The 230,686-nt window shown below is 45.7% G+C and carries 234 protein-coding genes and 2 pseudogenes (2 of these 236 cut by a window edge); 217 read left to right on the forward strand and 19 right to left on the reverse strand.

Annotated elements, in window-relative coordinates; genetic code table 11:
* The 90 genes from fliI to ACTHPG_RS06705 form a co-directional block, all read left to right on the forward strand.
* Positions 1-594, forward strand: the final stretch of a protein-coding gene (fliI, locus tag ACTHPG_RS06260) for a flagellar protein export ATPase FliI (protein ID WP_036609365.1). 726 nt of this gene lie to the left of the window's left edge; only the last 594 of its 1,320 coding nucleotides appear in the window; the start codon falls outside the window, past its left edge; the stop codon is at positions 592-594.
* An 11-nt stretch (positions 595-605) separates the two neighbouring features.
* A complete protein-coding gene (gene fliJ, locus ACTHPG_RS06265; RefSeq protein WP_278295730.1) occupies positions 606-1,058 on the forward strand; it encodes a flagellar export protein FliJ in 453 nt (150 codons plus the stop codon).
* Between the two features lie 43 nt (positions 1,059-1,101).
* Positions 1,102-2,043 carry a MotE family protein gene (locus tag ACTHPG_RS06270; RefSeq protein WP_440390148.1) on the forward strand — a complete coding sequence of 314 codons (942 nt, stop codon included), beginning with the start codon at positions 1,102-1,104 and terminating at the stop codon, positions 2,041-2,043.
* Between the two features lie 41 nt (positions 2,044-2,084).
* A complete protein-coding gene (locus tag ACTHPG_RS06275) occupies positions 2,085-3,473 on the forward strand; it encodes a flagellar hook-length control protein FliK (RefSeq protein WP_440388268.1) in 1,389 nt (462 codons plus the stop codon).
* A gap of 19 nt (positions 3,474-3,492) precedes the next feature.
* Positions 3,493-4,050, forward strand: a complete 558-nt coding sequence (locus tag ACTHPG_RS06280; protein ID WP_440388269.1) for a flagellar hook capping FlgD N-terminal domain-containing protein — start codon at positions 3,493-3,495, stop codon at positions 4,048-4,050.
* Between the two features lie 50 nt (positions 4,051-4,100).
* Entirely contained in the window at positions 4,101-4,430 is a 330-nt protein-coding gene (locus tag ACTHPG_RS06285; RefSeq protein ID WP_440390150.1) for a TIGR02530 family flagellar biosynthesis protein, read from the forward strand.
* Between the two features lie 81 nt (positions 4,431-4,511).
* Entirely contained in the window at positions 4,512-5,327 is an 816-nt protein-coding gene (gene flgG / locus ACTHPG_RS06290) for a flagellar basal body rod protein FlgG (protein WP_440388270.1), read from the forward strand.
* A 68-nt stretch (positions 5,328-5,395) separates the two neighbouring features.
* On the forward strand, positions 5,396-5,617 hold the full coding sequence (locus ACTHPG_RS06295; RefSeq protein WP_017689179.1) for a flagellar FlbD family protein: 222 nt from the start codon (positions 5,396-5,398) through the stop codon (positions 5,615-5,617).
* Positions 5,617-6,078: a flagellar basal body-associated FliL family protein gene (locus ACTHPG_RS06300; protein ID WP_440388271.1), complete on the forward strand. Its 462-nt coding sequence runs from the start codon at positions 5,617-5,619 to the stop codon at positions 6,076-6,078. Before ACTHPG_RS06295 ends, ACTHPG_RS06300 begins: the two co-directional genes overlap by 1 nt.
* A gap of 39 nt (positions 6,079-6,117) precedes the next feature.
* Complete coding sequence (fliM, locus tag ACTHPG_RS06305; protein ID WP_253433786.1) at positions 6,118-7,116, forward strand: flagellar motor switch protein FliM; 999 nt, start codon at positions 6,118-6,120, stop codon at positions 7,114-7,116.
* Positions 7,106-8,380 carry a flagellar motor switch phosphatase FliY gene (gene fliY, locus ACTHPG_RS06310; protein WP_440388272.1) on the forward strand — a complete coding sequence of 425 codons (1,275 nt, stop codon included), beginning with the start codon at positions 7,106-7,108 and terminating at the stop codon, positions 8,378-8,380. Before fliM ends, fliY begins: the two co-directional genes overlap by 11 nt.
* A gap of 28 nt (positions 8,381-8,408) precedes the next feature.
* Complete coding sequence (locus ACTHPG_RS06315) at positions 8,409-8,774, forward strand: response regulator (RefSeq protein WP_017689175.1); 366 nt, start codon at positions 8,409-8,411, stop codon at positions 8,772-8,774.
* An 11-nt stretch (positions 8,775-8,785) separates the two neighbouring features.
* Positions 8,786-9,322, forward strand: a complete 537-nt coding sequence (locus ACTHPG_RS06320; protein WP_278299274.1) for a flagellar biosynthetic protein FliO — start codon at positions 8,786-8,788, stop codon at positions 9,320-9,322.
* Positions 9,319-10,074 carry a flagellar type III secretion system pore protein FliP gene (fliP, locus tag ACTHPG_RS06325; protein ID WP_278295723.1) on the forward strand — a complete coding sequence of 252 codons (756 nt, stop codon included), beginning with the start codon at positions 9,319-9,321 and terminating at the stop codon, positions 10,072-10,074. The genes ACTHPG_RS06320 and fliP overlap by 4 nt, the downstream gene beginning before the upstream one ends.
* A 25-nt stretch (positions 10,075-10,099) precedes the next feature.
* A complete protein-coding gene (gene fliQ, locus ACTHPG_RS06330) occupies positions 10,100-10,369 on the forward strand; it encodes a flagellar biosynthesis protein FliQ (protein ID WP_047842485.1) in 270 nt (89 codons plus the stop codon).
* 10 nt (positions 10,370-10,379) lie between these two features.
* Positions 10,380-11,168 carry a flagellar biosynthetic protein FliR gene (gene fliR / locus ACTHPG_RS06335; protein WP_440388273.1) on the forward strand — a complete coding sequence of 263 codons (789 nt, stop codon included), beginning with the start codon at positions 10,380-10,382 and terminating at the stop codon, positions 11,166-11,168.
* Between the two features lie 23 nt (positions 11,169-11,191).
* Complete coding sequence (gene flhB / locus ACTHPG_RS06340) at positions 11,192-12,274, forward strand: flagellar biosynthesis protein FlhB (protein ID WP_440388274.1); 1,083 nt, start codon at positions 11,192-11,194, stop codon at positions 12,272-12,274.
* Between the two features lie 25 nt (positions 12,275-12,299).
* Complete coding sequence (gene flhA, locus ACTHPG_RS06345; RefSeq protein ID WP_440388275.1) at positions 12,300-14,333, forward strand: flagellar biosynthesis protein FlhA; 2,034 nt, start codon at positions 12,300-12,302, stop codon at positions 14,331-14,333.
* Complete coding sequence (gene flhF / locus ACTHPG_RS06350; protein ID WP_440388276.1) at positions 14,330-15,682, forward strand: flagellar biosynthesis protein FlhF; 1,353 nt, start codon at positions 14,330-14,332, stop codon at positions 15,680-15,682. Before flhA ends, flhF begins: the two co-directional genes overlap by 4 nt.
* A complete protein-coding gene (locus ACTHPG_RS06355) occupies positions 15,679-16,566 on the forward strand; it encodes a MinD/ParA family protein (protein ID WP_440388277.1) in 888 nt (295 codons plus the stop codon). The genes flhF and ACTHPG_RS06355 overlap by 4 nt, the downstream gene beginning before the upstream one ends.
* Positions 16,567-16,598: 32 nt before the next feature.
* Positions 16,599-18,041 carry a protein-glutamate methylesterase/protein-glutamine glutaminase gene (locus tag ACTHPG_RS06360; protein ID WP_440388278.1) on the forward strand — a complete coding sequence of 481 codons (1,443 nt, stop codon included), beginning with the start codon at positions 16,599-16,601 and terminating at the stop codon, positions 18,039-18,041.
* A 32-nt stretch (positions 18,042-18,073) separates the two neighbouring features.
* Entirely contained in the window at positions 18,074-20,143 is a 2,070-nt protein-coding gene (locus ACTHPG_RS06365; RefSeq protein ID WP_440388279.1) for a chemotaxis protein CheW, read from the forward strand.
* Positions 20,144-20,184: 41 nt separating this feature from the next.
* Positions 20,185-20,646 (forward strand): chemotaxis protein CheW, encoded by a 462-nt coding sequence (locus tag ACTHPG_RS06370; RefSeq protein ID WP_145318865.1) that lies wholly within the window; start codon positions 20,185-20,187, stop codon positions 20,644-20,646.
* Between the two features lie 10 nt (positions 20,647-20,656).
* On the forward strand, positions 20,657-21,277 hold the full coding sequence (locus ACTHPG_RS06375) for a chemotaxis protein CheC (RefSeq protein WP_440390152.1): 621 nt from the start codon (positions 20,657-20,659) through the stop codon (positions 21,275-21,277).
* Positions 21,270-21,767 (forward strand): chemotaxis protein CheD, encoded by a 498-nt coding sequence (locus ACTHPG_RS06380; protein ID WP_017689162.1) that lies wholly within the window; start codon positions 21,270-21,272, stop codon positions 21,765-21,767. Before ACTHPG_RS06375 ends, ACTHPG_RS06380 begins: the two co-directional genes overlap by 8 nt.
* A gap of 4 nt (positions 21,768-21,771) precedes the next feature.
* Positions 21,772-22,215, forward strand: a complete 444-nt coding sequence (locus tag ACTHPG_RS06385) for a hypothetical protein (protein ID WP_339241611.1) — start codon at positions 21,772-21,774, stop codon at positions 22,213-22,215.
* Between the two features lie 15 nt (positions 22,216-22,230).
* A complete protein-coding gene (locus tag ACTHPG_RS06390; RefSeq protein WP_253433820.1) occupies positions 22,231-23,019 on the forward strand; it encodes a FliA/WhiG family RNA polymerase sigma factor in 789 nt (262 codons plus the stop codon).
* A 62-nt stretch (positions 23,020-23,081) separates the two neighbouring features.
* Positions 23,082-24,491 carry a DUF342 domain-containing protein gene (locus ACTHPG_RS06395; protein ID WP_440388280.1) on the forward strand — a complete coding sequence of 470 codons (1,410 nt, stop codon included), beginning with the start codon at positions 23,082-23,084 and terminating at the stop codon, positions 24,489-24,491.
* Between the two features lie 52 nt (positions 24,492-24,543).
* On the forward strand, positions 24,544-24,858 hold the full coding sequence (locus tag ACTHPG_RS06400) for a hypothetical protein (RefSeq protein WP_440388281.1): 315 nt from the start codon (positions 24,544-24,546) through the stop codon (positions 24,856-24,858).
* Between the two features lie 65 nt (positions 24,859-24,923).
* Positions 24,924-25,508: a hypothetical protein gene (locus tag ACTHPG_RS06405; RefSeq protein WP_440388282.1), complete on the forward strand. Its 585-nt coding sequence runs from the start codon at positions 24,924-24,926 to the stop codon at positions 25,506-25,508.
* A 3-nt stretch (positions 25,509-25,511) separates the two neighbouring features.
* On the forward strand, positions 25,512-26,138 hold the full coding sequence (locus ACTHPG_RS06410; RefSeq protein ID WP_440388283.1) for a hypothetical protein: 627 nt from the start codon (positions 25,512-25,514) through the stop codon (positions 26,136-26,138).
* Positions 26,139-26,434: 296 nt separating this feature from the next.
* The gene (gene rpsB / locus ACTHPG_RS06415) at positions 26,435-27,133 is read left to right on the forward strand and encodes a 30S ribosomal protein S2 (protein ID WP_024630243.1); all 699 of its coding nucleotides are present in this window, start codon (positions 26,435-26,437) and stop codon (positions 27,131-27,133) included.
* A gap of 115 nt (positions 27,134-27,248) precedes the next feature.
* A complete protein-coding gene (gene tsf, locus ACTHPG_RS06420; RefSeq protein WP_440388284.1) occupies positions 27,249-27,899 on the forward strand; it encodes a translation elongation factor Ts in 651 nt (216 codons plus the stop codon).
* Between the two features lie 233 nt (positions 27,900-28,132).
* The gene (gene pyrH / locus ACTHPG_RS06425) at positions 28,133-28,861 is read left to right on the forward strand and encodes a UMP kinase (protein WP_017689153.1); all 729 of its coding nucleotides are present in this window, start codon (positions 28,133-28,135) and stop codon (positions 28,859-28,861) included.
* A complete protein-coding gene (frr, locus tag ACTHPG_RS06430; protein ID WP_440388285.1) occupies positions 28,861-29,415 on the forward strand; it encodes a ribosome recycling factor in 555 nt (184 codons plus the stop codon). Before pyrH ends, frr begins: the two co-directional genes overlap by 1 nt.
* 89 nt (positions 29,416-29,504) lie before the next feature.
* A complete protein-coding gene (locus ACTHPG_RS06435) occupies positions 29,505-30,272 on the forward strand; it encodes an isoprenyl transferase (RefSeq protein WP_017689151.1) in 768 nt (255 codons plus the stop codon).
* A 16-nt stretch (positions 30,273-30,288) separates the two neighbouring features.
* Positions 30,289-31,083: a phosphatidate cytidylyltransferase gene (locus ACTHPG_RS06440; protein ID WP_440388287.1), complete on the forward strand. Its 795-nt coding sequence runs from the start codon at positions 30,289-30,291 to the stop codon at positions 31,081-31,083.
* 69 nt (positions 31,084-31,152) lie between these two features.
* Positions 31,153-32,292, forward strand: coding sequence for a 1-deoxy-D-xylulose-5-phosphate reductoisomerase (locus tag ACTHPG_RS06445; RefSeq protein WP_440388288.1), 1,140 nt, complete (start codon positions 31,153-31,155; stop codon positions 32,290-32,292).
* Between the two features lie 113 nt (positions 32,293-32,405).
* Positions 32,406-33,677, forward strand: coding sequence for an RIP metalloprotease RseP (gene rseP / locus ACTHPG_RS06450; protein WP_091031857.1), 1,272 nt, complete (start codon positions 32,406-32,408; stop codon positions 33,675-33,677).
* Positions 33,678-33,745: 68 nt separating this feature from the next.
* Positions 33,746-35,200: a proline--tRNA ligase gene (gene proS, locus ACTHPG_RS06455; protein WP_440388289.1), complete on the forward strand. Its 1,455-nt coding sequence runs from the start codon at positions 33,746-33,748 to the stop codon at positions 35,198-35,200.
* Between the two features lie 151 nt (positions 35,201-35,351).
* A complete protein-coding gene (locus tag ACTHPG_RS06460; protein ID WP_440388291.1) occupies positions 35,352-39,671 on the forward strand; it encodes a PolC-type DNA polymerase III in 4,320 nt (1,439 codons plus the stop codon).
* A gap of 257 nt (positions 39,672-39,928) precedes the next feature.
* The gene (rimP, locus tag ACTHPG_RS06465) at positions 39,929-40,390 is read left to right on the forward strand and encodes a ribosome maturation factor RimP (RefSeq protein WP_440388292.1); all 462 of its coding nucleotides are present in this window, start codon (positions 39,929-39,931) and stop codon (positions 40,388-40,390) included.
* Between the two features lie 123 nt (positions 40,391-40,513).
* A complete protein-coding gene (gene nusA, locus ACTHPG_RS06470) occupies positions 40,514-41,611 on the forward strand; it encodes a transcription termination factor NusA (RefSeq protein ID WP_440388294.1) in 1,098 nt (365 codons plus the stop codon).
* 25 nt (positions 41,612-41,636) lie between these two features.
* Entirely contained in the window at positions 41,637-41,942 is a 306-nt protein-coding gene (rnpM, locus tag ACTHPG_RS06475; protein WP_249911082.1) for an RNase P modulator RnpM, read from the forward strand.
* Positions 41,935-42,264 carry a L7Ae/L30e/S12e/Gadd45 family ribosomal protein gene (locus tag ACTHPG_RS06480; protein ID WP_017689142.1) on the forward strand — a complete coding sequence of 110 codons (330 nt, stop codon included), beginning with the start codon at positions 41,935-41,937 and terminating at the stop codon, positions 42,262-42,264. Before rnpM ends, ACTHPG_RS06480 begins: the two co-directional genes overlap by 8 nt.
* On the forward strand, positions 42,257-44,842 hold the full coding sequence (gene infB / locus ACTHPG_RS06485; protein ID WP_440388296.1) for a translation initiation factor IF-2: 2,586 nt from the start codon (positions 42,257-42,259) through the stop codon (positions 44,840-44,842). The genes ACTHPG_RS06480 and infB overlap by 8 nt, the downstream gene beginning before the upstream one ends.
* A gap of 25 nt (positions 44,843-44,867) precedes the next feature.
* Entirely contained in the window at positions 44,868-45,227 is a 360-nt protein-coding gene (gene rbfA, locus ACTHPG_RS06490; protein ID WP_062833829.1) for a 30S ribosome-binding factor RbfA, read from the forward strand.
* Positions 45,228-45,246: 19 nt separating this feature from the next.
* Positions 45,247-46,224, forward strand: coding sequence for a DHH family phosphoesterase (locus ACTHPG_RS06495; RefSeq protein WP_440388298.1), 978 nt, complete (start codon positions 45,247-45,249; stop codon positions 46,222-46,224).
* Positions 46,218-47,141, forward strand: a complete 924-nt coding sequence (gene truB / locus ACTHPG_RS06500) for a tRNA pseudouridine(55) synthase TruB (RefSeq protein ID WP_440388299.1) — start codon at positions 46,218-46,220, stop codon at positions 47,139-47,141. The genes ACTHPG_RS06495 and truB overlap by 7 nt, the downstream gene beginning before the upstream one ends.
* A 69-nt stretch (positions 47,142-47,210) precedes the next feature.
* Positions 47,211-48,149, forward strand: coding sequence for a bifunctional riboflavin kinase/FAD synthetase (locus tag ACTHPG_RS06505; protein WP_062835982.1), 939 nt, complete (start codon positions 47,211-47,213; stop codon positions 48,147-48,149).
* Positions 48,150-48,308: 159 nt separating this feature from the next.
* Positions 48,309-48,578, forward strand: a complete 270-nt coding sequence (rpsO, locus tag ACTHPG_RS06510) for a 30S ribosomal protein S15 (RefSeq protein WP_056700672.1) — start codon at positions 48,309-48,311, stop codon at positions 48,576-48,578.
* Positions 48,579-48,837: 259 nt separating this feature from the next.
* Positions 48,838-50,940, forward strand: a complete 2,103-nt coding sequence (pnp, locus tag ACTHPG_RS06515; RefSeq protein WP_339302967.1) for a polyribonucleotide nucleotidyltransferase — start codon at positions 48,838-48,840, stop codon at positions 50,938-50,940.
* A gap of 175 nt (positions 50,941-51,115) precedes the next feature.
* Positions 51,116-52,111, forward strand: a complete 996-nt coding sequence (locus ACTHPG_RS06520; protein WP_440388301.1) for a polysaccharide deacetylase family protein — start codon at positions 51,116-51,118, stop codon at positions 52,109-52,111.
* A gap of 99 nt (positions 52,112-52,210) precedes the next feature.
* Complete coding sequence (locus ACTHPG_RS06525; RefSeq protein ID WP_440388302.1) at positions 52,211-53,494, forward strand: M16 family metallopeptidase; 1,284 nt, start codon at positions 52,211-52,213, stop codon at positions 53,492-53,494.
* Entirely contained in the window at positions 53,454-53,900 is a 447-nt protein-coding gene (dut, locus tag ACTHPG_RS06530) for a dUTP diphosphatase (protein ID WP_339241652.1), read from the forward strand. Before ACTHPG_RS06525 ends, dut begins: the two co-directional genes overlap by 41 nt.
* A 157-nt stretch (positions 53,901-54,057) precedes the next feature.
* Entirely contained in the window at positions 54,058-54,957 is a 900-nt protein-coding gene (dpsA, locus tag ACTHPG_RS06535; protein WP_076208873.1) for a dipicolinate synthase subunit DpsA, read from the forward strand.
* On the forward strand, positions 54,954-55,550 hold the full coding sequence (locus ACTHPG_RS06540) for a dipicolinate synthase subunit B (RefSeq protein ID WP_062833836.1): 597 nt from the start codon (positions 54,954-54,956) through the stop codon (positions 55,548-55,550). The genes dpsA and ACTHPG_RS06540 overlap by 4 nt, the downstream gene beginning before the upstream one ends.
* Positions 55,551-55,924: 374 nt before the next feature.
* Positions 55,925-57,142: an aspartate kinase gene (gene dapG / locus ACTHPG_RS06545; protein ID WP_253433880.1), complete on the forward strand. Its 1,218-nt coding sequence runs from the start codon at positions 55,925-55,927 to the stop codon at positions 57,140-57,142.
* A 47-nt stretch (positions 57,143-57,189) separates the two neighbouring features.
* On the forward strand, positions 57,190-58,068 hold the full coding sequence (dapA, locus tag ACTHPG_RS06550; RefSeq protein ID WP_440388304.1) for a 4-hydroxy-tetrahydrodipicolinate synthase: 879 nt from the start codon (positions 57,190-57,192) through the stop codon (positions 58,066-58,068).
* 476 nt (positions 58,069-58,544) lie between these two features.
* Entirely contained in the window at positions 58,545-60,224 is a 1,680-nt protein-coding gene (locus ACTHPG_RS06555) for a ribonuclease J (RefSeq protein ID WP_062833839.1), read from the forward strand.
* A gap of 292 nt (positions 60,225-60,516) precedes the next feature.
* A complete protein-coding gene (locus ACTHPG_RS06560; protein WP_440390154.1) occupies positions 60,517-61,218 on the forward strand; it encodes a ClpP family protease in 702 nt (233 codons plus the stop codon).
* Positions 61,215-61,445 (forward strand): YlzJ-like family protein, encoded by a 231-nt coding sequence (locus tag ACTHPG_RS06565; RefSeq protein WP_440388305.1) that lies wholly within the window; start codon positions 61,215-61,217, stop codon positions 61,443-61,445. The genes ACTHPG_RS06560 and ACTHPG_RS06565 overlap by 4 nt, the downstream gene beginning before the upstream one ends.
* A gap of 90 nt (positions 61,446-61,535) precedes the next feature.
* Positions 61,536-64,283, forward strand: a complete 2,748-nt coding sequence (locus ACTHPG_RS06570; RefSeq protein WP_440388307.1) for a DNA translocase FtsK — start codon at positions 61,536-61,538, stop codon at positions 64,281-64,283.
* Positions 64,284-64,470: 187 nt separating this feature from the next.
* Positions 64,471-65,301: a spore cortex-lytic enzyme gene (gene sleB, locus ACTHPG_RS06575; protein ID WP_440388308.1), complete on the forward strand. Its 831-nt coding sequence runs from the start codon at positions 64,471-64,473 to the stop codon at positions 65,299-65,301.
* A gap of 126 nt (positions 65,302-65,427) precedes the next feature.
* On the forward strand, positions 65,428-66,708 hold the full coding sequence (gene yfmF / locus ACTHPG_RS06580) for an EF-P 5-aminopentanol modification-associated protein YfmF (RefSeq protein ID WP_440388309.1): 1,281 nt from the start codon (positions 65,428-65,430) through the stop codon (positions 66,706-66,708).
* A 3-nt stretch (positions 66,709-66,711) separates the two neighbouring features.
* The gene (gene yfmH / locus ACTHPG_RS06585) at positions 66,712-67,992 is read left to right on the forward strand and encodes an EF-P 5-aminopentanol modification-associated protein YfmH (protein ID WP_440388310.1); all 1,281 of its coding nucleotides are present in this window, start codon (positions 66,712-66,714) and stop codon (positions 67,990-67,992) included.
* Position 67,993: 1 nt separating this feature from the next.
* Entirely contained in the window at positions 67,994-68,764 is a 771-nt protein-coding gene (gene ymfI, locus ACTHPG_RS06590; RefSeq protein WP_440388311.1) for an elongation factor P 5-aminopentanone reductase, read from the forward strand.
* A 162-nt stretch (positions 68,765-68,926) separates the two neighbouring features.
* Positions 68,927-69,190: a DUF3243 domain-containing protein gene (locus ACTHPG_RS06595; RefSeq protein ID WP_017689119.1), complete on the forward strand. Its 264-nt coding sequence runs from the start codon at positions 68,927-68,929 to the stop codon at positions 69,188-69,190.
* Positions 69,191-69,387: 197 nt separating this feature from the next.
* Positions 69,388-70,155, forward strand: coding sequence for a DUF3388 domain-containing protein (locus ACTHPG_RS06600; RefSeq protein ID WP_053783847.1), 768 nt, complete (start codon positions 69,388-69,390; stop codon positions 70,153-70,155).
* Positions 70,156-70,221: 66 nt separating this feature from the next.
* A complete protein-coding gene (locus ACTHPG_RS06605; protein WP_440388313.1) occupies positions 70,222-71,271 on the forward strand; it encodes a helix-turn-helix domain-containing protein in 1,050 nt (349 codons plus the stop codon).
* 73 nt (positions 71,272-71,344) lie between these two features.
* Positions 71,345-71,509, forward strand: a complete 165-nt coding sequence (locus ACTHPG_RS06610; RefSeq protein WP_167350848.1) for a hypothetical protein — start codon at positions 71,345-71,347, stop codon at positions 71,507-71,509.
* Positions 71,510-71,663: 154 nt separating this feature from the next.
* On the forward strand, positions 71,664-72,155 hold the full coding sequence (locus ACTHPG_RS06615; RefSeq protein WP_017689115.1) for a YajQ family cyclic di-GMP-binding protein: 492 nt from the start codon (positions 71,664-71,666) through the stop codon (positions 72,153-72,155).
* A gap of 318 nt (positions 72,156-72,473) precedes the next feature.
* Positions 72,474-73,061, forward strand: coding sequence for a CDP-diacylglycerol--glycerol-3-phosphate 3-phosphatidyltransferase (pgsA, locus tag ACTHPG_RS06620; RefSeq protein WP_440388314.1), 588 nt, complete (start codon positions 72,474-72,476; stop codon positions 73,059-73,061).
* A gap of 108 nt (positions 73,062-73,169) precedes the next feature.
* On the forward strand, positions 73,170-74,426 hold the full coding sequence (locus tag ACTHPG_RS06625; protein WP_440388315.1) for a competence/damage-inducible protein A: 1,257 nt from the start codon (positions 73,170-73,172) through the stop codon (positions 74,424-74,426).
* Positions 74,427-74,669: 243 nt separating this feature from the next.
* A complete protein-coding gene (gene recA / locus ACTHPG_RS06630) occupies positions 74,670-75,734 on the forward strand; it encodes a recombinase RecA (protein WP_440388317.1) in 1,065 nt (354 codons plus the stop codon).
* A 276-nt stretch (positions 75,735-76,010) separates the two neighbouring features.
* Positions 76,011-76,748 (forward strand): regulatory protein RecX, encoded by a 738-nt coding sequence (locus tag ACTHPG_RS06635; protein WP_440388319.1) that lies wholly within the window; start codon positions 76,011-76,013, stop codon positions 76,746-76,748.
* 310 nt (positions 76,749-77,058) lie between these two features.
* Entirely contained in the window at positions 77,059-78,600 is a 1,542-nt protein-coding gene (gene rny / locus ACTHPG_RS06640; RefSeq protein ID WP_036609258.1) for a ribonuclease Y, read from the forward strand.
* A 153-nt stretch (positions 78,601-78,753) separates the two neighbouring features.
* On the forward strand, positions 78,754-79,548 hold the full coding sequence (locus ACTHPG_RS06645; protein ID WP_440388320.1) for a TIGR00282 family metallophosphoesterase: 795 nt from the start codon (positions 78,754-78,756) through the stop codon (positions 79,546-79,548).
* 117 nt (positions 79,549-79,665) lie between these two features.
* Positions 79,666-79,926: a stage V sporulation protein S gene (locus tag ACTHPG_RS06650; RefSeq protein WP_007430104.1), complete on the forward strand. Its 261-nt coding sequence runs from the start codon at positions 79,666-79,668 to the stop codon at positions 79,924-79,926.
* Positions 79,927-80,012: 86 nt separating this feature from the next.
* Positions 80,013-81,002, forward strand: a complete 990-nt coding sequence (locus ACTHPG_RS06655; protein ID WP_440388321.1) for a dipeptidase — start codon at positions 80,013-80,015, stop codon at positions 81,000-81,002.
* Positions 81,003-81,200: 198 nt separating this feature from the next.
* The gene (pduL, locus tag ACTHPG_RS06660; RefSeq protein WP_053783855.1) at positions 81,201-81,773 is read left to right on the forward strand and encodes a phosphate propanoyltransferase; all 573 of its coding nucleotides are present in this window, start codon (positions 81,201-81,203) and stop codon (positions 81,771-81,773) included.
* Positions 81,774-82,084: 311 nt separating this feature from the next.
* Positions 82,085-83,641 (forward strand): tRNA (N6-isopentenyl adenosine(37)-C2)-methylthiotransferase MiaB, encoded by a 1,557-nt coding sequence (gene miaB, locus ACTHPG_RS06665; RefSeq protein ID WP_440388322.1) that lies wholly within the window; start codon positions 82,085-82,087, stop codon positions 83,639-83,641.
* 304 nt (positions 83,642-83,945) lie between these two features.
* A complete protein-coding gene (locus tag ACTHPG_RS06670; protein ID WP_440390155.1) occupies positions 83,946-84,359 on the forward strand; it encodes a RicAFT regulatory complex protein RicA family protein in 414 nt (137 codons plus the stop codon).
* A gap of 325 nt (positions 84,360-84,684) precedes the next feature.
* Entirely contained in the window at positions 84,685-85,089 is a 405-nt protein-coding gene (locus ACTHPG_RS06675) for a PaaI family thioesterase (RefSeq protein WP_036609249.1), read from the forward strand.
* Between the two features lie 77 nt (positions 85,090-85,166).
* Positions 85,167-85,970: an NUDIX hydrolase gene (locus ACTHPG_RS06680; RefSeq protein WP_339241682.1), complete on the forward strand. Its 804-nt coding sequence runs from the start codon at positions 85,167-85,169 to the stop codon at positions 85,968-85,970.
* A 67-nt stretch (positions 85,971-86,037) separates the two neighbouring features.
* The gene (locus ACTHPG_RS06685; protein ID WP_440388324.1) at positions 86,038-86,595 is read left to right on the forward strand and encodes a cysteine hydrolase family protein; all 558 of its coding nucleotides are present in this window, start codon (positions 86,038-86,040) and stop codon (positions 86,593-86,595) included.
* Positions 86,596-86,794: 199 nt separating this feature from the next.
* Positions 86,795-88,249, forward strand: coding sequence for a nicotinate phosphoribosyltransferase (locus ACTHPG_RS06690; protein ID WP_338593868.1), 1,455 nt, complete (start codon positions 86,795-86,797; stop codon positions 88,247-88,249).
* Positions 88,250-88,550: 301 nt separating this feature from the next.
* Positions 88,551-89,204 (forward strand): hypothetical protein, encoded by a 654-nt coding sequence (locus ACTHPG_RS06695; protein WP_440388325.1) that lies wholly within the window; start codon positions 88,551-88,553, stop codon positions 89,202-89,204.
* Positions 89,205-89,317: 113 nt separating this feature from the next.
* The gene (locus tag ACTHPG_RS06700) at positions 89,318-90,337 is read left to right on the forward strand and encodes an oxidoreductase (protein WP_440388327.1); all 1,020 of its coding nucleotides are present in this window, start codon (positions 89,318-89,320) and stop codon (positions 90,335-90,337) included.
* Positions 90,338-90,411: 74 nt separating this feature from the next.
* Positions 90,412-90,966, forward strand: a complete 555-nt coding sequence (locus ACTHPG_RS06705; protein ID WP_440388328.1) for a hypothetical protein — start codon at positions 90,412-90,414, stop codon at positions 90,964-90,966.
* Positions 90,967-91,034: 68 nt separating this feature from the next.
* On the opposite strand, the gene ACTHPG_RS06710 is transcribed toward ACTHPG_RS06705, so the two are convergent.
* A complete protein-coding gene (locus ACTHPG_RS06710; protein ID WP_440388329.1) occupies positions 91,035-91,553 on the reverse strand; it encodes a MogA/MoaB family molybdenum cofactor biosynthesis protein in 519 nt (172 codons plus the stop codon).
* Positions 91,554-91,723: 170 nt separating this feature from the next.
* Between ACTHPG_RS06710 and ACTHPG_RS06715 the strand changes: the two genes are divergently transcribed.
* From ACTHPG_RS06715 to ACTHPG_RS06745, 7 genes are all read left to right on the forward strand, one after another.
* Positions 91,724-92,842, forward strand: a complete 1,119-nt coding sequence (locus tag ACTHPG_RS06715; protein ID WP_440388330.1) for a GTP-binding protein — start codon at positions 91,724-91,726, stop codon at positions 92,840-92,842.
* Positions 92,843-92,915: 73 nt separating this feature from the next.
* A complete protein-coding gene (locus tag ACTHPG_RS06720) occupies positions 92,916-93,251 on the forward strand; it encodes a four-helix bundle copper-binding protein (RefSeq protein ID WP_253433942.1) in 336 nt (111 codons plus the stop codon).
* Positions 93,252-93,785: 534 nt separating this feature from the next.
* A complete protein-coding gene (argS, locus tag ACTHPG_RS06725) occupies positions 93,786-95,516 on the forward strand; it encodes an arginine--tRNA ligase (RefSeq protein WP_440388331.1) in 1,731 nt (576 codons plus the stop codon).
* Between the two features lie 77 nt (positions 95,517-95,593).
* Positions 95,594-96,580: an ATP-binding cassette domain-containing protein gene (locus ACTHPG_RS06730; protein WP_440388332.1), complete on the forward strand. Its 987-nt coding sequence runs from the start codon at positions 95,594-95,596 to the stop codon at positions 96,578-96,580.
* The gene (locus ACTHPG_RS06735) at positions 96,577-97,287 is read left to right on the forward strand and encodes a hypothetical protein (RefSeq protein ID WP_440388334.1); all 711 of its coding nucleotides are present in this window, start codon (positions 96,577-96,579) and stop codon (positions 97,285-97,287) included. Before ACTHPG_RS06730 ends, ACTHPG_RS06735 begins: the two co-directional genes overlap by 4 nt.
* 98 nt (positions 97,288-97,385) lie before the next feature.
* Positions 97,386-97,937, forward strand: a complete 552-nt coding sequence (locus ACTHPG_RS06740; protein ID WP_440388335.1) for a hypothetical protein — start codon at positions 97,386-97,388, stop codon at positions 97,935-97,937.
* The gene (locus tag ACTHPG_RS06745; RefSeq protein WP_440388336.1) at positions 97,927-98,553 is read left to right on the forward strand and encodes a YdcF family protein; all 627 of its coding nucleotides are present in this window, start codon (positions 97,927-97,929) and stop codon (positions 98,551-98,553) included. Before ACTHPG_RS06740 ends, ACTHPG_RS06745 begins: the two co-directional genes overlap by 11 nt.
* Before the next feature lie 165 nt (positions 98,554-98,718).
* Here the strand turns inward: ACTHPG_RS06745 and ACTHPG_RS06750 are convergent, their stop codons facing one another.
* Together ACTHPG_RS06750 and ACTHPG_RS06755 are read right to left on the reverse strand one after the other, a co-directional pair.
* Positions 98,719-100,809: an ABC transporter ATP-binding protein gene (locus ACTHPG_RS06750; RefSeq protein WP_440388337.1), complete on the reverse strand. Its 2,091-nt coding sequence runs from the start codon at positions 100,807-100,809 to the stop codon at positions 98,719-98,721.
* Between the two features lie 12 nt (positions 100,810-100,821).
* Complete coding sequence (locus ACTHPG_RS06755; RefSeq protein WP_091031779.1) at positions 100,822-102,567, reverse strand: ABC transporter ATP-binding protein; 1,746 nt, start codon at positions 102,565-102,567, stop codon at positions 100,822-100,824.
* 485 nt (positions 102,568-103,052) lie between these two features.
* Between ACTHPG_RS06755 and ACTHPG_RS06760 the strand changes: the two genes are divergently transcribed.
* Positions 103,053-103,349 carry a HesB/YadR/YfhF family protein gene (locus tag ACTHPG_RS06760; RefSeq protein ID WP_017689086.1) on the forward strand — a complete coding sequence of 99 codons (297 nt, stop codon included), beginning with the start codon at positions 103,053-103,055 and terminating at the stop codon, positions 103,347-103,349.
* 74 nt (positions 103,350-103,423) lie between these two features.
* A complete protein-coding gene (locus tag ACTHPG_RS06765; protein WP_440388338.1) occupies positions 103,424-103,873 on the forward strand; it encodes an NUDIX domain-containing protein in 450 nt (149 codons plus the stop codon).
* Positions 103,874-103,971: 98 nt separating this feature from the next.
* Here ACTHPG_RS06765 and ACTHPG_RS06770 read toward each other — a convergent pair whose 3' ends face one another.
* From ACTHPG_RS06770 to ACTHPG_RS06780, 3 genes are all read right to left on the reverse strand, one after another.
* Positions 103,972-104,484 (reverse strand): ADP-heptose synthase, encoded by a 513-nt coding sequence (locus ACTHPG_RS06770; RefSeq protein WP_440388339.1) that lies wholly within the window; start codon positions 104,482-104,484, stop codon positions 103,972-103,974.
* A 193-nt stretch (positions 104,485-104,677) separates the two neighbouring features.
* Entirely contained in the window at positions 104,678-105,121 is a 444-nt protein-coding gene (locus tag ACTHPG_RS06775; RefSeq protein WP_036609212.1) for a DUF441 domain-containing protein, read from the reverse strand.
* A 5-nt stretch (positions 105,122-105,126) separates the two neighbouring features.
* Complete coding sequence (locus ACTHPG_RS06780) at positions 105,127-106,125, reverse strand: YpdA family putative bacillithiol disulfide reductase (RefSeq protein ID WP_440388340.1); 999 nt, start codon at positions 106,123-106,125, stop codon at positions 105,127-105,129.
* A 178-nt stretch (positions 106,126-106,303) separates the two neighbouring features.
* On the opposite strand from ACTHPG_RS06780, the gene ACTHPG_RS06785 reads away from it, so the two are divergent.
* The 7 genes from ACTHPG_RS06785 to ACTHPG_RS06815 all read left to right on the forward strand — a co-directional run bounded on the left by ACTHPG_RS06785 (position 106,304) and on the right by ACTHPG_RS06815 (position 111,803).
* On the forward strand, positions 106,304-106,897 hold the full coding sequence (locus tag ACTHPG_RS06785) for a metalloregulator ArsR/SmtB family transcription factor (protein WP_440390157.1): 594 nt from the start codon (positions 106,304-106,306) through the stop codon (positions 106,895-106,897).
* 530 nt (positions 106,898-107,427) lie between these two features.
* Positions 107,428-108,453, forward strand: coding sequence for a ribosome small subunit-dependent GTPase A (gene rsgA, locus ACTHPG_RS06790; protein ID WP_440388341.1), 1,026 nt, complete (start codon positions 107,428-107,430; stop codon positions 108,451-108,453).
* Between the two features lie 56 nt (positions 108,454-108,509).
* A complete protein-coding gene (locus tag ACTHPG_RS06795; RefSeq protein ID WP_440388342.1) occupies positions 108,510-108,848 on the forward strand; it encodes a L,D-transpeptidase in 339 nt (112 codons plus the stop codon).
* Positions 108,849-109,219: 371 nt separating this feature from the next.
* Positions 109,220-109,756, forward strand: a complete 537-nt coding sequence (locus ACTHPG_RS06800) for an N-acetyltransferase family protein (protein WP_440390159.1) — start codon at positions 109,220-109,222, stop codon at positions 109,754-109,756.
* Between the two features lie 171 nt (positions 109,757-109,927).
* Positions 109,928-111,406 carry an aldehyde dehydrogenase family protein gene (locus tag ACTHPG_RS06805; protein WP_440388343.1) on the forward strand — a complete coding sequence of 493 codons (1,479 nt, stop codon included), beginning with the start codon at positions 109,928-109,930 and terminating at the stop codon, positions 111,404-111,406.
* Positions 111,407-111,440: 34 nt separating this feature from the next.
* On the forward strand, positions 111,441-111,623 hold the full coding sequence (locus ACTHPG_RS06810; protein WP_440388344.1) for a hypothetical protein: 183 nt from the start codon (positions 111,441-111,443) through the stop codon (positions 111,621-111,623).
* A gap of 27 nt (positions 111,624-111,650) precedes the next feature.
* Positions 111,651-111,803 (forward strand): hypothetical protein, encoded by a 153-nt coding sequence (locus tag ACTHPG_RS06815; RefSeq protein WP_164783094.1) that lies wholly within the window; start codon positions 111,651-111,653, stop codon positions 111,801-111,803.
* A gap of 122 nt (positions 111,804-111,925) precedes the next feature.
* Here ACTHPG_RS06815 and ACTHPG_RS06820 read toward each other — a convergent pair whose 3' ends face one another.
* Entirely contained in the window at positions 111,926-112,165 is a 240-nt protein-coding gene (locus tag ACTHPG_RS06820; RefSeq protein WP_076330720.1) for a hypothetical protein, read from the reverse strand.
* 421 nt (positions 112,166-112,586) lie between these two features.
* Here ACTHPG_RS06820 and ACTHPG_RS06825 point away from each other — a divergent pair, with 421 nt between their 5' ends.
* The 11 genes from ACTHPG_RS06825 to ACTHPG_RS06875 all read left to right on the forward strand — a co-directional run bounded on the left by ACTHPG_RS06825 (position 112,587) and on the right by ACTHPG_RS06875 (position 127,675).
* Positions 112,587-112,907 (forward strand): hypothetical protein, encoded by a 321-nt coding sequence (locus ACTHPG_RS06825; protein ID WP_074094613.1) that lies wholly within the window; start codon positions 112,587-112,589, stop codon positions 112,905-112,907.
* 53 nt (positions 112,908-112,960) lie between these two features.
* Positions 112,961-116,965 carry a type VII secretion protein EssC gene (gene essC, locus ACTHPG_RS06830; RefSeq protein ID WP_440388346.1) on the forward strand — a complete coding sequence of 1,335 codons (4,005 nt, stop codon included), beginning with the start codon at positions 112,961-112,963 and terminating at the stop codon, positions 116,963-116,965.
* Positions 116,966-116,981: 16 nt separating this feature from the next.
* Complete coding sequence (locus ACTHPG_RS06835; RefSeq protein WP_440388348.1) at positions 116,982-117,812, forward strand: hypothetical protein; 831 nt, start codon at positions 116,982-116,984, stop codon at positions 117,810-117,812.
* Positions 117,813-117,818: 6 nt separating this feature from the next.
* A complete protein-coding gene (locus ACTHPG_RS06840) occupies positions 117,819-118,367 on the forward strand; it encodes a WXG100 family type VII secretion target (protein ID WP_440388349.1) in 549 nt (182 codons plus the stop codon).
* Positions 118,368-118,552: 185 nt separating this feature from the next.
* Positions 118,553-118,828 (forward strand): WXG100 family type VII secretion target, encoded by a 276-nt coding sequence (locus ACTHPG_RS06845; protein WP_017689071.1) that lies wholly within the window; start codon positions 118,553-118,555, stop codon positions 118,826-118,828.
* A gap of 158 nt (positions 118,829-118,986) precedes the next feature.
* Positions 118,987-121,062 carry a hypothetical protein gene (locus ACTHPG_RS06850; protein ID WP_440388350.1) on the forward strand — a complete coding sequence of 692 codons (2,076 nt, stop codon included), beginning with the start codon at positions 118,987-118,989 and terminating at the stop codon, positions 121,060-121,062.
* A 28-nt stretch (positions 121,063-121,090) separates the two neighbouring features.
* Positions 121,091-121,843 (forward strand): vWA domain-containing protein, encoded by a 753-nt coding sequence (locus tag ACTHPG_RS06855; protein ID WP_017689069.1) that lies wholly within the window; start codon positions 121,091-121,093, stop codon positions 121,841-121,843.
* Between the two features lie 10 nt (positions 121,844-121,853).
* On the forward strand, positions 121,854-122,696 hold the full coding sequence (locus ACTHPG_RS06860) for a protein phosphatase 2C domain-containing protein (protein ID WP_440388352.1): 843 nt from the start codon (positions 121,854-121,856) through the stop codon (positions 122,694-122,696).
* Positions 122,697-122,918: 222 nt separating this feature from the next.
* Positions 122,919-123,725 carry an SDR family oxidoreductase gene (locus ACTHPG_RS06865; protein ID WP_440388353.1) on the forward strand — a complete coding sequence of 269 codons (807 nt, stop codon included), beginning with the start codon at positions 122,919-122,921 and terminating at the stop codon, positions 123,723-123,725.
* A 154-nt stretch (positions 123,726-123,879) separates the two neighbouring features.
* Complete coding sequence (gene hrpB, locus ACTHPG_RS06870) at positions 123,880-126,399, forward strand: ATP-dependent helicase HrpB (protein WP_440388354.1); 2,520 nt, start codon at positions 123,880-123,882, stop codon at positions 126,397-126,399.
* 673 nt (positions 126,400-127,072) lie between these two features.
* Complete coding sequence (locus tag ACTHPG_RS06875) at positions 127,073-127,675, forward strand: general stress protein (RefSeq protein WP_421888676.1); 603 nt, start codon at positions 127,073-127,075, stop codon at positions 127,673-127,675.
* 169 nt (positions 127,676-127,844) lie between these two features.
* Here the strand turns inward: ACTHPG_RS06875 and ACTHPG_RS06880 are convergent, their stop codons facing one another.
* The gene (locus ACTHPG_RS06880) at positions 127,845-128,237 is read right to left on the reverse strand and encodes a YidH family protein (protein ID WP_440388356.1); all 393 of its coding nucleotides are present in this window, start codon (positions 128,235-128,237) and stop codon (positions 127,845-127,847) included.
* 74 nt (positions 128,238-128,311) lie between these two features.
* On the opposite strand from ACTHPG_RS06880, the gene ACTHPG_RS06885 reads away from it, so the two are divergent.
* From ACTHPG_RS06885 to ACTHPG_RS06915, 7 genes are all read left to right on the forward strand, one after another.
* On the forward strand, positions 128,312-129,460 hold the full coding sequence (locus ACTHPG_RS06885) for an acyltransferase (RefSeq protein WP_440388357.1): 1,149 nt from the start codon (positions 128,312-128,314) through the stop codon (positions 129,458-129,460).
* Between the two features lie 508 nt (positions 129,461-129,968).
* Positions 129,969-130,343 carry a helix-turn-helix transcriptional regulator gene (locus tag ACTHPG_RS06890; RefSeq protein ID WP_036609188.1) on the forward strand — a complete coding sequence of 125 codons (375 nt, stop codon included), beginning with the start codon at positions 129,969-129,971 and terminating at the stop codon, positions 130,341-130,343.
* A 2-nt stretch (positions 130,344-130,345) separates the two neighbouring features.
* Positions 130,346-131,353 (forward strand): Gfo/Idh/MocA family protein, encoded by a 1,008-nt coding sequence (locus ACTHPG_RS06895; RefSeq protein WP_440388358.1) that lies wholly within the window; start codon positions 130,346-130,348, stop codon positions 131,351-131,353.
* 270 nt (positions 131,354-131,623) lie between these two features.
* Positions 131,624-132,064, forward strand: a complete 441-nt coding sequence (locus ACTHPG_RS06900) for a ribonuclease (RefSeq protein ID WP_440388359.1) — start codon at positions 131,624-131,626, stop codon at positions 132,062-132,064.
* A 14-nt stretch (positions 132,065-132,078) separates the two neighbouring features.
* Positions 132,079-132,222: a hypothetical protein gene (locus tag ACTHPG_RS06905; RefSeq protein WP_440388360.1), complete on the forward strand. Its 144-nt coding sequence runs from the start codon at positions 132,079-132,081 to the stop codon at positions 132,220-132,222.
* A gap of 243 nt (positions 132,223-132,465) precedes the next feature.
* Positions 132,466-133,755 (forward strand): MFS transporter, encoded by a 1,290-nt coding sequence (locus ACTHPG_RS06910; RefSeq protein ID WP_440388362.1) that lies wholly within the window; start codon positions 132,466-132,468, stop codon positions 133,753-133,755.
* Positions 133,756-133,889: 134 nt separating this feature from the next.
* A complete protein-coding gene (locus ACTHPG_RS06915; protein ID WP_440388363.1) occupies positions 133,890-134,582 on the forward strand; it encodes an ArsR/SmtB family transcription factor in 693 nt (230 codons plus the stop codon).
* 186 nt (positions 134,583-134,768) lie between these two features.
* Here ACTHPG_RS06915 and ACTHPG_RS06920 read toward each other — a convergent pair whose 3' ends face one another.
* Positions 134,769-135,335: a TraR/DksA C4-type zinc finger protein gene (locus tag ACTHPG_RS06920; protein WP_440388365.1), complete on the reverse strand. Its 567-nt coding sequence runs from the start codon at positions 135,333-135,335 to the stop codon at positions 134,769-134,771.
* A gap of 199 nt (positions 135,336-135,534) precedes the next feature.
* Between ACTHPG_RS06920 and ACTHPG_RS06925 the strand changes: the two genes are divergently transcribed.
* From ACTHPG_RS06925 to ACTHPG_RS07080, 32 genes are all read left to right on the forward strand, one after another.
* Positions 135,535-135,912 carry a DivIVA domain-containing protein gene (locus tag ACTHPG_RS06925; protein ID WP_091017175.1) on the forward strand — a complete coding sequence of 126 codons (378 nt, stop codon included), beginning with the start codon at positions 135,535-135,537 and terminating at the stop codon, positions 135,910-135,912.
* Between the two features lie 42 nt (positions 135,913-135,954).
* Positions 135,955-136,389: an Rrf2 family transcriptional regulator gene (locus ACTHPG_RS06930; protein WP_440388367.1), complete on the forward strand. Its 435-nt coding sequence runs from the start codon at positions 135,955-135,957 to the stop codon at positions 136,387-136,389.
* Between the two features lie 126 nt (positions 136,390-136,515).
* Entirely contained in the window at positions 136,516-137,016 is a 501-nt protein-coding gene (locus tag ACTHPG_RS06935; RefSeq protein ID WP_440388368.1) for a metallophosphoesterase family protein, read from the forward strand.
* 262 nt (positions 137,017-137,278) lie between these two features.
* Positions 137,279-138,193: a sugar phosphate isomerase/epimerase family protein gene (locus ACTHPG_RS06940; RefSeq protein WP_440390161.1), complete on the forward strand. Its 915-nt coding sequence runs from the start codon at positions 137,279-137,281 to the stop codon at positions 138,191-138,193.
* Positions 138,190-139,362, forward strand: a complete 1,173-nt coding sequence (locus tag ACTHPG_RS06945) for a Gfo/Idh/MocA family protein (protein ID WP_076330735.1) — start codon at positions 138,190-138,192, stop codon at positions 139,360-139,362. Before ACTHPG_RS06940 ends, ACTHPG_RS06945 begins: the two co-directional genes overlap by 4 nt.
* 235 nt (positions 139,363-139,597) lie before the next feature.
* Positions 139,598-140,695, forward strand: a complete 1,098-nt coding sequence (locus tag ACTHPG_RS06950; protein WP_440388369.1) for a Gfo/Idh/MocA family protein — start codon at positions 139,598-139,600, stop codon at positions 140,693-140,695.
* A gap of 405 nt (positions 140,696-141,100) precedes the next feature.
* Positions 141,101-141,874, forward strand: coding sequence for a hypothetical protein (locus tag ACTHPG_RS06955; protein WP_440388370.1), 774 nt, complete (start codon positions 141,101-141,103; stop codon positions 141,872-141,874).
* A 113-nt stretch (positions 141,875-141,987) separates the two neighbouring features.
* Entirely contained in the window at positions 141,988-142,431 is a 444-nt protein-coding gene (locus ACTHPG_RS06960) for a hypothetical protein (RefSeq protein ID WP_440388372.1), read from the forward strand.
* Positions 142,432-142,611: 180 nt separating this feature from the next.
* Positions 142,612-143,070: a hypothetical protein gene (locus tag ACTHPG_RS06965; RefSeq protein WP_440388373.1), complete on the forward strand. Its 459-nt coding sequence runs from the start codon at positions 142,612-142,614 to the stop codon at positions 143,068-143,070.
* 202 nt (positions 143,071-143,272) lie between these two features.
* Entirely contained in the window at positions 143,273-143,650 is a 378-nt protein-coding gene (locus ACTHPG_RS06970; protein ID WP_440388375.1) for a hypothetical protein, read from the forward strand.
* 61 nt (positions 143,651-143,711) lie between these two features.
* Positions 143,712-144,329: a Type 1 glutamine amidotransferase-like domain-containing protein gene (locus ACTHPG_RS06975; protein WP_440388377.1), complete on the forward strand. Its 618-nt coding sequence runs from the start codon at positions 143,712-143,714 to the stop codon at positions 144,327-144,329.
* 67 nt (positions 144,330-144,396) lie between these two features.
* On the forward strand, positions 144,397-145,164 hold the full coding sequence (locus ACTHPG_RS06980; RefSeq protein WP_440388379.1) for a nucleotidyltransferase domain-containing protein: 768 nt from the start codon (positions 144,397-144,399) through the stop codon (positions 145,162-145,164).
* A gap of 187 nt (positions 145,165-145,351) precedes the next feature.
* A complete protein-coding gene (locus ACTHPG_RS06985) occupies positions 145,352-145,978 on the forward strand; it encodes a hypothetical protein (protein WP_440388380.1) in 627 nt (208 codons plus the stop codon).
* Positions 145,979-146,881: 903 nt separating this feature from the next.
* Positions 146,882-147,424 carry a GrpB family protein gene (locus ACTHPG_RS06990; protein ID WP_440388381.1) on the forward strand — a complete coding sequence of 181 codons (543 nt, stop codon included), beginning with the start codon at positions 146,882-146,884 and terminating at the stop codon, positions 147,422-147,424.
* 197 nt (positions 147,425-147,621) lie between these two features.
* Positions 147,622-148,413, forward strand: coding sequence for an HAD family hydrolase (locus tag ACTHPG_RS06995; protein WP_440388382.1), 792 nt, complete (start codon positions 147,622-147,624; stop codon positions 148,411-148,413).
* A gap of 238 nt (positions 148,414-148,651) precedes the next feature.
* Positions 148,652-149,227, forward strand: coding sequence for a dihydrofolate reductase family protein (locus tag ACTHPG_RS07000; protein ID WP_440388384.1), 576 nt, complete (start codon positions 148,652-148,654; stop codon positions 149,225-149,227).
* A 162-nt stretch (positions 149,228-149,389) separates the two neighbouring features.
* Positions 149,390-149,713, forward strand: a complete 324-nt coding sequence (locus ACTHPG_RS07005) for a hypothetical protein (protein WP_440388386.1) — start codon at positions 149,390-149,392, stop codon at positions 149,711-149,713.
* Between the two features lie 50 nt (positions 149,714-149,763).
* Positions 149,764-150,276 carry a GNAT family N-acetyltransferase gene (locus tag ACTHPG_RS07010; RefSeq protein ID WP_440388388.1) on the forward strand — a complete coding sequence of 171 codons (513 nt, stop codon included), beginning with the start codon at positions 149,764-149,766 and terminating at the stop codon, positions 150,274-150,276.
* Positions 150,277-150,328: 52 nt separating this feature from the next.
* Complete coding sequence (locus ACTHPG_RS07015; RefSeq protein WP_440388390.1) at positions 150,329-150,730, forward strand: NUDIX hydrolase; 402 nt, start codon at positions 150,329-150,331, stop codon at positions 150,728-150,730.
* 77 nt (positions 150,731-150,807) lie between these two features.
* Complete coding sequence (locus ACTHPG_RS07020; RefSeq protein WP_440388392.1) at positions 150,808-151,791, forward strand: phosphotransferase enzyme family protein; 984 nt, start codon at positions 150,808-150,810, stop codon at positions 151,789-151,791.
* A gap of 304 nt (positions 151,792-152,095) precedes the next feature.
* Positions 152,096-152,491, forward strand: coding sequence for a VOC family protein (locus tag ACTHPG_RS07025; RefSeq protein WP_440388394.1), 396 nt, complete (start codon positions 152,096-152,098; stop codon positions 152,489-152,491).
* 52 nt (positions 152,492-152,543) lie between these two features.
* Positions 152,544-153,083 carry a helicase gene (locus ACTHPG_RS07030; RefSeq protein ID WP_440388396.1) on the forward strand — a complete coding sequence of 180 codons (540 nt, stop codon included), beginning with the start codon at positions 152,544-152,546 and terminating at the stop codon, positions 153,081-153,083.
* A gap of 54 nt (positions 153,084-153,137) precedes the next feature.
* On the forward strand, positions 153,138-153,794 hold the full coding sequence (locus ACTHPG_RS07035; protein ID WP_440388397.1) for a hypothetical protein: 657 nt from the start codon (positions 153,138-153,140) through the stop codon (positions 153,792-153,794).
* Between the two features lie 30 nt (positions 153,795-153,824).
* Positions 153,825-154,307: a DinB family protein gene (locus ACTHPG_RS07040; protein ID WP_440388398.1), complete on the forward strand. Its 483-nt coding sequence runs from the start codon at positions 153,825-153,827 to the stop codon at positions 154,305-154,307.
* Between the two features lie 53 nt (positions 154,308-154,360).
* Entirely contained in the window at positions 154,361-154,888 is a 528-nt protein-coding gene (locus ACTHPG_RS07045) for a phosphotransferase-like protein (RefSeq protein ID WP_440388399.1), read from the forward strand.
* An 89-nt stretch (positions 154,889-154,977) separates the two neighbouring features.
* Positions 154,978-155,457: a DinB family protein gene (locus ACTHPG_RS07050; protein WP_440388400.1), complete on the forward strand. Its 480-nt coding sequence runs from the start codon at positions 154,978-154,980 to the stop codon at positions 155,455-155,457.
* A gap of 86 nt (positions 155,458-155,543) precedes the next feature.
* The gene (locus tag ACTHPG_RS07055; RefSeq protein WP_440388401.1) at positions 155,544-156,479 is read left to right on the forward strand and encodes an acetamidase/formamidase family protein; all 936 of its coding nucleotides are present in this window, start codon (positions 155,544-155,546) and stop codon (positions 156,477-156,479) included.
* Positions 156,480-156,527: 48 nt separating this feature from the next.
* On the forward strand, positions 156,528-157,136 hold the full coding sequence (locus ACTHPG_RS07060) for an HAD-IA family hydrolase (protein ID WP_440388402.1): 609 nt from the start codon (positions 156,528-156,530) through the stop codon (positions 157,134-157,136).
* Complete coding sequence (locus tag ACTHPG_RS07065; protein ID WP_440388403.1) at positions 157,133-157,957, forward strand: methyltransferase domain-containing protein; 825 nt, start codon at positions 157,133-157,135, stop codon at positions 157,955-157,957. The genes ACTHPG_RS07060 and ACTHPG_RS07065 overlap by 4 nt, the downstream gene beginning before the upstream one ends.
* A 90-nt stretch (positions 157,958-158,047) precedes the next feature.
* Positions 158,048-158,986 (forward strand): hypothetical protein, encoded by a 939-nt coding sequence (locus tag ACTHPG_RS07070; RefSeq protein WP_440388404.1) that lies wholly within the window; start codon positions 158,048-158,050, stop codon positions 158,984-158,986.
* Positions 158,987-159,166: 180 nt separating this feature from the next.
* Positions 159,167-159,613, forward strand: a complete 447-nt coding sequence (locus tag ACTHPG_RS07075) for a GNAT family N-acetyltransferase (RefSeq protein WP_440388405.1) — start codon at positions 159,167-159,169, stop codon at positions 159,611-159,613.
* A gap of 72 nt (positions 159,614-159,685) precedes the next feature.
* A complete protein-coding gene (locus ACTHPG_RS07080) occupies positions 159,686-160,210 on the forward strand; it encodes a GNAT family N-acetyltransferase (protein WP_440388406.1) in 525 nt (174 codons plus the stop codon).
* A gap of 452 nt (positions 160,211-160,662) precedes the next feature.
* Here ACTHPG_RS07080 and ACTHPG_RS07085 read toward each other — a convergent pair whose 3' ends face one another.
* From ACTHPG_RS07085 to ACTHPG_RS07095, 3 genes are read right to left on the reverse strand one after another with little or no spacing between them, the layout of a single operon-like run.
* Positions 160,663-161,628 (reverse strand): sugar ABC transporter substrate-binding protein, encoded by a 966-nt coding sequence (locus ACTHPG_RS07085; RefSeq protein WP_440388407.1) that lies wholly within the window; start codon positions 161,626-161,628, stop codon positions 160,663-160,665.
* Complete coding sequence (locus ACTHPG_RS07090) at positions 161,621-163,219, reverse strand: response regulator (RefSeq protein WP_440388409.1); 1,599 nt, start codon at positions 163,217-163,219, stop codon at positions 161,621-161,623. Before ACTHPG_RS07090 ends, ACTHPG_RS07085 begins: the two co-directional genes overlap by 8 nt.
* Positions 163,216-165,027: a cache domain-containing sensor histidine kinase gene (locus ACTHPG_RS07095; protein ID WP_440388410.1), complete on the reverse strand. Its 1,812-nt coding sequence runs from the start codon at positions 165,025-165,027 to the stop codon at positions 163,216-163,218. Before ACTHPG_RS07095 ends, ACTHPG_RS07090 begins: the two co-directional genes overlap by 4 nt.
* 242 nt (positions 165,028-165,269) lie before the next feature.
* On the opposite strand from ACTHPG_RS07095, the gene ACTHPG_RS07100 reads away from it, so the two are divergent.
* The 25 genes and pseudogenes from ACTHPG_RS07100 to ACTHPG_RS07220 all read left to right on the forward strand — a co-directional run bounded on the left by ACTHPG_RS07100 (position 165,270) and on the right by ACTHPG_RS07220 (position 184,107).
* Entirely contained in the window at positions 165,270-166,292 is a 1,023-nt protein-coding gene (locus ACTHPG_RS07100) for a substrate-binding domain-containing protein (protein ID WP_440388411.1), read from the forward strand.
* Between the two features lie 85 nt (positions 166,293-166,377).
* Entirely contained in the window at positions 166,378-167,889 is a 1,512-nt protein-coding gene (locus ACTHPG_RS07105; protein WP_440388412.1) for a sugar ABC transporter ATP-binding protein, read from the forward strand.
* A gap of 4 nt (positions 167,890-167,893) precedes the next feature.
* Complete coding sequence (locus ACTHPG_RS07110; RefSeq protein WP_440388414.1) at positions 167,894-168,937, forward strand: ABC transporter permease; 1,044 nt, start codon at positions 167,894-167,896, stop codon at positions 168,935-168,937.
* A complete protein-coding gene (gene yjfF, locus ACTHPG_RS07115) occupies positions 168,927-169,901 on the forward strand; it encodes a galactofuranose ABC transporter, permease protein YjfF (RefSeq protein ID WP_440388416.1) in 975 nt (324 codons plus the stop codon). Before ACTHPG_RS07110 ends, yjfF begins: the two co-directional genes overlap by 11 nt.
* Before the next feature lie 107 nt (positions 169,902-170,008).
* Positions 170,009-171,064, forward strand: a complete 1,056-nt coding sequence (locus ACTHPG_RS07120; RefSeq protein WP_440388417.1) for an ABC transporter substrate-binding protein — start codon at positions 170,009-170,011, stop codon at positions 171,062-171,064.
* Positions 171,065-171,222: 158 nt separating this feature from the next.
* Positions 171,223-171,471 (forward strand): annotated as a pseudogene (locus tag ACTHPG_RS07125) (polysaccharide deacetylase family protein); the annotation flags it as partial.
* A gap of 193 nt (positions 171,472-171,664) precedes the next feature.
* Positions 171,665-172,195, forward strand: coding sequence for an AAA family ATPase (locus ACTHPG_RS07130; protein ID WP_440388418.1), 531 nt, complete (start codon positions 171,665-171,667; stop codon positions 172,193-172,195).
* Positions 172,196-172,231: 36 nt separating this feature from the next.
* On the forward strand, positions 172,232-172,579 hold the full coding sequence (locus ACTHPG_RS07135) for a DUF952 domain-containing protein (protein WP_440390163.1): 348 nt from the start codon (positions 172,232-172,234) through the stop codon (positions 172,577-172,579).
* A 74-nt stretch (positions 172,580-172,653) separates the two neighbouring features.
* On the forward strand, positions 172,654-173,139 hold the full coding sequence (locus ACTHPG_RS07140; protein WP_440390165.1) for an N-acetyltransferase family protein: 486 nt from the start codon (positions 172,654-172,656) through the stop codon (positions 173,137-173,139).
* A gap of 12 nt (positions 173,140-173,151) precedes the next feature.
* Positions 173,152-173,682, forward strand: a complete 531-nt coding sequence (locus ACTHPG_RS07145) for an AAA family ATPase (RefSeq protein ID WP_440388419.1) — start codon at positions 173,152-173,154, stop codon at positions 173,680-173,682.
* Between the two features lie 62 nt (positions 173,683-173,744).
* The gene (locus tag ACTHPG_RS07150) at positions 173,745-174,287 is read left to right on the forward strand and encodes a GNAT family N-acetyltransferase (RefSeq protein ID WP_440388420.1); all 543 of its coding nucleotides are present in this window, start codon (positions 173,745-173,747) and stop codon (positions 174,285-174,287) included.
* A 653-nt stretch (positions 174,288-174,940) separates the two neighbouring features.
* Positions 174,941-175,297 carry an NIPSNAP family protein gene (locus ACTHPG_RS07155; protein ID WP_440390166.1) on the forward strand — a complete coding sequence of 119 codons (357 nt, stop codon included), beginning with the start codon at positions 174,941-174,943 and terminating at the stop codon, positions 175,295-175,297.
* 25 nt (positions 175,298-175,322) lie between these two features.
* A complete protein-coding gene (locus ACTHPG_RS07160) occupies positions 175,323-175,826 on the forward strand; it encodes a GNAT family N-acetyltransferase (protein WP_440388421.1) in 504 nt (167 codons plus the stop codon).
* A complete protein-coding gene (locus ACTHPG_RS07165) occupies positions 175,826-176,368 on the forward strand; it encodes a GNAT family N-acetyltransferase (RefSeq protein ID WP_440390168.1) in 543 nt (180 codons plus the stop codon). Before ACTHPG_RS07160 ends, ACTHPG_RS07165 begins: the two co-directional genes overlap by 1 nt.
* Positions 176,365-176,931 carry a hypothetical protein gene (locus tag ACTHPG_RS07170; protein ID WP_440388422.1) on the forward strand — a complete coding sequence of 189 codons (567 nt, stop codon included), beginning with the start codon at positions 176,365-176,367 and terminating at the stop codon, positions 176,929-176,931. Before ACTHPG_RS07165 ends, ACTHPG_RS07170 begins: the two co-directional genes overlap by 4 nt.
* Positions 176,928-177,389, forward strand: coding sequence for a GNAT family N-acetyltransferase (locus ACTHPG_RS07175; protein ID WP_440388423.1), 462 nt, complete (start codon positions 176,928-176,930; stop codon positions 177,387-177,389). Before ACTHPG_RS07170 ends, ACTHPG_RS07175 begins: the two co-directional genes overlap by 4 nt.
* An 89-nt stretch (positions 177,390-177,478) precedes the next feature.
* Entirely contained in the window at positions 177,479-177,946 is a 468-nt protein-coding gene (locus tag ACTHPG_RS07180; protein WP_440388424.1) for an NUDIX domain-containing protein, read from the forward strand.
* 39 nt (positions 177,947-177,985) lie between these two features.
* The gene (locus ACTHPG_RS07185) at positions 177,986-178,531 is read left to right on the forward strand and encodes a GNAT family N-acetyltransferase (protein WP_440388425.1); all 546 of its coding nucleotides are present in this window, start codon (positions 177,986-177,988) and stop codon (positions 178,529-178,531) included.
* Positions 178,528-179,166, forward strand: a complete 639-nt coding sequence (locus ACTHPG_RS07190) for a hypothetical protein (RefSeq protein WP_440388426.1) — start codon at positions 178,528-178,530, stop codon at positions 179,164-179,166. Before ACTHPG_RS07185 ends, ACTHPG_RS07190 begins: the two co-directional genes overlap by 4 nt.
* 52 nt (positions 179,167-179,218) lie before the next feature.
* A pseudogene (locus tag ACTHPG_RS07195) lies at positions 179,219-180,261 on the forward strand (alpha/beta fold hydrolase).
* 208 nt (positions 180,262-180,469) lie between these two features.
* Positions 180,470-181,657, forward strand: coding sequence for a glycoside hydrolase family 5 protein (locus ACTHPG_RS07200; RefSeq protein WP_440388427.1), 1,188 nt, complete (start codon positions 180,470-180,472; stop codon positions 181,655-181,657).
* Between the two features lie 204 nt (positions 181,658-181,861).
* Complete coding sequence (locus tag ACTHPG_RS07205; protein ID WP_440388428.1) at positions 181,862-182,401, forward strand: GNAT family N-acetyltransferase; 540 nt, start codon at positions 181,862-181,864, stop codon at positions 182,399-182,401.
* A 176-nt stretch (positions 182,402-182,577) separates the two neighbouring features.
* Positions 182,578-182,853 carry a hypothetical protein gene (locus ACTHPG_RS07210; RefSeq protein ID WP_440388429.1) on the forward strand — a complete coding sequence of 92 codons (276 nt, stop codon included), beginning with the start codon at positions 182,578-182,580 and terminating at the stop codon, positions 182,851-182,853.
* Between the two features lie 11 nt (positions 182,854-182,864).
* Positions 182,865-183,665, forward strand: a complete 801-nt coding sequence (locus ACTHPG_RS07215) for a phosphotransferase (protein ID WP_440388430.1) — start codon at positions 182,865-182,867, stop codon at positions 183,663-183,665.
* A gap of 19 nt (positions 183,666-183,684) precedes the next feature.
* The gene (locus ACTHPG_RS07220; RefSeq protein ID WP_440388431.1) at positions 183,685-184,107 is read left to right on the forward strand and encodes a DUF1801 domain-containing protein; all 423 of its coding nucleotides are present in this window, start codon (positions 183,685-183,687) and stop codon (positions 184,105-184,107) included.
* Positions 184,108-184,234: 127 nt separating this feature from the next.
* Here ACTHPG_RS07220 and ACTHPG_RS07225 read toward each other — a convergent pair whose 3' ends face one another.
* Complete coding sequence (locus ACTHPG_RS07225) at positions 184,235-186,499, reverse strand: FAD-dependent oxidoreductase (RefSeq protein WP_440388433.1); 2,265 nt, start codon at positions 186,497-186,499, stop codon at positions 184,235-184,237.
* Positions 186,500-186,651: 152 nt separating this feature from the next.
* Here ACTHPG_RS07225 and ACTHPG_RS07230 point away from each other — a divergent pair, with 152 nt between their 5' ends.
* The 12 genes from ACTHPG_RS07230 (at position 186,652) to ACTHPG_RS07285 (ending at position 199,530) form a co-directional block, all read left to right on the forward strand.
* A complete protein-coding gene (locus tag ACTHPG_RS07230) occupies positions 186,652-187,419 on the forward strand; it encodes a helix-turn-helix domain-containing protein (RefSeq protein ID WP_440388434.1) in 768 nt (255 codons plus the stop codon).
* A 194-nt stretch (positions 187,420-187,613) separates the two neighbouring features.
* Positions 187,614-189,434, forward strand: coding sequence for a histidine kinase (locus ACTHPG_RS07235; RefSeq protein ID WP_440388435.1), 1,821 nt, complete (start codon positions 187,614-187,616; stop codon positions 189,432-189,434).
* 24 nt (positions 189,435-189,458) lie between these two features.
* On the forward strand, positions 189,459-190,310 hold the full coding sequence (locus ACTHPG_RS07240) for a response regulator transcription factor (RefSeq protein WP_440388436.1): 852 nt from the start codon (positions 189,459-189,461) through the stop codon (positions 190,308-190,310).
* Positions 190,311-190,479: 169 nt separating this feature from the next.
* Complete coding sequence (locus tag ACTHPG_RS07245; RefSeq protein WP_440388437.1) at positions 190,480-191,796, forward strand: ABC transporter substrate-binding protein; 1,317 nt, start codon at positions 190,480-190,482, stop codon at positions 191,794-191,796.
* Between the two features lie 282 nt (positions 191,797-192,078).
* Positions 192,079-192,960 carry a carbohydrate ABC transporter permease gene (locus ACTHPG_RS07250; RefSeq protein WP_440388439.1) on the forward strand — a complete coding sequence of 294 codons (882 nt, stop codon included), beginning with the start codon at positions 192,079-192,081 and terminating at the stop codon, positions 192,958-192,960.
* 16 nt (positions 192,961-192,976) lie between these two features.
* Positions 192,977-193,867, forward strand: coding sequence for a carbohydrate ABC transporter permease (locus ACTHPG_RS07255; protein WP_440388440.1), 891 nt, complete (start codon positions 192,977-192,979; stop codon positions 193,865-193,867).
* Positions 193,868-194,112: 245 nt separating this feature from the next.
* Positions 194,113-194,661 (forward strand): glutathione peroxidase, encoded by a 549-nt coding sequence (locus ACTHPG_RS07260; protein ID WP_440388441.1) that lies wholly within the window; start codon positions 194,113-194,115, stop codon positions 194,659-194,661.
* 63 nt (positions 194,662-194,724) lie between these two features.
* Entirely contained in the window at positions 194,725-195,588 is an 864-nt protein-coding gene (locus tag ACTHPG_RS07265) for an AraC family transcriptional regulator (RefSeq protein ID WP_440388442.1), read from the forward strand.
* 136 nt (positions 195,589-195,724) lie between these two features.
* Positions 195,725-195,976: a hypothetical protein gene (locus ACTHPG_RS07270; RefSeq protein WP_440388443.1), complete on the forward strand. Its 252-nt coding sequence runs from the start codon at positions 195,725-195,727 to the stop codon at positions 195,974-195,976.
* 154 nt (positions 195,977-196,130) lie between these two features.
* On the forward strand, positions 196,131-196,730 hold the full coding sequence (locus ACTHPG_RS07275) for a nitroreductase family protein (protein ID WP_440388444.1): 600 nt from the start codon (positions 196,131-196,133) through the stop codon (positions 196,728-196,730).
* Between the two features lie 94 nt (positions 196,731-196,824).
* The gene (locus ACTHPG_RS07280) at positions 196,825-198,456 is read left to right on the forward strand and encodes an S-layer homology domain-containing protein (protein WP_440388446.1); all 1,632 of its coding nucleotides are present in this window, start codon (positions 196,825-196,827) and stop codon (positions 198,454-198,456) included.
* A 162-nt stretch (positions 198,457-198,618) separates the two neighbouring features.
* The gene (locus ACTHPG_RS07285; RefSeq protein ID WP_440388447.1) at positions 198,619-199,530 is read left to right on the forward strand and encodes an NAD(P)/FAD-dependent oxidoreductase; all 912 of its coding nucleotides are present in this window, start codon (positions 198,619-198,621) and stop codon (positions 199,528-199,530) included.
* A 125-nt stretch (positions 199,531-199,655) separates the two neighbouring features.
* Here the strand turns inward: ACTHPG_RS07285 and ACTHPG_RS07290 are convergent, their stop codons facing one another.
* Positions 199,656-199,865, reverse strand: a complete 210-nt coding sequence (locus ACTHPG_RS07290) for a hypothetical protein (protein WP_440388448.1) — start codon at positions 199,863-199,865, stop codon at positions 199,656-199,658.
* A gap of 255 nt (positions 199,866-200,120) precedes the next feature.
* Between ACTHPG_RS07290 and ACTHPG_RS07295 the strand changes: the two genes are divergently transcribed.
* The 5 genes from ACTHPG_RS07295 to ACTHPG_RS07315 all read left to right on the forward strand — a co-directional run bounded on the left by ACTHPG_RS07295 (position 200,121) and on the right by ACTHPG_RS07315 (position 203,260).
* The gene (locus ACTHPG_RS07295; protein ID WP_440388449.1) at positions 200,121-200,474 is read left to right on the forward strand and encodes a DUF3243 domain-containing protein; all 354 of its coding nucleotides are present in this window, start codon (positions 200,121-200,123) and stop codon (positions 200,472-200,474) included.
* Positions 200,475-200,778: 304 nt separating this feature from the next.
* Positions 200,779-201,345: a hypothetical protein gene (locus tag ACTHPG_RS07300; RefSeq protein WP_440388450.1), complete on the forward strand. Its 567-nt coding sequence runs from the start codon at positions 200,779-200,781 to the stop codon at positions 201,343-201,345.
* Between the two features lie 157 nt (positions 201,346-201,502).
* A complete protein-coding gene (gene cyoE / locus ACTHPG_RS07305; RefSeq protein WP_440388451.1) occupies positions 201,503-202,360 on the forward strand; it encodes a heme o synthase in 858 nt (285 codons plus the stop codon).
* Between the two features lie 189 nt (positions 202,361-202,549).
* Positions 202,550-203,032, forward strand: a complete 483-nt coding sequence (locus tag ACTHPG_RS07310; RefSeq protein ID WP_440388452.1) for a tetratricopeptide repeat protein — start codon at positions 202,550-202,552, stop codon at positions 203,030-203,032.
* Positions 203,033-203,062: 30 nt separating this feature from the next.
* Entirely contained in the window at positions 203,063-203,260 is a 198-nt protein-coding gene (locus tag ACTHPG_RS07315; RefSeq protein WP_440388453.1) for a hypothetical protein, read from the forward strand.
* A 42-nt stretch (positions 203,261-203,302) separates the two neighbouring features.
* Here the strand turns inward: ACTHPG_RS07315 and ACTHPG_RS07320 are convergent, their stop codons facing one another.
* A complete protein-coding gene (locus ACTHPG_RS07320; protein ID WP_440388454.1) occupies positions 203,303-204,178 on the reverse strand; it encodes a LysR family transcriptional regulator in 876 nt (291 codons plus the stop codon).
* 165 nt (positions 204,179-204,343) lie between these two features.
* On the opposite strand from ACTHPG_RS07320, the gene ACTHPG_RS07325 reads away from it, so the two are divergent.
* The 4 genes from ACTHPG_RS07325 to ACTHPG_RS07340 all read left to right on the forward strand — a co-directional run bounded on the left by ACTHPG_RS07325 (position 204,344) and on the right by ACTHPG_RS07340 (position 211,417).
* Positions 204,344-205,291: a DMT family transporter gene (locus ACTHPG_RS07325; RefSeq protein ID WP_440388455.1), complete on the forward strand. Its 948-nt coding sequence runs from the start codon at positions 204,344-204,346 to the stop codon at positions 205,289-205,291.
* Positions 205,292-205,479: 188 nt separating this feature from the next.
* On the forward strand, positions 205,480-206,511 hold the full coding sequence (locus ACTHPG_RS07330) for a LacI family DNA-binding transcriptional regulator (protein WP_440388457.1): 1,032 nt from the start codon (positions 205,480-205,482) through the stop codon (positions 206,509-206,511).
* 245 nt (positions 206,512-206,756) lie between these two features.
* Positions 206,757-209,303 (forward strand): beta-mannosidase, encoded by a 2,547-nt coding sequence (locus tag ACTHPG_RS07335; RefSeq protein ID WP_440388458.1) that lies wholly within the window; start codon positions 206,757-206,759, stop codon positions 209,301-209,303.
* 203 nt (positions 209,304-209,506) lie between these two features.
* Entirely contained in the window at positions 209,507-211,417 is a 1,911-nt protein-coding gene (locus ACTHPG_RS07340; protein ID WP_440388459.1) for an AraC family transcriptional regulator, read from the forward strand.
* Between the two features lie 131 nt (positions 211,418-211,548).
* On the opposite strand, the gene ACTHPG_RS07345 is transcribed toward ACTHPG_RS07340, so the two are convergent.
* Entirely contained in the window at positions 211,549-213,543 is a 1,995-nt protein-coding gene (locus ACTHPG_RS07345) for a beta-galactosidase (RefSeq protein WP_440388460.1), read from the reverse strand.
* Between the two features lie 170 nt (positions 213,544-213,713).
* On the opposite strand from ACTHPG_RS07345, the gene ACTHPG_RS07350 reads away from it, so the two are divergent.
* Complete coding sequence (locus ACTHPG_RS07350) at positions 213,714-214,580, forward strand: AraC family transcriptional regulator (RefSeq protein ID WP_440388461.1); 867 nt, start codon at positions 213,714-213,716, stop codon at positions 214,578-214,580.
* 165 nt (positions 214,581-214,745) lie between these two features.
* Here the strand turns inward: ACTHPG_RS07350 and ACTHPG_RS07355 are convergent, their stop codons facing one another.
* Positions 214,746-215,408, reverse strand: coding sequence for a hypothetical protein (locus ACTHPG_RS07355; RefSeq protein ID WP_440388462.1), 663 nt, complete (start codon positions 215,406-215,408; stop codon positions 214,746-214,748).
* A 44-nt stretch (positions 215,409-215,452) separates the two neighbouring features.
* Positions 215,453-215,974: a hypothetical protein gene (locus ACTHPG_RS07360; protein ID WP_440388463.1), complete on the reverse strand. Its 522-nt coding sequence runs from the start codon at positions 215,972-215,974 to the stop codon at positions 215,453-215,455.
* A gap of 227 nt (positions 215,975-216,201) precedes the next feature.
* On the opposite strand from ACTHPG_RS07360, the gene ACTHPG_RS07365 reads away from it, so the two are divergent.
* The 5 genes from ACTHPG_RS07365 (at position 216,202) to ACTHPG_RS07385 (ending at position 220,246) form a co-directional block, all read left to right on the forward strand.
* On the forward strand, positions 216,202-216,879 hold the full coding sequence (locus ACTHPG_RS07365; RefSeq protein WP_091016984.1) for an SOS response-associated peptidase: 678 nt from the start codon (positions 216,202-216,204) through the stop codon (positions 216,877-216,879).
* Between the two features lie 204 nt (positions 216,880-217,083).
* Entirely contained in the window at positions 217,084-218,214 is a 1,131-nt protein-coding gene (locus ACTHPG_RS07370) for an NADH-dependent flavin oxidoreductase (protein WP_440388464.1), read from the forward strand.
* A 136-nt stretch (positions 218,215-218,350) separates the two neighbouring features.
* The gene (locus ACTHPG_RS07375; protein ID WP_440388465.1) at positions 218,351-219,118 is read left to right on the forward strand and encodes a DeoR/GlpR family DNA-binding transcription regulator; all 768 of its coding nucleotides are present in this window, start codon (positions 218,351-218,353) and stop codon (positions 219,116-219,118) included.
* A 20-nt stretch (positions 219,119-219,138) separates the two neighbouring features.
* Positions 219,139-219,597, forward strand: coding sequence for an OsmC family protein (locus tag ACTHPG_RS07380; protein WP_440388466.1), 459 nt, complete (start codon positions 219,139-219,141; stop codon positions 219,595-219,597).
* Between the two features lie 58 nt (positions 219,598-219,655).
* Complete coding sequence (locus tag ACTHPG_RS07385) at positions 219,656-220,246, forward strand: DUF2062 domain-containing protein (protein WP_440388467.1); 591 nt, start codon at positions 219,656-219,658, stop codon at positions 220,244-220,246.
* Here ACTHPG_RS07385 and ACTHPG_RS07390 read toward each other — a convergent pair.
* Positions 220,224-221,153, reverse strand: coding sequence for an AEC family transporter (locus ACTHPG_RS07390; protein WP_440388468.1), 930 nt, complete (start codon positions 221,151-221,153; stop codon positions 220,224-220,226). The genes ACTHPG_RS07385 and ACTHPG_RS07390 overlap by 23 nt on opposite strands.
* A gap of 214 nt (positions 221,154-221,367) precedes the next feature.
* On the opposite strand from ACTHPG_RS07390, the gene ACTHPG_RS07395 reads away from it, so the two are divergent.
* From ACTHPG_RS07395 to ACTHPG_RS07435, 9 genes are all read left to right on the forward strand, one after another.
* Complete coding sequence (locus tag ACTHPG_RS07395; RefSeq protein WP_440388469.1) at positions 221,368-222,450, forward strand: lactonase family protein; 1,083 nt, start codon at positions 221,368-221,370, stop codon at positions 222,448-222,450.
* 365 nt (positions 222,451-222,815) lie between these two features.
* Positions 222,816-223,448 carry a 3-hexulose-6-phosphate synthase gene (hxlA, locus tag ACTHPG_RS07400; RefSeq protein WP_036670570.1) on the forward strand — a complete coding sequence of 211 codons (633 nt, stop codon included), beginning with the start codon at positions 222,816-222,818 and terminating at the stop codon, positions 223,446-223,448.
* Positions 223,449-223,452: 4 nt separating this feature from the next.
* On the forward strand, positions 223,453-224,016 hold the full coding sequence (gene hxlB / locus ACTHPG_RS07405; protein WP_440388470.1) for a 6-phospho-3-hexuloisomerase: 564 nt from the start codon (positions 223,453-223,455) through the stop codon (positions 224,014-224,016).
* 266 nt (positions 224,017-224,282) lie between these two features.
* Complete coding sequence (locus ACTHPG_RS07410; RefSeq protein ID WP_062833989.1) at positions 224,283-224,642, forward strand: winged helix-turn-helix transcriptional regulator; 360 nt, start codon at positions 224,283-224,285, stop codon at positions 224,640-224,642.
* A gap of 367 nt (positions 224,643-225,009) precedes the next feature.
* Positions 225,010-226,812, forward strand: coding sequence for an oligoendopeptidase F (pepF, locus tag ACTHPG_RS07415; protein WP_440388471.1), 1,803 nt, complete (start codon positions 225,010-225,012; stop codon positions 226,810-226,812).
* A gap of 109 nt (positions 226,813-226,921) precedes the next feature.
* The gene (locus ACTHPG_RS07420; RefSeq protein ID WP_440388472.1) at positions 226,922-227,437 is read left to right on the forward strand and encodes a DUF2500 domain-containing protein; all 516 of its coding nucleotides are present in this window, start codon (positions 226,922-226,924) and stop codon (positions 227,435-227,437) included.
* Between the two features lie 236 nt (positions 227,438-227,673).
* The gene (locus ACTHPG_RS07425) at positions 227,674-229,167 is read left to right on the forward strand and encodes a rhamnulokinase (RefSeq protein ID WP_440388473.1); all 1,494 of its coding nucleotides are present in this window, start codon (positions 227,674-227,676) and stop codon (positions 229,165-229,167) included.
* 1 nt (position 229,168) lies between these two features.
* A complete protein-coding gene (locus ACTHPG_RS07430; RefSeq protein WP_440388474.1) occupies positions 229,169-229,930 on the forward strand; it encodes a DeoR/GlpR family DNA-binding transcription regulator in 762 nt (253 codons plus the stop codon).
* Between the two features lie 229 nt (positions 229,931-230,159).
* A protein-coding gene (locus ACTHPG_RS07435) for a (Fe-S)-binding protein (RefSeq protein WP_440388475.1) crosses the window boundary here: on the forward strand, positions 230,160-230,686 show its 5' portion. Its footprint extends 202 nt past the window's final position; 527 of the gene's 729 nt are visible here — the first part of the coding sequence; the start codon lies at positions 230,160-230,162; its stop codon lies off the right edge, out of view.

The following is a 230,686-nucleotide window of genomic DNA, read 5'->3' on the forward strand; positions in this document are numbered from 1 at the left end:
GAGTATTTTCGAGATCGTGGAATGAACGTGATGCTGATGATGGATTCGGTAACCCGATATGCGATGGCACAAAGGGAAGTTGGTCTGGCTGTAGGTGAACCTCCGGCAATGAGAGGATATACACCGTCGGTTTTTGCAAGTTTGCCCAAGCTGCTTGAACGGGCAGGTACAGGACCTACGGGCTCGATTACAGCCTTTTACACCGTTCTGGTTGATGGGGATGACATGAATGAACCGATCGCGGATGCAGTAAGGGGTATTTTGGATGGACACATTGTGTTAAATCGCTCCATTGCGAATAAAGGTCATTTTCCAGCGATTGATGTGCTAGCTAGTATAAGTCGTGTTATGAAGGATATTGCTCCGGAAGAACAGCTGGAAGCTGTTAATAATATGAAACGTCTGATGGCTGTGTACAAAGAATCGGAAGATTTGATCAATATTGGGGCTTACCAGCGGGGATCAAATGCAGCCATAGATGAATCGATAGACCAGATTGATAGTATATGGAACTTTACCAAGCAGAAAGTCGACGAGAAAGTCACCTTAAGTGAAGTACAGGAACGTTTGATTCTTGAATTTGCAAGGAGATGAATGGGTAAACGATGAAATTTCGATATCATTTCCAGAAAGTTGTTGACCTGAAGAGTAATGAAAAAACACAGGCAGAGTGGATGTTATCCACAGCGATCGGTAAACTTCAGACGGAGGAAGAACATCTGATACAACTTCTTAATGATAGAAGTAATCTGGTCAGCATCATTCAATCTGCTACGGAAAATACAGCGTCTGTAAACAGTCTGCAGGAGATGCAGCGTTATGTACATCACCTTGACGAGTGCATTTCACGCAAAAACAGTGATGTTAAACATGCTCAGGTCAATGTGCAGCGGAATCAGACATTTCTCAACGGTAAGATGATTGACGAAAAAGTATGGCTTGGAGCAAGAGACAAGGCCAAAATCAAATTTCAGCAGGAGATGCTCCTCCGGGAACAGAACGATCTGGACGAGATGGCTACTGTACGCTTCGCTGCCAAAGCCGGACGCGCGAATTGATGTGAGCCGGAAGCGAAGTTGTCTCGTGAAGGAGGAATGAATGATGGCTGTTAAAGATGATAGCGACATGGAAAAAGAGTCGGGAGGCGGTTGGGAAAAATTTCTCATGATCTCAATCCCGATTGTATTCACCGTAGTATTGCTAGGTGTATTACTTACGCTATTTAATGTAGATATTCGTAATAATTTGTTTGAATTCGCCAACAAGATACCGGTAGTGAAGGAATGGGTACCTGATCCTGTACTGGATCCGGAGAAAGAGAAGCTGGAGAAGAGTGAGCAGCAGGTTGAAAGTGCTGAAGCCACAATCGAAAAGTTGAAGTCCCAGGTAACTGCCAAAGAAACTGAGCTTAAGGCAGCACAGGAAGCAACAACAACCGAAGCGAAGAAGGCCACGGAACTTCAGAAGAAGTTGGATGATGCGGAAAAAGCGGCTGAAACGGCTGCTGCAGCAACGCCGGAAACGGAATCCGATTATCAAAAGCAAATCAAAGATTTGGCTAAAATGTATGCTGACATGAGCCCGAGCAAAGCTGCACCGATCTTGCAAAATATGACGAATGAGGAAATGGTGTTGTTATTGAATGCCATGCAATCATCTGCTCGGACCAAGGTGCTTGAAAAGATGGACCCGAAAACAGCAGCTGATGTCACCATGATGATGAAGGATGCCAAACCATCCGGGGATCTGGCATTGGATGCATTGCAATCCAGATTGAAGAAAGAAACCGCAGCAACTTCAACTGCATCCACAACGACAAGCAAAAATCTGGATAAAAACCAGCTTAGTCAAACATTTGCTTCGATGTCCGCTTCAAGCGGCGCCAAGTTATTGTTGGAAACATACAAGTTAAGTCCTGACAAAACACTGACCATTCTGAATTCGGTAGATGATGCAACACGCTCTCAATTGCTTGAGAACATGTCTTCAGAGAACTCGGTTGAAACTGCAAAAATTTTGAACAGATTGATGGGCAACAAGTAAAACGGATTACACTGAACTTTATTGAGAGGAGGTGAAAATAAATGTCGATTGTATATCAAATGGCATCCACAGCATCTGCAAAAGCAACGGGAACAGGTCAGACGACTGGAACACAATCGAAAGGTTCAGCTGCAGGTACTAGCGGTGAATTTCTCCAAACTCTTGCACAATCGTTATCAGGTGGAAACACAGAAGGGGATAGTTCAAGCGCTGCTGGAAGCCTAACTGCCAATCCGTTGGTCTTTTCTTTTGCTACAAGTGAAGAAGGGGAAGAGACATCAATCACGGATGTGCTGAATTCATTGTTCACGGACTTGGATTCGCTTGACGAAGCTTTGGAAAATGATCCAACTCTACTCGCAGGCTTGCAGACTCTGATTCAACAGTTGTATGCACAACTAAATGATGCTTCTGGTACTAACGCAGAAGGTTCCAACGAGTCTTCGGATGGACCAAAAAGCGCGAGTGTAGTACCTGCAATTGAACTGTCGCAGCATCCGGCAGCAGTACGGTTTGTTCTGCAAGATATGCTTACACAATTAGTAGCTGCGATGAATGAACCTGAAAGTACTGTTGCGAAGAATGCTCCTGAATTCAAGCATCTGCTACAATCTCTGCAGAGTCAGCTTCAAGAGGCTGGAGTGGATACGACCCGTAACAATGGATGGACGGAATTAAAATCCATACTGGATACATTGACTGCGGTTAAGGAACAGGCTGTACAAGTCGCTCCAACGACTTCACTTCAGACATCCAAACAGGATTCTGTCATACCACAGGTTCTTGTTGCGGCAGGGGCGAATTCTGGAATCCAGGTGAAAGATGAGACGGAAACCACATCTGCTTCAAAAGCAGGTGGTGAAGTGGAACATTCCACCATCATTACTGCGGGAGAGCTGTCCTTGCGTTCATCAGGTACAACAGCGGGAAAACCGGCTGAACCTGTAATGCAAACATCACAATTTGCCAAAGAAATGACACAGTTTGTTGTCAATAAGCTGGATATTGTACAGCAAAAGGGATTTTCCGAGGCGACCATCTCACTTCGTCCTGAGCATTTAGGGAAGTTGGACGTTCAAATTACCTTACAGAATGGTCAATTGGTGGCACGGTTTATGACTGAGCATACGATGGCCAAAGACATGCTAGAACAACAAATGATGCAGCTGCGTTCTTCACTTCAAGCCCAGGGAATTCAAGTGGAACGACTTGAGGTTACCCAGAACAGTTCAATCGGATCACAGATGTATCAGGACGGAGGTCGTCAGCCGGGAAGTAACTCTCAGCAACAGCGCCGTTCACGTGAGCGAGAGGAACAATCGGATGATGCTATAGCTACAGCAGGAATTCAAGAAGAATTGCGTAACTGGCGTAGCGAGCAAGTCGAAGGAAATGAATTACAGAGAGATACGTTTAGTGCGAAGGCTTAAACAGGAATGAGGTGAGCAAATGGCTAATGAAATTGTTTCAACGAACAATACCTGGCCGAACTATTCAGCAGCTAATAAAGCAACCACAAGTGCTGCAACAAAAGAATTAGGTAAAGACCAGTTTCTAAAAATCTTGATTACCCAACTGCAAAACCAAGATCCTATGCAACCGATGGAGGATAAGGAATTTATCGCTCAAATGGCACAGTTCAGCTCCGTGGAACAACTGGTCAACATTTCTACACAGCTTAAAACATTGAACCAGTCACTTGGTGCTGTATCCGGCATGATTGGCATGGAGGTAAGTTGGCTTTCTTCTAATAAAGACGACAATGGAACTCTTCGTCAGGGTATTGTGGATTCCATCATTGTAAGAGATAGTGTTCAATACGCAAAAGTGGGTAACGACGAGATTAAGCTTGATGAGATCATTCAGGTGAATTATCCAAAACAGGCTGAAGAGAGTCAAACTCCGGTACAGAACGTTCAGGACGTAGCCCCTGAAACGAACCAGAGCCAGGAAGCTGAATCTTCCGCTGGAACGGGTGATACGGAAGATAGCGGGAAAACGATATGAGTGATCGCATAACGGTTGGACAATTATATGCAGGCTCAATTAAACCCAATATGCTTCAAAGACCCAAAACGGGAGAATCATCGGCTGTTCCCGAAAAACCTTTTGCAAAGGTACTGGAAGATAATCTTCTGAAATTGAGCAATCATGCTGCAAAACGTTTGGAACAGCGTGGTATTGAACTCAAGACCGAACAAATGGAGCAAATTGGTTCGGCTTTGGACAAAGCAGCTGCCAAAGGAGCCAAAGAGTCATTGATTTTAATGCAGGATATGGCTTTTATCGTCAATGTCAAAAATCGTACGGTGGTTACAGCTATGGATAGTGAGAGCATGAAGGATAATGTGTTCACTCAGATTGATAGTGCCGTAATCATTTCTTGACCGGCTGGCCCTTCTCGGGAGCCGGAATACCGCTGACCGACTGATGCGGTAACCAAATGAAGACTGGGAGGATTTTTAAAAATGTTGAAATCAATGTACTCAGGCGTTTCCGGGATGCGGGGTTTTCAAACCAAACTCGACGTAATTGGTAACAATATTGCGAACGTAAACACGGTTGGCTTCAAGGGCAGTCGGGTGATGTTCAAAGATATTATGAGCCAAACGACGGCAGGGGTAACTGCCCCTGGAGATGCATCTGGTGGTGTCAATGCGAAACAAATCGGTCTTGGTGTATCCGTAGGTTCAATTGATACGCTGCATCTGGCAGGTAGCCCAATGACAACGAATAATCCAACAGATCTTCGGATTAATGGAGATGGATTCTTCTTGGTACGTTTGAGTGAAGATCAGGAAGTACCTTACCTGACTCGTGCGGGGGATTTTCATGTGGATGCTGCACGTAACCTTTTGACTTCGGATGGATTGTTTGTTCTGGATAACGGTGGCGGAAACATTACCATTCCAGACGATGTCGTTTCTTTTACGATTGGTCAGGATGGAACCATTAACCAGACCATGGCAGACGGAACGATCGAAGCGGGTCCACAGATTGGAATAGGTAAAGTTGTCAATCCAGAAGGTCTTGAGAAAATTGGGGGCAACTTGTACCGTATGACAGCAAACGCGAATCCGGAAGGCGCACTGGAACCATTGACAGCGAACAGTGCTGAGGACGGAACGGGAGCAATCATTGCTGGGCAGCTCGAAATGTCTAATGTGGATCTGACCGGTGAATTTACGGAGATGATCGTAGCTCAGCGTGGATTCCAGGCCAACTCCCGAATCATTACAACGTCGGATGAAATACTTCAGGAAGTTGTTAACCTGAAGCGTTAATAGCTGATTAATGAATATTTAAAACGTGGGGGAGCTTGCTCCTCCCACTCTGATCGAGGGGGCTTAGCATGATTTCGGTTACGCGGTTAAATGGTTCTCCCATGTGGTTAAATGCGCTGATGGTTGAAATTGTGGAAGAGACGCCGGATACGTATATTACTCTGGTAACTGGAAAGAGACTCATTGTGCTTGAAAAAGCCGCTGATGTTATTTCCAAGATTAAAGATTACAACCGTGAAATCGGGGTTCAGGCAGCCACTATTAAAGTGCAGCAAACGGAGGAATCCTGATGAAAAAAATGATGCCCTGGCTTGCAACCATGTTGCTGGCAATAACACTCATTGTGGTGGTTGTGTTTGTATTTATGCAAGGACAGAACGGGAATAAGAACGACACACATACGGCTGCAGCTTCAGAAGCCAAGAAGATGACTGCGGATGAGATTGTAGAAGTTTCCTCTGAGCTTGGAGAAATTAAAACCAATTTGGCTGATACAGATCATGTTGTAGTTGTCAGCTTCTCATTCAAGTTGTCAGACAAAACAGCCAAAGAAGATTTTGAGAAAATTAAAGAAATTACAGTGAAGCCTATTATCATTCAGACGTTCGCGGATACAAAGTCTGAGGAATTGGCAACAGCGAAGGGCCGAGTACAATTTAATGAGAGATTGACCGGACTAATTAATGAAGCTTTACCTGAAGGTAAGTTGAGCAGCACCAGTTTTTCAGCTTTTGTGATGGCGCCAATGTAATGAACAGAACACGCTGTAGACCTGTAAGGGGGTGAGAACATGGTGGATGTATTATCACAAAATGAGATTGACGCCCTATTAGCAGCCCTTTCTTCTGGTGAAATGGACGCAGAAGAATTGAAGAAGGAAGAAACTCAGAAGAAAATCAGATCGTACGATTTTAAGCGGGCAGTGCGTTTTTCCAAAGACCATATCAGAAGCTTGACTCGTATACACGAAAACTTTGCACGCTTTCTCACCACTTATTTTTCAGCCCAACTGCGGACGTTCGTTCAAATCAATGTCGTTCAGGTCGAACAGTTGCCTTATGATGAGTTTATCCGTTCTATTCCTAAGATGACGATATTGAACATTTTTGAAGCGGAACCACTACAGGGACGAATGGTGATGGAAGTCCATCCGAACGTGGGATATGCGATGTTGGATCGCCTGCTTGGTGGAACCGGGAGTGCTCCAACCAAGATTGCATCGATGACGGAGATTGAAACGACCATCATGGAGCGAATATTCAGCCGTGCATTTGAAAGTTTGCAGGAAGCATGGAAGACCGTGTTGGATATTTCCCCAAGGATGGAAGCGTTAGAGACCAATCCGCAATTTATGCAGATTGTATCTCCCAACGAAACGATTGCTCTGATCTCGCTCAGTACCAAAATTGGTGACACGACAGGCATGATCAATCTATGTATACCGCATGTCGTTCTTGAACCTATTATGTCACGGTTGTCCACTCATCAGTGGTTTGTTTCGGAGAAGAAAACGAGAGCCCCGGAAGAATATGATGCTCTAAGAGAGCGTGTGAACAAAGCCAAGTTACCCATCGTCGCGGAATTGGGAGAATCCAGAATTTCAATTGCAGAATTTTTGGGTCTGTCCGTTGGTGATGTCATTACGTTGAACAAACCCGTTGATGAGGGACTTTCCATTAAAGTGGGTGACAAACTGAAATACATGGGCAGTCCGGGGACAATCAAGGACCGTGTGGCTGTGCAAATAGACGAGATTGTCACCGAAGGAGTTGAAGAATTTGACGAGTAAGGATTATTTATCCCAAGAAGAAATCGATGCTCTGCTCAGGCAATCGGAATCGATAAACAGCTCGGAACCCGCTGAAAAGACGGTTGATGATTTTTTGACCGAGCTGGAACAGGATGCCTTGGGGGAGATTGGTAACATTACATTTGGTAGCGCGGCAACAGCCTTATCCACGCTATTGGGACTCAAAGTAGATATTACAACACCTAAAGTTTCTATTATAAGTCGAACGCAGTTTGAAGAAGCTTTTCCCAAGCCGCATGTTGCCGTTCATGTGAATTACGTGGATGGATTTGAAGGCATTAACTCACTTGTTATCAAGAAGAGAGATGCTCAAGTCATCGCTGATTTGATGCTGGGTGGCGAAGGAAATCCGGTCGATGAAGAACTGAATGAAATCCATATTAGTGCGGTACAGGAAGCGATGAACCAAATGATGGGGTCATCTGCTACTTCCATGTCTACGATTTTCAACCGCTTTGTGAATATTTCTCCTCCGGGAATTGATATTCTCAATTTGGAGAGTGGTGAAGGTGTAAGCAATCTACCAGAAGATGAGACTCTCATCCAGGTTTCATTTCGTCTGTTAATCGGGGATCTGATCGATTCCAATCTGATGCAGTTGCTTCCAGTGCATTTTGCCAAGAACATGGTAGACATGCTGATTGGAGGCGCTCAAGAGTCAACTGCCAGCGCACCAGTGGCAGCAACACCTGAACCTGCACCAGCACCAGTAGCAGCAACGCCACCACCAGTGGCTGAGCAGCCGCCGGTTCAGCACCAGCAGCCCCCACAGGCTCCTCAGCAGCCTGCTCAGGACTATAATGGATATGGACAGGCTCCAATGGGGATGCCGCAAGGAATGCCGCCACAGCAGCCGTATGGCATGCCACCGCAGCAACCTTATGGTGCACCTCAACATTACGGTGGAATGCCAAACAGGAATGTTAACGTGCAACCAGTTCAATTCGCCAATTTGCAAAATGGGGCGTTTGGCCAGGTAGACGAAAACAATTTGAATTTATTGATGGACATTCCCCTTAAAGTCACCGTAGAATTAGGAAGGACCCAGAAGCAAATTAAAGATATTTTGGAACTGTCACAGGGTTCGATTGTCGAACTGGATAAGTTAGCCGGGGAACCTGTCGATATTTTGGTGAATAACAAACTGATCGCCAAGGGAGAAGTTGTCGTAATTGACGAAAACTTTGGTGTTCGTGTTATAGATATCGTTAGCCAATGGGACCGAATTCAGAAATTACAATAAGCACAATTTAGGGAGGACTTGAATCAAGATGGCAAACCGAATTTTAGTCGTAGACGACGCTGCATTTATGAGAATGATGATCCGGGACATTTTGTCCAAAAATGGATATGAGGTTGTTGGTGAGGCACAGGATGGTTCACAAGCAATTGAGAAATTTAAAGAGCTTCGTCCGGATCTGATCACAATGGATATTACGATGCCTGAGATGGATGGCATTGCAGCTTTGAAAGAAATCAAGAAGATTGATGCTAATGCAAAAGTGATTATGTGCTCTGCAATGGGTCAACAAGCGATGGTAATCGATGCTATTCAAGCTGGTGCCAAAGACTTTATCGTTAAACCGTTCCAATCTGACCGCGTTATCGAAGCGATTAGCAAGACACTGGGCGTTTAAGAAACATGATGATGGCTCAGGGTGATATACCAGGAGGAGCTGGCGCGGGAACCAATTATTATTTACAGCTTGTATGGGTGATTGTTGTCCTGGCCGTCATCCTGGTCCTTATTGTCTATCTAATTCGGTTCTTAAACAAACGGAATCAGCAATGGTTCCGGAATGGCACTATTCGTATTCTGGGCGGAGTCGGACTGGGACAAAACAAGTCGCTGCAAATTATAGAAATTGGTGGAAGTGTATATCTGCTTGGTGTAGGTGAAGACATCCAGTTGGTAGATAAGGTTTCAGATTTGGAAGAGGCGCAAAGAATCATAGATTCCTTCGAACGAGATGCTGCTGCACAACAAGGAAGTTTCTCGCCTCTCATTGCCAAGCTCGCAAAACGCTTCCGTAAAGATGAACCGCCGCGGGAAATGGAACTAGAGGACACAACTTCTTTTCACGAAATGTTTGAATCCAAACTGCGGCAGATGCCTAACCGTAAAGAGAAGATGGAAAAGCTCCTGGATAAAGACAATACTACAGATCGGTCGAGGGATTCATGAAGAAAAAGATTTGGTTAGCGTGTTGTTTATTAGGACTTATCAGTCTGGCATCTGTAACGGTTGCCTTTGCCGAACCCATTCCGAATATTGATATTCAGATTGGAAATGGTGACGGTGGGACACCAAGCACGAGTTCGCTGTCCATCATTCTGTTAATTACGGTGCTTAGTATTGCACCAGCAATGCTTGTACTTATGACCAGTTTTACTCGGATTGTGATTGTGCTCGGCTTTGTACGTACATCTTTGGGTACACAACAAATGCCACCCAATCAGGTGCTGGTCGGTTTGGCGCTATTTCTGACACTTTTCATTATGTCGCCGACGTTGTCTTCCATTAATCAGGTAGCGCTTCAGCCCTATCTCCAGGGAGAACTTACACAAACCGAGGCGCTGGAAAAAGCAGCAGATCCCATAAAGAAATTTATGTTTACCCACACCAGAGAAAAAGACCTTTTGCTATTTATGAAATATAATCAGACTGAACAGCCAAAAACATACCAGGATATTCCAATTACTGTGATGGTACCGGCATATGTAATCAGTGAGTTGAAGACAGCATTCCAGATGGGGTTCATGATTTTTATTCCGTTTCTGGTTATAGACATTGTTGTTGCGAGTACTCTCATGGCAATGGGGATGATGATGCTTCCGCCGGTTATGATCTCATTACCTTTCAAAATACTGCTCTTTGTCCTTGTGGACGGGTGGTATCTGGTTGTCAAGTCACTGTTACTGAGTTTTAACACTTGATCCGGAAAGTTAAAGGAGGACGGTCATGACTTCGGAATTTATTATCGGTCTGGCCGGGAAAGCGGTATACACGTCATTGCTGGCCAGTGCACCCATGCTTATACTAGCTCTGGTTGTAGGACTTGCAATCAGTATTTTTCAAGCGACAACTCAAATTCAGGAACAAACATTAGCTTTTGTGCCCAAAATTGTGGCCGTACTTCTGGCGGTACTTTTGTTTGGACCCTGGATCTTGAATATATTGGTCGATTTTACGTTCAACATTCTCGATAATCTATACAGATACATAGGGTAGGCTTTAGCAGATGGAGACATTATTGCAAAGTTTCCCTGTCGCTCTGCTTATGTTTTGTCGAATCACATCATTTTTTGTAACTGCGCCGATTTTTTCGGCTCGAAATGTACCAGCTTCAATCAAAATTGGACTGTCTGCTTTTGTCACATTGACTGTATATATGATATATGGCATAAACCAGACGGTACCCACAGATCTGAGTTATATTTTGCTCATCATCAGAGAGATTTTGGTTGGTTTGCTTTTGGGATTTGTTGCGTATCTTCTGATGACGGCTGTACAGACAGCAGGTGCTTTTATTGATATACAAATTGGTTTTGGTATTGCGAACGTATATGATCCGATGACAGGTGCTTCAGCACCGCTTACAGGTAATTTCAAATATGCATTTGCAGTACTTTTATTCCTTACCATGAATGGACATCATTATCTGCTGGATGCCCTCGTATACAGTTATCGATGGATCCCGTTGTCAAATGTATTTTTCTTAAGGCTGGCCGATGGAAGTATTGCTGAATTTCTGATTCGTACGTTAGGTGAATCATTTATGCTTGCTTTTCAGATGGCTGCACCGATGGTAGTTGCTTTGTTTTTGACCGATGTAGGATTAGGATTTTTGGCAAAAACGGCTCCTCAATTTAATGTGTTTGCTGTCGGAATGCCGCTTAAAGTACTCGTCGGGCTTGCTATTTTGCTTTTGCTGGTTCCCAGCTTCGCCTTTGTATTTAGTCAATTGTTCGAAGTAATGTTCAGATCCATGGAAAAATTGCTTGGGACCATTGGGCAAAGGCCGGGATGAGTGAAACGGAGGACAAGATTCGAATGAAACTTCAACTCGACCTCCAGTTGTTTTCAGGGGAAAAGACAGAGAAAGCTACCCCGAAAAAGAGACAGGATACGCGTAAAAAGGGACAGGTTGTCAAAAGCATGGAGATATCGGGTGCTTCAATTCTCCTGTTCACCTTTTTAATCATGATGGTTTTTAGTGATTTTTACAAGGAGCGTACGGTTCGACTCTTTACGGATATCTTCATCAATCGGTTGAGCATGGAAGTCACGGACGAAAATGTAATGTCGCTCATGATGCGATACGGTATAGAAGTGATGTTATTACTTGCTCCTGTGCTGCTCGGTGTAGCATTAGTTGCTCTGATCGTTAACTACATGCAGGTAGGTTTTCTACTTGTAGGTGAAGGTTTAAAGCCGAAACTGGAGAAGTTGAATCCGATCAAGGGATTCAAAAATATTTTTTCTCTTCGTTCTTTAGTCGAATTTGCTAAATCCATTTTGAAGATGACGATCATCGGCTACCTTGTGTATAGCACAATAACAAGTTACCAGTCCGATATAGCATCGCTTTCTCATTATTCAATGGATGCCATTTTACATTTTGCTGCTTCAATTACTTTAAGTCTTGGAGTCAAGATTGCGGTAGCTCTGTTGGTACTTGCTATATTTGATTACATGTACCAGAAGTATGATTATGAGAAGAATATTCGAATGTCCAAGCAAGACATCAAGGACGAGTACAAGAAAATGGAAGGTGATCCGCTGATCAAAGGTAAAATCCGGGAACGTCAGCGTCGTATGGCAATGCAGCGTATGATGCAGGAAGTGCCGAATGCGGATGTAATCATCACGAACCCGACTCACTTTGCGGTTGCGCTAAAGTATGAAGGTTCCGAGATGGAGGCACCGCAGATTATTGCCAAAGGTCAGGATTATGTCGCCTTGCGTATTAAGGAAATTGCCAAAGAGAACGGTGTTATTACGATGGAAAACAAGCCGTTAGCACGGGCATTGTTCCAGAGAGCCGAGATTGGTGACGCCATACCGGCCGATTTGTTTCAAGCGGTAGCCGAAGTGCTGGCTTATGTATATAAACTAAAGGGCAGAACGAAATAAAAGGGGATCGGAGGCCGTACATTCATTGAAGACTAAAGATATTGCTGTCCTTGCGGGTATCATTGGCATTGTGTTGATGATGATTCTCCCGATCCCGACCTGGCTGTTGGACTTGTTACTGGTCGTCAATATTTCAATTGCACTAATGATACTCCTAGTTGCCATGAACAGCAAAGAAGCGTTGCAGTTCTCTATTTTTCCAGCTTTACTGCTGATCACTACACTATTTCGGCTGGCACTGAATATTTCGACAACCAAGCTAATTCTTGGTGAAGCGGATGCCGGAGCTGTAGTTGCTACCTTTGGTAGCTGGATTGCCGGAGGGCAAATTGCAATTGGATTTATTGTGTTCTTGATCCTGGTTGTCGTTCAATTCATCGTTATTACCAAGGGGTCTGAACGTGTAGCAGAAGTTGCTGCCCGATTTACCCTTGATGCGATGCCAGGTAAACAAATGAGTATTGATGCGGATCTGAATGCAGGTCTGATTAACGAGCAACAAGCTCGTGAGCGTCGTTCCAAAATTGAACGTGAAGCCGATTTCTATGGAGCGATGGATGGAGCAAGTAAATTCGTAAAAGGTGACGCAATTGCAAGTATTATCATCCTCCTGATCAATCTCATTGGTGGATTTATTATCGGTATGACTGTACATGGTATGGCTTTCGCAGATGCAATGTCAACGTATTCTGTATTGACAATTGGAGATGGATTGGTAAGCCAAATCCCTGCTCTGCTCATTTCCACAGCAGCAGGACTTATCGTCACCAGAGCGTCATCCGAAGGAAACTTGGCTGATGATATTACGGGGCAACTGTTTACATATCCAATACTTATTTATATCGTAGCTTTCGTTATTGCCATGCTCGGTTTCTTCACACCTATTCATGTTATTACTACACTTCCGTTGGCAGGTGTATTGGCATTTGCCGCATGGCGCATGCAGAATAATCTGAATCTCAAACAGGAAGCAGAAGAACAGTTGGAAGAAGAACAGCAGATTGAAGAGGTCAGAAGTCCTGAAAGTGTAATTAACCTGCTTCAGGTTGACCCTATCGAGTTTGAATTTGGTTATGGTTTAATCCCGCTTGCTGATAATCAGCAGGGGGGGGATTTGTTGGATCGGATCATTATGATTCGGAGGCAATGTGCTCTTGAACTGGGGTTGGTCGTTCCGGTCATACGGATTCGAGATAACATCCAGCTCAGACCCAATGAGTATGTGATCAAAATCAAGGGTAACGTGGTAGGCGGTGGAGAACTGTTATTGAATCACTACCTTGCTATGAGTCCAGGTTATGATGAGGAGTCCGTGACAGGTATTGAAACGACAGAGCCTGCTTTTGGCCTTCCGGCATTATGGATTGATGAAGTAACCAAAGACAGAGCGGAACTTGCAGGATATACGGTCGTGGACCCGCCTTCCGTTGTGGCTACACATCTGACGGAATTGATTAAGAAGCATGCGCATGAATTACTTGGAAGACAAGAGACGAAAGCACTTGTGGATAATCTCAGAGAGAACTATTCTGCCCTTGTGGATGAATTGATCCCTTCTCTACTTTCCATTGGTGATGTGCAGAAAGTACTTGCCAAGTTATTGCGTGAGAAAATATCTATTCGGGATATGGTTACCATCTTCGAGACACTGGCTGACTATGGTACGTATACGAAGGACCCTGATGTGCTAACTGAGTACGTCAGACAATCGCTCTCACGTCAGATTACTCAGCAGTTCTCACAGAAAGGTGAGACACTTCGAGTGATCACCGTTGGACCTGGTCTTGAGAAGAAAATTGCTGAAAGTGTGCAACAATCGGATCAAGGCAGCTATCTTGCGCTAGACCCTGTTTCTACACAAAGTGTATATCAGAAGCTGAGTGAACAAGTGAATCGTTTGATTCAATCAGGTCAACAACCTGTTGTATTAACTTCTCCAACCATTCGGATGTATCTGCGTCAGGTTATTGAACGTACCATGCAGGACATTCCTGTGCTTTCCTACAGCGAGTTGGAGCCGAATGTTGAAATTCAAAGTATCGGGGTGGTGAACTTATGAGAGTAAAACAATACGTTGTTGAGACCATGCCCGAAGCTATGCTTCAAATTCGCAAAGACCTGGGAAGTGATGCCGTCATTCTGTCCACCAAAGAGATTAAGGTGGGCGGTGTGATGGGGATGTTCCGCAAAAAAAGGATCGAAGTTGTAGCTGCCGTGGATAAGGAAGAAAGCAAGCAATCGACAAAGCCCGTACAAAATCAATTTACACCTGTACCTCGTGCTTCTGTACCTGAGGCTTATCGGCAAACGGCTCGTTCGTTTGTTGCGGCTTCTGATGAGTCGGCGACAACGAATACAGCTGATCAAAGTGTACAGGAACAACCTGCGGCCGCGCCGTCAGTGTTTGAATCGCGTAATATCAGTTCAGACATAGACAGCGGCTCAGGTTTTCCGAGCACGAATCATAAACCGCGACCGCAAGGGGCGGATTTTTCGGGTTCAACATCTGGCGCGGAACCAATAGGTACAGACCTGCAACAGGATAAGTTGATGAATGAATTGCAGGATCTTAAACAGATGGTGACCAAGCTTTCAAGGCAAGGTACTTCTGCGGATCCTGTACCAGAGGAACTGCAACCGATCCGAGAGCGTTTGACAGAACAAGATGTTTGGCCTGAAGTATGGGAATCCTGGTTCGATTCAATTCAAGCAGAATTTTCTGAGGATGGATTGAAAGAACAGGATGTAGAACAATTGGTGAAGCTTGAGGTCACGCACTTTTTGGATCAACGTATTGAAGAAGGAATTCTTCCTACCACTCGAATCGTATATGTTGCTGGACCAACCGGTGTAGGGAAAACGACAACAATTGCAAAATTGGCTGCTGAACAAATGTTCAAAAAGCAGCGTAAAGTCGGATTCATTACATCAGATACGTATCGGATCTCGGCGGTGGAGCAGCTAAGAACATATGCATCTATACTGAATGTTCCACTTGAGGTGGTTCAATCACCTGGTGATACACAACGTGCCATTTCTCGATTAGAGAATTGTGACTTGATCTTTATGGATACAGCGGGCAGAAACTACAGAAATGAATTACTTGTTTCGGAACTGCAAAGTTTGCTTGCTCCTGTAGAGAACAGCGAAACCTTTCTGGTCATGAGCATGACTTCCAAAAGTGCTGATATGGTTCAGATCACGGAGCATTTCAGTAAATATGGACTGGATAAGGTGGTTTTCACCAAAATGGATGAGACGGGGAGCTGCGGTCCACTATTTAACTTGTTACACCGTTTTCCACTCAAGCTCGCCTATGTGGCCAATGGACAAAATGTTCCGGACGATTTGTTGAAGCCGGATGCAGAATCGTTGTCTAAACAGTTGCTGGGAGAAGGGTCACAATGAAGGATCAGGCAGCTGCACTTCGAAGTATGGTCTCCAACCCAATGAAATTGGAAGGCATTGAGCGAGATATTCGATCCTCGAAAATCATTACAGTGGCCAGTGGTAAGGGTGGTGTTGGGAAATCCAATTTTACTCTGAACTTTGCCTTGGCATTGCAGGCTTTGGGGCAAAAGGTACTTGTGTTTGATGCCGATATTGGAATGGCAAATATTGACGTTCTTATGGGTACTTCTTCTTCCTATAATCTTTACCACCTTTTGTACCGACAAAAATCTATAAGGGAGATCATTCAACTGGGTGCCAGCGGCTTGCCTTACATTGCTGGAGGATCAGGCATGAAAGAGTTGTTCTCATTGTCTGATCGTGATCTGGAGTTCTTCGCCAGTCAAGTGGAGGATATTGCCCAGGAAATGGATTATGTCATCTTTGACACTGGGGCAGGACTCTCCAGGGAGAATATGAAGTTCATCGGTGCTGCCGATGAATGCCTGATTATAACCACACCTGAACCGACTTCAATAACCGATGCTTATGCTTTAGTCAAAGTTATGCACGGCCAGGAAAATGCTACGCCCTTTCGGATGATCGTTAACCGGGTGGAGGACGAACGAGAAGCGGAACGGGTAGCAGAAAAAATAGCTGGAGTGGCAAGGCGGTTTTTGCAGACGGATATTCCGCTGCTTGGGTATATCTCAGAAGACGCCCAGGTAGTCAAGGCGGTTAAAAGACAAATGCCTTATAGTCTGGCTTATCCCAATGCCAAAGCCTCCAAAGATATAGAGAAACTTGCTCTTCGCTATTTGGCTGTACCTGCAACTCCGGGATCCGGAACCTTGACAGGAATCAGGGGATTTATGAATAAGTGGCTTAAACGGACAACATGATTTCTGAATAAAGGAAACAGGGGTGACACAACATGGCGGTGTATCAAGTATTGGTTGTCGATGATTCCGCTTTTATGCGTAAGATTGTTACGGATTTGATCCAAGCGGATCCGGAATTCAAGGTCACGGCAACGGCATCAAACGGTAGAGAAGCGATTCAAAAATCACTAGAATTGAAACCCGATATTATTACGATGGATGTTGAGATGCCCGAAATGAATGGGTTGGACGCATTAAAATCAATTATGAAGGAATCCTTCGTTCCTGTGATTATGCTCTCTGGTATCAATGAGCAAGGCATGAAAGAAACCATTATGGCACTTGAAGCTGGGGCATTTGACTTCATTCGCAAACCATCCATTTCACATGACCAAGATATTGCTCAAGTCGGTAAAGCCTTGGTGGAGCGCATGCGTGCTGCGATGAATGAGATCAAACGAAAAGCTGATCGCGATTTGTCTTTAAAAAATTTAGACATGTTGCGAGGAGCAGTCGCTCCCCCAACGCAGTCAGTGCAGAAAGAAATGCCAGGCAGAGATCGAGTAGAGCCTGTGAGAAAACCAATTGAGCCACCCAAGACGAGTCCACGTTCTCTTCGAGAACCGACTGAAGTCTTTCAGGCCAAATCCAAGAAACCAATTGAACCATTATCACCTTCGAAACCAGGCCGAGTAGAGAATAAACCTAAGCCTTTGCCGAAGGTGGAGCGTAATTCGGTGTCAAATGCAGAAAGAGTAGTGAAGTCAGCTAATCCAGTGCAGACTCCGAAGGCGGTTCAGCTACCTAATGCATCTAGAGTGGCAGCTGATCAAATAGCAGCAGCCTCTGCCTCTGCAAAAGCCAAGGATGTAATCAAGCCTAATCCTGTGCCCAAAGGTGCAATGGGGCCGGAAGGAACATTCAACAAGCTTGTGGCAATAGGTTGCTCTACAGGTGGACCGAGGGCTCTCAAGACATTGCTCGAGCAGTTGCCTGCTGATTTGCCTGCACCTGTCATTATTGTGCAGCATATGCCGCCCAATTTCACACGTTCTCTGGCTCAACGACTGAATACGTTCAGTTCACTGCATGTAGTTGAAGCTGAAGAGGGCATGGTTCTGAAAAAAGGGACTGCTTATATAGCACCAGGCGGATTCCATGTGAAAGTTAACAAAACAGCAGACGGGAAGTATGTCGTGAAGCTGACTGAAGACCAACCTGTGAATGGACATAGACCTTCAGTGGATACGATGTTTGAGTCGCTTCTGCCGTTTACATCTTTACAAAGGCATCTTGTTTTACTGACGGGAATGGGAAGTGATGGAGCACGTATGATGAAGAGATTATACGAAGCTGGAGTTACATCAACCTTTGCCGAGAATGAAGAAACATGTGTTGTATATGGTATGCCGCGTTCTGCTGTAGAGCTGCAATGCGTTCGTCATCTTCTGCCACTACAGGAGATTGCGTCTAAACTTGTTCAAGCAGTGAAATAACGGAGTGTAACTCACGGAGGAGGTGCCTCACAATGGACATGAACCAATATTTATCCATGTTTATTGATGAGTCTAATGATCATCTGCAATCGCTTAACGAAAACATGCTTCAACTTGAAGGCAATCCGGAAGATCTGGGCATAGTTCAGGTTATATTCCGTTCTGCTCATACCTTAAAGGGTATGGCAGCAACCATGGGCTTTGAAGATTTGGCATCATTGACACATAAAATGGAAAATGTGCTGGATCTGGTTCGTAATGAGAAGTTAAAAATGCAGGATTACATTTTTGATACCATGTTTAAGAGTCTGGATGCTTTGGAAACCATGGTTCAGGATATTACTGAAGGTGGACAAGGTAAAGCGGATGTGTCATCCATCGTTGCTTCACTTCAGGCAATTGAAAATGGTGAAATGACAAGCCAAGCTGTTCCTGCAACTGAAAACAAACCGGCTAACGCCTCAATTGCTTCGGCTGTGGAGCTGGATGAATTCCAGTATTCGGTGCTGGATCAGTCCATTGCTGAAGGCCACCGCGTGTTTTATGTGGATGTACTTGTTAGCGAGCATAGCCAGTTAAAAGGTGTACGTGCTTATATGGTCTTTGATATGCTGGAACGTTCAGGCGAAGTCGTTAAAGCTTACCCGTCCGTTCAGGATATTGAGCAGGAGAAGTTTGAGCGCAGTTTCTCGTTGTATTACATAACAACTAAAGAGGCGCACGAACTGGAAGAAGGTATCATGAGTATCTCTGAAATTGAAAGTGCAAAGCTCATTCAACTGGATCAAGAGACTCTTCAGCAGATGGCCAATCAGGTAGCAGCTACAGTTGAAGCGCCAGAAGCACCAACAGCTGTAACGGAGGTTGCTTCATCCGATAATAATTCTGCACCTACAGAAGAATCCAAAACGGCACCAGCCAAAACAGCTGCGCCGAAACAAGCTGCTGCACCTTCACGTACCATTCGTGTGGATATTGAACGTCTCGATGTATTGATGAACCTGTTCAGTGAATTGTTGATTGACCGTTCACGTCTGGAGCAACTCGCCAGTGAGACAGGCAACAATGATTTATCCGATACGGTAGCACATTTAAGCAGAGTTAGCACAGATTTGCAAAACATTGTATTGAAATTGCGGATGGTTCCAGTGGATACCGTATTTAATCGATTCCCGCGCATGATCCGTGATCTGGCTAAGACACTTGATAAGAAAATCGATTTGGTCATTACAGGTGCTGAAACGGAACTGGATCGTACGGTAATTGATGAGATTGGTGACCCGCTAGTGCATTTGCTTCGTAACGCCGTTGACCACGGTGTGGAATCCATTGCAGAGCGTGTAGCTGCAGGCAAACCAGAGATGGGTACAGTCAATCTGCGCGCTTTCCACAGTGGAAATCACGTATTTATCGAGATTGAAGATGATGGAAAAGGTATCTATCGCGACAAGCTTTTGAAAACCGCGATCAAGCGTGGAGTTGTTACTGAAGAACAAGGTGCCAAGATGAGTGACGATGAAGTAAATCAACTGTTGTTCGCACCTGGTTTTAGTACTGCGGATATTATCTCGGACATTTCTGGCCGAGGCGTTGGTTTGGACGTAGTAAAGTCGAAGATCACATCGCTTGGCGGTAATGTAACGATTCATTCGACTCCAGGCAAAGGCACGAATTTCTCTGTTCAGCTTCCGTTGACTCTTTCCATTATAGCAGCAATGCTTGTACGACTTGGTTCAGAGAAATACGCTGTTCCATTGTCCTCCATTGTAGAGACAGCTATTGTACAGCGTGAGCAGGTTCGCAATATTCACGGTAATAAAATGATCACATTCCGTGAGTCATTAATTCCATACTTGTCCTTAAGCGAAGTGTTCTCCGTACCGGATTTCAATGACGCTGATGAGCAGGAAACAGAAATTGTCGTGATTCGCAAAGGTGACCGTCTTGCAGCTGTAGCTGTTGAGGAATTCATTGGACAGAGTGAGATTGTTCTCAAATCAATGGGAACCTATCTTCCTGCTATTGAAGGAATCTCTGGAGCAACCATTCTCGGAGATGGACAAGTAGCCCTGATTCTTGATCCTAATGCATTTATTAAATAAGCATAGAGCTAAGTCTTACATTTAATAGGGAGGTTTTTTACATGGAAGAAGAGTTGAAAGTCATCGTCTTTAAATTGGGTTCCGAAGAGTATGGTATTGAGGTAGACAAGGTTCAGACGATTGAGCGCATGATGCCAATTACCCGTGTTCCCAAGACACTTTCTTTTGTAAAAGGAGTTATTAATCTACGCGGTGTTGTCATTCCGGTCATTGATCTACGCGGTCGTTTCTCCCTGCCGGAATCGGAATACACGGATCAGACTCGTATTGTTATCGTAGGTGTAGACGACATGCAAGTTGGCTTTATCGTGGATTCGGCCAATGATGTTATTGATATCAAGAGCAGTGCGATCGATAGCCCACCAGAAGTGGTTGGCGGCGTCAAAGCGAGATACCTGCGAGGTGTTGCTAAATTGGAGGACTCACGCTTGCTGATTATGCTTAACTTGAACGAAGTATTAAATAAAAGCGAGATTGTACAGCTGGAAAGTGTTGAGGGCTAGTACCGTGGAAATGTTCAACCGATTTGAGGTATTCCAGATGGATGTGCTCAAAGAGGTCGGTAACATTGGAGCAGGCAACGCCGCAACGGCGTTGTCTCAACTCCTCAACAGACCGATTGACATGGGTGTACCTAAAGTACAAATGCTGCCTTTTGAAGAAGTTGCCGAAAAAGTGGGCGGTGATGAACGTATCGTAGTTACCGTGTTTCTTCGTGTAGAAGGGGAAGCACCGGGAAATCTTTTCTTTATGATGACACCAGAGGCTGCTAAAATGTTGTTGAATAGACTTGCCGGCTTTGATCTGAAAGAAGGACTCGATTTTACAGATATGGAGCAATCAGCGCTTTCCGAGATCGGAAATATTTTGGCTGGATCCTACCTCTCTTCTTTGGCAGATTTCACGAAGTTGTCCATGTATCCAACCGTTCCTGGACTTGCCATTGACATGGCGGGTGCCATTCTAAGTTATGGTTTGTTGCAGTTTGGTGAGATGGGTGATGCTGCATTGTTGATTGACACATCTTTCTTTGAAGGTGAAGATCAGGTGGAGGGTCAGTTTTTCCTCATTCCGGACCCACCATCCTTTGCAAAGATATTTGAATCGCTAGGGGTGCCACTGAGCCATGATTGAGGACAAAAGCGTCGTTAAAGTCGGTATGGCGGATTTAAACATCGCTCATCTTCCTGGTGTAATCCGTACGACTGGCTTGGGTTCGTGTGTGGGCTTAACAATGTACGACCCACATTTGAAGCTGGCTGGAATGGCGCATGTCATGCTTCCTACTTCAGAGATCGCCCGCGAGGGGAAACTGAACACTGCGAAATATGCGGATACGGCGTTGCCTGAGCTTTTGGAAAAGATGATAAAACTAGGCGCTTCTCACTCACGTATTGTGTCTAAAATGGCCGGAGGCTCTCAGATGTTTGCCTTTGCTGGGGCTGGAGATACGATGCGCATTGGGCCACGTAATGCAGATTCCTGTCGAGAGTGGCTTCAAAAACTCAATATCCCTCTTCTTGCAGAAGATACGGGTGGAAATTATGGACGAACGATTGAGATGGATTGTGAAACTGGACTTTTGACTATTCGAAGCGTACAAATGGGTGTAAAGGAACTATAAGACTATGATAGGAAACTACCGCATTAATCTTGGAGCAGGCATCGTTGGGTTTATTATTACTTTTTTTGTAGCATACAGCAGCAATGTGTTGATGACCAGTTTAATTCGCGGATTGATCGGATTCGTAGCCTGGTTTGTCCTTGCATACGGTTTACGCTGGGGATTGGGATTGCTGCTGAACCCTCAGGTCGAGGGAAATGGATATGGTTATGATTCACCAAATGCTCAAGATCAAAGAGGTTCACAGGTGGACATTAAAATCGAAGACGATGGACAAGAGCTGAATGATCTGCTCAAGAGTGGACAGAACGCTTCATCTGGGGATGATCTTCCGCCATCTGAGACGAAAGCTCCAACGGGATTCGCCCCTTTGGATCCGCCTAAACTTGTCCGGACCAAGGATCCGGAGGAATTGGCGCAGGCCGTTCGTCACCTGACAGACAAATAAGGAGGGTGAAAGCAATTGAACGAGCGTAAAGCTTCACATTTGAACCATTCTGATCTGTGGGAAAAGTGGAAAGAACATGGAGATCTTGAAGCCAAGAAAACTTTAATTGAAAAGTATCTTCATATTGTTAACTATGTATCCGGTCGGCTGGCTGTTGGTTTGCCCAAAAACGTTCCCAAGGATGACTTGGAGAGCAATGGCGTTATGGGGCTAATTGATGCATTGGAGAAATTCGATTATGAACGTGGTTTGCAATTTGAAACATATGCATCATGGAGGGTCCGCGGAGCCATTCTTGACGGTCTGCGTCAAGGTGATTGGGTTCCGCGTTCTGTTCGGGAGAAGGCCAAGCGAATCGAAGACGCCTACCAACAGCTGGAACAAAGCTATCTTAGGTCTGTTAGTGATGAGGAAATGAGTCAGTATCTGGACGTGTCTACCAAAGATTTTCAACATATGCTTCAGGAAGTGGCAGTCATGTCACTTTGTTCACTGGAAGATCCCATTCGTGAAGAAGAGTCTGAGACTCGTCTGTCGTTGATGGTGGATGAGAAAGCCAAGAATCCGGATTATAAAGTGAATGAGTTTTATTTGAAGGAAGCTTTGGTGCAGGGACTTGACAAGTTGACGGTAAAAGAGAGAACGGTTGTTTCGCTCTTGTATTACGAAGATCTTTCTCTTAGTGAAATTGCGGAGGTCATGTCTCTTTCTCCGTCTCGCATATCCCAATTACATTCCAAGGCAATATTACGACTACGCGGCACGTTGGACAAACAGAAAGATCTGTTGATGCGTAAAGATTAATAGAGAAAAGTAATATCATTGGAGTTTGGGGAGTGGAAAGTCTAAAAGGGGGAAGAACTGCAGTGACACAGCGGACTGCTTTGGAACAATGTTTAAACATTGTTTTATCGGACGACAAATGCACAGCCTACCTTGAATTTTCCAAAGAGGAAGAAGGCTTTGCCTGCACGATCGATGAACTTGAACAATTTGTGGCGAACAAGGGAATTAAACAAGGGGTAATGCGAGAGGCATTACTACTGTTTGTGAGCAACCCTGAAACCTATTTAAAAGAAAAATATAAGATTGCCGAGGGTATTGCTCCTATTCAGGGAACCGATGGATTCATCAAGATTCTGGTTGGGATGGATGATACGAACGAACGGCGACCGCTCGAAACGGAAGATGGAACCGTCGATTACAAAGAAGTGACCCGTTTAAACAATGTCCGTAGTGGTCAGATCATTGCAGAGCGAATCGCTCCTAGCGAGGGCATACCAGGCAGGGCAGTAACGGGTGAAGAAATTCCTTATCGTCCCGGTAAAGAAGCCCGGTTTAAAGTTGGGAAAAACGTTGTCATTAATCCGGATGGTTCTGCGATGTATGCTGCACTGGATGGGCTGGTTACCAAAACCGACGGTAACAAACTTAATGTGTTTCCGGTTTATGAAGTCAATGGTGACGTTGATTACAATAACGGTAATATCGACTTTGTAGGCACGGTTGTCATACGAGGTAATGTACTTACCGGATTTAAAGTAAAAGCAGCAGGTGACATTCGTGTCGTCGGTGGTGTCGAAGGAGCGGAACTGGAAGCAGGCGGCTCAATCGAAATTACCGGTGGTATTATTGGTTATAACAAAGGTCTTGTACAAGCAGGCCATAATGTTAAATGTACGTTTATTCAAGAGGGCAACGTGGATGCTGGTGAAGATGTTCTGGTTTCCCAAAGTATTATGCATTCCAATATTCGTGCTGGCCATGGTGTCATCTGTGCGGGAACCAAAGGTCTTATCGTTGGTGGCTCGATTCAGGCTGGTCAGAACGTCTCAGCGCGTGTTGTAGGCAATAGCATGTCCACGGTGACTTCCATTGAAGTGGGTGTGTTACCCAAGTTGCGCAATGAACTTAATGACTTGCGTAAGGAAGTCAGAGAACAGATGGATTCCTTGGACAAAACGAAAAAGGCTTTGACATTGTTAGATCAGTTAGCTGCCGCTGGACAGTTAAGTCCTGATAAGATGTCGATGCGAATCAAGTTAAGTGCTACGCAGAAATCTGCTCTTCGTATAAGTGAAGAAACGAAAATGCGTATTTTTGAAATTGAAAAGGCACTTGAAGATACAAGTAATGCTCGTGTTGATATTCTGAAGATGATTTATGGAGGCTCTAAAATAGTTATCGGCAGATACACGAAATTTATTAAAGATCCAGTGAGTCGAATTTCATTTTATTATCATGATGGCGATATTACGATGGTTCCATACGTTTAAGTACAGCATTCAAGCACAAGAAGAAATCCATTCGAAACCGTGAGGTGAGCGTATGAGTTTCAAAGCAGTGGAGTTGCAGATTGCGGTACCACGAACAAGTGAAGCAGGTCGTTATCAAAGTGAAGCCCAGCAGCGACCGATTACGGATCAGAATCTTTTGGCAGAGCAAACGTCGAAAGAAGCAAATGAAGCAAGGCAACGAAGTGAAGCAATGGACGAAACTTCACAGACTTCGGTGCGCGATGGTCATACCAATGATGGCAATCAGCAGAGTGGTTCCGCTGGACAGGAGAATGCTCAGGCTCAAGAAACTGTCAAACCTGCAGAGCACCCGTACAAAGGAAAACACATAGATCTGTCTTTATGATAGATGGTTGTTATGGACATACTGTCTTGCGCACCGATGGTTGAATCAGAAGGAGAGAACTTAATTTGTCACCATGGATCATTATTGTCATATTAGGGGCCTGCGCCATCGCCTACGCTTATATTATGCCTCGAAAAAACAAGGCGCAAGAACCTGTGCATCAACTGGTGCAGGAGATGGAATCTACGCTTGAACACTACATGACCGAGATCGAAAATGATAATGATGCTCTTATTCAACGTGTGGCTGAGATGAAGGGAGAAGCGACAGCAGCCGATCAGCGTATGCAATTGCAACTTCAGGAATTACAGCAGCGGTTGGACCAGCTGGAACAGAGCAAAAAAAACGAACCTGTCGCATCACCTGTGCCACACTCAGCGAATGTACCCGTACAAACTTCCGAAGGTTTGCAAGCACAAGCACTTGTGAAAAGTGTACAAGCAGAGGCAGCTCAGCAGGCGTTAGAAGCAGATCTACAGATCAGCAAAGTTGAATCTTTGCCACAACGTGAATCGATTAAGGATCGATATGCAGAACTCTTTAATCTATATGCTGAGGGGAAGTCGATGGATGCCATATCCAAGCAGACAGGCATACAGCGTGGTGAGGTACAGTTAATACTGCAACTGGCGGAACGGGAGGAAAGCTAAGTCATGGACAAGCGATCCTTATGGATTGGTCTCGGGAGCGGCATGATTGTAGGTGCAGTTTTGCTTCAACTGGCCACAGTCGGACAAAATGCATTATCGGATAGCAATCTGGACCCCGAGCAGCCTACGAATATGACCAAAGAACAGCTTGAAACAGCTGCGAAAAGCCTGGATATGAAATTGGTCGGTTCTGAAGAGGAATTATACACAGAAGCAGAGTGGGTGACGAAGAAAAAACAGGAGAGCAGTGAGTTGCAGGGGAATTCAGCAACACCTCCTGAGACAGTAACCTCTACGGAGACACCTGCAGAGCCTGAGAAGCCGCAAGAACCTGCTACAAGTGAAGTTGAGGGGCAGAAAGAGATAACTGAGCCAAAGACAACAGATCCTGTAACGCCGAACAATCCGAAAGGCGCAACAGTATCATTCAAAGTACGCTCGGGCAATAGTCTGTCAATTGTCGCTGCAAATCTAAAAAATGCAGGAATTGTAGATGATGCTCAAGCTTTCATAAAAGCTGGCAAAGCCGAGAAAATCAATACCAAAATCCAAGTGGGTACTTATGCGCTTGAAAAAGGCGAAAGTTTCAATTCCATTATCGCAAAAATTACGAAAGAACCGTCAAACTGAGCATGCTCGGACAGGGCGGTTCTTTTCGAATTAAACGGGGCATTCTCAAGGCTTGATCATAATTAACGTTAGAATTACATATCAAGTTAAAATGCTTCGATTCTAGCAAAAAGTAAAAAGTAGATTTTAGCTTTAAAGACTGTTGCATCAGATATCCAGATGTGCTATATTAGATAACGGTGTTAAAACACACGCATGTGCTAATTTTGTTGAGGGTGCTTTCCTTATGGAGAGTCTTGGCGAAAAATGATGCCGGCGGAGGACACAATAAAAACCATATTAGGAGGTGTGTGAAGATGGCAGTAATCTCCATGAAACAGCTTCTTGAAGCAGGGGTACACTTCGGTCACCAGACTCGTCGTTGGAACCCAAAAATGGATCGTTATATCTTCACTGAAAGAAACGGAATTTATATCATCGACTTGCAAAAGACGGTGAAAAAAGTCGAAGAGGCTTACAACTTCGTTAAAGGAATCGCAGGAGAGAATGGTACAATTCTTTTCGTGGGTACTAAGAAACAAGCTCAAGATTCCGTTAAAGAAGAAGCTGAACGCGCTGGTCAATTTTACATCAACCAACGTTGGTTGGGCGGTACCCTGACTAACTTCTCAACTATTCAAAAACGTATTGATCGTTTGAAACAGTTGGAAGCTTGGGAAGAAGACGGTACATTCGCTGTATTGCCTAAAAAAGAAGTAATTTTGCTTCGCAAAGAAAAAGATCGTCTGGAGAAATTCTTGGGCGGTATTAAAAATATGAAAGGCCTGCCAAGCGCCCTGTTCATTATCGATCCACGCAAAGAGCGTATCGCTGTTGCGGAAGCTCGCAAATTGGGTATCCCAATCGTTGGTATCGTTGATACTAACTGCGATCCGGATGAGATCGATTATGTTATCCCAGGTAATGACGACGCGATTCGCGCTGTTAAATTGCTGACAGGTAAAATGGCTGATGCTGTAATCGAAGCTAATCAAGGCGAAGAGACTTCCGCTTAATAGATTCGAACATATGTTATAAACTAAATGAAAAGGGTGGTTGGCAGGTGGATAACCTCTCACTGCCCTTTTTTTAGAGTGTACGTACAATACTTAATTTTGGAGGGAATTTATAATGGCAGTTAATGCGAGTGCAGTAAAAGAACTTCGCGAAAGAACGGGCGCTGGTATGCTCGATTGCAAAAAAGCACTGGAAGAAGCAAACGGTGATGTGACGAAAGCAGCTGAATTGTTGCGTGAGAAAGGTCTTTCTGCAGCAGCAAGCAAAGCAGGCCGTGCAGCAACTGAAGGTGTTGTTGAATCTTACATCCACGCTGGTGGTCGTATTGGTGTCTTGGTTGAAGTTAACTGTGAAACAGACTTCGTTGGTAAAACGGATCAATTTAAGGATTTCGTTAAAGATGTAGCTATGCAAATCGCTGCAGCTAATCCTAAATTCGTTACACGCGAAGAAGTTCCTACAGATGAGCTGGAGAAAGAAAAAGAAATCCTGAAAGCTCAAGCTCTTAACGAAGGCAAACCAGAGAAAATCATTGAGAAAATGGTTGAAGGCCGTATTGGTAAATACTACGAAGAGTACTGCCTGATGGAACAAACTTTCGTTAAAGATCCAGATAAAACCATCTCCCAATTGCTGAACGAAAAAATCAGCCAAATTGGTGAAAATATCTCCATCCGTCGTTTCGCTCGTTACGAACTGGGTGAAGGTCTTGAGAAAAAAGTAGACAACTTCGTTGAAGAAGTAATGTCCCAAGTGAACAAATAAGAAGGTTTCTTTAACCGGTAAGCAGAATTGATTTTCGAAGATATAAGAATGATGATAAAACTTCGAAGCGTAAACTCCCTTATATCTCAGGAAAACAGTGCCGTACCGGTTAAACGTTTTTCCTAAAAGAGCGGAACACAACTGTGTTCCTTTCTTTTTAAGCAGGAGGCCATGCGCGAGAAGTTTTGTTGGTTGAACACGAGTGTGTTCGATTCAAAGTGGAGGGTGAATAATTGGAACAGCCAGTATTTAAACGTGTTGTCTTAAAAGTCAGCGGAGAGTCTCTTTCCGGTCAAAACGGCTACGGTATTGATGCAGATACGATCTCGTCGATTGCCCAACAGGTAAAAGAGGTTGTTGCACTTGGTGTACAGGTTGCTATTGTATGTGGCGGCGGAAACATCTGGCGTGGAATTGCCGGTAGCGAAAATGGCATCGATCGTGCAACTGCCGATTATATGGGTATGCTGGCGACAGTAATGAACTCGCTGGCACTGCAGGATGCTTTGGAACAGATTGAAGTACCTACGCGTGTACAGACATCCATTGCAATGCAACAAATTGCAGAACCTTATATTCGTCGCAGAGCTATTCGCCATTTGGAGAAAGGCCGGGTCGTTATTTTTGCAGCAGGTACAGGTAACCCGTTCTTTTCCACGGATACAACAGCAGCACTGCGCGCAGCGGAGATTGAAGCAGAAGTTATCTTGATGGCCAAAAATAAAGTTGATGGTGTATACTCAGCAGATCCGTTTAAGGATAGTACAGCTGTGAAATTTGATCAGTTGACTTACATGGATATTCTTAACAAAGACCTTGGTGTAATGGATTCAACGGCATCCTCGCTTTGTAAGGACAATAACATCCCGTTGATCGTATTTGCCATTACGGAACAAGGTAACATCAAACGTGTTGTTCTGGGCGAACGTATCGGAACAATCGTTAAAGGGAGTGTAGATTAATGCCACAAGCGGTTAAACAACATGCCGAAGAGCGTATGGAAAAAGCAATTCAAGCATTGCGTCGTGACCTGGCTACTTTGCGTGCAGGCCGTGCAACTCCAGCTCTTCTGGACCGAATTCAGGTAGAGTATTATGGAGCGATGACGCCATTGAATCAACTCGCTAATATCAGTACTCCGGATTCCCGTACACTGATGATTCAGCCTTGGGACAAATCTTCCATGGGTGAAATCGAGCGTGCCATCATGAAATCGGATCTGGGTCTTACTCCAGCCAATGATGGCAACATGATCCGTTTGTCTATTCCGGCTTTGACGGAAGAACGTAGAGCGGAACTTGTAAAGCTGACGAAGAAGTTCGGTGAAGAAGGTAAGGTAGCGATTCGTAACATCCGCCGTGATGCGAATGATGATATTAAGAAAATGGAGAAGTCCGATATTTCCGAGGATGAATCCCGGAGACATCAGGACGATATCCAAAAATCGACCGACAAGTTTATTGCTGAAGTCGATAAGGTACTCGCTGCCAAAGAAAAAGAAATCATGGAAGTGTAAGACAAGTGCAGCCCCTCCAATACGGTGGGGTTTTGTCTCTTTTTCCAAGCTTCAGATGAAGAAACTTCAGGGATTTTGGAGGAACAGGAATGATCAAACGGGTTCGGTCGTGGTGGAATGGGGCTGACAAGCAGGAAACGCTGACTATATCCGAGGACAATATCCCGCAGCACGTCGCCATCATCATGGACGGTAATGGACGATGGGCCAAACGTTTGGGACTCCCGCGTATAGCTGGGCACCAAAATGGCATGAAGGCGGTCAAACGTGCGACCATCGCGGCGGATGAACTGGGCATCAAATATCTGACGATGTACGCTTTTTCGACAGAAAACTGGACGCGTCCAAAAGAAGAAGTGGATTTTCTGATGCGACTTCCGCAAGAATTTCTGGCTATAGAGCTGGATGAACTTATAGAAAAAAATGTGCGCATTCGCATGATGGGCCAAGAGGAACATTTACCTTCTCATACCATCAATGCCTTGCGGGAAGCCATTCGTCTTACGGAACATAATACAGGTCTCGTTTTGAACTTTGCAATGAACTACGGAAGTCGTCGTGAAATGACGGACTGTGTTAAACAGATCGCTCTGCAGGTGAAATCGGGGGAACTATCAGCAGAGGACATAACACCTGAACTCATTGATAGACATATGCTGACGGTTGACATGCCTGATCCGGATCTGCTGATCCGGACGAGCGGAGAGCTGAGATTAAGCAACTTTATGCTTTGGCAGCTTGCATATAGTGAATTATGGTTTACGGATATATACTGGCCCGAATTTGGCAAAAAGCATTTGCTTGAAGCAGTAGCCGAATATCAGCGCAGAACAAGGCGTTACGGCGGTTTGAAATAGATGGAGGATGAAGCCGTTGAAACAGCGATTAACGACAGGAATCATAGCAGGTGTGTTGTTTTTAGGTTTTTGCATGCTGGGCGGACCCTGGTACCACGGTTTGGTTTTGTTTATGGCTCTCATCGGTTATTATGAATTTGTTAAAATGACCGGGGTAATGCCTTTTTCAGGTGTAGCCCTGATTGGATATGCTGGTGTTTTTGCCATTGTGTTTCCTTGGGAAATGGTCTGGGAAGCAAGGCCGCTATCCTTATTTCAGGTCATCTGGATTGTAATGCTTGTATTGATGACAGCTTCGGTTGTCACCAAAAACAAGGTTCCCGTGAATACGGTGGCCATGCTTTTCCTGGGCGTATTGTATATAGGGATCGGTTTCTATTACATTGCAGAATCCAGACATCTGCATCACGGATTGTTCTGGACGTTCCTGTTGCTGGGCTCCATATGGGCCAGTGATGCAGGCGCCTATTTTGTAGGGAAGCTAATTGGTAGAAACAAACTATGGCCTTCCATTAGTCCAAACAAAACTGTGGAGGGTGCACTGGGTGGCATTGTGATTGCAATTGTTACTTCTGTTATTTTTGCATTCGTATCAGATGGTCTGCTTTCCTGGCAGAGAGCAATTGTAATTGGAATTGCCTGTGCAGTCGTAGGTCAGATGGGGGACTTGATCCAGTCTGCATACAAACGTGTATATAACATCAAGGATTCAGGCAGTCTTCTCCCAGGGCATGGAGGCATTCTTGATCGGTGCGACAGCTGGATTGTTGTATTTCCATTCGTACATATATTAATGCTACTGCCCTACTGAAGAAGAACATGGTCTGAGATAACAGTATTGTTCGTTGTAGGCATTGGATAATTAAAGATGAGGTGCAGCATGAAAAAAATTGCAATTCTCGGCTCGACCGGTTCTATTGGCACCCAGACACTGGATGTAGTTGACATGCATCCAGAACTCTTTCAGGTGGAGGGACTGGCTGCCGGAGGCAATACAGACCTGCTGATCGAACAAACCATACGTTACCGACCGAAGAAAGTATCGGTGGGGTCCAAGGAATTGGCGGAGAAGGTAGCTCCACATTTGCCAGCAGGAACGCAACTGTTTTATGGCACAGAAGGACTTGTAGAGGTTGCGGCAGGAACGGATGCGCATACGGTTGTTACAGCGGTGGTTGGAAGTGTTGGATTGGAGTCAACGCTTGCTGCCATAGACGCAGGCAAACAGATCGGTCTGGCAAACAAAGAGACATTGGTTACGGCGGGGCATATTGTTACAACAAGAGCCGCTGCCAAAGGAGTCTCTCTGCTGCCCATTGACAGTGAGCACTCTGCCATATACCAGTGCTTGAATGGTGAAAACAGACAGCGCCTGACAGGCATCACGCTCACCGCTTCAGGTGGATCATTCCGTGATCTTACTCGTGAACAGTTGAAGAGCGTGACAATAGAGGATGCACTTAAACATCCAAATTGGTCAATGGGGTCCAAAATTACGATAGACTCGGCAACGATGGTTAACAAAGGACTCGAGGTCATTGAAGCACATTGGTTATTTGGTCTTCGATATGATCAGATTAATGTATTGCTTCACCCAGAAAGTGTTATTCATTCCTATGTGGAATTTGATGATACCAGCATCATCGCTCAACTGGGGAATCCGGATATGCGAGTTCCCATTCAATATGCATTGACTTACCCGGACCGCTTGCCATCACCAGCACAGAGACTGTCTCTTGCTCAAGCTGGGAAATTACATTTCCGTGAGATGGATATGGAGCGCTTCCCATGTTTAAGAATGGCATATGACTGTGGTAAAATGGGAGGAACCGCAACAACGGCGTTTAATGCAGCCAACGAGGTTGCTGTAGCCCGATTCTTGCGTAAAGAGATTTCATTCCTTAAAATAGAAGATATTATTGCTTCTGTGCTGGAGGCACACCACAATGTGGACGAGCCTGATCTGCAGGAGATCGCCCGTTGTGATCAGGAGAGCCGTAAGCTTGCGTCCAGTCTGTAATCTCTTTTTTCATAACAAATTGGAAGAAGTGATTCTCTTGTGCGGCATCAGAGAATAATGATAATCTATAGGGACAGACTGCGGTATGTGCCGTGAAGGAGGATGGATAGGGATTGGAAACCATACAAGTGGTATTTCTAACGGTGCTCATGTTCTTTGTCATCGTGACGGTTCATGAATGGGGGCATTATTACTTTGCCAAACGCGCCGGTATTCTTGTACGGGAATTTGCGATCGGTTTTGGTCCCAAATTGTTCTCATATAAAAGAAACGAGACCCAGTTTACATTGCGTTTACTGCCTTTTGGTGGATATGCACGGATGGCAGGGGAAGATCCGGAACTGGTAGAGATCCAGGAAGGACAGACCATTGCGGTAAGATCTGCTGATGACCAGGTGAAGATGATCTATCTGGACCAGCTGGATAACCGTAAAAATGTAATACGTGGTGAAGTCATCTCCATTGATATGGAGAATGCCTTGAAACTGCAACTGGACGTAGATGGTGAAATTCAGGAGTACCGAATTCATCCCCAAGCGATGTTGGTAAGTCGGGGTAAACAAACGCAGATCGCACCGAAAGATCGTCAATTCGGCAGCAAAACGGTTGGACAGCGTGCATTGGCTATTTTTGCGGGACCGCTGATGAACTTTATCCTGGCCTTTGTGTTGTTTGCTGTATATGCACAAATGGCAGGAGTTCCGGTGGAGAATCCCAAAAATCTAGAAATTGGTGAAGTGCTTGAAGGTGGGGCAGCTGATCAGGCCAACCTGCAAAAGGGCGACATTATCGAGACGATCAATGGAACTGTTATTGGTACAGATTCACAAAAAATGGTGTCGATGATTGCTGATTCCAAAGACAAGCCAATGGAATGGACGCTGCGCCGGGGTTCGGATACGTTTAATATAACAATTACTCCACGTGCTGTAGAAGGACAAGAGGGCGGTAAAGTGGGAATCGTACCTACATTGCCAACCCGATCTGTTGGATTTGTGGAAACATTTAAAGTCTCAGGCGTGGCTATGGTGGATACAACCAAAGTGATATTTGAAGGTTTTAAACATCTGATCAATCAATTCAACATGGATGATATTGGTGGTCCAGTTCGTACGTTTGAAGTGACAGGTCAGATCGCTAAACAAGGGATCGAGCAGTTAACGAGATGGGCAGCGATTTTGAGTCTGTATCTTGGGATTTTCAACCTGCTACCAATACCTGCACTGGACGGCAGCCGTCTCGTATTTTTGGGAATTGAAGCGCTGCGTGGCAGACCTGTTGATCCCAATCGCGAAGGCATGGTGCATTTCATCGGATTTGCGATGTTGTTTGTGTTAATGCTGGCAGTAACTTACAATGATATATTACGTTTAATTAACGGATAATTACGGTTGGACTACGCTCGGGACATTTCACTCAGAGTGTAGTCGTTATGGGAGGACGCTGGAGTCTTATGTCAAAGGAAAATGATAAACAGTTCGTGACTGAAATCACACCACAGGGTGAGGATTTCTCGCGCTGGTATATTGATGTTATCAAAAAAGCTGATCTTATGGACTATGCACCCGTACGTGGTTGTATTGTGTTCAAGCCAGACGGATTCGAGATCTGGGAACATATCAAGGATGAGTTGGATCGTCGTTTCCGGGAAACAGGGCATCGCAATGCGTATTTCCCGATGTTCATTCCTGAGAGCTTCTTTCAAAAGGAAAAAGAGCATGTGGAAGGGTTTAACCCTGAATTGCCATGGGTTACGGAAGCTGGCGGAGAGAAGCTGGAAGAACGTCTGGCAATTCGTCCTACATCCGAAACGATTATTGGTCACATGTATTCCAAGTGGATTCAGTCGTATCGGGATCTTCCGGTACTGATCAACCAGTGGGCTAACGTAGTACGTTGGGAAAAAAGAACGTTGCCTTTCCTTCGCACAAGTGAATTCTTGTGGCAGGAAGGTCATACTGCGCATGAGACCGAAGAAGAAGCACGTGAAGAAACGATGAAAATGCTTGAGATTTATCGTGAAGTAGTCGAGGAGTACCTAGCTATTCCTGTGATTGTGGGTCAGAAAACCAAATCCGAGAAGTTTGCGGGCGCGGTGGATACGTACTCCATCGAAGCCATGATGAAAGATGGACGTGCTGTACAAGCAGGTACATCTCACTACATGGGTACGAACTTTGCAAAAGCATTTGAAATCCAGTATCTTAGCCGGAACAATGTGCTGGAGTTGGCTTACACTACTTCATGGGGAGTAAGCACACGTTTGATCGGTGCGTTAATTATGGTTCACGGAGATGACCGTGGTCTCGTACTTCCTCCTAAAGTCGCACCGACACAAGTGGTCATGATCCCAATTGGACCTCCGAAAACGCGTGATGCTGTGGTTGGACGTGCAGATGAGCTGTTCACTGAGTTGAAAAAAGCTGGAGTCCGTGTGAAAATGGATGATCGCAGCGATGTTCGCCCAGGCTGGAAGTTCAATGAATACGAGATGCGTGGTGTTCCGATTCGTCTGGAGATTGGTCCACGTGATATGGAAAATGGCGTTTGTGTACTCGTATCACGGATTACAGGTGAGAAAAAAGTTGTAGAACAAGCGAACTTGGTAGAAGAAATCCAGTCTATGCTGACACAGATTCAGGTAGACATGTTAGAGCGTGCTCGGACATTTATGTCGGATAACTTCTACTCCGTGGATACACTCGATGAGATGAAAGAACTGATGGAAAATAAACGCGGGTTTACTCTGGCTGGATGGTGCGGTTCAGAAGCTTGCGAAGATAAAGTAAGAGAAGTCACTGGTGCAACAAGCCGGAACATTCCGTTCCAGCCTGCGGAAGAAAAGCATACGTGCCTGGCTTGTGGTGAAAAGGCAGAACACACCGTTGTGTTTGCAAGAGCGTATTAAGTCAGGATAACCTGACGGAAATTACTTTTTCACCAGTTGAGTAATGAATGGGAGCTTCTGTCGGATAAAATGAGTCGGTGCGAGTTCGGATCGGTGACATTTTTGAATGCAGGGGCTTTTCATGCTTTAAGGGGGTACAAGGAGGAACACGATGAGCGGATTTGATGAGAAGAGAAAACGGTTTGAGTTGTTGATGAAACAGGCAGAGCTTCCGTCGGGTCTTTTAGAGCCCTATTTTTTGGATGGATGGATTGAACAAGTAGAGACCAATCGAAGTAATCGGGAATGGAATATTCTGATTGCGAAGGATACATTGGTACCTGCTCCAATCTATCGCACATTTAGTCTGCATATTCAAGAGAAGATGAATCATATCGCCAAAATTTCATTTGGCTTTAAATATACGGACAAGGTACAGAATAGTGATATTGTCAGTGAGTATTGGAATCTGTTTTTGGAGTGGGTTACCCGTGAGATTCCATCTGTAAATGGTTGGATCAATCGGACAACCTTTGAATGTGAACAGGATCTCCTGCAACTGACAATGAGTGATGCAACGTCAATGGAATTGGCTCGGAAGAAACAGATTGATCAGGCTATTACGAAATTCTATGAAAAATACTTTCATTTACCGCTTCGTATCAAGATGCAAGTAGGCGAAGTGGGAAGCAACAAAGAGGCCATGGAACAGTTCCAAGCCCAAAAGCGTGTTGAGGAACTTGAGGTCATCGAAAAGATGATGAGTGAAGTGGATACAGAAATTCCGGTGGATGAGGAGCAGGGCGATCTGCGTTTGCAGATGGGTTACGATATCAAGGAGCCAGCAGTGCCTATGCAGGAAATTCAGGATGAAGAGAAAAAGGTCACGCTTCAAGGTTCGGTATTTGGACTGGATCGTAAAGAACTGCGAAACGGCAATACCTTGTTTACCTTCTACCTGACCGACTTTACAGATTCCATGCAAATGAAGATGTTTGCCAAAACAAAAGAGGATGTTAAAATTCTCAGTCTGCTGGCTAACGGTAAGTGGGTAAAAGTGCGTGGTCGTGTAGAGTATGACCGGTTTATGCAAATTCCTGAACTCGCGATGATTCCATCGGATCTGATTGAAGTCAAAGCACCACCGTCTCGCAAAGATAATGCACCAGAGAAACGGGTGGAGTTTCATCTGCATTCTACAATGAGTACCATGGATGCTGTAACTTCAATTGACAAATACGTGAAAATGGCAGCGGAGTGGGGACATAAGGCAATTGCTGTAACTGACCATGGTGGGGTGCAGGTATACCCCGAGGCTTCCAAGGCTGCAAAGAAAAACGGCATTAAAATGATCTACGGTCTTGAGGCGAATGTCGTGAATGACTCCGTTGCAGTTGTAATGGCTCCGCAGCCTTTGGATCTGCAAACCGCGACATACATCGTATTTGATATCGAGACCACAGGACTTTCGGTAACGCAGAACAAAATTATTGAGATTGCCGCCGTGAAGATGCAAGAAGGTAAAGAAATCGACAGATTTGCGACGTTTGTAAATCCGCATGAACGTATTCCCTACAACATTCAGCAATTGACCAATATTAATGATGACATGGTAAAAGATGCACCTGAACTTGAGCCTGTTATCCGTGATTTTGTGCAGTTTGCCGGAGATGGTGTACTTGTTGCCCATAATGCACGTTTTGATATGGGCTTTATCCAGGCTTCCCTGAAGCAGATTGGGATGCCGGAGCTTCCTAACCCGGTCCTTGATACGTTGGAACTGGCGCGATTGTTATTTCCAAAAAATAAAAACCACCGTCTGAATACGATGGCGGATAAATATAAGGTTGGACTGGAAAGCCATCACCGTGCTATTGATGATACGGTTGCACTCGCGGGTATCCTGATTGGATTACTAAATGATGCTGCACAGATGAAAGGTTTGACGAGACTTGATCGTTTGAATGACTATGTAGGTGTCGACTTGTCGAATACAAGACCTTTCCATTGTGGAATCTATGCACTGAATGATATCGGCAAGAAAAATCTATATAAGCTGGTCTCTCTCTCTCATACGGAACATTTCAAGCGGGTACCGTGTATTCCCAAATCGAAACTGATTAATTTGCGTGAAGGTCTTGTTGTGATATCGGGTTGTGAAAAAGGTGAGTTTTTCGAAGCGGTACTTAACAAATCGCTCGAAGAAGCGGAAGAGATTGCCGAATTCTATGACATACTGGAGATCCAGCCCCTTACCATGTACATGCATTTGGTGGATAAAGGGTTGGTGGCTACACCCGAAGAAATCAAAACAGCTATTCGTAAAGTCATTGATATAGGTGCAAAACTTAACAAACCGGTCATAGCCACAGGTAATGTGCACTATTTGGAGCCGCGTGACAAGTTATATCGGGATATCACCATTCACGGAATTACAGGGTTTAGTCCGCTGAAAGATCAACGTAAACCGGATGCACATTTTAGAACGACAGAGGAAATGCTGGAAGAGTTCCAATTTCTCGGTCAAGACAAAGCATACGAGGTCGTTGTTACAAATACGGTGGAGTTGTCTGACCGATTTGAGGAAATTAAGTTATTCCCGGACAAACTGTTTACTCCGATTCTGGAAGGTGCGGACGAAGAAATTCGTAATACCTGCTATAACACTGCCAAGTCCATCTATGGTGAGGAATTACCAGAAGTAATCGTGGCACGACTGGAGAAAGAACTCATTCCAATTATTAAATATGGTTTTTCTGCCAACTATCTTATTTCGGAACGCTTGGTTAAAAAATCGAATCAGGATGGTTATCTCGTGGGTTCGCGGGGATCGGTAGGCTCCTCTGTCGTTGCTACATTCCTGGGTATCTCCGAGGTTAATCCACTACCAGCTCATTACATTTGTGTGAATTCGGAATGCAAACACAGCGAGTGGTTCCTGGACGGCAGTGTTCGGAGTGGATTTGACCTTCCAGAGAAAGAATGTCCGAATTGTGGTGGTACGCTTAAAGGAGAAGGCCAGGATATTCCGTTTGAGACCTTCCTTGGATTTAAAGGCGATAAAGTTCCCGATATTGACTTGAACTTCTCTGGGGATTATCAGCCTCATGCTCATAACTATACGAAAGTACTATTTAGTGAGAAGAGTGTTTTCCGTGCGGGGACCATTGGTACGGTGGCTGAGAAAACAGCATTTGGTTTTGCCAAGAAATATGAGGAAGAACATCACAAGAAATGGCGCGGGGCTGAATTGAATCGATTGGCGTCGGGATGTACAGGGGTAAAACGGAGCACGGGACAACACCCCGGCGGTATTGTCGTGGTACCTGATTACATCGAGGTTGAAGATGTTACACCTGTTCAATTTCCGGCTGATGACGTTAATGCGGAGTGGAAAACGACACACTTTGATTATCATGCTTTTGAAGAAAACTTGCTGAAACTTGATATTCTGGGACACGATGATCCGACGATGATGCGGATGCTGCAGGATCTGACAGGAGTCGATCCAACGACCATTCCAATGAATGATCCCAAAGTCATGAGCATGTTTAACTCCACCGAAGCTCTGGGTGTTACACCGGAACAGATCAGGTCGCCAGTCGCGACGTTTGGTGTACCGGAGATGGGAACGAAGTTTGTACGTCAGATGCTTGTTGAATCCCAGCCGACATCTTTTGCCGATTTACTGCAGATTTCCGGATTATCCCATGGTACAGGGGTATGGCTTGGAAATGCTCAGGACCTGATTAAGAACGGAACGTGTAACATTAAGACGGTAATCGGTTGTCGGGATGATATCATGTTATTCCTGATCTATAAAACCGGAATGGATGCAAGTCTGGCATTTAAAATCACGGAGAGCGTTCGTAAGGGACGGGGTCTGCCACAGGAATGGATTGACGAAATGAAGAATTGTAAAGTGCCTCAATGGTACATCGATTCCTGTCTCAAAATCCAGTACATGTTCCCGAAGGCTCACGCAGCCGCTTATGTTATTTCGGCAGTACGTACGGCATTCTTCAAGCTGTATCATCCCATTGAATATTACGCAACCTACTTTACCGTTCGAGCGGATGAGATTGATATCGAACTGATGTGTCAAGGATATGACGCCATCTATCGAAAAATAACGGAAATTGAGCAATTGGGTTTCCAGGCACCACCGAAAGAGAAAAACATGTTACCTGTCCTTGAAATGGGTCTGGAAATGGCAGCACGTGGATTCTCGCTGAAATCCATTGACTTATACCGTTCGGAAGCGACGAAGTTCATCGTTGACGGAAAATCATTAATCCCTCCATTCTCGGCGTTGGCAGGAATCGGGGATAATGCTGCTCGTAATATTGCTGCAGCCAGAGATCATGGTGAGTTTCTGTCGGTTGAGGACTTCCAGCAGAAGTCGAAAGCAAGTAAGACAATTGTTGAACTGCTGTCGAATATGGGATGTTTCCGTGGCTTGCCAGAGAGCAATCAGCTTTCTCTCTTCTAGGATTGAATTTGGATCTTAAAATGGTGATTAATGGGGGGAACGTAATTTTTCCTTCATTAGTAAGTTAACCGGCTGAATCATCGCTTACTTGTCACTATTACCAGACTATGTTATAATTTTTGAAGTGAACGAGATAGTACGAATTTCTAAAGAGTGGGGAAACCCACTCTTTAGTCTTTGGTATACAAGAATCTTGGGTATTGAATAATCTGCCAGTGCTTTTTTGCTGGTGTAACCTAAGTTGGAGGTTATTGGTTTTGAGCACAACGAACATTAAATCTACCGTGGAAGAAATGATCCAACCCTACTTGAACGAACAAGGCTTCGAGCTGGTTGACATCGAATACGTCAAAGAAGGCAGCAACTGGTTTTTACGGGTGTATGTCGACAAAGAGGGTGGCATCGACATCGACGATTGCGTCTTGATCAGCGAAAAGCTGAGCGCCAAGCTGGATGAGAACGATCCGATTCCAACCATCTATTTCCTTGAAGTGTCTTCTCCCGGTGCGGAGCGTCCACTGAAAAAACCTGAGGACGTTACCAAATCTGTAGGAAAAAATGTTTTTGTTACAACCTACGAGCCGGTGAACGGATTGAAGGAATTTGAAGGCAAGCTGCTTTCCTTTGATGACGGGCAACTCGTGATCGAAGCAGGCAAAAAACAGCATGCTATCTCTTATGATAAGGTTGCCAGTGCGCGCCTAGCTATTTTGTTTTAAGTGCCTTGTTCACTTTATTAATGAAAAAGACACATCTCACGATAACGGCAAGGTGCTCATGAGTTCAGAGCCTTTCGCCGTTTTACGTATGAGATGCCATGTTTGAAAGGGGGATCAACATTCATGAGTATGGATTTTATTGAAGCAATGAATGAATTGGAACGGGAAAAAGGGATCAGCAAGGATGTGCTGTTTGAAGCGATCGAGGCTGCACTAATTTCCAGCTACAAGCGGAATTTCAACACGGCCCAGAATGTGCGTGTTGACATGAACCGTAATACGGGAGTTATTCGGGTGTATGCCCGTAAATTGATCGTGGAAGAAGTCCTGGATTCACGTACCGAAATTTCATTGCCTGCTGCACGAGAAATCAACCCACACTTCCAGCTGGAAGATATTGCGGAGATTGAAGTTACGCCGCGTGATTTCGGACGTATCGCCGCACAGACTGCCAAACAGGTAGTGACCCAGCGGATTCGTGAAGCCGAACGCGGCCTGATCTACAACGCTTTCGTAGATAAGGAAGAAGATATCGTTACGGGAGTGGTGCAGCGTCAGGATTTGCGCAATATCTACATCGATCTGGGCAAAATCGAAGCGGCTTTACCGCTGACCGAATTGATGCCGAACGAGAAGTTTGTTCATGGTGACCGTATTAAAGCGTATATCACCAAGGTCGAGAATACGACTAAAGGGCCGCAAATCATTTTGTCCCGTACCCATCCGGGCCTCTTGAAACGTCTCTTTGAACTGGAAGTGCCTGAGATCTTTGACGGTGTAGTTGAAATTCGCTCCGTCGCTCGCGAAGCAGGGTTCCGCTCCAAGATTGCCGTACATTCCCGCAACGAGGAAGTTGATCCAGTTGGATCTTGTGTAGGTCCTAAGGGAATGCGCGTGCAGACCATTGTGGGTGAGCTGCGCGGTGAAAAAATCGACATCGTTCGTTACTCCGATCAGGTAGACGAATATGTTGCTAATGCACTGAGTCCTTCCAAAGTATTGGAAGTTCATGTATTTGAGGAAGAAAAGATGGCTCGGGTTATCGTTCCGGACTATCAACTGTCGCTCGCAATTGGTATCAAAGGCCAAAATGCCAGATTAGCAGCCAAGTTAACCGGCTGGAAAATCGACATTAAGAGCGAGAGCCAGGCGGAACAGGAATTCGGCAGAGAAAAAGATTCTTCTTCTGAGATGCATCAGGATTCCGTCTCCGTCGACTAAAGTAAAGTACGGGGGGCGCTGACGTATGAAACCAAAAAAAGTGCCGCTGCGCAAATGTGTGGCATGCCAGGAAATGATGCCCAAAAAGCAGCTGATCCGCATCGTTAAAACGCCAGAGGATGAAGTGCTGATCGATTTGACTGGCAAAAAATCCGGACGTGGAGCCTATTTATGCGGCAAAGAGTCCTGTTTTAAGCTCGCACTCAAAAACCGGGCTTTGGATCGGGCGTTAAAAGGCAAAGTTTCACCTGAAATTTACGAGCAATTAGCAGCAGATTTCATCGCAGTTGAGGATGAATTCAAAGCAGCACAGGAGCGTGAAAATGACTAATATTAAAACGCTGTCTTATCTGGGACTCTCTATGCGTGCGGGCAAACTTGTAACAGGTGAAGAAATTGTACTTAAAGCGATCCGTTCTTCCGAAGCTAAAATGGTTATTGTTGCGGGTGACGCCTCAGCCAATACACAAAAGAAATTTCGCGATAAATGTGGAACTTATAAGGTTCCACTGTTGATCGGATTTGACCGGGATAGTCTCGGTTCAAGTATCGGTAAAGACACGCGTGTAGTTCTTGCAGTAACGGATCGAGGGTTTGCAAAAATGATCTCCAAGCAAGTCGGTATAATGTCGGAGGTGGAGTATATTGAGTAAACAGGAAAACAAGGATAAATTGCGAGTTTATGAATATGCGAAGTCCCTTAATATGAGCAGTAAAGAAATTATAACCATTCTTAAAAAACTGGAAATTCCCGTAAACAATCATATGAGTGTCATGGAGAATGGTTCAGTGGGTAAGGTGGAACAATTTTTTAAAGATATAAAATCCACTGCGGCTTCCAAACAAGGCAACGAAGCAAAACCAGTTGCTACTTCGGCAGTACGCAGTGACAAACCAGTGGACAGCAACAAGCCGGCCGGCGGAGTGAACACGCCGAATAGCAGCAACACATCCGGTAGTCCCGTACAAACAAAAATACAACAGGAAAAGCAGGTAGGTATGAACAATAGACCAAATTCCAACAATAACAATGGCACCCAAAGACCCAGCGGCCAAGACAGCCGCAACAGAACGAACTCTTCCCAAGGCTCAAGCCAAGGAGGACAATCAAGTAACCGTCCAAGACCAGCTCAAGGTGGACAAAGCAGTACTGCATCCCGTCCGCAAGGATCGGGTCAACGTCCGAATAACAGCGGTGGCGGTCAAGTAAGAACTTCAGGACCTAACGGCGGTGGCAATACAGGTACTGGTGGCAATCGTAGCGGTGGTCAAGGTCAGAGTCAAGGACAAGGCCAACGCAGAAGTGGCCCAGGCGGTTCTACTGGCAACAACAATAATAGTGGCAATCGTTCGAACAGTGGTGGCGGCGGACGTCGTTATGATGACAATCGTGGCGGCAACTTCCGTGGTAACCGTGGTGGTAAGAACAACCGCAACAGAAATCAACAGCAGTACCAACAACGTGAGAAAATTGATAACACACCTAAGAAAATCATCGTTCGTGGTGATATGACCGTAGGTGAAACGGCGAAGTTGCTCCATAAGGATGCTTCCGAAGTTATCAAAAAACTTATCGCTATGGGCGTTATGGCAACAATCAACCAAGAGCTTGATATCGAAACGATCCTTCTGCTTTCAGGTGAATTCGGTGTCGAGGTTGAAGTGAAGATTGTGCTTGAAGATGATCGTTTCGAAACTCTGGAAGAGAATGATGATCCTGCAGATTTGCAGTCCCGTCCTCCAGTAGTAACCATTATGGGGCACGTTGACCATGGTAAAACAACATTGCTTGATGCCATCCGTTCTACGAATGTAACAGGCGGCGAAGCAGGCGGAATCACGCAACACATTGGTGCATACCAAGTCGAAATCAACAATAAAAAAATTACGTTCCTGGATACTCCGGGTCACGAAGCGTTTACAGCGATGCGTGCACGTGGAGCACAGGTTACGGATATTACAATTATTGTTGTAGCTGCGGATGACGGTGTTATGCCACAAACGGTTGAGGCGATTAACCATGCTAAAGCTGCTGGGCTTCCAATTATCGTTGCTGTCAATAAAATTGACAAACCGGGTGCTGATCCGGATAAAGTAAAACAAGAATTGACTAACTATGAACTCGTTCCGGAAGAGTGGGGCGGAGATACCATCTTTGTTAACGTATCGGCTAAACAAAGAATGGGTCTGGAAGGTCTGCTTGAGATGATTCTGCTCGTTGCAGAAGTGAACGAATACAAAGCGAACCCGGACAAACGTGCCCGTGGTACAGTGATTGAAGCCGAGCTGGATAAAGGACGTGGCCCAGTAGCCCGTATCCTCGTGCAGCACGGTACATTGAAAGTCGGAGATGCTTTCGTAGCAGGTAACTGCTTCGGCCGTGTCCGTGCGATGGTCAATGATAAAGGTCGCCGACTGAAAGAAGCTGGACCTTCAACACCTGTAGAAATCACAGGTTTGACTGAGGTTCCAGGTGCGGGAGATCCATTCATGGTGTTTGAAGACGAGCGCAAAGCGCGTTCCATCGCTGACAAACGTGCGATTACGCAACGTGAATCCGATCTGGGTACGCATACTCGTGTAACGTTGGATGATCTGTTCCAGCACATCAAAGATGGTGAAATTAAAGATCTGAATGTGATCATCAAAGGTGACGTACAAGGTTCGGTTGAAGCATTGAAAGGTTCCCTTGCGAAGATCGAAGTTGAAGGTGTACGCGTGAAGATCATTCATAGCGGCGCTGGTGCAATCACCGAGTCCGACATCATTTTGGCTGCAGCATCCAATGCCATCGTGATTGGTTTCAACGTTCGTCCTGATAACCAGGCGAAAGCAACTGCAGATCAGGAGCAAGTAGACATTCGTCTGCATCGCGTGATCTACAGTGTTATCGAAGAGATTGAACAAGCGATGAAAGGTATGCTTGATCCGATCTACAAAGAAAAAGTTATCGGTCACGCTGAAGTTCGTAGCACGTTCTCTATCAGTAAAGTGGGTACCATTGCTGGTTGTATGGTTACCTCGGGTAAAATTACACGTTCTGCGGAAGCTCGCCTGATTCGTGATGGCATCGTTCTTTACGAAGGTAAGCTGGATTCCCTGAAACGTTACAAAGATGATGCCAAAGAAGTAGCTCAAGGCTACGAGTGTGGTATCACACTGGATAAATACAATGATCTCAAAGAGGGCGACGTTATCGAAGCCTTCATTATGGAGACCGTACAACGATAAGCAAAGAAGCATGAGGTGAACAACAATGGCTAAGATTCGTACAGGTAGAGTGGGCGAGCAGATCAAGAAAGAATTGAGTCTGCTCATCCAGTCTGAACTGAAAGATCCACGTATCGGCTTTATTACGGTAACGGGAGTCGAAGTGACAGGAGACTTGTCGCAAGCCAAAGTTTATCTGAGTGTCTTCGGTGAACAGGAACAAAAAGATAACTCGCTCAAAGCACTGGCAAAAGCAAATGGATTTTTGCGCTCAGAGCTGGGCAAACGTATCCGATTCCGTCATGTTCCCGAGTTGATATTCAAGATTGACGAATCCATCGCTTATGGTAGCCGCATTGAGAAGCTGCTTGGCGATATTGGTTCCGACAAAAACGAATCCCAGTAACAGAATAGAGGAGACGGCAATGCACACTTATGAACAGGCGCTCCAGGCCGGAAAGCAATTTCTGCTGGAGCATGATGATTACCTGGTCGTGTCGCATGTACAGCCGGACGGTGACGCAGTCAGCTCGACGGTAACGGTGGGCTGGCTGCTGTCATGTCTGGGTAAGACATTCACGATGATTAATGAAGGCGAAATCCCCGGGCGCATGCAATTTTTGTGGGAAGCAGGCAACATTGTGAACATGACCGAACAACCACCGCAGCGAAAATATAAAGCTGTTATCTGTGTGGATTGTGCAGACTTTGCCAGAGTAGGTTTGACGCGTCATTATTTCGAAGAAGATGCTGTAATTCTGAATATCGATCATCACCCTACAAACAATGGTTATGGTACAGTCAACATCATTAAGTCAGATGCTGCTGCAACGGCTGAAATTTTGTTCGATTTTCTTAACCTGTTCCAAATAACATGGGATAAAGATGTTGCGACAGCAGTTTATACAGGACTGCTTACGGATACAGGTGGATTCCGCTATGCCAACACCAGTCCTAATGTAATGACAACGGCCTCCAGACTGCTTGAACATGGTGTGGATGGACCCTATCTCGCCCAGACTTTATTAGAGCAGGTAACTCTTCCCCAAGTTCGGATTTTGAATCAAGCCCTATCAAGCCTGCAGATGACAGATGATGGCAAGATAGCCTGGGTTGTTATTACACCAGATGATATGGTAGCTTGCGGAGCAGCTAACGAAGATCTGGAAGGTGTAGTGAACTATCCTCGCAATATTCAAGGCGTGGAAGTGGGCATCTTTTTCAAAGTCATCAACGAGAATGCTGTCAAGGTTTCTCTGCGTTCAGCTGGCAAGATTGATGTTGCTGCATTAGCACAGACCTTTGGCGGAGGCGGGCATGTGCTCGCAGCCGGATGTCGACTGGAAGGCAAACTGGATGATATTGTCGCAAAAGTATTGAAGCAGGTGAATTCACAATGGTAAAGCCATTTGAAGGTGTACTTCCGGTATATAAACCGGCGGGATTTACTTCTCATGATGTTGTAGCCAAAATGCGCCGCATTCTCAAGATGAAGCGCATCGGGCATACAGGCACACTGGACCCACAAGTTACAGGCGTTCTGCCGCTCTGTCTTGGGCGAGCGACACGTGTGGTAGAATACATGCAGGAGCTTCCGAAGGAATATCTGGCTACGCTTAGATTGGGACTGTCTACTGACACAGAGGATATGACAGGGGAAGTCATCGAGCGTGCTGAAACAACGGTGGAAGTAACACAGGATCAGGTTCAACAGGTGCTTGAGCAGTTTCTGGGCACGATCTCTCAGGTACCACCCATGTATTCTGCAGTAAAGGTAGACGGGAAACGACTTTATGAGCTTGCTCGTGAAGGGAAAACTGTAGAGCGTAAGAGCCGTGAGGTCACAATCTATGAGCTTGAGCTTACAGGGATTGAGAGTCATGGCGAGACGACCGATATTTCTTTCCGGGCCTTGTGTTCAAAAGGTACTTATATTCGGACATTGTGTGTAGACATCGGCCGACAACTCGGATATCCATCGACCATGGTTCAATTGGAACGTACAATATCGGCAGGTATCTCTGCAGATCATTGTCTTCGTATTGAAGAAGTGGAACAACGGATGGCTGATGGGACTTTGGCAGATGCACTGATTCCTGTTGACAAGGCTATTGACTTGATTCCGGCCCACAAGGTTGGGGAAGAACAAGCCAAAGGAGCACTTCAAGGTCAGAAACTGTCTGCACGTCTTCTGGAACCCCCTGTAGAACAACCTGGATTGCTACGGTTATATGCTCAGGATGGTACGTTTCTGGGGATATTTGAACGGGATGAAGTAAAACCAACGGTGAGGGCAGTTAAAGTCTTTTTGCCGGAATAAGAGGTTTCGGGCTTGGAGTTGTGGTGATGCTCAAGCTTGGCCTATCTAGTGAAATGCAGGTGAATGATTGTGAAAACCGTAATGCTAACCTATCCGCAGACGTTACATTCGACTGAACTGAGCACACTTCCCCAAGTGCTTGCGATTGGTCAATTCGACGGACTGCATCTCGGACATGCAAGTGTCATATTATCAGCTGTCCGCATTGCGCGGGAAACGGGCATGCAGGCAGCGGTCATGACCTTTCATCCACATCCGAAGGAAGTTATGCGCAAAGGCGATTACGAGGGTTATTTAACTCCCTTGAGAGATAAAGAAGACATCCTGGCAGGAATGGGCGTTGATGTACTCTATGTGGTGGAGTTCAATGAAGATTTCTCACGGTTGACGCCGCAACAATTTGTACACGATTTGTTGATTCCTCTTCAGACACGAACAGCGGTGGTGGGTTTTGACTTCCGTTTTGGTCACAAGGGCGCAGGGGATGAACAGCTTCTTCGTACGTTGGGAGAAGGAGAGATGACGGTGGAAACCGTTCCTCCTTTCTTGTTAAATGGTGAAAAAGTGAGCAGCTCTCTCATTCGTGGCCTGTTGAAGCGTGGGGAGATGGATGAGGCAAGTCAGTGGCTTGGCCGACCTTACAGCATCAGGGGAACCGTCATTCACGGGGAAAAGCGTGGACGAACGATTGGATTTCCTACAGCCAACCTTGAACTCACGGATCATTACGTTACCCCGTCGAAGGGTGTATACGCTGTTCGTGTACAGTATGGTGAACAGGAATTGCACGGTGTAATGAATCTCGGTGTGAAACCTACGTTTCATGAAAGCGGGATGAAACCTACGTTTGAAGTGCACCTGCTTGATTTTGATGGACACTTGTATGACCAGGAACTTAAGGTTGAGCTCGTTCACTATATTCGTGCAGAACGAAAGTTTGACTCCATTGATGCATTGATTAGCCAGATTCGTGAAGATGCATTAACTGCTGGTCGCCTGTTATCTTAAAGGCCCAGGATTAAATGCATGTTTACATTTACTTTAACTAGGCAATTATGATATACTGTACTACGTTGTCGATTGAGACAACATTAACCTTGGCTTGGTTGCTTGCTCTCACCGGCGGTGACGAGGCTAATGGCGATTATATTGAAGGAGGTGAACAGGATGGCATTGACTCAAGAACGTAAACAACAACTGATCGACGAGCACAAAACTCACGAGTCCGATACAGGATCTCCAGAGGTGCAAGTTGCTATCCTTACGGAAAACATCAGAAGTTTGACAGACCACTTGCGTACGCATAAGAAAGACCACCACTCACGTCGTGGACTTTTGAAAATGGTAGGTCAACGTCGTAAGCTTTTGGCTTACGTGAAAAACAAAGATGTTAAACGTTACAGCGCACTGATCGAAAAACTCGGATTGCGTCGTTAATTATCGTACATGTTTTCAAAACCAACCTGGCTGTTATCCGTCATTCTTTTGTCTAAAAGGACAAGCGGAACCTACAGCCGGGTTGTTTTGTAGATGAACATGTTGCCATATATTTGTAGATGGGGCTCCGTGAGGAGCTTTTGTTGTGCAGGTTAGCATGTTGAAAGATCTATACATAGCTAATGAATGCAGGACAAGCAGGAAATACTGTGAATATGCAGAATCCATTGAATTAGGAACGAATAAAAGGAGGGGTTTCATGGAACAGCGTGTTGAAATGCAGCTTGGTGGAAGAAAACTTACGCTTGAGACCGGGCGTTTGGCCAAGCAGGCTAATGCTGCCGTTAAGGTAACATACGGAGATACCGTTGTATTGTGTACCGTAACAGCATCAAGTGAGCCGAAAGATCTGGACTTTTTCCCATTAACGGTGAACTATGAAGAAAGATTGTACGCCGTAGGTAAAATCCCGGGTGGATTTATTAAACGTGAAGGCAGACCGAGTGAGAAAGCAATCCTTTCAAGCCGTCTGACAGACCGTCCGATTCGTCCATTGTTCCCGGAAGGCTTCCGGAATGATGTACAAGTTCTGAATATCGTTATGAGTGTGGATCAGGATTGCGAACCGCAAATCGCTGCAATGATTGGTACATCAGCAGCATTGAGCATTTCGGATGTTCCATTCAGCGGACCAATAGGTGGCGTAAAAGTTGGACGTATTGATGGGGAGTTCATCATTAACCCAACGATTGCACAGCTGGAAATCAGTGAACTTGAACTGGTGGTTGCAGGAACCAAGGATGCCATCATGATGGTTGAGGCTGAAGCAAACGAATTACCGGAAGAAGTGATGCTTGAAGCCATCATGTTCGGACATGACGAGATTAAAAACATTGTTGCGGTAATCGAACAACTGGTGCAAGTCGCTGGTAAGGAAAAAATGGCGGTTAAGCTGCATGCCGTGAATGCTGAGGTCAACAGCAGTGTGCGTGATTTCGCAAGTGCACGTCTGGTTGAAGCCGTTAAAATTGCCGAGAAGCATGCTCGTCAAGATGCGATTGATGTCGTGAATGACGAAACGGTTGCTCACTTTGAAGAGAAGTATATTGAAAGTCCTGAATTGCTTAAAGACGTGAAGGAAGTGCTGCACGATATCGTTAAAGAAGAAGTGCGCCGTCTGATTACGCATGATAAAGTTCGTCCGGATGGTCGTGGACTTGCTGAGATTCGTCCAATTGAATGTGATACTTCCCTGTTGCCACGTACGCACGGTTCAGGTTTGTTCACACGTGGTCAAACGCAAGCACTTAGCATCTGTACACTTGGTGCACTGGGCGATGTTCAGATTTTGGACGGAATTAGCCTTGAAGAAACGAAACGTTTCATGCATCACTATAATTTCCCACCATTCAGCGTAGGTGAAGCTCGTCCATTACGTGCTCCAGGCCGTCGCGAAATCGGACATGGTGCTCTGGGTGAGCGTGCGCTTTCCAAAGTAATCCCTTCCGAAACAGACTTCCCATACACGATTCGTCTGGTATCTGAAGTTCTGGAATCCAACGGTTCAACTTCCCAGGCTAGTATCTGTGCCAGCACATTGGCGATGATGGATGCGGGTGTACCAATCAAAGCTCCAGTTGCGGGTGTAGCTATGGGTCTAATCAAAGACGGAGATCATGTATCCATTCTGAGTGATATTCAAGGTATGGAAGATCACCTCGGTGACATGGACTTCAAAGTAGCCGGAACACCTGAAGGTGTAACTGCGATTCAAATGGACATTAAAATTGATGGTATTGATCGTCAAATCTTGTCTGAAGCATTGGCTCAAGCCAAAGAAGGTCGTTTGCACATCTTGAGCAAAATGACTGAAGTGATGAATACGCCACGTGAGCAGTTATCACAATATGCGCCTAAAATTACAACGATGCATATTAATCCGGACAAAATCCGTGATGTGATCGGTGCAGGTGGTAAAATTATCAATAAAATCATCGAAGAAACCGGTGTTAAAATTGATATTGAACAGGATGGACGTGTCTTTATCGCTTCTTCCAACCAAGAGATGAATGATAAAGCAAAAGCGATCATCGAAGGAATTGTGCGCGAAGTATTAGTCGGCGAGATTTATGTCGGTAAAGTAAAACGCGTTGAGAAATTCGGTGCATTCGTTGAAGTACTTCCGAACAAAGAAGGTCTGGTACACATCTCACAACTCTCAACAGAACGTGTTGCCAAAGTGGAAGATGTTGTAGCCATCGGTGATTCCATTACGGTTAAAGTAACAGAGATTGACCCACAAGGTCGAATCAACTTGTCCCGTAAAGCGGTTTTGACTGCTGAAGCTCCGGCTCAATCCTAGGATACCGAAGCGACAGGTTTATAAATGGATAGATTGAATGAAGAGACAGAATGTGAATTTCTGGCTCTTTTTTTAACGTTTAAATACGAAAACAAGAAGGAAACCATGGCTTGGTATTCATATTCTTGCCCTTGTCCTCATATGATGGGGACAAAGACGGCGGGAGGATGGAGCTGTGGGAAACCAATCCAAAAAGCTGGCGGCTGTTCTGGCGGGTGTGACTGCGGTCATAATGATCGGACAAGTTGGCAGTGTACGTACATACATTACGGAGATCCGTGATGGGCCAGGTACGCAAAATGCTTTTGACATGTTCAAGGAAGCAACGGGAGAAGATGCGCTGTTGTCGGCGATTCGGGATAAAGCGGCTGAGACGAAAATTGCTCCGGTGAATGCCAGAGTGGATCGGGTATGGAAAGCGATTCCTGGCTATAATGGGATGGAGATTGATGTGGAGGCGACATATCGGAAGGCGCTCAGTGGAACGTTGAATACCAAAATTGCTTATATCTACCGTCAGATTGAGCCGGAGATTCAGCTTAAGGATTTGGGTGCACATCCCATCTATCGGGGGAATGCGAACAAACCGATGGTTTCTTTTATGATTAATGTCGCGTGGGGGAACGAATATATTAAACCGATGCTGGATACGCTGGATGCCGAGAAAGTGAAGGCTACTTTTTTTCTGGATGGAAGTTGGTTAAGCAAAAACGCTGAACTGGCCAAGGAGATTCAGAAACGAGGGCATGAGCTGTCCAATCATGCATATTCTCACCCGAATATGAGTCGATTGAGCGCAGAACGGGCCAGACTGGAAATTAGTAAAACCCAGGATCTGCTCCATAAAACACTGGGGGTTGAGAATCGCTGGTTTGCTCCGCCTTCCGGTGACTTTAATCAGAAGACCGTTGACATTGCTTCTTCCATGGGATTGCAAACTGTGCTATGGACAGTAGATACTGTAGATTGGCGTAAGCCAAGCCCGGATGCCGTTGTTGCCAAAATTGCGAAAAATACCGAGGCAGGCTCGTTAATTCTAATGCACCCCACAGCTGCTTCTTCGGGAGCTTTAAAGGGTATGATTCAATCCATTCGGGCCAAAGGTCTCGTGCTCGGAACGGTAAGTGAGACGTTGTCTTCGGAACGTGTAAACACGTCTGCGGTTGAGTGAACGTTGTTTTTTTGTTAATATCAAAAAGTTGGAACCAAATGTCTATTTCAATTACAAGATTGAGATCAAGGCAATTATAGAGATGTAGGAGGGCCAACCATGAAAAAAATTCAGCTGGGCAATGGCCTCAGAGTTGTCATGGAACAGATACCGACCTGCCGTTCTGTGTCTTTCGGAATATGGGTCAAGACAGGTTCGCGTAATGAGCAACCTGCAAGTAACGGAGTATCACATTTTATTGAACACATGTTATTCAAGGGAACAGATCGTTATGATGCCAAGGCAATTGCGGAGCAGTTCGATGCGATCGGTGGTAACGTGAATGCGTTCACTTCCAAAGAATACACGTGTTATTATGCTAAAGTATTGGATGAACATTTACCGATTGCAGTTGATGTGTTATCTGATATGTTTTTCCGTTCCAAAATGGATGATGGTGAATTGATCAAGGAGAAAAACGTCATTCTGGAAGAAATCTCAATGTATGAAGATACGCCTGATGATATGGTTCATGATCTGATGGCCTTGGCTGCCTATGGTGAGCATCCGCTCGCATACCCTATTCTGGGTACGGAAGAACGACTCAAAGCGATGGATTCCAGCCATCTGCGTGCATATATGAAGGAGCACTACACGATTGAGAACACAGTCATCAGTATTGCGGGTAACATTGACGACAGTGTAATTGATCTGATGGAGAAGCATTTTGGTGATTTTGATGTAAATGGCGTAACGGAAGCAGTTACGATGCCAGCGTTCCAAAGCGGACAGCTCTTCCACAAAAAGAAAACGGAACAGAATCACATCTGTATCTCGTTCCCGGGCTGTAAAATCGGGGATCCGCTTCAATTCGCCATGGTTGTTCTAAATAACGCCATTGGTGGAGGCATGAGCTCCAGACTATTCCAGGAAATTCGTGAGAAACGGGGTCTTGCATACTCCGTGTATTCCTATCATAGCTCTCATGCAGACAGCGGACTTTTCACCATATATGCGGGTACAGCACCGAAACAGACCAAAGAAGTGCTCGACCTGACCAAAGAGGTTCTGCGCGACCTGGCTGTAAACGGCTTGTCCGAAGATGAACTCCGCAAAGGAAAAGAGCAGCTGAAGGGAAGCCTGATTCTTAGTTTGGAAAGCACAGGCAGTCGCATGAACCGTCTGGGTAAAAACGAGCTGATGCTGGGCAGACACCATACGCTCGATGAGATGATCACCAAAATTGAGCAAGTTACCATGGACGATATTAACGCGGTGCTTGATCTGATGTTTGCTGAGCCTTTTGCACTTGCCATGGTTGGCGCTTCAGATAAGACAATCGCTGGATTGAGAAGGGATGATTTTGTTGCATTACGTTCAAATACAGAAACTGCCGGGCAATGAAGATATTAAGCTGCCACAAAAAATGTCGGAGCTGGCATCCGGCTTTGATGTCGTAGCTGCACTTCAGGAAGACGTTGTATTACAACCGGGGCAGCGCACGCTGATTCCAACCGGACTTGCGATGGCGATGCCAGCTGGCTTGGAGGCACAGATCCGGCCTCGGAGCGGACTGGCTTTCAAACATGGAATTACCTGCCTCAACACACCGGGTACCATCGATGCGGACTATCGCGGAGAAGTTAAAGTGCTGTTGATTAATCTGGGTCAGGAACCGTTCACGATTGTACGGGGAGAGCGCATCGCACAGATCGTCTTCCAGACCGTGCCTGCGGTTGAATTGACGGAAGTGACTGAACTTTCAGAAACGGTACGTGGCGAAGGCGGATTTGGCCATACCGGGAAATAATCAGCGTAAATATACCCATTCTTTAGAGTCGTCCCTGACAGGGGCGGCTCTTTTTTACATTTGAGGAACGGACGGTTGAATGCAATTATTGTTTTCACCCCCCTGTGGGCCCCTGCATACGATAAGGCATACATGTGGTGAAAGGAGTGACGTCCCGATGCTGACCGGAGTCCGGATTGTAGTCCTGGGCGGAGATGCGCGGCAGCTTGAAGTCATTCAAAAGTGCGCTGAGCTGGATGCAACGGTAAGTGTGGTGGGTTTCGATAAAATAGAGCGTTCCATTCCAGGGATCGAGCACCAGGAATTGGAAGACGAAGTATTTGCTTCCGCTGATGTACTGGTACTGCCTGTTGTCGGTTGCGATGACCAGGGAAAAGTAAGTACTTCATTCAGTGATACGCCGATCTATCTGAAAAAGGAACACATTGCAGCATTACCGGAGCATTGTATTGTGTTCACAGGTATGGCTAAGCCATTCTTGCGCGAACTTTGTCTTGAAAATGGGCTGCGACTTGTTGAAGTACTTGATCGTGATGATATTGCACTTTACAACTCTATTCCAACAGCTGAGGGAGCCATCGCCATAGCTATTCGGGAGACGGACTTCACAATCCATGGTTCGGAATGCATTGTGCTGGGCATTGGTCGAACAGGATTCACAATGGCCAAAACACTGCAGGGACTTGGAGCAAATGTACGGGTGGGAATCAGGCGGGAAGAGGATGCTGCCCGCGCTACAATCATGGGCTGGAAGCCTTTCATGACAACGGATTTGGCCGCTCAAACCGGGGAAGTTGACTTGCTTTTTAATACGATACCGACTATGATAATCACAGCACAAATCCTGTCCAGAATGCCGCAAAAGGCTGTCATTATCGACCTCGCATCCGCTCCTGGCGGTTGTGATTTCAGGTATGCCGACAAACGCGGTATCAAAGCGCTACTTGCGCCTGGCCTCCCCGGCATTGTTGCTCCCAAAACGGCTGGCGGCATTATTGCCGACGCGTTGATCCGTTTGCTTTTGGAAGAACAGAACGCACGGGAGGTTAAATCATGAACTGGCAGGGAAAAACGGTAGGTTATGCAATTACGGGGTCTCATTGTACGTTTGAAGAGGTTATGCCGGTTATTAGCCGCTTCGTGGCTGAAGGCGCCAACGTCATTCCGATTATTTCCAATTCGGTTCTGACAACCGATACACGCTTCGGTACGGCGCAAAATTGGCAAAAACAGTTGAAAGATATAACGGGTAATGATATCATTTCTACAATTGTTGAAGCGGAGCCATTAGGGCCTTCCAAGCTGCTTGATGTGCTGGTAATTGCTCCATGCACAGGCAATACAACAAGCAAGCTGGCTAATGCGATGACCGACAGTCCAGTGCTAATGGCAGCCAAAGCGCAAATGCGCAATCAGCGTCCACTTGTGCTTGCTATTTCCACGAATGACGGTCTGGGCTTGAATGCTGCGAATATCGCCAAATTGCTCGTGGCCAAATATTTGTATTTTGTGCCATTTGGGCAGGACGATCCAGTGAAGAAACCAAACTCGTTAGTCGCCAAAATGGAATTGATTCCAGAGGCTTGCTGGAGTGCCCTTGAGGGCAAACAGTTGCAGCCGATGATTGTGGAGCGTTCTTCACAAGCTTAAGGGATTATTGATTCGGTGACAACGTTTATGCGCTTGGAGAAATGAAGGGTTTGAGAGACAAAGAAAATCATGGGGGACGATATGCTGGATTGAACAGCTGCTTGTGTCCACGTTCCTGTCTATAAGGCATTCCTGCTTGCGGCAATAAAGGTTAAGCAAGCGGGAGAGGTCTATTGTGAGTGTATGCGTCATGATCTCGATAACAACCGCCACCTTTCATTTGTGATTGTCTCAGACAATTACAAAAAACAAGGAGCGGCAAGGAATGCCGTATAAAATGCTGAAATTATTGCATCAGAACGCTCCCTAGAGTGATCCATTTGTTGATTTGACCCGTGTCCAGTCTTCTTGCGTACACAAATGGAGGAATAAAGATGCGTATCATGGTACAGAAATTCGGAGGCACGTCTCTCTCCACTGTTCAGGCGAGAGAGCATGTGCTCCGTCACGTTAAACGTGAACTTGAGGCAGGATTGAGTCTAGTCATTGTTGTGTCTGCAATGGGGCGCCGCGGCGAGCCGTATGCGACCGATACATTGCTGGATTGGGCTGCACAGAACGGAAACGCACTATCCGCACGCGAAAAGGATTTACTGCTGTGCTGTGGTGAAATCATATCTGCAACGACTTTGAGCAGCTTACTCGAACACGAAGGCATTCCAACTACAGTGCTGACCGGTGCACAAGCAGGTTTTGTGACGGACGACAATTTCGGGAATGCCCGGATATTGGATGTCCGTCCTGTTCGTGTGTTGGAGCAGCTTCAGCTGGGCCGTGTCGTTATTGTAACCGGATTCCAGGGGCAGACGGAGAATGGTGACTTCACGACATTGGGTCGTGGGGGAAGTGATACGTCTGCAACAGCTCTTGGTGCAGCATTACGTGCTGAAATGGTGGATATCTACACAGATGTGAACGGGATACTCACTGCCGATCCGCGAATTGTTGAGGATGCGCGTCCGCTGACTGTTGTGAGTTATGCTGAAATCTGTAATATGGCCCACCACGGGGCCAAGGTAATCCATCCACGTGCGGTCGAGATTGCCATGCAATCCCAGATTCCGGTGCGGGTAAGATCTACTTTTGCAGACACGGAAGGAACGCTGGTTACGCATCCGGAAGGTTTTCGGGATGTACAGACAGGCATAGTGGACCGTTATGTAACAGGCATTGCCTACGTAAGCAATGTAACCCAAATTACGGTGGATGTACCTGGTGGTGCAGATCGATTGCAACTTAAAGTGTTCAAAACCATGGCTGAGAATTCGATCAGCGTTGATTTTATTAATGTTACCCCCTCGGGAGTTGTCTATACGGTTTTTGACAGTGATTCCGAGAAAGCCATACAGGTATTGCAGGAGATAGGTCTCAAGCCACAAAGCCTGTCCGGTTGTGCTAAAGTGTCCGTCATTGGCGGAGGCATTAATGGTGTACCCGGAATTATGGCTCGAATTGTCGAGTCCTTGACACTGGCTGACATTCAGATCCTGCAATCGGCAGATTCGAATACAACGATCTGGGTGCTCGTAAAAAAAGAAGATATGGTTCAGGCCCTGAGGGCACTTCACGCCTCATTCGAACTTCATTTATAAGTAACTGGAGTTAGAGGAGCCAAACCTGTTTTGAAGGAGGAATCGAATTGGACTTTGGAAGATTGATTACAGCAATGGTCACTCCGTTCAATGAACAAGGAGAGATTCATTGGGAGGAAACGGCACGTCTAATCGACTATCTGATTGTAGATCAAAAGTCGGAGACGCTCGTGGTTTCCGGAACAACAGGGGAGTCTCCAACACTTAGTGATACTGAGAAAGTTCAATTATTCGAATTTGCAGTGAAACATGCGGCCGGTCGGTGCAAGATTATAGCCGGAACGGGAAGCAACAACACGGCACATTCCATCCATTTGACACAGGAAGCTGAACGTGCCGGAGTGGATGGCATATTGTTGGTTGTTCCTTATTACAACAAACCAAGCCAAGAGGGTTTGTTCAAACATTTTGAAGCGATTGCAGGCTCTACCAAGCTGCCTATTATGCTGTACAATGTGCCTGGGCGTACAGTAACCAGCCTGTCAGCAGCAACAACGCTTCGTCTTGCACAGATTCCTAATATTGTCGCTACGAAGGAATGTGCGTCTACAGAGCAGGTTACGCTGATTGCAGCAAGTGCTCCAGAACATTTCAGAGTTTACTCCGGTGATGATGCCTCAGGCTTACCAGCGATTGCGGTTGGAGCACATGGAATTGTCAGTGTGGCCAGTCATGTCGTAGGGGCAGAAATGAAGAAAATGATTGACGCCTTCTATAGTGGAGAACCTCTTCAGGCTGCTCAGATTCATCAGCAGCTGTTCCCTGTGTTTAAAGGCCTGTTTGAATGTCCACAACCTCTACCAAACCCGGTAGCGGTGAAATACGCGCTGACATTGCGTGGATTGAATGTTGGATCTGTCCGCTTGCCCCTTATTCCGCCAACGGAAGAGGAGCAGGTTTATATCAAGGGTCTGCTTAATTTGTAATCATTTAGGTTGCAAATGGAACTATTATATTAATCATGAGAATTTCATTAGATCAGCAAAAGAACCGCTCCTCGTATTCGAGGTTGCGGTTCTTTTTTTACGAGTAATTGTGAGGTTTCTTTTCGATTGCTAAGGGGAAACCTACAGGTTAACGAGAGAGTGACTTGTTTTTTTTGTTTTTAATCATGTATAATGATGTCAAGTGACTGGGTGCGGTATTTTTTTGAAATTGAAAGCGACATCGTTTCGTGGTGTGGCTTTGCGGTGAAAAAGGAAGGAACGGCTAAGAGGGAATTTTCAATCCAACTTGTTGGTAAAAGGGAATCACTTCGAAGAACTTCTTCCAAATATCGTGAATAAAGGTGTTCTTTTGCATTCATCCCGATAGGTGGGTATGTGATGTATGGACTACTTTTCTTAACTTACAATAAATAATAAGGTACGACGTCCAACTACCATAGGAGGTTTAGATTCATTTGTCTAAGAAAAATAATAACGATAAACTGATGATTTTTGCTTTGGGCGGCGTAGGCGAGATTGGTAAAAATATGTACGTCATCCAATACGCCAACGACATTGTAGTCGTAGATGCTGGTCTTAAATTCCCTGAAGAAGACATGCTTGGTATTGATATTGTCATCCCTGACATTTCTTACCTGACTGAGAACCGTGACAAAGTAAGAGGGATCATCCTTACTCACGGACATGAGGATCACATTGGCGGCCTGCCATATGTTCTCAAACATCTGAATGTTCCTGTATACGGAACTAGACTGACGCTTGGACTTGTAGAAAACAAGTTGAAAGAAGCGAATTTGCTGGGTGAAACCAAACGTATTCTGATTGATGCAGACTCCGAGATTCAACTTGGAACTGCATTGAAAGCATCGTTCTTCGCTACTAACCATAGTATTCCGGATTCTGTTGGTGTATGTGTCGAAACACCGGAAGGTGCAGTAGTTCACACAGGTGACTTCAAATTCGACCATACTCCAGTTAATGGTCAATATGCAGATCTTCAGCGTATGGCACAGATCGGAACAAATGGCGTGCTAGCGCTGTTGTCTGATAGTACAAATGCTGAGAAACCTGGATTCACACCATCGGAGAAAAATGTGGGTATCGTTCTGGAAGATATCTTCCGTAAAGCGAGTCAACGTGTCGTTGTAGCGACATTTGCTTCCAATGTACACCGTATCCAACAAGTCATCAATGCAGCAGAAGTGACTGGACGTAAAGTTGCAGTTATTGGACGTAGCATGGTGAATGTCGTGGGTATTGCTTCAGAACTGGGTTACCTTGAGATTCCGGATGGCATGATCATTGAACCAGAAGAAGTAGGCAAGATGGCTGCTGATCGTGTCGTGATTCTCTGCACAGGAAGTCAAGGAGAGCCAATGTCTGCACTGACACGTATGGCTCGTTCCACGCACCGTAAAGTGGACATCCTGCCAGGCGACACTGTCATTATCGCAGCAACTCCGGTTCCAGGTAATGAAAAATATGTAGGCCGTACAATTGATGAACTCTTCCGTCTGGGCGCTAACGTGCATTACAGCGGTGCTAACAGTGGGGTTCACGTATCTGGTCACGGTAGCCAGGAAGAGCTGAAACTGATGCTCAATCTGATGAAACCGAAATTCTTCTTGCCAATTCACGGTGAATTCCGTATGCAGCGCCGTCACGCGGTTCTTGCTGAATCTGTAGGCGTAGAACCGGAAAACATTTTCATTACGGATATCGGTGAAGTGATTGAAATTCAAGGCGGAGCAGCACGCAGAGCAGGTAAAGTGACTGCTGGTAACGTGTTGATTGATGGTTTGGGTGTAGGCGATGTGGGTAACATCGTACTGCGTGACCGCAAATTGTTGTCCCAAGACGGTATCCTTGTTGTCGTGGTAACCCTGAGCAAACAGGACGGAAAAATTGTTTCCGGTCCAGACATCATCTCTCGCGGATTTGTGTATGTACGTGAATCGGAAGGACTTCTTGATGAGGCCAACCGGATCGTTAGCAGCACATTGCAAAAGTTGATGAGTGAGAACGTTAACGAGTGGGCTTCACTCAAAACGAATGTTAAAGATGCATTGGGACGCTTCCTATATGAGCAAACTCGTCGTAGACCGATGATTTTGCCAATCATTATGGAAGTTTAAAATAGGCTAAACAAAAACATATATTCAGGCACACAGTCGCCCCTTCTCTACGAGTAATATTGGACGGTTCCTCGTAGAGAAGGGGCTTTTTTTGCGTTTTTCAGGAGATCGCAATGGAATCAATATGTGAAGCAATTTAGATGAAGCGGGTATAAGGCAGCTGGAAAATTCCCCATACTAAGGAATACATTAAATGTTTCTGGAGAAGGGGATAAAAGAAATGAATGAACGTATGAATGGCAAGCAGACATCAAGATCCAATCAGCCGGAAGTTGAAGCACCGGAGATTCCAATGCAGGAGGATAAGAACATCTCTCCCGTGACAGAGACGATTCAGCAATTTGGGCAGACACAGTCGCCTGCTGGTGAATCGAATATTTTCTGTATGACCATTATCGGACAGGTCGAAGGGCATTTAATTTTGCCCCCACAAAATAAAACAACAAAGTACGAGCATATCATTCCACAGCTGGTGGCTGCAGAACAAAATCAGCGTATTGAAGGTATTCTGATCATTTTGAACACGGTAGGGGGAGATGTGGAGGCAGGTCTGGCCATCGCAGAGATGATTGCTTCACTAAGTAAACCTACGGTTACCGTGGTCATTGGCGGCGGGCATAGCATTGGAGTGCCGATTGCTGTAGCTTCAACGTATTCTCTCATTGCCGGAAGTGCAACGATGACCATTCATCCCATTCGGATGAACGGCCTTGTTATTGGGGTACCTCAGACGTTTGAATACATGGAGAAAATGCAGGAACGGGTTGTTCGATTCGTGACTTCTCATTCGAATATCTCTGAGGATATGTTCAAAGAACTGATGTTTAAGACCGGTGAGTTGAATCGGGACATTGGTACAGCTGTAGGAAGCGCAGATGCAGTGAAGTATGGGTTGATGGATGCGGTAGGCGGAATTGGACAGGCCATTGCTCAGTTAAATCAGCTCATAGGAGACAAGAGACAGACTCTGCAAGCGGGAGGTTACACCCAATGACGTTGTATACAGTGATGCCCCCTGAACAGCTTTGGTCGGGAATGTGGAAAGAGGGCGAAGATACAAGGGAGATCAAGATGAATGGTTTACTGATGCAGGTGAGGCCTGTCAATGACAATGAAGCTGTTATTGTACGTTTACTGGATTGTCCACTTGAGGCCTACCTCGATCCGAGTAATATGCCCGGTTCGACCGTGCCGCTTTCAGGTAACTCGGGATCAGCATAACGCGACGAATTCAGACAAATTGAGCAGAAAAAGAACATATGTACGGAATATATATGTATGGTATAATATTCTTCTGGGGGTGACCTGATTTTGGCCAGAAGAAAAAAGAGGAAAAAAAAGGGCGCTGGTTTTAGTGGCGTTTTAAAATACGAAATTTACGGGATTGTGCTTATTACCCTCGCTGTCATTGCATTATCGGGTGAAGCCACCGTTGGACGTTCGCTTTCCAAGATGTTCGGGTTGATACTTGGTAAGTTTTATTTTGCGATTCCGCTTGTTGGTATCTATTATGGTCTCATGGTGATGATTCACCGGAAATGGCCGAGTGGCTGGACTACACGCAAAACAGGATTGGTATTGCTGGTCTTTGCCTTAACCCTAATGAGTACCGTCTCTGCAATGCATCAGAAGCTCATTCCTGTAGGTGCGCTTGAGCCCGGTGCTGTGATTACACAGGTACATAATGATATGCAAACCGAGTTGCTGACCCCCGCTGCACCAGGAGAGAGAGACTCCATGCTTAACAAGGATATCAGCGGTGGTTATCTTGGAGCCGGGCAATTTGCTCTTTTCCTGTGGCTGTTCGGCAGCCTTGGTGCAAGACTTATCATGATTGTCATGTTTGTCATCAGTTTTATGCTGATTACAAGTCTATCTTATGTGGATCTGATTCGAATATTCCGAACCAAGGTCTGGGATGCCGGGAGTTCGATGTACAAGAAGATGGAATCGCGGGCTTCTGCACGCTCGGCTGCAACTTCTGATGGAAGGAAAAAAGGTAACGCTCGTAAAGTGGTGCCTGTTCCTGTTGAAGATGATGAAGACGAGTATGAGGATGAATTAGAGGAACGGCATCTGCCAAAACGAAAGGCACCAATATTCTTCCAACTTTTTGGAAAATGGGGAGCTAATCGAGAGCAGGAGACATCAGGACGTGAAATGGATGAGGTCGATTCGGTAGAAACAGAACAGATTGTATACCGCGCCGAACAAGATCACAATACAGGATCGTGGCAGGATACAACCGGAGATGCAGTGAACAAATCAGCTTCATCACCTATTCCAGTTCAGGCTGTTCAGGCTAAACCTAACTCAGCGCCGATCATACGAGACTTTTTTGAGCATGTCAGAGCCGAGGATGCAAGCATGGAAGATGATCTGGACGATGCTTATCCTTTCCCTGATGATCTCGCCGATCCAAATGTAGTTCAACAGGGCGAACAGGCGATTAAAATAACGGACGAACTGGTAGAGACAGAATGGTCAGCATCCGATGCGGGTATGGGCGAGCTGAATGCTGTGGATGGAATTCAGAGTGGAGAAGAACTGCCGAATGAATCAACCTCGGGTACAGATCTTCCAACTCCCGAGGGGCAGGACGCACAACCCATCAAACCACCGCCCCCACCTCCGAAACCGTACAAGCTGCCATCCTTCCGTCTCCTCGCCAAGCCGAACAATGGAGGCAAGGCGGGTGACCAGAAGGATTATATGCAGACAGCACGCAAGCTGGAAGCTACACTGGAAAGCTTCGGTGTTCGTGCCAAAGTACTTGAAGTGGTTCGAGGTCCGGCCGTTACAAGATATGAAATTCAGCCTGATATTGGTGTCAAGGTCAGCAGGATTGTAAGTTTAACTGATGATATTGCGCTGGCTCTGGCGGCAAAGGATATCCGGATGGAGGCGCCGATTCCCGGGAAGTCTGCTATAGGTATCGAGGTTCCTAATGGCGAGGTATCCGTTGTAACGATGCGTGAGGTAATGGAGACAGCTACGTTCCAGGATGCAGAATCCAAAGTGACCATTGCATTTGGCCGAGATATCTCCGGACAGACGATCATTGGTAACTTGGCTCGTATGCCCCATTTGCTGGTCGCGGGTGCGACAGGTTCCGGTAAGTCAGTGTGTATTAACGGAATTATTACCAGCATATTGTACAAAGCAAAGCCGGATGAAGTGAAGTTCCTGATGGTCGATCCCAAGATGGTTGAGTTGAACGTATATAACGGAATTCCGCATCTGATGGCGCCAGTAGTAACTGATCCTAAACGGGCCTCACTTGCGCTCAAAAAGATTGTGGTCGAGATGGAGAAACGATATGAGCTGTTCTCCAAATCAGGCACACGTAACGTTGAGGGTTACAACAATCTGATGAAAGATAATCCTGCGGCTGTTCTGCCTTATATCGTTGTCATTGTGGATGAGCTCGCAGACCTGATGATGGTTGCCGCCGGAGATGTGGAGGATGCCATTGCGCGACTCGCTCAGATGGCCCGTGCAGCCGGCATCCATCTGATTATTGCCACACAACGTCCTTCTGTTGACGTTATTACCGGAGTTATCAAGGCTAACATTCCATCACGGATTGCCTTCGGCGTATCCTCACAAGTGGATTCCCGAACAATACTGGATATGGGTGGGGCGGAGAAGCTGTTGGGTCGTGGAGACATGTTGTTCATGCCAATGGGCGCATCCAAACCGGTTCGGGTACAAGGTGCATTTATGAGCGATGAAGAAGTCGAGAATATTGTAAATTACGTACGTGGTCAAGGTGAAGCGCAGTATGATGAATCCATTGTACCTGAGGTGGATGATTCCATACAGGCAGCAGATGAAGTACAGGATGAGTTATATGAGCAAGCTGTACAGATTATATTGGAGGCAAAACAAGCGTCAGTATCCCTGTTGCAACGTCGTATGCGGGTAGGTTACACGCGTGCTGCGCGTTTGATTGACTCCATGGAAGCCCGGGGTGTCATCGGTCCTTACGAGGGTAGCAAACCACGGGAAGTGCTGGTTTCGCTTGAACAGTATCAACAGAATAAAATAAGCTCATAGTGACTTGGAAGCACCAGTCGCTAAGCCCTCAAACTTATTGGTTGAGGGCTTTTTGTATGCTCAGCAGATTGAAGTTTTGCCATCTACTCCAAAGATCGGATGATTTGGTGCATAGGAAACAAGCAGGCTTGTCATAATAACCTTAGCGATTCTGTTAATCCCACAAGAGAAAGGTAGAGCACAGTCGATGCGAAAAATGAACCTATGGCTTTTCACTGCTATTTTGCTGATATCCGCATTGGGAATTCGTTATTTGCTTCCTGGGAATACAGCAACTGAAAGTTCAGCTGAGCGTACACCGCAGGTAGAAGAAAAGGCCATGCCTACGTTTAGCAGCAATACAGTGAAATATGGAAGTTACGGTCAGGACGTATATGAGCTTCAGGGGCGTCTGAAGTACCTGGGATTTTACAATGGTAAAATCGACAGTAATTTTGGCAGCAGCACACTGAAATCCGTCAAATGGTTTCAATCCGAGTTTGGCATGAAGGCAGATGGTGTGGTTGGAGCTGAAACCAAGCTCAAGCTGTACAATGCTTCAACCAAATGGTCGCCAACAGAACCGCCGCTACACAAGGAATCCTCAGGTGGTGGCGGGGGAAGCAGCAATAACACAGCAGACAAAGAGCAGGATAATATGGGGTCTGCCAATGCACTCGGTCTCTCGGAGAATGAACTCAAGATTATGGCTAACGCCGTATATGGTGAAGCTCGGGGTGAACCGTTTGAAGGTCAAGTCGCAGTGGCGGCAGTCATTCTGAATCGCGTAAAATCACCAAGTTTTCCGAGTACACCCTCAGGCGTAATTTTTCAACCAGGTGCATTTACGGCTGTAGCGGACGGACAGATCTATCTGGAACCAAACGCACAAGCCAAAAAGGCAGTTGAGCAGGCCCTGAATGGCTGGGATCCGTCCGGCGGTTGTCTCTATTATTTTAATCCTAAGACAGCAACATCGAAATGGATCTGGACCCGTCCACAGGTGAAAACAATCGGGCAGCATATCTTTTGTATGTAATGATGTTGGAAGCAACCAGAAGGCGTGACTTCGGTTGCTTCTTGCCTTTTGAATGGGTTAAAATGGTTGTTACGTTTAGCTTCATACGATTGCATGACAAATGACGCCGTAAAGGGGTTTTGACAGTTGAATACATCAGGATTCGAACGAGGTAGCAAGAGAGAGTTTCGTATACATGTGCTTCCGACTAAACGATTCAAAACGTTTGCTATATCGCTGTATGCAGGCGTTCCCTTACGAGAAGATACAGTAACCAAAGTAGCGCTGACACCCTTTGTTCTGCGACGCGGGACGGAGTCCTATCCGGAAACAACGCAATTCCGTGAGCAACTGGAGCATCTGTACGGAGCCGGTTTTGGTTTTGACGTCTACAAACGTGGCGATTATCAGATTGTACAGTTTCGGATGGATACCATTAATGATTCGTTTGTTGGAGGGGATGAACAGCTACTGGATCGTTCATTTGCCTTCCTAGGAGAGGTTCTTACCCGACCTGCACAGGAGAATGGACATTTCAGGACGTCTTATGTACAAGCAGAGCGAGAGACGGTCCGCAAAAAGCTGGAGTCCATCGTAAATGATAAAATGCGTTATGCCGCTGAACGCAGTATTGAGGAGATGTGCAAGAACGAGCCGTACCGTCTTCACCCACTGGGTGAACGAAAGGATCTGCCCGGAATTGAACCGGACACACTCACTGCGTCTTACCAGGAGTGGCTGCAACAGGCGAGTATGGATCTGTATGTGGTAGGGGACACGACACTTGAAGAGGTTGAGAACCTGGTTCAACGTCATTTCAAAGTAGATCGAACGTCCTCGTCCGATTACCAGACACAGGCGGCAGTTCGAGGAGACAAGGAAGTAGAAACCGTTGTCGAGCGACTGAATGTGAGTCAGGGAAAACTCAATATGGGGCTCCGTACATCTATCACTTATGGAGATCCTCAGTATGCAGCAGCACTAATGTACAACGGGATACTCGGTGGTTATCCTCATTCCAAACTGTTTGTAAATGTTCGTGAAAAAGAAAGCCTTGCGTATTACGCGTCTTCGCGATATGACGGACATAAGGGCATTGCCACCATTCAATCCGGGATTGAAATCCCTAATTATGAAAAGGCCGTCACGATCATCAAGCAACAGCTGGAAGAAATGAAAAGTGGAACGATCAGTGATCTTGAAATGTCCCAAACCAAAGCGATGATTCGCAACTTGCTTAAGGAAATGCAGGATTCTGCTTTTGAGATGATCGCTTATGACTTCAATCGACAGTTGTCTGGCAAGGAGAGAACGGCTGAAGAACTGTTGACTCAGGTAGAACAGATCAGCAAGGAAGACGTTCGTGAGGCGGCAGAACAATTCCGTCTGGATACGATTTATTTCTTGCGGGACGAGAAGGAGGAATAGTCGGTGGAGAGCATTCGGTATGAGCATTTGCAGGAGACACTATATTACGAAGTAATGGATAACGGACTGCATGTCTATATTTTGCCTAAACCGGGATTCCAGAAAACGTATGCTACGTTTGCAACCAAGTATGGATCGGTGGATAATCATTTTCAGGTTGAAGGACAGGAAGCGGTGAAGGTTCCGGATGGGATTGCCCATTTCCTGGAACACAAAATGTTTGAAGAACCAACAGGTGATATTTTTGCCACATTTGCGTCTCACGGTGCCTCAGCCAACGCATTTACGAGCTTCGATCAGACGGTTTATTTGTTTTCAGCGACCGAACATGTGAATGAAAATATACAAACATTAGTTGACTTTGTGCAAAATCCTTACTTTACGGATCAGAATGTGGAAAAGGAAAAAGGCATTATTGGGCAAGAAATTGACATGTATGCTGATAATCCGGATTGGCGTGTTTATTTTGGATTGATCGAAGCCATGTATCAGAAACATCCGGTGCATATCGATATTGCCGGAACGGTGGAATCCATCCGTACGATTACCAAAGAGATGTTGTATGAGTGCTATAACACCTTTTATCACCCGAGTAATATGCTCCTGTTTGTGGTAGGTGGTGTAAATCCACAGGAAGTCATTGATATGGTTCGTTCGAACCAGGAACAGAAGGATTATAAGCCACAAGGGAGTATCGAACGTTTCTTCGAACCGGAGCCAGATCAAGTAGGAGAAACCAGACGGGAATCGAAACTGGCAGTTTCACTGCCCAAATGTCTGTTTGGATTCAAAGAGACGGACGTTGGACTCACCGGAGAAAAATTGTTACGGCGAGATATGACAACGCAGCTGATGATGGATCTTTTATTTGGCTCAAGTACACGATTGTTTCAGAAGCTCTACGATGAAGATCTGATCTCGGACAGTTTTGGACATGAGTATAACAGTTCGCCGCAATATGCGTTTTCAGCCATTGGTGGGGATACGAAAGATCCGGACCAACTGCTCGTGCGTATACGTGAAGAAGTGGATGCCATTGTAGAAAAAGGGTTCGAATCCACGGATTTTGAACGTGCACGCAAAAAGAAAATAGGCGGATATTTGCGTATGCTCAACTCTCCGGAGAACATTGCGCATGAATTTACACGCCAGCAATTCCGTGGCGGTGATTTCTTCAATATGCTCCCGCTCTATGAATCGATTACACTGGAAGATGTAAATCTCAGACTGAGAGAGCATATTCGCTGGGATCAACTGGCTGTATCGCTAGTCGTGAGTCCTTGATATGGAGAGGGGAACCGGACAATTGAAGGCAATTGGGGAAATGACTGTACTGGTAACTGGAGCAAGTGGTGGCATCGGAGCGGCTATCGCAGAACGTTTTGCCAGAGTGGGAATGAATGTTGTTATACACTATATGAAATCGCATGAAGCCGCGAATGAAGCTGCCAGACGGTGCATGGACCAGGGCAGTGGAAGAATCATGACCGTGTCTGCGGATCTTCGCAGCAGGGAACAGATTCAGCGTATGCGTGAGAAGCTGGAGTCACACCATCTCATGCCAGATATCCTTGTGAACAACGCAGGCATCTCGCACTATGGAATGTTGTCTGATGTGACAGAGGAAATCTGGGATGAGGTGATGGCCATTAATCTCAAAGGCACGTTTATGTGTACACAGGAGATGATGCCTCACATGATCTCCCAAAGGTATGGCCGAATCATTAATGTATCGTCAATCTGGGGACTGTCCGGTGCCTCTTGTGAGGTGCTGTATTCCACAACTAAAGGCGGGGTGAATGCATTCACCAAGGCGCTTGCGAAAGAACTCGCACCTTCCGGAGTAACCGTAAATGCCGTTGCTCCTGGCGCCGTTCAGACTTCCATGCTGGACCATCTGGATCAAAGTGAACTGAAGATGCTGGAAGAGGAAATTCCGGCAGGAAGACTGGCACAACCTGATGAAATCTCATCATTGGTCTATTTTCTGGCTCTACCTGAATCGGGTTATATCAATGGGCAGATTATCAGTCCAAATGGCGGTTGGTTAACGTAGAACAGCAAGAAACCAGAGTGGCAATGAACGAAACAGGTGAAGGTTGCCGAGAAGCAGGCGTCTTCCGGATTATTTTCAAGATGCTCGTATATAAAATGTCTCGAAAGCACATATTACAACTGTTGATTTTAAATCTCATGCGTTATCTAAGGAGGATTTATCATGTCAACAGAAAAAACAGTGCTCTCCAGTTTTGACACATGGAAGAAGTTCCTGGGTGACCGCGTATTGCAAGCAGAGAAGATGGGGATGAGTGAAGAAACCATTAACAAACTTGCGTATGAAATCGGCGACTTCCTTGATGAGAAAGTCGATCCGGCGAACCATTCCAACCGGGCATTGAAAGAGTTATGGGATGTCGGCGATGCAGATGAGCGTCGTACGATTGCGTGCCTGATGGTCAAATTGGCCAAACAAAACGCATAAGATTACAGATGAAGAGCTCCCGCAAGGGGGCTTTTCTCTAATGATTACAAACGGATTACAGAGCTGTTCTTGTAATTCATTTTCATTTTATATATCATTAACGTGACCCATTTTTAGAAGATGGCCCAGATTGTTGTCCAGCGGACACGTTCTGTTGCTGTCGAATAATGTGGAATAATGCATTACGGGGTGTTGAAATGGAATCTAAACAATGGTACATGGAATATAAAATACATAAGAACAGACCCGGTTTGTTAGGCGACATTGCCTCCATGCTGGGGATGCTTGAAGTGAATATATTGACCATTAACGGTGTGGAAGGCAAAACTCGAGGCATGCTGCTTGAATCGGATGATGATGAAAAAATCCGTTTGCTTGGTGAAATGCTTGGCAAAGTCAACAGCATCACCGTATCGGCTTTGCGTCAACCTAAATTGGTGGATATTCTGGCCGTGCGTCATGGCAGATACATTGACCGTGACTCGGATGATCGCAAAACATTTCGGTTCACACGAGATGAACTTGGGTTACTTGTGGACTTTTTGGGTGAAGTATTTAAGAGGGAAGGTAACCAGGTCATCGGTTTGCGCGGAATGCCTCGTGTCGGCAAAACGGAGTCCATTATAGCGGGCAGTGTATGTGCGATGAAGCGATGGACGTTTGTTTCCTCCACACTTCTTCGTCAGACCATAAGAAGCCAACTCTCCGAGGATGAATTGAACCCAAACAATGTGTTCATTATCGATGGTATTGTTAGTACAATTCGCTCCAGTGAGCGGCATTACAATCTGTTGCAGGATATTATGACCATGCCTAGCACCAAAGTTATTGAACATCCGGATATTTTTGTTCAGGAATCCGAATATGATTTTAATGATTTTGATATTATTATTGAACTTCGTAATAATCCGAATGAAGAAATTATTTATGATACGTTTACGGCTAGCTACACGGATGAATTGTAAGTAACCGTACGGAATCATGGAATAGATTAGCAACAACTCAAGAGATAAACATAAGGAGGAGATGGCATGTCTGAACTGGGTCAGCAGTTAAGAGAGGCCCGGCTGCAAAAAGGGATGAGTCTTGACGATGTACAGGAAATGACAAAAATTCGCAAGAGGTATCTGGAGGCCATAGAAGCAGGAGACTATAAAGTGCTGCCGGGCAGCTTCTATGTGCGCGCTTTTATTAAAACCTATGCGGAGACCGTGGGACTAAACCCTGATGAGCTGCTGGAGGGACACAAAAAAGACGTACCGGCAGAAGAGACGGAAGCAACAATGGAACCGGTGATACAGAAGCGTTCCAACCGTCCGGTTGAGCGTAGTAACAGGTGGATGTCAGTCGCACTGATGTGGACATTCCCCGTTTTGATCGTAGTCCTGTTGTATGTGTACGTAGTATATAACAAAGGTGATGACGCAGATAATCCGGGGCTGGATTCGGTCAAAATTACAGACAGTCAGCAACAACCTGAGGATAAACCGGATCAACCTGCCGACAACGGACAGGCATCTAATCCGCCTGCGACAGACCCAGGTACTGACGGTACTGGTGAAGGCGACGCTGGTGGTAACGGTGGCGGTACGGACACGGAAGGTCAGCCGGACGGTCAAACGGATGGCCAAACGGACGGAGAAACCGGAGAAAATCAGGAAGAACCGACAGACAATTCACCGTCTGCTGTAACGGTTGCAGAAGATGGGAAATCAGGCAATATTACAAACTTCAAAGTTAACGGAAGTGCAGGGCAACCTGTAACGGTTACGATCAAAGCCACAGGTCATAGCTGGCTGGAAGTGTATAAGGGCGAGAACTCCAGTGGAGAGAAGTTGGAGTATGGTAACACAGCCGAAGGCGACAGCTATACCTTTGAGCTTGATAGTGCAGGCATGTATATCAAGTCCGGTTATGCTGCCGCGACCACCATTGAGGTTGGCGGGCAAGTTGTAACGGATGGCAAGGCGACCAATCGGATCCGTTTGAAGCTTGGTGAAGACAGTGGCAGTACTGCTTCTTCCACAGGTGCTGAAAATGGTTCAACGGACAGCACAGGAGGCACCACTGGTAGCGAATAACCGGGTCAACTGCAGGAGATAATAAGCTTGTCTTAACTTGCAGTTAACTTTTGGTGAAGTGAGGTGGATGGCTGTGACAGTCAGCTGGATCGTAACGGGTTTAGGGATCATTGTCAGCCTCCTGGGTTATTACCTGACTCCAAGTGCTTGGGGTTACGGAATATTGGGTTTTGGACTTGCGCATGTCCTTCTGGGTGTGCTCGATATGTTCAGACAGCCCAACCGCAGCCGCTATTAGTTGGAAGCTGGACCAGCAAGCATTTTTGGCAACCACATCAAGTGGATGTCAAAAATGCTTTTTTCTTTGTATAAAACAGCTTGAAATTAGACTTTTGCTTAAGGTATCCTCTATAATGTTACAGAACATATGATTAACTGAAAGGGTGACTGGTTTGAGTTCAGAAAATTCATTTGATATCGTGTCCAAAATGGACTTGCAAGAACTGACAAATGCCGTTACACAAACCGAGAAAGAAATTGGCACTCGTTATGACTTCAAGGGCAGCAAGAGCAGTCTGAAACTGGATAAGGATGCGTTAACGATCGTATCTGATGATGAGACCAAACTCAAGGCTGTCATTGACGTACTGCAGTCCAAAATGGCGAAGCGTGGTCTACCATTGAAAAATATTGATTACGCCAAAGTAGAGCCAGCGTCTTCTGGTACAGTCCGCCAGCGTTTGAATTTTAAACAGGGGATTGATCAGGACATTGCGAAGAAAATCAATATCCTGATTCGGGACTCCAAGATGAAGGTGAAGAGTCAGATTCAGGGAGACCAGCTACGGGTAACAGGTAAGAGTAAAAATGATTTGCAAGCAGTGATGCAGCTGCTAAATGGCGCTAACCTGCCTCTGGATTTGCAATATACAAATTTCAAGTAATATGGCCTTTTTGTTGCAGAAGTGTTTTTTGACACGGTATTAGGCGTATATTATACTAAGTGTGCATTGCTGGCAGCCATGCATCAAGTCCAGTCCTCATCGTTTGCTGACTTTGTGAAAAGCAGTACATCTTCTGGAAGTCACCGGAACGTTTAAAGCGGTTTTGCTTTTGAGCGGTTGACTTTATTTTTTGCGTTTTTACATAGTGGTCATGTTAATATGGATTGACATTGAAACTGTACATTTCATGTTCCGGATGATGATAACGGGATTATGATGATTGTTTGGAGTAATGGAGGATATGAGGGAGGGCGTCTTGTGAATTTACCCAACCGGATTACGCTTGCACGAATTTGCTTAATCCCTTTTTTGATGGTGTTTCTGCTCGTGGACTTTCCGTTTTATCCAGAGCCGTTGCAACTTGGAAGCTTTTCGCTTCCATATAATCAGCTGATAGCTGCTGTTATTTTTATCATCGCCGCAAGCACAGATGGAATTGACGGATACCTTGCGCGGAAAAATAACATGGTTACCAATCTGGGAAAACTGCTCGATCCACTCGCAGACAAGCTGTTGGTTACTGCAGTTTTGATCTCGCTTGTGGAGATGGGCAAACTGGATTCCTGGATTGCAGTTGTTATAATTAGTCGTGAATTTGCAGTTACCGGCTTGCGCCAAATCGCATTGCTGGATGGTTCGGTTGTGGCGGCCAGTGCTTGGGGCAAGCTGAAGACGGTAGTTCAAATCGTGGCGATTGTGCTGTTGCTGCTGAACAATTTCCCGTTTTCATACACAGGTATTCACGTCGATATTATCGCCGTATGGGCGGCAGCGCTTATTACCATCTGGTCGGGTGTCGATTACTTTATCAAAAACAAAAACCTGCTTCATTTAACAAAAGCATAATGGTTTGTTCTTAAAATGGGTAATCATGAAGGAAGCATTGGGTCGGGGCAATAGGAGATTATCCTATTGCCCTTTGATCACTCACCACATGTACAGGAGGATGCTCAAATGAAGGCAGAAATCATTGCAGTTGGCACAGAGCTACTGCTTGGACAAATCGTCAATACCAATGCCAGATACCTATCCCGTGAATTGGCTGCGATGGGGATCGATGTATATTTCCAAACGGTGGTTGGGGATAACCTGAACCGACTTAGTGAAGCTATTCGCATTGCGCAGGGCCGTGCAGACGTTATTTTATTTTCCGGTGGCATTGGACCTACCCAAGATGATCTGACCAAGGATGCGCTCGCAGCTGTGCTTAACCGAAAACTGCATACAGATCGAATGGCTATGGACAAAATTGAGAGCTTTTTCAGAGATCGTAATGTGGACATGACAGAGAATAACCGACGTCAGGCGATTGTTATTGATGGTGGCACACCTCTGGCTAATGAAACAGGCCTTGCGGCGGGAAATGCGATTTCTGATAATGATAAACATTATGTTGTGATGCCTGGACCTCCTAAAGAGCTGATTCCAATGTTTGAACAGGAAGTCAAGCCTTGGCTGTTCCAGCATGTACTCACGGAAGAGATGCCGATCTATTCCCGAATGCTCAAATTCGCAGGTATTGGTGAATCTGCTCTAGAGGATCGACTCCTGGATCTGATTGACGCACAGACAGACCCTACGATTGCTCCTTACGCGAGCGAAGGCGAAGTTACTGTACGTGTCTCCACCAAGGCTGCGAGCGAGGGAGAGGCAAAGCTGAAGCTTGATGCGATGGAGGTTCAGATTCGGGAGCGTTTGACAGAACATCTCTACGCGAACGAGGATGTGCCTATAGAGTATACGATTGTAACCATGATGTCTGACATGGGGCTGACACTTAGCGCTGCTGAGAGCTGTACAGGAGGGCTTGTCATGCAAAGTCTGACTTCTGTACCCGGAAGTGCCTCAATGCTCAAAGGTGGAATCGTGTGTTACTCCAATGAAATCAAAGAAAAGCTGCTGAATGTGCCTCATGATTATCTGGAAGGTGAAGATGCGCCTGGGGCGGTAAGTCCGGAGGTTGCCAAAGTACTTGCTGAGCAGATTCGCATGATTGGCGATGCTGATTTTGGCCTGGCTGTTACCGGTGTGGCTGGACCGGGATATTCGGAACGCAAACCGCCCGGACTTGTCTTCATCGCTCTTGCTGAACGTGGAAAAGAGACGGAAATCCATGAGCTGCGTATTAATGGTAATCGCGAGACGGTTCGTATTCGTTCAGCCAAAGCAATTCTCTATCGCCTATGGCAAAAACTTGTGGCAATGGATTGATTAGTTAATCACTTTGATTGCATTTGGAACTCCAAACAGGTATAATTAAGAAAGACGGAAGAACCGTAGAATTAGGCTTTACAGCCTTGTTTACGGTTCTTTTTTCTGTTTAATGGAAAGTTTCCTTGAGGAAGAGGCGCCTCGGCCTTTACAAAAAAAACGAATGTATGTTCGAAAAAAAGCTTGGCAAACGTGTTAAAACAAGGTATCATTATCTTATAAACAGTAAAGGGTGTGAGCTTATTGTCAGACCGTCGTGCCGCGCTTGATATGGCGCTCCGTCAAATAGAGAAGCAATTTGGTAAAGGATCCATCATGAAACTGGGTGAGTCCACTCATATGAACGTGGAAATTATTCCCAGTGGTTCCTTGGCTTTGGATATTGCATTAGGAACAGGCGGCTTGCCTAAAGGCCGTATTGTTGAAATATATGGACCTGAATCTTCAGGTAAAACAACTGTCGCATTGCATGCGATTGCTGAAGTACAACGTGTTGGTGGACAAGCAGCATTTATCGATGCCGAGCATGCTCTTGATCCTCAATATGCAAGCAAATTGGGCGTTAACATTGACGAATTGCTTCTATCTCAGCCAGATACGGGTGAGCAAGGGCTGGAAATTGCAGAAGCTCTTGTACGCAGTGGTGCAGTAGATATCGTCGTTATTGACTCTGTAGCTGCATTGGTTCCAAAAGCAGAGATCGAAGGCGAAATGGGTGATTCACACGTTGGTTTGCAAGCACGTTTGATGTCTCAGGCGCTACGTAAATTGTCTGGTGCAATCAGCAAATCTAAAACAATTGCAATCTTCATTAACCAGCTTCGTGAGAAAGTCGGCGTTATGTTTGGTAACCCGGAAACAACACCTGGTGGTCGTGCTCTGAAGTTTTATTCTACAGTACGTCTGGATGTGCGTCGTATTGAGAGTATCAAATCAGGCAATGACATGATCGGTAACCGGACTCGTATTAAAGTTGTGAAAAACAAAGTGGCGCCTCCGTTTAAACAAGCGGAAGTGGATATCATGTATGGCGAGGGTATTTCAAGAGAAGGCAGTATCATCGACATTGGTACAGAGCTGGACATCGTTAATAAAAGTGGTGCATGGTACTCTTACGAAGGTGAGCGTTTAGGACAAGGCCGTGAGAACGCGAAGCAGTTCATGAAAGAGCATAAAGACATTGCTGAGATCATTGAACAAAAAATTCGGGTAGCTAGTAACTTGACTACCGCAGTTCCTGTACCAACTAGTGAAGAGCAACAAAAAGAAGCAGAAGAAGAACAAGAATTGTTTGAAATCAACGAGTAATCTCTCGAATCCTCCCTTGTAGGGAGGATTCTGAGGGGGTTCCACGGACTCCGTAAATTTATCTGATTGAGCTTGCATCAATCTGGATAATGGATTGTAGTGGGATTGCTCTTGCTGTCCAACAGCCCCTGTCCCAATGGACAGGGGCTGTTGGTACGCTAACTGTGGAGATGAAGGCCGGGCTGAGTTCCCGGCCTTTTATATTAGCGTTTTCGTCTTAATTGCAGAGATGCTTGGCGTAGTCAGAATGAACATGTTATGAAAGGGGAGACCTGAATGAACCAACATGACGAGGATTTATATGAAGAAGCAGAACAGGACGGCCTATCCCAATTTCCGGACAACGAAGAACTTGTTATTACACGTGTAGAACGAACGAAGCACAGGCAAGCTCGTTATCGAATCACGTTTGGCATCCACTCCATTACAGTTCTTGAAGATGTGATGATTAAATACAGGATGACGCAAGGCAATACCTTTATGAAAAAGGATCTGGAAGAGATCATTGTAGCTGACGAGCGACAGCGGACGTATGCACAGTCTTTGCGCTTTTTGGAGCATAAGCCGCGTAGTCGCCATGAATTAAGTCAGAAACTTCGTCAGAAGGAGTTTGCTTCCCCTTTGATTGAAGAGACGCTGGATCGACTTGAGCGGGAAAAGCTGGTGGATGACGATCTATTTGCAAAGGAATGGACAAGACAGCGTATGGAGGGCAAGCGGAAGGGAAAACTGTGGATAAGGCAAGAGCTGCGTCAAAAGGGCATTGCCAGTGAACTCATTGCTGAAGTACTGGAAAGTGTGAGTACGGATGCGGAATTTGAGACTGCCTTGAGTGCCGGACGCAAAAAATGGAATCAGGTCAAAGGGGACATTAAAGAGAAGAAAAATAAAACGCTTCCCTTCCTGATGAGACGTGGTTTTTCAATGGATATGGTGCGCCGCGTCGTGAATTGTTTAATTGAAGAAGATGAGGCTATGGACTCTGAAGAGGACGAAGCGTTGTTATGGGATTAGCAGACAGGAGTCTCTACACTGCATTCTCTTGACAATTTCTTTCGTCAAATACTAAAATGGACATGAGTCTGTAAGAAATGGACAACCCTTTTTCCTTCCAAAAAAGCGGTTTCGGTTTCTTAAGATTTATACCATTCTTAATTATGGGTTCGCTGGAAACAGCGAATAGTACGTGGAAACATGTACATGTGAAATGAAAATCGGCGGGGGATCGCCGTGAGTATTCGTTATTCCCAAACATATGTAAGGTTTGAAAACTGCAAATTAACCCAAGGAATGCCTTGGAGGAACCAACGAGGAGGTGAACAGTATGAATCCTGCAATCACGATCGCTCTCGTTGTGGCCGCGCTAATCATTGGGTTCGGAGTAGGATATTTTATTCGCAAATCTCTTGCAGAGGCTAAAATCTCTAGTGCGGAACAAGCTGCCGTACAAATCGTGGAGAACGCGAAGAAAGAGGCAGAAGCACTGAAGAAAGAAACAGTGCTGGAAGCGAAGGATGAAATCCATCGCATTCGTGCTGAAGCTGAAAAAGACACTCGTGAACGTCGGAACGAAATTCAACGACAAGAAAGACGATTGTTGCAAAAAGAAGAGTCGCTGGATAAAAAATTGGAATCACTCGAACGTAAAGAAGAGCAAGTGGCTAACAAAGAGAAACGAATTGATGAGACACAGCAGCAGATCGAAATGATCTACAAAAACCAGGTGACGGAGCTGGAACGTATATCCAACCTCACTATGGAAGACGCACGCAGTATCATACTGTCCAACGTAGAACAGGAAGTTCGTCATGAGACGGCTCAAATGATCAAGGACATCGAACAACAAGCGAAGGAAGAAGCGGACAAAAAGTCCCGCGAGATTATTACACTCGCCATCCAACGCTGTGCGGCTGACCACGTAGCGGAAACAACGGTATCTGTTGTTACCCTGCCAAATGAAGAAATGAAAGGCCGGATCATCGGTCGTGAAGGACGTAACATCCGTGCGCTTGAAACCCTTACAGGGATTGACCTCATTATCGATGATACGCCAGAAGCTGTTATTCTGTCGGGCTTTGACCCGATTCGCCGTGAGATCGCCCGTACTGCCCTGGAGAAACTGGTGGCTGATGGACGTATTCACCCGGCACGGATTGAAGAGATGGTTGAGAAATCCCGCAAAGAAGTGGATGAGCGCATCCGTGAATACGGTGAGCAAGCTACCTTTGAAGTGGGCGTGCATGGTCTGCATCCGGATCTGATCAAGATTTTGGGCCGGTTGAAGTTCCGTACAAGTTACGGTCAGAACGTCTTGAAACATTCGATGGAAGTCGCTTATCTGGCTGGACTAATGGCTGGCGAACTCGGAGAAGACGTAACTCTGGCAAGACGTGCAGGTCTATTGCATGACATCGGTAAAGCGCTGGATCACGAAGTGGAAGGATCACACGTCGAAATTGGCGTGGAACTGGCGAAGAAATACAAAGAACATCCGGTTGTAATCAACAGTATCGCGTCCCATCATGGAGATTGCGAAGCGACTTCGGTCATTGCCATGTTAGTTGGTGCAGCAGATGCACTCTCCGCAGCAAGACCAGGTGCACGCCGCGAAACGCTGGAAACGTATATCAAACGACTGGAGAAGCTGGAAGAAATCTCGGAATCCTTCGAAGGTGTCGAGAAATCGTACGCCATTCAGGCAGGACGCGAAGTTCGCGTTATGGTGCAGCCTGAGAAGATCGATGATGCTGAAGCCTTCCGCTTAGCCCGTGACATTACGAAGATGATTGAGAATGAACTCGATTATCCGGGTCACATCAAAGTCACCGTCATCCGGGAAACCCGTGCGGTTGAATACGCAAAATAGAGCAATACGGAAAAGTGGCCGCTGTAGTGGGCCACTTTTCCTGTTGATAGCCTGTTAAAAGGCAAATACACATCATGGAACAAGAGATAGAGTCCTGCAATGTTCAACATTTAAAGGAAAAGGATTTTGCAGGAATTGAGGAGGCAGTAATCAGTGAAAGTTTTGTTTATTGGTGACATTGTAGGCAACGTCGGACGTAAGGCGTTAAAGGAAAATTTACCGTACCTGAAATCGAAGTATAAGCCCCATGTGGTCATTGTGAATGGTGAAAATGCGGCAGCAGGTCGCGGCATTACCGGTGCGATCGCAAATGAGTTTTTCAATTGGGGTGTACATGGGATTACACTTGGTAATCATACTTGGGACAATAAGGATATTTTTGATTTTATAGATGATGAACCGCGCATGATTCGTCCAGCGAACTTTCCACCAGGTACACCAGGACGAGGATACACGGTTGTCAAAGGCGAAGGCAAAGAGCTGGCGATTGTCAATCTGCAAGGAAGAACGTTCCTGCCTGCTCTGGATTGTCCATTCCGTGTAGCTGACGAGATTGTAGACGAGCTGCGCCATGATTATAAATGTATTCTGGTCGATATGCATGCTGAAGCAACGTCGGAGAAGATTGCCATGGGATGGCATCTGGATGGACGTGCGTCTCTTGTAGTAGGTACACATACGCATGTACAGAGTAATGATGATCGGATTTTGCCTGGAGGAACGGCTTATTTGACGGATGCAGGCATGGTAGGGCCGCGTGACGGCATATTGGGTATGGAGCGTGAGGCTGTGCTACGTAAGTTCTACACCCAGCTACCGGTACGTTTCGTTGTGGATGATGGCAAATGGCATTTCCATGGTGTGTTTGTTGAAATTGATGAAGCAACAGGTGCAGCGACACGCATCGAAAAAATTCGTCTGATGGAGGACGAGTGGCGCATGGAATAGGGGTATTGTCCCATTTTGCTGGGAAACCCGTCTAAAAAGAAGGAATTTTTTTGCCTCCCGCGAATAACATCTAGTAAGTGGAAACAAACTTTCAACATTCCCAGGGAGGTACTTACCATGGATGTATTAAAAGTTTCAGCAAAGTCCAATCCTAATTCTGTAGCCGGCGCTCTTGCAGGGGTTCTTCGTGAACGTGGAAATGCTGAACTGCAGGCAATTGGAGCGGGAGCACTGAACCAAGCCATCAAAGCGGTAGCGATAGCCCGGGGATTTGTAGCACCAAGCGGAGTTGACCTGATTTGTATTCCAGCTTTTACAGACATTGTGATCGACGGCGAGGACCGAACGGCCATTAAGCTGATTGTGGAGCCCCGATAATACATGTAGTATGCATTGAACCTGTTTACGATGTAGACAGGTTTTTTTGCGTTTTTTTTCCAATAAAATATGGAGGAGGGTAACCCATGTCCATGTCAGATTGGCGTGTAGCCGATTTTCATTGTGATGCGCTGAGCAAAATTTTGATGCAGCCTGCTCTTTCATTTGAAGATGCTCCACAACTGGATGTGAACTTGCAACGTTTGAAAGAGGGCGGTGTAGGGTTGCAGGCGTTCGCCATCTATTTACCCGAAGTACTTGGCAGAGGCAAGTTTGAACATGTGATGGGGCAGTTGGAAATTTACCGAAAACGTGTAGAGAGAAGTCAGGAGCGGGCTGGAGGCACACAGACGTTGTTGTGGCGTGATCAGGTGGCTCAGGTGGGGCAAACAGAGGGGCCATGGGGATTAATCACACTGGAGGGTGTGGATGGTCTGGAGGGCAAACTGTTCTATCTGGAGCTGTGTTATCAGATGGGCGTTCGAGTCATTGGACTAACGTGGAATTATGCCAATTGGGCGGCGGACGGAGTGATGGAGAAGCGTGGAGCAGGTCTGACCGAGAAGGGGAAAGAACTGGTGCGCCAGTGTAATGAAATCGGAATGCTGTTAGATGTGTCACATTTGACGGAGAAAGGTTTCTGGGAACTGGCTGACTTGAGCAAGCGTCCTTTTATCGCCTCCCACTCGAACAGCTATAGCGTATGTCCCCATGTACGTAATCTGAAAGATGATCAGATTCAGGCCATCGTTGCCCGGGAAGGGCGGATCGGACTGACGTTTGTTCCCTGGTTTGTTAAACAGGAGGGGGAAGTGCTTATAGAAGACCTGCTGCCTCATATCGAGCAGATCTGTTTTTTGGGCGGTCAGCATCACCTGATGATGGGGTCTGATTTTGATGGGATTTCAACGTATATCCAGAGGCTTGAACACTCAGGACATTACCCGAGACTGACGGAGATTTTGCTCAAGCATTATGATGAACAATTAGTACGGGGTTGGTTGTGGGGGAATGCAATGAGTTATCTGGGGGAACACTTGCCAGAGAGTGATTCGAAGATAAAGAAGGCTCCGTGACATAGTGAAATGCACATGGGACCACATGATTGAATTAAAGTTTGTTATCCAAATTAAGGAGTGAAATGATGGTGAAATAAGTGTATTTCATGAATTTTCACCAGTTCGTTTTCATTTCACTCCAAAAAGGGGTATAATACCATTGGATTGTTAAGAGCCTGAGTACAGGCCATAGATAAACAAGGAGTGAAATTTACAATGAGCAAAACAGTACCTGTGGGCGTATCTGCCCGTCACATTCATGTATCCCAAGAGCACGTTGAAATTTTGTTTGGCAAAGGTTACGAACTGACTGAATTTAAACCTCTGTCCCAGCCTGGCCAATACGCTGCTAACGAAACTGTAGCGGTCATCGGTTCGAAAGGACAGTTTGATAAAGTGCGTATCCTTGGACCTGTTCGTCCTGAAACGCAACTGGAGATCTCCATGACGGATTCATTTGCGATTGGTGTTAAAGCACCTGTACGTGAATCTGGAAGTATTGAAGGTACACCGGGAATTACGATTAAGGGTCCTGCTGGCGAAGTTACAATTGATAAAGGTGTTATCGTTGCTGCTCGTCACATCCACTTCCATACTTCTGATGCCGCTAAATGGGGTATCGAGGACAAACAATTGCTGAAAGTCCGCCTCGGCGGAGATCGTGGTCTGGTATTGGAAAATGTACTGGCTCGTGTATCCGATTCTTTCGCATTGGACATGCATATTGACACAGATGAAGCTAACGCTGCTGGCGCTCGTAATGGCGACACTGCTGAAATCATCGATTAATACCATGTAATAGCTTCAGCAGCCCATTAGGGCGGTCTGAATGACGTATAAACCTGAGCACAGCCAACAAGGGTCGGTTAATTCCAACCCTGATGGCAGGCTCAGGTTTTTGTGTTTTCGGAGGGTTCTTTTGCGCATTGGAGGTTTCGGATTAGACGAAGGGACATGCGGTTTGGATGTGGAACTACAGCCCAATTCATGCTATAATTTGCTGTAATGCTCTTTTAATGTTCCCGACAAGAGATTCATGTGGAACAGGGATGAATGAACGATTTTTTATTAATAGAGGCTGTAAGGAGTGACCGAAGGAAATGGCTAAAGACTCAAAAAAGGATTACTCCCAATATTTTGATTTCTCCGATGCCAAAGTAATTTCGCAAGATGAATTCAGCAAAAAGATAAGAATCCGGGGCCGTGAGATTAACATCAAATCGGAACCCAATCATCGTCAGGAGAAACAGCGGGGCAAGGAAGACGTCCAGGTACTTTACGAAAATGCCGTTCCCGATGAACTTAAAGACATAGGGAAAGGCAAACACTATATTGTATATACGTATGGATGTCAGATGAACGAGCATGACTCAGAGACCATCAAAGGACTTCTTGAGTCTATGGGATATCAGGCTACAGAGGATCGCAAAGAGGCTGATGTTATTCTGCTCAATACGTGTGCCATACGGGAAAATGCGGAAGATAAGGTGTTTGGTGAGCTTGGTCACCTGAAAACGCTAAAACTCGAGCGTCCAGGATTATTACTTGGCGTATGCGGGTGTATGTCTCAGGAGGAAGGCGTCGTCAATCGAATCATGCAGAAGCATGGCTTTGTGGATATGATCTTCGGTACACATAATGTGCATCGGTTGCCACATTTGATCCAGGAAGCGCTGTTCAGCAAAGAAATGGTTGTTGAAGTGTGGTCCAAGGAAGGCGATATCATTGAGAACCTGCCGAAGAAACGCGAGGGTATGCGCGGCTGGGTGAACATTATGTATGGCTGCGACAAGTTCTGTACATATTGCATCGTTCCGTTTACGCGGGGCAAAGAACGTAGCCGTCGTCCTGAAGATGTCATTGCCGAAGTTAGGGATTTGGCACGACAAGGTTTTAAGGAAATCACTCTGCTCGGTCAAAATGTGAATGCATACGGCAAGGACTTCACCGACCTGAACTACAGCTTTGGTGACTTGATGGATGACATTCGCCAAATTGATATTCCGCGAGTACGATTTACAACCAGTCACCCACGTGACTTCGATGACCGCTTGATTGAAGTACTGGCCAAGGGCGGAAATCTGGTAGAGCACATTCATCTTCCTGTGCAGTCTGGCAGTTCGGAAGTACTCAAACGTATGAGCCGCAAGTATAGCCGGGAACACTATCTGAAACTGGCTGACAAAATTAAAAAGGCCATCCCGGATGTCGTGTTGACAACGGATATTATTGTTGGTTTTCCGGGGGAAACGGAAGAACAGTTTGAAGATACACTTTCCCTTGTCCGTGAAGTAGGGTATGATTTTGCCTATACCTTTATTTATTCCCCGCGTGAAGGTACGCCGGCTGCGGTGATGGAAGACAACGTACCGATGGAAGTGAAGAAGGAACGTTTGAAGCGCTTGAACGAAACCATCAACGAATATAGCCACCGGAGCAATCAAGAGCAACGTGGTAAAGTCGTTGAAGTGCTCGTTGAAGGCGAGAGCAAACGAAATTCCGAAGTTCTCGCAGGACGTACACGCAGCAACAAGCTGGTGCATTTTGAAGGATCCAAAGATTTGATCGGTACTTTCGTACAAGTGGAAATCACCGATCCGATGACTTTTTATATTCGGGGCAACCTGCTCTCTGAGCCGGTAGCTGCCAATCTGTAGTACACACACTAATAAGATGAGAATTTTGGGTTTCAATATCAAGTTCGGACATTCGCGCAAGTAGCGGAGGGGACGGAATCGGTCTGTAGAAGCGAAGCGTTCGCCTTTGTCTCCGGATTTTAACCTTGAACAATTGTAATCAGAAAAATCCGGAGACAACAGCGATCAAAAGAACGATCCGTACTCGTAGCGGTCATGGAGCAGACGTTTGAACTCAATTGAGCCCAGGTTCTCATCTTATATCATCTCATAGAATGGAGCGATTTCAGTGGCGCAGGAAGAAGTGCAGTACAACCATTACGGAATGCCTACCTACGATACGCGCAATCTGGTCATACGCGACGACATTATGGGAAAAGCCAAAGAATTGGCTGATATGCTCGGAACGAGTGAGGAAGTTAGACAGTTTCAACAGGCTGAAACCAAAATTCGTGATCATGAACGCATCCAGCAGTTAATTGCAACGATCAAGAAGAAACAAAAAGAAATCGTTGCTTTTGAGAGCTTCAAAAATGTGGAGATGGTTAACAAAATTGAACAGGAAATTGAAGATCTGCAAAGCGAACTGGACAGTATTCCATTGGTTACGGAATTCCAGCAGAGCCAGAGCGACATCAACTACTTGCTTCAACTCGTGATCTCTGTAATCCGGGATACGGTTTCCGAAAAAGTAAATGTGGAGGCTGGAACGGATTCACCTCCGACCAGTTGCGGTTAAATGACGGAAGGGTGCGGACGCTGTCCGCGCCTTTTTTGACGATTATAGAATTATAAGTTTTCAGCGGAACTGAAGGATTCGATAATCGCAAGAAAAGCAACTGCCAAACCACGAATGTGGCATCATCGTTAAGGCTTCGATCAGAAGCTTTTCTTACATTGCATAACCGTTAACGTGGAGAGGCTATCGCCAAGTACTCGGAATATCATTCCAAGCAAAGCTCCACACTGTGGGGTTATTTTGTGTGGCGCGCTGATTTTTGAATGACATAGGCATCTGACATCAAGAGAGCATGATACGTACAGTGATAAAGGAGAAATGAATAATGAGCATTTTGGACAAAATGGTTGAAGACGGCGACGGACGATTCTGGGGATTTCTCGGATGTCGATATATTAAAGGGGATGGCAAAGAAGTACAGATCGCGTTGACAGCAGGTGAACATCATACCAACTCCATGGGGATTATTCATGGGGGTGTATTGACTTCACTGATGGACCAGGCGATGGGGATGGTCGCAACAGCAGCCATGGAAGTGGATGGCTGTGTGACAACGAATCTGAATGTACATTTTCTGGCACCGATGAAACAGGGGGAATTAACAGTGACTGCTACAGTACTGCATCAGGCTGGACGCAGTGTTACGACGCAATCGGAGGTTCGTGATGCATCAGGCACGTTGGGATGCATGGCTACGGCGACATTCCGCATAGCACGTCCGAGAACGTAAGCGTGAACTCCGGAGTTGACAAAAGATATTATTATGTCATAATGAAATTATCAAAATGAAAATAGTCGGTGGTGCCCATGAACGAAAACTACGAACACTTCAATTCAGAGAGTGACGAACAAGCAGCACGTGCCTATAGCTCCAAAAAATATCGTACACCCGATGGTGTTCCTGCGGATATTGTGATGTTCACTTTGACCAAGCGGGAGCGCAAGACGGTGACGAAGACACTTCCCATTCGGGAACTGAAAGTGATGCTGATCAAGCGCAAAGGCTGGCCTTTTGCAGGTAGATGGGCATTACCCGGTGGTTTTTGTCAGGAGAATGAATCCATCTATGGTGCAGCAAAGCGTGAGCTGATGGAAGAGACAGGTGTTGACGGTGGACATCTGGAGTACTTGAATGTATACAGTCAGCCGGGTCGTGACCCGAGGGGCTGGATTATCTCGCACGCATTTTTCGCGCTTGTGGAAGAATGGATGCTGGATCAACGGCAAGCAGCAGATGATGCTGAAGATGTTGGACTGTTCACCATTCAGGAGGCATTGCAAGAACTGGAACTGGCCTTTGATCACAGAACCATTATCGAAGATGCTTATCGACGTATTCAACAACAGATGCTGGAAACGACGATTGCTCGTCAGTTCCTGCCACGTGATTTTACATTAAGTGAATTATATCAGGTTATTCAAAGTGTTGTACCGGATTTTGAAGAACCAAACTTCATTCGCAAGATTACGTCTACCCGCAGCCGCAAAGGCATTGTGGAAGAAGTACGGGATGAAGAGGGGAACTTGGTGAGTTCCAACCAGTACTCGCAGCGTCCGGCGCAGCTGTATCGTTTTACAGAACTCGTACCACGCCTGTCCATCTATACGTAATAAGGTGTAGATGTGTCAATCGGATTGAATCAGGATCAACCATTTCTGGACTAAAGGAGTGTTGACGATGAAAGCACTGATTGTAATTGATTTTACGCAGGATTTTGTGACAGGTTCTTTGCCAGTAGGTCAGCCGGCAGTAGAGATCGAAGAGACGATTGCAGCTGTAACCGAGACCTATTGTAAGAACAAACATGAAGTAATCATGGCTGTGGATCTGCACGAGGAAAATGATCCGTATCACCCCGAGACTGTACTTTTCCCGCCTCATAACATCAGAAATACGGAGGGAAGACAGTTATATGGTCGTCTTGCCCAAGTGATGGAAGAACGGAAAAACGATATTCTGTGGATGGATAAGACGAGATACAGTGCATTCTGCGGGACCGATCTGGAACTCAGGTTGCGTGCACGTGGCATTACGGATATTGCACTCATTGGGGTATGCACGGATATTTGCATATTGCATACCGCAGTGGATGCTTACAATAAAGGTTTTCATATTACGATATATGAAGATGCCGTTGCCAGCTTCAATCCGGCAGGACATGAGTGGGCGCTTGGGCATTTTCGTTCGAGCCTGGGTGCTTCGGTGGTTAAGGCGAGTGAGACCGTCCTTGCGTGATCTGATTGATAATCCTGTTTACCTGACTTCCTGTTAGGAACCGGATGAATGTGGTGAATGGTGTATAGTGTTTTTTTACGGGAGACTTGTTTGTTTAATACGGATGAACAGAATCATGAAGAATAAGTCTCCATATGTTAACCCGTGTCTACAGACGAAAATCTGTGGGCACGAGCGGAAGTCAGAGAGGATGAGACAAATGCAGACAACTAGCCTGGCTTTACATACGGATAAATATCAGATCAATATGATGTACGCCCATTGGGTGAATGGTACGCACAAGCGGAAGGCGGTATTTGAAGCCTATTTCCGTAAGCTTCCTTTTGGTAACGGATATGCAGTATTTGCCGGATTGGAACGGATTGTGAACTATATCAGCCAGCTTCGGTTTACGATGGACGACATCAAATTTTTATCCAAACAAGAGGAAAATTACGATCCGGTCTTTCTGGAAGAATTGCTCCAGTTTTCATTTCAGGGAACGATTCATTCCATGAAGGAGGGGGCCATTGTTTTCCCTGACGAACCGCTCATTCGGGTAGAAGGCTCCATTATGGAGACACAATTGGTGGAGACGGCGATACTTAACTTCATGAATTATCAGACGTTGATTGCAACCAAGGCTTCGCGGATCAAACAGGTAGCGCAGCAGGATACCTTGCTCGAATTTGGTACACGGCGTGCACAGGAAGCCGATGCTGCCATCTGGGGAGCACGTGCCTCATATGTAGCAGGCTTCCACGCAACGTCCAACATGCTGGCCGGTGAGCGCTTCGGAATCCCAACAGCAGGTACACATGCCCATTCCTGGGTACAGAGCTTTATGAGCGAGCAGGAGGCGTTTGACGTGTATGCCAAAGTGTTGCCGGACCAGGTTACGCTGTTGGTCGATACCTTTGATACGTTGAACAGTGGCGTACCTCATGCCATCAAAACAGCCAAGAAGTTGGAGAGCCAAGGCAAAAAGATGAATGCGATTCGTCTGGACAGTGGTGACCTGGCGTACTTGTCCATTCAGGCACGTCAGATGCTGGATGAGGCTGGCCTGGATTATGTGAAAATTGTAGCATCCAATGATTTGGATGAAAATACGATTTTCAACCTGAAGGCTCAGGGAGCCCGGATTGATACATGGGGTGTTGGTACACAGTTGATTACAGCTTCTGACCAGCCGTCTTTGGGTGGAGTGTACAAATTGGTGGAACGTGAAGTGGACGGTGCTATGCTGCCTACGATCAAAATATCTGCCAATCCCGAAAAGGTGTCTACACCAGGGAAGAAGGAAGTGTTCCGGATCATTGATCCGAAGCATGGCAAAGCGATTGCAGATTATATCTGCTATCCGGATGAAGAACAGCCGCTACAGGGCGGGCCGCTCAAGCTGTTCAACCCGCTACACCCTTACCTGAAAAAGACCGTTACCCGCTACGAAGCTATCAATATGCTGGAGCCGATCTTTGTAAATGGACGCAAAGTGTATGACCTGCCTAATTTGGATGAGATTAGAGCGTACCACCGGGAACAGATGAATCTCTTCTGGCCTGAATACCAACGGAAGCTCAACCCCGAGATCTACCGTGTGAACATCAGCCCTGCAGCATGGAATATGAAGCAGAAGCTGATTGCGGAACATGTGAAATCCACAGAGGAATGATCTAGATATAAGAATTACAGAGAGGCATAACCAGGGAGAGATACTGGCTTATGCCTTTTTGATGCTCATAAGTGTATACGTTTTTCTTAAAGGATCCCGATGAAATGGACCAGTGATGTAAGAAATCTCATGGACAGACCGCCAAGGTAGCAGGCTATACTGGAAATGGTCATCCGAAATCCATGAACTTGCAGGGGAAAAGCAGTCATTATTTCTCGGGAAAGCGCAGGAGACGTCAAAATCTGCAACTATTGATTCAATCCCACAGCTACAGGGGATGAAAGTAAGAGGAGGTGCAGATATGAGATGGATTTTGGGACTGGTTTGGGTCGCTTTTATTGCCTATGCATTGTTGTTGGCACCAGGGCAATCAACTGGAAGTGATCCGATATTCAAAGAACTGATCACAATGCAAAGCAAAGAACCTTGGTTACTTACTGTGTTTTCGTGGTTAGGTATTTTCCCGGCAGTTTATGCCTGCATGCTGTTAAGAGCATCTGTGAAAGAACGAGGTGGGCGTGTACCGGCTTGGCCTTTTGTCTTGTTTTCTTTCGGACTGGGTGCTTTTGCCTTGCTCCCCTATTATGCATGGTCATCCTCCGCAAATAGAGATTCGGGTTACGAAAGCCTGCATTTTGGTCGTCAGAGGGAGTCGGGAATTGCACGGGTAGCGGCCCACAAGCTGACCTATGTTATCCTTCTCTTGTTAACGCTGGGGACAGCATTCTATGCCGTGATGCAAGGTCATCCGGATGTATATATGGACGCGTTCAAACAATCTTCCTTTGTACATATCATGACCATTGATTTTGTACTGCTGACCTTGCTCTCCATGCTTGCGATATACAGGGATGCTGAAGGAAGTCGACGTTCGCCAGCTTGGGCAGTGGCAGGCATTATTCCCATTGTGGGTCCGCTAATCTATCTGTTGACTCTGAGGAGGGGCAGAGCTTGATCATTCGCATGGGGAAGAATCCAGAAGGTAAAGGTAGCCCTTAAGCCGGAATGCGAACAATTCATATGCTTAATGGAAAAATATATAAAACTCAGAAGAAGGAGTGGCTATCGATGAAAAAGCAGTTTAACGCATATGTTGTCCATAAAGAAGAACAAGGCGGAGTGAAGGCTGTAATCGAGCAACTAAAACAGGAAGACCTGCCAAATGGAGATGTAACGGTACGGGTGCAATATTCCAGTGTCAATTATAAAGACGGACTCGCGACGCTTGAAAAGGGTGGTGTCGTTCGTGAATATCCGATGGTACCCGGAATCGATCTGGCCGGAATGGTAGAGGAGTCGGTAAGTGGACGTTTTGCACCAGGAGATCGGGTGATCAGTACAGGATTCGAACCGGGTGTATCCCATTACGGAGGGTACAGCGAGTATGCGCGTCTGCGCAGTGAATGGCTGGTGCCGCTGCCACCTGGTCTCAGTGAGAAAGAAGCCATGGCGATTGGAACCGCAGGATTCACGGCTGCACTTTCGGTAGATGCGCTTCTGCAAGCCGGAGTTACACCGGAGATGGGCAAGGTTCTGGTTACGGGTGCAACAGGCGGCGTTGGAAGTATGGCCGTTGCGATTCTGGCGAAACTGGGCTTTGAAGTAACAGCCAGCACAGGCAAGAAGGATCAGGAGGAGTCATTGCTCCGAAACCTGGGAGCCTCAGAGGTGATTACTCGTGAACAAGCTGATGCTCCAGCGAAAGGAGCCATGGGGAAACAGCTGTGGGCGGGCGTTGTTGATCCAACAGGAGGACCAGCTCTCGCGGAGCGATTAAAACAGATTCAATACGGAGGCGCGATTGCGGTATCCGGGTTAACCGGTGGCACAGCTTTTGAATCCACGGTACTTCCGTTTATTTTACGTGGTATCCAGCTTATTGGTATAGACTCTGTATATTGTCCGATGGAACGTCGGGAACGCTTGTGGAAACTGCTTGGCGGAGAATGGAAACCGGAGCGGGCGCTGGAACTTGGAATCCGTGAAATTTCTCTAGAAGAGTTGCCTCACACGCTTGAGACAATACTCCAAGGTGGTGCAGTAGGTCGGACTGTGGTCAATACCATATCGGATCTGCCATCCGCATAAGATTCTAAGTCCTTAGACATGCTAATTTTACCTGATTGGGTCACAGTACACGTGGCTGGAAAGGAAGGATTAGCATGTGGTATGGTAGAAAAGAGCAAAATTCGGTTCGAAGAATAATGAAATCTGTACTTGTAAGTGCAGTATTGATTATGAGTGTCTGTTCTCTGGTAGCTTGTTCTGCATCATCCATTGAGCAGGAGCGGAAGGTTTACACCCGCGAAGCAACAGATGAAGGCAATATGCGAGCACAGAGTCAAGGACATGGATTAAACGGTGAATTGGTAAGTGAGATCAGTAAGAGTTTTGAAGCAAAAGGCATTCAGCTGATGAATAATATGACTGCTGATGACGGCCATGGTGGGATTTCTTATATGTATTTGTTGAATGGAAGTGGCAGACACATTGTGAAAGTTCATATTTTCAGTGATACAGCAACCCGGGCTGCCAGCATGAAACAAATGTATAGTGAGAATCGTGATGAGGCTGTCTTGGAGAATGCACTTGGCCGGACAACGATTCGCAGCAAGGGATACGTCTCACTCGTGTATACAACTTCGGGTGGGGAAAAGGACAAGTATGAGCAGGATGTTATGCAGGTGTTCCAACATGTGCTGGGGCAACTAAAGTAAGTAGACCGAGATACCCTTCGGACATTAACGTACAGTTGAAAATAAACCTGAAAAACCCGTCTGATCTTTCAGACGGGTTTATATATTTCACGCATGACATGCCGCAGTTCAGGCAAAATGAGTTTTTCCATGGCCAATTTCACGGCTCCTTTGGAACCCGGCATGGAGAACACCGCTGTGCGTCCAATTGTTCCAGCGACGGCTCTGCTCAGGATGGCTGCGGAACCGATATCCTCTGTGTAGCTGAGAAAACGGAAGATCTCACCGAAACCCGGGAGCTCCTTGTCGAGTAGTGAGGATACTGCTTCGTAAGTCGTATCTCGGGGTGCAATTCCTGTTCCACCGCTAAGCAGCACGGCTTCAATATCATCACGAACGGCTGCATCTTGCAGGATGCTTCGAATGTTCTCTGTTTCATCAGGTGTGATGATGTATTCAACAATCTGATAACCCCCTTCATTCAGAAGCTGATGCATGAGCTGGCCACTGGTATCGGTATCTTTGGTACGCGTGTCTGACACTGTAACAATCATGCACGATACCGTGGTCGGAGCTTCCTGGCGATGTTGTTCCACTGAATTAGTCATGAAACTTCCTCCTTCAATCAACATGTCCTCATAGCATAGACCATCCGTTAGAATCAGGCAATGCATGGGGAAACGTTGGACGTTATTGCACAACGAATGCGGGATGGTGTACACTCGCTAGATACAGATAGATCAGGTTACAAGAAAGACAATCAGAGAGGTGTATACGCATGAATGAAACGATTTTAAAAGAACAATCCATACCTGTATATATACTGTCAGGTTTTTTGGGAAGTGGCAAAACAACACTGCTTGTTCAGTTGATCGAACATTGGCAACAGCAGGGTTTGCGTCCCGCAGTGGTTATGAATGAGTTAGGCGAAGTCAATCTGGATGGTCAGATTGTGGATTCCACCGTTCCCATGACAGAGATGTTGGGTGGATGTATCTGTTGTACCGTACGTGGTGACCTGGGATTGCAACTTGCTGATCTCGTTCAAGAGGAATCCCCTGATGTGATCATCATTGAAGCAACCGGTGCGGCGAATCCAATGGAGATTCTGGATGCGGTCACGGAGACCTCACTCTACATGAGACTGGAACTGAAAAGTCTCATTACTGTTGTAGATGCAGCACATTTATCGGGCCTGTATCAGGAACAAAAGGGGCAGACGTTCAAACTGATGCAGGAGCAGATTCGTTGTGCGTCTGTGCTTCTCTTGAACAAAACGGATCGGGTGAGTGCACAGGCACTACAAGATCTGGAGCAGCTTTTGGCAAAATGGAATGGCTTCGCACCTGTAATTCCTACAGTCAAATGTGAGGTGGATATGGATCTGTTGCTTCATAGTGGCGCAGACGTGCACGTGCGTGAATCAGCTTCTGAAGCAGGTAAGCATGCTCAACTAGAGCATCATGTGCATACGGAAACCTGTGATACACATGGCTGCAATCATGGACATGAACATACACATCATACAGTCCAAGGTGATGCTACGAATACTGACGCATCCCATAGCCAAAGCCATGACCACGGTCACGAGCATTCCGCTCCTCATGCCTCACACGAACATGTCATGGTATATACGCATTATTTCAGTCATCCGGTGAACAGCGAGGCGTTTGAACGATTTGTATCCGCACTGCCACGGGATGTGTATCGAGCAAAAGGCATTTTATCATTTAGTGACACGGCGAGCCGCTTCTGGTTCCAGTATGCCTACCGTGAATCGGACTACATGAAGATCACACCTCAGGGAGATGTCCCTAATGTTGCGGTGTTTATAGGTGAACATTTTGACCAGACTGTCATTCGTGACCAATTACTGGAATTGGAAGCGATAAAGTAAGTTGGATGATTCAATATTCCTCCCAACTGGGTATTAAGAAGCATAGCAAACTTTGCCTGGGAGGTAACTTTAAATGACACAACAACAATATCAACAATGTATCGATGCTTGCCTGGAGTGCATGAATGCTTGCAACGTATGTTACATATCGAGTCTGAAAGAATATGATCTGGCGATGCTGCGTGATTGTATCCGTTTGAATCGGGAATGTGCGGAGATCTGCAGTTTTGCTGCACAAGCGATGACACGTGGAAGTGATTTCATTGCCGAAATATGCGAATTGTGTGTGAAAGCTTGTGAAGCTTGCGCCGCAGAGTGTGGCAAACACAACCACGATCACTGCCAAGCATGTGCAGAGGCTTGCCGCAGATGTGCAGAAGCTTGCCGGTTAATGGCAGCAGTAGCCTAATTACGATATCACTGGAACATATAATTAAAACCGATAATGACCTTGGTCCCCTAAGGGAAGGCAACGAACACAGGCATCTGAGACGATGTGCCAATGTGTTGCCTTTCAGTAGGGGATTTTTAATGCGGGTTGCCAAGTCTGATCGTGGTATGTATAATGATGGCAATGAATCGAAACGAAGAATATCAATGATCGGGAGAGTAACCAGATCCATACATGACAGCGAGCCGGGCGAGGTGGAAGCCGGTATGACATGACCTGAGTGAACCGCACCCGTTAGATGGTTATCCGAAAAGATGTACGTATCCCGATTGGGGTAGGCCAGATCTGTCTGAGGGTAACCCGGCTTGCAACCGTTATATGCATCGAGCGGAATAGAAACTACTGGTGTGCATGTTAATGCATATTCAGAGTAGCTGTTCACCTAGAGTGGTACCGCGGGAACTGTTAAGTCAGCTCTCGTCTCTTATGTAGAGACGAGAGCTTTTTTGTGTTTATTTTCAGCTCATAATGAATGGATAAGGAGTGTTCGACATGTTGATGAAGCAGGCTGCGGCTGATATTGCCCCTTTAACGGGATTGAATGAAGAAGAGGTTTTAAGATTACTGGAAGTCCCACCTCAAGTGGAGATGGGGGATGCAGCATTCCCTTGTTTTGCATTGGCGAAATCATTAAAAAAAGCACCGGCAGTCATTGCCACTGAACTCGCAACTGGCTTGCAGGCCGCTGGAATTGAAGCGACTCCCGCCGGGCCGTATGTAAATATCCGTTTCAATCGGGAGAAGATCGCGCCGAATCTGCTCAAAGAACTGGGGAATGCTGCATTTGGTAAGCTTCAGCTTGGTCAAGGTTCGCGTGTTGTGATTGATATGTCTTCCCCTAACATCGCAAAACCCTTCGGAATCGGACATTTGCGTTCTACTGTAATCGGTGCAGCACTGTATCGGTTGTATAACGAAGCGGGTTATACCTCCGTAAGTGTGAATCATCTGGGAGACTGGGGAACCCAGTTTGGCAAGCAGATCGCAGCCTACAAACGGTGGGGCAATGATGAAGCGTTGCAGGCAGACCCGATCCGTACGTCACTGGAACTGTATGTGCGCTTCCACGATGAGGCAGAGAACGATCTTTCTCTGGAGATGGAGGCACGGGAGTGGTTCCGCAAGCTGGAGCAAGGGGATGAAGAAGCACAGCGGTTATGGGCGTTCTTTGTGGAAGTGAGCATGCAGGAATTCAACCGGATGTATGAACGTCTGAATGTACAGTTTGACTATACGCTGGGAGAAAGCTTTTATAATGACAAGATGGGGGCGGTGGTTGAAGAACTCCAGGCGAAAGGCTTGCTTGAAGAGAGTGATGGAGCACTCGTGGTACGACTGGAGGACGAGAACATGCCCCCTTGCCTGATTATCAAAAAAGACGGAACGACAATCTATCCCACGCGGGATTTAGCAACGGCGGTCTATCGTCATGCGGTGATGAAGGCAGATCGGTTGTTATACGTGGTCGGAGGCGAGCAGAAACTTCATTTTCGGCAGGTATTTGCGGTTTTATCCCGCATGGGGCATGAATGGTCTGCGAAGTGTGAACATATCCCGTTTGGATTAATGCGTTTTGAGGGACGGAAAATGTCTACACGCCGGGGTAAAGTTGTCTTCTTGCAGGAGGTGCTGGATGAGGCAGTCGCTCGTGCTTTGCAGATTATTCAGGAGAAAAACCCGAATCTGGAGAACCCTCAGCAGGTGGCAGAAGCGGTCGGTGTAGGTGCCATAATCTTCGGTGATCTGCGTAATAATCGGTTAAACGATGTGGACTTCTCATTGGAAGATGCGGTGAGCTTTGAAGGAGAGACCGGACCTTATGTGCAATATACCCATGCCCGGATTCTAAGTGTGCTTGCCAAGGCAGAAGAGGCAATCCGCGTGGAAAATGAAAACCATCTGACTAACCCCAGCCTTGCAGACGGTGAAAATGAAACAGTGAGCACTTCATTATTGATCGGAGATACTGCGTGGTCATTGCTGAAACTGCTCAGTGAATATCCTGAGTATCTGGCAAAAGCAATTCATCGGAATGAGCCTTCGGTCATTGCCAAATATACAATAGATGTTGCTCAAGCGTTCAACCGCTTCTATCACGCTGAACGGATTGCAGATGCGTCATCTGATGAAAGATCCTTCCGGGTGGCGTTGGCTGAGCGTACTGCTGAACGACTCTCGCACAGTCTGTATTTGCTTGGTGTGCAAGCCCCAGGACGGATGTGATTCCAGTGATATGGAGGACCCGTGGACTTTTCAGGAATTCTGATGAAACTGCACCAGACTCAACAGGTCGAGGTATAATGCTTCAACAGGTGAGCAAACGATTAGGTACTGCTCAAGTACTGAATCAAATTAATCTGGAAGTGAAGCAGGGAGAATGTGTTGTGCTTGTTGGCAGAAACGGTTCGGGTAAAAGTACATTGTTACGTATATTGGCGGGGATCTTACTACCTGATACAGGATCGATTCAGCGTACAATAAAAGGTGGTTCTGAGAAGTATGCAGTAGATGGTCTGCCACGTGTACCATTTACATCCGAAGAGTACTTGTGGGAGATGGGACGGATTCGGGGCATACGCCCCGAAGTACTGCGTGAGCGGATTAGAGAACTTAGTGAACTTTTATATCTGGATACCGCGATCCATCAGAAGTTACCGCTATTGTCCAAAGGTACATTGCAAAAAGTAAATTTGATTCAGGCTCTGTTACCTGGACCGGGCGGTCTTTTGTTGCTGGATGAACCGTTATCAGGCTTGGATATTCCAGCTCAAGAGGCTGTTGTATCCTTATTGGGGCAATGGAAGGATGAGGGGACATCGATCGTTACAGCTTGCCATGAACCGTTGCTTATTGAACGTTTGGCGGACCAGGTGATTGTGTTGAAGAAAGGCAGCGTACTCCGCTACTGGAGTCGTGAGGATATACTGCAAGCTGACGAACCGGTTGTATATATTCAAAGTCTTGCCCGTGCTGGAGTAGATCTGGCTAACGATCCATCCATTTTACATCAACCGGGAGTGTTGTCACTAGTTCGTAATACGAGCTTGGAGAACGCAAAATCTTGGGTTTGGGATTGGAGAGTGGTTCAACAATCAACAGATGATGTCCTCAGAATGATTTTGGCATCAGAAGGTTCGATTGTCTCTGTGCAACAGGAGGAAAGTCAATTACATATGGAGAGTCTGCTGGAAGGTCAGCATCCAGCTGTACATGCGAGTCGTGGCCGTGTCACAGAATCTGTGGACTTAAGCTCTTCCATGGATGATGCGGAGGGAGAAGCCGAATGATCTATCTGGCCCGATATTTGTTAAGGCATCACATTCGCTCACAGAAATATTTTGCACCGGTCATCTTTTATATCATCGCCATGTTGCTGATCTATTCTTACAAACCCAACCCAATTGCGGACAGTTACAGTGTCACGGCTATGTTGTTATTTCTGGCAGCAGCTTGGCATGGAGTAATGGTGATGAATACCGAACCTGCGAAGCAGATGCAATTACTCGTCCTTCATGCGGGGAGCAGGCGTAAGGTTGTAACAAGTCAACTCATCTGTGCCTGGATCATGCAATTCATGCTCACCGCCATTACTGTGCTGTATCCGGTGTTCGCTGGAATGTTCGAAAGACAACCCGCAGGTGAGGAGTGGATGATGACTTGGTTAGGACATCTGGTTTTATCGCTGTTGGGATTGGGCATCAGTGTATTCTTTCAAAAATCGTACATTCCCTTGCTTAGTCGCAGTATGCCAGCCCTCATTATTGTCTTATTACTATCGTTTATCCAAGGTGCCCTGAGTGAACGTTTGCCTGAATCATTAGAATGGCTTGGCCGCATGCTTCCACCAGCCTTTTATCTGGTTCGCGAGATGATGTTATTTGATGAATCAAAGATGGACACGTTCGTTTCGGTTACGCTGTGGGCTGGGCTCTATGCAATGGGGCTACTAATCATCCATGTGTGGCTGTCCGGAAGAAGAGATCTGCGGGGTTAGAAGACGCGCTTCCCGACAACTTGAATGTTGCTCTTGGTTTGGTTAGGATAGAGGGACATGGAATAGATAACATTGTACGGTTGAAGGAGGCGCTCGCAATGCAAAATACAGATATCCAGAATGGTGACATGCTGGACAGCGAACACTCCAGAGAATTGTTTGCCTATTACGGATTGGCAGTCTACTACGGGCAGGCGCTTGAACAGCAGCTGGTCAATCTGATTTTATTAATGAAAATGTCTCAGGGCAAAGCCGTGTCTGAAGAAGATTTGGAAGATCTGTACGAACGAAAGATGAGCAGTTCACTGGGGCAGCTCATTCACGAAGTGCGCCATCATTTTACATTCTCTGAGGAAGAGACTGGCCAGTTGAATGAATTATGGCAGCAACGTAACCGCATCGTACATCATTATTTCAAGGAACGGATTCATGAGACATTCAGTCCGGAAGGACGATCGCGCATGATTAAGGAATTGGAGGATTTCAAAGACCGCGCACAGGAGTTGGAGATCCGTCTTCAGCAATATACGGGTGCCTGGATTGCAGAGCTTGGTCTGGATGCTGAATCCGCAGCAGCTCTGCAATCGCTGGAGCGTATGCATACCGAGAGTATGCAAGCACGGGCTTTGGAAGAGGAGAATGACAAGTAAAAGGATAATAAGACGCTGGATTGTAATTATGGCTCTGGTTGTAATATCCGTTGGAATCCTATGGACTATCGTTACAGCAGTACGTATATCTGCATATACGGATGAGGATTCATCCAGAATATCGGACGCAGCAATCATTCTGGGTGCAGCCGTGGAGGGGGATGACCCTTCACCGGTATTTCGTGAACGTATTGAACACGGGATTGAATTATACCGTCAGGGTACAGTGGGCAGTTTAATTTTCACAGGTGGTTCGAGTGGCAATGGTGAACATGCGGAAGCTGAAGTTGGTCAGAGGTATGCCATCGCACACGGAGTAGATCCTGCGGACATTCGCATAGAGACCACATCCAGAATTACCGAGGAAAATCTGTTCAATTCCATTCCAATTGGTGAACAGGCCGGCTATCAAACCTATACGATTGTGAGTGATCCGTTACATATGAAACGGGCCATGAAGCTGGCTTCCGGACTGGGTATGGATGCCGTACCCTCTCCGACACGAACAACGGCTTATCGAACCTGGCGCAGCAAGATTCCTTTTCTCGCAAGAGAGACCGTAATGTACATGGGATATACGATCAAAGGATGGATAGACAATCCGCAGCAACCGTGAGGTTGCCCGCGGATTGTTTTTTGGTCTGGACGAAATAAACAGTAACGAAAGAGGGGACCTGATGAAAACACAAAAAAAACGATCTACACTGCAAACCTCTAGGGTAGCTGAGTAGATCGTTTTTGGTACTGCCTATTGCGCGCACATTATGGCGTGCATATTATTTTATGCATTTCCTCCTGCAAAGGAGGCTGATGTTCGAACAGTCTCGCCCGACGGATTCTCCGCCGTTGCGACCGCTGCTGCTTGCGCACCTTGCTGAAGCTGATACATCTTATAATAGCGGCCTTTAAGCTCCATTAGTTCATCATGTGCACCCTGCTCCACGATTCGCCCACGATGCAGAACCAGAATCTGATCTGCCGAACGAATAGTAGAGAGACGGTGAGCAATGATGAAGGTGGTACGTCCTTTTTTGAGGACTTCGAGTGCGTTCTGAATGAGTGCTTCCGTTTCCGTATCAATATTGGCAGTCGCCTCATCCAGAATGAGGATTGCCGGATCAAACGCCAGTGCACGAGCAAAGGAGATCAACTGACGTTGTCCAGCAGACAATGTGCTTCCTTTTTCGATGACAGGTTCGTCAAAGCCTTGAGGCAAATGAGCCAGTATACGTTCAGCACCTACATCACGCAGTGCCTGTTCAATTCGTTCACGGGAGATCTTCTCATCGCCGAGACTGACGTTGGAAGCAATGGTGCCTGTGAATAGATACGGGTCCTGCAATACAATCCCCATATGCTCTCGAATCCACTGTTTAGGCAGATCCTTGACGTTCTGACCATCGATTGTGATCTTGCCTTTTTGCGGATCATAGAACCGGAACAGCAGGTTGATGATTGAGCTTTTACCCGAACCGGTATGGCCGACCAAAGCCACCGTCTGACCCTGGGATGCTTTGAATGAGATATTGTTAAGCACGAAGTCCTTTTTATAGGCAAAGGATACATCGTCGAAGACAACATCTCCCTTGTATCTTGGCATGGAGCCATCAGTTACGGGTTCTCCTTTTTCATCCATCAGCTCAAAGACGCGACCAGCGGATACGAGAGAGGAGTCCAAGTTGGCGAGCTGATTGACCATACCCGTGATCGGCTGGAACAAACGGCCCAGAACATCAACAAAGGCATACAGAACACCCAATGAGATAATACTTGTGCCATCCAGCACACTGGAACCGAAGTACCACAGGACCACCGCAAAGGCGATATTCCGTAATACGTTAACCAGGTTATGTGAGGTGAAGGCATTCAGGTTGAGCATTTTGTTCTGGTGTTTCATATAATCATCATTCAGATCTTCGAATTCCTGCTTGGTTTGTTTCTGATGGCGGAATACGCGGATAATGGACATCCCCTGAATGGACTCGTTAATGATTGCGTTGATCTCACTCAGTCGTGATCGAATGATTGTGTTGTAGCGAGTGGCGAATTTACGATAGAGCACAATCCATGTAATGAGCATCGGCACCACGAATAACGAGATCAGACCCAGGCGAACATCAAGCAGGAAGAGTGCGACATATACACCAGTAATCGTGATGATTGCTGAGAAAAAGTTCGAAAGAACGGCAACGAACAGATCCTTAACGGCTTCTGTATCGTTCGTGACCCGTGATACAACTTTACCTGCGGGCAGGTTATCAAAAAAGTGCACCGGCAGTCGCTGAATGTGTGCATACACATCGTTACGCAGTCTTTGAATGACCTTGTTGGCCGAGGACTGCAGCCAGAATGTTTTACCGAACTCCATAATGACCGAGATCACGAGGAAAATCATGTAGTACACAATTAATTGATAGATGCTGGGCATCTCCGGTTTGTAAAAAGCAAACAGTTCACCGGCGGACAGCGGTGCTGCCGCATATTGGCCTGTCACTTCACCTGCGCGTGTAACCGTGAGGGTTCCATCCGCATATGTGCGGTCCCCGTCAGGTGCAATGACCGGTTCGTTTACAAAATAAAAACTTCTGCCGGCTTGTAATACCCGCACTTCGGAACCTTTATTTTCATCCGGTTCGAACAAGCCTTCGCGTTTGTAGTTCTTGCCTTTGTAGACTGCGGCTTCATCTGAAGCTGTCGTCTCATAGAAAGGCTGCTCGATCGCGAGCAAGTGATTGTCGATCATGGATTTGGCGATGAACGGCCCGGCTAGCTCGGCCGCAACACCAATGGTAAGCATAATTAATGCAGCAATAAATGTTCCTTTGGCTTTCAAGGCGTAATCAAGCAGCCTTTTGCCTGTATTAGACTTCAATGAATTGACCTCCTACGTGGACAGATTGGACTCGACCTGTTGCCGTTCATACTGTTCACGGTACCAGCCGTTCATGGCCAACAATTCCTGGTGAGTGCCTTCTTCCGTAATTTTTCCGTGCTCCAGTACGATGATTCGATCAGCATGTTCAATAGCAGACAGGCGATGAGTCGAGATCAGCGTCGTTTTGCCCGAGCGTTTGTTGCGTATATTTTCAATGATTTTGGCTTCAGTGCGTGCATCGACGGCAGACAAGGCATCATCGAGGATCAGAATATCAGGATTAGCGATAAAGGCACGCGCCAGCGATACCCGCTGTTTCTGTCCACCGGACAGGGAGATTCCTTTTTCACCAACGAGTGTATCCAGTCCATCGGACAAGGTTCCCAGATCCCCGTCAAAAGCGGCGGTACGAATAGCTTCCATGATGACTTCATCACTGGCCCCAGGTTTACCGAATTGAATGTTTTGACGAACGGATTTGGAGAACAGGACCTGTTCCTGTGGTACGTACCCGATCCAGCTGTGCAAGTCATCTTTGGCGATATCCTGAATCGGATGACCCGAGATGCTTAATGTGCCCGAACCGGCCGGGTATTCATGAAGCAGTTGTTTGAGCAGAGTAGACTTTCCGCTACCCGTACGACCCACCACACCCAATGTTTGACCCCGTCGCAGCGAGAAGCTGATATGACTGAGATTGTCGACTGTGGAGCTGGGATAACGGAAGGTCACATCCTGCATCGCAATTTCTTCCGGATTCGTAACGTGAGCTGGTTGCTCCACATCCTGTACGGCAGGTTCTACCGATAAAGTCTCGTTAACCCGATCAAGGGAAGCGCTACCGCGCTGCATCAAGTTGATCAATTCTCCGATAGCGAACATGGGCCAGATCATCATCCCCAGGTACATATTGAATGATACGAGATCTCCCAAGGTAATTTCATTATGAAATACAAGATATATGCCGTAGGCAAGTGCAATCACATAACTGAGTCCAACGAATAGTCGAATAGTCGGTTCAAACAGGGCATCCATTCTGGCAACGGCCAGGTTTTTGCGGTACACATCCTCAGTCACGTCGGCGAAGCGTTTCTCGTCCAGACGTTCCTGCACATAGGCACGCACAACACGGATGCCGGCGATGGATTCCAGCACCTGGTCATTCATATCTCCGAATGCATCCTGTGCCAGGGTGTAACGTTGATGTACAGCTTTACCATAGATCATCATGGCAATGGCGATAAAAGGTAATGGCAGGATTGCTGCCAAGGTTAGTTTCCAACTAACCAGGAAACCCATGGCGAACAATACGGTAGCCAGAAAGGCTGTAGAGTCTGTTAAGGTCAGCATGCCGAAGCCTGCTGTCGTGGCGATGGAACGAAGATCATTGGTGGCCCGAGCCATCAGATCTCCAGTTCTGTTTTTCTCAAAAAAGGGAGGAGTCATCCGTAACAAGTGGTCCATAAAGCGTGAACGGAGCAGCCGTTCCACCAGATTGGCACCTCCGAACAGTTTGTGCATCCAAACGTATGTAACCAGATAGATAATAATGACCGTTCCTAGAATAAGCAAGATATAACGGGTAAGTGAGGTGCCGGTAATGGAACCGCGCACAATCTCGTCGATGGCATTGCCAAGAAGACGGGGAGGCAGCAGTTCGGCAATGCCCACCAAAATAAGCAAGATGACACCGGTTAGGTATCGTTTACGTTCCAGCCGGAAGAACCAGGCCAGGTTTTTAAGTACAGAGAACAAGTGTTATCCCTTCCTTTCGATGTCCGAGAACTGAAAATTCCGTTCATGTATGCCGAAATGTACCCACAAAAAAAGACATACCGCACGCAGGCGGTATGTCTTCATATCATCATACGGCAGCATGGCTCCGAGTACAGAGCCGCCACCATATATAAGTTCGATTGTGAGTATACATCACAGAGGTTCTAATAAAAGACCGCCTGTAATGCCGACTTATGAACGGAATAATGATTTCGGGTGTGCTCCGGTATTCAATTGTGTGCTGAATTGACCTATCATATGTTTGTTAAACACCGTAATCACCCTTTCTTTTTTTGGAAATAAAACCAATGTAGACCTCGTATGTTTGCATCTTAACACCAGTTTTTACAATCTGTCAAACATTTTTCACAACTTAATTTGTCTTCATGTGCTCTCTCGGGTTTGTATTCAAGTCCCTGTCGAGATATGATGGAACATATATATACAGAAGGAGCTGACACCAAATGAGTACCATACATGTATCCGATCAAGCTGCTCGCTGGTACAAGGAAGAACTGAATTTGAACGAGGGAGACAGCATTCGATTTTTTGCCCGTTATAGCTCTGGCGGAGGTCTTCATCCTGGATTTTCGCTTGGTATTGCTGTGGAGAAACCAAGACATCCTGCGGATCAGACCGAAGTGTCGGGGATTCAATTCTTTATGGAAGATCACGATTATTGGTATCTGAAAGGGCACCAACTGCATGTCGATATCGTTGATGAAGGTCAGGACATCGAATATCGTTATACCGAAATCTAATTCTTGAAGTATCTCTAGGCAATAGATGAATCACAGGTCGCCACCGGCTTCCGAGTAGGAGGAGGGGATAAGCAGTGAATCTGCCGCCACGAGATTTGGCCCAGTATATCGCAAAACGCTCTCATATTGTTGTTAAAGCAGCGGTGCGGGCTGAGAACGAACAAGGTGAATTGCTGCTGATTCAACATGCCGGGCACGGTCATTGGCGGCTGCCAGTCGGTGAGATGCGTCCGGGGGAGGCCATTGAAGATGCTGCACATCGGGAGTTATGGGAAGAGACAGGTTGGACTGCTGATACCATGACGCTGGAAGGTCTGTATTCGGGGCCTGATCTTCGGTATCTGCACTCCAGTGGGGATGAAGAGTATCACGTCATTGCCTTGTTCCAGACACTGATCATTCAGGATGACCTTGTAGAATCTCGTGTAAATAGTGATGCGGGTCTGAAGTTTTTTACCCTGGAGTCGTTACCACCTCTGAATGAGATTAGCCGAATTCTGTTAGCGCGGGATATTGCGGAGTAAAATAAGTGCTGACGCAAAAAAAATGACCTTTGCACCCACGATAGAATGGGTACTGAGGTCATTTTTTGTGTTCGGATTTTCGTGCACTACGTGATGAATTACACCTGATCCAGTGGTTCATCATCCATTGCAAAATCAAAATCATCAATATCAAATACCTGTACAGGTGATTCCGATTCAATAATACGTGCGATCAGTTCAACCTGATCGGTGAGAATCGGGATACTCAGGCGTTGAGATGTAAGGAGCAGTTCAGTCTCGATGGGATCGAAATACTCTCCATACTGTGCCGTATCTATTGCATTGATAATGGCAATGGATACTTGGTCGCCAAATAAAATGGAGGGGCTTTTGGCCCATGGAACAAGTAACGCACGCTCTATTTTTTTCTTATTCAGCGGTTCCTCAAAATAAGAAATCATTTCATTGATTTTGGATTTCACATGCTGATCATCTGCCGGGTTATCCATCATGGGATCAGGGCTGGTCTGGAATTCATATAGCTCAAGGATGGTGGTATAAGGAACAATATATTCAACAGGCGCGTGCGGCGCTAGCAATTGACCGTAAATGGCCACCATCACGGCTTCTGTAATAAACTGACGTGACATGGTTCCTTAATCCTCCTGCGCCATTAATAGTTGCAAAGTGAATCCATAACTTCATGCAACAGCATAATCATAATGTGGATTATTCTGCTGTAGACTCGTGTACATAATTTGTCTGAATAGAAGTATATCACACAACGGTGGGAAATACAGCCAATCTGCCTAGCATGTCAGGTCACAAGCTTCACAACTTGAATCAGGATTTGCCCAGTAGCAATGATAAAATTCCTGCCGCAATCAATGGACCCACAGGTACACCCTTGAAGAGGGCAACCCCGAGGACTGTTCCGATTAACAGCCCTGCAACGACAGTTGGCTGTGTCCCCATCAGCGTAGCTCCGCGTCCTCCGAGATAGGCCACCAGTAATCCTACACCAATGGCCAGCAATGATTTCCAGTGAAGGAAAGACTCTCCGATCGTCTGAAGACTCATCTTGCCACTGGCAAGAGGTGCCATTACACCGATAGTCAGAATGATAATGCCCAGTGTAAGTCCGTATTTTTCAAGCCATGGAAATGCCTGATTCAGGTTCAGGACTCGCAGCAATAACAGAAATACCATCGCTACGGTCACAGGTGTGTTGCTGCTGATTATTCCGAGAGCCGCAAATACAAGCAACAGCAGGGAAGTCATATCCATGGTTTTCATTTCCCTTCAGTCTGTCCACGTTGTCTGCTAACGATATGTTCCGCAATGTAACGTCCATGCCAGCGTCCGGATTCAATAAAGACTTCATTGGCATTACGCCCCGAAGCGATAACTCCGCCCACATATATGCCAGGTACGCTGCTTTCCATCGTTTGTGCATCATATAGAGGTTTATCCATATCATCAGACATCTCCACACCTACCGACGTAAGTAGTTGACGATCCGGACGGAAACCCGTCATGGCCAGAACAAAGTCATTATCCAGTTCACGAGTGGAACCATCCGTGTGTATCAGACGAATCGAATCATCCAGTATTTCATTCACGCGTGATTCCAGGTGCAGCGTGATACGCCCTTTCGTCACCAGACTCTCGAACAACGGACGTACCCATGGTTTAATATGCTGGGACAGACCAGTGCCACGATAAACCATATCAATATGTGCGCCAACACGAACCAGTTCCATGGCTGCGTCCACGGCTGAGTTGCTTCCTCCGATAATGGCGACGCGTGTACGGGTATACGGGTGGGCTTCCCGGAAGTAGTGGGTCACTTTGTCTTTATCTTCTCCAGGGATGCCCAGATAGTTAGGATGGTCAAAATAACCGGTAGCTACAACTACGTTGCGTCCAACATGTACGATGGCCTCCCCGCGGCGATTGAGCGTATGTACCTCAAACGTGCCATCATCCTTGCGTTTGATTTCACGGGCTTCCTCATAGTTATGAACACGCAGACCAAAATGTTCGGCTACCCTGCGATAATAGGCGAGTGCTTCATAACGAAACGGTTTATCATTCGGGGTGCTGAACGGAACGTTTCCGATCTCAAGCAGCTCGGCTGTGCTGAAAAACTGCATATGGGTTGGATACAGATAAATAGATTGAACGATATTGTATTTCTCAACGATCACAGCGGACAAACCCAGCCGTTCACATTCAATGGCAGCAGACAGACCGCATGGGCCTCCGCCGATAATAATGACATCTTCCATGTTCTTAATCCTCCTTATTTCAAGCAATATAATCCTACCGTAAATAACGAGCCAATGCCAGTTCAAGCGTGAGTTTAACTCAGACAAGCTTAATTGAATCCTAAGGAGTTGACGTGAAGATAAGAAAAGACTAATATCAAATTAGATATTTATCTAAATGAAAGCGAGATGAACGATGATGCAGCTGGAGAAAATTGTGGCTTATCATAAAGCGCTGGCTGACCCGACCCGGCTTCGCATGCTGCTGCTGTTGGCACAGGGTGAACTGCACGGTCAGGCACTTGCCGAGCGGCTCAATCTGTCACAGCCAACCGTGACACATCATGCATCCAAGCTGAGAGAGGCGGCGCTGATTAAGGAGCGACGGGAGAAAAATACAGTGTATTTCACACTGAATCCTTCGTTTATCCGCGAGAATGCACAGGCTTCGGTTGATTTTATCTTTAAGCGAGAGGAGGTCACGGATATGAGTGATGTGAACGAAACCTTGAAAGCGTCGGTCATGAGAAATTTTTTCTCTAAAGATGGACGACTGCGTCAGATTCCGGCTCAATACAAGAAAAAGCTGATTGTACTTGGTCATCTGGTGGAACAGCTTGAATTCGGTCGGAAGTACACAGAGAAAGAGATTAATACATTTATACAGCAGTATCATGAGGATTTTGCGACCATTCGGCGGGAATTTATCATGCATCAGTTCATGTATCGGGAAGAGGAAATCTATGAAGTGAATCCGAAGGAAATGTGGACGCGCTGGGATCAGGTCAAATAGATTAGATGGGTAAATCAATAATTTGGGCTTGACAACTGCAGATGGCAGTGTGTAACATATGGATAATTCTACAAGGGAGGCGATTGTTTATGACAAACTTAAATGCAGTATACGTTAATTTGAATATGAACAGCGTCTCCGAAACGGATCAAAGCATGTAATTTTGCGTTAGCTGGATAGCAGTATCCATTATAACGTGAAGTATCGCATGCTCAGATGAAGCTACGGGTGACGCACCCGTGGCTTTTTTGTTTGCCGATAGAAGGGCGTTCCTGAATTGTTTATAGCGGATGGTTAAGCAGGCAATCCGGTATATCAACGAGAAGGATGATCTTTGATTCGGCTAACTACGTATTGCCGCGGGTGTATTTCTACTCGTGGTTTTTTGTTTTGATCTGAACCGGAGATGACTGTTCACTTGGCTTGAACGAAGTAAACAAACTATTTTGGGAGGGATTTTTATTTTAGATAACCTTATTGAGAAGTACGGCTGGTCAGCAAAGTGGCAGAAACTGTGGCAAGAGTCAGGAATGGAAGAGCAGGAGAGAACGCCGGCCAGAATTATCGCAGACCATGGACATCTGCAACGTTTGATTACAGAAGAGGGCGAATGCTGGGGGAGAATTTCGGGCCGAATGCGTCATGATAGTGTGGAGACGAGCTTGGTACCAGCGGTTGGAGATTGGGTGGCGATTACAGGTCGGGCAGGTGAGGAAGCAATTATTCACAATCTGGTGCCACGTCAGAGCAGGGTGTCGAGACAGGCGGCAGGTCCGGTGACCAAGGAACAATTAATTGCAGCAAACGTAGATATACTGTTAATCGTGGCTGCACTTAATCATGATTTCAACCTTAGACGACTCGAAAGATACGTGATGATGGCTTGGAATGGTGGCGTAAGGCCAGTCATTGTCTTGAGCAAAAGTGATCTGTGCAACAATGTGGAAGAACAGATCCGAAGTGTAGAAGGAATCGCTCCAGGCGTGGAAGTACTTGCGATATCTGCAATGGAGGGTCAAGGGAAATCATTACTGGAACGATATTTGCAGCCAGGGTTGACTGTTGCGCTCACAGGATCTTCGGGCAGTGGCAAGTCTACGCTGGTGAACTGGATGATGGGTGAGGATGTGCAGCTTACACAATCCGTCCGTGAGGGAGACAGCCGTGGTAGACATACAACAACACATCGGGAGATGTTTGTACTTCCACAGGGGGCCGTATTGATTGATACGCCAGGAATGCGTGAGCTTAACCTGTGGGATGAGGGGAATGATGGGCTGTCGCATGCGTTTGGAGAGATTGAAGAACTTGCCGCCATGTGCAGATTTTTGGATTGCAGTCATACACGGGAAGCTGGATGTGCAGTGAATCAGGCTATACAGGAAGGTTCATTGGATGAAAAAAGACTAAATAATTATCTGAAGATGCAGAAGGAATTGCAGTATCAGCAACGCAAGGAAGAAGTGGCCTCGAGAAGACGTACCGCCTCTAGCAAACCGGCCAGTAATCGCAAACCCAAGCACTCCCGAAGTGTGAAAGAGTGGGAGGAAGCTTGAAATCAGGCGGGCATCATCCGGTACCTTGCATAAGATAGGTCAGGAGGGATGTCACTATGCCAGATTACAGGATTATTGTAGATCTGTCTGACCACATGTTATATCTTCTGGATGGCAATCAGGTGATTAGGGGCTATCCCGTGGCCACGGGCAAAATGCTTACGCAGACGCCAAACGGGGAGTTCACAATTGTTAACAAACAATCCAATCCAGGTGGACCATTTGGCGTGTTGTGGATGGGGTTATCTGCCCCCCATTATGGCATACACGGAACCAATGAGCCTTGGTCTATTGGCAAATCCGTCTCCCATGGTTGTATCCGCATGTACAACTCGGATGTACTCGATCTGTCTTCCAAGGTATCTGTAGGTACGAGAGTAACGATCCGGCCCTAGGGCCGGATTTTACTTCATGAACGGTAGTTCGAAAAGTTGCTTTTGATTACGAATCATGCCTAGCAGCATGATCAGCATCGAATATGAAATTCAGCCGAAATAAGCGGGTGGCTTTCGAAGTATGTTTCCTGAGGAAACATTGTGGTTGCTCACGTAGCTCTATCTACGCTCCGCTACTCCATTTCTAGCTTCATTCCATCTTCTTGGTACTGAAAACCAGACTTTTTGAACACGTATTATAAGGTTAAGATAGCCAGTTACCAAATAAGTTTTTACAACCAGGACTAAAGTGGATGGATTAGGAATGATAGAAAGAAGAACATATAATATGGTAAAGATAACAACAGTAAGAGAGAAAGCGAGTGATAGTGATGCTGATCAGGCCGGCGCGCGAAGGGGATGCGCGAGGAATAGCCCATGTACATACAGAGAGTTGGAAAACAACGTATCGGGGAATTGTACCCGATGATTTTTTGGATCATTTGACTATAGAATCAAGATTGTCCCAGTGGGAGAAGACCATTCGTTCTGGCGAAAAGGATCAAATTCTGGTGGTAGCTGAACAGGATGATGGGAACATTGTCGGATTTGCGTGTGGGGGTAAGGAGCGTGAGGGTAAAATACCTTATGATGGAGAGTTGTACGCTATATATTTACTGAAGGAAGTGCAGCAAACAGGTATAGGTCAGGAACTGGCGAGACATGTCGTTAAGCATCTGCAGACCCACGATATGCAACGTATGATCATATGGGCTTTGGAGCGTAATTCAGCTTGCCGCTTCTATGAAAAGATGGGAGGCACTCCCGTCCTTACTCAGTCCATCCGCATGGGTGGTCAAGATCTGATCGAAGTTGGCTATGGATGGGAAGACTTGAGCCTTTTTGGAGAGAAGAGCCTGCCCGACTGATGAAAGACGTGCAGATGGCGACAAAATACTGTGGGTTGTATTGTTTCCTTAAGCTTTAAGAATGGAGGAGCTGATTCAGGGCTGCACGTTTGCGTAAATCTGAACGAGGTTAATGATGTATTACACCGTTGTGCAGGTGTGACATTCAATCTTGATCAGGAGGCGTTTTACATGACTTTACTGAACACTGAACATACAACAACATGGACGAAACAATATATTAATGGCCAATGGGTAGATGGCTCCGGTGAGAAAACAATGGAGAATATCAACCCTTATACGGGAGAAGTTATTGCCACATGGCGCTCTTCCAATAAAGAAGACATAGATAAGGCGTATGAGTCTGCTCATAAAAATTCGATTGAGTGGGCGGAGTCATTACCTGCTGTGAAAGAAGAGGTACTGCGGAAAGTTTCATCTCTGATGGCAGAGCGAAAAGAGGAGATTATTCAACTGTTGATCACAGAATCCGGGAGTACCCGAATCAAATCGGAGGCGGAGTTTGCAGCGGCTAAACGCATTGTGGATGAGTCAGCATCTTTTCCTTATCGTATGAAGGGTGAGATTATTCCATCCAATACCGCTGGCAAAGAGAACCGTGTGGTTCGAGAGCCGAAGGGAGTGATTGGTGTTATCGGGCCGTGGAACTTCCCTTTGCATCTATGCCTTCGATCTGTAGCTCCAGCGATTGCTCTTGGTAATGGTGTGGTGATAAAACCGGCATCAGATACTCCGATTACGGCAGGTTGGCTCATTGCTGATTTGTTTGAACAAGCCGGTCTGCCTGAAGGCGTGCTGAATGTCGTTGCCGGAAGCGGTAGCGAGATCGGTGATTACTTTGTCGCTCATCCGGTTCCAAAAGTAATCTCATTCACGGGTTCCACAGAAGTTGGACAGGGGATCGGTAAACTGGCGGGCGAACATCTAAAAGAAACGGCACTGGAACTGGGCGGCAACAACGCCATGGTTGTGCTGGAGGATGCGGACATTGAACGCGCTGTCGAAGCGGCGGTCTTTGGCAAATTCCTGCATCAGGGACAGATCTGCATGGCTCTGAATCGTATAATTGTGCACGCCGATATTTACGACAGATTCGTTGATTCATTTGTTACCAAAACGAAGAATGTCCAGGCAGGTGATCCAGCGGATGCGAAAACACTCGTGGGTCCTCTTATTCGGGAAAAAGAGGTAGAACGATTGCTGGAGCTTGTGAACAAAGCCAAGGCCGAAGGTGCAAGGTTATTGTTCGGGGGAACTAGTAAAGGCAGTGTGCTGTCTCCAACTGTACTCGCCGATGTTAAACCTGAACAAGATATCGTACAGCAGGAATTGTTTGGTCCAGTGGCAGTGATCATGAAGGCTCATGATGAGCAGGAAGCTGTACGTTTGGCGAACGATACGCCTTATGGACTTAGTGGTTCTGTATTCACCAAAGACCTGAACCGAGGATATCTGGTTGCCCAGCACATTGAATCGGGTATGGTGCATGTAAATGATCAGTCTGTAAACGATGAAGCGCATGTGATGTTTGGTGGGGAAAAAGCTTCGGGGATCGGACGTTTCGGTGGTGATTGGGCCATTGAGAAATTTACACGTACTCGCTGGATCAGCATTCAGCACCAGTATCGGGAATATCCGGGAGTGAACTAAGTCGAAAAAGGGAGAACGAGCGAGGCATCTATGAATGATTAGAGTGGATTACAAAAAGCTCGACAAATCATGCGAAAGTCCGTCTCCTGCTTGGTGGGACGGGCTTTTTGCACAATTTTACACCGCAGAAAAATACGGCTTGATAGAAGAGCTAAAAAGCTGTTTGGGGCTGACACTATCTGGTTATTTATGGATACACGGAAGAATCGATCCGTAAATCCAACGGCAAAGGGGCTCTTCAATCATGTCCATTGACCGCTTTATTCTGAGGAAACTGAATACCTGTCAGGAAGAACATACACGTGCCAATCTGGTTCGGCTGTTTGTCATTCGTATTCGTAAAGCCGAGATTGCGGAAGAACATGATGCCGCCTACGTCTTGAGTAAACTGCACTGAGTGATGGCTGGTCATAATTGCTGCTGCCTGTTAACGTGCATATTACGCAAAAAAGGAAGCTTGTCCTTAGCGACAGCTTCCTTTTTCATGTCTTGTAATGAACGTGGGGCGAATGACTCCTGTTAATATAACGATAAAGCAAGGGAGTCGTTTTCACTTCGACTGTGGAGAATGGCTTCTCCATTGACAATCTCAATACTAATTAAAGAATGCAGACATTTTTGAAGAGCACGTTTACCATTGCTAATTTTATGCTCCAGAGCACTGCTAAGCAATCTTAATGTCTTCTGCATAGGTTGTTTGTTTTCTTGATTAAAGTATACAGGGATTGATTTGTTTTGAAAGGTTATTAGGGTTCTCACTTGAAATCACCTCACGGTTGTTATTTCATACAGGTAATATTAAATTCCAATGCTTAAAATTACCTTAAAATCAGCTTATGAAAACATAAAGGTGGGTAATGTTTGAAAAGTGTTCACAATTCAATTGTGGGCGAAGGAATAAAAGTCCTGAAAAAAGAAACTAAATTACCATTTAAATGGAACGGAAAATAAAAATTTTCGTATACTCGCAAGATACAAATGCATAACTGCCACGAAAGTTCTGAGTCGAATGTACGATATTTTAATATATACGTGGGTCATATGTAACAAAATTACAGATGGTACATTGCAAACAGGGTGTTTATGTAAGAAAATAGGGTTGATATAACGATTCATTCTCTTTTTTTTGATTTAATCTGACATTAGGACAATTTACATATGAGACCATGGAGGGATTCGGATGATTCTAACCGTGTATTCCGGCCGCGAGGAAGGTGAATGGTTCGACATCGATGTTCCGGACGAATGTACCATTGAACATTTGAAGACATTGCTCGGCGTTCGCATTTTTGGACAGGCACCGGGAGACGGCATTCAGTACATTCTTGAAGCCAAGTTTCCGGAAGGTCTGTGGTTCTCTCCGCAGAACGCACAACAGTTAATGGAAACAGGGCTGCGGCAAGGCAGTTGCGTACGTGTCCAGCGGGCTTTTTCTACGACTTCGGAAGAAGCGCCAGTGTATGGAAGACGTTCATTGTTTCAACAGGACAGCAACGAATAGGGCTTTTGAACGTATACATTCTATTGAACGAACTTAAAGGAGGTCTTCTCTTCGTGAATGTGTTGTATCAGCGTTCTCCAAGAATGACACCGGTTCTCAAGGAAGAGGGACTTGAAATACTCAGGCCTCCAACAGAACCGAGCAAACCCACGTTTTCCATGATATCCATTATTGTGCCGATCATGATGACCATGGTCAGCATTGGTTTCTACGTATATATCAATATGACCGGCAAAATGGGCAACAGCAATTATATGATGTTTCAGATGATGACGGTCATGATGATGCTTACTTCTTACACTATTCCATTCTTCGTGTATCTGAGCAACAAGAAAACATATCGCAAAAAATTGGAAGAACGAAAAACAATGTATCTCGCCCAACTGGACAAACACCGGGAAGAACTGAAAGAAGCTCAGGCGGAGCAAGTGAAGAGCCTGTATGAAATTCATGGTGATCCGGGTGTGTGTCTTCAAGTAGTGAAGAACCGGAACAGTTCCTTGTGGGAGCGTTCACCAGAGGATGATGATTTCCTTCAGGTGCGCATTGGTACGGGAGAGATTCCATTCCGTATCAAACTTCAGGTTCCGCGAATTGATGGTTACGAGAAGGATGAGCTGATTGAAGCGGCCCATGAACTAGCGGCTGAGTTTCAGACGGTACCGGATGCTTCCATTACCCTGCCTTTGTTCCAATCAAAGGTGATGGGACTGGTCGGTGATCGGGAGGAAGTGCTTGCTTCCCTGCGAGTCATCATCTCGCAACTGACGGTTCGTCATTCCCCGGATGAATTGAAGCTTGCTGCTTTCTATGAAGAGAAGGACAGCAAGGAATGGGATTGGCTTCGCTGGATGCCTCATATCTGGGATGAGGACCAGGGACAACGCTATATGGCCGACAGGCACAGCGGTGCGCATCAATTGGCGGACAGCTTGTTTTCCGTGTTGAACCGCCGTCGCAACAACAAGGAAGACCGTTACAAGAAAAGCATACAAACGCCGTGTTACGTTGTGATTCTCTCCGATACACAATTGATTGAAGAAGAACCGTTACTTCCGCTACTATTGGAATCAGCCCAGGACATCGATGTATGCACGATCATATTGGCTAATCGCAAGGAATCTTTACCGATGCACTGTCAGTTGATTATGGATGCCTCCAAAGGCAAAGGGGTGTATATCAAAAAAACGGAAGATGCGGATGTTATTCAGCAGACGTACAAGCCTGATGTGATCTCGAAGGAGATGGCAGAGGCGCTTTCGCGTTATATGTCACCGATCCGGTTAAAGCGGTCATCTGCTTCAGATATCCCGCAAGTGCTTCCGTTATTCGATATGCTGAGCACATCACGCGTGGAAGATCTGGATGTCGTGTCCAGGTGGGGACAGACGAGATATCCTGACACACTTCCCGTACCAATGGGTGTTCGAGCTGGCGGTAAGAAAATTGCGATAAACCTGCATGACAAAATTGAACGTCAGGGTCATGGACCCCATGGTCTGATTGCAGGTACAACTGGTTCAGGTAAAAGTGAAGTCATCCAGTCCATCGTAGCTTCACTCGCTGCTGAATTCCATCCACATGACCTGGCATTCATGTTGATTGATTATAAAGGTGGCGGGATGTCCAATACATTTGTTGATCTGCCTCATGTGGTAGGCACAATCACCAATCTGGATGGAAATCTGATTGAGCGGGCGAATATCTCACTTCGGGCCGAACTGGTCAGAAGGCAAAAAATATTAAATGATGCGGGAAACCTCCAGCATATTGATGAATATTACAAAATTCTGCGTTCCAGACATGAACAGCCGCTTCCACATCTGGTTATTATCATTGACGAGTTTGCTCAATTGAAGCGAGATCAACCGGAGTTCATGGATGAATTGATCAGTATCGCGGCCATTGGCCGGACACTCGGGGTTCATCTAATTCTGGCGACTCAAAAGCCAGCCGGTGTTGTGGACGATAAAATATGGAGTAATTCGCGCTTCCGGATCTGCCTGCGTGTACAGAGTGAGGGAGATAGCAGGGACATGATCAAGATTCCGAATGCTGCCTGGATTACGAAGCCTGGTCGCGGATATTTCCAGGTGGGTAGTGATGAAGTGTTTGAAGAAATGCAATTCGCCTGGAGTGGTGCGCCTTATAACCAGCAAGAGGATTCAACGACCGTATTACCTGTCATGGAAGTGCGCCTGAATGGTAAACGGGAGCCGCTGTTAACCGGAGAGCGCAGAGCTGTTCTCAAAGGTGAAGATGTTCCGAAACAGCTTCAGGTATTTATTGATTATGTTGCGCAGTCTGCTGCAGATGCGGGTATCCGCCGTTTGCCAGGACCATGGTTGCCACCTTTACCAGAAACACTGGAATGGGAAGGTCTTCAGGACTGGCAGGAAGAAGAGCATCGGGATCTGCTGCTTGACGGCGGAGCCACTGGTCTGAAACCACTGGTTGGTTTGCTGGATGATCTCCCTAATCAACGCCAACAACCGCTCGCATTGCCTGTGGACCAAGGCCATCTGGTCGTTTACGGCATGCCGGGACTGGGAAAAACAACTTTTGTTCAGACCTTGCTTATGTCTCTGGCCCGTTCCCACAGAACTGAGCCGTGGCATGGTTACATTATTGACATGGGTCGCATGATGAAGGACTTTGCAGCACTGCCTCAGATCGGTGGCGTGATGATGGCTGAAGAGGAAGACCGGATCAAACGGTTATTCCGCTATATTCTTAAGCTGTCAGCACAACGCAAAGATATCATCTCGGAGGCGGGGGTTAAAACGATTTCGGCTTACCGTCGGACAGCTCACGCGGCTGTCCCGCAGGTTGTGGTGGTTATCGACGGTTATCTTTCATTCCGTAATGCCTATCCGGAAGAAAATGAACTTCTGGAGACGATCCTGCGTGAAGGCGGAAGTCTGGGTATTACCTTTGTGCTTACTGCCAATCGGGTAACCGATGTATTTGAGAAATTCAGAAGCAATATTCCCAATGCGGTTTCATTTGAGTTATCCGATCCAAGTGATTATTATTATGCCGTGGGAAGACCTTCCAAGGCACCAAGTCAACTTCCGCCAGGAAGAGGTCTGGTCAAAGGGCAAGTGCCTCCGTTAATGTTCCAGGCGGCATTACCTTCTTCCGGGGCAGATGAGGGCAAGCGTTCATCGGCACTACGCCGCACGATCGCTGAGATTCGCCAAGGCTGGACAGGAGAAGAAGCGCCGCAGATTGCTCCGCTTCCGGAAGAGATCAAGCTTAAAGATCTGCTCATTCGGACCGGATCATATGGTCAGGCTTGGGATAGCTCATCTGTAACTGTCCCTGTGGGACTGCTTACGGATGATCTGGAACCATTCCAGCTTAATCTGCGTGAAGGTCCTCATTTCATGGTAACGAGTCCGATGGAAGGCGGCAAAACAACATTTTTGTTGACATGGATGTTATCCCTGGCTTATCATGCTTCTCCGGAAGATGTACAGATATATACAGTAGATATGCGTTATGGCGCAGGTGGGCTGGGGGAAATCAGCAGTTTGCCCCATGTCCGTGGACATGTATCTCGAGAAGAACAGCTTGCACCTGTGATTCAACAGTTGTACGATGAAGTTCTGAAAAGAGGCGAGATTTCCGGCGGACCGGAACTTGTGCTCGTTATCGACGATGCCGACACCTTGTCCAAGCAGCTAAACGATTTTAACGTAAAAGATCAATTGGGAGCGATTGTTCGTCAAGGAAGGGATCGCGGTGTACACGTGATTCTATCCGGGGTTCCAGCAGACTTCCCGACCTTCGGTTCTGACTGGGTAACGGATGTGAAGGCTTCCCAGAGCGGAATGCTGTTCGGGACTTTAGACCCTAACGATCTCTCGTTCTTCCGTATACCTTATTCGGAATCCGGTGGTAGTTCAGGTGGGCTGAAGGTACTGCCTCCGGGTCAAGGTTATTATGTAAAACGTAAATATTCCAGGGTTAAAGGTGCAGTTCCATGTGATGACAGCTGGAAAATGACCGATTGGATTTCTGAAATTCGTGACCGATGGCATGTTGTAGTTTGAGGGGAGGTGGCTCATAATGTTGACGGTTCATGATTCTAAGCAAAAGGTAGTCACGTTGCAAACAAAAGAACTTTTTTTCCTGGCCGGTATTCTCGGTTCAGACCGACTGCTTGGTGTGGAAGATCCGTTTCGCGGCTATATGGCGGAGGATATCGCGATGGAGTGGGAGCGGGTCAAAACCTCCCTGCTTGACAAAGGATATCTGATTCGGGATCAGGATACCGATGAGCTGATCATGACACCGACCGTTTTCTCCAGGGTAGCCATTGCCGGATTGTCCGACAGAGCTTGTTGGATTCGCTACACGATCAGCGGCAAATCGTATGAGAGTTATATACATTGCACGGATGAGCGGGTCGTTGAAGTTTCCCGTGTTGATGACGTATCAGACTCATTCCGGCTCAGCGATCTGGGAAGTGTTCGTGAAGCCATTGATGTTCTGATAGAACGGATGAAATGGAGTGGCCATTCTCCTGCGGAGAAACCGGCCCTGATGTGCTCCAAGAAAAAATTTTATGATGTCATGAATGAGCTCGATAACAGCGGGGTACAGGCCGTAGCGCATGAACTCGAACAGGAGACAAGTGATCCTGAGGGCTCACTTGCGCTGGCACGCTGTCTGGTGGGTAAGGAGTCAGACGGAGAGCTTAAGCTGCTCGTATGGAATGAAAATGGGTGGAAGTCGCAGTCGGCAGCATTCGCTGCAAGTGCGGTATCCAACTGGTTGTTCCGGATGAGTACTGCGGCTTCAGATGATTGGCTTGTTGCAGCACTGACGACTAGAGAACAGTTTCACGAGATGCTGCTGGACTGGCTTAAACAGCCTGCAGGGGAAGAGGAAAGGTGATGGTAAATGCGCATTCGTGTGGAACCGGATGTGCTTCGGGCACTGAGCAAGCAGATTCAGTATGCAGCGGAGCAAATACAGCAAAAGATGACAGTGTTGGATCAGGCGATTCATTCGCTGGAGTGGGAGGTTGAATCCCGTGCAGCGGTGATGAATGAATGGAATCACAGCAAACGACTGGGCGAGGATGCGCTTCGTCGATTAATGGACTTGAGCGTACAGCTGGGACGCAAAGCGTTGTTATTCCAGCAGGCAGACATGGAGTATCGTTCCGTGCTGAGTCATGTGAACACAGCCTATGGCAATGCGGTCAATATGCTGAATGTTCTTCAGAACAATCGTACAGGAGAAATCATGCCTGCACATTCTGCAACTGTAGCTGTAGTATCCGATCCTCTTTCCGCAATGGCGGCCGTATATCGTGTACAGAATGCTGCTCCGCCTGATGGCTCCCCGGCTACACTGGTCCAGGCCATGCAGCCTGAGCCTGTAGCGTGGAGATTCACAGATCCTTCCTTCCGGGGAAGAAGAGGGACCGAGCCTGTCGTTTCCTGAACAGGTGAATAAAAGAAACAGCAGAAAGTGAATCTTTTTTTGTAAATAGGCTGTTAGAAGAAGTTTCAAGTGCTGAAAATGGGGTAAATAGGATTAGGTCCTTCGGCTTTTGTCCGATCGATCCTGGTATAGTACAATTTGAACAAGTTAAAATTTAATTGCACAAACCAAGGAGGAATTTACAAATGGCAGGACGTATTTTAGTTACCCCAGAGCAGCTTGATCAGGTTTCCAACCAATTTAAACAAAGCGGTGAGCAAAGTCAGCAAATCGTATCTACATTGACTCAATCCATCACAAGCATGGAAGGACAATGGGAAGGTATGACAAAGCAACGCTTCTTCCAGGAGTTCCAGGAAGCTAGCAAACAAATGCAATCATTCGTTCAAACGCTGAACAGCATCAGCGCTGAACTTACAGCTATTGCTAACAAATTCCGTACAGCTGACCAAGCTCGTTAATCTGCTTTACATAGATCAGGCCGATTTGAAATCTGAATTCGCTCTGAATTATAGGCGGGTAGCAAGCTGAAGATGTACAACTACAGCAAAAACCGGGCGTTGTCACAACACCCGGTTTTTGCTGCAACTATGACACTAGGACAGAGAGAGGGATAAGCATGTCTTTTCAACCAAATCCCGGGGATGAAGTGGTGATTAACGACATTGCCTATACGATTGGGCAACATCCGGCTGCGCCGGGTCTGGCTTATGCCCAAGCCGGAAGGCAGGGGATTGTTTATCAGTTGATACCCCGAAACGGTTCCATTCATGGGGCCAAAGCACTAAAAGTGTTTTTTCCTAAATTCCGTATTCCGGCTATGGTATATCAGTCTGAGCATATGGAGTCCTATAGTGAACTGCCAGGTTTGCAGGTATGCAAGCGTGATGTGCTCACTCCGGAAAGAAACGGAGCGCTCATTGGAAAACATCCCGATCTGTTATATGCGGTGTTGATGCCATGGGTGCAAGGTCAGACCTGGTTCGATGTAATCAGTGATCAGAGACAGTTGACGGCTGAGGAGAGCCTGAAGCTGGCCAGAGCACTTGCGGGAACGGGTTCGGCTATGGAGCAACGTGGACTGGCTCATTGCGATATGTCCGCTCCCAATGTAATGATTCCGTTTTTTTCCGAAGTGGAGAACCTGGGGAAGATGTCTGCGGTAGAACTTGTGGATGTCGAGCAGATGTACGGTTCCAAGATGGATCGTCCGGATGCCCTGCTTGCCGGGTCACCCGGTTACGCAGCCCATCGAACAGTGCACAGCGGTTTGTGGAGTTCATATGCTGACCGATTTGCCGGAGCTGTTATCATTGCTGAAATGTTAAGCTGGTCCGACCCTGTGATTGTAGAGAAAGCGTGGGGCGAAAGTTATTTTGACCAGCATGAAATGCAAACGGTGAGTGAGCGGTATTATGCGATGCGTGAATCCCTTGAGAAGCGTTGGGGCTCCAAACTGTCGGATCTGTTCATTCGGGCTTGGGAAAGTCATGATCTGAGCAGCTGTCCGACGTTTGGTGAGTGGTATGTTGCATTGGCTGCGGTAGACGTGGATCAGGCCAATGCGGCTGCTGCTGCGACATCGGAAGAAGAAGACGCCAATCCCTCCGAAGCTGATGAAAGTCTGAAAAAGAGTTCAGAACCAGTAAGCGAACCGTTGAATTCGCAAGGCGGACACATCACCCAAACGCCACATTCTCCTGATCAGGAAGCGGTAGTGAACCGTTTGTTCCTGCAAGCAAGAGCTCTGGAGGATGAAGAGAAACCGGCTGCAGCATTGGAAGTATATCGTTCACTTTATCATTTCATTCCTCATAACAGCGCGATGCAGATGGAAGTCGAGGCGACAATCAAGGAACTGGATGCCAAGCTTAATCCGAAAGAAGACACAGACAAGCCTGTACCTGTGCCATTCTACAGATCCAAAAAGTTCATGATATCCTCCGCTGTACTTATTGTATTGCTGGCAGGTGGTGTTCCAACGGTCAAAATACTTGCCGATCAGGCAGAAGTGAAGCAGAAAGAACAGCAGGAAGCTACACGACTGGCAGAGATCAAGGCTGCAGAAGAGGCTGAAGCTGCAAAGGCAGCTGCGCTCAAAGATCAGGAGGAGCAAGAGAAGCAAAAGGCCGCAGAGGCTGCAAAACTTGCCGCAGAGGAAAAGAAAAAGCTCGCTGCAGCCAAACAGGAGGAAGCAGAAGCAAAGAAAAAAGAAGAAGACCGCAAGGCATTACAGGCCAAGTACGACAAACAGGCGAAGTATGAGGCCTATCTGGTAAAGCAGGAACAGCAGAAAAAAGAAGCTGCCAAGCGAGCGCAGCAGGAGAAATACGATAAACAAGCAAAATATGAAGCCTATCTGGTCTGGAAAAAAGAGAATGATGCCAAGCTTGCAAGACAGGAAGCGGAGCGCAAAGCGGCAGCTGAAGTTAAACGCCAACAGGAGATTGCTCAGAAAGCTGCGCTTAAGAAAAAACGTGCCCAGAATGTGGTCACTTTGATTGCTCATTACAATAAAGCGTATAACGCACAAAAAGGAAGAAAAATTGAAAATGCGGAAGCGTACGCCCGTGATTTCAAAAATTTATACAATACCGATGCTGCTTATTTCAAAGGGGTCGGCAAAGTGGCAGCTCGAATGAGTGCCATTAACAAATTCCTGAGCAACACCAGTTACACGTTGCCCAACTTATAAAGTAATTGATGGAGGTGACTCACCCTAGATGAACTACACGATTCAAGCATCACAGCGTACACCTGCACTTATTATATATTTAATTGATATTAGCGCCTCCATGAATATGGTTCTGGAAAATCGTCGACGGATTGATGTCGTCTATGATGCCTTATCTCTCGCGATCCGCCAGATGGTATTTCGGTCTACAAAGGGGAATCGTTTGACACCTCGCTATCGCATAGCCATATTGGCGTACAGCGATGACGTATATGACTTGTTGAACGGTATTAAAGGGATTGACGAGATCGCTGCAGTCGGGTCCTTGCCTGACCTCACCCCGAGACGCTTTTCGGATTCTGCGAAGGCTTTCCTGCAGGCGGAAAAGATTCTTCAGGCCGAAATTCCGAATATGCAGGATTGCCCTGCGCCACTTGTGTGTCACATGACCGATGGGGTAGCCACAGGTGAAGATCCCGAGCCCATTGCGAAAAGAATCATGGGCATGAGTGTACCTGACGGCAATGTGCTCGTGGAGAATATTTTTATATCGGATCATCTGCTGGAAGGGCCGATTGCTGAACCTAGAAGATGGAAGGGAATCTCTTCGGAAACCAATCTACAGGATGAGCATGGAGAGAAGTTGCGGAATATGTCATCCGTCCTGCCCGAAAGTTATCGGGAAATGCTTGTTGAAGCTGATTATTTGCTTGCACCCGGTGCACTCATGATGCTGCCAGGTACATGTGCGGAGTTGGTATCGATCGGGTTCCAGATGTCTGCTGCTACACCTGTAAGATAGGAGGGGAATCATGAGAGCGATGCGTTTGGCAACATTGTCTGCTGGAGATAAAGGGGGCCATGCCGAGCAACGGCATGGCAACTTTCGCTATGTAAGTTTGCAGACCGGAGAACAGCCTCTAACCCGTTATCAGGGTACGTTTAAGTGCAGGTATGGTTATGGCAGAGCAGCTGAGACGGTACATCAGGGAGATACCGGACAGGATTTTGCTGCGGTACGTATGAAAGGGAATGTCTGCAATTTTGTATTGTGTGATGGGGTGGGCATGAGTTACCTGGGAGACTTTGCAGCACGTTTTCTGGGGAATGCTTTACTGGATTGGCTGGAAACGACGCAATACCCGACGGAAGAGGGTGTTGAGCGGCTTCTTCATGATCTGACTCTTCCCGCATCCGAGCAGCTGGAAAAATTGCAGCCACTGGATAGTTCCCCTCTTTTACTTCGGGAAGTATTAATGGAGAAGCGAAGTCGAGGCAGTCAAGCCATGTATGTATGTGGGCGGATTGAACTTACAGGAGGCGGCCGTAAAAGTCGGGTGTGGCTTGCGTGGCAAGGGGATTCCCGTATTCGCCTGTGGCGTAATGGGCAGGAACAGTCTGCATTATTTCAGACTCACTGCAAGACAAATGAGCGTTGGTCTACTCTTGAAGGACCTGTTGGTGGTAAGCCGCATATCTATGAAACCAAAGGGTCCGTAAACGATTCACTGCGTCTTCAATTATATACTGATGGCTTGAATGATTTGGATGCCATCCAAGCATATGTTCCTGATGAGCACATTCAGGTACTGCTGGACGCTACACATACCGGCGGTCTTGAAGATGATGCCGCTTTCATTGAGTTGGAATGGTGAGCGCAGGATATCAAGTTGTGGTTTGATCCTTAAGTTGCCGTACATTGGTATAGGCTACACGTGAAAAAACTTGTTGCTGTTGATTTAAAAGACACTCTTTTTGGGTAATCTTGTGAAGAATTGATTTTAAGTGCGTGTTCAAAAAGGTCGGTTTTCAGTACCGATGGCGAGCTTGAACGTACATTCTTACATAATTTCCAAATCAAAGGAGTGGATTGGATAATGACACAACAAAACGGCAGGTCACGGTTTCAAGGCAAGGTCGCGATTATTACCGGAGCAGGCTCCGGTATTGGGAAGGCCACTGCGGTCAAGCTGGCAAAAGAGGGTGCACACGTTGCCTTGTTTGATCTGGTGAATGATCGCATCTCGGTAACGGAAGCAGAGATTAATGCACTGCACCCGGGTGCGGCAAGAGCATTTGATGTAGACATTTCCGACCCGGCTCGTGTGGAAAAGGCTGTGCTGGAAACTGTAGAGTTATTTGGCGGATTGGATATTGTTTTTGCCAATGCGGGTATTAATGGTGTATCGGCACCCATTGAGGAGATTCAGGTTGAAGATTGGCAGCAGATTATTACAACCAACTTGAATGGTACATTTTTCACCATTAAATATGCATTGCCTCATGTGAAGAAACGGGGCGGGGGCAGTATTATCATTACGAGTTCCATTAACGGCAATCAACGCTTCTCAAGCTTTGGCATGTCGGCGTACAGTACGTCCAAGGCAGGACAGGTTGCTTTTGCGAAGATGGCTGCACTGGAGCTTGCGAAGTTCAAGATACGTGTGAATGTGATCTGCCCAGGAGCGATTGCGACGAATATCGATCAAAGCACGGTCAAAACGGATGATCTGCAACAGATCATTATTCCGATGGAGTTCCCTGAAGGACAGCAGCCGCTTGCAGACGGGCCGGGTCAGCCGGAACACGTTGCCGATCTGGTAAGCTTCCTCGCATCGGCCGAATCCAGACATATTACCGGAGCAGAGATCGTCATTGATGGTGCCGAGTCATTGCTAAGCTAAATGAGCATTCGGGTTAAATTTTATTTTTATTTAAGGCGTGTCTTAAGGTATGTCTCCGATAGTCGTTCCTCCGGAACGGCTTTTTTTGTTATAATGCTAACATTCGAATAGAGAAACCGAAGAGCAGCAGGTTACATTCATTAGGAGCGATCATATGCAGATAGAGTTACCGATACAAGAGATTCTTCCTGAATTAAAGCAATTATTTCGGGATCAGGATACAGGTGTGTTAATTGCAGAACCGGGGGCGGGAAAAACGACTGTGGTACCGCTGGCTATGCTGGATGAGCCGTGGGTTGCAGGGCGGAAAATCATCATGCTGGAACCCCGAAGGCTTGCCGCGCGTTCGGCTGCATCCAGACTGGCGGCTACGCTCGGGGAAAAAGCGGGGCAGACCGTAGGATATCGTGTACGCATGGATACCCGGGTGAGTCAGGCGACACGTATTGAAGTTGTAACGGAAGGGGTATTGACCCGGATGTTGCAGCAGGACCAGGGTCTTGAGGATACGGCGATGATTATTTTTGATGAATTCCATGAGCGTCACCTACACGGGGACTTGGGTTTGGCTCTTGCATTGGAATCCCGAGCGATGTTACGTCCAGATCTGAAACTGCTGGTCATGTCGGCAACCCTTGATCCTGTCCCTGTCTGTGCATTGCTTGGCGGAGGTACAAGATCAATTCACTGCCCGGGACGCACATTTCCGGTGGAAACACGATATGTGCCGAGACCGGCAGCCATGCCACTGGAACAATTCACGGCTCAGACGGTGACCCGGGCATTAACCGAACAGGAGGGGGACGTGCTTGTTTTCCTTCCAGGCGCAAGGGAGATACATCGTACAGAGCGGGAGTTATCGAATGGTTCTCTTCCCGGACAGGTGAAAATTCATTCTCTGTATGGCAGTATGCCGGTGGAACAACAGGATGAGGCCATACGTCCTGCGGCTGAGGGCACGCGCAAAGTGGTACTGTCCACCTCCATTGCGGAATCCAGCCTCACACTCGCTGGCGTTAAGATTGTGGTGGATGCAGGGCTGAGCCGTGCTTCGGCATTCTCGCCGCGCACGGGCATGAGCCGGCTTGTTACTCTGCCGGTGTCCAAGGCGTCAGCCGATCAGCGGCGGGGTCGTGCCGGGCGAATTGCCCCGGGGGTGTGTTACCGGCTATGGAGCGAAGAGGTTCAGGGGGGGCTGCCTGAGGCAGCTCGCCCGGAGATCACCTCCGCGGACCTTGCGCCGCTTGCGCTGGAGCTTGCCGTCTGGGGTGTCCAGTCCCCAGCAGAGCTGCAATGGCTGGACACCCCGCCTGACGCCGCCTACGGCCAGGCACAGGCGCTGCTGCGCCAGCTGGGCGGCCTGGACGACGCAGGCCGCATCACGCCCTTCGGGCGGCGGATGAACACGCTTGGCGTGCATCCGCGACTGGCCAGCATGCTGCTCCGCGCGGCGGAGCTTGGGCTGGCCAGCTACGCCAGCATGCTGGCGGCACTGCTGCAGGAGCCTGCGGGCCTCCGCAGCAGTGGCAGTGCAGGCGCGGGCACGGACCTGCGCCCGCGCGTAGAGGCGCTGCTGACCGCGGACAGCAGCGGCATGCCGCAAGCGGCAGCGGCTGCCCTAGACGGCGCGGCCGTGCGGCGCATGCTCCAGGAGAGCCGCCAGCTGCGCTCGGCGCTCGGCCCGGCGGCCGATCCGGTGCGGCCGGATGAGCACAGCTGCGGGTTGCTGCTGTCCTTCGCCTATCCGGACCGGATCGGGCAACGCCGGGAGGACGGCCGCTATCTGCTGAGCAGCGGCCGCGGCGTACGGCTCGCAGCGACAGAATCGCTGAGCCGTTCAGCGTATCTGGTCGCAGCCGAGGCAGACGACCAGGGCGCAGATGCGCGCATCCTGCTGGCTGCGCCGTTGCAGGAGCAGACATTGTTACAGGCAGCTCAGCACCTGCTGCAAGATGAAGTGCAAGTGGCATGGGATTCCAATACCCGCAGCGTGCGAGCACATAAGAGACTTCGTATTGGAGCCCTTGTGATGAAAGAGAGCAGTATTGCACAGCCACCTGAAGATCAGGTGCTGGAAGCATTGTTGGCCGGAATACGGATGGAAGGGCTGGATTGTCTGCCATGGACCAAAACGTCCAGACAACTTGCGGACAGGCTGCGGTTCCTGCATCTCCATCTACCTGAGTGGCCCGACCTGATCGAAGATGATCTGACCGAAGAGTTGGCAGAACATCTTACACCTTATCTTACAGGCATGCGATCGGCTGCCGACCTCAAGAGATTATCGATGCAAGATGTATTGCTTGGTGGACTGAGCTGGGCGCAACGACAACAACTGGAGGATGAAGCTCCAACGCATATACAGGTGCCCAGTGGTTCACGTATTCCTGTGGACTACAGTCGTCCGGAGGACCCTGCGCTGGCGGTAAGACTACAGGAGATGTTTGGACAACAGGAGACACCGCGTATAGCTGGTGGGCGAGTCCCATTGACCATTCATCTGTTATCGCCGGCTCAGCGACCTGTACAGGTCACACGAGATTTGGCCAATTTCTGGCGTGAGACCTACTTTGACGTCAAAAAAGATCTGAAAGGACGTTATCCGAAGCATTACTGGCCTGATAATCCACTTGAAGCGGTGGCCACTAATCGGGCCAAACCACGGGGGAAATAGATGAATGATTTCGTTTTTTTAGATATCAACACCGGGTTCCCGAAGGGTGCGTTTCATCAGGCGTAGACTCTGATGAACGACGACGTTCAGTATTGTAGCTGATCGAATCATGCTCTACCTTAATTAAGTAATCACCTTTCTAACCAGGATGTGTCTCCAAACTCGCTGAGTGCATATTGTACTGTCTTTTCGTACCGTGTTACGTCAATTTTCCTTTTCACCTCATGCTGCGTTACTTTGCTTTTTAAGCCCATGTTGCGTCACACTCGCTTCGCGTGCCCTCGGTTCGCTTGTGGCAAACTTCCGGCATGGAACGAGATTCGAGCAAAATCTGCTTTTTTAGAGGTTAAAGGCACGGCCCAGAGCGTGTCTTCAACCCTAGGGAAAGTCGGGAAGAACTGGGTAGTAAGATGTTTTGGCCCCTGATATCCAGCAATCTATCACCAGAACATGGAGCGGAGCGCTAACGAACCTGTGACATTATTCAGCGATTGGAAATGCCCGCAACATTCTAAGGAATATGAAACACGTTATCGTTGACACTCTATAGTTGGTTGAATAACGAGCCGTTCATTGCTATGAACACATACTATATTGACTTGCAAGCGTTTGAAAGAAACTTGGGCGGGTAATAACATAGCGAACCACTCAATAATATGAGGAGGAATTCACTATGCAGAAGAAAATCGTAGGTGTGTTTAATACAGAACGTGAAGCATCGCAGGCTATCGAGGGTCTGAAAGCACAAGGATTTACTTCAGACGAAATCTCCGTTGTTACTCAGGATCGGGATGAACTGAAGGCGATTCGGGAAGAGACAGGTACAAAAGCCCCTGAAGGCGTGGCTGCGGGTGCAGCAACAGGTGGTGTACTTGGTGGCGTAGCCGGCCTGCTCGCAGGTATCGGTGCACTGGCCATACCCGGCATAGGACCTATTCTGGCTGCGGGCCCTATTGCTGCAGCATTTACCGGTGCAGCTGTGGGTGCAGGAGCTGGCGGATTGGTGGGTGGCCTGGTCGGTCTTGGTATTCCGGAAGAGGATGCTAAACAGTATGAGGAGTATGTTCAGAATGGCAAAATTCTGCTTCTCGTAGACTCCACGGATCGAGACACCGATGTGTACGATGTATTTAGCAGCAACAGCCAACTTAATCGGGATAGAGCTCAAGTTCATGGTACAGATGTACCTGCTGAACGGCCGGATCTGGATATGGAAGAACGCAGATTGGAAGCCCAAACCAAGGCAGCGCGATTGGGTAACAATACATTCCTGTAATCCTGCCGATTCGGTTGATATGAAATAGTACCTAATGCTTTATATCTGCAAAATGGAATGACATATATGATCCACAAGGTGGTCATTAGCCGGTTTCCTTCAGGGAAGCCGGCTTTTGTCCCTGTGTGACATGTGGGCATCCATCATGGCGGGTGGTGTTTTTATCCAGTCAGACAGGGAATAACAATACATAGAGCAGTACAGCCAAAGCGAGTCCAATCACCAGTAGCATCATCGTGAGAAAACGAATTAAGCCGGTCGACGCCTGAAAGGTTTGTTCATTGATCTGTGTACGCTTTCGATGATAGGCTGCTGCAGAATAAACAATGATGGATATGCCGCCAACCAGAGATGTGATACCTGTAATAATGGCGGCAATATGTGCGAGACGATCATACGCCAACGAATTGAAGCCAAATCCGGCAGCAAGAAAGCCGATGCCTGCCATGGCAATACCTGTGCGTACCCAGGCCAGAAAAGTTCGCTCGTTAGCCAGATGCTGTTGGACATACTTGGAATCGGTAGTGGTTACGTCTTGGTCTGTTAATGAAATGTGAATCAACCCCGTTCATTTAGATATACCGTTTCCATTGTACGTTGTTTTAATTGCAAAACCAAGAAAGGATGTCTGCCTGTATGCCTCGCAAAGAACGAATTACAGAAATAGAGAGTTTAAGGGGAATCGCCTTTGCGGCAGTGGTTCTCCAGCATTCCATCGCACATTACTCTATAGTCCCGGAAACGAGACTGGAGGATGGCGTGTTACTGGCCATACTGCTGATGCTCTCCAAATTTGCAGTTCCATTATTCATATTCATAACAGGTATGGTGCTGTTTTATAACACGGGAGACAAGCTGCATTATGGCACGTTTATGAGGAAAAGAGTAAATGACGTTATCGTGCCTTACCTAATATGGTCACTCATTTACTTTACACTTGCACCGCGTGGCTGGGCCGGATTTGGATGGAATGACATTCCGGACCTAGGCCTGAAGTTGATTACTGGCAAAACGACTTCACACTTTTGGTACATTATTATGTTGATCCAGTTTTATCTGTTATTTCCGCTCTTCTTGCGTGCAATTCGTTATGTATATAACCGATATGAGGCCAAGGGGCGTCTGATTGCTCTGCTCATTTCGGGCCTTGTGTATCTTGTGCTTGCGGACCAATTAAGAAACATCGCCAAGTTCATGGAATGGCTGAATATCCCGGTACTGACAGATGCTTTTACAACGTATGCAGACCGGAATTTCATCTACTTCTTTATTTATTTTGTGCTCGGTGCAGCAGCGGGATTATCCGTGCAGCACTGGAATGAATGGATTCATCGGTTACGCTGGGTATACTGGCTGGTGTTTATCGTTCTGGGACTTCGGTTTACATATTTATTAATGCTGGAGTTTCAGAAGCCGGAGGGGATCAAAATTACATTTTACACGGTCAGTCTGATCCGCCCTGATATGGCTCTCTTTCTGATTGCTTCCATTATGGTCATGTACCAGTTGGCCGGGAAACTGCGTAATCTCAGGGCTGTACGATTGCTCGGATGGATTGGTGGTGTATCGTATGGCGGTTATCTGATGCATATGTTGATGCTGCGGTACAGCTATATTCCGGATGAGTTGTTCTATGTTGCCATGGGCTGGAATCCTGTCGTTCGAATGATCATTACCTGGTTGCTCGCTCTTGCATTATCCTGTGTACTGACATGGCTCATCTCTCGCGTAAGCTGGGGAAAATGGATTGTGGGAGCCGTGCCAAAATCTGTCCATAACAAATGAATCTATCAACATATGAAAAATTCTCAACAGAATCAGCTGTACAGGATTTTACAGGATTGTACAGGGTATATGCCGCTAAAGAAATACAGAATTCAGTATTACAGGCAACAGAGAACTCAATAATGCAGGCTACTCAGGATTTAGTAACAAAGGCAACACAGGACTCACTATACAGGCCACTCAGGATTCATGTATGAAGGATACAGGATTCAGGAGTACCAATGTAACAGCCTCCGCACAGTCGTATGATTAGGATTCAATCGAACGAATCGCTGAGTGCCTGAAATAAAACAACCTTTAAAATACGATTTAAAATTTCAATACATGAAAAATTCACAACAGAAAACTTTTTTCCATGCTACCTCAGGCCATTCGGTAACCAAACGATTTCTTGCTCGCTTCCTTATGAAGATGGTTAAAAAGGAGGTAAAGCGGAGAAAGATGGCAGAACCCGAACATAAGTTTTATAATACTAGATATATAGGTTCTGACTGAAGGGGGAATGAACGTGGCTTTTATGATTGCACAGCGGGCATTTATCAAGCTGTATCTGATTACGATGGTTGAACAGCACAGGGGGTATGGTTACGAGATGCTGGAGGCGATGAAGCAGGAATTCAAAGACTACGGTTATGTTCCACCCCAGAGCGAGGTATATCGGGCACTGCATGAATTGGTACAGCAGGGGGTATTTTATCGCACGAAGAAGCTGAAGGGCAATGATCCAAAGGTCGATTTTCAGGAAATCGTTCTATATCATTTCACGGATGATGGTGCGGAGAAAGCAGAGTTATACAAGAAACAGGTCAAAACAGATCTGGATCGTTGTCTCGGCATGTTACACAAGGCAGAAGAGGACAATTACGGTACGAAAGGAAGATGAGCATGAACAGACAGTTACAGTGGGGTGTACTCGGTACGTCAACCATTGCCAAAAATGCAGTCATTCCGGCGATCCAGCAGTCCGAACGTGGTGAGGTGTTGGCGATTGCCAGCCGCAGCAAAGAAAAGGCCGAAACCCTTGCTGAAGAACTCGGAATTGCCAGATCGTATGGCAGTTATGAAGAGCTCATCGCAGATCCGGATATCGAAGCCGTCTATATTCCTTTGCCTAACCATATGCACAAAGAATGGACCATCAAAGCGGCACAGGCTGGAAAACACGTGTTGTGTGAGAAACCAGCTGCCCTGAATGCAGATGAATCGGCAGAAATGATTGAGGCGTGTGAGCAGCATGGGGTTCTTTTTGCAGAAGCGATTATGTATCGATATCATCCCAAGCACAGACGTGTGCAAGAGATTATAGCCAGTGGAGAGATTGGTATCGTTAGAGCCATCCATGGCAACTTTACCTGTAATACCGCTGATGACAAGGAAAATGTAAGGTTCAAAAGAGAGATGGGCGGCGGATCCTTATTCGATCTAGGCGTATATCCGATCTCGGCAGCCCGAATGTATCTTGGACAGGAACCGGAAGCGGTGACGGTACACGCTCTATTCTCGGACGAGCATGATGGCGTGGATATGATGGCGTCGGGACTGGTAGAATTTCCGAATTCGGTAGCCTTGACTTTTGACTGTGGCATGTGGGCTTCAGGACGAGCGGAGATGGAGATTCTTGGGACGGAAGGGCGGATTGAACTGCCCAAAGTATTTGGCTGGGAGAACAGTGATATCCCACCTCAGATTATCATTCACACCGATTCGGTCAGCCGTGAGGAGCGTGTGTCGGTATCGAATTCCTATGTTCTTCAGGTAGAGACGTTTGCAACGGCTGTGCTTGAAGGCGAAGCTCTGCCTTTCAGTCCGGAAAATACCATTCAAAACATGCGCGTTATTGATGCGTGCCTGGAATCAGCGCGAACGCGTCAACGTGTGCAGCTGAACAACTAGATCAGGTCAAATCAGTTTAAACGTGTTAGAAAATGCAGACTCCATCTTCAGGGATGAGAGTCTTTTTTTCTGTCTTAAAATGTTATAATTATAATATTTTACAATTCAAACATCTTTATTTGATATTTCTACCAAAATGGTGTGATATAAATAGTCATGAGATGACTTGTTTACTATAATCTAGCAGAACGTACAACTAGACAATTACAACTTGCAGAGGACATATCGCGACAACGTTCATCTACTTTGAGGGATCGGGAGGCCGGATGGATGAAAAAACTACTATCAACCGCTTTACTGGCATTGCTGTTAACGTTCGTTTTCTTCACAGGATCACAGTTCACCCAAGCCCCACAGCAGAAGGCATCTGCTGCAACATGCACCATCATCAATACGTTTACAGGGGTAGCAAACTATTTGAGTGCAAACGGAACGTTGCCATGTAACTTTATTACCAAATCACAAGCCACAGGGCTCGGCTGGGTAGCATCACAAGGAAACTTGGCTGTAGTGGCTCCCGGGAAAAGCATCGGCGGAGACGTATTTGGCAATCGGGAAGGGCTATTACCAGCGGCAAGCGGACGTACATGGCGTGAAGCGGATATCAACTACACTTCCGGTTTCCGTAATTCGGATCGGATTGTGTACTCCAATGATGGACTCATCTACAAAACGACAGATCACTATGCATCCTTTACACGTATGAAATAGAGGAAGGAGCAGTCATGAACACCGGGATTCTGGATGGAGGATGGACCAACTACGGAATCAGTGAAGAACGACTGGGGAAGGAAGCAGGACGGGTACGGGATTTGATGTTGGAGGTACAGGCGGAACAGTCTGGATTTATATTGCGTGTTGAGAAGTAGCAGCAAATGAAAGCACGAATCGCTGATAGGTTAGCCTAACAGACCAAATGTGGTCTGTTTTTTTGTGTTATAAGAAGTTGTCTAAAAAGTCCGCTGTGAAATACGAATCACCTGAAAGTAAAACAAGACTGTCCTTTCCTACATGACGTTAAAATTATTTTCACGGAGGTATTGATTTCTGCTTAACTTACGTTAAAATAAAATTAACATGAAAAATATTTTAACGTTAGGGAGTGAAAGGACATGAATGATAGCACAGCCGTTGGCAAGCAAGGTATAGGGGAATTAATACGAATCAAGCCTTATATGCAGTTTATGCTCAGTAAAGTTGTATCCCGATTTGGTGATTCCATTGATTCGATTGCATACAGTTGGATGGTGTACATTCTGACCGGTTCAAAAGTGCTGATGGGTACTTTGCTGGCGGTGAATTTTTTGCCGAGTATCTTTCTGGGTCTGTTCGCCGGGGCTTTGGTGGATCGCATGTCTCTCAAAAGAGTAATCGTGATTACGAATACCGGCCGGGGGTTGTTCGTAGGGATTACAGCGCTGCTGTTTGGAATGGGTCAACTTGAAGTCTGGCATCTGTTTGTCGTTACCATTCTAAATTCTTTGCTGGAGTGTTTCACTATTCCTGCCGAAGTGTCCAGTGTGCCCAGACTGCTTCCCCCATCGATGCTGCTTTCGGGTAATGCCATGTCCTCTTCCGCAACCCGAGTGGCCGAACTCGCAGGACTTGCAGTAGCTGGTGCACTCATTGCTTCAATAGGCATTGCCTGGACGATCCTGATTGATGCGGGTTTATTTGCACTTAGTGCTTTAATGATGAGCCGAGTTGGATACCCTGAAGCTTCAACATCTTCTAACAATGCAAATAAAACATTATCTGGAATGGAATCTGTTCCATCCGAAAAACGTAATATATTCTCCGAAATGGCGGAAGCTTTTTATTTTCTCCGTAAACATGCCTTATTATTAATCGTCTCCATCTTGTTTGCCTTCGTTAATTTCTGCCTGATGCCGTTCAATGTTCTTCGTACACCCTATGTCATTGAAACGTTACATGCTGGTGCCGGGGGATTAAGTCTGCTCAGTGGGCTGATGGTAGGAGGCATGGTGTTTGGTGGGGTGTGGATGGCGCAAAGGGGTGCCCATTATCGTAAAAGTGTTCTGGTCATCAGCGGTGTTGTCATGCTGGGTCTCAGTTATGCCATGACGGCACTCCCGGCTTATATGACGTCCTTTCAACTGCCTGTTGCAGCGGCCTTTTGTCTTCTGATGGGAATGGGTATTCCACTGGCTACGACCCCTCTGGCTACGTATCTGATGGAGGTTACCCCTTCCGAGATGCTGGGCAGAGTGTATGCTCTTCAGAGTATGCTCGTCGTGAGTGTCGCACCACTTGGAAGCCTGGCTTCGGGAGCACTTGCAGATTGGATGAGCATGCCTGTTCTGTTTATCGTTTTTGGTATTATGCTTGCCATGTCAGCAGGTATGCTGTTATTTAGCAAAAGTTTTCGAAGTGCTCTATGAAGTACATTTAGAAGCGACCATTAGCCGATTTTCTGTATCAAGTCATTTCCCACTCGTTTTGACCGAAGCCCTGACGCAGCGGTATAATAGAGTTATTGATGGACAACAGGTACCCCGGAAATGAGGATACAGGAATGGAGCACAAGGTTCTTTCAACCATTGAAGAAATTAAAATCTACTCCGATCCGTATCGGATACAGATTATGAATATGTTTAACAGGCAGGGCAGACCATCCACTGTCAAAGAAATCGCCGACCAGATGGGTGAGGTGCCAGCCAAAGTTCACTATCATGTAAAAAAGCTGGAGAAAATTGGTCTGCTGACGATCGTTTCCACGCGGGAGATTAATGGCATTATCGCAAAATACTACGAACCATTCTCCGGAGAAATCCATCTTCGTCATGAAGATGAAGACAATGAAAACTCACCACTGAAACAGGTGTTTCGGTCTGAAACACTCAAATTATTAAATGAGATGTTCGAACAGAGTCGTCAGAGGTTCATGCATCAGGCGGAAAACGAAGATCGGATGTTTCTCTCGGACATGACGCTGTATGCAACTCGTGAGGAAGTAGAGGAGTTATATAAAAACATCATAAAACTCTGTGAACCCTATACAACGAAAGAGAATCAAGAAGGGGAACATGAGGTATTTCAGTTATTTTCTGCCCTTTCTAAACCTATAATGAAAATACCTGCTTCCAAGTCAGATGCAAAAGAGAAAAAGAAAGCTGCGTCAGGGAAGGCCAAATCCACTCCGAAAGCATCTCGATCTGTTTCGAAGCGGCAGGAATCTGCATCATCTGGTAGTGAGACGGAAGAATAAACGAACGGAAAGCGTTCAGCGATATTCTTGGAAGCATGTGACGGCAAACGTGGAAGACTACATTGGAGAAAACTAGAAAAAGCCGCCATTGGCGGCTTTTTGATGCGTGATAATGAAGGCTAATGGTGAAGCAACTTATCGAATCAAATTCAATTTTGACGCTTACCTTTTCAGTTTATAACAAAGTTACATGTTCTCATCATAGTCCTTCACATCACGCTTGGCTGCAGTTGCAGGGGAATTGGATGTGCCGTATTCTTCGACTGCTTCCCAAGCATCTGCATTATCAAACTTGCCGGCGTTACGCTGTCTTCCTTCTCCAGCACCACTTGGTGGCATAGTCATTACTTCTTCTTCTACGGGCCGATCGTTGCTGATCTCCCGGTTAGGCGTATCATCAATACAGTAAGCGGTATAGGGGATAGCTTCGAGTCGTTCAAAAGGAATATCTTCTCCGCACGTTACGCAGGTTCCGTATGTACCTTGATCCATACGTTCCAATGCGTCATTCACTTGATTGAATTCGTCAGTTAATGTATCGTCAATCGCCAAATCACGGCTGCGTTCAAATGTTTCCGTACCAGCATCTGCCGGGTGATTATCATAGGAGGACAGCTCACCCGTTGAATCTTTCAGCGACTGGGCCGGAGCACCGTCTTCCATGCTGGATTCAAAATGGCGCTGCAAGTTTTCGCGTTGCTCCAAAAGGGCGTTTTTTAATTCTTGACGTTGATCTTGGGTTAATGTATTCATAACAACATGCTCCTTTCCCGTTGTGGGGTGTAGTGAGTCTTTACCCGAATTGCATAAAAAGCAATCATTCTCGTGAGGAAAAGGGTCGTATCATTTTATATCTGACGGATTATGTGTTATAAAAAATAGAGAGAGAAAATGCCGTATGTTCTGTATAGGAAATAGAACCACGGCTTGGCTTATAATGGAGGTTGTCAATATGGATGAACATATGAAACGAAGATTGGATAAACAAAGACAATTGTTTAAACAATTGGGTGTACAGTTAGATGCACTATCGATACATGAAAAACAATTCAATTATAAACTTCGTGGTTATGATCCGGATGAGGTGGATGCTTATCTGGATCTCGTCATCAAAGATTACGAACGGTTCTATGCCAATATTGCAGATCTGATGGACAAATGGCAAGAGCAGCAGTTAACGATCCGCGATCTCAAATCGTCTGTGAAACCGGTGGAAGATCCGACCAAGATTGATCGCAAACAGCTGGATGATATTGTGAAACAACTGGAATACAGTGTGCGGCAGCTCAAGATCAGAGCACGTCCCGAAAAGGATCTGTTCTCTGAATAACGTCAGCATGTCCTGGATTATATTAAATAAAGGTGGTTAATCATGAGTACTCATTTTTCGGTCAGTGTGCATTGTTTGTTGTTATTGTCACTCAGCGCGCCTGAACGAATTACGTCTGCACACATTGCAGGTAGCGTGAATACCAACCCTGTCGTCGTCAGACGTATTCTGGGCGGGCTGAAAAAGGCGGGACTAGTAAACTCTTCTCCTGGAACAAGAGGTTTCTATTTGGCTAAGCCGGCAAGTGAAATTACATTAGCCATGATCTATCAGGCTGCCAAGGACGAAGGTCCATTATTTCCGATTCACGGCAATTGTAACCCGGATTGTGAAGTGGGCTTGCATATTGACAGCCTGCTGACCAATCTGTATCAGGTTGCGGAGGAGAAGGTGGAGCAGTTCTTCGCATCGATTACACTTGAAGATATGGAACGTTCCAGTTCCCGGATGCAAGCTGTCTCATCGCAGACAGAATAGATGGTAATAAGGACTTAAATTATTTCGGCTGAATTCCATATTCGATGCTGATGATGCCGCTAGGCATCTTTCGTAATTAAAAGCGGACTTTTTGAACAACCTCTTAAAGGAAAGGTGGGTTGTGAGATGAAAAAAATCGTAGTCATTTCCGATACGCATTGTTCACGTAAATCACAGAAGTTACCAGCCAGGCTCGTTGATGTACTTGCGAGTGCCGATCTCATACTTCACGCTGGCGACTGGTCGGATTGGAGTGTACATCCATTGCTTAGCGGGTATGCACCTGTTGAAGGGGTAGCTGGTAATACGGACCCGACCGAAATCGCTGAAAAACTGGGGTATTCTCGTATTGTTGAAGTGGAGGGACTTCGTCTGGGTCTTGTGCACGGTCATCTGGGATCAAAAGGTACGGAGCAGAATGCCATTCATACCTTTGCAGGCCAGCATGTGGATGCTGTGATCTACGGACACTCACACATTCCGGTAATGCATACCGTAGACAATACACTGGTATTTAATCCAGGGTCGCCTACGGATAAACGTTTTCAGAAGCAATACTCATTTGGCATCATGACAATAGATCAGGGGAAAATTCAGGCTGAACACGTTTTCTTTGATCGGGATTGAGAGAGAGAATCTCATCCTATATATAAATATGTAAAATTATTGTACAAGGCATCTTGGAACAGAATTGAACTCTGTTCCAAGGATGTCTTTTTGATTTGAGATCATAACATAATCTTGAGAAGTTATCTCTGAATGGGGAATGTGCTCTGTTCGTTATCTGTCATTCATCTGTTGGCGTTTGCCCCTATGGTGACGTTCACCGGAGTGATACAATGCCTTTACGACATAAAATGAATACGTTTACATAAGGAGATGGATCATGATGAAACTGTCTGTATTCACCGTGGCTACCCCTGATTTGAATGCAGAGGAATTGGCATCGGCTGCGGCATCAGCGGGGATTGATGGAATAGAATGGCGTTTCCGCGGAATTCCTGAAGATGCGATATCTGAGGAGCCTTCTTACTGGAGAAATAATCGATGCTCGGTAGATCCAAGCCGCTGGCAGGAACAGGTTCCTGTTTTTCGTGAAGCAGCGTCAGGGCAAGGTCGGAAATCCATTGCACTTGTACCGTATCTGAACTGCGGAGATATTTCTGCTACCGAGCAGGCGTTTCAGGCTGCGGCCGGGTTGGGAGCATCCATGATGCGTGTGGGTGTTCCTGGATATGATCGCAAGACCCGTTATCCTGAGTTGTATCGTAAAGCCGTTAATTACCTGAGCGAAGTACAGGATTTGGCCAAACAGTACAACATCAAGGCGATTGTAGAGACGCATCATCAGACGATTGCACCGACGGCATCGCTGGCTTATCGGCTTGTGCAATCGCTTGATCCGCAGCATGTGGGTGTATTGTACGATCCAGGCAATATGGTGCATGAAGGATATGAGAATCATCAGATGGGGCTTGAGCTGCTGGGCCCTTACCTAGCTCATGTACATGTGAAGAATGCCGGGTGGTTTGAACCCGAAGTTAAGGATTCGCAAAAGGCTAATGTGACTGAGAATAGCAGCAGAGTGGCCCTGAATACAGCCTGGAAATGTCACTGGACGCCGCTGACTGAAGGCATCGTCGATTGGGTGCAGATGGTCAGGGATCTTCGTGCCGTCGGTTATGACGGATATTACGGCATTGAGGACTTTAGTGGTGCCTTGGATTCCAAGGCGATGTTACAGCATTTTGCAGACGTATTTGCCGAAATTGAGCGTCGTGTGGACGAGGAGGAGCAGTCATGAGTATCGTACGAGTAGCGGTGATTGGTATAGGCAACATGGGGGCAGCACATGCCAGAACGTTGGTGGCTGGAGAAGTACCTGGTGCAGAACTGGTTGCTGTATGTGATGTAAGAAGAGAGATGGAGAGCTGGGTATCGAGTCATCTTCCAGCAACGGTCACCTATTGGCAGGATGCAGAACAGATGATGGCTTCGGGTACGATTGATGCGGTCATTATTGCAACGCCTCACTATGACCACCCGGAACAGGCGATTCAGGCTTTCCAGCATGGCTTGCATGTCATGATCGAGAAGCCAGCCGGTGTGTATACGAAACAGGTACGCAAGATGAATGAAGCGGCCGCAGCCAGCGGTAAAGTCTTTTCCATGATGTACAACCAGCGGACCAACCCACTCTACATTAAACTAAGAGATTTGATCGCTTCGGGGGAGCTGGGTGAGGTACGGCGTACTAACTGGATTATTACGAACTGGTACCGATCCCAGAGTTACTATGATTCCGGCGGCTGGCGGGCAACTTGGGCAGGCGAAGGTGGAGGTGTACTGATTAATCAGGACCCGCACCAACTGGATCTGTGGCAGTGGACCATCGGCATGATGCCAGTGCGAATGCGTGCTTTTTGTTCCTTTGGCAAGTATCGGAACATTGAAGTGGAAGATGATGTAACAGCTTATGTGGAGTATGAAAATGGCGCAACAGGTGTCTTCGTAACGACTACTGGGGAAGCGCCAGGTACGAACCGATTCGAGGTTAACGGAGATCGAGGGAAAATCGTAATCGAAGATGGAAAGCTGACGTTCTGGCGACTTCGGGAATCTGAGCCTGAATTCAACCAGCGGTTTACCGGAGGTTTTGGACAGCCGGAATGTTGGAAATGCGAGATTCCGATTACCGGGGTGGAAACGGGCCACCCGGGTCTGATTCGCAACTGGGTTGATGCGATTCGTACAGGCGCACCCCTTATTGCTCCTGGTGAGGATGGTATACACGGATTAACGTTATCGAATGCAATGCTGTTGTCTACCTGGACAGATAACTGGGTGGATCTGCCGATCGATGAGGATCTGTTCTACGAGCATCTGCAGGAGCGCATTGCGGGTTCCACGACGAAGAAAGACAAGGCATTCAGTGGCAGTCAACCTGCTGATCTTAGTCAGACGTTTAAATAAAGATGAAAACCTGAAAAAGCGAAGCGTTCGCCTAAAAGCTTTCTGAAAAAAAGCTACATCGGAAGCATACGCTTATCCCGGATTTTCCCCTCTGGAATAGAGAATCGAAAAATCTGGGGATAACAGCGATTGGGATGGTAATTATGTCGTCGTAGTATCAGTGTAGATAATCTTTAGTTCAGCTTATATAGGCGAGTTCATTGTAAACAACATTTTATAATAAGGATGGGATGACATGGCTAAAGACGGAATGTTCTATGCACCGAAAAGTGTTACCAAAGAGGTCGTATGTGGTCCGGGTGAGTTCACGATTGCTGCTGTTGCGCTGGATCATGGGCACATCTACGGTATGGTTGGGGGATTATTGGAGGCAGGGGCTACCCTCAAGTGGGTATATGATCCGGACCCGAAGAAGGTAGAGGCATTTCAAAAGCAGTTCCCACAGGCTCAAGCCGCTGGATCTGAGGCAGAAGTGCTTGCAGACGATGAGGTGTTATTGGTGGTAAGTGCAGCGATCACTTCAGATCGTGCGCCGCTTGGCATGAGAGCGCTGGCCGCAGGCAAGGATTATTTTACAGACAAAGCCCCATTCACCACGCTGGAGCAATTAAAGCTTGCACGAGAAGAAGTGAAGCGAACAGGCAAAAAGTACATGGTGTATTACAGTGAAAGACTGCATGTAGAAAGTGCGATCTATGCCGGACAACTCATTGAACAAGGGGCAATCGGCAAAGTCGTGCAAGTTATGGGTACAGGCCCGCATCGCCTGAATGCCGGAGGAAGACCCGACTGGTTTTTCAAGCATGAGCAGTATGGCGGCATTCTCTGTGATATTGGGAGTCACCAGATCGAACAATTTCTGACGTTTGCATCATGTACGGACGCTGAGGTAGGGTTCAGCCGGGTGCATAACTTCAATCACCCACAGTTCCCGGAATTGGAAGACTTCGGCGAAGCTTCGCTGATCGGGGATAACGGTGCTTCCGGTTACTTCCGAGTGGACTGGTTCACACCGGATGGTCTGGGCACATGGGGCGATGGACGTACCGTTATTCTGGGAACGGACGGTTATATCGAGCTGCGGAAGTATATCGACATCGCAAGGGAATCTCAGGGGGATCAAGTGTACTTGGTCAATCATGAAGGAGAGTACCGCTACAATGTAAAAGGCAAGGTCGGTTACCCGTTCTTCGGCCAACTCATTCGCGATTGTCTGGACCGCACCGAGACAGCCATGACACAGGAACATGCCTTTAAAGCGGCAGAACTCTGCCTGATTGCACAGCATAAAGCGATGAGCGAGCGTGTGGTCTGGAGTGGTGGAGCGAAGTAAGTGCTTTGTGTGAAGGAGCGCAAGGGGAGAAAAGTTTGATCACGGAAGGTATCGGCGATTCTTCTATTGTTGAGTGAGGAAAGAGCAGTCAGGTGTGAACTGCATCCTACGTGTTAGTTATAGCTAACATAGGGGACAGTTTACTCGGGCTGCTTTTTTGAGTACGTTGGTGACTTCGCAGATGGATTATTATGGGTTATATTATATGTAGTTTGGATATTTTATGTTATGTGAAATTTAAAAATAAAAAAACAGGAGAATGGTATGGAAACTATACTTAATCTCATTGAAAACTATACTAAAGGTAAACATGAAGAGATTTTTTTTAAAAAAAGCACTCCACATGCAAGCTGGTCTGTTAAGCCAATCTTTAGTAACTCTTGGTAAGATGCCGAAGATCGCAATGTGCCTTACGAATTGATAACTCATTTACTTGATTCTTACTATCAGGTGCCTCATAGACCAGACCTAGCATTCAATTTTTGTTGGCAGGCAATTAACAATTCGTATAATGAACTATTAATTTATGATTCCTCAAAGAAAACTTTACAAGACCCTGGTGGAATTAAGCTTCTCATATCTAAAATCAACTTAGATTACAATACTAAATACAAGCTATTGCTTGAACCATACTTTAAGAAAATACCAAAGAAACTTTACAATTATGTGGCTAATTTTTTGCTCAAAGGATACGTAATTGAATCAAAGGGTTTTGATCCTAAATTTAATAATACATATGGCGAAAGCTATGTGAAATTAACTAATCCGATACTTGAAGGCACTAAAATAAAAATGAATATTGATGAAAGCCGCCAACAAAAAGCATATGATATAATTCGAAGTCTTGCATCAAAACTAGAATTGCTAATGGAATTAAAAGAGGTTACATTTTGGGATTCAACTAAAACAATCAATGAAAAACATTTGTTTTCATCCGAAGAAAGAATTCAATTTGCGGTTTTGTCCATCCTCTATGCATCTAGATGTAATAATTTCCATGGGAACGTTGCCGCAAGATTAAACAGTATTTATGCAGATGCTAACACATATAAATCTTATAAGTACATGTATTTACTTGGTCATATGATTTTGGCCATTTCAATGAATATAAACGGATATCTTAAAGACTCAGATTTGCATGCATTAGAAATAAACACAAAGTTACTAAACTTCGCTTAACATAATATTCAAGCTGTGGGTATACGCCCTAGGTCCGGCATCCGCCGGACACTCGACATACGTCGAGTCGTAAATACAGGAACTTTATGAAACACTTCGAAAGCAGGAAGAACATGAAGACAAATAAGGCGATGAGAAATTTATTGAATGAGTTTGCTCAATCAAACGAATCGATCAGTTCAAATTTATTTAGCCCTACTTTTCATGAATGGGAAAATTGCATTTTAGTTGATGCTTCAAGTTTGAGAGAGATAGATTCTTTTGAAGAAACCATGTATCAAGATCGAACGGAACTAGAAGCCTCAATAAATCATTACCATCTAGAGCATTTAAGCACTGGAATAAAACTCATTTCGAATTGGAAAGAGAATTTAGAGTTGAGCTATCCTGAAAAAGACTTTATTTTAATTTTAAGTTCTACAATCGAAGGAGAAGATGTACTAATTAGATTCTATCAATTTAGAAATCATGAACCTGAATGGATTAAACTGAATGATCTTGAAGGATATAAAGAAGAAGCAATTTTAGTTATTGAGATTATGAATGTAGTTCAATGAAGCGAAGTACTTCGTATAACATAATATTCATGCTGAGGCTCCGATAGAGCCTTGGTCTGCGGTAAGAATTTCGAGGAGGGATTTCAGCAGACAACCCCGTTGTGGTTCTTGAAGCCAGAAACGTTATGTGAAAGTATTGCAAATACTATTAACTCATAAAAAATGAAAGAAGGAAAAATTATGGGATATGACTTTCGTGGAATTATTGCATCAGTTGATTTTATTGATTTATATAGAAACAGATATAGAAGTCTAGTCATAATTCCTTTAATTAATTCATTAGTAGCAATACCGCTCACTGATGATCTTTTCGATGAAATAAATACAAATAAAGGAATTACAATAACGAATTATGAATATTTAACAGACCAGATCGGAAAGTTCTGTTCAGAAATATCACAGTCTGGTAGGACGGCTTATGTTGAAGCTGAATATTTTGGTGGAGTCGGGTCACAAAATGGTATTGTTTGGGAACTGGGAGAAGTGATTTTTGAAGAGACCTTAAGTAATAATGCAATCAATAAGTCGCTAGAAATACTAGGAGTAATGAGACTGAAAGAAAAAGATGAATTTGATACAGCTCGATTAGGGAGACATAGATTTATTGATGATTGGTTGAATAAAGAAACTCATTTGTAGATATCTTCCGAAGGCAGTACCATAACATCATATTTACGCTGTGGGCATATGCCCTAGGCTCGGCATTCTCGCCGGACACCCGACATACGTCGGGTCGTGAATACAGGAACGCTATACGACAATACCTTAAAGCCAAAACCGAAAAAACTAAAGTACAAGTATAAAGAAGAAAGATAATAAAACTAAATTGAAGGTGATAATTATGAAAGAATGGGACTACAGTAAACCTTGGTTCCATGGCTCGCCAATACTCTTAAATGAACTACTAGTCGGAAGTACAATAACTCAGGATCGAGAGTTAGCAAGAATCTTTTCACACAAACCATCTATTGTTGCCTTTGATGAGAATGGCACAAGACTTCATAATGGTAAGTTATGTGGATACATTTACATAATTGATGAGGAAATTACAAGTGAGGATGTATACCCACATCCAGCAACTACAATGAACTCTGGTGAAGAATGGCTCATAAAAAGAGGATTAAAAGTACGAAAGATAGATGAAACAAAAACAAGAGCGGAAGAACAAATTTCAGAGGAAGAGGAGTTAGAATTATTGGAAAAGTTAAAAAACAGATAGCGAACAGCTTGTTTGTAGAAGAGGCTGCTGCGTATACTATTATTAAAGGACGGGGATTTCAATGGGTAGATTGTTATTAACCTCTTGTGGTTTTTATACTGAAGATATTAAAAAACAATTTCTGGAGTTGATTGATGGAGAAATTTCTCAATTAAAGGTCTCAATTATTACAACAGCATCCCCTTCAAAAGAAACTAATAGATATGCACAAAGAGCATTTCAAGAGTTTAAGGACATGGGATTTCAGCATATCAATTTTGTAGATATAGAATTTGATGATCCGCAAATCCTCTTACATAGAGATGTTATATATATCAATGGTGGAAATCCATTTACATTATTGTATTACGCTAAGAAAAGTGGTGCTGATGAAATTATCAGAACACTGGCCGCACAGAATGTAATTATCGTTGGAGTGAGTGCAGGAACGCTATTACTGGGGCCGAATATTAACATTGTGGATTGCTTTACTCCACAGATGAACACAATGAATTTAACGGATTTTAAGGCATTAGGAGTAACCGACAAACTTATTTTTCCTCACTATGATCGAGATGACATATTTAAAGATAGTACTAATAAAACAATTGAAGAGAGAATAGTAGAATTTGAAGCCAATGAGAACTGTAAGGTGACAAGGCTTACAGATGAAGAATATATCTCAATCTTAATAAAATAAGAACATTTGAAAGTCGTAAATCCAATATAAGTAGCTCGAAGAAGCCCATTGTTTAGGAGGAGTCTATGTGATATTAGAAAAAGTTATCAATAGAATTGAAATACAAAGTGAATATAAGGACTTGGTTGATAAGTATGTGGATCGTATCCTTAACGAATTCAAAGATAAGATTCATAGCATTTATATGTGTGGCTCGATTCCCAAAGGAACTGCTAAACCTTTTAAGTCAGATGCAGACTTTACTATTGTATGTGCAAATACCGAAGATATTGATTACGAAAGATTGTCAATGATCAAAGACAGGCTTTTGGAAGAATATCCATTCGTCACTAAGATGGATACGATCATTTGCTCGATTGATGATGTATTAAGTAGACCAAACGATTGGGGTTTTTGGATTAAGATCATTTGTGTTTGTATACATGGGGAGGACATTGGTGAAAAAGTACCCCCGATCAAAATTTCTCCAGAATTCATTTTAGACTTAAATACAGAGACCAAGGAGGAAGTAGATCGTGTACATCGTTCACTTTCTAATGCTAGTGATCACTCAATGAAAACTAGATATATTAAAGGTTACTCTAAGAGATTAATTCGTGCACTATACTCTTTGATTTTAGAAGATACAGGGATATGGGAAGATGAAATCATCAAGATGAAGGATGCCATAGTAAACTATTGCTCGATTGACGGCGCTTTAGTTGAGTATCTGTATACTTGTTACTTGAATAGCGATGTATCTGTTGAAGAGTTTCTGGAAATTGCAGATGAAGTATATGACTATTTTGAGAATGCCTTAAATACAATGGCTGCTTCCAGGGCTTCCTCTGGTTAACAACATTTTGACGATATTGGTCACTCTGAGAGGGATTTCGCCGTATAAATATTCAAGCAGCGGCTCCTCACGGAGCCTTGGTCTGCTATATATATTGAAAGCGCTTTATCAAACCCATTCAACTCATTTTGAACGTTATGATTACAGGAACGGTAGGCGAAATAATTGCTAGTGGAAGGAGAACCGAATGCATATTAGAGGAGTAATTCTTGAGGGGTACTCAAATGCCGGGAAGACTTCAGTATTAAAAGCAATTAAACGATATCAATCACAAGAAGAATCCTTAGAACGGAGTGTAGTTATTCTTGGAGAACATTATTCTCAAATTTTGAATAATAAACATGGAGAATATGTGAGTCTAACGCGAAAAGAACACATTGAGTTACTTAAAGAGCGGGTTGAAATGCTAAAGAAACTTAACGATTGGGCAATTCAACTTGGTCCTGCATCTAGAGGATCTAGGGGACTATTTTATGTGCTGGAGAGATTTCACTTAAATCATAGAGCTGCATTTGCAGATTCGGATGAGATAAATAAAATAGAAGAACAGCTCGAGTCTTTAAACGCCAAGTGTATTTTGCTTACAATCTCGCCCGAAGTCGTAGAAGAAAGAATCAAAAGCAGACAACCCGAAGAATGGATCTATAAAACAGAAGAAGAAGTAAGATCGTCGGTAAATGAATTATTAAAAGTCCAAAATGTATTAAGACATCAAGCTCAAATCTCAAGAGTGCCAACACTAGAAATCAATACAGACGGTAAGGATTGGGATGAGTATGTAAAGATAATTATGGAGGGCAACGACATTGCCTAACTGAATGTTCAAGCATCGTCGCTAGTGCTCCGCACAAAACGTAAAACTAAACCAGAAGGAGTGATCATTTGATTATTATGATGAATGGGTCATTTGGATCCGGCAAGACATCGACTTCTCAAAAGCTGTAGCCTCTAATACCTAATAGTATGATTTATGATCCTGAAGAAATTGGATATATGTTGAGGAAAATCATAACAGAAGAGATTTACTATGAAGAAGAACGAACGGATGATTTTCAGGACATAGCTCTATGGAGAATACTTGTAGTACAGACCGCTCATGAATTGATGAATAGGTATAAGAAACATCTTATTGTTCCAATGACCATTTATAAGTCCGAAAATTTCAACTACATATTAAATGGATTTAGAAGTATCGATCAAGATACTTTTCGTTTTGCCTCTTAGCATCTGAAGAGACGATCAAAAAACGAATTGAAAAACGTGGAGACAAATTTGATTTTTGGTATCAGGAGCAAACAAACGCCGGTGTAACTGCATTCAAAGATATTAAACTTCTAGAACATATTGACACAGATAATAAAGAAACAGAAGAAGTTATAAGCATAATTTTAAGAAAGATTTCGAAAATCAATTTGGAAGTAATTCAACGAAATGATTGAATCCACATAAAAACATGTTCATTCATCGGGCTACCCTTGTTCCATCAGAAGTTATGGGTGAATTCAAAGAGAAAAATCAAAATCAATATGAGGTGCGTAATGGATCGTACGATTACTCAAGCCTCTCTAGTTCATGAATACAACAACGTTATCTGAAACCAACGCAAAAAAAATTCGAAAAGATGGTGAAGTGAATAGTAGTATTTAAATAATCATTGTTGGAAAATTGGAGGAAGGCATTATCGTAAACATTCGTTTTTTGCGGGGGGATCTCAAGGATGCGTATAAAGTCAATAATTATTGAAGAATACGACAATGAATGGCCTGAAATGTTTTTTGATCTGAAATCTATCTTAGAACATAAACTCGGGGATCTAGTACTTAGAATCGAGCACGTTGGTAGTACTGCAGTACCTGGGCTAGCGGCAAAACCTATTTTAGATATTGTTGTGGTAATTGATTCTATGGCTTTGCTCCCAGATGTAATTCAAGGATTAGAAAGTTTAGGTTACGATCATGAAGGAAATTTGGGCGTTGAGAACAGAGAAGCTTTTGCAAGGAAAGATGCAAATGTTCCCTATAGTATAGTGAAGATACAGAAACCTGAACATCATCTATATGTTTGTAATAAAGAGAGCAAAGAGTTATTAAGACATATTTTATTCAGAGATGCATTGACTAGCAATTCCGAATTTGTAGTCGAATATGCCAATCTAAAGAAAGAACTTGCTATTAAATATAGAGAAAATCGTCAGTCTTATACGGCTGGGAAGACCGAATTTGTAAATAAAGTACTTAATGAATGTGGAAAGAATTTGTAGGTAGTTCATGGGTCATGGGTATAAAAAACACTTTGCATTTGCCCTGGATCATTTATAAGAAGTTCAAAGAAATCGGTATAAGGCGATACATTCAACGGGCTAAGTCTATCGATCTAATTTAAGCCGCTGGACGCTTAAACCTCAGGAATGCACAAACATTAGATTGAAAACCCGATGAATTATGAGGAGGCGTTCCATTGAAGTATTCTACAGTTGTCTTAGATTTGGACGGTACATTTTTAAATTCTAAAAACCTAGTCTCTGAAAGAAACTTTGAAGCCGTACTTTCCTGTTATCAGAGCGGGATGAGAATAATCTTTGCAACAGCACGCCCTCCTAGAGCTTTAAAGTTTTTTCTTCCTAAAGAGTTGTTGGATATTGGAGCGTTTGTGTATTATAACGGAGCACAAACAATATGTAATAAATCCATGACCGAATTTTATGAATCAATTCCATCTGATTTAACTTCCGAAATCATCGATTATTGCTTACATCATTATCCGCAACTCGATCTGACAATGGAAGTAAAAGATGAATGGTTTGGCTTACGCCAATATGACTATACTACCACAATGAATGCAAGGTCTAACCCAATAGTTAAATCATTGAGCGAATTAAAACAATATGAAGCTACGAAGATATTGCTCTCAGGCAAACACCAGGTTCCAGGACTTATTTCTAAGTTTGGACAGCAAGTTAATATACTGATTACGGATAAAAATCAACTGATTCAAATAATGCCACTTCAAGCATCGAAAGAGTTAGCAATTACTAGACTTTGCAATATATACAATGAAGAACTGGATTCATTGATTGTATTTGGTGATGATCACAATGATGTAGGATTGTTCGAGTCAGCTGCATATTCAATAGCAATGGGGAATGCTGTCGTTGAATTGAAAGATATTGCAGATGAAATAACAGAAACTAATGATAACGATGGAGTAGCAATAATCTTAGAAGGATTGTGTGGGAAACCGAAGCTCTAGGTTTCATCATCTAACACAACATTCGCACTACAAGCCATCGGCTCTTGATCTGGCAGAAGTATATTGAAGCTGAATGAGGTTTATACATCTATTCCCCTAAGATAAGAGTTATCTAAGTCGGCTCGGGTCGTGAATATAGGAACGTTAGATGAGCTCAGTACAAGAATCGGTGTCAGAATAAAAAACATGGTATCTTGTAATAAATACATTACATTATATTAAAAAAGGAGAATTGAAAATGAGAAAACTCGTTTTATTTCTGCACGCTTCACTTGATGGGTTTGTAGAAGGACCGAACGGTGAAATGGACATTGGCTGGGTTTCCTACGATGCTGAATTGGAGAAACACGCGCAAGAAGTTTTGAGTACTGCTGACACTGTCCTTTGGGGACGTGGAACTTATCAGATGATGCATAGTTACTGGCCATCTGTGTCTTCAGACCCATCAGCTTCACCGTATGAACGGAATCATGCTGAATGGATCGAAAAGACAGCCAAAATCGTATTTTCCACAACACTGGAGAAAGTGGAATGGAACAATTCCAGACTGGTGAAAGAAGATGTCGAAGAAGAGATTAGGAACCTCAAACAGCAGCCAGGCAAGGATATGGTTATCCTCGGCAGTCCCAGGTTTGCGCATCACGTGATGGGTCTTGATCTAATCGATGAGTACAAAATCACAGTGTCTCCTGTCCTGATCGGTAGCGGGTTGCCATTGTTTCAAGGACTCCAAGAGAAGACCAATCTTAAGCTTATTGAAAATAAAACCTTCAAGTCGGGAGCTATTGGTCTCTGCTACCAGGCGGTTAGATGACTAGCCTCGTAAAGTAGTTTGCATCACCCAATCATTCAACGGAACATACTAACAGACTGATAGTTAAAAATGCAGCCTTGAGCTAGTGATGCGTCGTGAATGCACAACGTTATGCGAAAGGCAAAAAAACGCATCAACCATGAAAATCAAAGGACGAAAGTAATGAATAAGAAGACATATCTTGTAAAAATATCTTATCTAATTGACTTAACTGACGATGAATATAAAGAAATCGATGGGGATTTGACTCCTGTACTAGAGAACGAAATTACAATAAGGAAAGATCTGAAATTACAATGGGAGAGTAGTTCCTCTGTGTATCTCGATCCAGAAGTAATGAATTGCGGAAGGTGTGCAAAATGTAATTCATGGGCAACTGATAGAGAAAAACCAAATCATATGGATGAACTTAATAATGGAGCAGTTATTGAAGGGCAATTACTTTGTGATGAGTGTTTGCCAGAGGAGCATCGATGGGCTTTTTAAATCATGGATAATGTAAGTAATTCGCAGAAGTCCATCTACAAATAAAAATAATGGAAATTATGATTAATATTTTCATTTTTTTTGGTGACAGGATAACACTTAGAGATTATCAAAATGAAGACTTAGAACATATTCGAGGATGGGTAAACGATCCGGATATTACCCATACCTTATCTGATCAATTTTTATATCCTCATTCGAGGAATGAGACGGAGTCCTTTTTTAGAACAATGGTTGAAGGTAAGTCGAGTAATAGAAGTTTTATTATAGCGTTTAGAGAATCACTCGAATATTTGGGTCAATTAGATCTATATAGGATAGATTGGAAGAATCGATTTGCATATTTGGCTATCGTTATAGGGAAAAAAGATCAATTGGGAAAAGGTTATGGTAGTGAAGCAATAAAAGTACTACAGAAATTTGTCTTCGAGGAATTAAACTTAAATAGGTTAGAGCTTGAGGTATACGAATATAACGAGAGAGCTTATAAAAGTTATGTTAAATGTGGGTTTAAGGAAGAAGGGAGATCTAGAAATAAGATATATAAGAAAGGTAAATATTGAGATGTTATTTGTATGAGTATTTTAAAAGATGAATTTGATAGGAGGAATTAGAATGAAATTTATCGTGTCTGCAAGTGTCATCGTTCTCAATGAACATAATGAGATTTTACTCATGAAAGATCGAAGAGGCTGGGAAACGCCTCAAGGTTGTGTTGAAGAAGGAGAGACTATCAGGCAGGCAGCAGTTCGCGAAGTGAAAGAGGAGACAGGGATTGACATTGAATTAATTAAATTTTGTGGGTTGTATCAGAACATAACGCGCGGCGTATGCAACAATATATTTACTGGAAAATCGATTGGTGGAGCTTTAACTACGAGTGATGAAAGTGAAGAGGTGGGTTACTTTACTTTAGAAGAAGCTGGGCAAATGATAACATGGGGAAATTTCTATGACAGAATTCATAATGCATTAGATGAGAAAAGCCATCCTTTTTTGATTGAATTTTCAGAATAAGGGCATCCATAAGATCTCAATACATTAAACGTATCGGGTTTGCTCCCTCGGTCCGGCAATAGAAAAGGAGAATCATTTTGCTCGGTAATGAAATACTTTCTCAAGCAGCTAATTCATTTGGATTTGATACTAATTCGTTAAAGTTCGTAAGCAATTCTTGTAATGTAGTATACAGGTTTAATAAAGGGGATAAGGAATATTTTTTACGTTTATCAGAAAAACCAGTTGAATTTGAATTTAATATTAAGGCAGAAGTCCATTGGGTACGGTATTTAGTTGAAAGAGGCATTCATGCATCTTTGCCAATCCAGACTTTTGAAGGTGAATTAACTGCTGTATGTAAGCACTATGAAAAGTGCTATATTGCGACTGTGTTCGAGGGAGCCCCTGGCATTTTTTTCGATAGCAATCCAGAACTATGGGGACCAAGCTTGTTTAAAACATGGGGCGAAACAATGGGGGCAATGCATCGGTTGACCAAATCTTATGATCCTGGCGATCTGAAATACAAAAGGATGGAATGGGATGTAGCGGAAATAAACAATCCACATTTACATTTCGGTAATTATCAAGTACTTCTCAACAAACTCAGAACAATTGAAACAGAAATGAAAAATCTGCCTAAGGGCAAAGAATCATATGGTCTAATCCATTATGATTTTCATCCTTATAATTTTCTTATCGATCAAGGAGAAATAACTGTTTTTGATTTTGATGATTCGTTGTACGGATGGTTTGCACTTGATATTGGAATCGCCGCTACTCACGCTGTTTGGTGGGGTTCTCATTTCAAGGCTTGGAGATCGAAAGATGAATTTGCAAAGCATTTCTTAAATGAGTTTCTAGAAGGTTATATCAAACAGAATAACATAGAGCAAGAATGGATCCAGAGGATCCCTTTGTTTATGGAATATAGAAATATTAGTTCCTTCTTTTGGTGGCTTACCAATTGGGATGGGAATGAAGAGAATCTTAATGATAGTCAAAAGAATGCTATTATTGAAACGGTAAACCGTATTGAAAGTGGCAAACTTCTTGATGGATGTGACATTCAATTATAGGTTGTGAGGGCTGACGTTAAAAGGTGATGAGAGCCGTTTAACAATATTAACGAATTGGACTTACTTCTCGGCCCGAAGACGAGACTAATGCCATCGAATTTGAACTGAAATTCGAACGTTGGGTATCTGATGAAATGGCTAAAGGTTAAGATATTAGAGAAGTTTAATAGAAGAAGCAGCCTGAAAATAAAGGTTGCTTTTTTTTCGCTTTTACACTTCGCAAATGGAACATTGTGGGTTATATTGGATATTATTTGGTTCTATAGTAGATAAATGGAGAGGTGGTCAAGCTTGGAGGTGACATATGGGAAATGGAAGGATTTTGGGTATTGCCTACAACGTGATACCAGTGAAAGACCTTGATGTATCAGCCGCCTGGTTTGTAAAACATTTTGGATTTAACATTCGCCACCAACGCGAAGGATATTTGAGTTTATTTCGGGGTGATCGCCCAATATTGGACTTGATCCAAAGCGATAATGAAACACGAGCGACATTTGAAGTGCATCAGAAAAAGAGATGGGTCATTACATTTTTCACCGATGATATTGGTCCTTTACATAACTATTTAACATCAGAGAATGTGAAAGTAGGGGCTATTAGTGATGAGGGACACTATGGGAAGTTTTTTGTGTTAGAAGATCTGGACGGCAACTTATTTGATGTGTGGGAACACCATGATTGTGAATTGAATTTTTAATGAGGAACTTTGGTCAGCTGCTATCATTTACCGAGGGATTAGGGGGATACGAATGTTGGTTGAAGACGAGAAAATATATCCTGACTGTTCAGTTGAAATAAGAATAGTAAACGTTGGCGGCTTAACAAAGCCACAGCTTATTCAGAAACTGGACCAACACTCTATTTTATTGAATAAATATGGAGAACAGTTGTTAAATGATGAGAGATTTATTGTCTCCAATACAAAGCAAAGCTTGCAAACGGTTGAGTTGACCGTCAGACAACTTGGATTTTCGGAGGGTGCTACAACTCTCCAGTTATTTAGAATAGCAAATGAACTTGGTTTGGAATCTTGTCCGGTTCAGTTAGGACCTTATCTAAGACTGCAGTATTTGGATCAGCCCGAGATAGGTTCTACCAACATTTCAGAGGAGAGGAAAGCTCCGTCCGGCTCCCTTACCATAGCATCTGAAGCCCTTACGGAGGATATTGATTTTCCAAAAGGTTTTTATCTCAGACGAATAAACGACGAGTTGTGGTTAAGAGGGTACCTTGCGGACCATTTACATATTTGGAGTCCTCATGATCGCTTTATCTTCTGCAGGGCTTAGCTTCTATTGTGTGAAGATCGAAAGGTATTTTGAAAGAAAAGGAGTGAAAGACCAATGGATATCAAAAACAAAAGCGGAGATGTGCTTGGAAAAATTCAAATTGAATCCTTACGCACAGATCGTGCGATTGACCGGATCGTCATTGACTTAAAGCCTGGTGAGGGGAAGGCGATTTATACCGCAGATGCTACAGAGAACCAATTCACACAACAGACCAATTATGCAGCCATTCCATGGGAAGACGGGTTGGAACAATTGCAGAAACTTTATTCTCCATGGCAACCGAAATTTCCGATCGATTCTGATATCGATGCCATTCATGTATTTTATGGATTCGATAATCTAACTCCGCAAGAAATCGATGAAATGATTGAAGAAAGTAACAGGTTAGGCAGAAATATAGTGATACGAGACCTGAAGCCCAATAAGAAGGTTGTGGGCATCAGCATCACGTATAAAGAATACGGTGGTTATAAACTTAACATTTTCGGGACAACAAAAAGCCGGATCGCATTGCCTGATCATGATGGTACTAAGGTTAAACAGGTAGCCTTACGTGGCGTCGAAGCATTTTATATTTTCAATAACGAAACTTCCCAATTGGTATGGATCGAAGAGGATGTGCATGGGAAGGCACTGCAATACGAGATCATTGGCAGAAATATGTCAGAAGATCTTGTGATGGAAATTACGAATTCAATGAACGGATAAATTTTATATTATTTTGAGTGAGGTGCAACGATGAGTTACAAAGCTATTCTCATAGATCAATTAAATGCCTGTTATCATGATCAGAGCTGGTTTACACCGCTTCATGATATGTTGACAGACCTTAATGCTGCGGAAGCCGCTTATGTAAAGAATGAGGGAGAGCATTCCATTTGGGCGATCGTCAATCATCTTATTTTCTGGAATGAGAGGTGGCTTGAGAGATATATTGCCGAACAGGTCGACGGGCTGCATTCAGTGAATAATGAGGATACATTTGACATAGATCCGTCTAACCTGAACGATGTGGAGTGGCGCAAGACACTACATAGACTGAAAACCGTTTTTAGTGATTGGAACAGGGCACTTGAAGATAGTCAAGAACATAAACTGACCCGTGAAATCCCTTCCTATTTCAACGCGCCATGGTGGGGAGTTGTATCCAATCTATGTATTCATAATGCTTATCATATTGGCCAGATCATGCTGCTCAAAAAATCAATGAAACACACGTAGTACACGCTGTATTGCGTTTATAAAATTTACTTAAGCAAAGGAAGATGAACATCATGGAAAAAGGTAAAATTATATTTTTGAACGGGGTAACCAGCTCAGGTAAAACTTCAATTGTAGAGGCGATGCAATCATACGATGATCCGTTTTTCTATGTTGTGGCCAATGATTTATTTGAAAATACGATCGGTGATAAACATCTTCAGACGGATTACTGGAAGTATCTGAGTGAAGCAATTGTAATGATGTATCATACGGCAAAAGTATTCTCAGACCATGGCAAGCATGTTCTGATCGATGGCATACTTGTGGAAAGACCGGAGCTTGCGCCGCATTATGAACAAGTCAAAAAAATTTTTGAAGGGTATCCACTGGATATCATTGAGTTATATTGCCCCCTCGATATCTACCGTCAGCGGAACATCGAACGTGGGGATCGCAGAGAAGAGCAATCGGATGAGCAGCATCAAATCATGGCTTCCGACATTCAGTATAGTTACTCGGTGGATACGAGTGTGCATACACCTGAGGAATGTGCCGAGATGATTATCACAGCGCTGTTCGAGCCCATCAAGAACCATTGATAAATATGTAAAGATGATATTGCGAAGCTGGACATTCATGAGCATGGTGTTCCAGCTTCTTGACTATTTGGAGAAGGGCGGGTGTAATCATGACCAAAGAGATTGAATATTTGCTTCAAACTTTTGAAGAATGGGCGATGTTTGTCAAGACGATGACTCATCTCGAAGAGAAGATTTGGAATTCCAGTATGGAAGAAGGGAAATGGACGATAAAATCAATCGTAAGTCACATCATGTTATGGGATCGATATTTTTACAAAGAAGCGATTGAGAAGATTGCTTTGAAGCAGGCAGTTACGTTGAAACATATCAATTTTGAAGAGTTTAATCGCAAAGCTATTGAGTATGGTTCCCGCACAGAGACGTCGGAAATTGTAAATAAGGCTATCACGTACCGCCATAAAATTATGAATGATATTCGAGGGCTACCGGAAGAGCAACTTCATCAGACGTATTTGGACGCAGAGGGTAACGTATTTTATATTCCTCAATACCTGAAAGATTTTATATGGCATGATCAGCATCATATGGAACCATTGAAGAAATACCTTGCCAACCTCGAAGCATAAAGGATTTAGCCTGTAGAGGCAGCATGGGATGCAGCATGTGGCTTGCTTTGAATATAATACGTATCTTAAACCAGGGAGGGATTGTAGTGAGTACTCATACGATTGAACTAACTCAAGAAAGTCTGATTGGGTCATTTACCAATGAGGTAACTCCCATGTTGAGCGTGAAATCTGGTGACTCCATTCGTTTTCAGACGCTGGATGCGGGCTGGGGGACGGGTGTGAGTTATGCGGAACGCAGGAAACCTTTTGATCGACAAGGTGAAAAAGATGGAGGTCATGCATTAATCGGTCCGATCTATATTGAAGAGGCGAAGCAAGGACAGACATTGGAGATCGTTTTCAATGAAATCGTGCCCGGGAGTTATGGATTTACTTCCGCTGGGGGATATCCGAACTGGCAGAATCAGAAGTTACATCTAACAGAGGTTGAAGAACTGTCGCTGAACTGGACACTTGATCGCCACACGATGAGTGGAACCTGTGAAATAAACGGGAAACCCTTCACGGTATCTCTCTCTCCGTTCATGGGTGTAGTGGGAATGCCACCTGAAGCTGGAGGAATTCATACGACTTGGCCGCCACGTTATTGTGGAGGGAACATCGACTGCAAGGAACTGGTGCAGGGAAGTAAATTATACTTACCTATTCCTGTAGACGGTGGTTATCTCGCGATTGGTGATGGTCATGCACGTCAGGGAGATGGTGAAGTCAGTTGTCAGGCCATTGAATGTGCAATGGAGGTTGTGGATATTACGATCAACGTGATTGATGATATGGTTCTGACCAATCCTCGTGCACATACGCCATCCGGCTGGCTTACCTTCGGTTTTCATGAAGATCTGAATGAGGCTACCGTTCAAGCATTAGACGGGATGCTCACTCTGATGGGGGAGTTATACGGCTTGCAGCGCGTGGAAGCGATTGCACTTGGAAGTGCGGTAATTGATCTGCGTATCACCCAAATTGTAAATGGCGTGAAGGGTGTGCATGCAGTCCTTCCACATGATGCTTTTAAGTAACTTGAAGTCTGGTATGGGTCGTATTTGATGAATTTGGGGGTCGATAAAATGAAAGGCAGACCACAGATCGTTTTAGATATCGCAGGTGTTTTGCTAAGTAATATGTCGTTGACGTGCTGGAAAGATATGATTCAGGAAACCAACCTATCGGCAGAATCTTTGAAAGTGCATTTTACCGGAATTAAAAGACAGCTCTGGACAGGAATGATGAGGGAAGAAGAATTTTGGCAATCGCTGAAGGAGATGTATCCCGAATTATCAATAAGCCGAGCGAAGGACATCTTAACCAATTCAATTGTTTCCTTACCAGCAGCTCAATACCTTGAGCGATGGAGTGAATCCGCCGATATCCATCTACTCAGCAATCATTGCAAGGAATGGATTGAGCCAAATCTGAGCCGTTTAAGCTCATTTACCAAAAGTGTAACCATCTCTAATCAAGTGGGTTTATGCAAACCGGAGATTGAAATATACCAACGGGTTGAAACCTTCCTGGCAGCTGGAGAAGAGGTTCTATTTATAGATGATCAAGAGAAGAATTTACATTCTGCTAAGCTACTCGGTTGGAAGACTTTACTGGCTGACGAGGAAGGAGATTGGGTTAATGAAGTTGAGCACCGAATACATTCCATTGCAGACAGGAGGAATAAAAAATGAGTGACTTGCGTTCAACATACAGTATCCAAACAGCAGTGTTAAGTTTACAAGAGGAATTAGAGAGGTTAAAGATGCAGGCATTAATGGGGTGGCCCAAAGAGTTTCGAAATCTGGAATGGTATGGTTTGAAAAATGGCATGCGAGTATTGGAGGTCGGAAGCGGACCAGGTTACATTACAGAGGAATTATTGAATAGTTTGCCTGACAGCGAGCTTACCTCGCTTGAGATTGATCGTTCACTGCAAGCACAAGCCAAAGAACGGCTGAAAGCTGTTCCTTCCAACCGATTAAAATTTGTAGAGTCTTCCATCTACCAGATCGAACTGCCGGATGATTCTTTTGATTTTGTCGTGGCAAGACTTATTTTTCTTCACTTGAACAATCCAGATGAAGCTGCAAAAGAGATATATCGTGTGCTTAAGCCCGGCGGTCGTCTTGCCATTATTGATGTGGATGACGGCGTTTTTGGAGCTGTGAATCCTGACGTTCCTGCATTGCATACGGTATTAATGAAAATTTCGGACTATGTGGCACAACACGGCGGTAATCGCATCATTGGCAGAAGTCTGCCACGTCTCCTTTCTGAGAGCGGATACATCGATGTTGACATTGATTCTGTCCTTCAACATAGTGATCTGTTAGGCATAGAAGGGTTTAAGCAGCAGTTTAATCTGAATCGCTTTGTGCATTTTGCTGAAAAAGGTGTGATCAGTTCAGAGGAGTTTGCTCAGCTGCAACAAGCCTCTGATGCGATAAATCATTCGCCGGAAGCCTATGCCATGATGAATTTCATTACAGCTTGCGGTACGAAGCCCTTGTAAGAACTGTGTACGTTTGAAATAAGCTTTACTTGCTCGGTGCTCGGACACTGTCTATGACAGACTAAGCTTCCTAAGAGACGGAGGATGGGAATGAATATCGCTCAAGCTTTCCAGGAAACTGTAGTGCAAGGAGATCATCGGAGTATGATTGAGTTACTGAAAAACTACGAACAATCCACCAAGCTATCTGTCAATGAACGAGGTTGGGTCTTCTGGAATGTTTCCGATGGCTATGCCTTGTTAAGAGAGCCTGAACCGCTTTATGCAAATCACCGGACATTCTTCGAATGGGGGAAAGAAAACCTTGCCCCCGAGCAGTTACACTGGATCGTTTCGGATTCGACACAAGCGTTGTCATTATCTCTGGGGAACTACTTTGATTATTGGATGGATTGGTACCGATATGCTTGTAATCATGCCCCGAAGTTGGATACCAACCGAGGTGTTCGATTCGAGAGCCATCGGGCTTTGGGGGGTTCGCTTTGGGTTTTGGAGAGATACAGTGAGATGGACAGTGTGCTTGAAAATATGAACCAGCTCATACAAGAAGATGAGACATGGTCCAATATTCTTTTTGCCCGAATTACATATAACAAACAGCGTCTGACCTATCTGTATCATGCCGGGGACGTTGTCAGAGTCGAAGCTCTTGTGAACGAAACGATGGACTGGATTGATGAAATCAATGATGGAGCACTGCCCATTTCAAGAAGAGATGAAGTGGTTGGTAGCTGGCAGGATATTAATGTCTCCAGAAATTCGGAGAGAGATATCAACATTGCGTTGAACAATTTGGCCTGTATTTTATCGGATATCAAAAGGTATGAGGAAAGTATGAAATTGTTCATGCAGATACAGGAACGTGGTCACCACATGAATGCATATGGTTTTTCAAAGTGGATATATTCGATCTGGAAGACAAGAGGGGCTGCGGCAGTTAAAGCTGCATTAGCGGCTAATACATCTTATGAAATAGCTGACCTTGTCAAACATACTCCTGATCTATCAGAGATCAAAGGTTTAGCATGAGGGATTGAGGTCGCAAAAGGTTTGCACAACAACGTGAAAGGAGTGATGTGATATGAGAAACAATTCGATTATGAGTAGAAGAAACGAAGTTGCGGGAGGTGTTTTTGTCTAGCGCAGAGGACTCAAGGAAGGGTTCGAGGGATTCCTCTGTGTATTTTTCACGAGGAGGAATTTCAAAGTATGATTCATCTAAAAGGTGTGTCGGTGGATAATTGGTATGCATGTACCCAACTGAATGTAACTGAAGAACAGAAAAAAAGTTTTCCCGCGCCGGTTGTATATTGGATTGCTGAATGCAAGGTCATGACCGATTTTCAACCCATGGCCATCTATTTCGATTCAGATCTGGTTGGTTTTGCTGTGTACTCCGATCAGCCGGATCATGAGGATAACTACTGGCTTCTTGCTCTAATGGTAGATACTAAATATCAGGGTAGAGGTTATGGAAGAGAAGCACTTAGGAAGTTAATTGATCTAATGCGAGAATCGCTAAAATGCAAATGTATCATGATTGGACACAGACCGGAAAATAGTATTGCTGGTAATCTGTATGAATCACTTGGGTTTCACAGCGTAAGTGAGGGATTGATCGATGGCGAAGTCGTTCGGCTTCTGAGATGCAAGTAGAGCCAAATCTTACGCGACACAAGAGAACTGAAATAAGTTATGATATGACATAAAAAGAAAGGGCAGATCAACATGATTACATTCCAATACTTTAAACCGGAAGATTTTGATCAACTAATCGAATGGAGTGGAGATGAAGCGTTTCTGCTCCAATGGGCTGGGCCTGGCTTTCAATATCCACTTTCCAAGGAACAGTTATCTGATTATTTGCAGGGTGCGAATGATAAGAACTCTTCGAATAAGTTCATTTATAAAGTGATGGATGAAACGACTCAGGAGATTGTGGGCCATATTGCTCTGGGAGGCATCGATCGATATAATCGTTCAGGGCGTATCGGTAAGGTGCTTCTTGGTAAGCCATTTCAGGGTAAAGGCTATGGGAAGAAAATGATCGATGAGGCACTTCGAATTGGATTTGAAGAGGAGAAGTTACACCGGATCAGCCTGGGCGTATTTGATTTTAATACCTCGGCCATCCGATGTTATGAAAAAGCGGGTTTTGTACAAGAAGGGCTTATTCGTGATGCGAGACGATATGAAGATACCTTCTGGAATCTTATCGAGATGAGCATTCTGGAAGACGAATGGAAAAAATAGCTTCTCAAAAGGGGTCATACACTTGAGAGGAGGTTCACCCACTCGTCATGCTGAACATAGTGAAAAAGCTGACTTTTTGGTTTGTCATTTTCTCGCTAATCGTATGTTTCATTAATTTATCAGGAAACGATGATAAGAATATTCTGATTTTTCTAACAAGTCCTATAAATTTGTTCCTGAATAACTGGTTGACCAAAATAAATACGAATCCAGAGACGACTTTTTTGTTCAGGCCATTGATATACCTGTTCCATTTGATTTTTTGGGGAGGATTGGGGTTCATTCTGGATAGGCTCATTATGAAGCTTAAACGTAAAGAGTAGATAGGAGCAACTCTCAGAAAAAGTTCATCTTTCTTGAGAAACACTTCGATGAACGGATGTAATAACTACGTGTACGAAAATTTAAAAGGTGCTGTCCTCCTGTCATTTTCATGACAAGAGGGCAGCACCTTATTTACTTCCTTCCTGATTGATTACAATGATCCCCGTATCAATAAATTCCTTCACGGGCACACCGTCGCTTGCGAGTAACAAGGTCTCCATCATTTTGGCACCCCAAACTCCTTCATTCTGCGAAATAACGGCAGATAATTGACCATTTAGTAATCCGCTCTCACTGGTCGGGCTGTCACCGAACGCGATTAAATGCCGGTTGAGGCCTTTTGCTTTCCAGATCAGGGTAGAGGCAGAGACAGAAACAAAATCAAGCCCGATAATTGCATTGAAGTGAGGGTGTGCTTGAATCATGTTTTCCATATCGGACATGGCTCGATCTTCATTCCCTTGATGATAACGAACCTCCAAGATTTCGATGTCTGTTTCACTGCGGATATAGTCAATGAATCCATTAAGCCGCTGCTGCAAACCTTGCATCTCCTCCAAGCCATTCTCGACTAGAATCATGCCTTGATTATGCAGAAGTCGTGTAGTCGTCATCGCAAACTGTTGGCCAGTGCGATAGTTATCGGCGCCCACATAAGCGATTCGATGACTGGATGGGATATCTGACTCAAAAGTAATGACGGGAATACCCGCAGCTTGGGCTGCATCAATAACGGGGGTAAGTGCAGCAGCATCCACAGGCGATATAGCTATCCCGTCCACATGCTGTTTGATCATATTCTCCATGATACGAATTTGCTGTTCGGTATTGGCTTCATCAGGTGCGGTTACAATTAACGTGATATTGTGTTTCCCTGCATATTCCGTTGCATCCTTCGTAATCATCTCATACGTGGGATACGTCATTGGATATATAATACCGAAAGTTTTGCTCGCTGCAGATTTCTCTACGGATGGAGTTGCAGGAAGTGTTGCAGCCATTTGCTGTGGACGAATGTGTGCCGAGCCGGATGAAAGGATCATCGGGAACAGCAGTATTAGTGTGAGTAAAAGTGCAAATCTGGCTTTATTCATACATGGGCTCTTTTCTTAAATCTGATGGTCTGGCCTGCGATTCCTCGGTTCCTTGAGTTCGGTATTCTCTTGGCGTAAAACCTGTGGTCTTCTTGAATATATTGGAAAAATAGTGAGAGTCGTTGTAACCAACTTTGTAAGCAATTTCAAAGGTTTTGTTGTTGGTTGTTTTCAGCAGCTCCTTGGCTTTGCCGATTCGAATCTGGGTTAGATACTCCGTTATCGTTTGACCGGTTTCCTGACTGAAAATCTTGCTTAGATGACTTGGACTGATTCGGACATGTGAAGAGATCATCTTCAACGAAACCTGTTCATTATTGTATTCACGGGATACATAGGCTTTCACCTGATCGATGACATCACTGTATTTACCGGAGCAGGCTGCTCTTCTCTCCCATAACAGGTTAAGCAGGGAACATAGATATTGGGTACATTCCTCCCAGCATGTAATCTTCCGGATCGTCTGTTGCAGGGAAGTGATGTTCTCATCCGAATGGTCACTCATGCGGAACAGCTGATTTGCGAGCCGAAAGGACTCCAGCGTAAGATCATTCAACAGATAGAAGCCATACGATGAGGACTTCCAGTCGAGAGACTGTAATGGAGTGGCAAACTCCTGCACAAAAGAGTCCCGCAGATTGGGGCTGCCTAGTTTGAGAAATTCAAGAAATGAATTCCTGTCGAGAAAAAGAGTTGTGTGCTCATCCAGGTTGATTTCACGTAGAGAAGCTCTATTCTGAAGAGTGAGCCGGGCAATATATTTATCCTCCTCCGCTTCCAGATACGAGATATGAATTCCTTGCAGACGCTCCTGTTGGCTGCCAATGCCCAGAATCAGATTACATTTGAACGTATGCTCAAGTTCCGTACGAACCCGCCCGCGAAGCTGCTCCAGATATACGGATATGCTGTCATCGGAATTATATTTGAGCAAAAGCACGAGCTCCGTCCGGCTTCGAATATAAGGAAGAAGTTCTACGTGGGGATCACGAGTATCCTCCAGTATAGGAAGAAGCTTCTTCATCAGGGATTCCGGGTCCGGGGAAAGCTCGGTTAATCGGACGTCGATAATGATAATGGTATAATATCTGGCAGAGAGAGGAAGTGAGAGTTGTTTGGCTGATTCAATCGCATCGGTTGTACCGATGAGTCCTCCGCACAGATCGGCCAGCAGTTTTTCTTTGGTGATCGTCCGGCTTGTCATGCGTTGGTGTTCTTCATCCATTTGTTTGCTGACTTTTTGAAGCATTTGGATTAGCTCTGCTGCGCTAATGGGCTTTAGACAGTACTCGGTCACACCAAGCCGGATGGCCTCCTGGGCATAGCTGAATTCATCATGACCGCTCATGATAATGATTTTGATGTCAGGTTGTTGAGTGCGAACGATGGAGGTCAGTTCCAATCCGTTCATAAATGGCATTTTGATATCCGTAATCAGAATATCCGGTGCCCATTCTTGAATTAAAGGTAACGCAAGCTCACCGTCAGGTGCATCCCCGCAATAGTGAAAACCTTCCTTTTCCCAATCAATGCAGCTGCGTATATTCTCCCGAATTCCAATTTCGTCATCCACGATCATCACCTTTTTCATCGGTTAACCTCCTTGCTTCTGGGGATACGAATCATAAATGTGCTTCCTTCCATATACGTACTATCCATTTCAACGCCATAAGCAGGTCCGAAATAGAGCCGAATCCGGTGATGTACATTGAGCAGACCGAACCCGCCTTCCTGATCGTCATCTTGGGGTGAACGGGAACCTGCCGGCTTCTCCAGCTCTTCACGTAATTGTGCCAATCGATCTGCAGACATGCCGATTCCGTTGTCTTGTACGGTGAGAATGATGCTATTGTCCTCCATATATCCGTGTATGGATATGCGCCCTTGACCACGTTTGTTTTTGATCCCATGGTAGAGCGCGTTTTCAATTAACGGCTGCAAGGTCATTTTCAAAATGGGATAATCCTGAAGCTCACGGTCAACGCTGATCTCGTAGGTGAGAATGTCGTGGTACCTCATCTGTTGAATGACCAAGTAACTGCGCGCATGCTCGAGCTCGGTTTGAATGGACACCCAGTCGAATCCTTTGTTCAGACTCAAACGAAAGAACTTCGATAGGGCCTGCACAAGTTTGATTACATTTTCTTTTTTCTCTGCTTCAGCCATCCATAGAATGGATTCCAACGTGTTATAGAGGAAGTGAGGGTTGATCTGAGCTTGCAGCGTACGTAGTTCAGCTATTTTCACCTGTTCATTCTCTCGAATGCTCTTTTCGATTAGCATTTTGAGCTTATCCAGCATCACATTGAAGCTTTTGCCAAGATCAGCAATTTCGTCCGAGCCGTGTGGTGTGACTTTGGCTTCCAAGTAACCGTTTGCAGCTTTACGCATCTTGTTCATGAGAATTTGAATGGGAAGAATCAGTCGATTATTCAGGAAAAAATATAACGATATCGCAAAGAAGGCGCTTAACAAAACCGTGATAATAATCAATTGGCGAATGCTATTGGCCTCTGCAATGATTTCCTGATAAGGAGCTACCCCGATCATTTTCCATCCGGTCTGTTTGGAGGTGCTGTATACAATAAACTGGGGCTTGGATCCTGCAGACAGGATAAAGCTGTCGTGTTGTAGATGTAAAGGGACGGATCGGATCTGATCCATCATGGTTATGGATGCCGGGGTGGCATCCGGCTTGAAGAGTGTATTTCCGTGTTGATCACTAATGTAGAAAAAACCGGAATCCTTAATGGGGGTACTCGTCAAAAAATCATCAATGAACGAATCATTCAAATCAATCACGATAAACCCGATGACCTCATGCGTAATTCGCTCTTTGACAGTGGTTATAATTGAAAGCGCATTCTGTTTAGGGTAAGCAAAACCATCCAGCCTGTTGTATTCGGCATAGGTTGCAGAATGAGGGATGCGCAGAATGGCATCCGGATACTGTATCAGATATTTGAAGTACGGGTTACGCAGCGGATTCCGTTCGAGCTTGAATACGCCTTTTCGTTCACTTATGCCTTTTCCATAAAAATTCACGAACGAGATATTAAGTACCTTGTCATACTTGTAGGTCTCCCGGTAAAGATTGTAGGTCTGTAGGATGGATTTGGCTTCCGGATAAGACTCCGATTGAGAATACAGGTATTGAAGCACTTGCGGGTTCTTGCCCAGTTCGAGCAGCCTTTCCGTATCTTCAAACAAGATGTCGATGTTCCTGGCAAGCTGGTCAGCAACCAGTTGTGTCGAGGCCTTGTTATGATTCGATACGACCGTATAGGATTTGTGGTAAGAAATCAATCCAACCACGATCAGTGGTACTGAACTGAGGATGATAAACATGCTGAGTAATTTAAGCCTGAGGCTTGAAGTAATCCACTGAATGAGTTTCAATGTATTCCACTCCATCTGAAGGGATCATAAATGTACCATTAGTATAACACGATTTTCTAATATATAAGAGAATCGCTAAATACTACACCATTAAACAAAGAAATTACACTTTTTAGAACTCCGTTTTCAAAATGGCCAAATGATTACATAAAAAAAGCATGAGACTCCATATCAGCTTGGAATGAAAGCGTTTTATAATGTGGTCACACCTCAAGGTGAAATGAAAAGGGAGGATCACAAACATGCGAACCAAAAAAAAGTGGGGACTTGCCATAACATTGGCTATGGTGATGCTGGTCAGCACGGCATGTAATAGTACCAATGGAGGAGCAGGCTCCGATAATGCGACTTCAACGAGCGGGGAGGGCAGTACTCCTGCCAGCGCCAAAACAATTACGCTCGGGTTTTCGCAGGTTGGTGCAGAGAGTGGCTGGCGTTCGGCAAATACCAAGTCGATTCAGGATTCAGCCAAAGAAGCAGGTTATGATCTGAAATTCTCCGATGCACAGCAAAAGCAGGAAAATCAGATTAAAGCGTTGCGATCTTTCATACAGCAGAAGGTGACGGTGATTGCTTTTTCCCCTGTAGTGGAATCCGGTTGGGATACCGTATTGAAGGAAGCGAAAGATGCTGGCATTCCCGTGATTTTGACGGATCGTGCTGTGGACTCGCCGGATAAAACCCTTTACAAAACCTTTATCGGCTCCGACTTTGTAGAAGAAGGACGCAAAGCAGGTCAGTGGCTTAGTGACCAATACAAGGACACACAGGATGAGATCAATATCGTGGAGCTGCAGGGCACAACAGGCTCCGCACCGGCAAATGACCGTCAAGAGGGCTTTATGGAATTGATTGCTCCCAATTCGAAGCTTAAAGTGATCGCTTCACAATCGGGTGACTTTACACGTGCCAAAGGCAAAGAAGTCATGCAAGCTTTCCTCAAAGCACATAAAAAAATAGATGTTCTCTACGCACATAATGACGATATGGCACTTGGTGCAATTCAGGCCATTGAAGCGGCAGGACTGAAACCAGGCGTAGATATCACGATTATCTCTGTTGATGCCGTGAAGGATGGAATGCAGGCTGCTGCTGATGGCAAAATCAACTTTATCGTCGAATGTAATCCGTTGTTGGGACCTCAATTAATGGAAGCGGTTCAAGCGGTAGTAGACGGGAAAGACATCGAACCCCGAATCGTAACGGATGAGACAACGTTCACATCGGAACAAGCCAAAGAAGCATTGCCTACACGCGAATATTAAAAGCAGATTCGTATAACACTGAAAAGTCATTTTTCGACCAGGCTGTCGCTAAATGACTTTTTTCCATAACAAAGGAGAGGGTTATATGGCCGCGCAAGCACCGATCTTGCAAATGACAGGCATCACCAAACAATTTCCCGGAGTTAAAGCGCTGTCCAGCGTCAGCTTTCGCTTGTTTCCAGGCGAGATTCATGCCTTGATGGGTGAGAACGGAGCGGGGAAGTCGACGCTGATTAAAGTTCTGACCGGCGTTTATTCCATTGACGAAGGAACCGTAACGATGGATAACCGTGTTCTTTCGATCTCCGGTCCGCTTGAAGCGCAAAAGGCGGGAATCAGTACCGTATACCAAGAGGTCAATCTCTGTCCAAACTTAACGGTTGCTGAGAATATTTATATCGGGCGAGAGCCCATGCGATTTGGCAAAATCAATTGGAAGCAAATGAACAAAGATGCCGAGAACCTGCTGCGAGACAGATTACATCTGTCTGTCGACGTTAAGGCTCCTTTACAGACCTACTCGGTCGCGATTCAACAACTGATTGCGATTGCAAGGGCACTCAGCATCTCGGCCAAAGTGCTCATACTGGACGAACCCACATCCAGTCTGGACAAAAACGAGGTTCAGCAACTGTTTCGAATTATGCACAAATTAAAGAGTGAAGGTCTCGCCATCCTTTTTGTTACTCATTTTCTAGATCAGGTATACGAAATGTCGGATCGTCTAACGGTGCTCCGTAACGGGGAATTGGAAGGAGAGTACATAGCCGCAGAACTTCCACGCATGGAACTGGTGCTCAAGATGATCGGCAAGGAGCTTGAAGTCTTAGAGGAGCTTCCGAAGGAAACGGATGCTGCCCAGGCGGAGTCGGGAGAACTGTTAATTACCGCCAAAGGACTTGGACGGAAAGGTGCGATTGATCCGTTTGATCTGGATATTCGCAAGGGAGAAGTAGTGGGTTTGGCTGGATTATTGGGGTCTGGTCGTACCGAGATCGCTCGCCTTTTCTTTGGCGCAGATCGTTCGGACGAAGGCAAGCTTCTCGTTGTGGATACTGGAAGTACGGTCAAGTCGCCGCGTCATGCGATTAATCAGAATATTGCTTTTTGCTCCGAGAATCGTAAAACCGAAGGCATAATCGATGATCTGACCATCAGGGAGAACATTATTCTGGCTTTACAGGCGACGCGAGGCTGGTCCAAACCAATCTCACGCAAGAAGCAGGATGAAATCGCCGAAAAGTACATCAACCTGTTAAATATCCATCCGAAAAACCCGGAGCATTTAATTAAAAATCTGAGCGGGGGTAATCAGCAAAAGGTGTTGCTTGCACGGTGGCTGCTGATGAACCCCGATTTGTTAATTCTCGATGAACCTACGCGTGGCATTGATATTGGTGCAAAGACCGAAATTCAGAAGCTGGTACTTTCTTTGTCAAAGCAAGGTATGGCCGTGCTATTCATTTCGTCCGAGCTGGAAGAAGTGATTCGTGTCAGCCAGCGGATTGCCGTACTTCGGGACCGCAAAAAAGTAAAAGAACTCAGCGGGGATCAGATCCATCAACAGCAAATTATGAAAGCAATGGCAGGAGGTTGAAGGGATGGCGGGCAAGATGCGTAAACATCATTTGTTTTGGCCGTTATGTATGCTTGGTTTACTTTTACTCTTTAATTTGCTGTACTCTCCGGATTTCTTCTCCCTCGTCATGCGTGAAGGAAATCTGTACGGCAGCTTGATTGATATTCTCAATTTTGGAGCGCCTTTAATTCTGGTATCCATCGGTATGACGCTGGTAATTGCGACCGGAGGTATCGATCTGTCCGTGGGCTCCATTGTAGCGATCTCCGGTGCCGTGGCTTGTATGAGCATCAGCAAAGGTGTGGATCAGAGTTCCTTCGGGCTTGTATTGGGTGCACTTGGATTATCTATTGGTCTTTCTCTGATCTTGGGCATATGGAACGGCGCGCTGGTATCGGTTGCCCGAATCCAGCCCATTATTGCGACGCTTATTCTGATGGTAGCCGGACGCGGCATTGCGCAACTGATTACGAGCGGACAGATTATTACGGTATCCAATGCGAACTACGCCTATATCGGGGCCGGTTCGTTAGCAGCATTGCCTTTTTCCATCTTCATTGTATTGACTGTCTTGCTTGTTGCCTCTCTGTTAACGAGAAAAACGGCACTGGGACTGTTTATCGAATCGGTTGGAAGTAACGCGAGTGCGAGCCGACTGGCAGGTATTCGGTCAAGAACGGTAATTCTCACGGTATATGTCTTCTGTGGTCTGTGTGCCGGCATTGCCGGGCTTATTCTCAGCTCGAATGTATCCAGTGCGGATGGAAATAACGCAGGGCTGTGGTATGAACTCGATGCCATTCTTGCTGTCGTCATCGGGGGTACTTCACTCAATGGCGGGCGTTTCTATCTGATGGGTACCGTTGTTGGAGCGCTTATTATCCAAACCTTAACAACGACGATCTATATGATTGGTGTACCACCAGAAGTTACACTTGTTGTCAAAGCCTTTGTTGTACTGGCCGTATGTTTGATTCAATCCGATTCCTTCCGCAATTCTATGCTGATCCGTTGGAAAAAACGGAAGTTTCCAGCCGAACAGGGGGTTAACCGCCATGTTTCTTAATCGTAAGTATCTCCCGGTCCTTGTCACTTTCGGCTTGCTGGCTGTAATGTTTGCCATAGGCTCTTTCCGGTATACAGGGTTCTTTTCCACCCAGGTCCTGTTCAATCTTCTCATTGATAACGCATTTCTGATTATCACGGCGATTGGCATGACTTTTGTGATTGTATCGGGAGGGATCGACCTGTCGGTTGGTTCTGTCATTGCGCTGACAACCATTATTAGTGCAAGTCTGATCGAGAAACAGGGCTGGTCACCTGCCATCGTTATACCAATGGTGCTGGTCATGGGTGCGTTGTTTGGCACAGTCATGGGTGCGATCATCCATTATTTTAAAATTCAGCCTTTCATCGTGACCCTGGCAGGTATGTTTTTGGCGCGGGGGATGTGTTATGTGATCAGTCTCGATACCATTACCATTACGAATCCATTTTACACGCAGGTTGCACAGGCGAAAATTTCCCTGCCAGGGGGCAGTTTTGTTTCCATTAATGTGATCATTGCTCTGGTCATTCTACTGCTAGCAATTTATCTGGCACATTATACCCGGTTCGGTCGCAACGTTTACGCCATCGGCGGAAGCGAGCAATCTGCGCTGCTCATGGGACTGCCAGTTGCACGTACCAAAATTTTGGTGTACACGTTCAGCGGTTTGTGCTCGGCGCTTGCTGGTGTCGTCTTTACCTTCTACATGTTATCCGGTTATGGATTACACGCCATGGGTCTTGAACTCGATACCATCGCGGCTGTTGTGATCGGAGGCACTCTGCTAACAGGTGGTGTGGGGTATGTGGCAGGAACCTTTATTGGCGTATTGATCCAGGGGGCTATCCAAACTATAATTAGCTTCGAAGGCACGCTCAGCTCATGGTGGACCAAAATTGTAATTGGCCTGATGTTGTTTGTCTTTATTTTGTTCCAACGACTTCTTAGCGGGCGGAGAGTATCTTCAAAATCACTGCATTAAGTGGATCAAAATGAAATGATATTGAACATAAATACCGAAAGATCATATTACAATCTGTTCTCTGCACCAGTGGCTGTAGAGACTAACATGGGGATGGGGGGGCATAAGTGAGAAGATATGTGAACGGGTTGTGCTTGTTCATACTGCTACTACTGATTGTCGGTTGCACAACGCAAGAGTCTGAATCTGTGCCTCCTCCTATCTCGTCTAACAACTTGGAAGCTCTCCCGTCCGTTGAGGAATGGATGGAATCAACAGTGGCAAGGGACACCTCTACGAAGCCAATTGTCTTGGGTTTTTCACAACTCGGCAGAGAGAGTGCCTGGCGGCTGGCAAACTCCACGTCTATTCGAAATGCTGCGGCAGAATCGGGAATTTCCCTAGTGATAAAAAATGCAGAACAGTCTCAGACGAAACAGTTCGAGGCTGTTCGGTCGTTCATCAGACAAAAGGTGGATGTCATTGCCATTGCACCAGTCGTGGAATCGGGCTGGGATGGTATTCTTCATGAGGCCAAGGATGCAGGCATACCCGTGATCATCGTAGACCGGTCAGTCGATGTGAAAGACACTTCACTTTTTGTGACAACGATTGGATCGGACTTCTATGAGGAAGGTGTGAAGGCTGGGAAGTACATTCACGATCGGATGAGAAATTATCCGGGTTCGATACGAATTGCCGAACTGCAAGGCACGAGTGGTTCTACGCCTTCCATCCAGCGTGGCGAGGGATTTAGAAGCATTCTGGACACCAAAGCAGGTATTATTTTCTCACAAAGTGCTCCTGCTGATTTTACGGAGGATAATGGTAAACAAGTGATGAAAGAGTTTCTTCAGGTTCCGGAAGAAGAAAGGCCACAGGTTCTTTTTGCCCATAATGATGAAATGGCTTTTGGCGCCATTCAAGCGATAGAAGAAGCTGGGCTGAAGCCGGGAGAGGACATCATTATTGTCTCGGTGGACGGCTCCCGCAAAGCACTTGAAATTCTGGCCAGTGGGAAAATCAACGCGGTGGTGGAATGTAACCCGCTGCTTGGTCCCCAGCTTATGCAGGCTACCAAAGAAATTATTGCAGGACGAACCCTTCCGAAGCGCATGGTGCCCCCGGAGGACATTTTTACACAGGAGAGCGCTAGACGGGAGATGTACAACAGGCGATTCTAGTGATCATTATTTGTTTTATACTGAATCCACCTTGAACAAAAAATGCTTATCTAAGAGAAAGTACGCAGCGGATTACGCATATTTGAAAGCGCTTTTTTCGAGAGGTGAAAGTCCATTAAAGAGAGGGAGTGTAGAAGGTATTATGCTGTAAATATAATACTCAGAATTTTGCAACGGGCACTCACAATTTTTCACTTCGTAGAGCTTCAAACAATGCCAACATGGCTAGAGTTGATTTGAAGATTGGTGGACAGACGAAGGAAACGTTTTACTCTGGCGGGAGTGCTCCAGCGGTTTATACTCTGAATAATATCAGCCATGGGACGGGAAATCAGGTCATTGAGTTGGTTGTAACAGCCGATGAGGGGACATGGAATATATATATCGATTACTTGGAAATACATTAATAAGCTCAAGGGTGAATGAAAAATAATGCACGATGATGAATTCCCATTGGGTTGTCCCCATGGGAATTCATCATGTTTTTGGATATTTTGTAACACAAAAATGGACGGAAGTCATTTATAATGGATGAAATTGCGGATAGGAAGAATCTGGTGTATATTGAAATATTCTATGGAATAGGAGTGAATTGATCCAATGATCATTATGATTAATGGAGCGTTTGGTTCGGGAAAAACTTCTGCGGCAGAAGCGCTTCAACCCTTAATCGCCAACAGTATGATCTACGATCCTGAAGAAATTGGTTACATGCTGAGAAAACTTCTTCCGGAGCGTTGTAGAGAGGAAAGGGAACGGACGGACGATTTTCAAGATATCGAACTATGGAGAATTCTAACCGTAAAGACGGCTAAAGAAGTAAAGCAAAAATACAACAAACACTTAATTATTCCCATGACCATCTATAAAGAGGAGAACTTTGATTACATCTATAACGGGATGAGTGAGATCGATCAGGACATTCATCATTTTTGCCTAACAGCTACAGAAGAGACCATTTATCATCGTTTGGCTAAACGCGGAGATGAATTTGGCGGCTGGCAGTATCAACAAGCAGCAAAGTGTGTTGAAGCTTTAAAGGATGAACGATTTCAAACCCACATTGTTACCGATCATCTGGAGACCAGTGAAATCATAGAGCTTATCTTAAAGCAGGTCCTATACAAATAATGATCATTTTTTTTAAAATAGGAGGGTTTTATAGTGATGATTGTACATGCACTCTTAAGAAAAGAGTGGGAAGTCGCGTTGATCAATGGGGTATACACAGCAGCATCTTTAAAGAAGGAAGGTTTCATTCATTGTTCACCTGTGGATAAGATTGTAGCTGTGGCTAATTATAACTACCATGGGACAAAGGGGCTAGTGCTACTTTGCTTGGATACATCCAAAATAAAAGCAGAGGTTGTATGGGAAGATCTGTATAATGAAGGCAGGGAATATCCTCATATATACGGTGAGTTAAATCTAGACGCGGTACTTCATACATATGATTTTGAGCCTAATGAAGAAGGGGGATTTTCGCTACCTGCTGATTTAGAGAGCATGCGGTGATGATGGATTTCTTAGAGAACCGTGGATGCGGGTGAAGAAAATGAACAGCAAGGGAGGAATGGTAATTGACAACAGTGACTTTTGAAGAGGTAACCGAACAGCACCTTCCTGAAATTAGAGTGATTTATAACTATTATGTAAAGAATACAACCATTTCGTTTCATACGGAGGAATTGGACCTTGATCAGATTAAATCCTCTGTGATGAACAAGGATACGCGGTATAAAACTTATGTAATTCTCGAAAACAATCAAATGATGGGCTATGTTCTGATCACCCAATATAAGAGTAAACAGGCTTATGACATATGCGGAGAAGTTACTATATATCTGAAGCCCGATATTTTGGGAAAAGGCTTGGGCAAACAAGCACTTCGTTATATTGAGAAGGTTGCAAAAGAACAAGGATTCCATACCTTAATTGCGACGATTTGCATGGAGAATACCAGAAGTAAATCATTATTCGAGAGAAATGGTTATGAACAATGTGCTCTGTTCAAAGAGATCGGATATAAGTTTGATCGAAAACTGGATATTGGAAGTTTCCAAAAGATATTGTAAGGGGAATACGAAATGAGTAATAACCTATATGTTGTATCTGGACCCCCAGGAGTAGGGAAATCTACAACTCCCAAGCTGCTGGTTCAAACTTTAGATAAAAGTGCATACATCTCTGGAGATGCGGTTAGTCACTTTCCGGTTAAAGGGCGGGGTAAACCCTGGCTCGATAAGGATACAAATGACTTAACGTGGAAAAACATATCTAGTCTGGTGAAAAACTTATTGGATTATAAATACGATGTAGTTTTGGACTATGTGTCCTTTCCGGAAGACGTTGATGGATTAATGACAGAATTGGCAGACTATCATGTTCGTGTAATCTATGTTGTATTAATGGTGGATCGTCAAACCATTATTCATAGAGACTGTCTAAGAGCAGAAGAACATCAAATGAAAGAAAGAAGTGTGATTCTGCTGGATGAGTTTGAAAATCATCTGGAGTTGAGAGTAGATAACAAGCTGTATACTCATCATTTTACAGAAGATCAACTACCTGAAATCGTCAGTGAAATTATAAACAATGAGAAATATCGGGTGAAGTAAATGCACGAGCGTCCAAATAGCTAATGGAGGATAGAAACAAGCATTTGATTGGGGGGATTTAGGTGTCTCGTATTTATGGAGAAAGAATTGTATTAAGAGAATACCAAGATTCTGACTTGAATTGCATTAAACAGTGGGTAAACGATCCAGAAATCACAGAGACTTTATCAGATAATTTTTTGTATCCTCATTCGAGTTATGAGACTGAATCCTTTTTTAAGTCAATGGTTGAAGGCAAGTCTTCAAACAAAAGTTTTATTATCGGATTGAGTGATTCATTGGATTATATAGGTCAGATTGATCTATACAAAATGGATTGGAAAAACCGCTTTGCATCTTTAGCAATTGTAATAGGAAGAAAAGAATTTTTAGGTAAAGGTTATGGGAGTGAAGCGATCCGTGTAATACAGAAGTTTGTCTTCGAAGAGCTAAATTTAAACAGATTAGAACTTGAAGTGTACGAGTATAATGAGATTGCTTACAAATGTTATTTAAAATGTGGCTTTAGAGAAGAAGGAAGATACAGAAAGAAGATATATAAAAAGGGGAAATACTGGGATAGTGTATGTATGAGTATCTTAAAAACTGAATATGAGAAGTTATAATCTCAAGAGGCATCCATGATTTGGAAGATCAATTATAATGGAAAACAGAAAATTGGAATTATAATATCAATAGCGTTGTTCAGTTGTATTCTTTATTAACTTCGGGTTGAATGACTGTCAGGTGGTTCTTCTTGTAATTGATAGTAACTACGTCACGGTTTATTGTGAATATCTAGAAAAAAGTTGAGGGATTATATAATCATATAGATAGACCGTCCCCTGCTGTCGCAAGTAACACTTAAGTAATATGTCTAACGAACCTGACACGTCTTATTCGGGGGGGGGGGGGGTGAGACGCTCTCCGAAATCTAAGGAATCTGAGACACGCTATATGGGGATAAATACCTTTTGTAGCATTTTTGTCAGATGATTTTGGGGAATAAGATGTCTCAGGTTCCTTACAATTTTAAAAGAGGACGTGAAGGCCGAATAAGATGTCCTGTGTTCCTTAGAAAATTGCTTGAGCTTGAAGACACACACTCTAATCATTTTCCTTAATGATATTTGACTGTTTATGAATACGATTACATCTTATGAAGGAGGGACTTCACCTTGTCTGATTACTACTGGGATGACCAAATGGAATATCTAAGAAATACGCGACGATATTGCGATAAATCATGCCCTTTATTACTCATAAGGAGGTACAGATGATGATTTATAGGAGAAAAACCTATATTATTGCGACTTCTTTTGTAGAAGAGTTTAATGCTCTATTTAATGATATTTTACTGCCATCCCAATTGAAATACGGATCAAGACTTATTGGGAGATGGCACACACCCATCGATGATGAAACCAGTGAAATTTTTGCGATGTGGGAATACGAAACCCTTGAACAATACGAAGAGATTGAGAAAAAGATAAAATCAGATACAGAACACGTAAAGCGAGTTCAAGCGCGTTTTGATCAAATCGGAAGACATCGGTATCAAGAAGTATTTCGCGAAGAAATTAGGCAAGCATTTTTCACATCGACAGTAGATCGCGAACAAACGATTTTAAAGTGAAATATAAGAAAAGGGAGATAAGAGTATGGTAGAGACAGAGCGACTTAATTTTAGGAAATATACCAAAAATGATTTCGATTTGCTTTTCGAGATGACACGTGAGCCAAGTATGATGAAATTTATAAGACATGGAGGACCCTGGACGAAGGAAGAAACCATGCAAAGCCTGGAAAAGTTCATCAACTGGAATGAAGACGATAAGGGGCTGTTCCTTGCATTCAATAAAGAGGATAACAAGTGCATTGGGACCTCTGGACTGATTCCTCAAATCATTGAAGGCATTGATGAGCTTGAAGTTGGTTACTGGGTTATGGAGCAATACTGGGGTATGGGTTACGGATATGAACAAGCACAAGCATGGAAAGAATATGGCATGGATCACTTGAAACAGAGACGATTAATATCGTTAATTCAACACGGTAATGTGGGTTCTATGAAAGTGGCGCAAAAGAATGGCATGAAACATGAGAAGGACGTAGACATCATAGGGAAAAAGGTAGCGGTGTACTCCATTGAGGTGAATGGATGATGACTCCATTTCCTGAATTAGAAACCAAAAGATTGCTGTTGAGAGAGATTAAACAGAGTGATTCCCATGATATATTTCAAATTTTTTCTTCAGATGAAGTTACAAAGTTCTACGATGTAGAGAGTTTTTCAAATATGAAACAAGCAGAAGAACTCATACAAAGATGGAATGAACGATTCGAAAAGGGTCAGGTTATCCGTTGGGGAATTGCTTTGAAGTCAGACAACAGAATTATTGGAACATGCGGATTTCATGGTTGGATGAAACAACATCATAAAGCTGCGATGGGATATGAATTAGCACCGGAGTTCTGGCGGCAGGATTATATGACTGAGGTCACTCAGAGAATTGTTGAATATGGATTCAAGAAGCTTGAATTAAATAGAATTGAAGCGTTTGTAGAGCCAGAGAACGCAGGATCAAGAACGTTGCTTGAGAAAATTGGCTTCAGTGAAGAAGGCATATTGAAAGAAAACTATTATTGGAAAAATCGATTTGTTGATAATGTCATCTATGCATTGTTGAAGAAAGATTATGTATGAGAATTCGAATTATTGGATCTTGCGGTAGTGGGAAATCAACATTAGCCAAAGAATTATCGGATAAATACGATATTCCTTCCTATGAATTAGACAATCTCATCTGGGACAGAAGCGCCGAAAATCTGAGATACCCTGAAAGTGTGAGGGATGAATCCGTCCAATCTATTGTCAGTTCAGGGGCTTGGATCATAGAAGGAGCACAGTGCAAAGATTGGACATTAAAGTCCATCCAAGAAGCGGATTTGATTTTTATATTAGCCCCAAATGTTTTCATTAGAGACTATCGAATTATAAAGAGGTTTGTATTGTCCAGATTGGGCTTGCGACCGTGGAATTACAAGCAGTCATTCAAGGGTTTATGCAAGATGATTGTGAAGTGGAACCATCAGTATAATATAGAAGAAGTTATATGTACAGTTAACGAGAACCGTAAGACTGCAACAATCACGAAGAATAAAAAACAAGTGATACAGTTGATTGAACATCATTTGGAGGTGGCTCTATATGACAGTGAAAAGAACGTTAGCATTAATCGTGGTTTACTGAAAGAGGAGATAGGATGAGAGATATAAACATTCAACCCGTTACACGAGAGAATTGGGAAGAGGCGCTGAAGATCGCTTTATATGAGCACCAAATCTCATTAGTTCCATCCGTTATTGAGGGGATCGCTTACGCCTATATAAAACCGTGGGATGTAGCATTTGATCCTTACGTACTTGTGATCGATAGTAAGGTATTTGGTTTCTTCTATCTGAGTTATACTCCGGATAGTACAGATAATTACTGGATTGGTGGTTTTCAAATTGATAAATCCTATCAAGGTAAAGGAATGGGAAAGCGCGCTATAAGAGCCATTTTAGATTTCATCTCGAAACAGCATCCTTTATGTAAAGTTATTTCATTAACGGTTGAACGTGAGAACAAAGTAGCACAGAACTTGTATAAGAGCATGTCCTTCATTAGTGAGAATGAAACCAATTCAGATGATGAAGTAATCTACAGGTTGGCAATAAAATAATAAGATATTCAAATAGTTTAACAATCACATGTGATGCAGTGGTTTAACAATTATATTTTGAAAGAGTAGTCACATATTGGAGGAATGAAATGAGCCAATGGTTTGATCTGGATGGACTTGATCCAGCGTTAATCAAATTTGCAGTTATGATCGCTAAATACAACAATCAATTCATCATTATAAAAAATAGAAAAAGAGGAGGCTGGGAGATCCCAGGAGGCAACAAAGAAATAGGGGAAACCATTTTACATACGGCAAGTCGAGAACTCTATGAAGAGACAGGTGCAGTGCATTTTGAATTAACACCTTATGGCGTATATGAATGGAATGGGAGCTTTGGTATGGTCTCTTATGCTGAGGTTATACTGCTCGGTAGCTTACCCGAGTCGGAGATTGATGAAATAAAACTTGTGGACGTATTGCCTGAAGGGATGAACTTCGGAGATATGTTTTATCATTTCCTGGATAGATGGGATGGACTTGAGAAGTATGAGTTTAAGAAATACACCATCGAAATAAATCATGTAAATGAGTTACCTGTAATTAAAATAAGCTGATTGTCGTTGGAGGAAATCTGTTTTGAAACTGAAGGAGAGATGGCAACGCCCATGATAACGTATAGGACTTTGACCCTTGAAGATGTCAACCAGTTGGGGGATATAGACCGTTCGGAACATATTGATCTCATCTATGAAATGAGAGAGAGCGAATTAGTAGAGCTAAAACAAAATCATGATTGCTCCAACTGGGATGAAAAGCTTTTGGAGGAGATTCAAAATCGATACATCTCCGAATTAGAACAAGGTGGCATGGCATATGGCGCGTTTGCTGACGATCAGTTCATTGGATTTGGAGTGCTGGCACATCAACTTAGAGGAAGAGAACAAAATCAATTACAAGTTGACTTGATGTATGTCTCACGCGGGTACAGAAGACAAGGCGTTGGAAAACGTATTCTAAACCAATTAGGTGAAGAGGCTAAGAAACGTGGCGCACAGTATCTGTATATCTCCTCCACAGAGACGAGATCGGCAGTATCCTTTTACAGAAGCCAGGGCAGCCAGATTACTAGTGAAATTGATCATGAACTTTATGACAAAGAGCCGAAAGATATACACATGATAAAGGAGCTGGGCACATGACAACAACAGTAGGCATACTTGGCACCATTCATAATCCAGAACTTAGGGAGCGTTATGATTGTTCCATTTCCCTCTACACGGATGTCATTACTGAGTTTAAGCCAGATCTCATTTGTGGTGAAGTGCATCCACAGAGTTGGTTGAGATATCAGAAGGACACACATGATAGAGGATACTGGGGAGAACCGGCCAGTGAGTATTGGGATTTGGTATTCCCTTTGTGCGAGGAGCGTAACATTCCATTTGTCCCTATTGATTGGTTTGAATTGGATGTGTGGAATGCTTTTGATCCATTTAACGGTTATTCGGGCGAGGAACGCCAGGAACTTGAACAGCGGGATAATCATTGGTTTGCGGAACAGATGGAGACGTATCGATTTGGCGAGATTCCTTTTAATTCAAAAGAGTTCGATCGGGTAACCAGACAAAAATATGAATGGTTGTATCAGGTGAATGCGAAGGCACAGAACTTTCGGTGGGTGGTCCGTAATCAGATTATGGTTCAAAGAGTCAAAAATACAATTGAAACTCATCCAGGAAAACGAATTCTCTGTATCGTAGGAGCCGATCATAATTATATCTTCCAAGAAGAGCTGATGAAAGAACCCGTTGAATTGCTTTATCCGTTACGATAAAGGTAAATTCGGTAGAATTACGGCCCGAAATTTATAATTTAAGGAGCATTACATGCCTAAAAAAGTCCGTAAAACATTCAAGTACAGCATATTCAGTATTATTTTAATAGTTATAGTAGCTCTACTATATCCCACATGGACACCCAAAATTACAGCAGAGAACAGCATCACCAGGTTAGAGCAGGTCGAAATTAACGGTACAGGACATGAAGTCATGATCAGGGGAGTTGACCGGAGTAATCCTATCCTGATTTTTGTGCATGGGGGGCCGGGATGCTCGGAGATCCCTTACGTTAGAAAATATCAGAAAGAGCTTGAGGAAAACTTTACTATAGTCCACTATGATCAACGTGGGAGTGGGAAGTCCTATCACTTTTTTGAGGATTACTCGAATCTGACAACAGATGTATTAGTAGATGATTTGTTAGCGTTAAGTGATTATGTATCTAAGGAGTTAAAACAAGAGAAGGTTATATTAATCGGTCATTCATTTGGTACATACATCGGAATGAAAGCTGCGGCTAAGGCGCCAGCTCAGTTTCACGCCTATATTGGCATTGGGCAGATGGCAGATACGCTTCAGAGCGAACGGGAGAGTTTGGAGTACACGTTAGAACAAGCGAAACAAGCCGGTAATGCAAAGGATGTACAAAAACTGGAGCTAGTTCGTGACTCAATCGAGCAAGGAGAGAAACTCACACCTAGAATTCTTGTGAAAAAGTACGGCGGCTCAGCCAGACTCATCCATGAGAATAGAGATTATATTTCAGGATTCCTATTTAGTCCCGAGTACAATGGGCTGGATATCATTCGCTTTTATTCAGGGATTTTCAGTTCGCAAGACATCTTACTAAGGGAAGCATTTGATCAAAATGTACCCGATATTGTGGATCATCTGGAGATTCCTAGTATTTTGTGATGGGTAAATATGATTATATGACCTCTGCGAATGCAGCACGTGCTTATTTTGATGTGTTTGATGCACCGATCAAAGACTTCATTATATTCAACGAGTCGGCGCATTACCCACAGTTTGAGGAGAAAGAGAAATTCGTAAAATGGTTAAATGAGCTAAAGTATCCAGTTCAATGGTGAAACTAAAATTTTGTAATAAAAAGTCAAAAATCAGAATGAAGATATCGCTTTATTTTCCATAAATGTGTTATTATGTTGATGAAAGACGAAAATTTCATTTGTTTGATCGATAGGAGAGGAGGCACGAATTCTCGATTCATTCAATCTGTAAATAATAGATTAACTGCACTGCTTGTTAAAAAATAATAGAATAAGCGGAGGTATGGTTATGTTCAAAAAATGGAAGAAGTTTGGTATCAGCAGCTTGGCGTTTGTGTTAGTGGCTGCGGTAGCCTTCACCGGCTGGAGTGCTAAAGCATCAGCAGCAGATGCTTCGCAAATTGTGGCTGAGATGGGTGCAGGATGGAACCTGGGCAATCAGCTGGAGGCATCAGTGAACGGCACTCCGAATGAGACAGCATGGGGCAACCCTACAGTGACTCCAGAGTTGATCAAAAAGGTAAAAGCGGCGGGCTTCAAGTCGATTCGTATTCCCATTTCTTACTTGAACAACATTGGAAGCGCTCCCAATTATACAATCAATGCCGCATGGCTGAATCGAATTCAGCAAGTCGTAGATTATGCCTACAATGAAGGTCTGTATGTCATCATCAATATTCATGGCGATGGTTACAATTCTGTACAGGGTGGATGGTTGCTCGTGAATAGTGGCAATCAGACGGCCATTAAGGAAAAGTATAAAAAGGTGTGGCAGCAGGTGGCTACCAAGTTCAGCAACTATAATGATCGTCTTATCTTTGAATCCATGAATGAAGTATTCGACGGCAACTATGGCAACCCGAACTCGGCGTATTATGCCAATCTGAACGCCTACAATCAAATCTTCGTGGATACGGTTCGTCAAACTGGAGGTAACAACAATGCCAGATGGTTGCTGATTCCGGGCTGGAACACCAATATTGACTTCACTGTTGGTAATTATGGTTTTGCTCTTCCAACAGATAATTTCAGATCCTCCGCAATTCCTAGCTCACAGAAGAGAATCATGATCTCGGCACACTATTACTCCCCATGGGATTTTGCAGGTGAAGAAAATGGCAATATCACGCAGTGGGGTGCAACGGCAACGAATCCTGCCAAGAAGTCGACTTGGGGGCAAGAGGATTATCTGGAATCGCAGTTTAAGTCCATGTACGATAAATTTGTGACTCAAGGTTATCCTGTAGTGATTGGTGAGTTTGGTTCCATTGATAAAACGTCGTACGATTCAACCAACAATGTATATCGCGCCGCTTATGCCAAAGCAGTTACAGCAAAAGCCAAGAAATACAAAATGGTTCCTGTTTACTGGGACAATGGGCATAACGGCCAACATGGATTCGCCTTGTTTAACCGTCAGAATAATACCGTGACTCAGCAAAACATCATTAATGCGATCATGCAAGGTATGCAATAATAGATGAACTAGCTTGATCCGTGCAAACGGCGTGTTCCTACAAAAGGGACATGCCGTTTTTTTGTGCTGCCGGATGGTGAGTTAAACAACATTTGCCAATGCATTTTACATAAGACATATACAGAATTCATTAAATGCCACAATAGCTTTTATATACTTAACTTGCTTGATATAGCGAACTAAAAGGACTAGGTGGTAGACGGAATGTTAAAAAAACGTGATTTGCAGGAATGCCATTCACTGTACAGCTTAATGATGGACCCCGCAGTTTCGCCTTACGTTCGTTATGCATGCCAATCATATGAAGAATATCTATTTCTCACGAAACAATTGATGGCCGAAGAAGAGCAAAAGACATTGATTTCCCGAACGATTTTGAATGAAACAGGGCAGCCTATTGGTACGATTGATCTGTATCATATTGAGCATCAAACCGGTTTTTTAGCCACCTGGATAGGATCACCGTTTTTTGGAAATGGGTATAGCCAAAGAGCCAAATCAGCCTTCTTTGTTGAATTGTTTCTGGAACATGGGATTGAAACGGTATTTATGAAGATACGCAAGCAGAATATAAGATCCAGAAAAGCGGTACAAAAACTGCCTTATGTTAAGTTAGCCAATGATGTGTATCCAGAAGTCTATCAACGGATTAATAGGAATGAACAGATGTATGATCTGTATAATGTTGAACGGTCAGCCTTTATCGAAAATAGTATGAATCTGCACCAAGTGGTGGCTACGTAACTTATTCAGAGAGCGTCAACAGCGGCGTCAGAGATGACGGCGCTATTTGGTTATGATGAGATTAAAGATGGAACATATTTGGACATAAATGCAGGAATATGGAATAGAGAATCGAAAGTCACATAAGCGGATAAAGCGTATGCAATAGGGTGTAAGGTTAATGGAGGAGGCGTACTATGAACAATATCAACAAAATTTTGGGTGTAATTCTCATGGTTGGCAGTGTGTTTATTTCGACAATAGAGAGAATCTCAATACGAGTATCTGTTGCTATAGTAGAAGCAGGATATGCTTCGGGAGGAACCAATGTACCCCAGTTCGCTCAGACGAACGAGCATTCAACAGGTTTACTTGTATACTTCATGTTCTTCGTTGGATTCATACTATTGGTTGCGGGGTTCCCGGGGAGTTATAAGAAAAATCGTAATCGTGGGCATAGCAAGGAAGTTTAACTTGAGGAGGGATGAAAGTGGCCGAACAGGAGGAAGTATTATCGGGAGGAAATGTGAATCAGGTTGTCAGAATAGGTGGGACGGTTCGCAGGAGTGCCAGACCTGATCCTTACGTGCAGGAGCTGTTGGTGCATCTCGAAAAAGTTGGATACGATCATGCTCCTCGATATCTGGGAGTAGATGAACAGGGAAGAGAAATACTTACTTACCTCGAGGGAGTCGTTCCAGGCAATGATTATCCCGATCTGGAAGAGTTTATGTGGTCAGACGAATCTTTGATTGAAGTCGCTAAATTATTGAGAAGTTATCATGATGCGACCATTGGATTTACAACAACATCAGAATCAACGAACAGATATCCAGGCATCACAGAAGATGAGGTTGTATGTCACAATGATTTTGCGCCATATAATATGGTGTATAAGGCTGGCCATCCTCAAGGAATTATTGATTTTGATATGGCGGGCCCGGGTCCGCGAATGTGGGATATCGCCTATACCTTGTATACATCCGTGCCACTTGCAGATTTCTCACCAGAGATGAATGGAAAAGGTGTTACGACATACGCTAGCGAGCTGCACGGTGATATTCGAAAGAATCGCATTGCATTATTCATGACTAATTACGGTCTGGGTGTTCCGCCAGACTTGAAGGAGTGGGTTGTAGCCCGCATTCGTTTTATGTGTCAAACACTGACTAATCGTGCGGCTGCCGGGGAACTCGCTTTTATAAACATGGTAGAGGAAGGTCATCTTGCACACTATGAGAGAGAGCTTACCTTTCTTGAAAAGCATTTTGATGACTGGACTTAAAAAGGGAGTGAAATTCTCAATGTACAAACCAAAAACAACCGTAACAGACCAAAGTATCGTTGAATTTATTGAACAGATCGAATCTCCTCAAAAAAGGAAGGATGCCTATCAATTATTAAATATCTTCACGGAGACGACAGGTCATGAAGCAAAGATGTGGGGACCAAGTATTATTGGATTCGGTACATATCACTACAAGTATGATTCAGGTCACGAAGGCGATGCACCACTGGTTGGTTTCTCCCCACGAAAAGCGAAGATCAGTTTATATTTTGCCACGGGGGATAGTGAACGTGAGGATCTCCTTAAGGACTTTGGAAAATATACAACAGGCAAAGCGTGTGTGTACATCAACAAGGTAGCAGACATTGATGTGGATGTATTGAAAGCACTAATCGTGCAGTCTGTTGAGTTCTTAAAAAAAAACTATCCGGATCACTAACTCAGCAGGCTACCACGAGTACTGAATTATTGGAGAAAATAAAACGCTTCATATCACATAAACATGATGACGCATAAACAGGATGTCTTGATGATCAAGACATCCTGTTTTTTTTGCTTGAGTCTTCCTACCGTGTACCTTCCCCGTAAGCCCGAATCTCGATCAACTCCGCGTACTTGCTGCCATTGGTCGCATGAATGCTCACCTTAAGCGCTTGCGCATAGATGGGCACATCCAGGCGATGAACGACTTTTCTTCTGCGGTTTTCCGTAACGTTGATAATCTCGATCCACTCGCCAGACTGAGCCAATACCTCGACTTGATAATCCCGAACGAGTTCAGGCATAACACGGAATGTCGTCTGATGGTGATGCAAATTAACCAGATCCTCGTTCACATCATCATTGAACGTCAGATGCAGTTCGGCCAAGGTTTGTGGCTCTTCCCATGTCAGTTGTACCCATTCCGGCTTGCCAGACTGCATCAGCTGCGACATCCACTGCTGAGGCCCGCCGTAAGGGCGATGATAACCGTTGATCGTGTTGTCCGCTGAAAAGGCGTTAGTCTCAGCGAGGGTACGACAACAGAAGGGCTGACGTGCTAACCCTTGCATGGACCACAATACAACAGGCTGATCCGGGGCATGATCCTCCAGATTTTTGGACACATGGTTCTCTTCCGTTCTGAAGAAGATCAATACCCCGGTGTGTGCTTCCGTGGAGTGGTAGAGGGTGAAGGCTTCATTCGCCCGGATGATTATAAAAGCATTTTGCGGCTCTTCCGGTTGCCATTCGAGTGGAAGCTTCACCCACTGCTTAGCCCCTGTTGTAACGTGAACAGTCGCCGTAACTTGTAACGAATGCGGGACGTAGTTCTCCTTACGCCCCGTATCCCATAGCTCTACCGTCAACGCGGTATCGCCGGATGCATCCAGCAGCAGCTCCAGGCCGCTGAGCAATGGATGCACAGGCAGCAGCAGGGCAACATCCGTACCCAACGGGTACGTCTCGCCAGGCTGCTCAAGAGCGATGCCCGTCAGCGTGCTTGAGGCTGTGACCTTGGCACGCCGGGCCAGATCCAGCTCATCGTGGCTGCGCACCCCGATGATGGATGCGTCCTGCCGCAGCAACGTCTGCTGCAGCACCGCCAGATGCCTTGCGTACAGCTCGCGCGGCGACACCCCCATGGCCGCGCAGAGCGCCGCACCCGTACCTGCGGCTTCGCCGATGACGGCACATGTCGCCATGACGCGGGTCGTGCCGAAGGCGACATGTGATGCGCTGATGTCGCGTCCGGCCATGAGCATATTCCGCACATTGGCGGAATACAGCGAGCGGAACGGCACGTGATATACACCGTCGGCATGCATATGCTTCGAGCCGCTCGCTTCGGCGTACATGCCCTGCGGGGGATGCAGGTCGATGGACCAGCCGCCAAAAGCAACGGCATCCGGGAACTCCCGTTGGCTGATGATATCGTTCTGGGTGAGTACATAGTCACCTGTGAAGCGGCGGTACTCCCTTTTGCCAGGCAGAGAACCGATCCATTCCAGCGTCATATGGTCGGCTTCGAATTTGCCGGAATTCTTGATATAGTCCCAGATCCCGTAGATCACGGACCACAGTTCATCACGGATCAGCTCATTGTCATGAACGGTGTCATGCTCACCGCCCCATTCAATCCACCAGTAATGACAACCGGAATCCCCGCTGCGAATGACCCGGCGAATCGGAATGCTCGTCTGCGTGATATCCTTGGCAAAAGAGGGCGGGATATAACGGACAGGCGCACCCGTATCCTTGGTATAAAAGAGGAGCGTACTGCCCAGCGTTATCTGATCGGCCACCTCAGGCGCCCATTCCTCACCATATTCGCTGCGGGCTTCCCGGCCGAGTGCAAACTTGGCACCTGCCAGAAAGCCAACCAGTCCATCGCCCGTGCAGTCCAGATAGATCTGACTTTCGAATCGGATTTTGCGCTCAGAGCCCATCATCCACCCGGTAACAGAGGTGATCATACGTTCCTCTCCATCCCCAGTGGCCTCAACTTCATGGACATCCGTGTTCAGGTACAGGCTGATGTTGGATTCAGCTCGAACGGCCTCCAGAATGATCAAATCCCAGAGATAAGGATTGCCCTCCGGATTACGATATTGATTCTCTACAAACAGTTCCCCCATGATGCCAGTCTCGCGCGCATAGCGGTTAATTCCGTGGGCGGTAGCGCCGCAGACCCATACGCGTACTTCACTGCTGGAATTACCGCCGAGTACAGGACGATTCTGCACCAGAGCGACCTGTTGGCCCAGCCGGGCAGCAGATATAGCAGCGCATACGCCGGCAAGCCCGCCCCCGATGACGGTAATATCCGGTGTAACGAGTTCATGCTTCATACGAACACCTCTCTCATTGAATATGGATAAGCCTTAGCTAAGATTTCTTGCTTCATATCTATAATTTCATATTAGTTCTATATATTTACTTTTCAAATACACTATATTATCATCGAGCATATACTTTATTTCATAACAAAGGCAGGTGTGTCATGGAGCTTTTTAATCACATCTACTGGAAGAAGAAAGCTGAATTTGCTCTGGCAGAAGATATCTACGACGCTTGGGTCGTCTTTGCCGTGGAAGAGGGCGTATTTCGTTACGAGATTGACGGGCAGACCGGAGAGGCGGGTTTTGCTGATCTGGTGTTGTGCCCACCCCACGTTCCTTTTCGCAGAGAGACGGTAACACCGCTGACGTTTCACTATATGTTGTTCCGTTGTAACTCCGCAGAGGGTGAGAGTCTCCTGCCGCCAATCGGAAAATCCTTTATTAATGATACGAAGCGACTGGCTTCTACATATGCCTATCTGCGTCTGGTGAGCGAGGATCACGATGAGGCTACAACAGGGTGGAAAACCCATCTAATGACGGATTTGTGGCGACTGTACCAATGGGAGCGCAGACAGAGCAGGCTAATGGAAACGAAGTTCACGGAGGATGCCCTGATGGCTGAAGCGGCAGTGTTGTTGGAGGAGTGGGCTGGAGAGGCAGTGAGTCTTCGAACGTTGGCGGAACATCTGGCGTTGAGTCCGGTCCAGCTTACCCGGAGGTTCCGGGAGGCCTTTCAAGAGACACCATCCGATTACCTAAAATCGATTCGTCTCAAAAAGGCAAAAGATTTGCTGGCAGATAGTAAGCTGACCCTGACGCAGATTGCCGAGAGATGTGGATATGAGAACGGATTTTATCTTAGCCGTGTATTTTCATCCACCATAGGAATAAGCCCCTCGGAATATCGGAGACGACATCAAGTGTGAGGTAAGGGTCCCACCTATCCAAACGATCTATTGATCAATCAAGTTTTTTCGAACACCAATAGAACATATCTGTGCATTTCACATGAAAGCAGACAGCGGATATCACAAAACCATGCAAATCATTCGCCTCCGGCTGTAAATGGCAGGCAGATGCTATAATGGGGTCATTAATTGCAGGGGAGCGAGCCAAGGGAATGAAAAAGCCACATTGGAAGAATTGGTTGCCACAGCGGCTCAGGTACCGCCTGTTCGGTGCGTTTGTCGTTTTGATTCTCTTGCCGTTCAGCGCATTGAATATTTACAATTATCAACAGATTGAATCGCTGGTCGAGCAGAAAATCAGTGAGCAGAGTCATGAGCAGCTCGTCCAGATGTACCGCTCTCTGGAGGACCAGATGAGCATTGCCTTCAAAACACTCATTTTTCTGGAACAGGATTCCGCGGTAAGAAGTGTGCTAACCTCCCCGGACAGTCGCACGCCGCTTGAAAACAAGTCACTGGTGGAAGAAAAGTTCAAAATGATCAATAACAGCTTTTTTCTATATAATCCTTCGGTGTACTTTACCTTGCTGGATTTTCATGATAGCGTTTACACTTCGTATTTGCCGAAAAATGCACTGAACTATGGCCCCTATCTGGAACAATTTCGTGAGCGGTTGGGTGAAATAACCTTTCCACAAGGCGGTGCAAAGTCACAGCCGCTTCAACCGGAAGAACTCTTTTATCGTTGGGATGCGAGGGATACCAACCCTGTGCTCAGAGAGTTATCCTCCAGCCCGTATCTGTTGTCACTGTATGCTTACATGAAAGATAGCGGCGGCAAGCGATACGGATTGGCACGAATTAGCATCGATTATTCCTACTGGTTCCAGACCATGCTGAAGGATTCACAGAGCAACCAGGAGTATTACCTTATTACAGGTAGTGGAGAGACCATAGCTAGTTCTTCCAAAACAGCAGTGCTTTCCCCGGACGTTACGCGTGAAATAGCTCTTCATCCAGCCCAGGCTTATCTGACCGATCCAGCCTCGGATACGCTGATTAATTACGTGTACATTGAATCACTGGATTGGTATATGGTGAATCGCATTCCACTTTCCATTCTGTTTACAGAAATATCCGAGCTTAAGCAGCGTTACTTTTTGACCTTTTTTGGTTTCACAGCTGCATTTGTAGTGATGGCTTTTATGATCTCGGCAACGTTCACGCGCCCTTTGTCGCACTTGCAGAATAAGATGAGGGAGGTTGTCCGCAAAAACCTCAAGATTCGTATTCCCGAAGGCCGCAGCCGAGGGGAAGTACTGGAACTGACACGTACGTTTAATACGATGCTGGATGATGCCAATCAGATGATCAACAGACTCAAGGTGGAGGAACGCCAGAAGGAAGCGGTACATTTTCACATGCTCCTGGCCCAGATGAATCCGCACTTTCTTCTGAATACGCTGAATACAATGAAATGGAGTGCGATCCGCAGCGGGAATGAAGAGATCTCCGAGATGTGTGTTTCCTTGGGCAAGTTATTGGAAGTCAGCCTGAATTCACAGGTCGAATTGGTATACCTGAAGGATGAGATCGAGTTGGTTCAAGCCTACCTTCATATCCAGCGGATTCGGTACCGCGATAGTTTTGAGGTGACTTGTGAGTTTGACGATAAACTGGAATATGCATTGGTGCCCAAGCTGAGCTTGCAGCCACTGGTGGAGAATGCCATTCATCACGGTGTCGGGCCACTGGAGCAACTTGGTCAGATCCGCATCGGAATTTATAGGCAAGACACAGGCATGCTGATGCTGGAGGTGGCAGACAACGGAATTGGAATGGCGGAATCCCGGCGTCAGCAGACAACCCGCACGCGTCCGGGGATTGGTCTGTCCAACCTCAGGGAGCGATTACGGTTATTGTTCAAAGGCCAAAGTGAACTTGAAGTGATCGATTCCGAGCCAGGGACATTAGTGAGGTTCAGCATTCCTTTTTTATTGTCGACGCCTTACGTACAGAAGCGATCAGACTAGCTGACTGGAGAGGGAGAATCTGGCATGTGGAAAGTATTGCTTGTAGAGGATGAGGTATTTGTACGGGAGTCGGTGCGAGAGATTATTTCCTGGGAGGAGCTGGGCTTCACGGTCATCGGAGAATCCGGTAACGGGACCGAAGCGCTGGCCATGATCATACAGGATACACCTGATCTGGTGCTGACCGACATTATCATGCCGGGCATGGACGGTCTGGAATTACTCAGGCAGACCCGTCAGGCCGGGTTGAAAACCAAATTTGTGATGCTTACCTGTATGGGGGAGTTCGAATATGTACGACGAGCGATGGAATACGGGGCTTCGAATTATATTCTAAAGTTGTCGATGAGTGTGAATTCACTGCGTGATACACTCCGTAAAGTAAGTGCGGAACTGGGAGCTTCGACGGAAGCCCGGACAGAGAACACTCAACAGGAAGAGCCATCGTCCACACCGGTTCTCACATCAACGCCAGCTTCGCCTGATTCTCTTACCGTCTCATCTGCGCCGTCTTCTGAGACTGATCTTCCTTTCACGCCCGTTCGTGAGCCGATTGTGAAGCATCCGGAGATTAGCAAAATCATTGAGTACATTGGCCAGCACTACGATCAGGACATTACCGTCAAATCCATGTCACGGTATGTGATGATGGGCGAGAATTATGTGAGTGCTCTGTTCAAAAAGAAAACCGGTCATACCCTGATCCACTACTTGCACGGGGTACGGATGGAGAAAGCAGCGGAGTACTTGCGCGAGACGGATCTTTCCGTACAGGAGATTGGTTACCGGGTAGGGTTCGGAAGTGATAATTATTTTATTAAAATATTCAAGCGTTGGACCGGCTACACGCCCAGCCAGTACCGTCACCGCTCGTGACTGACAGGATGAGTAGAAGGAATATGTGTACCGAGTGCTTAGACAAGGTAGGGTAAATCCGTATTTTTGTTCAATTCGAATCATGGATATGTATCTTATGAACCCAGCAAGGTCCCTGCTACGATGTAACGGAAGGTATCACTTCAATTCAGGGAGGTCATGTGACCAGATGAGAATCAAAAAAGGATTAACCGGGTTAATCGTAGGTGCGCTGATGCTGGGCTTGCTTGCCGGCTGTGTTGGTAAAAATGAGACGAACGGTGGAGATAACGGGGGCGGAGCGGCAGCGGGAAAAGTGAAGCTCACCATGTGGGGCGCGGTGCCGCCCGAGAATGGTCCGCAGGAAGTCGTGGATACCTGGAATGCGGAGCATCCGGATATTCAGGTGGAGTATGTGCGGTTTGTGAATGACGATGATGGCAACCTGAAGCTGGATACGGCACTGTCTACCGGTCAGAACGTTGACCTGTATGTCAACTATACCCTCACCAATCTGGATAAACGCATTAAAGGCGGAACAGCACTGGATCTGGGCGAATTCACCGATTACAACATTGATGAGAAAATGGGTGAAGATGCGGCTTCCTGGAAAGTGGACGGCAAATATTACGGGATGCCGACCAAGAAAAATGCTGCCTTCTTCGCTTTAAATATGAAAGCGCTTGATCAGGCCGGACTGAGTGTACCCACGGCCTGGACTTGGGATGAAGCCCGTGAATATGCGCTCAAGCTGAAGTCCGCTGGGTTCAAATACGGATTGGTGCAGCATACCGCTTCCTATGTGGACCCGCTCGATTCCGTTCTGGTGAAGAATGGCTATGTTAAGGCGGACGGCACTTCCAACCTCGACGATCCGCTCGTTACCAAATGGCTGGAGACATTGAACGGAATGATGAAGGAGGATGCAACCACGCCACCTCTTGGTGAGCAGTTGACTTCCAAAATGCCGGTGGAGAACATGTTCCTTGGCGGCGAGTCTGCCATGATTAATATCGGCGAATGGCTGATTCGTACGTCGAACAATATGACCGAATTTCCTCGCGATTGGAAAATCGCCTTTGCTCCTGTACCGAGATTGGCTGCACAGGAAGCAGATATGGTGAAGAGCGGAGGGCTGGGTGACTTTATTGCGATCAATTCCAAGTCGAAAAATAAAGAAGCCGCATGGGAGTTCCTGAAATGGTACGCCGATGGTGGAATGATGCCGATGGCTGCGGGTGGCCGTCTGCCTTCCTCGAATGCAGTCGATCAACAGACGGCTATTGATCATCTGCTTGGCGATTATGCCGATTCTTATGACAAAGAGTCACTGGAATTCGTGTTGTATGGTGATGAGACACCCACGTTTGTCCGCAGCATTGCACAGGAAGTGGTCGATCTGCGTGCACAGGAGTATGAAAAGTTCTTCCTTGGGAACCAGACTGCCGAAGTTACGGTACAGAACATGGTCAAACGCCATAATGACTGGCTGAAGCAGAATCAATAGAATACAGAAGCAATGAGTCCAAAGACCGTTCCCAATGGAGCGGTTTTTGTCTTTTCAATATAAGCAATACACCAATAGACGAAAAAGAGGATTAGAGATATGACATGATCCAGGGTTATCCGGCCTAAAGGAAATAGAACAATTCCATGTGGTCATCCTCCCGTAAGACACTGCCAAAATACATATATCTGTGGTATCAGGAACGGGGTTATGTTCCTTAAATATTAGAGGACATCTTGTTATGCTTAATTCCAGAACAGATGTTAAGGAGTGGGGGAGCATATGCATAAATCCTGGATGAAACGGCAGAGCAGGCTCGGATATCTGTTTATTGGGCCCAATATGATTGGCGTGCTGTTGTTTTTTATTATACCGGCTGTCTATTCGTTCTATCTCATGTTCACGGATTACAAATTCATGAGCCCGGAGACGAATTTTGTGGGGCTGGACAATATCCGCCGAATGATGAATGATGACCTGTTTGGGGTGGCTCTTCGAAATACATTTGTATTTTTGTTAGCGGTCCCGATATCGATGGGGTTGGCATTTATCGTGGCGGTGGCGCTGAACAAGTCAGTGTACTGGCAAAAAACGTTGCGTGCCCTCTATTTCATGCCCTATATTACCAGCGGCGTTGCCATCGCCTTTGTTTGGATGCTGCTGTTCCAGCCAACATCGGGGCCGATTAACGGTTTCTTGCGCGGAATTGGTATTACGAATCCACCAGGCTGGTTATCGACTACTGAATGGTCCATGTACGCGATTGATATCATCTGGATCTGGTTCATGCTGGGTTACAACATGATAATCTATCTGGCCGCTTTGCAGGAAATCCCGGAGGAACTGGTTGAGGCTGCACGAATTGATGGAGCCCGCCCCTGGCAGACGATACGCCAAGTGATTTGGCCGCTTGTGAGCCCGACTACTTTTTTACTTTTAATTACAGGATTAATTATGACGATCAAAAACTTCGGTATTATTCAGGCAATTACCCAGGGTGGGCCAGGAAACAGTACAACGGTGCTGTCACTTTTTATCTACCAGAATGCCTTCCGATATTACGAGATGGGGTACGCTGCTGCCATTAGCTGGGCGCTCTTTGCCATCATCATGATCTTCACTGTATTGCAGTGGCTCGGTCAGAAACGTTGGGTTCACTACTAGGAGGGGAGGGATCGTTATGGAGAAACAAATTGCCGCGAATGCGAAGCCCACAGCTCCGCATTCACCTAAAGTACGCAGGGAGTCTATGACCCAGATTCGGAAGATCATCCTGACACTACTGATGTCCGGATTTGCTCTGCTGATGATTATGCCGTTCATCTGGATGATAAGCACGTCATTCAAATCGCCTGCGGACGTCTTCACCTATCCCATCCAGTGGATACCCTCCAGCCTGAACTGGGAGCATCATATCAAGGTCTGGAGCGGGGCGGATACCTTTGCGACGTATTATCTGAACTCGTTGAAAATATCGTTAATTAGCACAATCGGAGCTGTATTTCTTTCGGCGTTTGCGGCTTATGGCTTTGCACGGATTCAATTCAAAGGTCGGGAGACATTGTTTCTGATTTATCTATCGATGATGATGGTGCCGCCGCAGGTGCTCTTTGTGCCCAAGTTTCTGATGTTTGAATGGGTAGGCATATATAATACACATTGGGCTTTGATTCTGCCCGGAATGTTCACGATCTTTGGGGTGTTTATGCTGCGGCAATTCTTCCTGTCGGTACCTTCGGAAATTTCGGAAGCAGCGTTCATCGACGGTGCGGGTCACCTGCGTATCTTCTTCAGGCTGATTCTGCCCCTGGCAAAACCTGCACTGGCTACACTGGCGATTATTGATTTCTCCTGGCACTGGAACGATTATGAGAATGCGCTCGTGTTCCTGATCGACAAAGACCTGTACACCGTGCCGCTTGGACTGCAGAACTTTATTCTGGAGAACAATGTAGACTACAACGGCATGATGGCCGCTGCGACGGCAGGTATTATCCCGATGATTATCGTCTTCCTGGTGGGCCAGCATTATATCATTCAGGGCGTGGCCGGAAGTGCCGTAAAGGGCTGAAGCTGTGACACTGTGGTCTCTTAATATAACCCTTTTGCTGAACGAGGAAATTATCGCGGCAGAAGGGTTTTCTGTTGGGATGAGCGTTATCAACCGGAAAGTATCAGCAATGAAATAGATATATATGTAGCTTTGCAATCATAATCTCGGCAATCTTCCGCAATACAATAGTTCAAACTTCGTATATAATATAAAATCATATGATGCTGTATGACTACATAACTATCGCGAGGTGCACTAAACTTATGCCAACCATCTACGACTTTACTGTAACCCGAACCAGTGGAGAGCGATTCCCGCTCTATCAATATGAAGGAAAACCTGTGCTCATCGTCAACACGGCAAGCAAATGTAAATATACACACCAGTTCGATGACATGCAGAAGCTGTACGACCAGTACAAGGAGCAAGGACTTCAGATTATTGGTTTCCCATGCAACCAGTTTGCAGAGCAAGAGCCTGGAAGCAGTTCTGAAGCAGAATCCTTCTGCCAGATTAACTATGGTGTGAAATTTCCGATGTTCTCGAAATTGGATGTGAATGGAGAAGCGGCGCACCCGCTCTACGACTTTTTGAAAAGATCAGGGCCTTTTGCTGGCTTTGATGAAACAGATATACAGGCCAAACTATTGAAATTGATGGTGGCTGATAAAGCACCAGAATGGTTACATGGTGATGCGATCAAATGGAATTTTACCAAATTCCTGATTGATGCAGAGGGTCGTGTGGTCAGACGTTTCGAACCGATCGACTCCATGGATGAGATTCAAAAGAGTATTAAGCAGCTTCTATAAGTTCACTTTCATATATCCTACAGGGACATGACACGAATCGTTCCTCTTCCGAATAGGAGGTGCATGAATGTGCCGAGCATGATGCAATTTAGCGCTTCACTGGAGTATAGTTATCGTTCCACCAGTACATTTGATCCGGGCAAGTCAGATGGATTCCATTCACATCCACATTATGAGATTTATTATTTTCATGAGGGAGAATGTACGTATATCATAGGAGACCGGGTATACAACCTGGAGCCGGGTGATCTGGTGTTAATGCATGGTTTGACTCTTCATCGACCGCATCCGAAGCCCGGCAGTGCTTATGAGCGAAGTACACTGCATTTTGATCCGTCTGCCATTCGCAGCAGTTTGCATCCGGACCGTATGGTTGAGGTATTGAGGCCATTTGAAGAACTCAGAAATTGCCGGGTCAATCTGACTGGAGATAGCCGCTCCGAGTTTGAAGCTCTATTGCAAGATCTTCATCTTCTGTCTCAAAGTCAGAGCAGTTTCAGGCAGGAGCGCATGAATGTCAGACTATGTGATCTATTGTATTTTGTAGCAGAGATCTGCCAGGGTGATGTTGAAGAACAACTTCCTTCATCGGAGAAGGAGCGGCATGTGCAGCATATTATTCGATATGTGGATACCCATTATATGAAGGATATTGGTCTGGATGATATGGCACTGGAATTACATCTATCCAAGCCATATCTGGCAGGCATGTTTAAGGAAATGACAGGTTTGACGATATTCAAATACCTGTATGACCGTCGCATCAATCAGGCGAAGCTGTTGTTTCAGTTCCAACCGGAGATCACTGTGACAGAAGCAAGCCGCTTGTCCGGCTTCAAACGCCTTTCGCATTTTAGCCGGATGTTCAAACAAAGTGTGGGATGTTCGCCTGATCTGTACCGTACCCAATTGCATCGTCAATCGTAGAAGTCTTCTTAGAGCTGACCAGCTTGTCTGGTTGGCTTTTTTTGTTGATTTTCGTTCAAGAAATGTATTGCACTGTGTTTAGAGGGCGTTTAGAACAGGTAAAGAAAGGTAATGAACCCAGAGGAGGCGATTATGAATGAAACAACGCACACCGGATCAGAATAACAGCGATCCCCGTCAGGATCAATCCCCTGACAATCCCGAACAATATAAGACAGAGCACGAAAGTCTGCTTGACCGATATGAAGAAGAACAGACTGTAGATCCAATTCCGATGGAAGATCTGAATATGGAGGCTCAGGAAGAGAAGAATAAGGATCAGACGAAAAGCAACTCGTCTACCGAAGAGAAGTATCGGGCGGATTATCGCAAAAAGGCGAGCGAGTGAAAGTTAGCTCCAATGGCTGATTTTAAGCTTACATCTGTCACTTTTTGTCGAAAATATATTTAGTGAAAATAAATTAGTTTGTTGACTATTGTATGTTACTATATTATAGTTACTGTGTTGGCAATTGAATAAAAAATTTGGGAGGCGAATAAGAATGACTACTTTTTTTGATGCGTTGAAAAACAGAAGATCTTATTATGGAATCAGCAAGGAATCTACAATTTCGGATGCTAAAATCCAGGAAATCGTAGAAGAAGCGGTGAAATACACACCAACTTCCTTCAACTCACAGACATCCCGTGCTGTTGTATTGCTCGGTGAACAACATGATAAATTGTGGAATCACACAGAAGAAATTTTGCGTGAAGTGGTGGGAAATGAAGAAGCCTTCAAATCCACAGCAGAGAAAATGACTGGATTCCGCAGCGGATATGGTACGGTCCTCTTCTTTGAAGATAATAATGCGATCGCACAGCTTCAACAGAATTTTGCGGCTTATGCAGATAACTTCCCGATCTGGGCTAACCAATCCAACGGTATGTTGCAACTGGTGATCTGGACTGCTCTGGAACAAGAAGGTCTGGGTGCATCTTTGCAGCACTACAACCCGTTGATTGACGAGAAAGTGAAGCAAGAGTGGAACATTCCTGAGAACTGGAGACTGATCGCTCAGATGCCATTTGGTAAACCAACGGCAGCACCGGGTGAGAAAGAATTCCAACCGATTGAAGAGCGCGTAAAAGTAAACAAGTAAGCTTCGCATTTCCCAACATTTAACCACATACGGCCTCGCTTCAATTTGATACGATGATAGTTGATCGTAATCCAATGAAGCGAGGCTTTTTGATGTGAATAATAGATTAAAAGACATAATAAACCAACGTGTGTGGAAGATAGCTTTATGCGGGTTATTAACACTTGGGTCGGTGGCTGGGTACAGTTCTGGCGTTCAGGCTGCCGCCGTGCAGCAACAGTTTCAGGATACGCGTACGAGTTATGCGAAGGATGCCATTACACATCTGGTAGACAAAGGCATTGCTGCCGGCACGTCAGAGACTACGTTTGAACCAAAGAAATCCGTTACTCGTGCAGAGTTTGCGTCGTTTGCGGTGAGATTGCTAGGTTTGAAGCCTGTTAAAAATAACATTAATCCCTACCAGGATATAAGCATGAATGCTTGGTATTACGGCAATGTTGCGGCCATGACTAATCTTTTCATTCTGGAGGGAAAGGGTCAGGGGACGTTCCAGCCAAATGCTTCCATTACACGAGAAGAAGCGGCGGCACTTCTTGTTCGGATGTTAAAACAACAACCCGTAGAGACGTCACTCTTATCTTCAACGTACTTCGACGCAGCGGATGTCTCGGACTGGGCACGCCCTTATGTGCAGACGGTATATCAACTTGGATTGATGCGGGGAAGTGGCGGCATGTTCCGACCGCATGATCAGGTAACGCGCGAAGAAGCTGCCGTCATGCTTGACGCCATTTTACAAAAGAAAACATGGTCTGAACAGTTACAACGTGGAGATGAACTCGGTGTTCAGTTGGGCTGGCAATATAACTCCACTACCGCTGAATTCAAGAAGCAGGTGGAACAGTCTGAAGTGAATACACTTGTCCCGCGCTGGTTTTTCCTGAACAGCAGTATGAAAGTAACAAATCACGCGGACCCGGCATTGATCTCCTGGGCATCCGCCACAGACAGGCAGTTATGGCCATTGCTTGGGAATCGTTCTGATTCGGCACTTACGCATCAGATGTTATCCAGCTCAGCCAATCGAGCTGCAGTGATCTCACAGGTAGCCGCGTATGTCAAAACCTATAAACTGGACGGCATTAATGTGGACTTCGAGAATGTCGATCCTGCGGATCGTGAAGGGTTGACGGCATTTGTCACCTCCCTGACGGCTACGTTGCACGCACTGGGTGCAGTGGTGTCTGTGGATGTATCACCAGACCTGGGTACAGATTGGACGGATGCATTTGATTATGCCAAACTGGGCGCTGTATCGGATTATATGGTGCTAATGGGATACGAGGAACACTGGAACGGTGATCCGATAGCAGGATCCGTGGCGTCTCTTCCATGGGTGGAAAAGGCACTGGATACTATGCTCTCCGAGGTGGTACGTGCCAAAACGATTTTGGCCCTTCCGTTGTATACACGAGACTGGTCTTCAGTGAATCCGGCAACCAGTTCTTGGGATATTACACTGTCAGACCAGGGAACGCGTGCGCATGCCACGGGCTCTGTAAGACGATGGGATGCAAGTCTGGTTCAATATATTATCGGGTACAACAGTAACGGTATGCCAAGATATATATGGGCCGAGGATAGCCGTTCTTTATCAGCGAAAGTGCTGATGAGTGAGCAACGGCAGATTGCCGGTCTCGCTTACTGGTATATGGGCGGCGAAACAGCCGATGTATGGAACGCCATTTCGAATGCTTCGCGATTTGAATCATATAACTTCTAACCATTATGAATTGGATAGACCCAAACGAACCGTGATACAGGCGGATGGTTTGGGTCTGTTTGTTTTGGTATAAGATAAGCAATATGAGGAATCGTTTAGGCTTGGCTGAACGGTTTAATGTATAGAAGGACAAAATATATAAAGTTCAGGAGGAGAAGGAGCATGCGAGAGGTTGATTGCATTATCGTAGGCGGAGGGCTCGCAGGGCTTCAGGCAGCCATTCAGCTTGGACGTTATTCAGCTCATCAGGTGTTGGTAATCGACGCAGGTGAAGGCAGATCGACGTTGTGCCGGAATTATCATAATATTCTTGGTTTCCCCGATGGGATATCCGGTGAAGAGCTCAGAGCCCGAGGCAGGATGCAGGCAGAGCGGACAGGTATATCTTTTGAGAAAGACCGTATTGTGCAAGCAGGCCGTCATGGAGAGAAGATTCAATTGTTCGGTACTTCCGGCGTTGAATATCGGAGTAAAACTGTGTTATTGGCAACAGGGCTATCGGATCGAGTGCCGGATATTCCGGGATTAACCCCAACGCTGGGCCGAACAGTCTATGTCTGCCCTGATTGCGATGGTTATGAGATTCAGGATCAACGTACGGTATTATTGGGATCTGGCGAAGCAGGTGCCAATATGGCGATGATTTTAATTCAACGCACGAATGATCTCTTATATATCAATCATGAGCAGGCCCCCATATCTGCAGAGCTCCACCGCAGCATGAAAGAAGCGGGAGTGCGTTATCTGGAAGCGGCGGTTCAGGAAGTGCAACAGATTGAGGATGGCCATATCACCGGTGTTTTGACCGAAGATGGACAGATTTTTGAGTCGGAGCGTGGATTTATCGCATTTGGAGGCAATCGGGTGCACTATGAATTGGCAGAGCAGCTTGGAGCTGTGATCGCAGATAATAAACATGTAGAGGCTGATCCGCGCAGCTTGCAGGCAGCGACGAATGTGTGGATAGCCGGGGATCTGGGACTGCACGCAGAACAAGCAACCGTTGCAATGGGCGAGGGTTCCATTGCCGCGATCTGGATTCATAAGGCGTTACAGCAGATGACAAAGGATTAACAGTGGAGTTCATCATCCGAACAGTTTGAATAAGTAGAATATCATTTTTCCATGACCCCCAAAGACCTCCCAAGCCATGAATAGGCGGGAGGTCTTTGGGGTTAACTTCGTTAGAAAAAGGACGATCATTTATCCGATGAATTCTTAGGCTTGGTAGAAGACTTCTCGTCTTTCGAGTCATGGGAGAAGTCTTTGCGAATGTTGTCCACGATATCACCAACCACGCCTTCGATCATGTCGGTTGGTCCGGGATTATTTTTGTCTGGATGGATCACGGTATTCACGCCTGGTTCAAGTTCATCGTTTGTTTTCTCATGTTTCGCTTTATCACGCATGGAAATCCCTCCTGGTTCGATATTATATAAGTTGTAAGGTGTTCTTTAACATATCCAAACGCCCTTACGTATATGTAAACGATTAACCGCTGTCGTTCTTTTGAAACGCGTACTTGCGCATATCCATAGAAGATCTATACAGAATGGAATGTACTGATTAAACTTCTGCAATACGTTTATATTATAGATAACCGCTTGATTATGAAGTCTAAAGCTTTAAGACAATAAACAACTATTAAACTGGAGGTTATTCAAATGAATGAACAAAATCATGTAATCCATAAAGATGGCCAGGTTTCAACTGACAAGGTAGATCATGCAATCGAGAAGATTGCACCGGAAGAGAGAGAGCAAATTTTACAGAACTTTGATGCATTCAAAGAATACCTGGGTAAGCGAATTGCCATGGGAGAATCAATTGGACTAAGCGAGGAACAGATGGCCAAAATTGCCGAGAAAGTAGCGGATCATCTGGCTGCTAACGAAGAGCCCCGTAACCGTGAAGAGAAGTTGCTTCAGGAACTCTGGAATGTCGGCAAGGAAGATGAACGCCACATGTTGGCCCATATGCTCGTTCGTTTGGCACAAAGCTCCACACCCAATCATTAAGATTAACATTGATGCATAAGCATAAGGAATACTAGAGCAGGTCTTCAAACCTGCCAAAAGACGGAGCTTAACAAGAACCCCTGAATGACGAGGTCTTCAGGGGTTCTTAATGTTTACGGAGATTACAGACAGGAGTAATGACGTTCATTGTAACTATTTTTAATCTGGCTGATACTTTTAAATTCCACCTAACAAGTATGATAGGAGAAGAAAGAACGTTGAATGAATAGTCCACTTGAGCGTTTGATAAGGAAGACTTCCGGTTAAGGAATAATAACGTTCATATTAAGGAGAGATGTTACCCATGAAGAACGCGGCAAAACAATGGAAACTACGAATGATCGGTGCAGCTGTTGCTTTACTTGGCATGATTGTGCTGACTACATATTTGCTTACCCCTGCAAATGCGCAAGAAAGTGCAGATGCCCAACAGCCTTCTGCCAAAGACGGCCAGGTTGCGAACTCCGAGATGTTTACAGCCTATGTTGAAGGTATGCACATGGAAGACGGCAAATTGTTTATGACAGTGGACAAGATTGGCTGGTATCAGGGTGAAGAAGCCGATGCCGTTTTTGCACAGCGCAATCCGGAAGCGGGTATAGACGGTGCGCCAGATGGATACTATATTGTCAATGACAGCAAAGAGCAGGAACAGGTTGAGGTTAGTGCCAACGCTGAAGTATTGATGCAGTTGTATGATCGGGATGGTACGATGCAGGGCGCTGACATTCAGTGGAATGAACCAGTGACATTATCCAAGTTCGAATCGTTGTATGAGAATACCCGTATTCTTGATCTGTCCGTATTCCCGTATCATCTGACGGTGCAGGATGGAAAAGTTACCAAAATTGTGCAACAATACATCCCATAAAAATAAGATGAATTCATCATACAAGCATTCCTCCGGTTCATTGGAACGGTGAGGGATGCTTTTTGGTTATGACAAATTCATGAAAGCGATTGTAATTAATGGTAGGTACATGTATCATTATTGGAATGGCGTTTTTACATAGTTCAGGAGGAGCCTCATGCTTAAAGACATGATTGCATTAACTAAACCCGGACTTCTAAGGCTGAATGTGTTTGCGGTAGCAGTAGGATTCTGGGTAGCTTCAAAATGGGATATCAACTGGTTATCTCTGCTTATGGTCGTGATTGGATCAACTTTGGTTATTGCTTCTGCTTGTGTGATCAACAATTATTGGGATCGTGAATTGGACCAAAAGATGGAGCGCACCAAAAAAAGGATGGATTACATTAACCATCTGAAGCCAGGGTTCGTACTTGGCTATGGCGTTATTCTGGGCGTTGTTGGACTAGCAGTACTGTATCTCCTGGTGAATCCGTTATCAGGCTGGATGGCACTGCTGGGGTGGTTCGCTTACATTGTGATTTACACGATGTGGTTGAAACGCAGTTCAACGTGGAGCACGTCGCTCGGTGGAATTGCGGGAGCGATGCCGCCTGTCATCGGGTATACATCTGTAACCAATGAAATTGATGCGGGAGCCTGGTTACTGTTCGCGCTATTGTTCCTCTGGCAACCACCACATTTCTGGTCATTGGGGATTCGCAGGGTAGAGGAGTATCGTGCTGCCGGTTTCCCTTTGTTACCGGTGGTTAAAGGGGTGAAACGCACCAAGTTTCAGATGATCCCTTATGTTTTTCTGCTGCTTCCTGCTGTATTCCTGTTGTATTACTTCGACTACGTGGGTCTGGTATTTCTGATTGTATCACTGGTGGGTGGACTGATCTGGTTTGTGCATACACTTAGCGGACTGAAGACACAGGATGATGAGAAATGGGCAAAAGTGAACTTTTTGATCTCGGTGAACTATCTCATGCTTGTATTTATTGTGATGGTCGCGAACACGACTTGGTCATAATCAGCATAATTAAAGTTCAGCTTGGGAGAGGTTGCTTTAACAACCTTCACCGCATGTAAAAGCACACGTTGGAATAGCGTTTGGACAGCCTCTGGTTGTTAAACCATATTCTGCAGTGTGCTTTTTTGGTATAATAAAACAATTGAATCATATATGTGGGAAATATAATGCAAGATGGGAAGTGACATCATGAGTAATTTGGAACAGGCCGTACGATGGAGACAAGAAGGCAAGGTGCAGGAAGCGATTGAGCTACTGCAAGAGATTACAGTTCAGGAACCCGAGAATGCGAATGTCTGGTATCAGCTGGCGTGGGCACATGATTCGCTTGGATTGGAGCGGGAGGCTGTCCCGCATTATGAGAAGGCACTGAGTCTTGGACTACCTGATGAGGACAGAGCAGGAGCAATACTCGGACTAGGCAGTACATACAGAACGCTTGGACAGTACGAGCAGGCAAAGGTTTGGTTTGAAAAAGGAATGGAAGAATTCCCGACGTACCGGGAATTTGAAGTTTTCTATGCCATGGTGCTCTATAATCTGGGGGAACATGCAGAAGCGATGCAAAGACTGCTCGTGCAACTTGCGGATACATCCAGTGATAAGAGAATCAATGACTATAACAGAGCCATCCGTTACTACGCAGATCAGCTGGATCGGGTGTGGAAATAGATCGAATACGCAGAAAAGGGAGATGGATGTATGAACTCCAATCAAGATCTGAAGCAAGTAAATGAAAGATTGGATCAAATTGAGCGAAAGCTGGATAACCTGGGAGGCAGCCAGCAGAATAAACGCTCACCTGGCGTGCGCTTCCTTATTGGTTTTGGCATCACGATTGCGGTTATATTTGTACTGCTGCTGACCCTCGGGGTCATACAATTTGTGAGTAGCGGATAGGTGATATCGATCATAACGATACAGGTAGTGAATTCTTCAAAATTACATAGCCAAGCTAAGCCACTGCTGCACTTCTTCAATGAAACGCCGCGTAGCTGGCGATAGATTGCCCAAAGACGGGCAGGCCATGCCGATCGTGCGATACGGATCTCCAGTGAGTGGCACGAGCGCGAGTGCATCAGCATGATTTTGAAGTACCATTTCCGGTAGTAAGCTGATGCCGAGACCATTACGGACCATCGCCATAATGGCTTGATCTTCTGCGACTTCATAGACGACATTGAGCTTGGCTGCATGCTGACGGATTAGTCGTTCAATCTCATTATCCCCGCCCCACTTGGGCAGAATAAAGGGTTGCTCCAGTAGAATATCAAATGAAACAGATTCCTCTGAAGCGAGAGGATGATCCAGAGGCAGGATGCACATCATCCTGTCTTTTTGTAATGGGATCGTCTCAAAAGGGGAGGAATCGCCCAGGGATAGAAATCCAAGGTCGATGGCACCTCCAGCCAGCCAGCCCTCAATCTCAGCATAATCGCCCTCCCACAGCTTGATCTCAATTCCGGGATGACGCAGGCGAAATTGTTTCAGGATGCCTGGCAACCATTGCGCAGAGACACTTGCGAAGGTGCCGATTCGCACAGTGCCAATCTCCGCACCGCGAATGAGGGAGATTTCCTGGTTCATCAGTTCCGTCCAGCGCAGGATCTCACGTGTATATCCCAGAATGCGCTCGCCTTCAGCAGTGACCCTCACACCGGAGCGGCCGCGATGGAGCAGTGAAAAACCACATTCGGTCTCGAGACTTGCGATGGCATGGCTGACTGCGGATTGGGTGACATTCAGCGCTTCTGCTGCTTTGGTGAGACTGCCATATTCCACGACGGTATTCAATATTTCATATTTGATGAGTGACATGAATGGTTCCGTTCCTTCCCATTTTGGATACATGAGTTTATTTCATATAATCTATTATAAATATTCATTTTTATAATGCAAAGAGATCGTTTATACTTGCCAAGGCGAGTTAGTTTGACGCACGATCACACAGCTCAGAATACATAGAATGAAGGTTGAAGCAAGATGAATGGTGTACAGGTTAATCAAGGTCAGGCAACAAGAAGAGCGGATATACAGATGCTGCTCGCAACGGTCATCTGGGGATCATCCTATCTGTTTATGAAATCGGGCCTGGAGTCCATGCAAGAATTGAATCTGGTCGCATTTCGTTTTGGAATTGCCTTTATTGCAGCAGGACTTCTTTTCCATCGGCGGTTGTTGAACATGGATCGCAGAACACTTGTGGCAGGAGCCATTATGGGGACAGCTTTATTTGCTGCATTTGTATTCATCACCTATGGTGTACAACGAACAACGACATCTCAAGCTGGATTCCTGATCAGTTTGGCGGTTATTTTTGTACCTATCCTGACGACGATCCAGCATCGTCGTATGCCTGATAAACGATTGACACTAAGTATATTGGTTGCCGTTACCGGGCTTGGCTTGCTGACGCTTCAACATGAGTTGAGTCTGCACACGGGAGATATTCTATGCATACTTGCAGCACTGGTATATGCCATCTATATTATGATTGCTGGCAAGTTTACGCCGAAGCATGATCCACTAACATTGGGGACAGTTCAATTGGGTGTTGCAGCGATGTGGGGAATTGCAGCTACATTCATGTTGGAGACGCCACGTATGCCCGATACGGCTGAATCCTGGGCAGCCATTCTCGGCTTGGGTGTATTGTGTAGCGGCTTGGGATATATATTGCAGACACTCGCACAGCGTCATGCTTCTCCCACAAGAACGAGTCTGATCTTCTCACTCGAACCCCTGTTTGCAGCGGCCTTTGCATTTACTTTTCAAGGGGAATCACTAACGTTGCAAGGATATGCAGGAGCAGCGCTGATGTTGATTGGTGTTCTGATTACAGAGATCAAGCTTCCACAGTCTGTCTTCTGGCGCAGAAAACGCCCGGTTTTACAGTCGGAACTCAGTGATCAGGGAGCACCAGGCGTATAATTAAGGACAGTGGCCCTTTCGTCATCTTCCAAGGAAGGTGGGGAAAGGGCCTTTTTTTGGTCATGTCGTGCATGTGGTGTAACAGATAATCAACAACCTAACAAAAATCAGAATAACATAACTTGTTTTGTTGATTTTTGTTTTTTATGCTACACTGAATGAAAAATCAGGAAAAACGGGTGAGTAGGATGGCCAAAAGAGTAACAATGCAGCAAATTGCGGATGCTGCGGGGGTGTCCAAATTCGCTGTTTCCCGTGCACTGACGGGCAAGCCTGGTGTGAGTGAGCACACACGCGAGATGATTGTCAGAACAGCGGGACAGCTTGGATATTTTAGAACCGAACCGAAGCGTTATCCGGGTGAGATTCAGGTATCAGCGGAGATAAAGCCAGAAGCGAAGCGACAAGGCACGATATTGATTTTGTTTCCCAACATTCGTTCTCAGAATCGATCGTCCTTGTACTGGGGTCCTGTGTTTGACGGCATCTCTGAAAGGTTGAATGAGCAGGGAATGGATATTTTAACGCTGACAGAACCCTCTTCAGATCGGATGTTCTCGGTCCTTAATCCCGAAGCAATCAGCGGAGTCATTACGGTGGGCACCATCTCGACATCCGTATTGCTGGAGATTTACAGGCTGCGTATTCCGCTTGTAATGGTGGACCATGAAGACCCGGCCGTATACGCAGACTCGGTTTTTACGGACAATATGAAATGTATGAAAGAACTGGTTCTCATGCTCGTTGGTAAAGGGTACAGAAGGTTCCAGTTTGCCGGGCAACTGCCCGATGCGGCAAGTTTTAGAGAACGTTGGCTTGGATATCGTACAGTGCTGGAAGAGAAGCAGTTGCATGGAGAACAGCAAGAAGACTTGCTGGGACAAGAGTATGATCAGATTCGGAGGTCCATTGCTGGAATGAAGCTGGAGGACATGCCGGAAGTCTTCGTATGTGCGAATGATCATACGGCTGTCATCGTCCTTCAGGAACTCCGAAGCCGAGGGATTCAGGTTCCTGAACGCTGTGCCGTGACCGGGTTTGACAATACGCAGACGGATGAACCCATTCTTGCTTCGGTGCATATTAACAAAGAGAATCTGGGCACGAGAGCGGTAGACCAGCTGTTGTGGCGCATCAGACACCCGGATGAACCATATGAACGCAAGCTGATCTATTCGGAATTAATTATTCGTGATGAATATAACGCCAGTATACAGTAACGGGATATGAACGTATGGGGCATTTTAACAATGGAACCAGTGTAAGTGAACTCGGGCAAGAGACATGAAGGGGGGAGAGCTTCGTGTCTTTTTGGTATGCAGAGATAATTTAATAAATTAAATCACAAAACAGATTGACTATAAGAAGCATATCGTGGTAATTTTGTTTTGTAAGTTATTTATTTTTATGCTAACAAAACCTAACAAAATATTAGATAACAACTCTAACAATAATGGAGGCTGTCATGAGCACAATACAATCACAGGTTTTTCAGAATTGGACGTTCAAGGCTTGCGAAGATCAAGAGTGGATGCCGGCTCAGGTACCCGGCTGTGTGCATACAGATTTGCTGAAACTGGGCAAGATTCCAGATCCTTTTTATGGAACGAACGAGAAGGAAGTACAATGGATTGATAAGATAGATTGGGAATATCAGACGGAATTTGACGTGGCCGAAGCGTTGTTCTCCCAGGAACATCTGGAACTGGTGTTTGATGGTCTGGATACGTATGCGGATGTGTACGTGAATGATGTGCATGTGTTATCCGCAGACAATATGTTCCGGGTATGGAATGCAGATGTGAAGGGTGTATTAAAGGAGAACGGCAACATCCTTCGAATACGTTTTCGGTCTCCAATTCAGGAAGACCTGCCGAAGCTGGAGAAGCTCGGATATGCGTTGCCTGCATCCAATGATCAGTCCGATGTTGGCGGACTTGGCGATAAGAGAGTAAGTATTTTTGCCCGAAAAGCGCCATATCACTATGGTTGGGATTGGGGTCCGCGTTTTGTAACGAGTGGGATCTGGCGTGAAGCACGTCTTGAAGGTTGGACACAAGTCCGAATTAATGATGTGTATATCCAGCAAAATGAAGTAAGCGCTACCTCAGCGTCATTAACGGCTGTTGTGGAAGTCGAAACCTCACAAGCGGCAGATACGGTCATTCGTATCGGCGCAGATGGTCAGAGATGGGAAAAATCAGTATCGCTGCAACCCGGAGCTCAGACGGTGGAGATTCCAATCTCCATCCGTGAACCAAAACTGTGGTGGAGCCGCGGACTTGGTGATCCGCATATGTACACCTTCCTTGCCGAAGTGCTTCAAGGTGAACGGGCTGTGGCTGAATCTACAGTGAAGACAGGGCTTCGTTCCATTCGACTGGTACGTGACAAAGATGAAGCAGGAGCATCCTTTTATTTTGAGCTAAACGGTGTTGCGGTCTTTGCCAAAGGGGCCAATCATATTCCGAATGACAGCTTTATCACCGAAATAACCCGTGAACGTTATCGTCATGAGATTATCTCCGCTGCCGAGTCCAATATGAACATGCTTCGTGTGTGGGGTGGCGGGATCTATGAGCAAGATGATTTCTACGAGTTGTGTGATGAATACGGTATCCTGGTATGGCAAGACTTCATGTTTGCATGCAGCATGTATCCGGGAGATGAAGCGTTCCTGAACAGTGTGAGACATGAAGCGATCGATAATGTTAAACGTCTGCGTAATCATCCAAGTATTGCACTCTGGTGTGGAAACAACGAGATTGATTCGGCCTGGGCTCATTATGTTGAGAATGGTGGCTGGGGTTGGAAGAAAGATTATACTGCTGAGCAACGGGAACACATCTGGGCGGATTACGAAGCCATCTTCCATGATCTGCTGCCAGAAGTGGTTGAGGCGTATGCTCCAGGTGTAGATTACTGGCCATCTTCACCACTTGTATCCCTGACAGGGGATGAGAAACAGCATGCACACCCTTCCACAGCTGAAGGCGATATCCATTACTGGGGCGTGTGGCACAATGTAGAACCGTTTGAAAACTACAACGTGCATGTGGGACGTTTCATGAGTGAATACGGATTCCAGTCTTTCCCGGAGTACAAGTCAGTCCGCACTTACGCGGAAGAAGAGGATCTGGCGCTGGAATCGGAAGTGATGCTTGCGCATCAGAAGAACGGTGCAGGTAACCGTCTGATCAAGCAGTACATGGATATGTACATGCATGAATCGAAGGACTTCCCATCGTTCCTGTATATGAGTCAGGTGCTTCAGGCGGAAGCAATGAAGACAGCGATTGAAGCGCACCGGCGCCGCAAACCATTCTGCATGGGTACACTTTACTGGCAAATGAATGACTGCTGGCCAGTGGCCTCCTGGGCAGGTATGGACTACCTGGGTCGCTGGAAAGCTTTGCAATATTACGCAAAACGCAGCTTCAGCGATGTGCTTGTATCCGTAGACGGGACTAAGGAAGATACGACGGATATCTATGTGATATCAGATCAACTTGAACCGGTGAAAGGTCGATTACAGGTTCGACTGATTGGATTCGATGGCACGGTGTATCGTGAAGAAAATCATGAAGTAACATTGGCTTCGAACTCGGGTCAACAGGTGTTGTCCCTGAGTCAGGCTGAATGGCTAGAGGGACATGATGCAGCAACAACTCTACTACGGGTTGATCTGAAGCAGGATGGAGTAGCGGACATTGTGCAGGAGCATTATTTTGCACCATCCAAAGATCTTGCGTTGAAGCCTGCACACATTAAAGTGACTGAAGTTTCGGATGAGGCTGGTACCCATCTGGTGCTGGAAAGTGATGTGCTTGCCAAACAGGTATGGATTGCCTCTGAGGCGGAAGGTGTATTCTCGGACAACTTCTTCGATCTCATTCCTGGCATTCCGGTGAAGGTGCAGTTTACTTCCAGAGAAGGGCTGCAATCTGCCGAAGCGGTTTCCGATACAGGACTCATTCAGGTTCGTTCCATGGCTGACTTTATCAAACTATAATAAGGCTTACATCAGGACGGTTGAGATCTCTCTTAGGAGGGATTTCGACCGTTTTTATTTTGCAGCATCCAACAAAAAAGGAGGTAGGCTTCAAAGATGGTGCCATCATTGCTATAATTGATAATCATTATCAATTATAGATGGGTTTTTAGTCACAATGTTATGTATTGTAGGTGGTTGGGCACTTAGGAAAGGGAGTCTTTATGGGAATTCAGAATGACATCAAGCTATGGGATCAGGTACAGGTTCGCGTGCTCGATGTGCGTCTTATATCACTGGAAACCAACGAGTTCATACGTAATTATGTGTTACCGACAAGTGCATTTGTATATGTTCAAGGCAGGGGGCAGGTGTGGCTGGATGAAGAAGTATGGACTGCAAGCCAGTTCTTGCTGCTGCACGGGGGAAAAGGAAGGCGTCTGACCCTTGAAGCGACCGGGGTGACAGAGGTGCATTTGATTTTGTACAAATCCACGCTGCCATCCAACGTGCTGGTGGAGTACCGAATGATGCTGAACCAGCGCAATCCGTTCGAAGAGTCCTGGGCGACAGCGCCGGATCATGCACTTGAGCTGCGTGAGCTTGTGCGGAATATATATGAATGCTGGTCAGAACATGAGCAAGTGGGCAAAATTCAGGTCAAAGTGTACTTCTTTCAGCTGGTACAGATTGTATTGTTACAGCGGAGTCGCATGCTTAATGAAGTTCAGCAGCCTTCGCTTACCGATCGGGTTTTGCGATATATCAAAGCTCATTATCGGGAATCGATCTCACTTGATTCGCTTGCCCAGTCCTTGAGTTACAGTCCGCAATATGTATCACGCAAATTCAAGGAACAGACGGGGTGTACTCCGACAGAATATGTGATTCGGTTACGAATGGGTGAGGCGAGGAGTTTGCTTGCATCCACGGAAGCTTCATTACAGGAAATTGCGGCGTATGTAGGTTATATGGACCCGTTCTATTTCAACCGTATATTCAAAAAAGAGACCGGCATTACACCGGGACAATATCGGTTAAAGCAGCAGGAAAATTCGAAATCAGTTTCAAAAAGTACATTATATGCAACAAATGAATCCATTGTAACAGGCCGGAAGGAACGTTATCCTTTAATTGATGATGATAATCATTATCAATATATTGGAGATGAGGAAATCAACATGTTTAACCAGATTAAATCAGCGATCATGTCGCTGGCGCTTGTACTCACATTGAGTGCTTGTGGAACAGCCCAGCAGGGGGCAGAAACATCCGAGGTCGCGGCTGAGCCCGAACAACCGGCAGTAGTAGAAACCAAAATGGTCAGAACGACCTTTGGTGAGGTGGAGATCCCTGCACATCCAGAGCGAGTGGCTGCCATAGATTATCTGGGAACGGTGCTTGCTCTTGGTGTCAAACCAATCGGTGGGGGTCAATTTCTGATGAACAGTCCTTATCTGGAAGGTCACATGAATGGTCTTGCAACGATAGGGGATTCCGTTGAACAATTGATGGAGCTGGAACCGGATCTCATTATTACATTGAATCCCGACAAGGCGGCTTATGAGAAATACAGCAAGATTGCGCCAACTGTTTCAATTGCATCCATCACTTTCCCAACACTGAAGGACGAAGTAAACTATTTCGGTGATGTTCTTGGCAAAGAAGCGGAAGCAGAGAAGTGGCTGGCTGATTTTGATGAGGAGATTGCCAAAATCAAGCAGGAGGTCCAGAACGTTGTCCCAGCTGACGTTACATTCTCCGTTATGCAGGAATATGATCGCCAAGTTTTCATTTTTGGCAATCAGTCAGGCCGTGGAGGACGTAACATCTATGAATTGCTTGGTTTGCAAGCCCCGAAGAACATTCCATCCGATTTGATGCAGGGAGCCTATCATGAATTCTCCATAGAACTGCTTTCCAAATACGCGGGAGATAACATTGTTCTGACCAGCAACTCTCAACTGAAAGACCTTCAGGCAGATCCGGTCTGGGGTTCATTACCTGCTGTCAAAAATGGAAGAGTATACATATGGACAGAGGAACAATCCTGGTTCCGTGATCCCATCGCCTTGCTGAAACAGACACAGGATCTGGCTGAATGGATTATTGGACTTTATACACCGTCTAAATAAGGATTGCCCGTTCCTGCCCACAGTTAAAGGCCCGAGTGCATCGCAAATGCACAGCGGGCCTTTTTTTCGTTTTTTGAAACCATTATTTTAACTAGTGATGCTTATTGTTATTCACTCATGGAATCATGAAATCATTGAATCTCCAAGATCTCGATCGCGTAACCGTCCAATTCCAGATGAGGACCTTTCCGGTTGCCGTCCAGTGCACTGGTGTATGAATCATTGAATTTAATGGAGGCAGGTTTGGGGCTCAGATTCAAAATAAAACGGAACGTACCATTTGGACCTGAGCGGGTGGTCACCTGTACTCCATCTGGCAGAGGCTGAATTCCACCAAGGTCACAGCCTTCTGCGATGCTTTGCACTAACTGGCTCAAATACGCTTCTTCCGGCTGGGTTGCCACATAATAGACCTCCCCTTTACCCCAGTTGTTCCTGGTTACAGCGGCGCTTTCGGCATAAAATTGATCCGCATATACAGCGACCGGCTGCGCCGTGTCCAGTTCCAGTACATCCACCCATTGAGAAGCAGCATAGAGATGACCTTGGTCATCACGAATCTGAACGGTATCCCCGCCAACAGGATCATACTCCGTAACCCGCACACCACTACAGTCAGACAACAGCCCTGGGAGCGGAGCCATGACACAGACGTTATTGTCGTTCTTGACACCCGTGCGATGAGTTAAGATCAGGATGCCCCCGGCTGCTGCAAAAGCTTGCAAACGTTCTGCTGTGGTCTCATCCAGCAGGTACAGATGTGGAGCAATGATGATTTTATAGCCATCCAGTGGCTCCGAAGTGTGTATTACATCTGTACTGATGCCCAATTTGGTTAAGATCCGATGCCATACCTTCATATTTTCGTAGTATTCCAGTCCTTCGGCCTGGGGCTGAATTCGAAGGGCGTTCAATTGATCATGCGAATGAAGAATCGCGACTTCATTATGCAATGTTGAACCTTGCAGACGTTCACTGAGTTTGTTCACTTCGGTGCATAGCTGTTGAAATTCCTTAAAGCGTCGCCCTGGAACGTTGCTGTGATCAATCAGTCCATGCCAGAACTGTTCAGCGCCCACAGTTGCGCTCCGCCAGCGGAAATGCACAACCGCATCAGCTCCGCGAGCAATGGTCTGCCAAGCGTAAGCGCGCAGGAAGCCAGGCTGTGGTGTACGCCACATGGGGAACCAGCATCCCGGAGGGCCACTCAGCTGCTCCATGATCCAGAAGTTGCGGCGCTTAATACCGCGTGTCAGATCCAATGAGAGTGCACCACTGTAAGGCGCGGTCTCTGTTTTGTTCGGTGAAGGGTTCGGATAATAATCAAAAGAAGCGAAGTCCAGCTCCTGACCGATTTTATACTGATCTGCTTTTTGTGGATAGCTGTGAAAGTTATGGGTGACAACATGTTCAGGACAATTGCGGCGAATAATCTCGACCTGAATATGTTGAAAATCCACAATGGAATCCGACTGAAAACGGGAGTAGTCCAACAGGAATGAAGGATTCTGGAACGAGGAGCCACCATAAGGCGGCGTGACTTGTTCCCAATCGCCATATTCACCACTCCAGACCACGGTCCCCCAGGCTTGGTTGATCTGATCCAGGCTGTTGTAACGAGCACGAACCCATTCGCGAAAAGCGTCCGCACAAGCGGCACACTGACAATCTGTGAAACTGAATTCATTGTCTGTCTGCCATCCGATAATTGCCGGATGTTCTGCATAGCGCTCGGTCAGTTTCTGTACAATTCTTGCACTGTACGTTCGCATACTGGGACTGTTATAACAACGATGTCCCCGAACGCCTTCATGATACGGTTGACCATGCGAAAGCACAGGCAGGACATCAGGACATTTTTCGGTAAGCCAGCGTGGGGGTGTCATGGTTGGTGTACCGATTACAATTTGAAGTCCGTGACGATGCAAGGTATGGATCGCTTGATCAAGCCATGCCCACTCAAACTGTCCATCTGCAGGCTCCATTCTGCTCCAGGCGAATTCACCCACACGCACAATGCGTACTCCACTGTCAGCCATTAAACGGGCATCCTGTTCCCACAGGGAAGGGTCCCAATGTTCTGGATAATAATCGACGCCCATTTGCACGGGACGGTTTGTATTCATATCGGTTGTTCTCCTTTAGTGTCAGCATCATGATCTTGTGAATCCTATACAAGTCTATTTCATTGTATACTGGATAATAACAAGGGAATATAACAACATGTTGCGACTGGATATCATGATCTTGCTATTTATCAGCTTCATATTCGTTACGTAAACAGGAGGTTGAACATATGCGAATACATTGGTTTATGCCTGAGCCGGGATTCGCCGGGTACACCTGTTATCCAGTGGCCTACGGAAGATATATCGATCCAGCGCATGGGGAGCATCGACCAGACGGTATACGTGAATACAATCTGCATCTGATTTTCAGTGGACAGGGATATGTTCGAACAGAACAGGGAAACGTCCGTTTGATGGCTGGACAAGGTTTTCTATATGCACCCGGACAGGTGCAGCAATACTATGCGGACCCCTCTGATCCCTGGGACGTGAGGTGGATTCATTTGCAAGCCTACGATCTGGAGCGTTTGCTGGACCTCCGCAGTCCAGACAAGGTTTGGCTGTTTTCGTTTTCGGGATTCGAACGTTTCGAGGCGTTGCATGAACAATTATGCCAGCTCGGTAGAACTTACGAGAGTGTTCATGAACCCCGATTGTCTGCTGTCCTGTACGAGTTACTGGCAGAACTTGCGAGGAATTCGGAGTCGCTGGCAGGCATGTCTATACTGAGTCATCAGGATACCATTCGTTCAACGGCCGATTATATCCGCCGTCATTGTACGCAGCCGCTAAGTCTTGCCGACATGGCCAATACAGCGGGATACAGTATGTATTATTTTAATCGCATGTTCAAAAGCATCATGGGGGTTCCCCCGGGCCGGTATCTGCTGGATTGCCGTATGCTGGCGGCGAAGAAAAGTCTGGCAGATTCAGATCTGACGGTGAAACAGATTGCTTCTCAATGTGGCTTCACACACAGTAGTTACTTTATTCACATGTTTCGAACTTATGTTGGGATGACCCCGCAGCAATTTAGGCTGCTCTATAGCTCAGGCAGTGCAGATAAGGGGAATGCCATAACAAGGGAGGATTAAACCCATATGTAACTCCAACAAAACCGTGCTGCCCAGTTTACTGAGCAGCATGGTTTTCATATTCGTATGTAGGACTGAACAGTAGAAGGGGACTTTCAGTCTGTTAGCACGGGCGGGGATGCACCAACAGTGTGATTTTCCTATAAGAGATATAGACTATCGATTCTACTGCTCATTCTGGATTTCTTGCAGATCCTCCAGTTGCAGTGAGAGGTCATTCTCCGGGTTTGCGCTCACAATAACTTCTGACTGTGATTGTTGCTGACCTGGATGGGTCGATTTGGCGGCAGGTTTAATCAGATAGAGACTCTGAACGGAGTTAAGCAGGCTGGCAGGGGTGTCTTCATACGTTTCCAGGAAAAGCACATAGTCTTTGGAGGGAATCAGCTTGAGGTTGTCATCATTAATAATCTCGGTGTTGCCTAATTGTCCGCCAAGTTGCTTCACTTCAAGTTCTTCCCCGGCCGTGTAACTGCCCTTATAGGATTCAGCTACCTTAATCGTGTGGATCGTATAGATTTTGTCAAAAGAAGACGGATCTCCGCCCGGGTCGGACGCGGGGTTTAACTCGTTTTCGTTGGCAGCATCGGTAACTTGTACGATATCGTTCAAAGCTTCCACACGCGTCTCAATAACACTACCTTTCACGATGGTATTTGCTCTCGCGGACAGGTCGCCAATGCTGGAATAACTCGGGTAATCTTCAGAAGCAATAATGGTCATGGGCATATCAGATGGGGAAGCGGCAGGTGTGACAGAAGAACATCCAACAGCAGATAGAATGAAAATGGAAGAGAGAAGCAGTGTTAATACTCGATTTTGTTTCATGGACAGGAATCCTCCTTGGGTTTATGAGATAAATTCGTAGCAGATTAGTACTTGGATCTTACGTTATTAATATCAAAGGTTTGGGGCTGGGTCATGGAATTACGGTTGCGGGAGTAAGACATAATGGAAGGACTGCTTGTTGTCGGGTTGTCACCAAGCCATATGGAGTGACCGAGTTCGTGGACGAATACGCTTTGGATGAAGTTGGATAAGTTGGTCGCGTCAGGGGTGATCGTGGATGCATTGAGTTCGATGCGGAAGCTTACGACTTGACTGCCGGATACAGAGGCGTAATTGACACCATAAGCTGTGTTATTAAAGTTTCCTGCGGTGATGGTGTTCGGAGAGTTGCTCGTTTTGGTGAATTTGACTTTGGCACCGGCATTGTTCCAGTTCGCGAGGGAAGTATCCATGGGAGTTTGCCAAGCAGAGGCGTAATTATACGTGCGAATGGGGATGGTGGTGCTGGGATAACCGTAGGTCAGAAAGGTTGCCGCATAGATGGTGCTGCCGAACATCGCAATCGCTGAGAAAAACATGATGCTCGTCAAAAACTTCCTTTTCATACTTAAAACCTCCAATAAATGTATTTTATTCTCTATTATAGTAACAAGTAATAATTAGATTGAAATGAGTCCGAGGTCGTTGTTTTTGTCGTGAAAAACATGAAATAAAGCTTGATCAGACCCGAGTGGTGTCAAAATAAGTCATTTTCCGTTCGATCTGCATGCATAATTTCCCTGAAGTTACAAACAATACATCCAACTTACACAGGGAAAGGTAGTGCTAGAGCATGTGCAACCGTTTTTCATTGGCAGCCGATTTGGACGAAGTCAGAGATCATTTCAAGATTCAGCGGGTAATGTATTATTACAAGAACCGATACAATATCAGCCCAACACAGCATACGCCGATTATTTTGCATCAGGATGGTGAGCGTGTATTGGATGAATTCCGGTGGGGGTTCATTCCATTCTGGGGTCGTGATGCCGTTAACGCGAATCTCATGACGGTACATGAGAATCCTTCCTATTACAAACTGGTAGAGACCAAGCGCTGCGTCATTCCTTGCAATGGATTATATTACTGGCGGCAAGAGGGCAAGAAAAGTTATGCGGTTCGTGTTGTCATGCCGGATCGCGGTCTGTTCGGCATTGCTGGATTATACGAGGTGTGGAGAGATACACGAAAAGAGCCGCTACGTACCTGCACAATGCTTATGACAGGCGCGAACATGGTTACACGTGAGTTTGGCAGTAAAATGCCGGCTATCCTCTCCGAAGAAGAGATCAATACCTGGCTTGACCCAGCTAATACACGGGTGACTCAGTTGCTACCGCTATTGAAATCGTATAATAGTACAGAGATGAATCTGTATCCTGTCACCCCCATGGTCGCAAACGATGAACACGACTGTTACGAGTGCGTGGAAGAGATGGATCAGAAGCTGGCTTATGTTCGGAGTTTCTGAATACCCTTTGGTTAGAGTGGAGGACTTTGAATACATTGAAGACGTTAAGGGGCTGAGAGTCTGAAGACACTCTGCTCTTTTTTTCCTTTCTGAAAATGAAGAGTTGCAATTGCAAAGAAACGTAACTATAATCATTACAGTAAGTGGAAGCATATATTCATATATCTATTAAAAGAGATATTTATAATCAGGAGGGAAACACGAATGAATCCAAAGTTTAACCAGATGTTTGAACAAGTTTCACTGCCGACTGGTATTACACTGAAAAACCGTATCGTGCTTGCTCCAATGACTCATATGTCCTCAAATGCTGATGGTACCATATCGGACGCGGAACTTGCTTATTATGCTCGCCGCACCGGTGGTGCAGGCATGTCGATTACGGCTGTAGGGCATGTAACAGAGCATGGCATTGGTTTTCCGGCTCAGTTTGGCGTCTATGATGACCGCTTCATTCCTGGTCTGAAGAAACTGGCTGACACCATGAAACAACAAGGCTCCGTAGCTGTATTGCAAATTTTCCATGCGGGCCGTTTGACTCCTGAACAAGCTGTACCTGCGGGTCAAGTAGTTGCTCCTAGTGCGGTTGCAAGTGAGCGTCCGGGATCTCCTGAACCAAGAGAATTGACGGATGCCGAGATTACTTCCATTATCAAAGACTTTGGTGAAGCGACACGTCGTGCAATTGAAGCGGGATTTGATGGTGTTGAGATTCACGGTGCGAACGGTTATCTGATCCAGCAATTCTTCTCCCCTCATTCCAACCGACGTGAAGATCGTTGGGGCGGAAGTGTAGAGAAACGTCTGACATTCCCGCTTGCTGTAGTGGATGAGATTCAGAAAGTGGTTGCCGAACATACGAAACTGCCATTCATCATTGGTTACCGTTTCTCCCCGGAAGAGCCGGAAACACCGGGACTTACAATGGAAGATACGTATGCACTGGTGGATGCATTAAAAGATAAAAACCTGGATTACCTGCACGTTTCCCTGAACGAATTCTGGTCCAAACCAAGACGTGGTGAAGCAGATACACGTTCTAGAATGGAATTCATTCTGGATCGTGTAAACGGCAAATTGCCTGTGATTGGTGTAGGTGCAATTCATACGGCTGATGAGGCCGCTGAGGCCCTTCAAACGGGAGTACCTTTACTTGCCATTGGACGTGAACTGATTATTGAGCCGGATTGGGTCGAGAAAATCGAGAGCGGACGGGAAGAAGATATCGAAACGATTCTGACGAAATCGGATCAGGAACGTCTGGTTATCCCTGACGGGCTGTGGAATGCAATCATCCACACACCGGGCTGGTTCCCTATGGCAGAAGATAAATAATTACACTTCTTGACTGGACCGGAGGGGGCGAAAGCTCCCTCTTTTTGCATGTGGTCCAAATTTTCCTTGTGATCGCACTGTGGTATGATGGATGAACAGGATCAACTGGATAATCAACGGTTTGGAGTGAAGGAATATGCTCGTAGCTGAACGGTATGAGAAAATAGTGGAATGGGTGGATACGCAGGGCAGCATGCGTGTGACCGAACTTAGTGAGCGCTGCGGGGTGACGGAAGAGACGATTCGTCGTGATCTGGACAAGCTCGAACAGGCGGGCAGGCTCAGACGGTCCCATGGCGGGGCGGTCAGTGTTAAATACAAGGAAGAGTTACAGTCGGAGATTCCATATCCGGAACGCGCTGTAGCCCATGCAGATGAGAAGCGCCGAATTGCAAGCGAAGCGGTGAAAATGGTGGAATCCGGCGATCGGATCGCCTTGGATGCAAGTACAACGGCGTGGTATATGGCGGCAGGATTGCCGAACATTCCACTGACGGTATTAACCAACTCGATTAAGGTCGCCGCAGAGCTGAGTAACAAGGAGCAGATTCGTGTGATTGCCACAGGTGGGCAATTGGCTTCGAAGTCACTTTCTTTTGTAGGACCGCTGGCGGAACGTTCGCTGGATGCGTACCATGTGGATAAAGTATTTCTGTCTTGCAAAGGAGTGCATCTGACCAAAGGGATCAGCGAATCCAATGAATTACAGGCTTTGGTGAAGCAGAAAATGATCCATATTGCGGATGAAGTCATTCTACTTGCAGATTCCAGCAAGTTTAACATACAGGCATTTACGAGAGTCGCTGAGATGAGCAATGTGGGCAAAGTAATTACAGATCAGGGCGTAGACGAAGAACATGTTAGCGCATTGATCGAACAGAATATCACGTGTATACGTGTGTAAATCAGAAAGGAATGAATGTCATGAAACATCCTTTTCATCTGAAAGCGGTATGGACTGGTGGGCGTAACAGTGAGGGAAGCATTGATGCGGGTGGGTTAAAAACAGTCATATCGATTCCGCAGGAGATGGGCGGACCCGGTACGGGAACGAATCCGGACGAGATGCTGCTGGGTGCAGCCTCCACCTGTTACCTGATCACGCTGGCAGCAATGCTGGAGCGTTCGGATATTACGCCGGATGAATTGACCCTAGAATCCGAAGCAACGGTAGATGTTACGAATAACATATTTACGTACGAACGGATCGTACATAGACCCCGGATTGTACTCGCCCAAGATGCTTCAGAGGCAGATATCACCAAGGCTGAGCGCTTGGCCCATAAGGCTGAATCATCATGCATGATCTCCCGAGCGGTGGCAGGTAATGTTGCGATTGAAACCCGGCCAGTCGTTGTAACCACAGGAGCTAACGCGGTGTGATATACTGAGAAACAGACAATTCAAGTTGTCATTTGTGTAAAATAAGGAGTCATTCGGCATGAACACACAGAAGCGCAAGACTAACCGCTGGGTACGTTTAACACGTGCTATGAAGCTGAACTTTCTCAAATTGTTACGTGCTCCCGGAGGTGCGCATAAAGTATCCACCGGATTTGCCATAGGGTTCGGACTGGAACTGATTGTGATCTCGACCGCTTCCCTGATATATCTCATATTCTACCCCATTGTGCGACTGTCTGGGGGTTCGATGCCGGCAGCGATTGTGGGTAACGTGATTGGAAAACTTACGTTTTTGCCTATCATTCTGATGCCGCTCGCGAAGCAGATTGGCTCATGGATTCTGCCTGCGCACAGTATGGGACAGGGACTTGTACACGAGAGTGCATTCATGGAACTGTTTCGCGGGAACTGGTCGGCCTTGAGCGAATTGTTGCTTGGTGGACTGGATATCCTGGCTGGTATGTCCGTGTTCGGCGTCATTCTGGGTGTGATTTCGTACTTTGTCGTAAAATTCTTCTACGTCAGAGCGCTCAACCGGCGTTATGAACGACGGCTGGAGAAACGCCGACAAGCGGATATGGCGTCGGTATCGGCACCGGTATTAATCAGGAAGCCATCACAATCATAATGGGCAGTATCAACATGGATGCAGCAGTTGTCCACAGAATGCAGCGGGATACGAACTGCGGAGAAGCGTTGAACTGCTCAGCCAAAATAACGGCGTTCACTGCGGTCGGCATGGATGCGAGAATCAGCAGCACACTGAACAACGTACCTTCGACCTGAAGAGCGGTCAGAATCAGCCAGGAAAGGACCGGCGCAGCTGCGAGACGTACCACAAGTCCAGTCCAGAAGGCTCGGCGTACATTGGGCAGCCAAGGTACCGTTGCACCTTTGGGTCTAAGCATCTGTGCTCCCAGAATGGCGAGAACGACAGGAGAGTAACCCGCAGCCAGCATGGAGATTCCTCCATCCAGCGCTTCAGGCAGGCTCAGGTTGGACACACGCAGTGCAATGGCAATGCCAGCAGCATAGATGGATGGCATGCGGAAAACAGACAGAATCGCATTTTTTACGGTGAATTGGGATCTCGCGGCAAAAAAGATACCCACCGTATTAACAATGATCATCTGTCCAATGACGTAGACCGAGGCTTTATCCAAGCCAAGCTGACCAAAGGCAAGCAGTACGAGCGGGAGCCCGTAATTCACGCAGTTCGTAAACGTGGAGACGAGGGTGAGGCCCGCTTTTTCGCTTGCACCCAGATGGAAAACCCGGCTTAACAGCTCGGCGAGAGCCCACAGGGCAATCAGATTCATGATGGAGAACCAGAACGTACTAGTGACGTCCGTCCAGGTAATCTCTGCATGCAGCAATGTATTGAAGATGAGCGCAGGGCTCAAAATATAAAGGGAAAAGGTCGAGAGCGACCGGGTATCCCAATTCTTGAAGCGTTTTAACAGGACGCCTCCGATTACGGGAAGTGATATCGGCAGGAATACATGATATAACGTGAGTATGAATGAGTGAAGCAATACAGTTCAGTCCCTTCTGGATGAAAAACCTATCTTATCATAGCAGAAGACACACTTCATATGAATGGATATCAGTATGATTGTGTGCAATTCGCGCGTGTTCTAATCGATGATTTTACGGATGCGCAGGGACAGCCGATTGCTATTTTGATATGGCAGATTTATTATAGAAGAGGTGCAACAAGATTACATACACATAGAGGAGGAAACTGTAATGAGTGAATCAAAACGCTTGCTCGTACTTGCTGGCTCTTATGCCGAAACGGAAAATGAGGGCATTTATGCATATGAATTGAATGAGGATACAGGCAGCTTGTCCAAGCTTGATGGCATCGCGGGCGTGAAAAACCCGACGTTTGTCAATGTGGATACTGAGGGTAACAAACTATATGCGATTGGTGAAACAGCGTCTGCTGAAGGCAATAAAATGTCTGAAGCTGTAGCTCTGAGCATTGATCCTTCAACCGGAAAATTAACATTGCTGAACCGAAATGACTCCATTTCAGCTCCACCATGCCATATCCAGCGTGATCCTTCCGGCAAATACTTGATCCTCTCCAGCTACCACGGTGGTCTGGTAGGTCTGCAAGCTTTGACGGATAACGGTGAAGTTGGAGCTCTTCTGGACGAGAAGAAACATGAAGGTCAAGGTGCGCATCCTGAACGTCAGGACAAGCCACATGTGCATTCCGCTTTCTTCAGCCCGGATGGCAAATACATGATGGTACAGGATCTGGGTGCGGATAAAATCGTGATCTATTCCATTGATGCAGACAAGAATGAACTTGTGCTGCACAGTGAAACCAAAACGCATGCGGGTGCAGGCCCACGTCACCTGGCATTCCATCCGAATGGTCAATTCGCTTATGTGATCAACGAAGTGGATTCTTCGATTACTTCGTTCCAATATGATGCATCAGCGGGCACATTGACAGAGGTTTCTACTGTATCCACTTTGCCTGATGGATATGATGGCAAAGAAAATACAACGGCGGAAATCACCGTTTCCAATGATGGACGTTATGTATATGGTTCTAACCGTGGACATGACAGCATCGTTGTATTTGCAGTAGATGCAGACAAAGGTCACCTGACACTGGTTGAGCATGTATCTGCTGAAGGGGAGCATCCGCGTCACTTTGCTCTGACACCTAACGGCAAACTGCTGATCGCCGCTAACCGCGATACCAACAACATCGTGTCATTCACGGTGGATCAGGAAAGCGGACGTCTGAAATACACAGGTCACAGCACTGGTGTATCCAAGCCGGTATGCGTGAAACCTGTATACTTGTAGAACGATAAATTCGTAAACCAGCTCTGCTGGCATTGAAAATGATAAGGACCCCGCCACATGGTGGGGTCTTTTATATTGAACACCTGGTTGGATGATCAGGTTGCTGTTCTGCAGCAAGCGGATTGAAAACAGGATTGATTCCATTGTTTAATTCACCTAACAACGAATTATTATCAATAGTATCGTCCAGGTAACTACCTCACTTCAAAGTGCGTACTTCCTGAATGGATAGTCAGGGTCTACAATGAGTAAGTAGCCAAAACAACACTGCATGCATCTGAACAGACCAATTGGTGCAGGCTAAATATCTGATTATTATTTTTACAGGAACGACTCATACTTGAACAACAAAGGAGAAATACATGATGAAATTGCAATTGGCACTCGACTTGGTAAACATCCCTGAAGGTATCGCACTGGTTAAAGAGGTAGAACAATATATCGATATCGTTGAGATTGGTACACCAATCGTTATTAATGAAGGTTTGCACGCGGTAAAAGCGATGAAAGAAGCATTCCCTAATCTGCAAGTTCTGGCAGACCTTAAAATCATGGACGCTGGCGGTTATGAAATCATGAAAGCAGCTGAAGCGGGTGCGGATCTGATCACTGTTCTTGGGGCAACCAATGACAGTACGATCAAAGGTGCAGTAGCAGAAGCGAAGAAACAAAACAAACAAGTACTTGTGGACATGATCAACGTGCCTAACCTTGAACAACGTGCTCGTGAAATTGATGCGCTTGGCGTAGATTACATCTGTGTACACACAGGTTATGACCTGCAAGCTGAAGGACAAAGCCCGTTCGAAGATCTGCAAACGATCAAAGCTGCTGTGAAAAATGCTAAAACGGCTGTCGCTGGCGGAATCAAGCTGGAAACATTGCCAGAAGTAATCAAAGCACAACCGGATCTGGTTATTGTAGGTGGCGGTATCACAGGACAAGCAGACAAAGCCGCAGTTGCAGCTGAAATGCAACGTCTTGTTAAACAAGGGTAAGCAAATGAGCAAAACACAATATGCAGCGGACATCTTGAAGGAGCTGGAACGTACGTTAAGCCAGATTGATGATGCAGAAATGCAAGCGATGGCTGAACATATTCTGGCTGCGGAACAGATTTTTGTGGCTGGGGCAGGCCGGTCAGGTCTAATGGGAAAGGCTTTTGCCATGAGACTGATGCAGATGGGAGTTCGAGTATATGTGGTAGGTGAGACCGTTACACCCGGCATCAGCTCGAAGGACTTCCTGCTGTTGTGCTCAGGATCAGGAGAGACAGGAAGTCTTGTAGCGATGGCTCAGAAGGCTAGTCAGGCAGGCGCACCTGTTGGATTGATTACGATCAAACCAGAATCCACAATTGGGCAATTGGCAACTACGATAGTGCGCCTTCCCGCTTCAGCCAAAGAGGACACAGCGACTTCTGGAGCGGAAGTAACCATTCAGCCCATGGGTTCGCTGTTCGAACAGGGACTGTTAATCGGCATGGATGCTCTCATCCTTACGATGATGGAAATGAAGGGCATGACCGGAGCGGATATGTTTGGCCGCCACGCTAACCTGGAATAGGAATAGATGAAAGACCGGAATCCTTCGATTATGAAGGGTTCTGGTCTTTTGTGCGATGTACAGTCTTTCAAGTGTATAGATTTTATTCGAGGTTGTGACTTAAACTTTGCATCCCGTTCAGGCTGTAGTAGAATTAATAGATAGCTGTATCGAATGAAAGTACTTATTACATCATGCATGGAGCGGAAAGATTACCTTATGTAAAGTATCCCCGTGATATGCGTAATATAGGCGATATAAGATTGAAGATGAGGGGGCTCGGAGCCATGGCAGCCGAAGTCAAGGAACGGATTAATCTGAAAGAGATCAACTGTGAGAAGGAACTGACCCTTGCGGTGATCGGTGGCAAATGGAAACTGATCATATTGTGGCATTTGGGTCTGGAAGGCACCAAACGTTTCAGTGAGTTGAAACGTCTAATCCCTCATATTACCCAGAAGATGCTGACCAACCAGCTACGTGAGCTGGAGGAAGACAAGCTGATTGAGCGCAAAGTGTATGCAGAAGTACCTCCTCGGGTGGAATATACGTTGACAGATCACGGCCAGAGCCTGATGCCTGTCCTGCATGCAATGTATAACTGGGGTAAAAATTACGGTGAAAATGTAATCTGGAAAGAAAGCTAAATAGTTATATTTTGAACAAACCGCTGGTTAAATGGATTTTTCCATAACCAGCGGTTTTTAGTTACTTTTAAATTTTGGTCAGTGGATCAATAGTTTACTCCAAACGAAGCGGGCAGAAATAGACTTAAGAAGCGAAGCGTTCGCCTTTATCACCGGATTTTCACCTTTAAAAAAGTGAATCAAAAAATCCGGGGATAACAGCGATCGAAAGGCTATTCTGCCAGCGGAGTAATATGGAGTAACCCGTTTGTCTGCTCGACCATAAATCTATACCAAAAGTCTCATTATTTGCAGATGTCATGTATACATAAACCGAATATGATACGATGAGAGATATTGGAAAATGCAAGGAGGATGACAACTAAAGATGGAAAAAATACGTACACGTGCCGAGGTAGATCAGGAAACCACTTGGGAATTGAAAGACTTGTTTGTAACCGATGTAGAGTGGGAGCAGGAGCTTCGATCACTTCCTGAGGCTGCTGCCCAGATTGAAACGTTCAAAGGACGTCTAGGCGAAGGCGCTCAACAGTTGCTAGCTTGTCTGGATGCCCGTGAAGCTTTGCAGGAGCGCATTGGCAAGACGGCTTCTTATGCCCGCTTGAAGCAGTCAGAGGACAGTACCAATCCGGTGAACATAGAGAATTCAGCCAAAGCAGGAGATATCCTATCGAACCTGTCGTCGTCCTTGTCTTTTGTCAATTCGGAGATCGTTGAACTTCCGAATGGAACGGTAGAGCGTTATATTCAAGAACTTCCGGGACTGGAACCATATGCGCGTAGTTTGGAGCGTTTGATTCGGGAAAAAGCACATCGGCTCACACCGGAAACCGAGAAGGTACTCGCTTCACTCGGAGAGGTACTGGATTCCCCATACCGAATCTATCTGCGTGGTAAACTGGCAGACATGACGTTTGACGATGCCCTCGATGGAGAGGATGATACTCGTCCGCTGTCCTGGTCATTTTATGAAAATAATTATGAAATGTCGTCCGATACGAAGCTGCGCCGTTCTGCTTATGCTGCATTCAGCTCGACATTGAATGATTACAAAAATACGTTTGCAGAAGGTTATGCAACGGAAGTGAAGAAACAGGTGGTCTTGTCCAGACTGCGTGGTTACGACGATGTTACAGATATGCTTCTCAGCCCACAGCAAGTGAGCAAAGAGATGTACAATAATGTGCTCGATATTATCCAGCAGGAACTTGCACCACATATGCGCAGACTGGCGGCTCTCAAGAAACGTGAGCTGGGTCTGGACAAGCTGATGTTCTGTGATCTGAAGGCCCCGCTTGATCCTGAATTTAGCCCTGCCATTACATATGACGAGGCGTGCACACTCATTCGTGAAGCCCTTGATGTGCTTGGGCCGGAGTATGGCGAGATCGTAGAACGCGCATTCAGTGAACGCTGGGTGGATTACGCTGATAATGCAGGCAAATCCACCGGGGCATTTTGTTCCTCTATATATGGTTCACACTCCTATATCCTAATTTCATGGGCGAACAATATGCGCGGAGCATTTACACTTGCCCATGAAGTGGGACATGCAGGTCACTTTATGCTTGCGGGACGGTACCAACGGCTCACGAATACAAGACCATCGCTTTATTTCATTGAGGCACCATCGACCATGAATGAAATGCTGCTGGCAGATCATCTATTGAAACGTTCCGATAATCCGAGAATGCGTCGTTGGGTCATTTTGCAACTGTTGAATACGTATTACCATAACTTCGTTACGCATCTGTTGGAAGGTGAATTGCAGCGCAGGGTGTATGCACTCGCAACTAATGATGAGCCGATTACGGCGAAGACGTTAAGTCAGCTCAAAGGGGACATCCTCTCAGAATTCTGGGGACCTGATCTGGTGATTGATGAAGGTGCCAAGCTCACGTGGATGAGACAACCTCATTATTATATGGGACTATATCCATATACCTATGCGGCTGGTTTGACCGCTTCCACAGCGGCAGCACAGCAGATTCGGAAAGAAGGACAGCCTGCGGTAGATCGCTGGCTTGAAGCACTCAAAGCTGGTGGAAGTCTGACGCCGCAGGAGTTAATGAAGCTTGCGGGTGTGGATATGTCCGGACCCGAGCCGATTCGTTCTGCGGTTGCTTATGTCGGCAGTCTGGTCGACGAACTTGAACGTCTGTATTCCTGATCTGGTTCATATAGTATACGGACAAGGCAGAACGGGTTGTCTGCATGCACCGCCTTCCTTGCGTGAGGGCGGTGCATCTTATTTTGCAAGGGGAAGGGAACGATGATGAATGGCGTTAACAAGCGTGTCCTCATCGATGGGCCGATTAAGCGTTGATGGCTTTGGTGTGTTTGACGACATGAATGGAGTACCGGGTTTTGAAGGCAATCAGGGTGGTTTCTTTTCGGGATTCAATGAGTTTGCTACAATGAATGCTTTTGCTTCGATTTTCATTGGCGGCATATTTCTGATCATTGCGGGAGTTATTGTTTTTGTTATTATTTCCGGGGTACGCACGTGGTCATCGAATAACGCAGCGGCCTTGTTAACCCTGCATTCAACGGTGGTGGCCAAACGAACGGAAGTCTCAGGTGGAAGCGGGGATAGCAGTGCGACTACTCGATATTATGTTACATTTGAATTCGACAATGGGGAGCGCATTGAACTGATCGTTGGTGGAAACCATTATGGCATGCTGGTGGAAAATGATCGGGGGATGCTGACGTATCAGGGGACACGGTTCAAGCATTTTGAGAGAGATGTACAGCCCCAGTCGGGGGTAAGCAAAGGCCAATTTTATACGTGAAGAAAAAGAAATGCGGCTCCTCCCAAGTGGAGAGAGTCGTTTTTGGTATACCCAAAAGAAAGAAAAAGCGAAGGGTATTCAAACGCTTACAATGGTGATATACTCGTAAAATAAAGTTAAACAGTATTAAACAAAAACAAACAAACATTAAATACAGCATGAAGTACAGGATTACGGACTGGAATAAGAGATACCGTTTGGAAAATAGGATGGGTTCGAAAGGTTGGTGAAGCGCAGTGAGTGTGCTGGCTTATGATTTGGGTGCTGGGAGCGGGAGAGCGCTACTGGGACATCTGAATGATCGAGGAATCGAAACGAGCGAAATTCATCGGTTCAAGAATGAACCAGTGAAGGTTGGCGAGCGGATGCACTGGGATATTCTGCGATTGCATCATGAATTGTTGCAAGGGCTTACGCTTGTGAAGCAGCAGGGAGAACAGCCGGAGAGTCTGGGGATCGATTCCTGGGGCGTTGATTTTGGTTTGCTCGGCAGTCATGGTGAGTTGCTGGGTAACCCGTACCACTACCGTGATACACAGTTTAACGGCGTGATGGATCAGGTACGCCAAGAGCTGACCTCTCAGCGAATCTTCGAACGCACAGGGATTCAGTTTCTTGGCTTCAATACATTATATCAATTGGCAACGCTAGAGCGTAGCGGTTCCCCGATACTTCATGAAGCAGAGCGTTTTCTCATGATTCCGGATTTGCTTCGTTATTTCCTGACCGGGGAAGCGGTAAATGAGTTCACGAATGCAACGACAACGCAATTATACAATCCGTCGGCGGGGCAGTGGGATCGTGAGTTGCTGGCACATATTCGCATTTCGGAGAAACTGTTCGGCGAAGCCGTGCTGCCTGGTACCCGTGTTGGACAGCTGCGCAGCAGTATCTGTACCGATCTGGGTCTGTCCCCGATTCCCGTAATCGCGGTTGCGGAGCATGATACAGGTTCAGCCGTTGTGGCTGTTCCTGCAACGGAACGTTCATTTGCTTATCTGAGTTGTGGAACTTGGTCTCTGATGGGTACGGAGATAGATCAACCTGCGATAAGTAGCCAGAGTCTGGCCTTGAACTTCACGAATGAAGGCGGGGCGGGCGGAACATTCCGTCTGCTCAAGAACATCATGGGCCTGTGGATTTTGCAGGAAAGCATGCGGGAGTGGGAGCGTCAAGGGCAGGGAATCAGCTACGATGGGTTATTGGCGAAGGCGGAACAGGCGGCTCCATTTGCCAGTTTGTTTGATCCGGATGATGAACTATTCATGCCAGCAGGAGATATGACGACCCGTATACGTCAGTATTGTAGGAATACAGGGCAAGTGGTGCCAGAGGATCAGGGGGCTATTGCCCGGGCAATTCTTGAAAGTCTTGCATTGAAGTATAGAAGAGTCCTGGGATGGACGGAACAATTATCGGAGCAGACATTTAACGGATTGCATATGGTCGGTGGAGGTATCCAGAACCGCCTGTTATGTCAGTGGACTGCGAATTCCATTAGCAAGCCGGTATGGGCGGGTCCGGCAGAGGGAAGTGCCATCGGGAATATGGCTGTGCAATGGATGGCAAGCGGAGCTTTTAAGGATATCTGGGAAGCTCGCAAAGCCATTCGTGATTCATTTCCGGTAACTGCATATGAGCCGCAGGACAGTTCCATTTGGGAAGATGCTTACGGCAAATTTCTGCGTTTGACGGCTTCCTCTACTTCACAAGCGGGGAGTGAGGTTTAACATGCTGGCAGCCGAGCGGTATGACCGGATTGTGGAGATGGTGAATGAAAAGGGCAGTATGCGTGTATCCGAGCTTAGTGAGCGCTGCCGGGTGACAGAGGAAACGATCCGGCGCGATCTGGATCGGCTGGAACAGGCAGGGCGACTGCGCCGCTCACACGGTGGTGCAGTGAGTGTGAAGGAAGATCAGCCGGAGATCCCTTACCGGATCAGGGAAACAACCCATGCGGAAGAGAAAAAGCGGATTGCACAAGCGGCTCTGGCGATGATTCATCCGGGTGATCGCATTCTGTTGGATGCGAGCACAACGGCAGGTTATATGGCAGCGAACATGCCGGATTTCCCGCTGACGGTTTTAACCAACTCGATTCAAATCGCCACTGAACTTAGCAGCCGTGACAAGGTTGAAGTCATATCAACGGGGGGCCAGCTGGCATCGCGCTCATTGTCTTTTGTTGGGCCACTGGCGGAGCGTTCTCTGGAAACGTATCACGTGGATAAAATGTTCATGTCATGTAAAGGTGTACATCTCGAAGGTGGCGGAATAAGTGAGTCCAACGAACTCCAGGCAAGGCTGAAGCAGAAGATGGTTGGCATATCTGATCAGGTCATCTTACTTGCCGATGCCAGTAAATTTGGTGTCCGTGCTTTTGCCCGAGTATCCGGGTTAAACGCAGTTCATACGATCGTTACCAATCAGCCATTGGAGGCTGAACAGACAGAACGTTTGAGCGGATACGACATCGAGATTATCACAGTTTAAGCTTTGAATTTATTAATATAAATTGAATTAAACATTTACACGAAACGGAGAGGACAGAAATAACTTGAAGAAGCGAAGCGTGCGCCTTTATCCCCGGATTTTATCCTTTAAAAAGTAATTAAAAAATCTGGGGATAACAGCGATCGGAAGGTTATTCTGTCATCGGAGTGTTCAGTGTAAATATTCTTTAGTTATTCATCTACTAATCAGTTAATAGGAGCGTGTAATTATGAAGGTCTCCTTATTCATTACCTGCCTCAGCGATGCCATCTATCCCCGAGTGGGGGAAGCCATGGTCAGATTGCTCGCCGCTCATGGCGTTCGGCTGGATTTCCCGCCGGTGCAGACTTGCTGCGGTCAGCCTTCCTACAATAGCGGGTACTGGGACGAGACCCGGATAGCGGCGAAGACGATTCTTGAAGCGTTTGACGATAGTGATTTTGTAGTCTGTCCATCCGGATCGTGCACGTATATGATCCATCATTATCCCGAATTGTTCGCAGATGAACCGGTGTGGTTGGAGAAAGCAAAACGATTGGAAGCCAAAGCCTATGAATTCACTCAATTCCTCGTTCAGGTACTCGGGATAACCGATCTGGGCGCACATTTTCCGCACAAAGTGACCTATCATCCATCTTGCCACGGCAGCCGCCTGCTAGGTGTGAAGGATGAGCCTATGGCGTTGCTCTCTCAAGTAAAAGGACTGGAATTGGTTCCACTTCCGTTTGCAGAGGATTGCTGTGGTTTTGGGGGGAC

It is taken from the genome of Paenibacillus sp. SAF-068 (assembly GCF_051967555.1).
Lineage (GTDB): Bacteria > Bacillota > Bacilli > Paenibacillales > Paenibacillaceae > Paenibacillus.

Excerpts from the sequence above, each read along its gene's own strand:
- ACTHPG_RS06885 (WP_440388357.1), top strand. The coding sequence starts at position 128,312 with ATGCCTCGCAAAGAACGAATTACAGAAATAGAGAGTTTAAGGGGAATC.
- argS (WP_440388331.1), top strand. The coding sequence starts at position 93,786 with ATGTTGATGAAGCAGGCTGCGGCTGATATTGCCCCTTTAACGGGATTG.
- ACTHPG_RS06625 (WP_440388315.1), top strand. The coding sequence starts at position 73,170 with ATGAAGGCAGAAATCATTGCAGTTGGCACAGAGCTACTGCTTGGACAA.
- ACTHPG_RS06685 (WP_440388324.1), top strand. The coding sequence starts at position 86,038 with ATGAAAGCACTGATTGTAATTGATTTTACGCAGGATTTTGTGACAGGT.
- ACTHPG_RS06385 (WP_339241611.1), top strand. The coding sequence starts at position 21,772 with ATGATAGGAAACTACCGCATTAATCTTGGAGCAGGCATCGTTGGGTTT.
- ACTHPG_RS06990 (WP_440388381.1), top strand. The coding sequence starts at position 146,882 with ATGCGTATAAAGTCAATAATTATTGAAGAATACGACAATGAATGGCCT.
- ACTHPG_RS06965 (WP_440388373.1), top strand. The coding sequence starts at position 142,612 with ATGGGATATGACTTTCGTGGAATTATTGCATCAGTTGATTTTATTGAT.
- flgG (WP_440388270.1), top strand. The coding sequence starts at position 4,512 with ATGTTGAAATCAATGTACTCAGGCGTTTCCGGGATGCGGGGTTTTCAA.
- ACTHPG_RS06930 (WP_440388367.1), top strand. The coding sequence starts at position 135,955 with ATGAGTACTCATTTTTCGGTCAGTGTGCATTGTTTGTTGTTATTGTCA.
- ACTHPG_RS06300 (WP_440388271.1), top strand. The coding sequence starts at position 5,617 with ATGAAAAAAATGATGCCCTGGCTTGCAACCATGTTGCTGGCAATAACA.
- ACTHPG_RS07410 (WP_062833989.1), top strand. The coding sequence starts at position 224,283 with ATGGCAGCCGAAGTCAAGGAACGGATTAATCTGAAAGAGATCAACTGT.
- ACTHPG_RS06280 (WP_440388269.1), top strand. The coding sequence starts at position 3,493 with ATGGCTAATGAAATTGTTTCAACGAACAATACCTGGCCGAACTATTCA.
- ACTHPG_RS07175 (WP_440388423.1), top strand. The coding sequence starts at position 176,928 with ATGAGAGATATAAACATTCAACCCGTTACACGAGAGAATTGGGAAGAG.
- ACTHPG_RS06360 (WP_440388278.1), top strand. The coding sequence starts at position 16,599 with ATGGCGGTGTATCAAGTATTGGTTGTCGATGATTCCGCTTTTATGCGT.
- ACTHPG_RS07310 (WP_440388452.1), top strand. The coding sequence starts at position 202,550 with ATGAGTAATTTGGAACAGGCCGTACGATGGAGACAAGAAGGCAAGGTG.
- ACTHPG_RS07265 (WP_440388442.1), top strand. The coding sequence starts at position 194,725 with ATGAATGTGCCGAGCATGATGCAATTTAGCGCTTCACTGGAGTATAGT.
- ACTHPG_RS06365 (WP_440388279.1), top strand. The coding sequence starts at position 18,074 with ATGGACATGAACCAATATTTATCCATGTTTATTGATGAGTCTAATGAT.
- ACTHPG_RS06410 (WP_440388283.1), top strand. The coding sequence starts at position 25,512 with ATGGACAAGCGATCCTTATGGATTGGTCTCGGGAGCGGCATGATTGTA.
- ACTHPG_RS07255 (WP_440388440.1), top strand. The coding sequence starts at position 192,977 with ATGGAGAAACAAATTGCCGCGAATGCGAAGCCCACAGCTCCGCATTCA.
- ACTHPG_RS07420 (WP_440388472.1), top strand. The coding sequence starts at position 226,922 with ATGGCGTTAACAAGCGTGTCCTCATCGATGGGCCGATTAAGCGTTGAT.
- fliQ (WP_047842485.1), top strand. The coding sequence starts at position 10,100 with ATGACTTCGGAATTTATTATCGGTCTGGCCGGGAAAGCGGTATACACG.
- ACTHPG_RS06805 (WP_440388343.1), top strand. The coding sequence starts at position 109,928 with ATGACTTTACTGAACACTGAACATACAACAACATGGACGAAACAATAT.
- ACTHPG_RS06560 (WP_440390154.1), top strand. The coding sequence starts at position 60,517 with ATGCAGGAGGATAAGAACATCTCTCCCGTGACAGAGACGATTCAGCAA.
- ACTHPG_RS06815 (WP_164783094.1), top strand. The coding sequence starts at position 111,651 with ATGTCCATTGACCGCTTTATTCTGAGGAAACTGAATACCTGTCAGGAA.
- ACTHPG_RS07105 (WP_440388412.1), top strand. The coding sequence starts at position 166,378 with ATGGCCGCGCAAGCACCGATCTTGCAAATGACAGGCATCACCAAACAA.
- fliJ (WP_278295730.1), top strand. The coding sequence starts at position 606 with ATGAAATTTCGATATCATTTCCAGAAAGTTGTTGACCTGAAGAGTAAT.
- rsgA (WP_440388341.1), top strand. The coding sequence starts at position 107,428 with ATGGAAGAGCAGGAGAGAACGCCGGCCAGAATTATCGCAGACCATGGA.
- ACTHPG_RS07085 (WP_440388407.1), bottom strand. The coding sequence starts at position 161,628 with ATGAATAAAGCCAGATTTGCACTTTTACTCACACTAATACTGCTGTTC.
- ACTHPG_RS07130 (WP_440388418.1), top strand. The coding sequence starts at position 171,665 with ATGATCATTATGATTAATGGAGCGTTTGGTTCGGGAAAAACTTCTGCG.
- pduL (WP_053783855.1), top strand. The coding sequence starts at position 81,201 with ATGAGCAAAACAGTACCTGTGGGCGTATCTGCCCGTCACATTCATGTA.
- ACTHPG_RS07330 (WP_440388457.1), top strand. The coding sequence starts at position 205,480 with ATGGCCAAAAGAGTAACAATGCAGCAAATTGCGGATGCTGCGGGGGTG.
- miaB (WP_440388322.1), top strand. The coding sequence starts at position 82,085 with ATGGCTAAAGACTCAAAAAAGGATTACTCCCAATATTTTGATTTCTCC.
- ACTHPG_RS06375 (WP_440390152.1), top strand. The coding sequence starts at position 20,657 with ATGTTCAACCGATTTGAGGTATTCCAGATGGATGTGCTCAAAGAGGTC.
- ACTHPG_RS06940 (WP_440390161.1), top strand. The coding sequence starts at position 137,279 with ATGAAACTGTCTGTATTCACCGTGGCTACCCCTGATTTGAATGCAGAG.
- ACTHPG_RS07200 (WP_440388427.1), top strand. The coding sequence starts at position 180,470 with ATGTTCAAAAAATGGAAGAAGTTTGGTATCAGCAGCTTGGCGTTTGTG.
- ACTHPG_RS06320 (WP_278299274.1), top strand. The coding sequence starts at position 8,786 with ATGGCTCAGGGTGATATACCAGGAGGAGCTGGCGCGGGAACCAATTAT.
- ACTHPG_RS06875 (WP_421888676.1), top strand. The coding sequence starts at position 127,073 with ATGCAGAAGAAAATCGTAGGTGTGTTTAATACAGAACGTGAAGCATCG.
- ACTHPG_RS06720 (WP_253433942.1), top strand. The coding sequence starts at position 92,916 with ATGACACAACAACAATATCAACAATGTATCGATGCTTGCCTGGAGTGC.
- ACTHPG_RS07145 (WP_440388419.1), top strand. The coding sequence starts at position 173,152 with ATGAGTAATAACCTATATGTTGTATCTGGACCCCCAGGAGTAGGGAAA.
- dpsA (WP_076208873.1), top strand. The coding sequence starts at position 54,058 with ATGCTGACCGGAGTCCGGATTGTAGTCCTGGGCGGAGATGCGCGGCAG.
- ACTHPG_RS07080 (WP_440388406.1), top strand. The coding sequence starts at position 159,686 with ATGATTACATTCCAATACTTTAAACCGGAAGATTTTGATCAACTAATC.
- cyoE (WP_440388451.1), top strand. The coding sequence starts at position 201,503 with ATGCTTAAAGACATGATTGCATTAACTAAACCCGGACTTCTAAGGCTG.
- ACTHPG_RS06735 (WP_440388334.1), top strand. The coding sequence starts at position 96,577 with ATGATCTATCTGGCCCGATATTTGTTAAGGCATCACATTCGCTCACAG.
- ACTHPG_RS07270 (WP_440388443.1), top strand. The coding sequence starts at position 195,725 with ATGAAACAACGCACACCGGATCAGAATAACAGCGATCCCCGTCAGGAT.
- ACTHPG_RS07285 (WP_440388447.1), top strand. The coding sequence starts at position 198,619 with ATGCGAGAGGTTGATTGCATTATCGTAGGCGGAGGGCTCGCAGGGCTT.
- ACTHPG_RS07395 (WP_440388469.1), top strand. The coding sequence starts at position 221,368 with ATGAGTGAATCAAAACGCTTGCTCGTACTTGCTGGCTCTTATGCCGAA.
- ACTHPG_RS06780 (WP_440388340.1), bottom strand. The coding sequence starts at position 106,125 with ATGGAAGATGTCATTATTATCGGCGGAGGCCCATGCGGTCTGTCTGCT.
- ACTHPG_RS07060 (WP_440388402.1), top strand. The coding sequence starts at position 156,528 with ATGAAAGGCAGACCACAGATCGTTTTAGATATCGCAGGTGTTTTGCTA.
- ACTHPG_RS07325 (WP_440388455.1), top strand. The coding sequence starts at position 204,344 with ATGAATGGTGTACAGGTTAATCAAGGTCAGGCAACAAGAAGAGCGGAT.
- ACTHPG_RS06785 (WP_440390157.1), top strand. The coding sequence starts at position 106,304 with ATGCAGCTGGAGAAAATTGTGGCTTATCATAAAGCGCTGGCTGACCCG.
- truB (WP_440388299.1), top strand. The coding sequence starts at position 46,218 with ATGGTAAAGCCATTTGAAGGTGTACTTCCGGTATATAAACCGGCGGGA.
- ACTHPG_RS06670 (WP_440390155.1), top strand. The coding sequence starts at position 83,946 with ATGCCTACCTACGATACGCGCAATCTGGTCATACGCGACGACATTATG.
- ACTHPG_RS07215 (WP_440388430.1), top strand. The coding sequence starts at position 182,865 with ATGAAAGTGGCCGAACAGGAGGAAGTATTATCGGGAGGAAATGTGAAT.
- ACTHPG_RS06525 (WP_440388302.1), top strand. The coding sequence starts at position 52,211 with ATGAAAAAAATTCAGCTGGGCAATGGCCTCAGAGTTGTCATGGAACAG.
- ACTHPG_RS06270 (WP_440390148.1), top strand. The coding sequence starts at position 1,102 with ATGGCTGTTAAAGATGATAGCGACATGGAAAAAGAGTCGGGAGGCGGT.
- ACTHPG_RS06985 (WP_440388380.1), top strand. The coding sequence starts at position 145,352 with ATGCATATTAGAGGAGTAATTCTTGAGGGGTACTCAAATGCCGGGAAG.
- ACTHPG_RS07180 (WP_440388424.1), top strand. The coding sequence starts at position 177,479 with ATGAGCCAATGGTTTGATCTGGATGGACTTGATCCAGCGTTAATCAAA.
- ACTHPG_RS07230 (WP_440388434.1), top strand. The coding sequence starts at position 186,652 with ATGGAGCTTTTTAATCACATCTACTGGAAGAAGAAAGCTGAATTTGCT.
- ACTHPG_RS07210 (WP_440388429.1), top strand. The coding sequence starts at position 182,578 with ATGAACAATATCAACAAAATTTTGGGTGTAATTCTCATGGTTGGCAGT.
- ACTHPG_RS07365 (WP_091016984.1), top strand. The coding sequence starts at position 216,202 with ATGTGCAACCGTTTTTCATTGGCAGCCGATTTGGACGAAGTCAGAGAT.
- ACTHPG_RS06540 (WP_062833836.1), top strand. The coding sequence starts at position 54,954 with ATGAACTGGCAGGGAAAAACGGTAGGTTATGCAATTACGGGGTCTCAT.
- ACTHPG_RS07235 (WP_440388435.1), top strand. The coding sequence starts at position 187,614 with ATGAAAAAGCCACATTGGAAGAATTGGTTGCCACAGCGGCTCAGGTAC.
- ACTHPG_RS06285 (WP_440390150.1), top strand. The coding sequence starts at position 4,101 with ATGCTTCAAAGACCCAAAACGGGAGAATCATCGGCTGTTCCCGAAAAA.
- ACTHPG_RS06700 (WP_440388327.1), top strand. The coding sequence starts at position 89,318 with ATGAAAAAGCAGTTTAACGCATATGTTGTCCATAAAGAAGAACAAGGC.
- ACTHPG_RS06710 (WP_440388329.1), bottom strand. The coding sequence starts at position 91,553 with ATGACTAATTCAGTGGAACAACATCGCCAGGAAGCTCCGACCACGGTA.
- rnpM (WP_249911082.1), top strand. The coding sequence starts at position 41,637 with ATGAAACCAAAAAAAGTGCCGCTGCGCAAATGTGTGGCATGCCAGGAA.
- ACTHPG_RS06910 (WP_440388362.1), top strand. The coding sequence starts at position 132,466 with ATGAATGATAGCACAGCCGTTGGCAAGCAAGGTATAGGGGAATTAATA.
- ACTHPG_RS06655 (WP_440388321.1), top strand. The coding sequence starts at position 80,013 with ATGTCCATGTCAGATTGGCGTGTAGCCGATTTTCATTGTGATGCGCTG.
- ACTHPG_RS06315 (WP_017689175.1), top strand. The coding sequence starts at position 8,409 with ATGGCAAACCGAATTTTAGTCGTAGACGACGCTGCATTTATGAGAATG.
- hxlA (WP_036670570.1), top strand. The coding sequence starts at position 222,816 with ATGAAATTGCAATTGGCACTCGACTTGGTAAACATCCCTGAAGGTATC.
- ACTHPG_RS06445 (WP_440388288.1), top strand. The coding sequence starts at position 31,153 with ATGAAAAAAATTGCAATTCTCGGCTCGACCGGTTCTATTGGCACCCAG.
- ACTHPG_RS07275 (WP_440388444.1), top strand. The coding sequence starts at position 196,131 with ATGACTACTTTTTTTGATGCGTTGAAAAACAGAAGATCTTATTATGGA.
- ACTHPG_RS07160 (WP_440388421.1), top strand. The coding sequence starts at position 175,323 with ATGGTAGAGACAGAGCGACTTAATTTTAGGAAATATACCAAAAATGAT.
- ymfI (WP_440388311.1), top strand. The coding sequence starts at position 67,994 with ATGGAGAGGGGAACCGGACAATTGAAGGCAATTGGGGAAATGACTGTA.
- ACTHPG_RS06775 (WP_036609212.1), bottom strand. The coding sequence starts at position 105,121 with ATGGATATGACTTCCCTGCTGTTGCTTGTATTTGCGGCTCTCGGAATA.
- ACTHPG_RS07350 (WP_440388461.1), top strand. The coding sequence starts at position 213,714 with ATGCGAATACATTGGTTTATGCCTGAGCCGGGATTCGCCGGGTACACC.
- ACTHPG_RS07245 (WP_440388437.1), top strand. The coding sequence starts at position 190,480 with ATGAGAATCAAAAAAGGATTAACCGGGTTAATCGTAGGTGCGCTGATG.
- ACTHPG_RS06950 (WP_440388369.1), top strand. The coding sequence starts at position 139,598 with ATGGCTAAAGACGGAATGTTCTATGCACCGAAAAGTGTTACCAAAGAG.
- ACTHPG_RS07065 (WP_440388403.1), top strand. The coding sequence starts at position 157,133 with ATGAGTGACTTGCGTTCAACATACAGTATCCAAACAGCAGTGTTAAGT.
- ACTHPG_RS07430 (WP_440388474.1), top strand. The coding sequence starts at position 229,169 with ATGCTGGCAGCCGAGCGGTATGACCGGATTGTGGAGATGGTGAATGAA.
- ACTHPG_RS07050 (WP_440388400.1), top strand. The coding sequence starts at position 154,978 with ATGACCAAAGAGATTGAATATTTGCTTCAAACTTTTGAAGAATGGGCG.
- nusA (WP_440388294.1), top strand. The coding sequence starts at position 40,514 with ATGAGTATGGATTTTATTGAAGCAATGAATGAATTGGAACGGGAAAAA.
- ACTHPG_RS06380 (WP_017689162.1), top strand. The coding sequence starts at position 21,270 with ATGATTGAGGACAAAAGCGTCGTTAAAGTCGGTATGGCGGATTTAAAC.
- ACTHPG_RS07100 (WP_440388411.1), top strand. The coding sequence starts at position 165,270 with ATGCGAACCAAAAAAAAGTGGGGACTTGCCATAACATTGGCTATGGTG.
- ACTHPG_RS07070 (WP_440388404.1), top strand. The coding sequence starts at position 158,048 with ATGAATATCGCTCAAGCTTTCCAGGAAACTGTAGTGCAAGGAGATCAT.
- ACTHPG_RS06370 (WP_145318865.1), top strand. The coding sequence starts at position 20,185 with ATGGAAGAAGAGTTGAAAGTCATCGTCTTTAAATTGGGTTCCGAAGAG.
- proS (WP_440388289.1), top strand. The coding sequence starts at position 33,746 with ATGTCAAAGGAAAATGATAAACAGTTCGTGACTGAAATCACACCACAG.
- ACTHPG_RS07315 (WP_440388453.1), top strand. The coding sequence starts at position 203,063 with ATGAACTCCAATCAAGATCTGAAGCAAGTAAATGAAAGATTGGATCAA.
- ACTHPG_RS06295 (WP_017689179.1), top strand. The coding sequence starts at position 5,396 with ATGATTTCGGTTACGCGGTTAAATGGTTCTCCCATGTGGTTAAATGCG.
- flhF (WP_440388276.1), top strand. The coding sequence starts at position 14,330 with ATGAGAGTAAAACAATACGTTGTTGAGACCATGCCCGAAGCTATGCTT.
- ACTHPG_RS07170 (WP_440388422.1), top strand. The coding sequence starts at position 176,365 with ATGAGAATTCGAATTATTGGATCTTGCGGTAGTGGGAAATCAACATTA.
- ACTHPG_RS07340 (WP_440388459.1), top strand. The coding sequence starts at position 209,507 with ATGGGAATTCAGAATGACATCAAGCTATGGGATCAGGTACAGGTTCGC.
- ACTHPG_RS07035 (WP_440388397.1), top strand. The coding sequence starts at position 153,138 with ATGGATATCAAAAACAAAAGCGGAGATGTGCTTGGAAAAATTCAAATT.
- ACTHPG_RS06840 (WP_440388349.1), top strand. The coding sequence starts at position 117,819 with ATGCGCATTCGTGTGGAACCGGATGTGCTTCGGGCACTGAGCAAGCAG.
- ACTHPG_RS06675 (WP_036609249.1), top strand. The coding sequence starts at position 84,685 with ATGAGCATTTTGGACAAAATGGTTGAAGACGGCGACGGACGATTCTGG.
- ACTHPG_RS07190 (WP_440388426.1), top strand. The coding sequence starts at position 178,528 with ATGACAACAACAGTAGGCATACTTGGCACCATTCATAATCCAGAACTT.
- ACTHPG_RS07360 (WP_440388463.1), bottom strand. The coding sequence starts at position 215,974 with ATGAAAAGGAAGTTTTTGACGAGCATCATGTTTTTCTCAGCGATTGCG.
- ACTHPG_RS07155 (WP_440390166.1), top strand. The coding sequence starts at position 174,941 with ATGATTTATAGGAGAAAAACCTATATTATTGCGACTTCTTTTGTAGAA.
- ACTHPG_RS06605 (WP_440388313.1), top strand. The coding sequence starts at position 70,222 with ATGTCTGAACTGGGTCAGCAGTTAAGAGAGGCCCGGCTGCAAAAAGGG.
- ACTHPG_RS06715 (WP_440388330.1), top strand. The coding sequence starts at position 91,724 with ATGAATGAAACGATTTTAAAAGAACAATCCATACCTGTATATATACTG.
- ACTHPG_RS07135 (WP_440390163.1), top strand. The coding sequence starts at position 172,232 with ATGATTGTACATGCACTCTTAAGAAAAGAGTGGGAAGTCGCGTTGATC.
- fliR (WP_440388273.1), top strand. The coding sequence starts at position 10,380 with ATGGAGACATTATTGCAAAGTTTCCCTGTCGCTCTGCTTATGTTTTGT.
- ACTHPG_RS07045 (WP_440388399.1), top strand. The coding sequence starts at position 154,361 with ATGGAAAAAGGTAAAATTATATTTTTGAACGGGGTAACCAGCTCAGGT.
- ACTHPG_RS07030 (WP_440388396.1), top strand. The coding sequence starts at position 152,544 with ATGTTGGTTGAAGACGAGAAAATATATCCTGACTGTTCAGTTGAAATA.
- ACTHPG_RS07250 (WP_440388439.1), top strand. The coding sequence starts at position 192,079 with ATGCATAAATCCTGGATGAAACGGCAGAGCAGGCTCGGATATCTGTTT.
- ACTHPG_RS06730 (WP_440388332.1), top strand. The coding sequence starts at position 95,594 with ATGCTTCAACAGGTGAGCAAACGATTAGGTACTGCTCAAGTACTGAAT.
- ACTHPG_RS07225 (WP_440388433.1), bottom strand. The coding sequence starts at position 186,499 with ATGAAGCATGAACTCGTTACACCGGATATTACCGTCATCGGGGGCGGG.
- ACTHPG_RS07260 (WP_440388441.1), top strand. The coding sequence starts at position 194,113 with ATGCCAACCATCTACGACTTTACTGTAACCCGAACCAGTGGAGAGCGA.
- ACTHPG_RS06600 (WP_053783847.1), top strand. The coding sequence starts at position 69,388 with ATGGAATCTAAACAATGGTACATGGAATATAAAATACATAAGAACAGA.
- ACTHPG_RS06495 (WP_440388298.1), top strand. The coding sequence starts at position 45,247 with ATGCACACTTATGAACAGGCGCTCCAGGCCGGAAAGCAATTTCTGCTG.
- ACTHPG_RS06895 (WP_440388358.1), top strand. The coding sequence starts at position 130,346 with ATGAACAGACAGTTACAGTGGGGTGTACTCGGTACGTCAACCATTGCC.
- ACTHPG_RS07320 (WP_440388454.1), bottom strand. The coding sequence starts at position 204,178 with ATGTCACTCATCAAATATGAAATATTGAATACCGTCGTGGAATATGGC.
- fliP (WP_278295723.1), top strand. The coding sequence starts at position 9,319 with ATGAAGAAAAAGATTTGGTTAGCGTGTTGTTTATTAGGACTTATCAGT.
- ACTHPG_RS06810 (WP_440388344.1), top strand. The coding sequence starts at position 111,441 with ATGATTAGAGTGGATTACAAAAAGCTCGACAAATCATGCGAAAGTCCG.
- hxlB (WP_440388470.1), top strand. The coding sequence starts at position 223,453 with ATGAGCAAAACACAATATGCAGCGGACATCTTGAAGGAGCTGGAACGT.
- flhB (WP_440388274.1), top strand. The coding sequence starts at position 11,192 with ATGAAACTTCAACTCGACCTCCAGTTGTTTTCAGGGGAAAAGACAGAG.
- ACTHPG_RS06900 (WP_440388359.1), top strand. The coding sequence starts at position 131,624 with ATGAAAAAACTACTATCAACCGCTTTACTGGCATTGCTGTTAACGTTC.
- ACTHPG_RS06855 (WP_017689069.1), top strand. The coding sequence starts at position 121,091 with ATGAACTACACGATTCAAGCATCACAGCGTACACCTGCACTTATTATA.
- ACTHPG_RS06275 (WP_440388268.1), top strand. The coding sequence starts at position 2,085 with ATGTCGATTGTATATCAAATGGCATCCACAGCATCTGCAAAAGCAACG.
- ACTHPG_RS06945 (WP_076330735.1), top strand. The coding sequence starts at position 138,190 with ATGAGTATCGTACGAGTAGCGGTGATTGGTATAGGCAACATGGGGGCA.
- ACTHPG_RS06850 (WP_440388350.1), top strand. The coding sequence starts at position 118,987 with ATGTCTTTTCAACCAAATCCCGGGGATGAAGTGGTGATTAACGACATT.
- ACTHPG_RS06795 (WP_440388342.1), top strand. The coding sequence starts at position 108,510 with ATGCCAGATTACAGGATTATTGTAGATCTGTCTGACCACATGTTATAT.
- rpsO (WP_056700672.1), top strand. The coding sequence starts at position 48,309 with ATGGCATTGACTCAAGAACGTAAACAACAACTGATCGACGAGCACAAA.
- ACTHPG_RS06770 (WP_440388339.1), bottom strand. The coding sequence starts at position 104,484 with ATGTCACGTCAGTTTATTACAGAAGCCGTGATGGTGGCCATTTACGGT.
- ACTHPG_RS06435 (WP_017689151.1), top strand. The coding sequence starts at position 29,505 with ATGATCAAACGGGTTCGGTCGTGGTGGAATGGGGCTGACAAGCAGGAA.
- rpsB (WP_024630243.1), top strand. The coding sequence starts at position 26,435 with ATGGCAGTAATCTCCATGAAACAGCTTCTTGAAGCAGGGGTACACTTC.
- ACTHPG_RS06400 (WP_440388281.1), top strand. The coding sequence starts at position 24,544 with ATGAGTTTCAAAGCAGTGGAGTTGCAGATTGCGGTACCACGAACAAGT.
- ACTHPG_RS06860 (WP_440388352.1), top strand. The coding sequence starts at position 121,854 with ATGAGAGCGATGCGTTTGGCAACATTGTCTGCTGGAGATAAAGGGGGC.
- sleB (WP_440388308.1), top strand. The coding sequence starts at position 64,471 with ATGCGAAAAATGAACCTATGGCTTTTCACTGCTATTTTGCTGATATCC.
- ACTHPG_RS06690 (WP_338593868.1), top strand. The coding sequence starts at position 86,795 with ATGCAGACAACTAGCCTGGCTTTACATACGGATAAATATCAGATCAAT.
- hrpB (WP_440388354.1), top strand. The coding sequence starts at position 123,880 with ATGCAGATAGAGTTACCGATACAAGAGATTCTTCCTGAATTAAAGCAA.
- rny (WP_036609258.1), top strand. The coding sequence starts at position 77,059 with ATGAATCCTGCAATCACGATCGCTCTCGTTGTGGCCGCGCTAATCATT.
- fliM (WP_253433786.1), top strand. The coding sequence starts at position 6,118 with ATGGTGGATGTATTATCACAAAATGAGATTGACGCCCTATTAGCAGCC.
- yjfF (WP_440388416.1), top strand. The coding sequence starts at position 168,927 with ATGTTTCTTAATCGTAAGTATCTCCCGGTCCTTGTCACTTTCGGCTTG.
- ACTHPG_RS07300 (WP_440388450.1), top strand. The coding sequence starts at position 200,779 with ATGAAGAACGCGGCAAAACAATGGAAACTACGAATGATCGGTGCAGCT.
- ACTHPG_RS06460 (WP_440388291.1), top strand. The coding sequence starts at position 35,352 with ATGAGCGGATTTGATGAGAAGAGAAAACGGTTTGAGTTGTTGATGAAA.
- ACTHPG_RS06760 (WP_017689086.1), top strand. The coding sequence starts at position 103,053 with ATGAGTACCATACATGTATCCGATCAAGCTGCTCGCTGGTACAAGGAA.
- ACTHPG_RS06825 (WP_074094613.1), top strand. The coding sequence starts at position 112,587 with ATGATTCTAACCGTGTATTCCGGCCGCGAGGAAGGTGAATGGTTCGAC.
- dapG (WP_253433880.1), top strand. The coding sequence starts at position 55,925 with ATGCGTATCATGGTACAGAAATTCGGAGGCACGTCTCTCTCCACTGTT.
- ACTHPG_RS06695 (WP_440388325.1), top strand. The coding sequence starts at position 88,551 with ATGAGATGGATTTTGGGACTGGTTTGGGTCGCTTTTATTGCCTATGCA.
- rbfA (WP_062833829.1), top strand. The coding sequence starts at position 44,868 with ATGGCTAAGATTCGTACAGGTAGAGTGGGCGAGCAGATCAAGAAAGAA.
- ACTHPG_RS07010 (WP_440388388.1), top strand. The coding sequence starts at position 149,764 with ATGGAAATTATGATTAATATTTTCATTTTTTTTGGTGACAGGATAACA.
- ACTHPG_RS07385 (WP_440388467.1), top strand. The coding sequence starts at position 219,656 with ATGAACACACAGAAGCGCAAGACTAACCGCTGGGTACGTTTAACACGT.
- ACTHPG_RS07290 (WP_440388448.1), bottom strand. The coding sequence starts at position 199,865 with ATGCGTGATAAAGCGAAACATGAGAAAACAAACGATGAACTTGAACCA.
- ACTHPG_RS06960 (WP_440388372.1), top strand. The coding sequence starts at position 141,988 with ATGAAGACAAATAAGGCGATGAGAAATTTATTGAATGAGTTTGCTCAA.
- ACTHPG_RS06905 (WP_440388360.1), top strand. The coding sequence starts at position 132,079 with ATGAACACCGGGATTCTGGATGGAGGATGGACCAACTACGGAATCAGT.
- pnp (WP_339302967.1), top strand. The coding sequence starts at position 48,838 with ATGGAACAGCGTGTTGAAATGCAGCTTGGTGGAAGAAAACTTACGCTT.
- ACTHPG_RS07025 (WP_440388394.1), top strand. The coding sequence starts at position 152,096 with ATGGGAAATGGAAGGATTTTGGGTATTGCCTACAACGTGATACCAGTG.
- ACTHPG_RS07015 (WP_440388390.1), top strand. The coding sequence starts at position 150,329 with ATGAAATTTATCGTGTCTGCAAGTGTCATCGTTCTCAATGAACATAAT.
- ACTHPG_RS06595 (WP_017689119.1), top strand. The coding sequence starts at position 68,927 with ATGTCAACAGAAAAAACAGTGCTCTCCAGTTTTGACACATGGAAGAAG.
- ACTHPG_RS07185 (WP_440388425.1), top strand. The coding sequence starts at position 177,986 with ATGGCAACGCCCATGATAACGTATAGGACTTTGACCCTTGAAGATGTC.
- tsf (WP_440388284.1), top strand. The coding sequence starts at position 27,249 with ATGGCAGTTAATGCGAGTGCAGTAAAAGAACTTCGCGAAAGAACGGGC.
- ACTHPG_RS06800 (WP_440390159.1), top strand. The coding sequence starts at position 109,220 with ATGCTGATCAGGCCGGCGCGCGAAGGGGATGCGCGAGGAATAGCCCAT.
- ACTHPG_RS07110 (WP_440388414.1), top strand. The coding sequence starts at position 167,894 with ATGGCGGGCAAGATGCGTAAACATCATTTGTTTTGGCCGTTATGTATG.
- ACTHPG_RS07355 (WP_440388462.1), bottom strand. The coding sequence starts at position 215,408 with ATGAAACAAAATCGAGTATTAACACTGCTTCTCTCTTCCATTTTCATT.
- ACTHPG_RS06635 (WP_440388319.1), top strand. The coding sequence starts at position 76,011 with ATGAACCAACATGACGAGGATTTATATGAAGAAGCAGAACAGGACGGC.
- ACTHPG_RS06975 (WP_440388377.1), top strand. The coding sequence starts at position 143,712 with ATGGGTAGATTGTTATTAACCTCTTGTGGTTTTTATACTGAAGATATT.
- ACTHPG_RS06920 (WP_440388365.1), bottom strand. The coding sequence starts at position 135,335 with ATGAATACATTAACCCAAGATCAACGTCAAGAATTAAAAAACGCCCTT.
- ACTHPG_RS07335 (WP_440388458.1), top strand. The coding sequence starts at position 206,757 with ATGAGCACAATACAATCACAGGTTTTTCAGAATTGGACGTTCAAGGCT.
- ACTHPG_RS07205 (WP_440388428.1), top strand. The coding sequence starts at position 181,862 with ATGTTAAAAAAACGTGATTTGCAGGAATGCCATTCACTGTACAGCTTA.
- ACTHPG_RS06480 (WP_017689142.1), top strand. The coding sequence starts at position 41,935 with ATGACTAATATTAAAACGCTGTCTTATCTGGGACTCTCTATGCGTGCG.
- ACTHPG_RS06835 (WP_440388348.1), top strand. The coding sequence starts at position 116,982 with ATGTTGACGGTTCATGATTCTAAGCAAAAGGTAGTCACGTTGCAAACA.
- ACTHPG_RS06970 (WP_440388375.1), top strand. The coding sequence starts at position 143,273 with ATGAAAGAATGGGACTACAGTAAACCTTGGTTCCATGGCTCGCCAATA.
- ACTHPG_RS07040 (WP_440388398.1), top strand. The coding sequence starts at position 153,825 with ATGAGTTACAAAGCTATTCTCATAGATCAATTAAATGCCTGTTATCAT.
- pepF (WP_440388471.1), top strand. The coding sequence starts at position 225,010 with ATGGAAAAAATACGTACACGTGCCGAGGTAGATCAGGAAACCACTTGG.
- ACTHPG_RS07295 (WP_440388449.1), top strand. The coding sequence starts at position 200,121 with ATGAATGAACAAAATCATGTAATCCATAAAGATGGCCAGGTTTCAACT.
- ACTHPG_RS07165 (WP_440390168.1), top strand. The coding sequence starts at position 175,826 with ATGACTCCATTTCCTGAATTAGAAACCAAAAGATTGCTGTTGAGAGAG.
- ACTHPG_RS06845 (WP_017689071.1), top strand. The coding sequence starts at position 118,553 with ATGGCAGGACGTATTTTAGTTACCCCAGAGCAGCTTGATCAGGTTTCC.
- ACTHPG_RS07380 (WP_440388466.1), top strand. The coding sequence starts at position 219,139 with ATGAAACATCCTTTTCATCTGAAAGCGGTATGGACTGGTGGGCGTAAC.
- ACTHPG_RS07240 (WP_440388436.1), top strand. The coding sequence starts at position 189,459 with ATGTGGAAAGTATTGCTTGTAGAGGATGAGGTATTTGTACGGGAGTCG.
- ACTHPG_RS07000 (WP_440388384.1), top strand. The coding sequence starts at position 148,652 with ATGAGAAAACTCGTTTTATTTCTGCACGCTTCACTTGATGGGTTTGTA.
- ACTHPG_RS07370 (WP_440388464.1), top strand. The coding sequence starts at position 217,084 with ATGAATCCAAAGTTTAACCAGATGTTTGAACAAGTTTCACTGCCGACT.
- ACTHPG_RS06740 (WP_440388335.1), top strand. The coding sequence starts at position 97,386 with ATGCAAAATACAGATATCCAGAATGGTGACATGCTGGACAGCGAACAC.
- ACTHPG_RS06925 (WP_091017175.1), top strand. The coding sequence starts at position 135,535 with ATGGATGAACATATGAAACGAAGATTGGATAAACAAAGACAATTGTTT.
- ACTHPG_RS06865 (WP_440388353.1), top strand. The coding sequence starts at position 122,919 with ATGACACAACAAAACGGCAGGTCACGGTTTCAAGGCAAGGTCGCGATT.
- ACTHPG_RS06745 (WP_440388336.1), top strand. The coding sequence starts at position 97,927 with ATGACAAGTAAAAGGATAATAAGACGCTGGATTGTAATTATGGCTCTG.
- ACTHPG_RS07345 (WP_440388460.1), bottom strand. The coding sequence starts at position 213,543 with ATGAATACAAACCGTCCCGTGCAAATGGGCGTCGATTATTATCCAGAA.
- ACTHPG_RS07005 (WP_440388386.1), top strand. The coding sequence starts at position 149,390 with ATGAATAAGAAGACATATCTTGTAAAAATATCTTATCTAATTGACTTA.
- ACTHPG_RS06705 (WP_440388328.1), top strand. The coding sequence starts at position 90,412 with ATGTGGTATGGTAGAAAAGAGCAAAATTCGGTTCGAAGAATAATGAAA.
- ACTHPG_RS07075 (WP_440388405.1), top strand. The coding sequence starts at position 159,167 with ATGATTCATCTAAAAGGTGTGTCGGTGGATAATTGGTATGCATGTACC.
- frr (WP_440388285.1), top strand. The coding sequence starts at position 28,861 with ATGCCACAAGCGGTTAAACAACATGCCGAAGAGCGTATGGAAAAAGCA.
- ACTHPG_RS06650 (WP_007430104.1), top strand. The coding sequence starts at position 79,666 with ATGGATGTATTAAAAGTTTCAGCAAAGTCCAATCCTAATTCTGTAGCC.
- ACTHPG_RS06355 (WP_440388277.1), top strand. The coding sequence starts at position 15,679 with ATGAAGGATCAGGCAGCTGCACTTCGAAGTATGGTCTCCAACCCAATG.
- ACTHPG_RS06935 (WP_440388368.1), top strand. The coding sequence starts at position 136,516 with ATGAAAAAAATCGTAGTCATTTCCGATACGCATTGTTCACGTAAATCA.
- ACTHPG_RS06565 (WP_440388305.1), top strand. The coding sequence starts at position 61,215 with ATGACGTTGTATACAGTGATGCCCCCTGAACAGCTTTGGTCGGGAATG.
- ACTHPG_RS06915 (WP_440388363.1), top strand. The coding sequence starts at position 133,890 with ATGGAGCACAAGGTTCTTTCAACCATTGAAGAAATTAAAATCTACTCC.
- ACTHPG_RS07375 (WP_440388465.1), top strand. The coding sequence starts at position 218,351 with ATGCTCGTAGCTGAACGGTATGAGAAAATAGTGGAATGGGTGGATACG.
- ACTHPG_RS07090 (WP_440388409.1), bottom strand. The coding sequence starts at position 163,219 with ATGAAAAAGGTGATGATCGTGGATGACGAAATTGGAATTCGGGAGAAT.
- ACTHPG_RS06680 (WP_339241682.1), top strand. The coding sequence starts at position 85,167 with ATGAACGAAAACTACGAACACTTCAATTCAGAGAGTGACGAACAAGCA.
- ACTHPG_RS07220 (WP_440388431.1), top strand. The coding sequence starts at position 183,685 with ATGTACAAACCAAAAACAACCGTAACAGACCAAAGTATCGTTGAATTT.